Origin of the sequence: Rhizobium sp. CC1099, from assembly GCF_029714385.1 — a bacterium.
Taxonomy (GTDB): Bacteria; Pseudomonadota; Alphaproteobacteria; order Rhizobiales; family Rhizobiaceae; genus Rhizobium.
Map to the genome: position 1 here is coordinate 1,034,070 of NZ_CP121642.1, position 229,474 is coordinate 1,263,543.

Below are 229,474 nucleotides of genomic sequence, written 5' to 3' on the forward strand. Positions count from 1 at the left end.
CCAGCCTCAATCCGCGCATCCGCGTCGGCGCGGCGATCGCCGAGCCTTATCTTGAACACAAGATGGGAACGGCAAAGCAGGCCAAAGAGAAGGTCGCCGACCTTCTGGAAAAGGTCGGCCTTTCAGCCGATATGGCGTCGCGCTTTCCGCACGAGTTCTCCGGCGGTCAGCGTCAGCGCATCTGCATTGCCCGGGCGCTGGCGCTCGATCCGAAGGTGATCGTCGCCGATGAAAGCGTCTCGGCCCTCGACGTCTCGATCAAGGCGCAGGTCATCAATCTGATGCTGGACCTGCAGCAGAGCCTCAACCTCGCCTTCCTGTTCATCTCGCATGACATGGCCGTCGTCGAACGCGTCAGCCATCGTGTTGCGGTCATGTATCTCGGTGAGATCGTCGAGATCGGCCCGCGCGCTGCCATCTTCGGCAACCCGCAGCACCCTTATACGAAGATGCTGATGGCGGCCGTTCCCGTGCCCGATCCGGATCGCCGGCGCGAGAAGCGGATGGCGGCCAATGACGAGATCAAAAGTCCGATCCGGGCAGTGGACTACAAAATCGTGCCGCTGGAGTACCATACGGTTTCGCCGGGGCATCTGGTGGCGATCAGCTAGATCAGCTCTGTCCGGATCCCCAAAATGTCTCCACTTTCCGCCATTCCGCGATCAAGGGTAAGGACCGTGGCGTGGCGGTGAGTGGCGATCGCCAGATGCAGAGCGCCTCCCGAACGGAGATTGACTGCCGGTCGACCAATGAAGACAGTTGCATTGCGGAAATGCTCACGCTCTACCGGCAGAACTCCGAAAGTATCGGCTATCAGGAAATCAAACGCCTGTATAATCCTCGAGCGGTGTTCTTCTTCCAGTTGACGTGTGCGAACTTTGAGCGCGATCGCCGAGGCGACTTCAGTCAAAGACCAATCGCTAATCAGGAGTACCTGCTCGGCTGTGCATCGGTCTAAGACGGCGCTTGCGCGATCGCTGGCTTCCTCATCGTCAAGACAGCAACGATGACGGAAGTGTCGAGATAGAACATCAGTAGCGATCGGTATCACGTATTTGGTGGACAAAATCGCCTGCGCTTATCTCCTGCCGCGGTTGCGACGCGCGGAGCGCCTTCAATTGCGCTACGTCAACCGGCTTGTTTGGCTTTCGGATTGGTACAATCTCTGCCGCCGGCTTGCGACGTTTCAATATCTGCACGGTCTCGCCCGCCTCAACGCGCTGAACCAATTCACTCTGATGCGCCTTCACGTTCGCCAAGTTGTCATCATGAATTCCTTATGACTATCTGGACGTCATATGACGGGAAAATGGGCCGTACGCAGTTACTGGCCGCCTCCACGGTGGCGCGAATACAGCGAAAGCCGCCGTTGGGGGAAGACGGCAGCTCTCGCACGGGGCAGGGAAGGTCCCCGGAAGTCAGCAAAAGCAGGAAACGGTCGTCGGGTTCACGCCGGCGCGATTGGCGATCGCGTTGATGAGGCCACCCACCTTGGAGGCATTCGGTTCGCGTTTGCGGGCTGCCGTTTCCAGGAGTTGCTTGAAATCGTCAAGCTTCACGCCATCGGCGCGCATCACCATGGCGATCAGCGGGTCGCGAAGGGCTTCGGATATCGTGAGGTCACTGGTCTTTCTCATGGTTCGTCCTCCTTTCGTGGGCGGTCGCCCGTGTTCCGCTGACGCCGCCAGCCCTCTCGGCATTGACTTGTACGATCAGCGGTGTTACCGGTAAGTAACAATGCATTTGTTACCGATCGGTCACATCTATGTCAAGGACTTCGTCCGCAAAAAAATCCGAAACTTCGCATGAAATCCCAAACGTGCTGACAAACGAGAAAATCCCACCGAGGGAACGCATCGTCTCGACGGCTTCTGAGCTTTTCCGCGAACATGGCATCCGCGGCATCGGCGTCGATGCGATTGCAGATGCGGCGCTCACCAACAAGATGACGCTCTACCGGCATTTCGGCTCGAAGGACGAGCTCGTCTGCGAGACGCTGCGTCGCGCCTCCGAAAAGGCCGAAGCGATCTGGCGTGATCTCGAGGCGACGCATCCGGGCAACCCCCGGGCGCAGCTCGACGCGTGGGTTCAGGGGCGGGCTGAGTGTCTGAACGGAGAGCCGGCCGGCTGCGATCTTGCCAATGCGGCGATCGAACTAAAGGGTGAGGGACACCCTGCCCATGAGGTGATCGAGCGCCATAAGGCCGAGCAGCGTCAACGCCTTGAAGAGCTTTGTTCCGCCGCCGGGGCTCGGGAGCCTCAACTTCTTGCTGACACTCTGACACTCCTTTTGGAAGGCGCCCGCGTTACCCGGCAGGCGATGGGCAGCGACGGTTGCTGCAGCCACTTCTCAAAAGCCTGCAGTGCGGCAATTGCATCGCTCTGCTAAGCCTTGGGCTATATCGGAACCTTCCATCTTCGAGATCGTTGTCCAGCTTGATGAGGAAGGCAATATTGGAGGTGGTAGAGATATGAACTACACCTATCTCCATCGTCTGTATGCCAAGCGCGCCGAACTGGAATCCAAACTCGAGCTTCACGATGCGCGCAATTGTTTTGGCGAGGAAGAAGTTGAGGATGGCACGCAATCCGATCTGCGCGAGCGCCTCAATGAAATCTCCGACGAGATTGCAGCGCTGGAACAGTCTCCCGGCCGTTAAGTCGCGGCATTGAGGATTTCTATCGTCCGCTCGTCGAATTTTCCGCCGTAGAACCGATCGATTGCTTCATGAAACAGCGAACCTTGATCACTGACGGCTGCAAAAAGCGTCAGTGAAGAGCGAAGTTTGAGATCATCCGGGGACCCGAAAATCTCGCGCGCCGTGCATCCTTTGACCGAGAGGATCGCTTGGACGCAGCGAAGAAGTCGGGCGCCCAAAATGGGGTTGCTCAAATAGGCGGCAGCTTCCTCTGCTGAGCGGATCGCATATTTCTTGGCCATCGCCGACGAGCCTAGCCCGGCAATCTGCGGGAAGATGAACCACATCCAGTGCGAGCGTTTCCGCCCCGCGCCAAGTTCTTGCAGGGCCTGGTCATACATCCCGTCCTGTGCATCGATAAAGCGCCCGAGATTGTAATCGACGTGACCGGCCATGGTTTTCTCTCCTTCTGGTGCGACACATCGAAGGCAGCAGACTTCCATGCAGTGGGCCGTAGCGATCCGAAGTCAACACCTCTTCTCCGCGAAAGGGCTGTATTCCCGGCAAGAATCCAGGCTGCCATGAGATGATGCGAATGTCGCAGGCGCAGCAATAGCACCGGTCACCTCAGGCGATACCGAAGAATTAAGGTGCCCAGTCAGTCCGGCAACACCGAGAAGGACAAAGGCGCCGACCACAAGCAGCCGTTCACCCAGAGAGAGCTTCTGCGCGTTGAGGTGTTCCACATAATCGCGCTCACCTTCGCTGGTGGCTTGTGCGTTTGTTGGGTGATGTGCCACCATATCTTTGTGGCGCGGGTTCAAAATATCGTGGTGCGTCATTTTTATTGCTCCTGCGGCACAGCGGGACCGGGTGGATCAAAATATGATGCCCGGTGGGGGGCCCGCGTGTCGGGTGGATGTGGTCGTGCATGGGGCAGAGTTGAAGAGCCGATCTGCAAACTCAGTGTTCAGAAAATCAGACCAATCGCGGATACCACGGTAAACAGGCTGGTCCGCAGCGACGATCCGCGATAGGTCAAGGGGAACGATGCCTTTACGGATTCTCCCATGACCAAGCCATTCGGCGCGATGACTGTCGCGCAACTGTCGGTCCTCATTCAGAGCGGCGCTGCTGATCCGGTCGAGGTCGTGCGGTCGATCTTCGAGTGCATCGAAGGCCATCCCGACAAGGCGGTCTTCACGGTGCTTCTAAAGGAACGGGCCATTGACGAGGCCAAAGCGTCCTCCCTGCGCATCCGTAGGGGCTGCTCACTAGGCGCGCTCGATGGTATCCCGATCGCATGGAAGGATCTCTTCGACATCGAGGGCCTTGCAACCACAGCCGGGTCGAAAGTGTTGGCGAGCACTGCGCCGGCGGCAAGCGATGCAGCGATCGTTATGGCGCTTAAGCGGGCCGGAATGATTGCGGTGGGGCGAACGAATATGAGCGAATTCGCCTTTTCAGGCCTCGGCATCAATCCGCATTACGGCACGCCGCATAACTCCCACGGCCTTGACGTGCCGCGCATCCCGGGTGGCTCTTCTTCAGGGGCAGCTGTGGCTGTCGGCGCCGGCCTCGTACCGGTCGCGATGGGAACCGATACGGGCGGGTCAGTCCGTATCCCGGCCGCACTCAACGGCCTCGTGGGCTATAAGGGAACGCGCGGCCGATATTCCATGGATGGCGTCTTTCCCCTTGCAAAGAGCTTGGATTCGCTTGGTCCACTCTGCCGAACAGTCAAAGATGCCGTGTGGATCGATGCTGCGATGCGCGGCCTGACCTCATCCGAGGTGTGTGCCCGTCCGCTGAAGGGCATTGAGATTGCCATTCCCACAAATGTGGTCTTCGACGGCGTCGAGCCGGGCGTCGCGGCTGCCTTCGACGCGGCGGTGGAACGGCTGGCGAGGACCGGGGCCATCATCAGCCGCATGACGATGCCCGCTTTCGACCAAATCTTGACTTCGATGACCCGTTACGGAGCGCTGGTAACCGCCGAAGCTTTCGCGCTGCATCGCGAGCGTCTGGCCGGACCGGAGGCTGCGGGCATGGATCGTCGCGTTGTCATGCGCACGCGTCTCGGCGAAAAGACAGGAATGCCGGACTATATCGCAATCCTCGAGATTCGTGAGCGGCTCATCGCCGAATGCAAGCAGCTGATCGGCGACCGGCTGCTTGCATTCCCGTCCGTCGCCCATGTGGCGCCGCCGATCGCGCCTCTGGAGATGGATGACGACCTCTTTTTTGCGACGAATGCCAAGACACTGCGAAACACGGCGCTCGGCAATTTTCTCGATTGGTGCGGCGTGTCGATCCCGTGTGGCGCCGGCGATGCCGGGATGCCGGTCGGCTTCCTGTTGTCGGCGCCGGCCAATGGCGACGAGGCGCTGCTTGGTGCCGCACTTTCTGCAGAAGCCGTCATTCGCGGCGATTTCGTTTGAAGGGCCAAGCCTTCAATGCCTAGGATGGAAACAAACGAGGAGGGCGATGATGGCGCAGGCTTTGCCGAACGGCCGTTTTGCAGTTTCTACATGGTCGTTGCATCGCCTCCTTGGACCGGTTTATCCCAATAGTCCTGATCAGGAAACAAGTGCGGCGCGCAAGGAACCTTACGGCCCGGGTGTGGCCTCTCTGATCGAGTTGCCGCAGCAACTTGCCGAGCGTGGCATTCACCGGCTTGAGGTCTGCTCCTTTCACCTGCCGAGCCTTGAGGCAGGTTATCTCGATGACCTCCGCGGTGCGATGAAGGCATCGGGCGTGCTCTTTCAGACCCTCCTGCTTGAGGACGGCGACCCGAGTCACGCTGATCATGCCAAACGCGACGCAGCGTGGATGGCCGGCTGGATCGAAAGGGCGGTCGTGGTGGGAGCGAAGAACTTACGCGTAATTGCGGGCAAGCAGCCGCCAACCGAAGAAAATCTGAGCCGGGCTTTGAAGCATCTGAGGCAACTGGCGAAGGAAGCCGATGGCAGTGGGGTGCGCATCGTCGTCGAAAACTGGTTCGACCTTCTGCCTTCGCCTCGGCAGATGAACTGGCTGCTGGACGGGCTTGAGGGCAAGGTCGGGCTCAATGGCGATCTTGGCAACTGGACTGCGCCCGAAAAATACGCGGACCTTTCCGACATCATGTGCCGCGCGGAACTTTGTCATGCGAAGGCGGATTACAATGCCTCCGGTCTGGATGCTGCTGACTACCTCATGAGCCTGGAGGCTTGCGGCGCTGCGGGTTACGTCGGACCGTTCACGCTGATTTACGATTCACCGTTTTTCCCAGACGAGTGGGACGGAATCTTGTTGCAGAAAACATTCATCGAGGAATTTCAAGATCAGCAAACACGCGCTCGCCTGAGCAGTGAATGGAGAACGACATGACGGAGACACCGGCAATCGACAGTTTCGCGGACAGGATCAGGACAGACGGGCATGCCGGCCTGGTTTCCGCCTGGATCGGTATACCCGAACCGATGGTCGTCCATCATCTGGCGCAGGAAGATTTCGATTCCGTCGTGCTCGATATGCAGCACGGCATGTGGGATATGGCTTCAGCATCGAATGCCGTTACGCAATGCCGTTCTGCGGGAAAACCGGCAATCGCGCGCATCCCGGTTGGCGATTTCGCTTCGGCCTCACGGCTGCTCGATGCTGGTTGCACCGGCATCATCGCGCCAATGGTCAATTCGGTCTCAGATGCGAAAGCGCTTGTGCGGTTTGCGAAGTATCCGCCGCTTGGCGAGCGAAGCTGGGGACCGACGTTGGCGCTCAACCACATGAAGCTCTCGGCAGATGAATACCTGCGCACCGCCAACCGGTTGACGCTGACGATTGCGATGGTGGAGACGCGGGCAGCACTTGATGCCGTCGACGGCATCCTTGGTGTCGAAGGCATCGACGGCGTCTTCGTCGGGCCATCCGATTTGTCGATTGCCCTTTCAAACGGTGCAAGGCTCGCGCCCGACACCGACGAGATCGACAAGGAACTGGCGCACATTGTCGCGCGGTGCCGAGCACACAAGAAATTCACCTGCGCCTTCGGCAGCAATGGCAAGCGTGCTGGCGAGCTGTTGAGGCTCGGTTGCGATCTTGTTGTTGCGAGCGCCGATACGACGCAACTGCGCGCTGGCGCTGCCAGTGCGATCGCCGCGGCCCGGACGGTTGCCTCCGGCCACTAGGCGGACGATTTGACAGCAAGCCAAATGACGTGGCGCGCCCCGCCGCGCTTGCCGTTGGCGCGTGTATTGACCGTGTCCACCGAAAAGCCGCTGTCGCGCAGCTTGCGGCTGAAGCTCGCGTTGGGGCCGGAAGACCAGACGGCAAGAACGCCGCCAGAGCGCAGCGCTTCGCGAGACGCTCGCAGGCCGTTGAAATCATAAAGCCGATCATTGGATTTGCGGGTCAGCCCGTCCGGCCCATTGTCGACATCGAGCAGGATTGCGTCGAAGCTCGCTTTCACTGAGTGGATCACCTCTCCGACGTCGCCTTGATGGATTAAGACGCGCGGATCCTCGAGGCATCCCTTAAAAACCTCCGCCATTGGCCCGCGCGCCCAGGCGACCACGGTCGGAACCAGTTCAGCGACAACCACTTCGGCTTCCGCGGGTAGGACCGCGAGTGCTGCGCGCAAGGTGAAGCCCATGCCGAGGCCGCCGATGAGGACCTTCGGGCGTCTGTGGCCTTTTATGCGATCCCAGGAAAGCGTTGCAAGCGCTTCTTCGGATCCGCTGAGACGGCTGTTCATCAGTTCGTTCGAGCCGAGCATGATGGAGAATTCGCGGCCACGCTGCTTCAGGCGCAATTCTCCGCCGTCCCCGGGGATGATCGTGGAGTCGAGCTGTATCCAAGGTAACATTGCGGCAAGGCCTCACGGAAATTCGTGGTCTCCCCTAACACGAAATGCATGCCGGCGAGATAGAAATTGGCGTAGCGGCTTGCTGCGCCCGCGGTTGTCCTATTGCGGGCACGCCTGGCTGTAGCGGCTTGTCTTGGCCGCAACGCCGCGTTTCGGCGGCGGGCAGCGCCTGACATCGGTCGGGCCGGTGTTGCGCGGAATGACGACATCGACGCTGCCGGTTTCTACCGGATCAAGCGGAATGACGAGACCATTCGTCGTTGGGCTTTCCGGCGAGGTTCCGAGAGGAGGAGTGCCGTCAATGCGCCCGGTATAATCCGTGCCCATATTGGATTGCGCCAACACGGGACCGGCTATGCCGAGAAAGACAATCGAAGTCACCGCGAAAATCGTGCGCATGATCAAAATCCTTTCGAGCTGATCAACGCGGCAACAACGGCAAAGGCGGCCATTTGTTCCGGACCGTTCCGATCACATCGCAGAGAGCGCTTCGCCTTCTAGGCCAGCGGGTTTAGCGCGCTGCCCAGTTGGCGCCGCGCCGGAAGATAGACTTCATCTGCGGCACGCCGAATTCCTTGGACTGATGGCCGAGCGAGGAATAGAAGACGCGGCCTTTCCCGTATTTCCGCTTCCAGACGACCGGCATTACCGCGCCGTCAATCCAGTAGGCATGATCACCTGTGAACGTCGTCGTCGCCAGCACCTCGTTCGAGGGGTCGACATGCATATAATATTGCTCCGACGTATAGGGAAAATCGCTGATCCCTTCCATGACCGGGTCGTCCGGCCGCGTGATGTTTACCGTGTAGTCGATGATGTTGCCCGGATGGGCGACCCATTGGCCGCCGATGATGAACTGATATTCGACGCACTCGCGGAAGCTGTCGCCCGCACCGCCGTGATAGCCGGCGATGCCGACGCCGTTTTCGATCGCAGCAGCGAGATTCTTGATCTCTTCCTTTTCGATCTTCGACATGGTGACGATTGGCACGACGAGGCTCAGATCATGCACCGACGGATCGGCGAAGGCTTCGGTGCTGTGCTCTACATAGACCTTGAAGCCGTCCTCCTGAAGCATGTCCTTGATGATGGCCGCGCATTCCTGTGGTTCGTGGCCGCTCCAGCCGCCCCAGACGATCAGTGCTTCGCGCATGTTCTTTCCTCCTGAATATTACTTGCCCAACCGTCCATTGATAAGGGAATCCGACAGCGGCGCCGGGCGCTCCGTCTCTGTGGCAATCGTGACCGTGCGGCCGGTTTCGGAGGCCGCGTGAAACGCCTCCATGACTTCGAGAACGTGCAACGCGAGGCTGCCGTTTGCCCGGTGCGGGCGATTGGAACGGATGGCGTGTGCAAGATCTGCAACGCCGAGCGAGCGGTAGTTGCCGTCTGCGTAAGGCGCTGTCAGTTCCTGCGGTTCGAAGCTTCCGCCCTTTTTCAGAAGCTGGACCTCGCCGCCGAAATGGTTCGGGTCGGGAACGATCAGCGTGCCTTCCGTGCCATAGAGTTCAAGCGGCACATGCTTGTGCCCGGCGACGTCGAAACTCATGCCAATCTGAACGACCGCCCCGTTGGCAAAGGCCATGATGCCGACGACATGGGTTGGCACGTGCACTGGAATATGCTCGCCGCTGTGCGGCTCGCTGGTGATGATACGCTCCTTGCGGGGCGCAATCGCAAAGCCCGCGACCTGCGCTACCGGTCCGAAGAGATTGACGAGATCGGTGATGTAATAAGGTCCCATGTCGAGCATCGGCCCGCCGCCGACCTCGTAGTAGAAGGCCGGGTTCGGGTGCCATCGTTCGTGGCCGGGGCACATGAAAGTGGCCGTACCGCCGACGGGCTGGCCGATCACGCCCTTGTCGATCAGGGCACGCGCCGTCTGATGCCCGCCGCCGAGAAAGGTATCGGGTGCCGCGCCGATGCGAAGGTTTTTCGCTTTCGCGGCTTCAGCGAGCTTTTTCCCTTCCGCGAAACTAATTCCGAGGGGCTTTTCCGAATACGTGTGTTTTCCTGCTTCAAGTGCCTGCAGGCCGACTGCCACATGCGCTTTCGGTATCGTCAGGTTGACGACGACTTCGATCTTTGGATCGGCAAAGATCTCGTCGACGTTTTTCGCCGGGACGTTGAATTCGGCGGCTTTTGCCTCCGCCAGGGATCGGTTGAGATCGGCGATGCCGCGGATATCGAGGATCGGGAAAGAGGCCATGGCCTTGAGGTATGCGCCCGAGATATTGCCGCATCCGATGATGCCGATGCCGACTGTCTCCATGATTTCCTCCCAATCGATTTTACAGTTACAGTTTTTAGAGTGCCGGCCCCGTCGTGTTCCAAGGCGACTCGTAGAGTTCGTAAAGGGCAACGGCTGCCGCACCTTGCGCCCAGAAATCGTCTGTGGAGTCGTCGAAGATAAGTTCGGTAACGCCCTTTAAGGATGGCGGGATCGCAAGTGCATAGGCATCGCGCAGGCTGTTCAGAAAGGGCTCGCCGAGCGCCAGGCTGGAGCCGACGAGGATCACGCGCGGCGGGGCAAAGAGCGTGACGATGTTGGCAATCGTCAGCCCGACGGCCTCGCCGGCGCGGACGGCGGCGCCGATGAGGACATTGTCCTCCGCCTTAATCAGCGCCTGAGCGTGGGCCATGCCGCGGCCGAGACGGATTGCTTCGGCAAAACGCCCGTCGGCCTGCTGTTCGCCAAGGATTGCACTTTCGCCAGCCTGGCTCGACAGCCGCACCGTGCCCTGCGCCCCCGTGCCGAGCACGAGATCGCCGAGATTGTGGCTGAGGCCGCCGGCACCGCGGAAGAGTTGATTGCCGTGCAGCACGCCAAGCCCGAGCGTCTGTTCCAGGGAGATCAACACCATATCCTCGAGATCTCGCGCCTTGCCGAACCAGTGATGGGCAAGGGTGATTGCATGCGCATCGCTCTCGATGATGGTCGGCGTCCCAAGCCGCGCAGTCATCTCCGAGGCGAAATCGACATTCGTATCCCGAAAGATGGGGCTGCTGCGAACATGGCCGGTGCGATGCTCGATAACGCCCGGAAGGCCAAGGCAAACGGTATCGACATCTTCCAGCGACAAGCCGGCATCCACGACGCAGCGGCGTACGCCATCCTCCACCAGGTCGGCGATGACTGTGATCGGCTGCCGGTCGATGCGGATCGGCAGGGTGAGTTTCGAAAGCACGTCTCCGCGGAAATCGGTGAGGACGAAAACGAGCCGGCTTGCCGCAATTTTTGCACCGACGACGCGCGCGGCATCCGGGTTCAATTCCAGCATCACACGGGGACGGCCGCGGGCCGCCTCGTTGCGGATGTCGCCTTCGTGACGCGGCAGAATGAGCCCGTCATCGAGAAGCGAGGCGGTAATTGCCGATACCGTCGTGGTCGAAAGTTCGGTGCGTTCGCTGATCTCCACACGTGCGATCGGTCCGTGGCGGCGGATCGTGTCCAGCACGTTCAAGCGATTGATCGCGCGCATTAACTCAGGATCTGCGGTCTTCATGAAAACTAGCCGGGCAATCGCTTTGCTTCAGGGCTCAGCCCCGATTATTTTCGACGGAATACAAATTAAATAACAGGCAGTTTGCGGATGCTGTCAAGCAGATTTGCCAAAAAATCGGCCCAATCGGGTTGACATCAGTCAGAGCTGCGTTGAATTATTCCGCATAGGGGAAAAATTAGTGAGGACATTGGCCCCCTGGGAGGAAAATCCATGACGTATATTCGCACGAATGCTGCTCTTCGCGCCAAGCGCATCGCATTTCTGGCCGCTGCCGCAGGCATTTCCATGATGCTCGGAGCCGGTGCAGCCTCCGCAACAACGGTCGTAAAGTGGCTGCATCTGGAGCTCGATCCGACTTATGTGGCCAAGTGGGAGGAGATTGCCAAGGCTTATGAAGAAAAGCACCCGGATGTCGACATACAGATGCAGTTTCTCGAAAACGAGGCCTTCAAGGCAAAACTGCCGACGCTTCTCCAGTCCGACGATATACCGGACTTCTTTTTCAGCTGGGGCGGGGGCGTCCTCAAACAACAATCTGAGACCGGCGCGCTTCAGGATGTGACAGCCGCGCTCGATGCAGATGGCGGCAAGCTGCGCAACGCCTATAGCGCCGCCTCTGTCAGTGGTCTGACCTTTGACGGCAAGGTCTGGGCAATGCCATACAAGGTCGGTCTCGTCAGCTTCTTCTACAATAAGGAGCTCTTTGCAAAGGCAGGCGTGAAGGCCGAGGACATCAAGACCTGGGCAAACTTTCTCGACGCCGTGAAAAAGCTCAAGGACGCCGGCATCGTGCCGATCGCAGGTGGCGGCGGCGAAAAATGGCCGATCCACTTCTATTGGAGCTATCTCGTCATGCGCGAAGGCGGAGAAAAGGTCTTCGACGCTGCCAAGAAAGGCGAGGGCGAAGGCTTCCTCGATCCGGCGATCATCAAGGCCGGTGAGGATCTTGCCGAACTCGGGAAGATTGAACCCTTCCAGCCTGGCTATCTGGGTGCGACCTGGCCGCAAACTCTCGGCGTCTTCGGCGATGGTAAGGCCGCTATGATCCTCGGTTTTGAGAATACCGAAGCCAATCAGCGCAAGAATGCCGGTGACGGCAAGGGACTTTCGCCGGAAAACATCGGCCGCTTTAACTTCCCGGCCGTAGAAGGCGGCGCCGGCAAGGTAACCGATACGCTGGGTGGTTTGAACGGCTGGGCGGTAACCAAGAAGGCTTCCAAGGAAGCAATCGATTTTCTCGCCTTCCTGACGAATGCAGAAAACGAAAGAACCATGGCCAAGGCCGCGATGCTTCTACCGGTGGCCGTCGGCGCCGATGATGGTGTGACCAATTCGCTTCTGGCTCAATCCGCCAAGCAACTCGCCGCCTCGACCTGGCACCAGAACTATTTCGATCAGGATCTCGGCGCTGCCGTTGGCCGTGTCGTCAATGATGTCTCCGTTGAAATCGTCTCCGGCCAGATGAGTTCGCAGGATGGCGCCCAGCAGATCCAGGACGCCTTCGAACTGGAGCAATAACCCGCTCCGCTTCCTTTGTCCCGGCGCCTTCTCAACAGGTGCCGGGATCGGACCAGGCGCATGCGAAGGCAAGACAGATGGCGAATATTTCCATTTCATCAGCGATCGGTGCGGCAAGACCGGCCAGGAGCGCGACCAGAAACCGCAGTTCGGCTGCGCATGACCGCTGGGCCGTACTTCTGTTCTTTCTGCCGCCGGCTCTGCTGCTTTTTACGCTCTTCGTCATCATGCCGATGGGCGAGGCGGCCTGGTACAGCCTCTATAAGTGGAACGGCTACGGCATGCCGACGGAGTTCATCGCGCTCCGCAACTTCCAAGTCCTCTTGCGCAACGCCGCCTTCACACAGGCGCTTGTCAATAATGGCCTCATTATCCTGATATCCATCGCCATCCAGGTTCCGCTGGCGATCTGGCTGTCGACGATGCTGGCCCACCGTATCCCTGGCGTCGTCGCCTTCCGCTTGATCTTCTTTCTGCCCTACGTTCTTGCCGATGTCGCAGCTGGCCTGATCTGGCGCTTCGTTTATGACGGCGACTACGGGCTCTTTGCCGCAATCTCGAACTTCTTCGGTCTCGCGACCCCCTATGTGCTCGCCGACAAGGATCTCGCCATCTACGCCGTGCTTGCCGTTATCGTCTGGAAGTATTTCGGCTTCCACATGATGCTCTTCATCGCCGGCCTGCAATCGGTCGACAAAAATGTGCTCGAAGCAGCTGAGATCGACGGGGCGACAGGCTGGCAGAAGTTCCGCTATGTGACGCTGCCGCTGCTTGGATCCACGCTGCGCCTATCCATCTTCTTTGCGGTCATCGGTTCGCTGCAGCTCTTCGACATGATCATGCCGCTGACAGGCGGCGGGCCATCGAATTCGACGCAGACGATGGTGACCTTCCTTTACACCTACGGCGTCATGCGCATGCAGGTTGGTCTCGGCAGCGCCGTCGGTGTCGTCCTCTTCATCATCTGCATGACACTCGCCTTCGGCTACAAGAGGATTTTCATGCGCAATGATTGACACGAGCTCCACCATTCGCATGCCGCTGCAGACGCGGGTTTATCTCTACGTGTCGCTGACGCTGATTGCGGCGCTGGTTCTCATCCCGTTGCTGACGACGGCGCTCGGCGGTTTCAAGACGCTGGGCGACCTGCGCACCAATCCCTTTGGGCTCCCTGCAGAGTGGCAATGGTCGAATTATACCGATATCCTCTTCGGGGAGCGATACTGGCTGCAGATCTTCAATTCGCTGGTCATTGCAGCGCTCACGGTCTCTCTCACGCTGATCGTCTCGTCGATGGCCGCCTTCACCTTTGCGCATGTCCGTTTCTTCGGCTCGTCGTTCCTGCTGAACTATTTCCTGCTCGGCCTGATGTTTCCGGCAGCAACGGCGATCCTGCCGCTCTTCATCCGCATCCGCGATCTGGGTCTTCTCGATACCTATTGGGGCGTGGTGCTGCCGCAGGTCGCATTCGGCCTCGGCATGAGCATCCTGCTTTTCAGGAATTACTTCCGAAACCTCCCGGAAGAATTGTTCCAGGCGGCCTTTGTCGACGGTTGCGGCTATCTGCGCTTCTTCTGGTACATCTCGCTGCCGCTTGCGCGGCCGATCGTTGCAACCGTCAGCATCATCTCCTTCGTTGGCAGCTGGAACAGTTATATCCTGCCGCTGATCATGCTGAATTCGGAATCGAAATATCCGTGGCCGCTCGGCATCATGGTCTATCGTGGCGAGTATGGCACCGAATGGCAGCTGGTGCTCGCCTTCATCGCGCTTACCATCCTGCCGACGGTGATCGTGTTCTTCGTCGCCCAAAGGCATATCATCGCCGGTCTGACCGCTGGTGCCGTGAAGATCTAAGCAGACCTGTGCATCATGCCCAGAGCTGATGAAAATGCTGAACCGGACCGTGGCCCGAACCGACGCTGAGCGTGCCGGCTTTGGCAACGGCGGCAGCCAGGTAATCTTTGGCTGTAGCGACCGCGGCCTCGAGCGATCCGCCCTTTGCGAGTTCTGCTGCAAGCGCGCTCGAAAGTGTGCAGCCGGTGCCGTGCGTGTTCTTCGTCGGAACGCGTGGCGCTTCAAACCAGGTAATCCCGCTTTCGCTTACCAGGACGTCAGGGCTTTGCATCCCGCCAAGATGGCCGCCCTTTACGAGAACGGCAGAGGGACCAAGCGCACGCAGCTTTTCCGCTTGCCGCTCCATTGCATCTCGGGTCCCTGCGGCCGGCTCTCCGAGCAGAGCGGCGGCTTCTGGCAGATTGGGGGTAAGAAGCGTTGCGAGCGGCAAAAGCCGGGTCTTGAGAAAGTCGATGGCTTCAACATCAAGGAGGGCAGCACCTCCTTTGGCAATCATCACCGGATCGAGCACGATCGGTATGCCGCGGTGCGGCAAAAGGGCATTGGCGACAGCTTCGGCAATCGGTGCATTGGCGATCATGCCGATCTTGACCGCATCGACACGGATATCGGCGAAGACCATGCCGATCTGCTCGGCGACGAAGTCAGCGGGAACTGCATGCACGCTGGAAACGCCCTGGGTATTCTGAGCCGTCAAGGCCGTCAAAACGGCCATGCCATAGGTGCCGCGCGCCGAACAGGTTTTCAAATCGGCCTGGACGCCCGCGCCGCCCGAAGGGTCGGAGCCGGCAATGGAAAGAACGTTGCATATCATGCGCGTGCCTTTCGGATTGCGTCAGTAATGCTCGCGGCAGCCTGCCGCGGATCGGGCGTGCCACAGATAGCAGATACGACCGCGAGCCCCTTTGCCCCTGCCGCAAGCACATATTCCGCATGGGTCGCCTTGGGGCCGCCGATCGCGACCCCTGGTACGCGGCAGGCCCTCGCGCGCCTTGCCACGCCATCGATGCCGATCGGAGGCTTGTGATCCGGTTTTGTCGATGTGGCAAAGACAGGACCGATACCGGCATAGTCGACGATTGCCGGGTCGACGGCCGCGGCCATTTCCTCGGTTTCCACCGAAAGTCCAAGGATCATCGATGATCCGATCTGTTTGCGCGCGTCGCGGGCGGCCATGTCATCTTGGCCGACATGCAACCCATCCGCCTCGATCGCAATTGCAGCCTCGGCGTCGTCGTTGACGATCAGAAGGGCGCCGGTTTCGGCAAGCGCGGCTTTCAACGCTCGGCCGGTCTTGACCCGGCCTGCCGTGCCTGCCTGTTTATCGCGCAGCTGTATGATCGTTGCTCCGCCGGAAACCGCGGCGAGCGCCGTCTTGACCATGCCGATACCGGCGCACAGATCCGGGTCGAGGACAAGATAAAGGGAAAGATCGAAACGCTTCATCTCGATGTTACTCTTGCCGCAGCATCGAGTGCGGTTCCATCGAGCTGCGCAAGCGCGTCAAGGAGGCGCCATGAAAGGGAACCGGGCCTGATATTCATCGCGACGTAGTTGGTGATGCAATGCACGAGCGGCGGCGGCTCGCGCATGGCAGCGAAGAGTTGTCCGGGTGAAGTTCGTATCGGCATTTGCCCCTTTCTGGCGGGGCAAATGCGCGGGGAGCCGGACTGAATAAACAAGGCTCCGAGCGACTCCCTCCGCCAGCATTATCCGGTTCAGGTTCGAAGGGTACTTCTCAGCCCGTCTTGCAACGAACGCCCCTGTCTCTCATCGTGGTCTTCATTGCAGACAAATCTCTGGCTGTCACCCCTAAAAAAAGCATGGCTGTATTGCCTGAAGTCAGATCCCGCTACCAACATCTGCCCTTTGAGAGCCTGATGGGAGAAAGGCGGGAATAAAGACGTTTTCATGCCGCTCTTTTGTCGAACTATGGCGGCTCCTTTTTCGGCGGGCGGCGGAGTTGCAAGCTTCGATGACGGCGATGACAAGAACGAGCCCGGACGCTCAATGCTCCGATATTTGTTGGGACTCTCCGGCGCGTTCGGCCGGAATGCACACCCACTCGGGGCGACTGCGATCATGTATTGCGTAATCGTTTTCGTTAAATATTCTGGCTACATCGTCAAAATTCTCGGTAACTTCCACCACTATAAGTGGTCTTATATTCGCTAGACAGTGCGAACTACCGAGAAGCACGCGGTGTTCGGCACCCTCCACATCTATCTTCAGCAGCGCCGGACGAAGGCCCGTCTCTTCCAAGAACGTGTCAAGCTGCATCATCTCGACCGTGACGGATTCCATCAGCGCATCGCTGAACGCATTTTCTCGGGTTTGTTCAAAATTTTTATAGTTTTTGTCCAATGAATTGTTCTGTCCCGACAGGCCTTCTATCCAAAATTCCACGGGGCCATCGAGATCTCCACACGCGGCTTCAACGATTTTAATGTTCGCAAAGCGCTCTGTATTGGTTCGAAGATACGGCAAATTGTTGGGCCCAGGTTCGAAAACAATAACAGTACCGTCATCGCCAACAATCTTTGCTAAATGAACCGAAAGATAGCCGATATGGCCGCCGAGCTCGACAACGGAATCTCCGGGCTTTGCAAGTTCGGCGAGCGTCTTCATGATATGCTTCTCGCGGTGCTTCCCTTTGAACCAATATCCCCGATGTTTATAAAGGTTTAATCTTATGGGCGCATCGCGCCACCAATGATGGCGCACGATAATATCGCGCGTTCCCCAAGTGCGAAGGACATGGAGTGCAACTCGCCGCAGAGGGCGGTATCTCGCCAGACTTCGCAGCGGCATCGTACGGTCTCCGATCGAAGATGTTTGAAGGACAAGCTCTCCAAGCTTGGAAGTTACTTCACTTTTTTGCGTTTTAGAATACCTTAAACCGACGGAGGCGTTGGCGATGAGCTTAAATGACGTTACATCGGCTGATAAAATCGATGAACGCGCAAGGGGGCATGGGCAACCTGCGGTCGCGACAATTTCGCAGTCTTTGGAGTTATATGCATTTTTTGCTGCTATATTTCTATGCTCGATGAATTATTTTAGAAGTGAATATATTTATTTCACGCTTGCAGATCTGTCTTTTCTTCTTTGCTTTTCTCTCGCTGTTGCGAACGCGAATATTGTCGTCAATGTCATTGGCAAGCTGAGCACGGCCGCCTGGTGTATTGGGCTTGCCTTGCTGCTTTTGGGGTTGACTGCAAGCAGCATCGTAAGCCCAGGGCCGGAACGCGGACTCGTGGTCGTCCTGCAGTATTTCTACGCGTATTTTATTGTGCTGCTTTTGTTTGGGGGAAGGAGCTATGACGAGCTCTTAGCGGCGGCAAAGATTTATGTCTCTTCGATATTTATAATTTGTATACACGGTATCTTTCTCATTCATGTTATTGGAGAGACAAATACGCAGTTCGTCACCGGGAGCGGACGCTTTAACGGATTGATGGAAAGAGAAAATGCGTGCGCCGCCGTTATTGCGCTCGCAATTCAGGTCCTGCTTCTGCTCGTTTCCTTAAGAAAATTAAACAGGTTTCTCGCGCTTTGCGCGTTTGTAGTCATGACCTACGGTCTTCTTCTGACTGGCTCTAATACCGGGCTTATTGGCTGTGGGATCGGCGTTGCAATCTTTCTCTTGTTCAATCTTACATGGAGAACGGTTGTGCCTGCCGCCGCTCTCTGCCTCTGCATTCCACTTGTCGCGATTACACCGTTGCGCGACTATCTGCCGGACGTTTTCCAAAAACGCGTCCTTACCGCTGTCGATACAGGAGACATCAGCCAGGCGGGAACGTTTGGTCGTCGCTTTGAGCTCATACAGGAGGCGGCCGGTCAAACGGGCTCCACGCTTTTGCTCGGGATTGGAGCGGATCAGTACAGAGTAAGCAGCGCCGTACAGAAGCCCGTGCACAATATTTACTTACTTCTTTGGACGGAGGGGGGCTTCATCGCGGCCCTTGGCTTTGCCGTCATGGTGATCAGCCTCTTGGGGCCGGCGCTTGCGGCTAGTCGCATCAAGAACGGCCTTCCGTTCGCCATCTGTATCTTTGCGACAGTTGCGGCGTTTTTGGCTATGGGCAACGCAATGACTCATATGTATGGACGGTTTTGGCCGGTTCCGCTGCTCATTCCTGCCGTTCTAGGGCAGGCCTTTGTGAAACGATCGCAAGCGTAGTCACTTAGGATTGGTCGTGATTGTAAATTGTGGCGCAGAGCGGAGCGTCGCGAGGCACGCGTCGAGATCAAAAAGACTAGTTATCACCGCATCGGGTCTATGGTCAGGCTCGGTGGCGTATGCCATGTGGATGCGGCCGATCCGGGCAATCTGGATCGTCCTCCATCCCAGACGCCGCGGAGCGACAAAATCCTTGGCGGGATTGTCAGCTACGTAAACCAGCTCCGCGCACGGCACTCCTGACCATTCTTGGATAGCCTCGAACGCCCGCGGATGCGGTTTCCAGAACTTGGGGCCCCAGACATCTGTATAAATGATGTGGTCTAGAATCTCCTCAAGACCCAGCGCCTTGACCTTTGCCATTTGTGTTGCTGCGTAGCCGTCGGTTATGAGGGCCAGGCGCGCCTTCCTGGCAGGATTGCAAAGATATTCCAACGCATCAGGGGCCAACGCTATGCGCGGATGATGTTGCCGGTAAACTTCAATTAGCTTTGCAGTCAACGTCCGGTCGCCGGCCATGCCTGCAGCGGCGAGCGCTTCATCGAACACGCGTGAGCGTCGGCCGGTTGCGAAGATTGCGTGGCAATGATCAGCGAAATTCGCAACACCCATTTCTCGATCCAGCCACGCAGACGCGGCCTCGAATCCACTTTTGGCAAAGTCGCTTTCGAGATAGAGTGTGTCATCCAGATCGAAGACTAGAACACCACCTTGTGGTTCACTCATCTTCACCATCCACGAAGATCGCTTCGTCGTAGCGCAGCATCAACACGCCCGAATGCCAGTTGTCATGACAGCTCGCAGGTAAGCCTGAGACTTCCTCGAGCAGCCATTTTGTAAAATGCGCGCCCGCATAATCAGCCAGAGGATAGCCTCCTCCGAACCGTGCGTTGATCTCGATCACTTTGGGGCCGGCAGCGCCGTCGTCCATAATCTGAAAGCAGAATGCACCTCTGAGGCCCGGCAGTGCAGCGACGATATCATGCGCGATGCGGGAATGTCGCGGCTGGCGCTCGGTGATGCCTTTTTCGACCTCGCCCGCCCTGACACGAACGCGACGATGTGTAATGGCTGTCTGTAGTCTACCGCGCACGTCGACGAAGCCGTTGACCGTGTATTCCGCGCCGGTCAGATTTTCTTGCACAATCATCGGTTCGCTGACCTTGGCGGGCAGCTCATCTCTCGAACCGGCGACGCTAATCGCGCGGCTGGCGCTTCCAGACCGCGGCTTGACAAAGACCGGCCAAGACCATTCGCTGGTCGAGGCGAACTCCTCAAGTGCGATGGTGCGCGGGACGGGGACGCCCGCGGCCGCAAGCACAGTCATCGTTTCAAGCTTGTCGCGAACGATGTCGACCACCGCCGGTTGGCTGACATGAACCCGACAGCCAAGTGCCGCAAAATCGTCCATCGCCTCTGCGAGAGCCGGGAGTTCGGGATCGATCGTTGGAACGATCAGATCGATTTTTTCACGCGATGCAATTCCTTGCAGCGCTGAAACGAAGCCCGGATCGTCACAGGCTGGGACAGCATAGCTCGCATCGGCGGATCGGCAGGCAGGGCTCATTCCTGGATCGAGATCACATGCGACCACCGTCAGGGATATGCCTAACTCTTTCGCCGCCCTGCGAAAGCAGTCGATGAGAGCGACCCGTCGACCGGCGGATGAAACTAGGATCTTGATCGCTGCTGACGTCATCCCGTATCCCTTTAGGCGTCCGAAGTTGCGACGGCTTTTCCAGACTGAAGTATGCTTATTTCGATCAAGCCTGGAGCGAGGACCCGGACCGCAAGTGGCTATGCATCCGCAGCCGCGATGTTTCAGGGCGCCAAGCGCTGACATCAACACAATTGCCGTCGCCACACATAACGAGAAAACCGGTGGCGCTGACCGTTTGAATTTGTCCCGGAAGGCCTATGTAGCGATCCGGGTTGGGGAATAGATCGGCTGCATCGATATATATCCTCTCGCTTCCAGAATGGGTAAAAGCGCCGGGGTAGGGGTCTCCGATCGCACGTATGAAGCGCGTGATGTCAGCGGCCGGCAGGCGCCAGTCAATCAAGCCGTCTTCAGGCCGGCGCCTCGCGCAATAGGAGGCCTTCTCATCATCCTGGGGGATCCTGGGCGCGTAGCCGGACTCGACCATCCTGACGGCCTGGGGGACCATTTCTCGAATATTCAGCAGGTGCTTTTCGTATAGACTGCGGGCCGTCTCATTATCGGCTACGTCAAAGACGCGCTGAAGCAGGATCGGTCCGGAATCCACGCCGTCATCAAGCCAGAAAAGTGTCGATCCCGTCGTCTGTTCGGAGCGAAGAATGGTCCAAGGTATTACGCCCCGTCCCCTGAGTCGTGGAAGGGCGGCGGGATGAAAGCCAATCGTACCGATGCTTGCAAGATCGCGGAATGGGCGTCCGCATATTTGGGACCATCCGACGACAAGGGTCACATCCGGACCGATACTGGCAATCTTCGCCAGGGTCTCGGTAGAGTTCACATTCGTCGTATGAAAAAAGGAAATGCCGCTCTCGCGGCCCATTGAACTGAGATCGGCAAAATCCGAGTGACGATCAGCAGCGGTTGGCGGCAGGGTTACGACAAGCGCTGGCGGTCGCTCAGAGGATACGAGCGCCGCAAGGGCGACTTTTGAACCTTCCACTGCTCCGACGAGAACGATCCGCATTCTTGGGCCACGACATCGAGTTATGCCGAGCGAGGCAACGGGCTCGGTCATGTTATATCAAGCAAGGCTTGCCTTCACGGGAGGCTCTTTAGAAGGTATAAAAACACGAGCGCGCAATTCCTGTCCAGAGGCCTTGCGGGCTCTGTCGTCTTGCCACGCGCTGAGGGGCACTATGGCCAAGGCAGATGTCATGCATATCATTACCAATTTCACAGCGCATGCCGGCGCTGAGACAATGCTGGCACGGCTGCTGCATGCCTCAGTCGACCAGCGTATAGTGGTCGTTTCGCTCATGGGGATTTCGGAGCGAAATCTTAAAATTTCGAGCAATCCCCGTGTCGAGTATGTATCGCTCGAAGCTACAAAATTGACGTCTCTCGCACACGCCTCGCTGAAACTTGCCAAACTAATCAGGCAGGAGAGGCCACCCGTCATATTGTGCTGGATGTATCATGCGATGATTGTCGGCACGGTCGCGGCCTTGCTGGCACATCGGAGCACTGCAGTGATCTGGAACGTGCGTCAGTCGTTGGATGATTGGACGTCTTTGACCCGGAGTTTACGCGCCGCAGTGACTGTGGCAAAGTGGCTATCCTGGCATCCGGAGGGTTTCGTCTTCAATTCAGCGAGGGCGCTCAAAATGCATGCGGCGGCTGGTTATCGAACGCACAATGCCGTGGTCATACCGAACGGTTTTGAGCTGCCGCAATCCGTGACCCCTCAGCCTCGATCGGCCAAGCGGATCGGCATTGCAGCGCGCTTCCATCCACAGAAGGATTATCCGACATTCTTCAGGGCCGCGGCTCGCCTTCTTCAAACGCATCAGGGGCTGACATTCGTGGCTGCGGGAAGTGGCTTGTCCTGGAGCAATCCAGCCGTCTCACAGATGATCTTGTCCGCAGGTTTAGCGCGAGAAAATGTCCAGCTCTTGGACGAAGTCGATGACATGGCTGCTTTCTATCGATCGATCGACATTCTCGTCCTCTCTTCGAGAACAGAAGGCTTTCCGAACGTCCTGGCGGAGGCGATGAGCTATGCGCTACCTGTTGTAACGACTGACGTTGGTGACGCTGCAAGTATCATCGGCGACGGCGGCCTAGCAGTCCCCTCCCAGGATCCGGAGGCGTTGGCGGCGGCGCTACGAACTCTTCTTGACGGTGGAACTGTTCGATATGCTGAATATGCGGCGGCGGCACGACGGCGTATTGAAGAAGAGTACGAGCTGGGCAAAATAGTACGGCAATACGATCATTTTTTGAACCAATGCAAGGCAGCTGTTGAAAGAGAAAATAACATCGCTCCGTAAGAGCGCATAATCATTACGGGTTAACGCGGATTGCCGTCGTTCTTTATTGGCAAGCTTGCTATTTTTAAGCAATATTTGTCGGGCGCCTTTCAATGCCCGAGGCAAGTCCGGTATTGGATATGAGTTCGAACCTCATGTGCAACGGTTTCGACACTTCGAGGTGGCTGGCGATGTTGAAACGGCTGTTCGATGTGCTGTTTTCCGTTACCGCAGGACTATTGGCACTGCCAGTCCTTATCATCTTGGCTATTGCTGTAAGAATCGTTCTCGGTTCTCCTATCATGTTCAGCCAGGAGAGAGCTGGCAAAGAGCGTCGACCATTCAGGATGAAGAAGTTCCGGTCAATGACCACCGCTGTGGATCCTGATGGGAAGCTCTTGAGCGACGACGAACGCACTGGAAAATTCGGCGGGCTGTTGCGACGTTCCCGGCTGGATGAACTGCCCGAATTGTGGAGTATCGTCGTTGGCGACATGAGCGTCATAGGACCAAGACCGATACTCTTGGACAAAATACATACCCTTGGCGAGCGCGGGATCTTGCGGTGTTCAGTGAGGCCCGGACTAACCGGCTGGGCACAGATAAATGGGAACACCAAGCTCACTGACGATGAAAAGGTTGATCTGGATATCTGGTATATCGAGAACCGCACATGCCTAATGGATGCCGAGATAATCGCTAAGACCGTTTTGGTTATGATTTTCGGCGAAAGAAGGAACGAGAAACGCCTTGCTGCGGCCGTTCTTGCTGCGAGCAGTCGCGATACGCCCCGTAAGGACCAGTGTAAAGCTCGTTGAAGATCGACGAAGAAAAGAAAAGAACGCCCGTCAAGTTGCCGAGAGCATTTATTGTGCTTGCCGGGAAAGGTGAATGTCCATTTACCCCCAGGTATCGTCAATATATGACCTGTCAGGGGCTCTTTTTACCATGAAGCCAATATACTTGTTCCTGCTTTTTACAACGAAGTATTTATGCTGAACAGTTTCTGAGAAATGGAAGAAAGCGAGATTATCTTGAATGTCATCGGAGATAAAAACACCGCCAGGCCTCAGAGCCTGCCAAAGGCGGCTGTAGCCAAACATTCTTCCTGAATAGCTTTTATCACTATCGTAGTGACACATATCCAACGGATATAAGCGCCCTAGGGCCTTGCCTATCCCGCTGCGGTCGGCTTCTCGGATAAGTTCCCAACAATTGCGAAGGTATGGAGGAACCGCTGCCCCAACATGTTTTTCGCTTCCAAAGCGCAGGTAGGGCCTATCAACGCTGATAAGCCTTCCCCCGCTTCGTTTGGAAACGCTCGCAAGAATAGCGAGACTGGAATCACCCAAGGCGACTCCCGTTTCAACAACTTGCTTGGCGTTCAACGATTCGGCCATGCTATAAAGGAAGGACATATCGGCTCCGCCCCCAATGTATTGGGGGGCGACACTTCGGGCCTTACCTATTAGGCGCGCTAGTTCAGGCTGCGCGTCCTCGAACGGGGTCCAAACAAATCCGGACATGACAGAAGGAAGGCGATCACATTCAATAGCCTCTCTTGCACAACGAGCTTTCGCGAGGTGGCCGGTTGCCTCACCTTCAGCAGGAAACAGTGTACGGGAAACCAGCGATGGGATGGTCGGCCACAACGATGGTCGCAAAGCATAACCGGCAACAGATTTAAACGCGGCCTTCATCATCTGCTCCTATTTCAGGCCGAGCGTGCTGGCGAATGGGGTCACATTCTGTATATCGCAGGCCGCTGCAGACAAACGCTCCCAAGAAATTTCAGGACCATATTATTTATAGATTGCTAATATGCAAGTGGGCTGGTTGCAGTATTTCCTGTCGGCTGCAGTCATTTTGGACAGCCTGTCCGCGCCCTGTTTGTCTTCGTAGCCGCGAGCCTACCGTGGCTGGAGGCAACGGTAGAGGTCAGTTATAATCCTGCATTGAAGACGCGGCTGACGAAAGATGTGCCACTGCTACCCAAACACCAAACAATTCCACGTCGCGCTCGGATCTCGCGCTTCGTAAATCTCCGGCATGACGAAAGCTTTCCGGCTTAGGCAGCATGGTCTGGCCTTTTCACCAGGCGAGCATCAAACCACGTCAACGAATTTATACCTCGGCCACCTTGACACAATGGGCCGCGACGCCGATGAATTTCTAACGTGCGCCGGGGGTTAATTTGAATAATGCAACACGGCAATCAGAACGACTTAGGGCTAGTTGCAGCAATACCAGCGCGGAACACGACCGTTGACTTTTTAAGGGCAGTCAGCGTCCTTTGGATCGTTGGCTTCTGGCATCCGATAGGATATTCGCCAATCAGGGAAGTAGGCAAGAACGCCGTGACCTTGATGGCGACGGTCGCCGCTTTGGGGCTTTTTGTGCTTTTATCTGGCTACCTACAAGGAGGCCGCGGCCGCAATCTTTTCGACTTCTATAGGCGACGCTTTTGGAGGATTTACGTACCATTCGTTGGAGCTAGCCTGATATTCCTCGCGATGAATATTGGAGATCATCTTCCGCTGATTAAAGGCGTCTTCCTGCTGGCTATGTTGGATGAACCGGCAGCGGTTACGCTATGGTTCATCAATATGATTATGCTCTTCTATCTGTGTGCGCCAGCGCTGCTCTGGATCAAACGGAGATCGCTGACGTTGTTGTTGATTGTAGCAGCCATAATCCTATTGGGATTGCTGGCTGCCGACTGGTTTTGGGAGCGTCTGGACAATCGGCTGATCATCTACTTCCCCTGCTTCGTGGCTGGGATTGTTTTGTCTGGATCGGCTCCGCCCAAAGCGGTCTGGCCGGTAGTGCTTGTGGCCGCAATCGCTTGTGTCGCCACCCTTTCTGCGCCGATCGATGGGACAGATATTGTCCTTTTGCCTTGGGCTGTGCTCGCCTCGGTCTCGGTGTTTTGCTTAACCACGGGCCGGCTTGACGGCCTATCGGATACGGCGACAATGTGGATTGAGCGGGCGGCCTATGCCAGCTTCTTCGCCTATCTTCTGCACCGTCCCGTATACAGGATCTTGGAAGCACTTTCGGCTGCAATTGGGCTTGATCCGTTGATCCTAATTGTCGCGCTAGGGGTTCCGACAACCGCTATCGCGGCGTACTTCCTACAGAAAGGGTACGATCGCTTGCTCGCGTCCGCTAGAATGGCGTAACGTTGGGCTTACATGAGACCGCGACTGTTATAGCGTGAATAGTCTGCTCGAGGGCCCTTCACGGCGATGCATGATGTAATGCGCTGTGCCGCCAATCCCGCGCTGGTTGTCTAGAGCCCCTAGCGGGCATTATATCCGTACACATCATAAGTGTTACCGCGTGAAGAGAACGTGAGTCTTCAAACGAGAATCTCGATACAGTCTATCAATCGGAAATTGCAGCGCGATTGAACGTTGAGAGAGTGTCCGGCGTTTACTCGCAGTTGAGCGGTAAAAGTAGCCGCCCACCGAATGGAAAAACACGTTATAATTGAATTCGCCTTGAGATTGTTTATGTAATATTATCGCTATTGTATATAGCACTAAATGATTAATCAGTATATCAAAGTATTAATATCAATTGGCTTTAATATAATGTGGCTTTACAAAAAAAATTGCTGATGTACCGTCCTACAACAAATAGAAGACTTGATTGAAACTGTCACGGAAACGTCACGGTACGCTTATGTTTTGCCGGCTAGCGCCGGGATACGCAACGCATCGGAGTTTATCTTGCTATACGCGTCGCGACAACGGCGCGCGTTGCAGTTGTACGGGGGATGCATGCATGGAACGGGGCGACAAAGTCATCTCTGCTCAACGGCAGGAGATGGATGCTAGACGGGACGACGTATTGGCGGCCTGGAAGGCCACGGTTGGTTATGCGGATTCTGCGGTCAGCGCGGCGGTTCTTCTGTCAAAAAAGACAGCCCGTTCTCACATTCGCAAGGTTAGGCAGGCACCCTTACTGTTTGCGACCGACCTCGTGTCTGCATGCTTCGCCCTGAGCTTCGCGTTCGTCGCGCGCTATGGATTGGAGCAGGTTCGGGCAAGTCCGGAGCTGATCGAAACGCTGTTATTTGCGGGTCCGCAGTATCTTGCGATTTGCATCGTGGTCTTTCCCATGGCCGGCCTCTATAGCCGCAATTGGCGATACGGTTCGATCTCCGATCTTTGGACAATCCTACGGGCAGTCCTCATAACCACGGCCCTTTTGGTTTGCGTGCTATTCTTCATAACAAGGCTGGACGATATCCCGCGCGCGGCCTTGCTTCTCGAGGCGCTCCTGCTCTCACTATTCCTTTCGGCGTCGCGGCTGAGCTTTCGCATTAACGAATTGTCCCTGCCGGATAACGCTGGCTGGCTGAAGCAAGCGCCCGAGCAGGAGCAAAAGATTCCGACGCTGCTGGTCGGTGCGGGAGATGCTGCGGATCTTTATCTGCGCGCTGTGAGCCGCGACCGCAGCTGCTTCCATCGTCCGGTTGCTATCATCGAGCCGACTGGCGCCTGCGAAGGGATTATGTTGCACGGCGTACCGATTTTGGGTGCCCTGGCGGATTTTGAGAGGGTTGTTAGGGAACTGCGCCTTTCCAATTCCTTCCCGCGGCACCTTGTCTTCACCGAGGCACCTTCCGTGTTTGGTGAGGAGGTCTGCGAAAAGCTCATCAGACAGGCCGAAGCGCTCGGCATCGCCGTTTCCCGTTTATCGCAGATGACGGAGCTGAAGAACGCCAAGCGGGGAAACAGATTTGAACTTAAATCGATCGAGCTGACGGACCTGCTGGAACGGCCGCAGGCCGCTTTGGACAGGGATGCCATCCTGCGGCTCATCCGGGGGCGCCGGGTTCTCATCACTGGTGCCGGCGGCTCGATCGGCTCCGAACTCACGCTTCAGATCGCCGCCTGCGAGCCGTCGCACCTCGTTCTCGTTGAGAATTGCGAGTTCAATCTTTACACAATTGACCTTGAGCTTGCCGAACGCTTCGCGACGCTGCCCCGCGCAACCTGTCTCTGCAATGTTCGGCGGGCCAACCGCGTCAACGACGTTTTCGAAGAATATAGGCCGGAACTGGTTTTCCATGCGGCAGCGCTCAAGCACGTGCCGATGGTGGAGATCAATCCTTGTGAGGGCGCGCTCACAAACGTGATCGGCACCATGAACGTCGCCAATGCCGCCAGGCAGATCGGCGCCCTCGCGATGGTTCAGATCTCTACTGATAAGGTGGTCAATCCGACAAGCGTCATGGGAGGAACGAAACGTCTCGCGGAACTCTATTGTCAGGCGCTCGACCTCGAAGGCGTGGAGCGGGGAAGCGGGCCTCGTTACATGACCGTGCGGTTCGGCAACGTTCTTGGCTCGAGCGGCTCCCTCATCCCGTTGTTCAAGAGACAGATCGCCAGCGGTGGACCGTTGACCGTGACCGATCCCGACATGACGCGGTTTTTCATGACCATTCGGGAGGCCGTGGAACTTACCCTCCAGGCCTCCGCCTACGGACTCGAGGGCGACATCGGGAAAGGCGAGATCTTCGTTCTGGACATGGGAAAACCGGTGAAGATCATGGACATCGCACGCAGGATGATCAGGCTTGCAGGTCTTGTTCCCGACAAGGACATAGCGATCAAGGTCATCGGGCTTCGTCCCGGCGAAAAGTGCTACGAGGAGCTTTTCGATATGAATGATACTCCGGTTCCGTCACCTGTTCCGGGGGTTTTCGGTGCAATTCCGCGGCCAGTGCCCCTTTCCAAGCTTCGCACGACGTTCGCCCGGCTGGAGCGCTTCGCCGAATTGGGTGATGCATCCATGGTGCTCGCGCTCATCAGCAGCCTTGTCCCAGGTTATGCGTGGCAGCGCCCCGCATTCGCCGGTGCGGCCCTGGCTCCAATGCAAGATGAAAGTACTCGCGAGGGCGAGGATCATGACGTGGGTCTCCCGGACAACTTACTTGCAGCTCTTGTGGCTGAGACTGATGGAGGAAGTGCTGAGGTGTCTGGGTGGATCAGCCCATCACGGCTGCAATGAAACGCAATCAGCGGCAGGCGCCGGTCGCTCCCACGAAGTTAGTCTATTGGATCTCGCTTGGAGACAACTGTGTTGAATGTAGATGCGGCACCAACGGATTGCATTCCATTGGATCGCTTGCTTTGGCGGCAGCAGGAACGAAGCCAGCGCGTTCTGGTGCTGTCCAGCTATAGCCGTTCGTTGACGAATTTCCGTTTGGAACTTTTGAAATCCATGGTCCGCGCCGGCCATGTCGTGGTAGCTGCAGGTCCAGAAGACGATCCGGACGTGAAGGCCGATCTTTCCAAGATCGGAGTTGAGTTCGCCAGAATCCCTATGGCCCGCGCCAGCTTGAGCCCGGTCAGGGACATTGCGACGTTCCTCCAGATCCGGCGACTTATAAAGAAAATAAGGCCTGACGTCGTGGTCCCGTATACGATGAAACCGATCGTCTACGGCGGAATCGCAGCCCGCTCAGCGGGCGTTCCGAGGCGTTGCTTTCTTGTAACCGGTCTGGGGCATGTTTTTTCGGAAGCGAGCCTCAGGACTCTAAAGGGCCGTTGGATTAAACGACTGTGCGTCTGGCTTTATCGGCTGGCGATGGCGGGAGCGAAGGCGGTTTTTGTCTATAATGATGCCGACCGCTCGGACATCATTGAAAATTCATTGGTCCACGACGTTTCCGTCATTCATCGTGTTGCCGGCTCCGGCGTGGATGTCGATCACTACGCCTTCGCACCCGCCCCATTCGAAAAGCCTGTCTTTCTGATGGTGACCCGGCTGATCAAGGACAAGGGCGTCTTCGAATATGTGGAGGCGGCGCGCCGCTTGAAGCAGCATCGGCCGAATGCCGAATTCCAACTTCTCGGACCGTTTGATCCCAATCCGGGGGCAATATCGCGGCTGCAGGTTCAGGAGTGGATCGAAGAGGGGATCGTAGATTATCTTGGCGAGACAAACGATGTCCGCCCCTTCCTCGCGAAGTGCAACATATTCGTCCTTCCCTCCTACTACCGAGAGGGAATACCCCGCAGCATCCTGGAAGCGATGGCCGTCGGGCGCGCGATTATTACAACGGACCTGCCGGGTTGCCGGGACACCATCGAACCCGGCGAGAACGGTTACCTTGTCATGCCGCGAAGCGCAGACAGCCTTTTTAGCGCCATGTCTCCGCTTGCCGACCGGCTTCGGCTGGCAGCTGAGATGGGTCGGCGTTCGCGCGAACTGGCTTGCACCAGGTTCGATGTCCACTCAATCAACGAAATACTCATCGATCGAATGGGTCTCTCAAATCATGACCATGCGAGCCGAAACGCTGCAGGAGCCTGTGGGCGGGAGGCAACGCAAGCTGACGCGATCAACCAACAGCTCGATGCAACGGGGAGGGTCATCTCTTGGAGAGGGTGAAAATAACACCACATGGGCTCGTTCCATCGCCGGCGGGCAGGCATCACAGCATCACTTATCAGCGGCGCCTGCTCCGCCCGCGTCCAGGCTATGGAGTTGTCGATCTGCTAGAATTGGTGCGCAGGCACCGATGGTCCTTTGGGTCAGTCCTTGTGGGCGGGCTGGTTCTCACAGTCTTGACCGCCGTCTTTATGACAAGGGTCTATGTTGCTTCGTCTGCCATTGTTTTCGATCGGAATGATGCCCGTCCCTATGAGGCCGTCGAGGAACTCCGCAAACAGGAGCGGGACAAATCCGTAATGGAAACGGAATTGGACGTAATCAAATCGCGGGTGTTCGTAGGCACCGTTGTGGACGCGCTCGACCTGGTGAGCGATCCCGACTACAATACCTACCTTCCGCGTCGTGACGACGAAAATGAAGGGGGTATCAGCCTTCTCGTTTCTGCTACGACCAAATTCTTCGCCCCGAAGCAGAACCCCGACATGGTCCGCAGCCGGCTGGTTTCGAAGAGCGTTCAACGCGACAGGGCTATATCGGCGCTGCTGGGCTCCTTCACCGTCGACCGCAATGGTGACAGCCTTGCGATGACGATCCAGGTGCGGCAGACAAGGGCGCTGAAGGCAGCGGCGATCGCCGACGCCATTGCTCAACATTATGTTGATTGGACTGCCAAGCTCACGGATGAAGCAACGAAGAACACGATCGATTATCTTCGAGGTCAGGCGAGGGAACTTGGCAGTCGCATAGCGGCAATGGAACGTGAGATAGCCGCGTTTTCGGCCAATCGCGATCTCACTTTCGATCCCAAGGATGACATTCTCAGGTCGCGATTGGAGCTTCTGAATGAGCAATTTACAGTGGCAAGTACTGACGAAACCGCCGCGCGGTCGAAGTATCTCGAGGCCAAAGCACTGATTGCGTCGGGCGATGTTTCATCCGTTGTACGTGTGGTCGCGTCCGAGCCGTTGGATCGTCTTCGCACTGAGCAGTCACGCCTGGAACGACTGAAGGCGCAGCTTAGCTCTAAATTCGCCAAGAACCACCCGTTGGTCGCTGATGCCGACGCCGAACTCGAAGCCAATCGACGGATGATGACGGACGAAGCAGAACGAATTGTCCAGGAATTGGCAAATAGCGCAGAGGTCGCGGCGGTCCGCGCTGCCAAATTTAGTACCGATGTCGCGATGCTTCAGAAGCAGATACAAGGGCGAAGTCTTGCGGAAATCCGCAGGCGCGAACTTGAGAGGGACTTGCTGGCTGAACAAAAGCGTTATGATCAGGTCGTACTTCGACTGGGGGATTTAGATCCCGAGCGGGGCGAACACAAAGCGTCAGCGAGTGTCGCGTCCTATGCGGAAGTGCCGACAAGCCCTACGTTTCCGAAGCCGGCTCTCGTTGTCGTGTCGGGGTCGATGGGTTCTCTCATCCTCGCGGTCCTGACTGTCATCATTGTCGATGTGCTGGACGATCGCCTGTATCGCTCGAACGACCTGGAAGACATTCTGGGCCGGCCGAATCTGGTGACCGTTCCGCGCGTGACCCGGCATTTTCGGGACGGTGCCAGCTCATTCGAATTTGCCGTCGACAATCCATCCTCGCCCTTCGGAAAGGCAATGCGAAATTTGTGTCTTGCGTGGCGAACAATCGAACGGTCGATTGGTGGAAAGATCGTGATGCTTTGTTCACCGTCACCTGGTGAGGGCAAGACTGCGCTCGCTCTCGGCATGGCTGCCGCGGCGGCAACGAGCAATCTTCGCACGGTTCTGGTTGACTTTGACTCATCAGCGAAAGGTGCGGGCGCTCTTCTTGGCATAGCCGCGCCTCGCCTGGTGCCTAAGATCGCAGATCCACCCGATTTATGCATCTCGAGCATGACCTCGCCGGCCCATCCCCGCCTTGACGTCGTCTTCGCAAGCTTCACCGCCGACGATTCAGGACCACTTTGCTCCTATTTGCGCAAAATGTATGATTTGGTCATCATCGACGCGCCTAATTTGGAAAACGAAGAAGGGGCCGTTTGGCTCGCCGCCCATGTGGATTCCATCGTCGTGGTCGTCTCGGCGGGACACACAACGGAACGAAAGCTGGTCAATGCGTTGAACCGCCTTTCGGTCAATCAACCCTTCATAGTTGGAGGAGTTCTCAACCAAGCCGAGATGTCTGAAGCCGGCAATGCAGCGCTGGTGAATTCCGGGCTGTGGGCGCAGGTCAAAGCACGGTTTCGCCAGAAAGCAACCGCATAACTGAGCTTCCGGATGAGAAGCCCTGGATAGTTGAAACACTGGAAACGAAATCCATCATATCGTTCGAGAAGGTCGTAGGTCAGCGCATTGCAAAAGATTCGATGGCAGAGATTGGATAGCAAGAAAAGCACGCTCGTAAGGATTGCGTTTGAGCGACCCGCCATCGAAAACAGGCCGTCGGCCGCCTGAGGGTCTCGCGCTCGAAATCCCTTGATACCTGGATCAAATGGCCGGCGACGGTCCGTTGGGGAACGCGCTTTGCCGCAGATTGGCAATTCAGTCCTCACTTATGCAGGGTTTGACCAAAGCATTGATCATGCGGTTCTGCCGGTAAGCTCGCGATAGATATGCATTATTTTTTCTGTATGAGGACGAATTCCGTATTGTGCCAAAGCAGATTTTTGCGCATTTGCGCTCACGCGCTGCCATTCAGACGGATCCTTCAAGAGCTTGACCATCGGCGGCACAAAGGCGCTCGGCACTTCGGGCTCGACCAGATAGCCGGTCTCTCCATCAACGATTGCTTCGGGATTTCCGCCGTGGTTCGTCGCGACAACTGGCGTCCCGACTAGCATCGCTTCGATGAGGGTTCTTCCGAACGGTTCGTTGATTGCCGGTACAAGTAGCATGTCCATGGCGCACATCAGACGGTTGATCGGCGAGCGGAAACCCATCAGGTGAATCGCCTTTTCTATGCCCAACTCGCGTGCACGTGCTGTCACCTCGACATCAAGTCGCTCGCCGCAATGCTTGGGCGAGCCAAACAACAAACCTGCGACCGTCAGTTCAGGATGCTGCGCGCAAAACGCGTGTATGGCTTCGACAAAGCGGATTGGCCGCTTGCGATCGATGAGTGTGCCGAAAAATCCAATGAGGCGTGTTTTCTCATCGAGTCCGAGCTCCCGCACGAGATCCATACGGCACTCCTCTCTGTCAAGCAGGGGCTCTGGATGGTCAAAAGGACTATGGATCACCGAGGTTCGGGCGCTGATGGGTAGCAGAGGTGAGGTCGGCTTTGCATAGTTGGAGACAGTAACGATGTGACTGGCAATAACCGGCGCGAGAAGGTTTATGCCCCTTCCCGCCGGATCCCCGCGATGGTGCCATAGTAGGCGTGCTCCGGACAGCACGGTTGGGAGCCCCCATGTCGCGTGAATCGACCCGTCGTTGGTGTGGACGATATCGGCCTTGTGCCGGCGAAGAAAACGGACCAATCGGGCGACGGTACAAAGGTAGCCTGCTGCCGCCGCGCTTCCGGTGGCGCCGCGATATCGAGGTCTGAGAACCGACACCTCCACCGTCAGATGGTCAATCTGACGCTGGTCCAAATATTTTACGAAATCTCCGTTTGGCCTATGGACGACGACCACGGGCCGCACCTCGGAGGGCTGAAGCGCTTCAATCAGCTTGATTGCTGAGATGTCGCTTCCGCCGAATTTATCTCCGACAAACGGATAGACGACGACTATTGGCCTCGAATTCATGGATTTACCTGTGTAAACCGATTGGCAATAGTATCGCCGAATGTAGCGATATTTGATATCACCCTAATTAGTTATTGATTGTACTGGAGCCCGGCCCAATTCGACAGGGTGCGCTTCGACAAGTGGTCATTCTCGTCCAGCTGAACGGCTAACTAACGATAGCGCGAGGCGCGCTCTTTTCAGCTGTTATTGGGTTGTGAGATGGCTTTGGATGCGAACGGCATGGACGCAAGAGATGGTATGCATTGGCAAAGGCCCTGCTGCTCTCCAGTGTTCAGCGCTGCAACGTGCCTACTAGCACTCAGTTTAATCTGCCTGGAGGCTGTCGGTCACACTCAGGCGGCAAACGCAGCGTCCGAAGCGTTCCCTGGTGCCGAAGGTTACGGAAAGAGTGCGCAAGGCGGAAGAGGCGGCGCGATCATCGCTGTCACAAATCTGGAAGACAGCGGGCCCGGAAGCCTCAGAGCGTGCATCGAGGCCGCGGGTCCGAGGAACTGCGTCTTCCAGATTGGCGGTACGATCAAGCTCAAGCGAACCCTAATCGTTCGAAGTGACAACGCGTTAGTCTCCATCCTCGGGCAGACGGCACCCGGCGGCGGCATAGTCTTGACGATTGAGCGGCCCGACAAAAAGGGAAAAAATACGCTGCTGGGCATCAAGGGAACGAAAGACGTTATCGTGCGACATATTCGCATCCGGCCGCAGCTCCCAAACACTGTCAAAAACGTTGACGGGCTGGTCATCGAGAACAGCCAAAGGGTATACGTCGACCACGTCTCGGTTTCCTGGGCAACGGATGAAAACATCAGTACCCACGCCGACGCCACGGAGGTCACGATCGCAAATTCGATCCTTGCGGAGGGCCTCAACAAACACAGCAAATGCACGTTGCTTGGATCCGATCCACAGGCGCCGCAAAAACTGACATTTCTCAGGAACCTGTGTCTGTCGAATAATGATCGGAATCCAGACAACAATCACTTCGGACAGTCCTGTATTGAGATCGTTAATAACGTTTTCTTCAATGCGCGGTCCGAGTGGGCGGAGATTTTCTCGCAATTTCCGGGGGGAACCCCGATTGCATACGCCGGGAATTATTTCAAAGCAGGCCCGAGTACAAACGATTTGACCTATGCCATTCGGTCGAAAGATGCCGCCAGGGTTGCGAATCCGCAGATCTATCAGGAAGGCAATGTAACCTGGGCACCGCCTTCCAAGACGATCGTCACCGTGGCGCCCGATACGGAGCGCTTCCTTGTCTCCAGTCCGCCCTGCGCCTTAAGCGTGACTGCGATCGCTCCGGCAGCAAAAGCTTACCATAACGTTCGAACACGCTCGGGCGCGTTCCCGCGCGACAGTCTCGATCAGGGCTGGGCCAACGATATGGGACCGGAGGGGGAGAAGGGCGACGGCAGGATGGTAAGCGAACCCGGTCAGATTCCGTCGATGGAAACCGGGCCCCCCTATAGGGACGACGATCAGGACGGGATGGCCGACTCCGTCGAGGCCAAATTTGCCGCCAAGCCCGGGGTGAGTGATGCCTGGGCGGTGAGCAACCCTGACGGCCCAGCCCATTTCGACGAATTCATGGAATGGCTCTCGGAAGAACGGATCGCTGGTCGGTATCCACGATGATGCAGGCGCCGACCGGCAGGAACCGGCTAGTTGGTAAGCAGGTCGCTGCAGAAGCGTCCGATCTCAGTTCTGCGGGCGACTGTTGGCTTACACCGACTTTCTGGCGCGATCGGTCGCCGCAAGGACAGCTTCCCGCAGCGCTCTGGCGTCTTGAAGAACTGCCTCTTCGGTCAAGCTGGGATCGACAAGGAGAGCCAGGCTTGTTTCGCCGAGTTTTTGCGCGACAGGCAATCTTCCCGCCGGTTGCACCAGGTTAGCGAATGCTTTTTCGAGGTAGATCTCTGAGCAGCTTCCGGCAAAGCAGGAAACGCCTGCGGTATTCAGGCTCGACAGAATCTGGTCGCGATCATGGCCTATCTTCAATCGATCCGGACGAATAAACGTATAAAAGCGGTAGTATGCATGGCGAATGCCATCACGCGGCACTGGTGTTCGAAGAGCGTCGAGGTCGGCAGTCGCTGCGATAAGAATGTGGGCGTTTCTTTCTCGTACCGCTTGCCACTCCTTTAGACGGGCGAGTTGGCACAGGCCAAGGACCGCCTGATAGGACATCATCCGCAAGTTGGTGCCGATGGACTCGTGGAGCCATCGAAAACCGCTTCGAGCCGACTTTTGCTGAACGGCATCATATGACTTTCCGTGATCCCTTCTGCTCCACGCCTTCTTCCAAAGTGCTGTATCGTTCATGGCAATGAGGCCGCCTTCGCCGCCTGTGGTGATGATCTTATCCTGGCAGAACGAGAAGGCCGCAATATCGCCGAACGACCCGACCGGCTTCCCGTCAATTTCCGCGCCATGTGCTTGGGCGCAATCTTCAATGACCCACAAACCTCTTTCGCGGGCAAAGGCCATGATCTCAGGCATGTCGCACGGCCATCCTGCAAGATGGACGGCGATGATGCCTTTGGTCCTCGATGAGACTTTCTCTGCTATCGCGGCTGTCGTGATATTCTGGCTGTCCTGATCGATATCTGCAAAGACCGGCACTCCCCCGCAAAAGGGTACGCAAGCAGCTGATGCGACGAAACTGCGTGGGGTCACGATAACTTCGTCCCCAGCGCCTAAGCCGAGGGCGAACAGTGCGAGTTCGAGAGCAGCGGTTCCATTTGTGACGGCGATGGCGTGTTCAACCCCGAGCAAGGCGGCGTACGCTTCTTCGAACTGCGCGACATAGGGACCTGTCCAGGCATTGACCCGACCGGTCCGAAGCATGGAAGCGACGGCTTCGATCTGCTCTTCATCAAAAACGGGCCAACGCGCCATTTCGCCCTCCGTGTTAGATGCGATATCCGCTTCCGAAACTGGTTCCTGCGTCACAGAACCTGACGAACCATCACGAAGGCTTCCGCTGCTTGACTGAAGACGGTTGCGCCGCGCAACGTCGCTAGCGCCCTCAAGGTTTCAATAGCGCGCTCATGTGGGGTGGGCCGGAGCTGCGATTGAAAGGCCGACATCGCTTCCAATTTGGTTTCGAGATGCTCCTCGATATCGATGAAGACATGTGGAATGAAACTGGGCGTCACATAGGCCGCGTTCCAATTCGTCTCCGAGAGCGTCTCATATGCCAGAATCAATCTCGGATATTGCTCCTGATGAGGTCTTGCCGCCACGAGCGCAGACGTGAAGACGATCTGATGATCGACATGCATGTCTCCAACGAAAGGGAGGAGAAGCGTTTGCGGGGAATATGCCGACACGATTTCGAACAACGCGCGGTTCAAATCGGAGACGGCCGTCTCGGCCAGGCCGGCTGCAGGGAAACCCATCCAATCGGTTCTGCCGACACCAAGGATCGCGTGCGCCCGGCGCGCCTCTTCCCTCACGCGAGATACGGCCTCGGATGCGTAATGCGGCGGCTTACCCTCGGTTACGATGACGATCCGAACTTCGGCTCCCTCCGAAGCGAGCCGTGCAATTGTGCCACCTGCCCCGAGGACCTCGTCGTCCGCATGGGGCGCGATGACAAGCGTCCTACCGAAGACGTCGCTCAACATGTGTGCGCCGCCTTTTTCCATCGGTTTTCGATCCCGCGTTCATATGGGGAGGTGGCGCTGATGCTCGGGTCCACGTTCGCTCCTCGGATTGTTACATGCCCGCGATCGAGACGGCGACGACATCCCCCGGAAGCAGCTCCGTGAATGGCGCACCATCGATCACGGTATTGACCCCGCTCTTGGGGCGGCGAACCTCGTAAGTGAAGGAGATCTGGTCGCGATTTCTTTCGTCCGCGGCTACCGAAGCAATGAGATAGAACTGCTCTTCGGCGGATTGACGCGTGGATTCGAGCTTCTTGATCGCCGCTTCGCGCTCCTGGAGCTTCAGCAATATGTCTTTCTCCCGATCTGCCTGCAGTTTCGCGAGTTCCAGCTTGAGATTACCGAGTTCGCGTCTCGACCGGGACGTCTCCGCGTATATCTCCAGAAGCTGGGTTTTCTCATTCGAAGTCGTATTCTTGACCCGCGCGATCTCGGTCTCCGTATTCAGTTCGCGTTTGCGTAGCGCGGTCACACGTTCAAGATCTCGCTCGTTCATCTCGACGACGCCTTTTTGCTCGGTTTCAAGCTGAGCGAGAATCTTCAAGCCTGCTTCTGTTTCGGCAATCCCTTGTGTCAGAATCTGGATTTGAGCCTGTGTCGTGATCAGATCGGTCTTCAGGATCTTCTCTTCGATTTCGAGCACGCTCTTGAGAGATGTTCTTTGGAGATAGGGGCGAGCGCTTTCTGGAGCGTCTTGCAAATCTATGGTTTCGGCACCGCGTAACTGGGCGACCAAACGCGCTGCATAAATCGCTTCATGGACGATTTCCACCTCGGCGCCGTCCATCACCCCACGCAATCTCGCGCGAGCCATGATCTTGTCAGCCGCACTCGACGCCGCCGTCAAAGTTCCACCTGCAAGGCCGACAGCCTGTTCGACCGTCAAGCCCGGATAAAATGGAAAGGATCCGGGGTTTTTGACCTCGCCCAGAACAAAAACCGGCTTGTAGGTCGCTATGTTCAAAGCAATTTTAGGATCGATCAATATCTGCCGATTCTTGTATTCGGTCCGTAATTTTTCCAGCGCCTGGTTAACACTGAGCCCGCCGATCTCAACGCCGCCGACCAAGGGAAATTGCGCAGCCCCATCCGCGTCAACTGTCAACAGGACTGGCAGTAGGGCGTCGTCAAGAAAATCAAAATTTACGACGTCTCCGGGCTGCAGCTGGTAAACCTCTGATCGCGTATCAGTCGCGACCGCAACAAGCATTGCAATGGCGACCCAAATAGCCCGGCGAGAAGCATTGCGTTCGCCGGAAACTGCGCCGCTTTTCACCCAAGGATGAGCTGACATCATGTCCCCCATTGACGCACTGGTTGTCGCGCAACCGACGTGGATTCGATCTCTATCTAAGAAAGCTGTTACTTTTAACGTCAAGTAAATAAATGTTAAACGGCGCACTAGATATTATTGAAGCGTCTATATAATTTGGGCTATAAAATGTTAATCCTATAGCCCGTCAGTATTATATTCGATTAGATGCGTTAGGTCTGCAAGTCAATTTAAAAGTGTATTTATTGTATCGCATTATTCGATTTTAGGAAATGTTTATTGCTTTTTAAGGTTAGATTTTTTGCCAGTAATATTCTAACATGAGGATACGGCGTTATACCTGCGACCAGCTGATGCGCATTACTGATGCTCTGTTGAATCCTAGCCAGTCGATATCGAGAGCTTCACCAGGAGTTGAGAGATGCTCATTGAAACCAAAGCTGAGTTGGGAGCGTATCAGCCACTTTCTCAAACACACAGCGAACGGCAAGTGTCGAAATATCGCGTCCATGCGTCCCGCCTCGAAGGGGAAGTCTTAGTCAGTGGAGCGAAGAATAGCGTCTTGCGTCTTCTCGCAGCCTCGCTGCTGACATCTGGTAAAATCGAGATCTCGAATTACCCCACGATGCTCTTGGACGCCCAAGTTCATCTTGGGATGCTGGAGGCTCTTGGAAAGCATTGCGTTGTCGACGGCGACATTGCCTATATCGAGGAAATTGTTCCCCCGCCGTCGGAGTTGGTGTGGAGGGGTCGCTCAATTCGCAACACACTGTTGATATTGGGTGCCCTAACGGCTCGTACCGGGAGAGGCTCTGTGCCGCTGCCGGGTGGCTGCAAACTCGGCGAACGAAAGTATGACCTGCATGTTATGCTTTTGGAGGCACTTGGTGCGACCGTTACAGAAACAGACACCTATCTCGAAGCCTATGCACCGAAAGGTCTGACAGGCGCCGACATCCGTTTGCCGATCCGCTCAACCGGCGCTACCGAGAACGCTCTTTTGTGCGGGGCATTGGCCCGTGGTGTTACGACCGTTTGGAACCCGCATATCCGTCCTGAAATAATCGATCTGATCTCCATGCTTCGAACGATGGGCTCGAAGATCAAGGTGTTCGGTCAGGAGCGTATCGAAATTGAAGGTCGAGAAGGGCTCACAGGTGTTCGACATAGGGTCATTGGCGACAACATGGAAGCTCTAACGTGGTTGGTCGGGGCGTGTATTACGAACGGCGACGTTGAGATCCATGGCTTTCCGCTATCGGACTTGGAGGTCCCCCTCATACACCTCAAGGAAAGCGGCGCGCGTGTCTATACTGGTCAAGAGAGCATAATCGTTCGCGGCGGCAACTGTTATCCTGTGGAGATCAGTACGGGCGCCTATCCAGGGATAAATTCGGACATGCAGCCTCTCTTTGCAGCGTTCGGCGCTATGTCACGCGGAGAGAGCAAGATAATTGATTTGCGCTTTCCGGGACGCTACCTCTACGCGGAAGAGATGGGTTTGATGGGACTTGACTATTCCATCGAGGATAATCTCCTGCGCATTCGCGGCGGCACCAGGTTGCGTGGCGCGGAAGTTACAGCACGTGATCTTCGCGCAGGCATCGCCCTGACGCTGGCCGGTCTCGTCGCCGACGGAGAGACGGTCGTGCGCGATGCCTGGCAAATAGAACGTGGCTACGATCGATTCATCGAGAAAGTTACATCGCTGGGTGGGGACGTCCTCGCCGAATGAAGACAGGCGGAAATGGCGCGTTGGTCACCGTGGAACTGACTGTGAACACTCCGAAGATATCAACCAGGAATATTTCGTCGCTTCTCGGGAAAATCAGGAACGTTGAGATTTCAACTCAGGTCCCGCTGAAGTACGTCGGGCGATGGCAAATTGGCGGGCCGGCTGACGTCGTGGTCGAACCGCTCGATGCGCGCGCGGTCAGCGAGGTTTTGCAGTGCCTCGGTGCGGAGAAAGTGCCATTCTTGGTGATTGGCGATGGCACGAACCTACTCTTTGATGATGCAGGTTTTCGAGGTGTTGTTCTGCGGATCGGCCGTAGAATGTCGCAGATTGCAATCAACGGTACACACGTCGTCGCTCAAGCCGGAATCTGGACGCCTGTTTTTGCCCGAAAAGTCGGATGTGCGGGATTGACAGGTGCGGAGCATACGGTGGGAATTCCTGGAACGCTGGGCGGCCTGGTTGTTATGAACGGTGGCAGCCAGAGAAAGGGGATCGGCAGCAACCTAGTAAGGGCAACCGTCGTCGACATTGATGGCAAGGTGAACATCTTGGATCGAAATGCATGTGAATTCTCATACAGAAAATCCAACCTGCAGCGGCCGGACCTGGTTCTCCTTGAGGCAGCTTTTGAGTTTGCCACCGCCAACGAGGCGGACGTGCGAAGGAGGATGATTGAAATTATGGTGTCGAGACGAAAGAAATTCCCCCTTCGCCTCCCAAACTGCGGCTCCGTTTTCCTCAGTGACCCCAAGATGTATGACGTGGTTGGCCCCCCCGGAAAAGCGATCGAGGATGCTGGCTTGCGGGGACGTCGCATAGGTGGAGCTCAGATTGCCCCCGGTCATGGTAACTTTATCGTTAACCTCGGCGGTGCAACGAGCTCGGATGTGCTGGGCCTGATCGATTTAATAAGAAGGACGATTTTTGAACGAAGCGGCTTTTTAATGGACTGCGAAGTTCGTCACGTTCGTCCCGACGGACTGCTCCAACCAGCTCATCTTTCGGTTCAATCAGGAAAGTGGATTTGATGCCTCGCGTGGTCGTCGTGTCCCCATACTACAACAGGGCTCATTTGGTCGATGAGACTGTCAAGGCAATTCGTGATCAGACATATCAGGATCTCGAGGCTTACTTCGTTGACGATGGGTCGCAAGACGGCACCTATCATGCACTTTTGAAATATAAGTCGGATAAAATCCGCGTTTCGACGCAACGCAATGTAGGGTTCACGCGGACTATGATTTCGACTATCGCTTGCACGGATAGCGAATTCATCGCGGTGCAGGGATCAGGCGATATATCCTATCCAACGCGGCTGCAGAGCCAGGTTCGATTTTTAGACGAGAATCCCGACGTCGTTGCAGTGGGCTGCTATCGGGAAGTCGTATCAGACATAGCTTCGAGGAGTTACGTTGTTAAGCCGCTCGTCCATAAGGATATAAAAGTACAACTCTTTAACGGCAATCCTTTTTCGCAGGGCGAGGTCCTTATGCGGCGCTCTATATATGAAAGAGCTGGGGGATATAGACCATTCTTCGTATATCGCCAGGATCTCGATCTGTGGCTGCGCATGACGGACTATGGGAGTATGGCCGTCGTTCCCGAGATTTTATACAAGGCTTGGAAGCGCAAGGATTCCGTAACCGGCGATCCGCGCAAGTTAGCAGTGGCGATGAGCTGCAGAGATTTCGCCTTGTATTGTGCGCGAGAGCGCATGGCAGGGAGGCCCGATCCCTTGGACACGAATGGGCCGATTTCCGCGTTGATGCGGCCGCGGTCAAAGGATCTTGCGACGAGCCTCGCCTCAGAGGCCAGGCGGCGAGCCTTAATTGGGCTGGAAGATGATGCAAGGCATTTGCTAAAGGCAGCTTTTAACGAGAAACCAGTCATCTCAGCTTGGTTTACGCGCGTCATTTTATTCGCTCCGTGGCTGAGGCCACTGGCTCCACTTGCCAATCGTCTTATGCGCCTACTCAAAGGCTGGGCGGCAGCGCCCCGCGCGGACAGGGCCGCTCGATCTAGATGATTTCGTCAGAGCCCGAAAACAAAGGTCTCAGTCACAAAGTCCGATCCGAGGTCGCGATGACCTCGATATTCCAAGGCGCAGGCATAGCGATCGACTTGGCTTACATGGCCATTCTATCACGCCTACTGTCGCCAGCGGATTTTGGCATCATGGCAACGGCGATCTTGTTCCTCTCATTTTGCAATCTTCTGCGTGAAATCGGAATCGGCGCGACGATCGTTCAATTGCCAAGCCTCACAGAAGTTGAGCAGCGGACGGCACTGACGTTAGTGCTGATCTCGTCGGCCATTCTCTTCCTTTTGGCGCAGGCTTGTGCTGCGCCATTTGCGCGATTCATGAACATGCCCGCTTCAGAAGATGTTGTTAGAGTATTGTCGTTCATCATCATCGTTCAAGCATTTACCTCCATATCTGAGGGCCTGCTCTTACGCCGACTGGAGATGCGCCGTATCCGAATGAGCGAGATTGCGGCCAAGACACTCGCATACGGCACGACCGGCATCGGTTTGGCATTCGCGGGCTTCGGATATTGGGCCCTTGCCGCGGCATCGATATGTGAGGCCAGTTTCCTGTCCTTCGTTCTGGTTTATGCTGCTAAGCCGAACCTTCGACCGATATTTGATAGCCAATCCACCCGTCGCCTTATGGGAATGGGATCTGGCTTTACTGCATCACGTGTAATCAACTTTATCGCGCTTCGCGCAGACATCACCATCGTCGGCCGATCTTTGGATGCAGTTCACCTTGGACTCTACTCACGAGCATATCGTCTCATGAGTCTGCCGACGGACGTTTACGCCCGTATAGCGGATCGGGTCGTTTTTCCTGCGATGGCGCAAGTGCAGTCTAACCCAGAGCGGCTCAAGAAGGCATACCTGCGAGGCGTTAGTCTAACCGCTCTTTTTGGAATGCCAATGAGCGCGGTGATCTATATTCTCGCTCCGGAAATTGTTTTGTCTCTGCTCGGCAAGCAATGGGAGAAGGTAATCCCCGTGTTTTCCTTCCTCGCTATCGGAATGTACTTTAGGTTGGCTTCACGAGTGAGCGGGTCTCTGCTGCGCGCAACGGCGGCCATACGCGCGCTCATACTATCGCAAGCAGTTTATGCGTGCCTGACAGTATGCGGCACTTTGTTGGTTGTAGAGTATGGACTATCAGCAGTGGCGACAGCAGTGGGGCTTGCAATTTTTGTATATTTTTGCGTAATCACCGCGTTTGCCTGCCAAGCGGCCCGCGTCTCGCTCATGGAGTTAATCATAGAGCATCGATACGGTATGCGTGTATCGGCTATGGTTGGCATTCCTTGCTTTGTCATCGCTTACGTGCTGCGGCTCGAAAATGCGCATGCGAGCATCGTACTATTTTCCGAGATCTTGTTTCTGGGCCTCTTTTCGCTTTGCTTCGCATATCGCATGCCGATCAATCTAATTGGCAAAGAGGGTGCTGAATTTAGCGGCCACATGCGCAGTGCAATTCGTTCAATGCTGCGCTTCGGTTGAAATGATCCACCGTCCTTGTGGCGCGTCTTTCGCCTCCAGAAGGCACATGACGACTGCCTGCCATCAGCCGGTTCTGCGCTGTTGCGGTGGGTCTATGCCGCAAAGCTCAAACCCGCAGCCTAACAGAACCGCTTGGGCTTCACTCGCCGTAGATGCCAATTCCAATGGTGGCAGTGGCGACGTACATACAGAATAAAACGGCTACCCCTTGCTGCCCGCATTCTTCGCGCCGATGATCGCAATCACCACCGCATGGTTCGAAAAGATTCGCAGCCTTGCCGTTTCCCTGGTCTCAGCCGGCCTGGGGGTGGCGCCGATGACGAACTCGCCCCTTTCTCGCGCTGGCTGATCTCGGCCTATGACTGGCGGACAGCGATGCTCACGATCGCGACGGATGCCTTCCCTTGAACACTGCGCCGAGGGTACACGGCGGGGGGCGTAAGACAGCGGCATGCCCCTGTCACGGCGACAAATGCAGCGCTGCCGTTGCCACCGGCGAGTCCCATAGAGCGATCTCGTCGTCGGTCAGCAAAGCCAGTGTGACCGACAGGCCCTGCATATCGAGCGAGGTGACATAGGTGCCAACCAGCGCGCGTTCGATGTGAATCAGCCGCTCTTCCATGAAACGGTGAGCTGCGTTGTAAGCAAGGTAGAGTTCGGCCGGCGGCGTGCCGCCGAGGCCGTTGACGAAGAGCAAGGCCTTCGTATCCGGCTGGATGGAGATGTCTGCGGAGATTGTTTCGCACAGATGACGGATGATGGCGTCGGCGGCCAGGAGGCGTTGTCTCGAATGGCCCGGCTCCCCATGGATGCCGACGCCCATTTCCATTTCGTCCGTGTTCACTGAAAATGTCGTGCGCTGGATCTGAGGTATCGTGACTCCGCTAAGCGCCACCCCCATTGTCCGGATACGTCCGTTCAGCCGGTCGCCGATCCGCTTCAATTCCTCGAGCGGCAGGCCCCGTTCCGCAGCCGCACCGATGATTTTCTCGACGACCAGTGTGCCTGCAACGCCGCGGCGTCCTCGGCCTTCGCCGGTTCTCCCCGTCTCGATATCGTCGCTGACGATGACAGTTTCGATCCTGTGCCGGTGGGCGGCCATTTCTATCGCCATCTCGAAGTTCATGATGTCGCCGTCATAATTCTTGATGATGAGCAGGCATCCGGCACCTGTGTCCGCCTCCTCTATGGCGCTCACGATCTGATCGGGCGTCGGCGAGGTAAAAATATGCCCGACGCATGCCGCATCCAGCATTCCCTTGCCGACAAATCCGATATGCATAGGTTCATGACCGGCGCCCCCACCGGAGATGAGTGCGACCTTACCTGGTGTGAAGTGTCGACGGCGGACGCATTTTCGCCCTGCGCCGAACACGACGAATTCCCCATGGGCGCGCACGAAGCCTTCCAGGCTTTCGGCGACCATGGTTTCCGCAGTGTTCATGAACTTCTTCATCCAGCCCTCCCCAAGGCGGCGATATGTTTGCGGTCCTCAGCCGGTCCGCGAAATGCCGATCAATCCGTTCCTCCGGAAAGCGCGGCGATCTTCTGCACCAAATCAGAGATCGCCTCCTCCAGCAGGCGGTTCTTCCTCTCGTCGCCGAAATCCGGAACCATGATGGAAAGTTGCCGCAACTTTTCGGAATAGCCAAGCTCCGGAAGCTTTCCCGGATGCGCCGTTTGATAGGCGTTCAAGAAACGCTCCTGTTCGGTGGCACTGAAGTGGCAAACTCGAAAAATCGTCGCCAGATGCCGGGCCGGCAGCGGTGTCGCATAGGTCGGGCTTGTGATCTGCGTAACGAAGCTTCGGTGTTTTCCGAGCTCCGTGGCAAGCCGCTGGCGTGTGCCGGAGGGGCGATTGTCGATGATCTGCGCCAGGATGGACTTGTAGGCGATAATGGCGTCTTCGGTGTCGTCGCGCGCCATTTTACTCTCCGGCCGCCTTTGTTCCATCGGCTCTCAATCCCACAATCGCCGATCTTATCGCGGGAAGCTGTACGGGCGCCACGGAAAAGTGCCGCAAGCCGATCGCCAGCAATCCCGGAAGCCATTGCGGATCGCCCGCGATGTTTCCGCAGATGCTGACAGGTTTGCCGCCCTTTGCCGCAAATTGCATCGCTCCTTCAAGAAAACGAAAAAGCGCCGGCATGGTAGCACTGTCAAAGATCGTCGAGTTGGCCCCGTCGCGAGAGGAAGCGGCGAGATGCTGTGTGAGGTCATTGGTTCCGAACGAAAAGAAATCCGCGGTTTCAAAGGTGTCCAGCATCAGTGCAGCGGCCGGCACTTCCACCATCATGCCGATCGGAGGGATGAGGTGAGGCATGCCGCGTTTGGCGAGCCGCACGGCTTCCTCCCGAAATATGCTCCGCATCTCGTTGATCTCTGACGGAAAGGTCACCATTGGCAGCATCACGCGAAGATCGCCGTGGACTGCGGCACGCAGCAGGGCGCGTGTCTGAACGCGGGCAATTTCTGGGTGTGCGAGCAAAAGCCGGATGCCCCGCAGATCCGTTTCGGGTCCGGCAGGCGGCACACCGAGCCCGGCAAGCGGCTTGTCGCCGCCGATATCCAGCATGCGGACTATCACCGGCTTGCCTGCCGCCCATTTCAGGACGTGACGATAGATGACAATCTGCTTCTCTTCGCTCGCCGCATCCGCGACCGACGAGACCGCAAATTCCGACCGCATCAATCCAATGCCTGCCGTCGTCACCGGCTCAACTGAGTCCAGTTCGGCCGGGTCGTTGACATTGATCGACAGCAGGATTCGCGTACCATCGGCCGTGCAGACCTCACCATTGTCACAAGGACCTGCATCCGTGAACCTGGAAATCGATTGCGGGGAAGCAGATTCGGCGCCTGCACCGTCGGCATGGACGGTGACTGCGCCGCTGTCGGCATCGACACGAATATAATCGCCTTCCGAAACGGCGAAACGCCCAGCGTTGACGACCATGGGGATCGATTTCGCCCGTGCGAGCAGCGCGACGTGGCCGATGGCACTGCCATTGAAGAGCGCGATGCCTCCGCCCCCCGACCAATCATGTGCCAGGAAGCGGCTCGGCTCCATATCCCTGCCAACGAAGATCGAGCCGGCCGGAAAGTCCGCGATGGGTGTTCCGGCCAATGCGCAGAGCACACGGTTCTTGATGTCCAGGATATCGACGGCGCGCGCCCGCACCTGCTCTTCGTCTGCCGTTTCCAATTCGCCGATGTAGTCGTCGAGCGTACCCGCCCATGCGAAGACGATATTTTCTCCGGCATTCATACGCGCTTCAGCCGTCTCCGCTATCGTCGGGTCGCGAAGAACTTCGATCTGGAAATCGATGATGTCCCGGCTTTCGGCGTCCGACCTCCCGGCAAGGGCTTCAAGCTCGCCGACCGATGCTTCGATTGCGTCGATGAGCGACTGATATCCTGAAGCGGACTGCGGTTGAGACGAGGGGGTGGCACCAGGCAGTTCCGCTACATGCACCGGTCCGTAGGCGACGCCGGAAGAAGCGCTCGTTGCTTTCAGGTTATGCCGTTCGGCCATGTTTCTTGTCCTCGTCGAAATTGCGTTCGACGAGTTCCTTCAATTCCTTGATTGCCTCTTCCGCCAGAATGCCGTCAGCTCTTATGCGTAGAACCGATCCCTTGCGGATTCTGGCGCTCATGATCTTGATAATGCTCTTGCCGTTCAGCCAGACATCGCTGCCGTTCACCGCGACTTCGATCGAACATGGGAACGACTTTGCGAGCCGGGTGAATGTCACGGCCGGGCGCGCGTGCAGTCCAACGCCATGGCTGACTTCCACGTCCGTCTGGCAGCTGACATGCAATCGTTTGGCCTCCGTCGTCTCTATTCGCAATTCACTGCTCATCAGGGTGAGAGCTCCTCGGCTGTGGCGACGACTTTTGCCAGCGAAGCACCGCCGGAGGCTTCCGCCGCCGCGATGACGGCGCCTTCCACCAAAGGAGCGTTGCAGATCGCAACGAGCGCCGACCGCGGCGTGCCGAGCATCTCGATCGCCATCTCGCTGTTCGTTTCCGCCCCGCCGAGATCGACGAAGACGGCGACGCCTGCATTCGACCAGGCCGCTTCAATTGCCCGCAGGATGCCGCCAGCGTCGGTGCCGAGCTCTCCGCGAACATTGCCTCCGGACCAGGCGAGCGGCACGCAGTCACCCACCATCTGCCGCACCATGTCGGCAATACCTCGTGCGACCAGCGGCGAGTGGGAGACGATTACGATTCCGACGTTTGCGGTAGTTCCAGTCGTCATACTCGATCGTTCTCCCCGAAATAATGGCAGATAGCCGTGGTCAAAAGCGCGCAGCTGGATGCACCCGGATCAACATGACCGATCGAACGATCGCCGAGATAAGACGCGCGGCCGCGCATGGCCTTCATGGCGGCGGTCAGATTGGCGGAGAGTTCGGCGCGCCGCGCGACATCGATCAGCGTCGAAGATTGGGCAAGCGCATCCTGTACCGGATAGAGCACGTCGAGCAGCGTCTTGTCGCCTGCATGCGAACGTCCGCGCCTTGCAACCGCATCGATCGCCTTTTTCAGCACGATCGGAAAATCGGCAGTCCCGTCCCGGGCGCGCAGCTCCCGGCCGATTTCCATCAGCAATGTCCCGTAAAGAGGACCCGCAGCACCGCCGACATTCATCACCAAAGTCATTCCTATCTTCTCCACGGCATCGGGGAAGGGGAGGCTGGAAAGGGCAGCCCCTTCCGCGCTCACCGCCTCGCATCCGCGCTGCATGTTGCTGCCGTGGTCGCCATCGCCGATCGCGCAATCAAGCGCGCAAAGATGATCGGTGTTTGCCGTGATGACCGCCCGGCAAGCTTCGATCAGTCCCAAAACAAGCACCGGTTCTGCCTGCACCTCGCATCCTCCCAACGGCGGCGCGTTTTTACGCCATGGCTGTCGCCGCAATGGCTGCCGCGACCTCGAATGCGCCCGCGACCGCCACCGCACCGGGATCCGGCACGCCTTCCAGATCCTTCTCTCCGACATACGAGGCGCGTCCGGCCTTTGCCTTCTTCATCGCCTTCGTCGACTCCGCACCTGCCACGGCCGCCTTCGCGGCCGCCGCGACGCTGCCGGAGGTGAGGGCTGCGAGCGCCGGGGCCAGCGCATCGACCATCGTGCGGTCGCCGATCCCGGCTCCACCATAAAACGTCATCCGATCGAGCCCGGCAAGAAGGGCCGCGGCGATATCGGCTTTTACCGCCATAGCCTTGGCTGCGGCGGTAAAGAAGATCGACAGCAGAACGCCGCTCGAGCCCCCCATGCTGATACTCAGAATGTCGCCGACCGTAGCCAGGGTGGCGGCGGGCTCCTTGAGCGGCAAAGTGTCGATGCGGGCAAGCACGCTGCGAGCGCCGGTTGCGACCGTGGAGCCAGTGTCTCCGTCGCCAACGCGGCCGTCCAAACGGTTGAGCTGGCTTTCGAGCGAGATCAGGTGCTCGCAGAGTGCTGTTATCAGGCGACGGCTCGGGTCGTCGTCGCTGGCCACGGCTGTTCCATTCGGATTGGCGCCTGTTTGGGGAGCCGCAATGACCTTGATCCCATGATGTTCGACTGCAGGTACCCAGGCATGGGGTTCGACCGGCGCCGTCAAAGCCGCCTCGCGGGTGCCATCCAACCGGATCAGCGAGAGCGAGAAACCATTCATGTTGAGCGCCGTCATCATTGGCGCCGGCCCGATAATCAATTTGACGCAGCGTGCGAAGGAGGAAGACAGGACGGTATTGGCGATCACGCCCATTTCGAGGGGCGGGACGGCGCCAAGATTGTTGATGAGCAGGGCGTGGCTTCGCGAATCGTCCACCTTTGCGGCAAGCCGCTCGGTCATAGTGGCAACGATATCGGCGACCGGTTGGAGTGCGATACGTTCGGCGCCTGGTTCCCCATGGATACCAAGGCCAAGTTCGCCTTCGTTCGCGCCAAGGCGGTCCTCATGCGACTGGCCGGGTACACTGCAGGTCGAAAGCGACATCCCGAGCGAGACGATGTCGGTTGCTGCGGATGTAGCGTGTGCGGCGACCGTCTTCAGATCCGATCCGATCTCGGCGTAATATCCGGCAATCTTGTGAATGAACAAGGTGCCGGCGACGCCGCGCGGTTGGTTGATATGCGGGATCGCGATGTCGTCCGCAACAATGACCATCTCAACGTCGAAACCTTCGGCGCGAGCCTTTTCGGCGGCGAGGCCGAAATTCAAGCGATCGCCGGTGTAGTTCTTGACGATCAACAGGGCTCCCCTGGGTCCGGTAACGGCGCGGATCGCCGTCAGGACCGCGTCGACGCTTGGCGAAGCAAAGATCTCGCCGGATACCGCTGCCGTCAGCATGCCCTTGCCGACGAAACCGGCGTGCGAAGGCTCATGTCCCGCACCGCCGCCTGAAATGATTGCCACTTTCGAATGGCCCCAGTCCGCGCGCAATATCACCTTGATTTCGGGGAATGTGTCCAGACGGGCAAGGCGGTCCGGGCCGCTTGTGAGCAGCAGGCCGTCCAGAGCTTCTGTGACGATGTCTTTCCGACGATTGAAGAAATGTTTCATTGATTGAGACCCGTCTGTTTTTGCATGCCTGCCTTGGTTCAGTTTCTTCGTTCAAGCGAGCCGCTGTCCGCTCGCGTCGAAATAGAGCGGGTCGCGGAGTGTAAGATTAATCCTGTCGCCCGGTCTGATTGAGAGATATGGATCCGCAAGCGTGACGAGCTTGTGATCACGAACACGGATATGCAGATGGTTCTGGTCGCCCAGGTGCTCGATCCAGTCGACCTCTGCGTTTGCATCCTTGCCGACGATGATGTCGAGATGCTCAGTGCGTGCGCCGATTGTCTTCGTACCCTTGGGAGGACTTCCGCCAGGAAGTAGATCGGCAGGCAGCAGGTTGATATGCGGTTGTCCGAGACGGGCTGCGACATGAAGGCTGGCGGGATTGCCGTAGATTTCCCGAGGCGTGCCGACCTGCAGGAGCCTGCCTTCCGCGACAATGCCGATGCGGTCCGCCATCGTCATGGCCTCCACCTGGTCGTGGGTCACATAGAGAAGGGTCGAGCCCAGTTCCTTCTGGATGCGCTTGAGTTCCAGCCGAAGCTCCGCCCGAAGCTTGGCGTCGAGAGACGAAAGCGGTTCGTCCATGAGGTAGATTGCGGGTTCGCGCACCAGCGCCCGGCCGATTGCGACGCGCTGCATCTCTCCGCCGGAAAGACGGGTCGAGCGGTTTTCCAACTTATGATCGATCCTCACCATCTGCGCAATCTCGCGAACGCGCCGATCGATCTCGTCGTTGCTCAACTTTCGAACCGGCGCCCTAAGAGGAAAGGCAAGGTTTTCGTAAACCGTCATATGCGGATAAAGCGAATATTGCTGGAACACGAAAGCCACGTCGCGCTCGGCCGGGGATTGGCCAGCGACGTTGCGGCTGCCGATCTCGATACGGCCGCTATCGGGCCGCTCTAGGCCGGCGATCAGGCGAAGCGTCGTCGTCTTGCCGGCCCCAGTCGGCCCCAGCAGCACGACGAATTCGCCATCGCGGATCGCAAGATCGAAGTTGCTGAGCGCCTGCGTGTCGCCGAAACGCATGTTGAGGTCTTTGAGAACGACATCAGCCATGCCGGACCTCCGAATAGAGCGATGAAGGGACCGCACGGCCCGACTGGCAGTCGAAGAGCGCAAGATTGACAGGGTTGAATTCGAGACCAACCGTTTCGCCGATGCGAAAGTTACGGTTTGCCGGAACGCGGGCTTTGATCAATCCGCTGCGGGTTTCGATGGCCACGATCTGATTTGTTCCAAGATACTCGCTGCCATAGACGGCGCCGCGCAGGGCGGAGACATCGCTGAAGCGGATGTGCTCCGGCCGCACGCCAAGCGCCAGCTCGCCTACCCTCAAGTCCTGGTGAACCTCGGGAACGGCGACATCGACGCCATCAAGAGAGATGGATCGGTCTCCCTTCTGAAGGCCGGAGGTAAAGCGCATGAAATTCATCGGCGGAGAGCCGATGAAGTCCGCGACATACATGGTCGCAGGCTTGCTGTAGATTTCCTGCGGCGTCCCGAACTGCTCTATGACGCCATGGTTCATGACGGCGATCTTGTCGGCCATCGCCATCGCCTCATGCTGATCGTGCGTAACGTAAACCGTCGTCGCGTGGATGCGGTTGTGCAATTCTCGCAGCTCATGAACCATGACCTCGCGGAATTCCGCATCGAGTGTACCGAGCGGTTCGTCCATCAAGAAGCATTTCGGGCGCCGAACGATGGCGCGGCCGAGCGCCACGCGCTGGCGGTCGCCACCGGCAAGCCCGGAGACGGACCTGTCGAGAATATGGTCGATCTGCAGCAGGCGGGCGGTCTCCTGGACGCGTTCACGTATTTCCGCTTTCGGCATCCCTTGAGACAGCAACGGAAAGCCGATGTTCTTGCGCACATTCATGTGCGGATAGAGCGCAAAGAGCTGGAAGACAAAGGCAATGTCGCGGGCGCTGGCGCGATTGAAGGTGACGTCCTCGCCGTCGAGGTATATCTTGCCGCTGGTCGGCAGTTCGAGGCCGGCGATCATGCGAAGGGTGGTCGTCTTGCCACAGCCGGATGGCCCGAGCAGGGCGAGAAACTCGCCGTCAAGGACGACGAAGCTCGAGCCTTCGACCGCAGCGAAGCTACCGAACTGCTTGCGGATATTTTCTACTCTGATCTCCGCCATGGTTCACTCCGCAAATTTCGAGACGATGATGAACATCGCTGTTCCTATAAGCAGTGTTACCAGCGAGTAGGTGTAGAGCACCAGCAGGAAGGGTTGGAACAGCATAAGGAAACCTGCCGCAATCACCACCGTTGCGATGTTCTCCATCGGACCGCGTTGCAGGAAAAAAGGCCGTTTCGGACGGGCAGGGCGGGGCGTTTCGATCAGGTGCGTCATTTGCGGACCGCTCCGAAGGTGATGCCGCGCAGCAGCTGCTTGCGCAGGAGAATGGTGAAGACCAGGATCGGGATCAGGAAAATGGTGGTTCCCGCTGCAACGGCCGGCCAATCCTGCCCGCCTTCGCCGATGATTGTCGGGATGAATGGCGGTGCGGTCTGCGCGCTGCCCGATGTCAGAAGTGCGGCGAAGGCATATTCGTTCCAGGCGAAGATCAGGCAGAAGATGGCGGTTGCGGCGATGCCGGTCGTTGCCTGCGGCAGCACGACCTTCCGGAAGGCCTGCAGCCGGGTGTAGCCGTCGATCATCGCGGCTTCCTCGTATTCACGCGGAATCTCGTCGATGAAACCTTTGAGCAGCCAGACGGCGAGCGACACATTGACCGCCGTGTAAAGCAGGATCATCCCCAATGCCGTGTCGGACAGCCCAAGCTCCCGGTACATCAGGTAGATCGGGATCGCGACGGCGATCGGCGGCATCATGCGCGTCGACAGGATGAAGAACAAAAGATCGTCGGCGAGCGGCACCCGGAAGCGCGAGAAGCCGTAGGCGGCCATCGTGCCGAGCAAGACGGCGAGAAAAGTAGATCCGAACGCGATCACCAGCGAATTGACGAAGCGCGGCAAGAAATTCGAGGGGCCGGCGATCACCATGTTGCGCTTGCGGGTCACCTCATCGCAGGTGCCCGTCGGCTCGGGCAAGGAAGCAATGTATTCAGGCGTCTGCCGCGTTCTCGTGGTCAGAAGATTGCAATAGCCTTCAAGCGACGGTGTGAAGACGATCTTCGGCGGATAGCTGATGGAATCAGGCGGCGACTTGATGCTGGTCAGGAAAATCCAGACCAGCGGTATTAGAGTGATCAGCGCGTAGAGGATCACGATTGCGCCGGCGATTCGCTTGCTGGTGAAGCTCGGCTCAACGACCGAATGGGCGGAGTTCGCGGAGCTCATCGTTGCTTCACCTTGTTAAGAGCCTTGACGTAGATGTTGGCGAGACCGAACACCGCGACAAAGAGAACGATAGCGAAGGCGGAAGCGCGGCCGGTGGCCCAGCTCTCGAAGGCCGCGCGCTTCAGCGTGATCGAGGCGACCTCCGTAACCGAGCCTGGTCCGCCGCCGGTCAAAAGCGTTACCATGTCGAACATCTTGAAGTTCTCGATGCCGCGGAAGAGTACGGCGAGCATGATGAAAGGCAGCGCCATCGGCACCGTGATCGACCAGAATTGGCGCCATGCCGAGGCACGGTCGACCTCCGCGGCCTCGTAGATATAGTCCGGGATCGAGCGCAAGCCGGCGAGGCAGATCAGCATCACATAGGGCGTCCACATCCAGGTGTCGACGATGATGATCGCCCAAGGCGCAAGCGAAACGTCGCCGAGCATCCGGATATCCGACGTCGGAATGCCGCTGAGCCAGGAGACCGCATAGGCGAAAAGGCCAATCTGCGGCTCGTAGAGAAAACGCCAGAAATTGCCGACAACAGCCGGAGACAGCATCATCGGGATCAGGATGACGGTCGTCCAGAAGGCATGGCCGCGAAATTTGCGGTCGATCAGGTAGGCGAGTGTGAAGCCGATAACGGTTTGCAGGACGATCGTCCAGAAGACGAAATGCGCTGTCGTCTGCATCGCCTGCCAGATGTCCGGATCGGTTAGGACGCGCTCGTAATTTCTCAAACCCACCCCTTCGACAGCGGCATTCGGCCGGTTGGCCCGATAGTTCGTGAAGGAAAGATAGATTGCCCAGATGAGCGGAAAGATGTTGATCGCGAGCAGCAGGACGATGGCCGGCGCGATAAACAGCCATGCTATTGCTCGATCGGACAGGCCGCGGACGCGCCGGACCACGGAAATCGGCGTTACCTTTGCGGTCGCATCCGCTGCCTTCTCGACGATGGAATTGGAGATGTTCAAGATGTCACCTGGTCTCTGCGTATGTGAGACATCATGCGGCCCGGCTCCTTTGCCGATCCGGGCCGCCGTCCAGACAAGAATTCCGCGTGTCCAGCCGGACACTAGATCTTGCCGTCGTCCTCGAACACTTGGGTCCAATCCTTCACCAAGCCGTCGAGCGCTTCCTGAGCGGTCCCATTGCCGGCGACCACATAATTATGGACCCGTTTCTGCATGGCCTGGAGAAGCGACGCGTAGCTCGGTTCGGCCCAGAAATCCTTGACAATCGCCATGGAGTCCAGGAACGCCTGAGCGTAGGGCTGGCTGCCGGCGAAGCCGGGCGCGTTGACGACGGAATTCAAGCAGGAGAAGCCGCCGAGCTCCCACCACTTGGCCTGCACATCAGGTTGTGCGAACCACTTGATGTACTCAAGCGCGGCGTCCTTCTTGTCGGAATAGGAGACAACCGAGATACCTTGTCCGCCGAGTTGGGCAAAGTGCGCCTTCTCGGCAGGATTCGGGAAGAAGCCGATGCGATCGCCGCCGACTTTCTCGTCCTTGTAAAGGCCGGGCCAGGTAAAGGCGAAATTCATCTGCATGGCGACCTGGCCGGATTTGAAGGCATCCGCGGATTCGACCATGTAGACGTTTGAGCTGCCCGGCGGCGTGCAGCAATCAAACAGGGACTTGTAGAATTCAAGGCCCTTTACCGCGTCCGGTGAATTGACGAAGCCTTCCATCTCGTAGGGCTTCTTGGGGTTGTCATATTGGAAGCCCCAATCATAGAGGACGTTGGTCACGCCCATGGTAATGCCCTCCGAGCCGCGCTCGGTATAGATCGAAGCGCCGTAGACGGTCTTTCCGTCGATCTCGCGCTTCTGGAAGAATTCGGCAATCTGCTTCAGTTGATCATAGGTCTTCGGCGCGGCGAGATCCCAGCCATATTTCTCCTTGAATTCCTTTTTCAGTTCCGGACGCTCGAACCAGTCTTTGCGGTAGGTCCAGCCGACCACGTCGCCCATGGCCGGAAGCGCCCAGTAGTTCGGGGTATTCTTCGGCCACTCGGAGTAGCCGACGACTGTTGCCGGCACGAAGTCATCCATCTTGATGCCTTCCTTGTCGAAAAAGTCGTTGAGTTTGACGTAGTGTCCATTCTCCGCTGAACCGCCGATCCACTGGCTGTCGCCGATAATCAGGTCGCAGAGCTTGCCGTGAGAGTTGAGTTCATTCAGAAAGCGGTCGGCATAGCTCGTCCATGGGACGAACTCGAACTTCACCGTCGTGCCGGTCTTGGCCGTGAAGTCCTTTGACAGTTCCACGAGCGCGTTGGCTGGGTCCCAGGCGGCCCAGCAGAGTGTCAGTTCATCGGCTATTGCAAGATTGGGCAAAGCCGACGACAGCATGAGCGCCGAGGCCAGCCCGAGAAGGGCTTTCGATTTCTTTTGCATAAGTTCCTCCAAAGGCCGGCTCCCACCGGCGTCGCAACTTCACCCACTTCTAAGGAATGCTCACATGAACTCCTCAATTCATGTTTAGCAATGTGTTTAGTAAAACGTATTTTAGTAAACAATGCAAGCGGCAAAATCGCCGCGGTGCATGCCTTCGCGCCTGCGCCGACCGAAGGGTGTCGTAGCTGCACTAAAGGAAGTGCCGCAGGGACAATGTCAGGGCTTTAGGAGACGTTTCGAAATGATCATTCGAGCCTTCTGCGAAACAGCCACGAGGCTGCGCTTAAGGTTCCGGCAGCAATCACGCAAAGCGGCCATGTCTGGTGCCACACCTCCATGAGGGGAATGTCTTTGAGGAAGATGCCTTTTACAATCACCAGGAAGTAGCGCAGCGGGTTGATCAGTGTGACCGGCTGCAGCCAGTCGGGCATGTTCTCGATCGGCGTTGCGAAGCCGGAAAGAAGCATAGCCGGCACCATGAACAGGAAGGCGCCGAGAATTGCCTGCTGCTGAGTCATCGACAAGGCGGAGATGAAAAGCCCCAGACCGGCGACCGATGCGAGATAGAAGAGCGAACTGCCGTAAAGAAGCAGCAGCGAACCGCGCAGAGGCACGCCGAAGATGAAGATCGCCGCTAGGATATAGACCGTCATGTGAAAGAGCCCGATTATCATCGGCGGGACAAGCTTGCCGATCAGGATCTCATGGGTGCGAAGCGGCGAGACCATCAACTGGTCGAAGGTGCCGAGCTCGCGTTCGCGAGCGATCGAAAGAGCGGTGACGATAAGCCCGATGAGCAGCGCAATGCTGGCGATCAGGTTCGGCACCATGAACCATTGGAAGATCAGGTTGGGATTGAACCAGTTGCGCGGCACTGTCGTGACGGAACGGACAGCTCCTCGGACACCTGCAGGCGTCTCAGCGGATAATGTCGCGACAATCTGCGTGAGATATCCCGAAACGATCTGCGATGCATTGGAGCGCCGGCCGTCAAGAATGACCTGCAGATCGGCCGGCTCTCCCGCCTCGATCCTGCGTGAGAAATCGGCACCAATTTCGATTGCGGCGGTTACCGTCTGGCGATCGATAGCATCCCGCACGCTGGCTGGCGTGCCGGCGATGATCACCTTGCGGAATGTCGGCGAACCCTCGATGCGCCGCACGAGTTCTTGCCCCCAATAGCCGCTGTCGCGGCTGAGTAGCATCACATCGACATTTCGAACCTCGAGCGTCGCTGCATAGGAAAAGACCAGGAGCTGCACGATCGGCGGACCGATCAGGATGGTACGGCCTCTCGGATCGCGCAGTACGGCCAGCAGTTCTTTGACAATAAGCGCTTTCAGACGCGTCCACCACATCTTACGCAATCCTCTTTCTGGTGCTGCGTGCGGCAAGCAGGAAAAAGACAGAGCCGATCAGAAACATCACGAGGATTGCATGGAGGAACATCGGCCAGATATCGCCGGCCAGGAACACGGTCTGCAGGCTGGGGATCAGATAACGCGCCGGCACGATGAATGTGATCCATTGGATCACGGTCGGCATCGAATTGATCTCGAAGAGAAAACCGGACAGCAGGAAGGCGGGAAGGAAGGCCGTAATCAGCGCCAGCTGCGAGGCAAGGAACTGGTTCTTGGTGGCAGCCGAAATCAGCAGGCCTTGCCCGAGCGCCGGCATGAGGAAAACGGCGGACAGGGCATAGAGCGCCAGGACGGAACCGCGAAACGGAACGCCAAACAGAAAGACGGCAAGCAGCACGCAAAGCGTCATCGATGTCAGGCCGAGCAGGAAATAGGGGAGTATCTTGCCGGCAAGCAACTCGGCGGCCGTCACCGGCGTTGCCATCATCGCTTCCATCGTGCCCCGCTCCCATTCGCGGGCAACGACCAGCGATGTCAAAAGCGTTCCAACCAGCGTCATGACGATTGCGATCGAGCCTGGCACCAGAAATGACCGGCTGGTCAGTTCCGGATTGAACCAGAAGCGTTGCTCCGCGGAAATCGGCGGCCCGCCTGCGGCAATTTCGGACTGCTGCTGGAGCCGCCAGTTTGCCACAGCGCCCTGGACGTAGTTCTGCACGAAATTGGCGGTGTTGGGATCGGAACCGTCGACGATCACCTGGACCTGCGGCCGATTGCCTGCTGCATAATTCCGGGTGAAATCCGCCGGGATGACAATGATGCCGCGGATGCGGGAAAGTACCAGCTCTTCTGCGAAGAGCCGTCTGTCGCGGCCGGTCGTCACGGAAAAATAGCGGGATGCCTGGAAGCTTGCGGCAAGATCATTCGTCAGCGGTGTTGTTTCTTCGATGACCAATCCGACACGCGTCCGCGTCGTGTCCAGCGAAACGCCGTAACCGAATAGAAAGAGCAGGATGAGCGGCAGCACAAATGCAATCAGAATGCTGCTCGGATCACGAATGACCTGAAGGCTTTCCTTGCGAACCAATGCTGCAAGACGGCGGCTTGGGCTGGAGGGGGATACTGGTGCGGGGGGAGGGAGCGTCATGCCGCAATCCTCTCCTGCGAGGCTTGAACAAGCGCAATAAACGCGTCCTCCATCGTCGGATCGGGGTTGTCGGCATTTGAAGAACGCGCCTTCAGCTCATCCGGCGTACCGAGTGCGATCGAACGGCCCCGATAGATCAGCGAAATGCGATCGCAATATTCGGCCTCGTCCATGAAATGCGTGGTGACGAGGACGGTGACGCCCTTTTCTACGAGCCCGTTGATATGCGTCCAGAATTCGCGGCGCGTAATCGGATCGACGCCTGAGGTGGGTTCGTCGAGAAAGAGCGCCTCAGGTTCATGCATGACGGCGCAGGCAAGCGCCAGCCTCTGCTTGAGCCCGAGCGGCAGGTCCTTTGCGGACATCGCAAGACGCGATTGAAGATCGAAGATCGATGTCATCAGCTGCGTGCGCTCGCGCTTGCGCTGGCCGCTCAGTCCATAGACGCCGGCAAAGAAATCGAGATTCTGCGCGACGCTGAGATCGCCATAAAGCGAGAATTTCTGCGCCATGTAGCCGAGGCGGTTGCGTGCCTGTGCCGCATCGCGGCGCAGATCGAAGCCGGCCACCCGGCCTTCGCCGCTCGTCGGCTTCAAAAGTCCGCACAGCATCTTGAAAGTCGTTGATTTGCCCGCGCCGTTCGGTCCGAGCAGCCCGAATATCTGGCCGCGCGGAACATCGAACGTAATGTCGTCGGCTGCTGTGAAGTCGCCGAAGCGTTTGGTGAGACCTTTCGCTACGATCACCGGCTTGTCGTCCTTGCCGGTCAGAGGCTGCTGCGCCTCCGCAAGCCTCGACCGACCGCCTGGCCCTCCACCCAGCATGTCGACGAAAGCATCTTCGAAACGCGGTTCTGTAGGGGTAACTTTTGCGATACTGGCTGCGGCAAACGCGCCATCGTGGCCGGTCGCGGTTACCAGTCGGATCGCTTCACCCTGGATCACACCGTCGATAACGCCGTCCTCGTCGAGAAGCTTCGCGAGCAGCTGACGGCGCCGACCCGAAACACCGGTCAACCGAAAGACACGGTCTTTGACCTGGCCCGTCAGATCCTTCGGTTCACCGGAGAAAAGCAGCTTGCCCTCATTCATCAGCAGGACGCGATCGCAAGCCTCGGCCTCGTCGAGGTAGGCCGTCGACCAGACGACGCCGATGCCTTCCGCTGTCAAATTCTCGACCATCTTCCAAAGCTCGCGCCGGGAAATCGGATCGACACCCACGCCGGGCTCATCAAGGAGCAAAAGGCGGGGTTTCTTCAAAAGCGCGCAAGCAAGGCCGAGCTTCTGCTTCATGCCGCCCGAGAGCTTTCCGGCAAGACGGCCTGTGAAGCGTTTCAGGTCCGTGAAGGTCAGAAGTTCATCGAAGGTCGCTGCCCGTTCGCTTTTTGGCAGCCCGCGAAGGTCGGCGTAGAGATCGAGATTTTCCTGGACCGACAAATCCTCATAAAGCCCGAAGCGCTGGGGCATGTAGCCGATTGAAGCTTGGATGGCAGCCGATCCGTCGCGCGGTTCGAAGCCCAGCACCTTGATCGTACCTCCTTCCGGAAGCATGAGACCGGTCATCAGGCGGATAAGCGTGGTCTTGCCTGCTCCGTCGGGTCCGACGAGCCCGGTGATCTCGCCGCCGCGGATCGAGGCCGAAATTGCATCAAGTGCCGGTTTCGCCTCGCCGAACCGCTTCGTCACGTCCTCCAGGTGAACGAGTTCGGCGGTATCGCGAGGTCTTTCTGCGGCACTCATTTTTTCGCTGCCTGCAATGATGGAAGGCGAAGCGTCACCGGCATGCCCTGGCGAAGATCCGGCCCGGGTTTTTCGATGACGACGCGCAGACGATAGACGAGGTCGGTGCGAAGTTCCGGCGTCTCGACAGATTTCGGCGTGAATTCCGCAACCGGAGAAATGAAGCCGATCCTGCCGTCATAGGCGTGATCCGGTTTGGTATCGGACGTGACCTTGACCGTCATGCCCGGATGGATCCGACCGAGTTCCACTTCTGCGACATAGCTGCGGACCCATACAGGCTCGGTCAGCGATAGCACATAGACGGCATCGGCGGACGATACGATCGCACCGGGCTCCTTGATCCGCGACAGGATGATGCCGTCGTTGGGTGCCCGAAGCTCCGTATCGCCAAGCGATGTCCGCGCCGTTGCAAGAGTGGCTTCGGCCGATTTCAACTGCGCTGCCGCAGCTGCGATGTCTTCGGCGCGGCTGCCTTCCTTCAACAACACCAGCGCCTGATTTGCGGATTCCGCACGTGCCGCAGCCATTGCTCTTGCAGCCGTCGCCTGATCGAGACCCGCTTGAGAAACCGTACCCTGCGGCCGCAGCTGCCGGGCGCGGTCGTAAGCGAGATTGGCGTTTTTCAGGTCAGCAAGGCTTTCGTTGTAAGATGCGCTTGCCTGCGCAATCTCTGCGGGCCGCGGACCGGCCCTGAGCTTGTCGAGTGTGGCACGCAGCGCGGCGACGGTTGCCTCCGCCGAACGGACCGCATAGTCGTAAGGTTCGTTGTCCAGCCGCGCCAGAATAGCACCGCGCTTGACGGTATCGCCCTCGTCGACGCGTGCCTCTTCGAGCCGGCCACTCACCCGGAAAGCGAGCGAAACTTGGCGGATATCGACATTTCCGTAGAGTGTGAACTCCTTTGCGCCTTGCGGCGCCCAGCCGAGCCTCGACGGCACATCGTACCACCAGCCGGCTGCGGCTGCGCCGGCGAGAAGGATCGCAGCCGGAATGATCTTGTTCATTCTGTTTGTCCTTTCGCCGGTTCGAGCAGCGCGACAAGGTTGCGCGCGTGGGCCTGCAGCGTTGCGATCTGCTCTTCGCCGATTAAATCCCATTCCATCTGCGCGAGCACTGCGGCGTTCGCCATCCGGAATACCAGAAGGCTGCCGACGAAGGAGAGGGTGCGCAAACGCACGTTCTCGGAGGCGGGGTCGTCTTTCAAAATCGCCCCGATCAGCCGCCGTGCCATATTGATCATCGGCCCCATGATGCCGGCATAGACCCTTTCGAAAGCCGCCGTCGGCTCCAGCTGCTCGCGGATGATGAAGCGGGCCCAGGCCTCCGACTCCTTGCTGACGAAAAGAACTACCATTGTTTCCACGATCTCCGTCAGAAAGAGCCGTGCCTGCGACGCATTCAACGGCGTGTTCGTTTCATCGATTTCCGCAAGATGGCGGCCGACGCGATGGCGGATGCCGGCGACATGTCCGGCGACAATTCCCGCCAGGTATTCGGCCGTTGCGATATAGAGCCCTTCCTTGCTGCCGAAGTAATAGGGGATGGCTTGTAGGTTGACGCCTGCCGTATCGGCAAGCTTGCGCGTACTAGCGCCGTCAAAGCCGTATCGGCCAAATACGTCAAGTGCCGCCGCAAGCAGCCTCTCGCGGGTAACCTCGCTTCGGGATGCCTCGGCTTTTTTGGTGCCGGTTTCGTTCATGAGGGCTATTATATGGCGTTCCCAAGTATCAGTCAATCGAATGAATTATGAAGACTGGCAAGTATTCAAGGATGGCTGGGCTCTGAGGGTAGACGATGGGTGGCGCCGTTGTTGCCACGCACGCGCCGCGACGCGCCGTTTCCCTCGGCGTTTTTTTCTGGCGGCGGGCGTGGATCGTTTACTTGCGGCCGACAATCACAGCAATTGCTGGTGCCGACGACTTCCGCGAGTTCGCGCGCGAGATTATCAGCCTCGTTGTTTGTGATATTGCGTAGCGAACGCGCTGTGCTGGCGTTCAATACTGCAGCGTGGATAACGCGAGCGCAGCGCCCCCGTCCGTCATGGGACGAGGCAACGGGTTCGGTGAACCCGTTGTTCTTGACGTCAGCTCCGGGGCTTCGAATTTTCCGGATCGTAGAGCGGCTTGTAGCCGACGGCGACGACTTCGACGGGATAGGTCTCGCCGAAGTAATCGACGTCGAGCTCGCGGCCCACCTGGCAATAGGACCAGGGCAGAAAGGCCAGCGCGATATTCTTGCCGATGGTCGGGCCATAGGCAATCGACGTCGTATAGGAGCGGCGGCCGAGTTCGTCGACCAGCGTTTCGCCCGTGGCCGGATCCATGACCGGCAGTGAGCCGACCGGGTAGCGGGCAACACCGCTCCTGTCGACATTGTCGGTCATCACGAGCGTGCAGAGCATGGCCGGCTGGTGCTCGCGAGCCTTGTATTCCAGATGCTTGGACTTGCCGCGGAAGTCAGCTTCCTTGACCTTCGGACGGGCGAGGTCGGATTCGATGAGGTTGTACTGCGTAAGTAAGTCGGCGTTCTGCAGGCGCAGGCTCTTTTCCATGCGGCGGGAATTGGCATAAGTTTCCACGCCGAACGCCATAACGCCGGTGGAGCGCAGCGCATCCCACACAGAAAGGCCGTCCTCATATTTCATGTGCAGTTCCCAGCCCTGTTCGCCGACATAGGAAATGCGGAAGGCAGTGACGGACTTGCCGGCGATCTCGATCGGTTTTATTGCCGCGAAGGCGAAGTTTTCGGGATCAAGGCCGGCCGGATCGGCGACGACCTTTTTCAGAGTTGCACGCGCATTCGGACCCCAGATACCGATGGTGATGTACTTCTCGGCCACCTCGGTGACGGTAACGTTGAAGTCTTTGTCCTCGGCGATGCGCTTCACGTAATGGAAATCGCGCGGGCCGGCATCGGCGCCGTCGATGACGCGGCAGCGGTCGGCCATGCGGATCACGGTCAGGTCGGCACGGACCATGCCTTCGTCATCGAGGAAGTGCGTGTAGATGCCCTTTCCGACGTTGGCATCACCGCCGATCTTGGCCGCGCAGATCCATTCCATCAGTTCGACATGGTCCGGACCTTCGACGTCGAACATGTAGAAGTGGCTGAGGTTGACGATTCCGCAATCCTCGCTCATGGCGAGATGTTCAGCATTCGATACGCGCCAGAAGTGCCGGTTGTCCCACTCGTTTTCGCGAACCGGAACGCGGTCGCCATACTTTTCAAGCAGATGCTCGTTCGCCTTGTAGCCGTGTGCGCGTTCCCAGCCTCCAAGTTCCATGAAGTATCCGCCGAGCTCCACCTCGCGCTCGTAGAAAGGCGAGCGCTTGACGTTGCGTCCGGTGGCATAGGGCTCGCGCGGATGTATGGCGGGAAAGTAGATCTTCTGGGCAGCCTCGAATGTACGGCCCTCGATGAATTTTTCCTCGAGCTGGTGCGGATAGAAGCGCGCATAGTCGATACTGGCATGGTCGATCTCTGTGCGGCCGTCCGTCATCCAGTCGGCGATCAGCTTGCCGTAGCCGGGGCCGTCCTTGACCCAGATGGCGACGCAGTACCAGAGGCCGCGAACCTTCTGGCTTTCGCCGCAGGACGGGCCGCCAGCCGCAGAGACCTGCAAGAGACCGTTGAAGGAATGGCCTTCATTGTAGCCCAGTTCACCGAGGATCGGGGTGAGCTCCATGGCGCGCTCCAGCGGCTCGAGGATCTGCTCCATTTCGAGGTCGCGTTGCGAGGGCGAGAGGCGAGCTTCATGCTTTTCCAGAATGTCGCGCGGATGGCAAAGGCGAGGATTGGTCGTTTCGTAATAGCCCCATTCGATCTGGCCGCCTTCTGTGGTCTTCGGGTCGCCGGTATCGCGCATGTAGGCGGAGTTGCCCTGGTCGCGCAAAAGCGGGAAGCCGATTTCCTTGCCCGTGCCTTCGAACTCGTTGTAGGGGCCGAAGAAAGTCAGCGGATGGTCGACCGGCATGACCGGAAGATCTTCGCCGACCATTTCGGCGATCAGGCGACCCCAGATCCCGGCACAGACGACGACATGATCGGCCATGATCGTGCCGCGATGAGTGACGACGCCCTTGATGCGGCCATTCTCGACGATCAGCGATTTGGCAGGCGTATTGCCGAAAACCTTGAGCTTGCCGACCTTTTCGCCAGCATCGACCAACTTGCCGGCGACGGTCTGCGAGCGTGGAATGACGAGGCCGGCATCGGGATCGAACAGGCCCCCCTGAACCATACTCTCCTCGATCAGCGGGAACTTTTCCTTGATCTCGGCCGGGCTGACGTAATATGCCCGGGTACCGAAGGCCTTAGCCGAGGTCAGCTTGCGCTTGATCTCTTCCATCCAGGTATCGTCGCCGGTGCGTGCAACTTCCAGGCCGCCGATGCGGGCGTAATGGCCCATTTTCTCGTAGAAATCGATGGAGTACTGCGTCGTCCAGACCGAGAGATAGTCATGGCTGGTCGTGTAGCAGAAGTCGGAGGCGTGCGCCGTCGAGCCGATGTCTGTCGGGATGCCCGACTTGTCGATGCCGACGATGTCGTCCCAGCCACGTTCGATCAGGTGATGCGCAATCGATGCGCCGACAATGCCGCCCAACCCAATAATTACGACTTTCGCTTTTTGTGGAAATTCTGCCATCACATGCGCCCTCGAACTTTGTTGCGCCGAATCTAGTACACGCAATGGCGCGACTACAGTCGATCCACGACATAAAAATGTAGCGATCCGTCAAAAGCCTCGCCTGTTCAAGACATCTGGGGCAGCCATTCTCCTGCACTCCGGCACGGTACGTCCTATGCAGGCCTCGATGGTTCCGGAACCATTGTCTTGAACAGGCGGAGAGCTGCAGACCGTGGATCTGCGGGCAGAAAGGTGAGAAAGTCGGCAGCTCAGCTGCGAGCCGCGACGATCGTAGTCGCCAAATGATATGGAAAGCTGAATAGGCAACGTTCCTCAAATCATCGCCAGGCAGGCTCGTTCGTCTGTTCGTAGTCGCTGAAGGCCTTTTTCAGGCCGCCGAGCACTTCGGCTGCGATTTCGGATATCGCTTGCAGTCTGGGTTACTTTCTCGATGTCTTCGCGCAGGTCGCCTCACTGACCATCGGTATTTTCCTATGAACGGGTTTTGTCGACCGGCTTCGTGCTGGCAGGTTTGCGGGCCGAACTCTTCCTGTTACACTCGATTCCCGATATCGAATATCGAGTATCTATTTTTGATGGCGAGGAATGGAATATCAGGATCTTCTTTCCGGTTTTATCCGGCTCCACGTGCTCCATCACGCCGCCGAGGGCGATCTGCACGGCATGTGGATGATCGAGGAACTGGCCCGGCATGGGTACAAAGTCAGCGCCGGGACGCTCTACCCCATGCTGCACTCTCTGGAGAAGAAAGGTTATCTGGCCTCACGTATCGAACGCGTGGGCCGCACGCGCCGGCGGATCTACAACGCTACACCCTACGGCCTTGTCGCTCTCGAAAAGGCCAAGGAAAAAGCCAAGGAGCTATTTCGTGAAATCCTCCCAGACAGCTCTGCCTGAGTTTGCAGTCGAGCGCCCGCGTGGCAATCCCGGTGAAGTCTTTCGCGTCTTCTTGAAGCTCGGGCTGACCTCCTTCGGCGGACCGATCGCGCATCTCGGCTATTTCCGGGACGAGTTGGTGGTGCGGCGCAGATGGATCGACGAGGCCGGCTATGCCGATCTCGTGGCGCTTTGCCAATTTCTGCCGGGACCGGCGTCAAGCCAGGTCGGCTTTTCGCTCGGTATCCTGCGCGGCAACGGCTTGCTTGGCGGGATCGCAGCCTGGTTCGCTTTCACCATGCCATCGGCCGCCATGCTCCTTGTTTTTGCGCTCGGTGCCGCGGCTTTCACCGGACCCGTAGCAGAAGGCTTCCTGCACGGCCTGAAGCTGGTAGCCGTTGCCGTTGTCTCGCAGGCGATCTGGGGTATGGCGAAGGTTCTTACGCCTGACCGTGAGCGTGCCGGCATTGCGCTGGCCGCCGTTGCGATCACGGTGTTCATCGGGGGAACGCTCGGCCAGACCGGCGCGATCGCACTTGGTTCTGTTGCCGGGCTCTGGCTTTGCCGCGCGGACGTCCCTGTGCAGGCCGGACGTCTCAGCTTCCCAGTCTCGCGCCGGGGCGGCGCGATCGCGCTCATCTTCTTCGCGGTCTTGTTCTTGGTTCCGCCGCTTGTTGCCGGCTTCACCGGCCATGAGGCTGTCGCGCTGTTCGACGCCTTCTATCGCTCGGGCTCTCTGGTGTTCGGTGGGGGACATGTCGTGCTGCCGTTGCTTCAGGCGGAAGTGGTGACGCCTGGTTGGGTGACGAACGAGGCCTTTCTCGCCGGCTATGGCTTGGCGCAGGCAGTGCCCGGACCGCTTTTTACCTTCGCCGCCTATCTCGGCGCGGTCATGGGGCCCGCGCCCAACGGGCTCGCCGGGGCGGTCATCGCCCTTGTCGCCGTCTTTTTGCCGGGCCTGCTGCTGGTCTACGGCACGCTGCCGTTCTGGGACGCGCTTCGGCTGCGACCCGCGGCACAGGCCGCCATGTGCGGCGCGAACGCCGCCGTCGTCGGGATCCTTGGTGCTGCGCTCTACAGCCCGGTCTGGACAAACGCTGTACTCTCGCCCGTGGATTTTGCACTCGCACTCGCAGGGTTCCTCTTGCTTGTCGTCTGGAAGATGCCACCCTGGATCGTCGTCTTGCTGCTGGCAGCAAGCGGTGCGCTCCTCCATCCCATTTGAGGACCTTTGGGCAAAAGCAAATCATCTGCCAATTATCGGGGTGAATTAACGAGAGCTACAACGGAGGAAAATTCCATGTCAGGCATCAGCGTGCGTTACATCGTTGACGACGTCGACGCAGCAGTCGACTTTTACCAACAGCATCTCGGCTTCTCTGTCGCGTTTCGTCCCGCGCCAGGCTTCGCCATTCTCACCAAAGATGGGTTTCGCCTTCTCGTAAGCGCAATGACCGGACCAGGCGGAGCGCCACAGGCGATGCCGGATGGGCGCAAGCCAGAGCCCGGCGGCTGGAATCGTATTCAGATCGAAGTTGCGGATATAGAGGCACAGGTCGCAGCACTGCGCCAAGCCGGCGCACGGTTCCGCAACGAAATCGTGCAAGGAATGGGCGGCAGGCAGATCCTTCTCGAGGACCCTGCGGGAAATCCGATCGAACTGTTCGAAGCGCCGAAGAAATGAGCTTTGCGAACATGCGCAGCCGATGGAGCTCTCAAACGCTAGGGACATCGAAAGCGCTTGTGCGCTGATCCGGGATGGCGCAGGTCGCGCCGCCCAAAAGGCGCGAGGGGGTGAGAAAACGCTTCTCTCGCCCGTTGTCGAGCGAAAACATGCCGCCGCGGCCGGGGACGACATCGATGATCAGTTGCGTATGCTTCCAGACCTCGAACTGGCGGGCACTGATATAGACAGGCACGCCCCCGATCTCGCCCAGTTTCACATCTGTCTCCCCGACGCGGAATTCATTTGACGGGTAACACATCGGCGACGACCCATCGCAGCAGCCGCCGGACTGGTGAAACAGGATATCGGGATGGTCGCGGCGGATCTCGCTGATGAGAACAAGCGCCGCATCCGTTGCAAGCACGCGCGGTTCTCCGGTAACGGTCGTTTCCATCCTGGTTCCTTCATGCCGAAAAGCCTCCTCCCCGAATAGGGAGAAGGCAGCAATTTATGATCAACCCGTTCCTCAGAAGAAGCCGAGCGCCTTCGGGCTGTAGCTCACGAGCATGTTCTTGGTCTGCTGGTAATGGTCAAGCATCATCTTATGCGTTTCGCGGCCGATACCAGACTGCTTGTAGCCGCCGAATGCTGCATGCGCCGGATAGGCGTGGTAGCAATTCGTCCAGACGCGGCCCGCCTGGATCTCGCGGCCGAAGCGGTAGGCGCGGCTTCCATCACGCGTCCAAACGCCTGCTCCCAGGCCGTAAAGCGTGTCGTTGGCGATCTCCAGCGCTTCCTTCTCATTCTTGAAGGTCGTGACCGATACCACCGGGCCGAAGATCTCTTCCTGGAAGATGCGCATCCTGTTATGCCCCCTGAAGATCGTCGGTTTGACGTAATAGCCCTTGGCAAGTTCGCCGCCGAGATCGTTGCGCGTGCCCCCCGCCAGGACTTCGGCTCCTTCCTGCTTGCCGATGTCGAGATAGGCGAGGATCTTCTCCAACTGTTCGTTCGATGCCTGCGCGCCGATCATTGTCGCGCTGTCGAGCGGGTTGCCCTGCTTGATGGCTTCGACGCGCTTGACGGCCCTTTCCATGAAGCGGTCATAGATCGGTTCCTCAACCAGGGCGCGGCTGGGGCAGGTGCAGACTTCGCCCTGGTTCAGCGCAAACATCGCAAAGCCTTCCAGCGCCTTGTCAAGGAAATCGTCGTCTTCGGCCATGACGTCGGCGAAGAAGATATTTGGCGACTTGCCGCCGAGTTCGAGGGTCACGGGAATGAGGTTCTGGCTGGCATATTGCATGATCAGTCGGCCGGTCGAGGTCTCGCCCGTGAAGGCGATCTTGGCGATGCGCGGGCTGGCCGCAAGCGGCTTGCCGGCTTCCAGGCCGAAACCATTGACGATATTGAGGACGCCTGGCGGCAGCAGATCGCCGACGAGTTCGGCCCACACGAGAATCGAAGCCGGTGTCTGTTCGGCCGGCTTGAGAACCACGCAATTGCCGGCCGCAAGGGCCGGAGCAAGCTTCCAGGCTGCCATCAGGATGGGGAAGTTCCAAGGAATGATCTGGCCGACGACGCCAAGCGGCTCGTGGAAGTGATAGGCGACGGTGTCGTGGTCGATTTCGCCGATAGAGCCTTCCTGTGCACGTATGCAGGCAGCAAAATAACGGAAGTGGTCGATGGCAAGCGGAATGTCGGCCGCCATCGTCTCGCGGATCGGTTTGCCGTTGTCCCACGTCTCGGCCTGGGCGAGCAATTCCAGCTTGTCCTCCATGCGCTGGGCGATCTTCATCAGGATATTCGAGCGTTCGGCAGCCGAAGTCTTCGCCCATTTGTCCTTCGCGGCATGGGCCGCATCGAGCGCCGCGTTGACGTCCTTTTCGTCGGAACGTGCAATTTCGCAAAGCTTGCCGCCTGTGACCGGCGTGATGTTGTCGAAGTATTTGCCTTCGATCGGCTCGCGCCACTCGCCCCCGATGAAGTTACCGTATTTCAACTTGAACGGCGATTCGACGATCTTCTGATGCTGCATGTCATCCTCCCTAGATGAGCCAGGTTCAGGAGTGAACCAGTGGAGGAATTCTGCGCATCTTTTGCCGTACGAACCAGACTGGCGGGGTATTGTTGCAGTGCACAGTGTCGCAGCGTTGCGACATGATAATCGCACTTCGGAAAGAACAAGAGACGTTCAGTGGAGATTGAGCTTCTTCATCTTGCGATGAAGGGTTGCCCGGCTCATGCCAAGATCCATCGCAGCCCGCGAGACGTTGCCGTTGGTTCGGGTGAGGGCGCGCAAAAGCGCCGCACGCTCAGCTTCCAGAAGAGCCTTGCCGTTTGCGGCGCAGCTTTCATGAAGCGCATCGGCCGCGGGAATGCCCGCCGCAATCTGCCGGTCGTCGAGCTTCAGTGCCAGCCGCGCCGCGCGGGTAGCTCCGAGCACGAGGTCGTGCTTGTCCACGGCAAGTAAGGCGGCCGCCGAATTCGCGCCTGAGGGGACCATCAGGAAACGTGCGCCGGTAAAGGCGCTCCGGAAGATATTGAGCTCGATGCGAAGGGCTGCGTCGCGCACGGTCTGCGACAGGATCGACAACGTCATCTCGTTGACATCGTCGCGGCAGGTGGAAATGTCGAGTGCGGCTGCGAGCTGGCCGCGATGATCGCGGATCGGCGCGGTCGTACAGCTGAGCCGGATATTGGAACAGAAGAAATGCTGGTCACGGAAGATCGCAACGGCGCGTTCGTCGGCCAGCGCAGTGCCGATGCCGTTCGTTCCAATGCTTGCCTCCGTCCAAATCGATCCGGTCCAGAGGCCGAGATCGTGAAACTCCTTGTCGTCGCCGGCGTTGCCCCGCCGTTCCAGCGCAATGCCGTTGCGGTCCGTGAGCAGCAAGCAGCAGCCGGCCTTACCGACTGTCGTAAAAAGCCGGTCGAGCTCGTCTGCAGCATCCTTGATCAGTTGTTCCGATTGCTCGCGTGCCTGCCGAAACTCGTGATCGGTGAGCCGCAAAGGTGTGCGCACATCTTCCGGCGCCAACTGATGCATGGTCATGCAACGCCGCCATGAAGCCACAATTGGTGAACTTGCCGCCGCTGATTTCTGCTGCGCGCATGTATAGACATGACCCGCATGTGCGGAGTGTTCGTGCATCGGCTCCTCCCACGGAACGCAAGAGCAATCTGTCGGAAGTCTCGGGTTTCTGCAATGCTTCTGGAATATGAAGATTGTCGCATGGCTCGGCCGAACTGTCGCAGTCGTGCGACAGTTGGTGTTCTGGGGTGCATCCGACGCAGCGTCAAATGGGGCGATGACGTTACATCTGCCGGATGTTCCGGAGCGCCGAACGTTGCGAAGCTCGGTTGGTTGGTTGATGGCGATCACGGCGAAAGCGGCAAAATCATGAGCGTGCCGGATCGGGAGGTGACAAATTTGGCCGCGATTCCATAAACCCGTGAAGTGTTTCCGGTGTGACGACAGTCTCATGTTCATGTGTCCAATCCCGCAAGTCGCACCGCGCGCAACAGCAAAATGGTGTCGCTGTGCAGCGCGGCGGGGGTTGAGATCGTGGGATTGCGATCAGCACCGTCGCCTGCGTCTTTGCGACATAGTCTTCAGCCCCCACAGGATTGCCGCCGAAGGGAAGCTCTTCGGCGATCGCATTGAGTGGTGTGGTTTTGCCGGCGCGTTCGCAACGACAAGTCCGACGATTTGGCCGGCGGCAAACGATGCCGGTATTCCGCCAGCGTCTTGGGCCTTGCGATAACGCTGACATCTTTAAATTAACATCTTCCCCCGCTTGCAAGCGGGGGATTTCCGAGGGGGCGCGAAGCTCCGCCGATCGTTATCGCTTCAACGGAGAGCGGCTGCCCTTCCTCCACGATCATAGACGCCGTGTTCCGACGCAGGATGTTGATTGCAGCATTGTGGTCGGCATGGGCGCGCAAGCCGCATTGGCAACAGCGGAAAGACGCTTGGCTTTCGCGGCTTTCCCTGTCCACGGCGGCGCAGGCCGAACAGGTCTGCGAGGTGTGGCGGGGATCGACCTTGCACAGGTATCCGCCCCGTTCTTCGAGCTTGTCGGCCAACACGGTTTCAAAGCCGTGCCAGCCTTGTTCGAGGATCGCCCGGTTCAGGCCGGCCTTCTGGCAGACGTGGGTTGCGGGCGCGTCCACGGTTCCCCTGGCGCTGCGCGTCATGTTGCGCGTGGCGAGGTCTTCCAGCACGACCGTTGCGAAGCGACGGGCGATATCAAGACTGGCCTTGTGCCGCCAATCCTGCCGGATGCGGGCAGCACCGGCCTGCAAGGCTGCAACGCGGCGGCGGGCCTTGGCGTGGCGGCGCGACCCGCGCTTGCGCCGCGCCAGAACGCGCTGGGCCCGGCGCTTCCTGGGCTCGATCTCCGCAAGGCCGGCAGGCATCCACCAATGCTCCCCGGTCGAAAGCGTCAGCGTGTTCGCCACGCCCCGGTCGATCCCCACGGCGGGCAAATCGTTTTGCGGGACGGCATGGTCGATTTCGCAGGCGAAGGCGATGTGCCAGCCGTTCGCCGCCAGGCTCACCGTCACATTCATGGTCTTGCCACGCAGGCGCCGCGTGTCGCGGAACTTCACCCAGCCGATCTTGGGAAGGCGCGCGGCGGACCACTTGCCGTTCAGGCGCTTGACCTCGATCTCCCGCCCCTGAAAGCGGAAGGCGCCGTTCACGCCCTTCTTGCGGGGCGCGAGGGATATCCTGCGCGCCCGGCGAAGACGTTGGCATACGCCTTATCCAGATCGCGCAGGGCCTGCTGCTGGGGCGTCACATGCACGGCGGCAATCCAGTCGAACGCGGCCCGCAGTGCGGTCAATTCCCGCGCCTGGGCGATGGAGTTCAAGCGGTTCCCGGTCTGCCGCCGGTAATGCCGCCACCAGTCCCTGCGCTGCTCCAGCGCCAGATTATAGACCAGCCGCACAACACCCGCGAACTGCCGCAACAGGACTTCCTGTTCGGCGGTCGGAGCGAGCTTGTAGCGGAAAGCGCGGTGGATCATGTTACGATTCTATCAATTGCTCCAAGGAGCGCAACCGTGGATCGCACCGGCAGGCATGTCGTCACCATGCTCCATGGTCATTTGGTCTTTGTCACGAAATACCGCCGTGACGTTCTGTCAGAACCGGCAATCCGCGCCCTGCGGCGCATCTTCGCCAAGCTGTGTCGCGACTTCGAGGCCGAATTGATCGAATGCGACGGCGAGGACGATCATGTTCACCTCTGGTGCATTACCCTCCGAAGATCGCCCTGTCGAAGCTGGTCAACAGCCTCAAAGGCGTATCCAGCCGACTTCTGCGCGAGAGCCGCCCGGAAATCACCGGGCGCTACTACAAGGGCGTTTTGTGGTCGCCGTCCTCCTTTGCGGCAAGCTGTGGCGGCGCACCGCTCCCGGTGATCGCCGAATATGTCAAATCCCAGCGGGAAGCGGCCCAAGGCCGCTCTCGCGCTCCTCCCCGGCCTGAACGCCGGGATATCCCGCGAGGTTCACGATGAGATGGTGCCGAGTGGCGCCCTGGGTGCGAATGGAACCTCGGATTGGCCCCAAATTCGTTGAAATCGATGGGATGCCATCATCGTTTGTTATCTATTTCCTTCTAATATGTTCAAAGGACGGAAGATGGGGGAACAGATGATCGGCCGGTTCGCACTTGCAGCAGTACTTTTTTTCGCAGGCTCGATTGATCTCGCGACGGCGAATGAAAAGCTCCGAGTCGCGACGGAGGGCGCATACCCACCATTTAATTTTCAGGATGCATCCGGTCAGCTTGCTGGTTTCGACGTCGATATCGCCAAAGCGCTTTGCCAGCAAATGGCCGTTGATTGCACGTTTGTCGCCGTCCCCTGGACCGAGATCGTTCAAGGCTTGTCGGATGATAAATACGACATGATCGTCGCAAGCATGGCGTTTACCGAAGAGCGCGCTCAAAAAATGGAGTTCTCCGCTCCATACTACCGTTCTCATTCGGTGCTGGTCGGCGACGCTGAAAAGTTCCAGGATAGTGCGCCGGCAGCCCTCTCCGGCGTCCGGATTGCGGCAGCACAGGACACGATCCAGGCGGAGTATTTGCAAAAGGCTTATGGTGCAAGCAAGGCCTTGCTGGCCAAGGATCAACCCGGTGCCCAACGTCTTCTTCTGGACAACCAGGCCGATCTCTTGATCGGCGATGCCATTGAACTTTTGAGCTTCCTGCAGACCACGGAAGGTGCGCGCTTTGGATATGTGGGAGATCCAATCTCCAGCGAGTTTCTTCAAAGTTCGGCGCACATCACCGCGAAGAAGGGAAACTCGGCCCTGATCCAGAAGGTGAATGCCGCACTGAGGCAGATTAAACTCAACGGTGCCTACGACCGCATCAACGACGCTTATTTCCCGTTCAGCATTTATTGAGCCGATGGAATGGAAGAAAATAGCGCCCCGAAACGGCGTCAGCTCTCACTCAGCGCTGTTGCAAGGTTTCTTCTGCTCGGCGTCGTGGCATATACGCTGATTGCAGCGGCTTTTTCGTTCGTCTTTCTGAAAAGGATCGAGACACAAGCGAACTTTACGCGCGATGTACAGATCCCCCTGATCCTGACGCAAACGCGCAATGCGGTAAAAATCGAGCGTCTCTCTTCCCTTGTTCGGTCGATTTTTTTGGCGAAAGACCGCAGACTGGAGCGCCAGATCCAGTTGCAAATCCAGGCTCTCGCGCAAGGCTTTTCGTTCGATCACAACGGTTTTCTGGTTGAGAGATCTCAAAAAGTCGCCGACGAAGCCAAAACGATCGCCAAGCTTCGCCAGCAGGCCCGCGACAAAGAAAGCTCGACGCAACCGTCGCCCTCCGCCAATTCTATCGACGCACGGGTCGTTGATGAACTCGACCGGCTTGCGACGCAGGCCTATGAGAGGGCCATACGTGATCTCGATGCGATGGGGACTCAGTTGAGCGGCGATGCTGCCGTCGTGGCGGACAATATCGCCAGCGAAATCCAAAACAGTGCGGGTTACATGCAGGTTGGATGGCTCCTCATCCTGGTTGTTCCTGGCCTTTTCGCCGTTACAATACTCATTGCTGCCAAGCATCATCTTGCTGCACCCATCGGCGCTGCGATTAAGAACTTGGAACGCATTGGCAAGAATAAACCGGTCCTGACGCTGGAACGCCTTCCACTCATTTCGGAACTCGCGATGATTGATGCGGCGATCGTTGCCTACGGCCAAGTATCCGACGATTTGCACCGCACCAATTCGATCCTGCAAGGATTGGCGGAAAAAGATCCTTTGACGGGCTTGGCGAACCGACGGACCTTTGAAAGCTATCTGGCGGCAGTCTTAACCCGTCCGGCAATAAGCTCGCCCGGCGTTGCGATCATGATGATCGATATCGACCACTTCAAATCCGTCAACGACACTTTCGGTCACCTTGCAGGCGACAGGTCTCTTGTGGCTGTCGCGAATGTGCTGACATCGGTGCCATGGCAAGCAAACCATCTTGCAGCGCGATACGGCGGGGAAGAGTTCGTTGTCGTCCTGGAGGAGTGTTCGCTCGAGCAAGCGATTGAGCGCGCGGAATGGCTGAGGCGTTCTGTGCAGGAGCTCAACATTGAGACAGGAACAGGGCCATTTCTGAGACTAACCGCCAGCGTGGGCATCGCTGTCGCGAACAGTGTTTCCGATCAGCCGCCAGACATAATCGCAAGAGCAGACCGTGCCCTCTACACCGCAAAGAAAAACGGACGCAACAATGTTCAGGTCGCATCGCTCGATATTGGAATTTCAAAGGCGGGCTGAGCATCCGTCAGCTGCAGTTTCACCAATGCTGGCAACATAAGGGCTTCGCACGGCTTTCTACTGCCAACTCGTCCTTCATGCGTGCCGCCAGCAACACGCGGCATCAGTTGCGCGGATGCGGGGGTCTCACCAATTCGATGACGATAATGTTCGCTTCATGCGCAGCCTTGATAAATGCTGCCCGCACGTCTTCGGGAGGTATTCGGTCGTATAATCCGTCAAGGCATGCCATGACTGCCTCAGAAAAATCCTCTCCGTCATCGGTCGGCCAGTGCTGCAGTAGCGTATCGGCTGCAAGACCCACAGAGTTAACGACCCGATACTCGCCGATGCGATGCATCGCCAAACCGACCGGCCGAAACGCCAAACCGTTTCCTTTCATAACACTTTGCCTCCGTTAAACCGCCGTACCAGCACGCGTTGCAAAACCCGTGCCCGATGCCGGCGATGGCCCGGATGGCGCAATCAAGACCATAGCGTCAAACAAACAGGCTTGTTGCGCGTTTACCCAATTGCCCATGCCTATATTCGTGGCTGGTAGAGCGCTGGTCACAGGCAACACGGGGCCCGGGTTAATTCAATGGTTGGCCCACGCACTGATCGAAGCGGAGAGGACAAGGGAGACAAGGCTCGCCCAAGACCATACATTTTACAATATTTGCGGAATGTGATGGCCAGGCTTCATCCGGGTATCGGCTGGGCAATTTACCTCGCTCTGGTGGTGCTGATCTTTTTAATGGGATCACTGCCCATGTGGTGGCTGCTATGACACCGAGGACAGAGCGCATCATTCTCGCCTTGCTTTGCCTCATCGGCATCGTGGCACTGGTCTATGAATTTGGCTAAAGTTGCCGCTTTCTTCTGCAGGCCGGCCGGGGGTTGAATCCGCATAATGCGTTAAGGCTCACGGGTCAGTATCGCTCTCACTGTGAAGACGCCACGACATCGGCTCCAACGGGTGTCGGCTCTTCTGCTCCACAATCTCGAACGCCACCGGGCTGCCGTCGTCCGACATATCGAGCCGCGCAGGATGACCCGCGAGCGTGAAGCGGCAGGGAGCGTAACACGGTTCCCGCCGCCTGCCGCATACCGAAGGCTACTTGCCCGCCTGTTTGGCCGCCATCTCGATGACGTCCGCGACCTTTTCCGGCCCGTCCTGCAAATCCAATAGACGCTTCGTTGCCGCTACGTCATCAGCAAGCGAGGTGAAGGGCTCCTGGATGACGTGGAAGCCGCGCCTTTCGAGGATTTCGGTCGTCTTTAGCCAAGTGCAACCATCGGCAAGCGCACCGACGATGGTCTTGAGCTCAGTGGCCCGTTCCCGCTAGGACGTGAACCCATAAATCAGGATTAACCGAAATTGGTGGAAGGCCCTCGGTCTGCTTTCAGGGCGCAAACTCGCAAAAGCGGACAATGGAACAAGGCGGCCCCTACGCGCGGCCTTGCGGAATTGGCCACCGCGCTATCACGACCTTTGATCGGAAACGGGCATTCGCGATCCTGCGCCCAGCAATGAAAATAGTTCAAGGCCGATGTCGATTTCCGGGAGGCTCATTCGTCGTCACGATAGGAAGCCGAAGAAATTCGCCCAAGCAAGGAAACGGATGCGATGACAATCACTATCACAGCATTTGAACGATCGCCCGATGGCGGCAAGGGACTTGCGCGCGATACGCGCGTTCGCTGGGCGCTCGAAGAAGTGGGGCAGCCTTATGAGGTTCGTCTTGTTTCCTTCGCAGAGATGAAGGCGCCTGACCATCTGGCCATCCATCCCTTCGGCCAGATCCCCACCTATGAGGAAGGTTCTCTCTCGCTGTTCGAGACCGGCTCGATCGTCTTTCATCTTGCTGAGCAGCATGCGGGCCTGCTGCCGAAGGATCGCGATGCCCGCGCGCGCGCGATCACGTGGATTTTTGCCGCACTTAACACCGTCGAGCCGCCGATCCTCGAATTAACGACGGCAAAAATATTCGAAGGTGACAAGTCTTGGAGCGAGGAGCGCTTGCCGTTGGTAAAGGACCGTGTTCGCGCCCGGCTGGACAAACTCTCGGCTCACTTAGGCGTCGCCGACTGGCTCGATGATGCGTTCAGCGCGGGCGATTTATTGATGGTATCAGTGCTGCTGCGACTAAGAATGTCCGGCATTTTGGACGAATATCAAAACTTGGCTGCCTATGTAGCTCGCGGGGAAGCTCGGCCCGCCTATATCCGGGCTTTCGCCGCGCAATTTGCGATCAATGCCCCATCAACCAGCTGAAACAGCTCATAAAGCTGAGCCGACAGCAGGTTTGAAGTCAGCATGCCGCCGAGCGTTTGACCAATGCACGATGGCAAAAGGCAGGCGTTTGGGATCGGCTGATGGACGTTGTCACCGCCGCCAATCACGGTAATATCCAAATGATCGACAGCACCTCCGTTCGCGCCCACCAGCAGGCCGCGACGGCAAAAACGGGGTGCAGATCACGGTCGCTCGCGCGGCGGGCTTACGACCAAGATCCACGTCGTTGTCGACGCACAAGGGCTCCCGATCCGGCTTGGCCTGACGACGGGCCAAACTCATGATGGGCAGATCGCCCATACGCTGCTCGACCACCTTGGGCCGCACACCATCGTTTTGGCCGACAAGGCCTGCGAAGCCGACCGCATTCGTGAGCTGATCCAAGAGCAGGGTGCCACACCGAACATCCCGCCGAAGAGTAACCGCCGCTGGAAGCCTGCTTCAGTAAGCAGCTTTATCGCGAGCGCAATCTGATCGAGCGCTTCTTCTCCAAGCTGAAGCACTTCCGCCGGGTCGCCACCCGCTACGACAAGCTCGCGGCCAACTTCCTCGCTATGGTCCAACTCGCCTCAATCCGGCTGTGGCTGCGCGCTTATAAGTCTACGACCTAGGCTCTGTTGACAAAGTGCGGAAGCCAGATTTTTGCGGCGGCCAGAGCGAGGAAGCCTGCATATGAAGTTCTGGTCTTATCGTAACGTGTAAGAAATCCGACGAAACTGCTTTATCCTGTTGAACATTCGCTCGATGCGGTTGCGGTCTTTATAAACTCGGTAGTCGCAGGGTGGCGGGTCCTTCCGCGTTGAGCGAGGCGGAATGACAAGCTCCTGGCGAATGGCGTCAGCATCGTATCCCTTATCGGCGAGCATTCGGCGCGATCGATTTACCGGCATGGCGAGAAGATCGGGAACAGCACTGTAGTCGGATGTTTCACCGTCCGTTAGGACAAAGCCGAGAGGGCGTCCCTGACCGTCTGCACCGTGTATGCAGGGCTGGCGATGATTTGTACGTCTTCGATTGGATTCATCGCTACGACGACGACCGTGAATTGCTCGGCAAGGGCGCGGCCCTGATCCCGTCTGCGAAGAAGCGCTGCGGCCTGGGCGGCGAGCTCGACGTGCCGCTCGGCCACGAGGACGCTGCCTATGTGCGCAGCCGTTTCGACGCCGTGGAGGTGCGCGTGCCCGACGCTCCAGGCGCCCTCGAGATCGTGGTCGTCATCATCGTCACCGACAGCGGCCGTCCCCTGCCGCGTGTCGGGGGGGCACGGCCGAGATCAAGGGCGGGGACGGACTGCGCTAAAACGAAGGACCGAGCCGGGGCCGCGCACCGCTGAGGGTTCGCTCATTGGGGCTTGAATCCGATCACCATCGAATCCGGCCCCGCCAACGGCACGACGCGCGGGGACACGAAGCCCGCTTCGCGCATCCATGCCTGGCAGTCGACGCCAGTATAGTCGAATCCGCCGGGGGTTTCGATCAGCATGTTCAGGCTCATCAGGAGCCCAAAGGCGTTCTCGCGGCGCTCGTCATCGATGACGGCGTCGTAGGCGATCACGGCCCCGCCTTTCGGCAGCGCGGCGAAGGCCTTTTCCAGCAGCAGCTTCTTCTCGGCGAGATCCCAGTCGTGCAGGATATGTCCCATCACGATCACATCCACGTTCGGCATCGGATCGTCGAAGAAGTTGCCGCCCTGAAAGCGGATACGGTCGGAGAGGCCCTGCTGGGCGACGAACTCCTCGAATATCGGCTGCACGGTGGGCAGATCGAAGCCGATCGCCTTAAGGTGGGGATGAGCCCGCGCGACCACCACCGGCACCATGCCCTGCGCCGCGCCTACATCGGCGAATGTCGTGTATTTCGACCAATCGAACTTGGCTGCGATCGCCTGCGCCGCCCCGGCGCTGATGCCGCTCATGGCCCTGAGGAAGCCGCGCACCCGTTCCGGTTCCGCATAGAGCGCGGCGAAGAAGTCCGTCTTATGCTTGCTTTCGTTCTGCATTTCCCCCGTCCGCAGGGCTTCGGTGAGCGAGCCCCAGAAGCCGTAGAGCCGAGCATTGGCCATTTCGAGGATGCCGCCGATATAGGACGGCTTGGCCCTGTCGAGGAAGAGGTCCGTATCGGGGCTGTTGCGGTAGATGCCGTCGTCGCGTTCGAGCAGCTTCAGGGCAACCAGGGCATCGAGGAAATCGCGGGCCGAGCGGGAATGCAGTTTGAGCCTGGCCTGCAATGCCGGCAGGTCGGCCGGGCCTGCGGCGAGCTCCGTGAAGACACCAAGTTCGATCGCGCTGAGCGTTGTCTTGGAGGCCCAGAAGCCCAGGCCAAGCTGCATGATGTTGTCCGGTGTCGGTGCGCCCATCGCTCGTCTCCTCGTGGATTTGTGCCGCTGAACCGGCAGCCTGGAGTGGTCTTGAAACGAAATGCTCCAAGGATGGTCCGATGCCGGCCGCGATCGGACACCGATGGCGTTCCGCGTCGTCGTGGCACCATGCGAAGAAAATAGAACGATTTTCCGGACGATGGAATCGTAAAGAATTGCAAAGATGGATGGGGGCGATCTATCTCATCTATTTAGGCTCTGCTGACAAAGTGCGGAAGCCAGATTTTTGCGGCGGCCAGAGCGAGGAAGCCTGCATATGAAAGTCTGGTCTTGTCGTAACGTGTAGCAATCCGACGAAACTGCTTTATCCTGTTGAACATTCGCTCGATGCGGTTGCGGTCTTTATAAACTCGGTAGTCGCAGGGTGGCGGGTCCTTCCGCGTTGAGCGAGGCGGAATGACAGGACGCGTCCCATGGAAAAAAAGCTCCTGGCGAATGGCGTCAGCATCGTATCCCTTATCGGCGAGCATTCGGCGCGGTCGATTTACCGGCACGGCGAGAAGATCGGGTACAGCACGGTAGTCGGATGTTTCACCGCCCGTTAGGACAAAGCCGAGAGGGCGTCCCTGACCGTCTGCACGGGCGTGGATTTTTGTCGTAAAGCCGCCGCGTGATCGACCAAAAGCCTCCTTATGAGTCCCCCTTTAGCGCCCGCCGCCTGCGAATGGCCGCGAACTGTGGTGCTGTCTATCATATGCTGCCAATCGTCGGTCAGGCCCAATTCAACGAGCGCTTCCAGAAGCGCATCCCATACCCCTTGCTCCGCCCATCGACGGAAACGGACGTAGACAGAATTCCATTTTCCGTAGCGCTCGTGCATGTCACGCCACGGGCAGCCGACCCGCAGAACATACAGCATGCCGTTCAAGAAACGCCGGTTATCATGGGAGGGCCGCGACTTACGCCCGCGTTCCTTCGGTAAAAACCGAGCAATGATGTGCCATTCTTCATCACTCAAATCGCCTCGTGCCAAGACCACCTCCTAAAAAGCAGGCTTGAATCATGCGCCGACCGATTTTGGAATCGCCTTCTTCACAGAGAAACTAATATTTTGTTGAGTGGCAGTCTCTGGAGTCTGCTGAAATAGAAATTGGCTCGCCTGACTGTTCTCCAAAGAATTGATGCTTCAAAGTCCAGCCCAAACGCGTGTACTCACTCGCTACGAGGCTTGAGCAGCACTTGGCAAGTCCGGGTTTATTCGAATTGGCCATCTCGTCGTACGGGTCGGGTCTTGCCACGAAGTAGCTACCCGACAGGACCCACCAGACTTTGTCAACAGGACCTAGTCATGGTAGAAAATTGCGAAGCTTAAAAATATCAATGTTGTCATATAAATACGCCTATCAGCTAACATTGTGGACAAAGGCATTGAAGTGTTTTCGAGGCTTCAGCCGAAGGTGAAAGCGAAGGCTTCCACGCCCCGGTCGAGGAAACGGATCTCGAAGTTGCGGACCGTGACGTCTGCAGACTGCCGGACGAGTTGGTAGAGCTTCGTCGCCGTGACGGTGCCGTTTCCACTGGCATCGATATCTGAGCCGCGATCGTTGCCCGGGTCCTTTCCGTCGATCGTCACCCGGAAGCGGATCGGTTTTCCGGCGGCGCCGGGCCCGAGGACGAGATGCAGGTCGCGGGCGCTGAACCGGTAGGCAATGCCGCCGCCCGGTTGGGTGAGCGTCGCCTGTTGCGCGCCGATCGTCCAGGTGCCTGAAAGACCCCATTCATTGAGGTTCGGTTTAGCGAAAGAGTAGTGATACGTGGCGTCGGCCTGCAGGCCTTCGGGAGAAGCGAAATTCGAGGCGCGCCGGTAGCCAAGATAGGTTTCGCCGGAGCCGATATTGCCCATGTCAGGACCGACTTCAGCGCCCTTTGCGTCTGGCACGACCGGTGCGCTCGCGGCCGTCTCGCTACCGGCCTCGCGCAGCAGATCCTGGATCGCCTTCTCGGTCTGCGGATAGTTGCCCTCGCCGAACTGGTGGTAGCGGATCTCGCCCTTGGCATCGATCAGGTAATGGGCCGGCCAGTAGCTATTTTCAAAGGCACGCCAGATGCGGTAGTCGTTATCGATGGCGACCGGATAGCCGATGTTGAAGCCGCCGAGCGCTTGTCTGACATTGTCGATCCTCTTTTCGAAGGCGAATTCCGGGGTGGTGTGGACCCCGACGACCACGAGCCCCTTGTCCTTATATTTTTCAGCCCAGGCGCGGACATAGGGGATGGTGCGGATGCAGTTGATGCAGGAATGCTTTTCCTCTTCCCTTTCTTCTGGATGGTATCGAACGCGGTGCGCTCCAACGCGGAAGTGCTGGCCGTGCCGGTCCGCATCCTACCGCAGGAATATCAATGGGGAACCTTCGTCGAAGCCCTGGTTTCCCTGCCGTTTGGTACCTTCTTGTTCAATTCCTTCGTGGTCGCCAGCGGCGTCACCGCAATCGTGATCGGTGTATCCTGTCTTTCCGCCTACTCGTTCGCCCGGCTGAAATTTCCTGGCCGGGAGGGTCTGCTGCTTGCTTATCTCGGCACGCTGATGATCCCGCAGGTCATGCTGGTCATCCCGCTCTTCCTGGTGGTCAGCAAGCTCGGCTGGGTCAACACCTATCATGGCATGATCCTACCGGTGGCTTTCGGCTCCTTCGGCACGTTTTTGCTGCGGCAGTTCTTCCTCGCCATTCCCAAGGATCTCGACGAGGCAGCGATGATCGACGGGGCGTCGCGACTGCGTATCCTGGTCACGATCATCGTTCCGCTTGCCATGCCGGCCATCGGCCTGCTCGCGCTTTTCGCCTTCATGGGGCAGTGGAATAGTTTCCTGTGGCCGCTGATCGTCACCAACGGCATGGAAAAAGCCACGCTGCCGCTCGGGCTCACCTTGTTCCAGACACAGCAAGGGACCTCGTGGAACTATATCATGGCCGGCGCAGCGATCTCGATGCTGCCGGGCATCTTCCTAGCCATTGTGCTGCAGAAGGTGATCTATCGGGGTATCACCATCGGCTCCGGCTTCGGCGGACGTTAATTCCTGCCGATATTGCGGCGAAATCTGTCAGATAGCCAGCGCGACTCACCCGAATTGGCCGTCAGGAGCGTTCTGAAGCGCATCTGCTTGCTCGACCGCCGCCGAATGAATGCAGCTAAGCAAGCCTCACGGTGGAGGCGAGTATCCGACAATCACTCGGGGCATCGAACGGGTCTGATGCACACACACACACACACACGTGTCAGGTCAGCCGCAGATCCACGCCTGGATGCAACTTCTTGAGGTTGGGCAATGATTTGATCTGCCACGGGACTTGGGAAGAACCGCGTACGGTCAAATGAATGTCCGGGTGATTGCGAGCCTCGATCGTCAATTTGGCAAGCAGGTTTATACCGGAGGAGTTCAAGAATTGAAGTCCGGTCACGTCGAAAGTGGCCTTACCGGCCCCCTCTTCGAGCGCTTTCATGGCCAAAGCATGAATGGGTGCGTAAGCATCCGGGCCTGCCAGCCGCATGGTTCCGTCAAAATAAACGGTACCGCCCTCGGACCAGACGCGGAACGCTTCTTCTCTGATTTCCATAGCACTTTTCTCGCGGTTCATGACGGTGAAATTGGCATTGCGGCATATGTTTCAAGTTTTGCACGGTTGTGGGGGCGGTCCTCCTCGAAGAGCCAAGCCAGGTCTGCCTTGTAGTCGCTCATCAAAGTCAGCAATCCCAATCCGGGACCGCTACCGGCCGTTTTAGCGCTCGCCTCGATCTGCTGGATGAGAAGATCGCTCGGATCGCCTTGCGTTATGCTCGACAGCAACCGCTGGAACCTGGCTGCCGTCTGCCTGTCGACAAAATTCGATATCCTCATCTTAAAGTTGTCGTCTTCCGCCATGGCTTCGATCGCGATCTCGCCTGGAGCACGAAACTTGATGGCGTTTTCGATCAATTCGTTCGTCAGGTAGCCGATATCTTGTCGGACCTGATTATAGCGCCGCTTCGACGGTCGAAATCGGAGCGCCATCATCTCGGCGATGAAATCCGACGTCATGCTGGAGTGTTTCCAGGCAAGGTAAAGAGGGCCATCGAGTAGCCGCAGCTGAACGGCGTGCGTCGCGTCAAACGAAGCGAGATGCTCCTGCCCATATAGGACCGTTGTCATGCCATCACCTATGCCGCACTACGACCAGCGTAATGTCATCATGTATCTTTTGCGTTCCGATATAGGCCATGAGGCTTTCGAGAATGCCGTTCATCACCTGCTCAGCTGTGCGACCGTGCAGGCGGCGGGCGTTTTCGCAAAGCCGCTCGATGCCGAATAGTTCGCCTTCGGGATTTTCAGCCTCGGTGACGCCATCGGTATGAAGGACAATCAAATCGCCCTTGTGAAAGGGTATTTCGCGGGTAACGATGAAAGACGATATATCAGATTCAAGTCCCACTGGCAGGCCGAGGTCGCTGGTGTCGATCCGTTCGACCGCGCCGGTATGACGAATGACAATCAGATCCTCATGCTGGCCCGAAATCGTCAAACGCTCGCCATCATAGTCCAGAAATGACAGCGTGACGTGCTTGTCGATTTTCGTCCGCTCGATGTTCTTGTAGATCGTGCGGTTCAGATAACTGAGGAACCTTGAGGGGTTCGTTTCGCCGGCTTCCTGTAGCGCGCGGGCGACGGACTGCACCATAAGCATCAAAACACCGCTTTCGAGGCCGTGGCCCGTCACGTCGCCAATGCCTATCTTCAGGTGAGCTCCGTTTTGCAGGATATCGTAGTAGTCCCCGCCGACCTCGTCGGCGGGGCGCATATAGGCGGCAATCTCCAACTGCTCGATTGCCGCAAGCTCTTTCGCGCGGGGCAGCACCATAAGCTGAATCTGCCGAGCCACATCCAGTTCGGCACCGAGGCGCAGGTTTTCGCTCGTCAATTGGCCGTTCAGGATCGAGATTTCTTCTTTGGCCACCTCAATTTCCTTCGTGCGCTCAGCAACCAGGTTCTCGAGATTTTCGGTATGGAAGCTGATCTCCTCGGCCATGCGGTTGAACGCGAGACCAGCCTCGCCAACTTCGTCCTTGGTGGGTATATCGACCCTGACAGAATAATCCTTTGTCTGTATGCGCTTGGCGGCACCCGCCAGTGCGCTGATCCCGCTTGTAATTCGCTTTGACGCCACAAAGACCGCCCCCGTGACGACGAGCATCGACACGAGAACCGCGAGGATCTGATAAATCAGAATGCGGTTGGTTGCCCGCGATATTTGATCTCTGGCGGCAGTGAGGGAGGCATAGATTTCACGCTCGGGCACAACGATGCCGAGCGACATGACCTCGCGCTGAACCGGTCCGTTTATCCAAAGATTGGTTGCGTTTAGCTGTTTTGTAACGACAAGATAAGGAACATTTTCGCCGCTCTCGTTCAGCGAGATGTGCCTTATGACGCCATCGGCATCAAGCGGCAGTGAGGCGACCTCCTTTTGGGAACTGTTGCGTAAAGAGCGGTCAAGGCCGGTCACGCCCTTGTTCGTGGCGTCGCTCGCCGAGCGAAGACCGATGATCTTTTCCCCGGCAGGGTTGATTGCAACGACGTTGCCGTCCGACATGGTTAGAAAGCCAAAGCCGCTTTCGGCGACCTTCACGCGCTCGACAATTTCGGCGAGCTGGTCAAGGGTGATGTCTGCTCCGGCAGCTCCCGCCACGCTACGCCGATCGGCAGTCCAAAGCGGATGGAAGAAGCTGACGATCAGTTTTCCCGTGATTGCGTCCGTATAGGGAGCGGTCTGGGTGATATTGTCAGGTACCGGCCGCAAGGAAGGGTCGCTTGCCCACTTCTGCCAGGATTCATAAAGACCGGGAAAGAAGAAATCCCAAAAGTCTGCGCTGTTGTGACCGGGATAAAGCCGATCGAAAGTCTGCGCTTGATCTGTATAAGGTGCCGTCCTGAAGATCGGGCGCTCTTTCGGCCCGATATAGTACATCTGCAGCTTCGATGCGCCGTTTTTCAAGAGGTCTGGGGCGACAAGATCAAGGACCGCACTCGTCTCGATATCGGTCTGCACCTGCGGCAGCGGATGGCGATCCTTGTCCAGGAGGTAGCCCCATACGCTGACGACCGACGGCGCCCCTGGAAGGTTCTGCGCCCATTGACCCTTGGGGTCGAACGTCACGGTCACCGCATCTGGAGCCGCCCTTGCCATGGCGGCTCCAATCTCCCCGTTCCTCGTTGGTTGATCGATCTGACCTTGAAGCACGCCTGTCAACGCCTTGACGTCGGAATGGACCTGATGGAGAAGCAAGCCAACCTGCGCGGCCGTGGAATCGGTATAGGAGCGGATATAGTCTTGGCTTGCCCGTTCAAGGCCGTGTCCCACTTCCGCCGTCGCATCCCGAGAAAGTCGCTGGACATTCCAAAGGGCGAGACCGCCGCTGACAAGCAGGTCAAAAAGGACCGCCCCACCGACAACGATCATGAATTTCGCGCGAAATGAGCGCGGTCCGAGGCTTGGCTTCCTGATCGGCGCGGTCATCATAGCGGTTTTCGCCCGGACGCTGCCCAAATGGGCCAGCCGGCGTAGCCCTTTGGATGAAGCGCCGCAAAGATATGGTCGGCGAATCCTTGTCTGAAACGTTCGACGAACTCCGCTGAATCGCCCCTGCGGACAGACATTTCGCCTGCGTAGACATCTCGCCATGCCGCGATGACGTCTGCGAACTCCTGGGGATCGCCGTCGAGGTTGGTGACCATGAAGCTTTCCATTTTCACCGCCTCGAAGCCCGCGTCCAGCAACAGACGCAAGCTCTTTGGCCCCATTTCGACGTCCATGTCGAAATGACTGAAGAGCTTGGCGACCTCGTTATAGGTCCATTGGATGCTGTCGGCCCGCGGTTCCCCGAGGCAATGGGAGTTTTTCTCGTTGGTGATGTAAACCCGGCCGCCAGGTTTGCAGATCCGATAGAGCTCCCTGAGCAGCAGTTCGGGGCGATCGAAGATTTGCAACGAGTGCCGGCAGGTCACGAAATCGAACTGGTCGCTTTCGAACAACATCTGCGATGCATCGCCGTAGGTGTATTCAATATCGCGGACACCGAAGCTTTCGGCAACACCACGGGCATAGTCGAGGCTTGGCGAGGAATGATCTAGCGCAACGATCCTTGCAGGACCGAACTCCTTTCTGACAAGCATCGCGAAATCGCCAATGCCGCAACAGATGTCGGCAATCACCATGCCGTTGCGAAGCCCATGACGCGGCAATATCTCTCTCTCATGCCGCCACGTCATCTTGGTCTGCGTTCTGAGGATTGGAATGAAGCTTTGGTTTTCAACGAATGTCTGGCCGGGATAAAAAGCCGAGTCGTAGACCTCGATAACAATGTTCGGCGAAAGATCGCTCAAATGCCGGAACATCCGTGCCGCCCAGGCGACAACGCTTGATGCGACGACCACAAATTTGATTTCGGGCCTTGAACGCGAAGCATCGATCAAAACCCGCGTCAAGGCACGAAATGCCGTGCTGTTCATATGCGTAACGCGCTTTAGATTGACGTATAAAACACCGCTGACGGTCTCGATTCCATTTCGCAGCAGCAAGAGATCGTCGGCAATTTCAGCCGTGGAATGAGGGCGAAGCACGCCAGCGAGGGAGAATTCCTGATCGTTGATGTTGAATTGCGCTGTAAAGACAGGCGAAGGACTTTGTGCAGTCAATTCAGTAGCCTTTCGAGCGGCAGGTCGACAATGAATGCAAGTGCGCCGATATCCAAATCGCGGATCTGGATTTCCGCGTCATAATTCACAACCAATCCGAGCAGGATCGCCTGGCCATCGGAGGCGGCATCGTTGGTGATCACGTTGAAATAATTTATAAGGGCCCGGCCGGTTTGTAATCCCAGGACAATCTTCTTGTAGGATTGTCGCTGTTCTGGCGGGCAAGGAAAGATCAGCTCGATGCGCTCGGTCTGCTGGCAGCGATAAAAATTGCATACAAAGTCACCATCATCCGCCTCTGAGCGAAACGACATCTCCAGAAGCTCGTTAAGGGCTGAGGAAAGCAGGTTGGAATGGCGCACAGGATCGCGACGGTCATGGCTGACCATTCGAGCGACGAAGTTGGACAACTGATCGCAATGCAGCCAGTCGGCGGTAAAGCTCGCCATGTCCATCTTCAGACTGAGCAACTGGTCAAATGCGGGGCCCATTGCCGCTTCTTGATTCTTCAACCGACACCTCTCGGCGAATTGCTGCTTCACTTTTCAGGATTTGGCCCGATCATTACCGGGTCCCGTGTCAGCATGCTTGCGAATAAATTCATCAACCATGTCGGCCCCCAGAGGAGGGCTTAGGAAATAGCCTTGCAACCGATCACATCCCTCCGCCTGTAGCCAGGCGGCCTGTTCGGCCGTCTCAACGCCTTCGGCAGTCACGCGCATGCCAAGCCCATGGGCCATTGCGATGACGAAGCGGACGATGGTCTGGCTCTTCTGATCATCAGGCAGGTCGTTGATAAAGTACTTGTCTATCTTGATGTTATCGAAGGGAAAGTTCTTCAGATAACTCAAAGAGGAATACTCGGTCCCGAAGTCATCGAGGGAAATCTGGATGCCAAGCACGTTGAGCGTGTTCAGGGTATCAAGATTGTTGATCGTGCGCTCCAGCAGCACGGTTTCGGTGATCTCGAGCTCCAAGCGCTCCGAGGGCAGTCCGACGACGTCGAGGGTTTGCGACACTCGGTCGGTCAGGCCCGAGGTTAAAAATTCGGCGGGAGATAGGTTTACCGCAATAGTATAGTGGGCGGGCCAGGACAGGGCCTGCCGGCACGCTTCTTCCAGCACCCATTGACCGATTTCGCTCATAAGGCCGTCTGATTCCGCCATCGGGATAAAGGCGATCGGGGAAATCACTCCGAGGATTGGGTGGCGCCAGCGCAGCAGTGCTTCGAAGCCGGCGATCGCCAACGACCGATCGACCAGCGGCTGATATTCGATAAAGAATTCACGGTGTTGCAGCGCAACCCGAAGGCTCCGTCTCAATACCTCTCGCTGTTCCAGCACCTGCAGCATGCTCGGATTAAAGGTCCGCGCGCGCCGGCGTCCGTCCTTCTTGGCGGCATAAAGGGCAACATCGGCAGCCTTCATCAACTGCTCGCTCTCATTGCCGTCGCGAGGTGCAATCGCAACGCCGATACTGGCACCGACAAACACGGTAATTCCGTCCACCGTGAAGGGCTTGCGAAATTCGGCGATCAGCGACTCTGCTAATCTTTCGGCTTCATCCGGCTCCCGGGCGATCTGTATGACGGCGAATTCGTCGCCTGCAAGGCGGTAGGCGGTCTCGTCTTTACCCAGCGTCTTTCGAATCCTCTCGGCCGCAAGCTTTAGGACGATATCCCCGGCTCCATGGCCCAGCGTATCATTGACGGGCTTGAAATCGTCCAGATCGATCTGCATCAGTGCAAGGCCCGCCTTTGCACGGACTGGGAGAACCTTTCCCAGTTTGTCGCTGAATTGGCGGCGATTGGGCAGCCCGGTCAAAACGTCATGGGTTGCCTGGTGAAGGAGTAACGCCCGGTCCAGCTCTTGCGCTTTTGCAGTCTCATCGATGTCAGCGCCGCCAAATTCGACGATCGCAAGGCCGGCCCTGGCCTGGAACAACAGCAGATTGCGCCGCTCGGATTCACCGGCGCCGAGACGAATGGTCCTCGGCTTGCCGGTATTGACGACGAGCTGAACGAGGGCAGCGAGGTCGGGATTTGCCAGGTCGGGATACACATCCCCCAAAGTTACGGGGGCCTCGTCAGCAAGGTCCAGGCGCTCCTTGAGCTTTTCAGACCAGTCGATAAGCCCGAGATCGTGACCCCAGAGCGAAAACAGCCCCTCGGCGTGGCTGCCGAATTCGGACTTCTGCGGAGCCGGCTGAGGCCAATTCGCACGATTTTCCGGCATGGGGTCACCCTCCTCAACCCGCCTCGCTTACTGCCGAACCCAAATCTGTTCCGTATCAGAACTAGAGCGAGCCTCGTTGTAGTCAACGCAGAGCTCTACCAGAACGCGCTATCTTGCGGCCGTGTGACCACCGGGTTCTCGATCGTATATGACAGAAAGCTTATCTAAAGAATAACAAACCAACTTTGGACCGTAGCGGCGCGTTGAGCAGCGAAAATGCTGAGATCTTCGCGGTCAGGTGCTGAGGATCAATCTCACCGGGCGGCACGGAACGGGCGCGTCGCAACATGAGAAGACGCAAGGGGCGATTATGGAGCTTGCTGCGTCATTGCGGCCAGTTGACTGTCGCGAGGGCGCTCGATTTTAACGTTTGATTAACCATATCCGCCGTTTATTCCTCGTTAACGGCCGGTCGGTCGTTGATTCGAACATCCATTGCGCGAAGTGCCGATGGATATCTGGAAAGACGATTTTGCGGCGGCACCCAAAATGCGCTTGCTGGGGTTGATATCGGTGGTCGCGGCGGCCTTGTTGGCCGGCTGTGCGTCGACGAGCGGCAGCGTCAGGCAGCCCTCGGCGCCCGAGACGGTGGCCAGCGAAAAGGCGCTCATTCTTCCGCCCCCCGGTGGCCCGGCCATCGTGAGTGTCGTCGAAACCAGGCGCGGCAACGGCGTGGAGCAGATGCTTTCACTCTATACGTCCTCTTCCGTGCCGGGGCAGAATTTCCTGAAAGTGCAATTCTATGGGGCAAGTGGGTCCAATCCGGGAGCGGGAGGCGCCTCCTACAAGATGATCAGCGAGAGGGGGATTTCTCGCGAAGCATTCGCGGCTGCGCCGGGCGTTGCGATGGCGAGGAACAACACCTTCCTGCAAAACAGTTATGGGGCGTTCGCCTATGCCTCGGGGCGCAGCCGCGCAGGCGATACCTGCCTTTATGGCTGGCAGCAGATCCGATCGAGCCAGGCGGCACATACGCAAGCGCGCAATTTCGGGATGATCCAGGTGCGGCTTCGCCTTTGCGACGCGCGCGCCAGCGAGCGTCAGCTCTTAAGCGTTATGTATGGCTATACGGTCACCGGCACGCTGAACGGCGAGATATGGAATCCTTACGGCGAGGTAAAAGGCGCCGATGAGGTTCTCGGCCGCGTCGGCAGCCCTGTTTACCCGGATGACGGTGGCCACCGCACTAGCGCCATTGAAATCGGCTACGAACCGGCCCCGGCCCTCCGCCGTCAGCCACGTCAAGTGAAGGCGCCGGTGACAGCGCCCATGCCGGCGCCGATCGGGGTGCGTGTACCGCTGCCGGACCCAGCCTTCGAAACGCCAGCGGCCAATACCCAGCCGATGCCGGCGCCGGGCTCCGTTCAACAAGCGGCGAGGGCAGGTGGCATCACCGTGCCTTCCCCCGACTGCATAGGCGATGCGGCCATGACGGCCGCGTGCCGAAGATAGGAAACGCATAGCCGGTGCCGCAATGCCCGGCCATGCTTTGAAGGGACGTCGATGCATAAGGCTCGAAGCATCTTCACCTGGGCGATCGTCTCGCTCTGCGTCTTCGTATTGATCACCTTGCCGGTGAACCTGCAGACTCAGCTTATTGCCAGTATCACCGTCGTCACGATCATGGCGATGATCAAGATCCTGAAGGGGGAGGGCACATGGCGCCTGATCGCGCTTGCCTTCGGCACTGCCGTCGTTCTGCGTTATGCCTATTGGCGCACGACGAGTACGCTGCCGCCCGTCAACCAGCTTGAAAACTTCATTCCCGGGCTGCTGCTCTATCTCGCCGAAATGTACAGCATCGCCATGCTGGCGCTCAGCCTCTTCATCGTCGCGACCCCACTTCCGCCGCGCCGGTCGCGCCCTGTCAAGCAAGAGCGGTTCCCGCATGTCGACGTCTTCGTGCCCACCTATAACGAAGACGCCCATCTCCTCGGCAATACGCTCGCCGCCGCAAAAGCAATCGATTATCCGGCCGATAAACTGCATGTCTGGCTGCTGGATGATGGCGGCACGCTGCAAAAACGCAATTCCAACAAGCTGCTCGAAGCCCAGGCTGCCATTGCGCGGCACAATGAACTGAGGCAGCTCTGCGAGGCACTTAGCGTCAATTACCTGACGCGCGACCGCAATGAACATGCCAAGGCAGGCAATCTCAACAACGGCATGCAGCATTCGACGGGCGAGCTCATCGCCGTCTTCGACGCTGACCACGCGCCCGCCCGGGACTTCCTGCGCGAGACGGTCGGCTATTTCGACGACGACCCGAAGCTCTTCCTCGTGCAAACGCCGCACTTTTTCATCAATCCAGATCCGCTGGAGCGCAATTTGCGCACTTTCGACAGGATGCCGAGCGAAAATGAGATGTTTTACGGCATCATCCAGCGGGGCCTCGATAAATGGAACGCTGCCTTCTTCTGTGGTTCGGCCGCAGTTCTCAGCCGTCGCGCGCTGCAATCCACCAATGGCTTTAGCGGCATCAGCATCACTGAAGACTGTGAGACCGCATTGGCGTTGCACGGCGCGGGCTGGAATAGCATTTATGTCGACAAGCCGCTGATCGCCGGTCTGCAGCCCGCCACCTTCGCAAGTTTCATCGGCCAACGCAGCCGCTGGGCGCAAGGCATGATGCAGATCCTGCGCTTTCGGTTTCCGCTCTTAAAGCGCGGCCTGTCGATTCCGCAGCGCCTTTGTTACATGTCCTCGACGCTGTTCTGGCTCTTCCCGTTCCCGCGTACAATCTTCCTGTTCGCGCCGCTCTTTTATCTGTTCTTCGACCTTGAAATATTCACAGCCTCCGGCGGCGAGTTTCTGGCCTATACGCTTGCCTATATGCTCGTGAACCTGATGATGCAGAACTATCTTTATGGTTCGTTCCGCTGGCCGTGGATATCGGAACTTTACGAGTATGTGCAGACGGTCCACCTTTTGCCTGCCGTCATTTCCGTCATGATCAATCCACGAAAACCAACCTTCAAGGTCACGGCAAAGGACGAATCGATTTCGGTCAGCCGCCTTTCGGAAATCAGCAGGCCCTTTTTCGTTATATTTGCCGTGCAGATCATTGCGCTCGCCATTACGATCTATCGCATCTATGCCGAGCCCTACAAGGCGGATGTGACGCTCGTTGTCGGCGGGTGGAACCTTATCAATCTCATCATGGCAGGCTGTGCGCTTGGCGTGGTGTCGGAGCGCGGCGAGCGTGCCGCTTCGCGGCGTGTGCGCGTCAATCGGCGCTGCGAATTCGGCGTCAACGGCAAATGGCATACCGCCTCGATCGAGGACGTCTCGGTCCACGGAGCGCGTCTCCATGTCTTCAACAAGCAGTTGGACCCGATGACGATCGGCGCCGAAGGCGAAATCCGCTTCCGCCCTTACAGCGGTGCTGACCTCGAAACTCTGCCGCTCATCGTTCGCAACATGGAACAGGACGGCGATATCATGGCCGTCGGCTGCCAGTATATCCCGAAGAGCGCGCTTGATCATCGCCTGATCGCCGATTTGATCTTTGCCAATTCCGATCAATGGGCGCAATTTCAGGAATCGCGCCGCCGCAATCCGGGCCTCATCCGCGGTACCATCTGGTTCCTTGGTCTATCGCTCTATCAGACAAGCCGCGGGCTCATTTATTTCTTCCGCAGCATGCGGCCGGAGCGCGAAGCGCAGCAGCAGATGGCAAAGGCGAACGGCTGATGAGGACGGGTCTTGCCGCTGCACTGTTTCTCATCAGCACCTCGGCGCTCACCTCGGCTCAGACTGCACTGGCGCCCGCGCCCTTTGACATGTCGCCTGAGCGCCCGGCCGGTCTTCATCCCATGGTGCCGCGCCTGACGTTGCCTGCCCCAACGGTGACACCGCCTGTTACAGTTCCAGACGCACCGTCCGTCCCTGCCGCTCCGCCGAAACCTTCCCCATCTTTTCCCGGCTCTGCAAATTCCGCTCGGCCGCAAACCGTCCAGCCTGCCGGCACCCCGACGGAGACGGCCGGCCGTATGCGCCGCTACGTCGTTCCCTTCGACAAATTCGGTCTGGAGGGCGAATACGACCGGAAGTCGTGGAGCGTCTACCTCACTCCAGAACAGGCCGCCGCGCCGGCAAAATTCAATTTCGCCTACCAAAATTCCATCGTCGTTGCGCCGGAAGCCTCGCAGATCACCGTGCTCGTCAACAACCGTCCGATCGGTCAAAAGCAGATCGGCTCACCCGACACACCCTCCCAAGTCAGCTTCGATGTTCCGCGTGGTCTGTTACAGCCCGGCGCAAACCTTTTGACCTTCGAGGCAAGCCAGCGCCACCGCACGGATTGCACGATCCAGTCGACTTATGAGCTATGGTCCAATATCGATCCTGCGCAGACCCATCTGAGCTTCGAAGGGCAAGAAGCTGCAAAGTTGTCAAGCACGGATGCCATCCGTGCGGTCGGCGTCGACGGGTCCGGTAGAACGGAATTCGACCTCCTCGTTCCAGCCCTTGAGCAGCCTGGCACGACGAAGCCGCTACTTCGCCTCGCACAGGGGCTCTCGGTGCTGAGTGGTATGCCGAACCAATCCATCTCCTTCAGCGTCGACACGCTGCCGGCAGCCGGACCCGGCAAGCTTACCGTTCTCGTCGGCACGACTTCCGAGTTGCAGCCCTATTTTCCAGACCTGCCACCGGCGGCTCAGTCCGCAGCGCTCGCGACATTCGTCACCGACCCGCGCACTGGCTCGCCCGTGCTTCTGATCAGTGGCCCTTCGTGGCAGGCAATCTCCTCGGCTATCGATACCATCGTCTCCCCAACTGATCGTGCCCCGGGCATCAGGCGCGATGCGTTGACCACCGAGCGCTGGAGCGCGCCAAACGCACCGTTGATACTTCAAGACACGCGGCTTACATTTGCCGATCTGGGCGTGAAGACGACAGAGTTTTCCGGTCGGCGTTTTCGTACGAACTTCAATGTCGCGGTTCCTTCCGACTTCTATGCGAATGCTTATGGAGAAGCGACGGTTCTGCTGGACGCGGCCTATACCGGCAGCGTCCTTCCCGGCAGCCATATCGACATCTATGTCAACGGCAATATCGCCTCGACGATGCCGATTACCGGAACCGGCGGCGGCATCCTCCGTCATCTGCCGATCCGCGTGGCCATGCGCCACTTCAAGCCGGGCCTCAACTCGCTGAGTCTTGAAGCAATCCTCACGACGAGCGATGACAACATATGTGTGCCCGGTGCGACCGCCTCGACCACGTCGCGCTTTGCCTTGTTCGATACGACTGAGTTCCGCATGCCGGATTTCGCCCGCGTCGGGCAGCGTCCCAATCTTGCCGCCATGGCCGGTACCGCCTACCCCTATGGACGGCTTGCCGGTCCGATGCCGCTCTTCATAGACCGCATCGATGCCGACACACTTTCTGCCGCGGCCACGCTGCTTGGCCAGATGGCGGTTGTCTCCGGTCGCCCCATGAACATAGAGCCGACGGCTTCGCCAGGCACGATCGGTGATCAGGACGCCCTATTCATCGGTTCCATCTCGCAATTGCCGGCGGCGGTCTTGTCCCAACTGAATATCTCCACGGCAAGCCAGGCCACTTGGCGCCCGGTACCGGATACGCAGGTGGTCCAGCCGGACACCAATTCCGCTTTCGACCAATGGCGCTCGAAGGTGAGCAGCGGCGCATGGCGCGGTCAGGTCACGGCGTTCCAGGAGTGGCTGCGCAAGAACTTCGACATCTCGCTGAGTTCGCTGCAATTTGTACCGAGAGCAGAAGCCGTTTTCACGCCGTCCAATGTGGCGAGCCTCATGGTTGCGCAAGGCGCCAGCCCAACCGGCGCCGGGGCCTGGACAGTCGTAACCGCGCCCTCGGCAAAGGACCTGCGCGAGGGTATCGATGCTGTGACGGAGCAGCGCAACTGGCCGCAGATTTCCGGACACATCACCACCTATTCCGGCAAGACCGGTGAGATCGAAACCGTGCCGGTCTCGCGTTTCGACTTCGTGCCCTCGCAGCCTTGGTCGCTTGCGAACTTTAGGCTGATCGCCGCAAACTGGCTCTCGACCAATATCCTCTCCTACGCCTTTCTGCTTGTCGTTCTTTCGATTCTCCTCGGCATGGCGACCTCGGGCATGCTGAGCAGATTGGGCAGGGGCAAATGAAGAGGATCGTGGCAACGGTGCTGGCTGGTGCACTCGCTTTTGCGATTGCCGTCGAACCCCTTCAGGCCCAACAGGTGCTCGTCGATCCAAAGGCGTGGGCTGCCTACAAGCTGCAGTTTCTCGATCCGAGCGGCCGTGTCATCGACAACGGCAACGGCAACATCAGCCACAGCGAGGGCCAGGGTTACGGTCTGTTGCTTGCCTACCTCGCCAACAGCCCCGCCGATTTCGAGCAGATATGGTATTTCACCCGCACGGAACTCCTGCTGCGCGATGATGGACTTGCTGTATGGAAATGGGACCCTTCAGCCAAACCGCATGTGACGGACACCAACAACGCCTCGGACGGCGACATGCTGATTGCCTATGCGCTTGCGCTCGCTGGCACCTCCTGGAACAGGAGCGATTATATCGAAGCCGCTGCCAGAATGGCCCAAGCGCTCCTTTCCGAAGCAGTGGTGGAGGCCGGTGGCCGCACGCTGCTCTTGCCCGGCGTTGAAGGTTTTACACCGCCCGGCCGGATAGATGGGCCGGTGGTCAACCCCTCCTACTGGATCTTCGAGGCGATCCCGGTGATGGCGCTGCTTGCGCCGTCAGACCGGTGGCAAAAGCTTTCCGATGACGGCCTTGCACTCCTGAAATCCCTGCAATTCGGCCCGCGCAAACTGCCTGCTGAATGGGTAAGCCTTGCCCGCCGGCCGGCACCAGCCGAGGGTTTCGATGCGGAATTCGCCTACAACGCTGTTCGTATCCCGCTTTATCTCGCAAGGGCAGGGATTACCGACAAAGCCCTGCTTTCCAGGCTGCAACATGGAATGACCGCAAATGGTGCTCCGGCGACAATCGACCTTGCCACGGGTGGCGTGAAGACGGTGCTTGCTGACCCAGGTTATCGAATTGTTAACGATGTTGTGGCCTGTGTGGTCAACGGCAAGAAACTGCCCCCGACTGCCCGGCAGTTTTCGCCTGCGCTCTATTATCCGTCCACGCTCCAGCTGCTCGGGCTGGCCCTCGTCGTGAAGAAACATCCGGAGTGTCTGTGAAGTCGTCCCTCATCGCATTATCGGCTGCAGCGGTGGTGGCCATCGTAATAACCGGGGTGAAGGACCGTGCCGCGCTGGTGGAGAAATTCGGCATCTTACGCTCGTACCTGCAGACCGACCGCCTGGTGCAACCGGACACGCCCAGCAGCCAGCCGATCGACGTCCAGGCGGTCGCCGACCGTCTTCAGGAGGCGGCACCGGTGCTGACGGCACAGGCGCCTCAACCTCCCCAGGCGCCTTCCCCCCCGGCTCAGCCGCAGCCTGCCGAGAAGGAGCGGCCGGCCCAACAGCCGGCAGGGCAGCAACCGGCAGCTCAGCCGAAGGTCGACGAAAGCGCGCTGCGGTATTTTGCAAACCGCGGCGACAAGGTTCGCCTGCAGGCCGAAATCTCCCGTCTCCAAGCGCTTTATCCGAACTGGGTGCCGCCCGCCGATCCGCTGGCCGTGCCGCAAAGCGGCGATAAGCAGCTCGAAACCATGTGGCAGCTTTATGCGGAGGGGCGTTATGCAGAGCTTCGCAAAGCTATCGCCGACCGCCGCACGGCGGATACCGGCTGGCAGCCGCCCGCTGACCTCCTCGATCGCCTAGATGTCGCAGAAGCCCGGGCGCGGCTTGTGAATGCGTCCGACCTCAAACAGTACACAACAGTCATCGAGATCGGCGCTGCGACCCCGAGCCTTCTGACCTGCAGCGATATAGATGTCTTGTGGCGCGTCGCCGAAGCCTTTGTCCACACAGGAAGGGAAGCGCGCAGCGTAGATGCCTACAGCTACATCCTGAAGTACTGCACGAACCCGCAGGAGCGCCTTGCGAGCGTCCAGAAGGCTTCGGCGTTGCTGCCCTATCAGGCCATGCAGCGGCTGCTTGCCCTCGAGCAGCCTGCCGTGAGCGGCGCGCGCGAGCTCGATGGCATCCGTGACGAGCTCGCTCGCCGCTTCGTCGCTGAAGGCAATGCCGATCCGAAGCTTGATGTCGAAGCAGACTATGTATCGCGTGTTGCGCGTCTCGCGCAAACCCAAGGGCTCGCCTCCGATGCGCTCTTGCTTGGCTGGTATCAGCTGCGACGCGAGAATGCGCCGGAGGCGGAGAAGTGGTTTCGCGCAGCCCGTGCCAAGGAGGATTCGGCATCCGCTTCGCAGGGCCTGGCACTCGCGCTTGTCGCCCGTAAGGCGCCTCAAGAGGCCGAGGATGTCATGTACAGGTGGCGCAGCGATTCCAAGGATGCCACCGATACCTATCTTGCCGCTGCTGCCAATCTGATGGCTTTGCAGCCGCCCGCCGATATAAGCGAAGACGTACTTGGTCGCATGGCAAAAGAGGTCATTGCGCAGAAATACGTGCCGGCCGCGCAGCAATTCGGCTGGTATGCACGTTCGCTCAATCAGCCGCAAACTGCAGCGCGCTGGTTTGAAACTGCGCTTCGCTGGAAACCGGACGACGAACCGTCCGCCTATGGTCTTGCCATCACCCGTGAGCAACTGAATGATCGCACGGGGGTCGCGGAGGTCCAGCGGCTTTGGGCCGGCCGCTCGCAGCGTATCGCCACGCTTGACGATGCATCGCTATCGGCGCCCTCCGTCGAGGCACCGCTTCAAACGTCCGCCCGGCTTCCACAAAGGCTTGCGCGTGCGGCTGTGCCAGCTCAACCGGCTGACGGAGGAGGCGCAACCGAGCCTCCGGGCCGGGCTGTGCGAACCGAAGGATCGGCAATGGAGACAGTGACTGTGCAGCAAGGCACCCGCAAGCCGCGCGGCTGCTCGACCACGACGGATGCGAGCCTCCTCAGCCCCGATGCCGCGCTCAGCCGCGGCTGGTGCCTGATGGATCTCAATCGTCCGATGGAAGCTGTTGCCGCTTTCGAAAGAGCCTTGAAGGGGTCTGCGCGGCAGACGCGCGAAGACGCCGCCTATGGACAGAGTCTCGCTTATCTGCGCGTCGGGCTGTCCAACAATGCGGCCGTTGCGGCAACGCGTGCGCCTCAGAGCCGTGAGCGCGCCGCCGAACTCCAGGTTTCAATCCTCGCTGACCGGGCACTCGCCGCTTATGGCGCCAAGCGGTATCGCGAGACGCTGATCTATCTCGATCAGCGAGCGCAGATCAAACGCGAGACGATCGATCTCATGGTGTTGCGCGGCTATTGCTATCTGAACCTCGAAATGTATGGCGATGCCGCACGGATATTCAATGCGGCCGCCGCCACTGGCAGTAAGGATGCCAACAGAGGGCTGGCCGACCTTAAGCGAGCCACGCGCCCAGAGACGTCGGGCTGATCCCGATTTTGCTGGCAGCGCCGCCGCCGGCGCCCCGGCAGAACCATCGTTTTCACGCAGCCGTTGCCAGTTCGACGCGGTTGCGGCCAGCCGTCTTGGCGCGATAGAGCGCTCTATCTGCGGCCTCGATTGCTGCACGAATATTAGTGCCGCTAGAATCGACAGCCGCGACGCCGATGCTGACGGTAACCTTGATTGCCGTAACACCGACGATCAAGTCTTCTGACTCGATTGCATGGCGGATCTTCTCGGCAACGATTGACGCGTCGCCCTCTTCAGTATCTGGAAGCAGAATGATGATCTCTTCGCCCCCGTAGCGAGCCGCGACATCGGTCTTGCGCACGGTCCGGCGAATGAGGTCGGCGACCCGGGAGAGCACGGTGTCTCCCACATTGTGTCCCCAGGTATCGTTGATCTTTTTGAAGTGGTCGACGTCGAGCATAACGATCGAGAAAGGCCGCCCGCGATTGCTCGCCTCCTCGGCGCAGCGGTCGGCCGCCCGCTGAAAGACGCGGCGATTTGGCAGCTTCGTCAACGGGTCGACGCTCGCCTCATTTTCAAGCACGCGCACCATCCGGACTCGCTGCTTTTCGCGCTCAAGCAGATCGGCAAGGAGGAGGACGCCGAGAATATTGGCAAGCATGACGGGAGCCGCAGCGCTCAGAAACAGGTCCCTGGCGATCTCCGGAGGCAGAAAGACAAGGACGATGAAGGAAGAGACGGTCGCAAGGCCGAGCAGCAGCGATCTCCCCCAGCCGGTGCCGATGCGGTGGCGGGGTATGAGCGTGCTGGCGTAACCACTAAGCGCCACAAGGATGACGCTCACCGCGCCGCCCGTCGCGCCGACGCCGCCAAGAACCAAACGGTGCGCCCCCATCATGGCTGCAGCAATGATGGTGCCAATCGGTCCTGCGTAGAGGGGGGAGAGAACCAGAAGAATGGATCGGGCGTCATAGATAAGCCCCGGCCTCATCACGATCGGATCGTTCATCGAAAGAATGCCGCCGAGACCAAACAAAAGGCCCGCCGCAACGCCCCTCATCAATCTTTGGCTGATGGTGCGAATGACCCAAGCATAGCCATAAACGACTAAGACAGCCAACGCCAAGACACGTATGTAAGCGGCGACGATTTCGCTGATTTCCATGCTTTTCTGTTAAATGTCCGATGACACCGGTACGTGATTCCAAATGATCACCGATAGATGGCAGCCCTCACGCACAAGACAAGGGTGCCGCGCTGTCGAACGTGCCACAGGCGCGCTTTGGACTCCGGTCGCGGCTGGCGTAGGCGGAGAGACCGCCCTTTGCTCCGGCGTGGCAGGAGTAGCCAGTCACCTACCGGATGCGCTTAAGCCTTCCTGCTTCTGCCTTTGGACAACCGTCCGATCGGCCAGACGATATCGGCTCTATTCGTCGGGTCTATCTAACCGACGGTGGGGTCTCGAAGCGGGCGATCTCGGCACCGGCTTGCAGATAGGCGCCGGCTTGGGCCTTGATCCGAATCTTGCCGGCCCGCGATGCCGTCACCAGGGTTTCCATCTTCATCGCTTCAATCACCGCGATCAGGTCACCCGCCGCCACTTCCGCGCCATCCTGGACCTTGAAGGCCTGCAGCGTACCTGAGATCGGCGTAGTAACGCTCGAGGTGTCTTCCGCCCTGGCAGCAATCGCCAGCCCGGTGTCTTGGCCTGCAAGCCCGCCGAGACCGGCCAAAAGCGCGACCGGAATGCCGATCTCATGGCGCCTGCCGTCGATTTCCACATGGGTGCGGATCAGCGGGGGATTGGCAACCGGCTCTGGCCGGGCTTCCGCTTCAAGACGATTGGCGAAATCGGTCTCGATCCAGCGCGTATGCACCTTGAAGCCGCTTTCGCCCGTAAAGTCCTTCGTCTCGATCGCGGCGCGATGGAAGGGCAGAACCGTCGCAATGCCGTTGATCTTGAATTCTCGGAGCGCGCGGCGGGCGCGTCTTAGCGCCTCGTCGCGAGTGGCGCCGGTGACGATCAGTTTCGCCATGAGTGAATCGAAGGTACCAGGCACCGTCGAGCCGGAGACGACGCCGCTGTCAACACGGATGCCAGGCCCGGCGGGAGGGTCGAAGACGGTGATTGTACCCGGCGTTGGCAGGAAGCCTCGGCCTGGATCCTCGGCATTGATACGGAACTCGATCGAATGGCCATGCGGGACAGGCGTCTCGGTGACGCGCAGGGGCAGGCCGTCGGCGATACGGAACTGTTCGATGACGAGGTCGATGCCGGTTGTCTCCTCGGTTACGGGATGCTCGACTTGCAGACGGGTGTTCACTTCAAGGAAGGAGATCGTGCCGTCGCCACCGAGCAGGAATTCGACCGTACCCGCGCCAGAATAGCCGGCGGCAGCGCAGATCTTCTTCGCAGCATCGTGGATCGATTGGCGTTGGGTGTCGCTGAGGAAGGGGGCGGGGGCCTCCTCGACGAGCTTCTGATTGCGCCGCTGCAGCGAGCAATCACGCGTGCCAAGCACCAGCACATTGCCGTGTTTGTCGGCCAACACCTGCGCTTCTACGTGGCGCGGACGGTCGAGGAAGCGCTCGAGGAAACACTCGCCACGGCCGAAGGCGGCCTTGGCCTCACGGACTGCAGATTCATAAAGCTCTGCTACTTCCTCCATCCTCCAAGCGACCTTCAGGCCACGGCCGCCGCCGCCGTGGGCAGCCTTAATGGCAACGGGCAACCCATGCTCTTCGGCAAAGGCGATGACTTCGGCAGCCGACTTGGCCGGGCCGTCGCTACCGGCAACCAGCGGCGCGCCGACGCTCTTCGCGATCCGCCGGGCCTCGACTTTGTCGCCCAATGCCTCAATGACATGCGGATCAGGCCCGATCCAGGTGAGGCCAGCATCGATCACCGCACGGGCGAATTCGGCCCGTTCGGACAAAAAGCCATAGCCCGGATGCACTGCATCTGCACCGGAGCGCTTGGCAATGCTGATCAATTTGTCGATCTCGAGGTAGGTCTCGTCCGGACGGGCGCCGACGAGCCCATGGGCTTCGTCGGCCAGCTTGACGAAGAGCGCGTCCATGTCTGGATCGGCATAGACGGCGACAGATTGCAGGCCGTGATCGTGACAAGCCCGGATGATGCGCACGGCGATCTCGCCGCGATTGGCGATCAGGACTTTCTTCATGGATTTCTCCTCACTTGATTTTGGCCGTCACCGATCTCGAGCCTTGGCGGGCTGAATATCGGTGAAAGCCGTCACGGGCCGGAATCGTATTTTGGCATCGACCGGGATCTGTCCGGCGAGATCGAGATGGTATTCGGCGACCGTGCCGATGACCGGATAGCCGCCAGTCAGCGGATGGTCGGCGAGGAAGAGGACCGGCTGGCCGCTGTGCGGTACCTGGATTGCGCCGGTCGCCGTACCTTCGCTCGGCAATTCCGCCTTGTCCTTGCGCTCCAACGGAACATCGCCGGAAAGGCGGATGCCGACGCGGTTGGACTGCGGTGTCACCTGCCAGAGTTGGCCGGAGAGGGCGGCGATACCAGCCTCGGTGAACCAGTCGCTGCGAGGCCCCATGATCACGTCGAGCGTGATGGTTTCGTCCGCCGCCGGATGGTCGAAGGCTGGCGCTTCATGAAGCGAAACGCTGGTTAGGGCCAAGCTATCATTGTTGATGGCCAGCACTGCGCCTGCGGCGACAGGGTCGGGACCGACAACGGCCAGCGTATCGGTGGAAGCGCTGCCGAGTATCGGCCTAACGGCAAATCCGCCGCGGACGGCAAGATAGCTGCGCATGCCTCTCGGTGCATGGCCGAGCGTCACGACATCGCCCGGTTCAAGCGAGATTGGCTGATAGGTCCCGGCGCTAATCGTGCGGTCAGCTGCATCGCGGATGCTGATCGGGCAGGGCGCGCCGGTGAGCGCCATGACGGTGCGGCCAGAAACCTCGAAGGAAAAACCGCCAAGCGTGATTTCGAGGCAGGGCATGCCGGCCGGATTGCCGACCACGCGATTGGCCGCCTTGAGTGCCCCCTGGTCAAGCGCGCCGGAGGATGAGACCCCCTGGCCCGTCTTGCCGAAGCGGCCGAAGTCCTGGAACAGTGCCGGGATGGGGGCGGCACGAACCTTGAGCGCAAGGCTGTCCGACGCGACTACTGGTGGGCGGGCGACCAGGGTCTTGGTCGTGGTCCTGGTAGTTGAGACTGCTTTCTTTTTGAGATCGAAGAAGTGCACGCGGTAGCCGGGCTGAAGAAGTGCTGGCGGATCGCGCGATAGATCCCACATCTTTTTTGGCGTCGTGCCGACGATTTGCCAGCCGCCGGGGCTCGCCTGCGGATAGACACCGCTGAAGGCGCCGGCCAAAGCAACCGAGCCGGCCGGGATCCTTGTGCGCGGGCTCGGGCGGCGCGGCACCTGCAGTGCCGGATCGCCGCCGGTGAGATAGCCGAAGCCGGGCGCAAAGCCGCAAAAAGCGACGGTGAATTCGCTGTGGGTATGGCGGCGGATGACGTCCTCGATAGACAAGCCCGTAAGGTCCGCGACATCTGCCAAGTCCTCGCCATCGTAGCAAACGGGGATTTCGACGAGCTTGTCGGAGGGTGCCGCGCGCATCGACAGATCGCGTGTCGCGATCTCGCCGGCCAGCTTTTCCAGCGTCAGCTTTTCCGGCCGCAAGCGGATCATCAGCGTGCGGGCCGCAGGCACCATGTCCTCGATACCTTCCAGCGGATCAGCTTTGAGCGAGGCAAACAGCGCCAGCGTCTCGTCGAGATCGGCGAGTTCGACAAGCATGGTTGTCAGGCTGACAGGCAGGAAACGCATGGGAACCTCAAGCGTGATAGGCGGAGTCGGGGATGTCGGTGATGAACATGTGTCCCGGCGCATGGGTGATCGCAAAGGGGACACGGGAGGCCATCACGGCCGCCTGCGGGGTGACGCCGCAGGCCCAGAAGACCGGGACCTCGCCCGGCTCGATGCGTACCGGATCGCCGAATTCCGGCGCGGCGAGATCCTTGATGCCGATCGCTTCCGGCGTGCCGACATGCACGGGTGCGCCATGCACTGCCGGGAAGCGTCCCGAGATGGTCGCGGCGTCCGCCACGCGCGACGCTTGGATCGGCCGCATGGACACGACCATGTTCCCATGCAGGCGGCCGGCCGGCCGGCAAGGCCGGTTGGTCAGATACATCGGCACATTGGACTTGTCCGTGATGTGGCGGATCTCGATCCCGGCCTGCGCCATCGGTGTCTCGAAGGTGAAGCTACAGCCGATCAGGAAGCTGACGAGGTCGGGATATTCGGCCCAGGCTGCGGTCGCATCCGCTGTCTCTTGGGCGAGCTTTCCATCACGCCAGATGCGATAGAGCGGCAGATCAGTGCGAAGGTCGGCGCCGGGCGCAAGCAGGGTCGCATGCGAACCCGGATCGGAGACATCGAGCACCGGACAAGCCTTTGGATTGCGCTGCGCATAGAGCAGGAAATCGAAGGCCCAGTCGCGCGGAAGCACGATCATATTAGCCTGGGTGAAGCCCGGCGCGACGCCCGAAGTCGGCTCGATGCTGCCTACCCGATAGCGTTCGCGGGCCTTTTGAGCCGGCCCAGCATTGATGTGGCGAAGATGTTCGATGGCGATCATTGCATGTCTCTCGCAGGTTGGTCAGGCGGCCAGGAAGGAGCGGACGGCAATCCCGTCGACTTCGAAGACGCGGCGGATCTCCTTGGCGATGGAGACAGCGCTGGGGCTGTCGCCATGCACGCAGATCGACTGGGCGTCGATCTTGATGGTCGAGCCGTCGACCGCTTCGAGCGTACCTTCATGGGCAAGCTGCAGCATGCGGCGAGCGATCAGCTGGGGATCATGCAGGACGGCACCCGGTGCACGGCGTGAGACAAGGTCGCCATCGGGCGTATAGGCCCGGTCGGCAAAGGCTTCCGCCACGGCCTTCAAGCCGCAGTCGCGGGCGAGCTTGAGAATTGGCGTATTTGCAAGACCCATCAGCACCAACGAGGGATCCACCGCCTTGATGCCGTCGATCACTGCCTGGGCTTGCTTCGGGTCGCGGGCGATGCGGTTGTAGAGAGCGCCGTGCGGCTTGACGTAACCGACGGTGACACCCGCTGCCGCTGCGATGCCCTTCAGTGCGCCGATCTGATAGATGACATCGGCGGTCAGTTCGTGGCTTGCGACATCCATGTCGCGCCGGCCGAAGCCGACGCGATCAGGATAGGAGACATGCGCGCCGATCAAAACGCCCTTTTCAGCTGCGGCCCTGACGGTTCTTAGAATACCGAGCGGGTCGCCGGCATGAAAGCCGCAGGCGACATTGGCGCTGGAGACGAGGGCGAGCATCGCGGTGTCGTCGCCCATGCCCCATGCGCCATAGCTTTCGCCGAGATCGCTGTTCAGATCGATGGCAGTCATATCAGGTCTCCTTAGGCGGTCAGAAGCGCGAAGATTGGGCCGATTGACTTGTAGCCCATGTACCAGGTGAGGACGCAAGCCAGCACTCCGAGCACCAGCAGCCAGCGCGGATAGCGATAGCCACCCATCAGGTCAGAACGAGCCCAGGCAGCATAGATGAAAATCGACAGGCCGATCGGCAGAATGAGACCGTTCAGGCCGCCGACGAAGACCAGCATCTGAGCCGGCGGGGTGGTGATAATCACATAGAAGAACAGCGATACCGCGATGAAGATCACGGTCGCGATATTGCGGGCTCTCTCACTAAGGTCCTGCTTGAAGATCGTGAGGAAGGAAACCGACGTATAGGCAGCGCCGATAACCGAGGTGATGGCGGCAGCCCACAGGATAATGCCGAAGATGCGCATGCCCACATCGCCGGCGGCGGCCTCAAAGGCTTGGGCGGCCGGATTGGCACCCTTGCCTGAGACATCGATTACGACACCGCTGGCGACTACGCCGAGCACAGCGAGAAAGAGGACGTAGCGCATGACGCCGGTGACGGCGATGCCGGTGAGCGCTGCGCGGTTGACGGCGCCGAGGTTTTCGATGCCGACCGTGCCCTTGTCGAGCAGGCGATGGGCCCCGGAATAGGTGATGTAGCCACCGACCGTGCCGCCGACGATAGTGGTGATCGTGGCGAAATCGACGGTTGCCGGCAAAAAGGTCTGGAACAGTGCTTCGCCAACCGGCGGGGCCGATACGATGGCCACATAGAGCGTCAATGCGATCATCAGGATACCGGCGAAGATGATGAAGCGGTCGACGGCCATCCCGGCGCGCTTCGATAAGAAGATGCCGATCGAAAGAACCGCGCTGATTGCGCCGCCGATTTTCGGATCAAGCCCGATCATCGCATTGATACCAAGGCCCGTGCCCCCGATATTGCCAATATTGAAGAATAACCCGCCGACGATCACCAGAACAGCAAGCAGATAGCCAGCGCCCGGGATTGCCGCATTGGCGAGATCGGAGGCACGCATGCGCGTCAGAGTCACGATTCGCCAGATGTTTAGCTGCACGACGAAATCAATGACAATCGAGGAGAGGATCGCAAAAGCGAAAGCCGCGCCGAGTTTGGTAGTAAATGTTGCCGTCTGGGTGATGAATCCCGGGCCAATGGCCGAGGTAGCCATCAGGAAGACCGCAGCCGTTAGTGCTGCGCGCCGCGACTTGAGCGACATGCCAGACGATGCGGCCGATGCGCCGTCTGTGGATGAAATAGATAGCTGTTCCATAAACCCTCTCCTTATGGGGCCCTCCCGCAGTTCCTCGGGCGGGCCATGTGAGTTTTGACACGAGCCAGCGTCGTCGCGTTTCTTTACGATGTCAAGATTGTTCAACGATATTAATTTATCGTTCTACTATATTGCTGAAGTGTTGAGCAATCTGCTCATTTCATGAGCGAGGGCCAGTCTTCGGAACCAATTTTTGCAACACCCGCCCGCGCGCTTGTCACTTTTCGTGCCCTTAAGAAATATGTCTGACTGGCCCGATTGACGTTTGCCGCAGTGGCCCGATTGACCGTGTCGTTCGCCCCATGGTTCCCATTGAGCGAGAACCGCTATATCGATGCGCAAGGAGACGGATGCTTCATCCATTTCCATGCAGAAGGGGCTTTGATGGCTGAACAGGATACCATATCGGCGCTTGCGCCGCGTCTGGCGGAGGAGATCCGCGACATGCTGATCGCGGGCGAATTGAAGCCGGGGCAGCGCCTGTCTGAGGCAGCGCTCAGCGCCGGCCTGGATGTGTCGCGCAACTCACTGCGCGAAGCCTTCCGGCTCTTGACCAAGGAAAATCTCTTGCGCCACGAGCCCAATCGCGGCGTCTTTGTCGCCACGCCGAGCATGGCCTCAATCATCGACATATACCGTGTGCGCCGCATGATCGAATGCCAGGCGCTTGCAAAGGCCTATCCCAAGCATCCGGCAGTGGTGCGCATGCGCTCAGCGGTCGAGCGCGCCAGGGTCGCGCGCGATCGCAAGGATTGGGCAATGGTCGGCAGCGAAAACATGGTCTTTCACGCGGCGATCGTCGATCTTGCCGACAGTCAGCGCCTGAATGCTTTCTACGCGCAGATCGCCGCAGAGCTGCGTCTCAGCTTCGGCCTTCTCGCCGATCCCGAATTGTTGCACGCGCCCTATGTCGACCTCAATGGCGCTATTCTCGAAAAGCTCGAGGCGGGATTGACGGCCGAAGCTTGCACAGCGCTCGAAGCGTATCTGATGCAGTCTGAGCGCACAGTTCTCGCCGCCTTCTCGCGGATCGATCCGGGCAAATGATCCGCGAATGTGAAACCCCCAGCTAATACCACGGTCTCAGACCACGCACGCCGCCGGCGAGCCGCTTCGTCGCGAAGCAGCAGCGCCGGCGGGCTTGCCGAAGAATTGCTGGCACCATCTCGCGCTTGTTGTTGTGCGAAACGCGAACGGATACTCAATACTAATTTGCCGCAACCCTTCGCGCGAGCGCCATCACATAGTCATCCGCGATGTCGGCCAAGGTCAAAGCGACCTCCGGCTCCTTCCACCCCGCAGCAAGGGCCCTTTGCACGAAATCTTGAAATGCCGCTGCAAGGACCTCCTCGCGCTCGACGGCTCGATATGGATCACTTGCGCCATGTTGCGGGTTGCTGATCTGTATTGTCGGACGGGTAAATTCCATTGATATGCCCCCTAAAGGTTGCGCTATTTGCATGGAGAGTACATTCGTCATGTACCCGGTTTCTCTCGCCTGAACTGCTATTATGCTTCTTTTCTAATAAGTTAAGTGTCGCGTGTCGTTAGCCACGCATCCCGAAACTTGCAGCAGCGTCCATTTTTGCAATCATCGATAGGCAATGCGGAATTTTACCCTCAATGGCCACGATATTGAGTTAAGCAAACATGCCCACGGTCCTGCGACGAGGCGGCGACCAGTAAAAAGCCATCGTGAGGAGGCCGCCGGGCTGCTTTGGACCGGTCGCCATCGGCTGGACAATGGAGCATTCGTTCATTTGGCGGTACACGATCGATGTGTGCGGCAAGAGAAATGAGGTCGTCAATGCCGCAGATCGCCTGCTGTGATGGCGAACAGGCCGGGACTAGCGGCTATGGCCGAGCATCTTTAGCCATTTGTCGAAGGAATGAGCGCTCTCGACTTCTGACATTGGTGCGACAGCATGCCCAAGATAGAGCGGAACGGCTACATTTCTCGCCTCGCGCGGACTGTAACCAAACTCCTTACTGAATGCCCGGCTGAAATGGGCAGCAGAAGAAAAGCCCACAGCAAAGGCGATATCGACGATTTGCTGCCGATTGCTGATGTCACTCAGGGCAGCGTGAGCAGACAAAAGTCGCCGGCGCTGAATATAGTGATGAACGCCGCCATCCGGCTCGAACACCTGATAGAGGCGGGTGCGCGAAACACCGAGTTCCCGGCATATTCGATCCGTCGTGAGATCGGGCGACTTCAAATTGCGCTGGACGAAGCGGCGCACGCGCTCCATCAAAGCCAAGGTGCTGTGTTGCTCCGGAACAGCAATATTCGAAGCCGATGCTGAAACGCAGGTCAAAATCATATCACGTGTGGTCTGGACCACGTAGGGAAGGTCCACTGCAGCCAGACGTGAAAGGTTTGCCTCGACACCATCCAGATATTCGATCAGCAGTTTGGTGTATGTTCCGGACAAGGCGACATTGTTTTTGATTTCGCTGGAGGCGGGAACATCAAAAAGCAGTTCGCGCGGCAAATAAAGCGAGAGAACTCGTGCCTCGGTTGATCGGCCTCGAAAGGGATGGCCCAAAGAACGCAGCTCCACCTTTCCTGGCTCGCCCTCCGAGACATGCCCATCAACTTCCGTCCAAGTCCGGCCGTTGCGCAGGACCGAAATGTGCCAATGATCGATGAGGTTTGACCGCACCTTTGCCTCCGATCGCATATAGCTGTGGGCAGGTGTGCTTTGTTGAACGACCAGCATGCCGCCGAGATTCCAGGCCGCATGATCGGCTACAAACGCCGCTTCTTGCGATGGGCTATCCGGACGCCGAATGTCTATAAGGGGAGCGACATAGGCCTGCCAGGCCGCAAATTGATCTGCCGGTTCCAGCCCGCGCGTGGAAAACAGCAATGGTTCCAACGCTGGCGGAGCCGGAGGCTCTTCATTGCTTGGTTGTGCCGATCGCGGATAACGACGGCGTTCGACCTTTACCGGCGCAGTGTCGTCGCCCGGCACGCCATTTTCGGTTTCGGCACCGGGGGATACGGACTGTTCTTTGCGTCGATCATCTGACAATCTGGTCCCCCGAACTGGCGTCACGACAGCGCCAAATAGTCACCCGAAACCTGTGTATGTCGCCGGATCTGCCGAAAGAGACGGAGAACGCTGTCCCCTTCCAGGCGAAGATAGGCGCTTCATCAAACCAACGACTGCACAGCGCTGGCCAACCCGGCAGCATGCCATCTCTTTAGGCGTTCCAGTCTCCGAGCCCGAACCGGCCACGTCTGACTTTCAAGCTCGCTACCACCGACCGTGTGGTCGACCCGATCAGGAACTGGTCTGATTCTACCGATGATCCCATCAAGGCCATTGTCTAGGTAATTTCTTGTCTAGATTGTGGCATTTGGCGGCATGCACGAACGCCGCGGGTCAGGTGTCGGCACCGGGCGCATGAACCGGAGCCGAGTAGATGGTCGTCGGCATTGGTGGAAGTCTCAACGGTGGCAGCGGCTCCATATCACCGGAATGGTCAGCATGAAGTTGAGCGGAGACTATCGAAATCTCCAACTTCGTGAGGAATGCCATCCCGATCCTTGTCAGGCGGTTCTGGTCTCCTGGCACGCCGTCTGTCAAGATGTGTCTTACGATAATGTCATTGGCACTTCGCCCAGGATCGCACGCCCGCATTTCCGCTGTCAGCAATTTTAAAGCATCGGCCAATTGTCTTTCCGCGTTGACGGTAGATGCCGAACCGGCTTCGCGCAATTCGCTATAGAGCTTTGCTCGCTCGTAAACCTCTTCGGCTCTTGCCAGACACTCTGCTGTCGGTTTGATCAGCCTCAAGGCGAGGCGTAGGTTAATTGCGGCCGTAAGCTCAAATGCAGCAGCCGAGAAACTTGTAACCGCACCCGGGGGGTGGGTGCTCTTTAGAAGCGCCAGCCATTGAGGGATCATTACGGTCTCCGGAACGCGACCTGGACATTGGAAGAAACGAGAGTACGCGAGCACATATCTCTCGTGGGTTGATCATGCCCTCCCAGTCCTCATCTGTCCTCGGACTTTGGTCCTATCCGCAAGCGGACGAAGGTCCGATCCCGTCCGCAGGAAAGGTCTGATCTTCCTTTATCAGGCGCTTGCAGGGTTGACGATCGGCATGCGTCATGAGCAATCTCAAGAACTTGGACTGGCTTTTTCGGCTTCGGATCTTGGATGCTGCATGTAAATTTGCTCGGCAGGTTTTGCCCATCGCCTCCGAGCCGAATATTCGCCATTGCTCCAAGTGCGCTCTTTAATTGACAAAGGACGTGGGCGCTGACCCCGCGTCAGGTAACAGCGATGACTACGCGTCGGAATCTTCTAGCCACGTTGTGTTGGGCTTTGGTTGGTGTCTCCCTTTCAATCCTTCCCTACAAGATTGAAATATCGGGATCCGCGTTCGACGTGGTCACCCAGTCTGCCCTGGCCAAGAGTGGAAACAACGGCAATGGCGGCGGCAACGGCAACGGCGGCGGCAATGGCAACGGCGGCGGCAATGGCAACGGCGGCGGTGGCAATGGCAACGGCGGCGGTGGCAACGGGAAGAGCGGCTCGAGCAACAGCTCTTCCGGAAAAGGCTCTGGTGTGTCGGCAACGACAAGGGGCGATGACAACTCCTCGCTCGAAGTGCTTCACGTCGATGGAATGAGCGAGGAAGTCAAAAGGGGACGCTACATCATGAAGGATGCGAAAGGGCGCACGATCGTCAATCGGCGCGCCACTTTTGATGATGTAAAGCGGCTTCAATCATTCAGTCCCTGACCGGCTTTCGATCGATCGCATCGCGAAAGACCATCGCCGCCTCTGTCCTGTTGTTGACGTCAAGTTTCGCCATGACCTGTGTCATGTGATGCTTGATCGTTTTCTCGTGCAGGTCGAGCTTCCGGGCCACCTCCTTATTGCTAAGGCCCGTCGCGACGAGCTTTAGAACTTCGTGTTCACGGGCGGTAAGCGCAGCAATGGCGTCAACGTTGGAGGGCTCGGATGGATTGTGAAGCAACTTGGCAGACAGCGTCGGAGCGACATATCCGTCCCCGTCAGCCACCGTGCGGATGATGTCGGCGAGTGCTCTGGAGCCGACGCCTTTGAGAACATAACCTTTCGCCCCCGCCTTCAAGGCTCCGGTAACATCATCGTTGGCTTCAGAGACCGTCAACATGATGATCTTCTGCGATGGTGATGCTTCAAGGATCGGACCAATCGCGTTCAGTCCCCCGCCTGGCATGGAAATGTCGATGAGGATGATGTCGGGCCGCAGGTTCTGTGCAATTCGCAACGCGTCATCCTTCGAACCGCCTTCGGCGATCACCTCGAAACCATCGATCTCCGACAAGCTTCTCGTTACGCCCTCTCTAAACAGCGGGTGATCGTCTATAACCGCGACCCTTATCGTTTCGCTCATACTTGCTCGGTCTCCTCGGTGTTGAGTGTCATCCTGACGATCGTACCTGGCGCCGCAAATGTGATCTCGAACGTACCGCCAAGACTTTCAACGCGTTCCCTGAGGCCCGCAAGTCCAAGGCTGGTAGGTCCGACGTCGTCGGGACTGAAACCTGGCCCATCGTCTGCGACGTCTACGCTGACGCAATTTCCCTGCAGACGCTGGATAACACGCTGGCCTGCGCCGCCGCCATGACGATAGGCATTATTCAATGCTTCCTGCACAAAGCGGTAGATGCATATTTTCGCCGACGGCGATAGACAAACAGGTATGCTGGACGTCACCAGGTCGACGATCGTCCCGGTTCTCTGGCGATGCGCGTGAACACCACGCTCCAATATTTCAGAAAGGCTCGCTGCCTCGATCTGCGGCAAGACCAGACCGCTGCAAATCGTACGGATTTCGCGCATGGCTTCGTCGAGACTTGCCTTGATGGATGCTATCTCCCGCTCGCGGGTGACAGGAGAGGTCGATGCGCTGACGACGGTGCGGCTATCCAGCCGAAGCGAAGCATAAGCTATTAGTTGGGCTGGGCCGTCGTGAAGATCCGCGCCGATGCGCCGCAGATAGCTCTCGTTCAACGCGGTGACGCGTTCGGAAGCGCGCTGGACACGCTCCCGGAGAGCCTCGTTCTGTGCAAGCAAAGCGGACAAATCGTCAATCCGCTGCCTCAACGCATGACGCTGATTTTCGATCGTTCGGCTACCCCTTAGAACAATCGCCGAAAGCGTCGCGAAGAACACAAGGGTAAAACCCGCCACCGCGAGCCAGGTGTGAAGCCGGGCCTGGCTGAGGCTGTGCTGGAAGTCATTGGCAATTTCGTAAAACTCCGAAACGGCGACCACCTGTCCCGACCAGGGCTGCAGGACGGGGTTGTAGATCTCCAGAAGCGGTTCACCGGCAAGACGTTCTACCTTGTCCTCGACATCGTCGAGCTCGTTGAACTGAGCCGCCATCTTGCCGGCAAAGGCCGTCTTGAGCTCATCACTGAGCGGGAACTTCTTTCCGACCATGGTCTTGTCGTTCGAATAGAGAATAGTTCCATCCGAGCGCCACAAACGGAATGACAACAGCCGGTCGCCGAGCGCACCTTGCCCGAGCGTCTCGTCCAGAGCCCGCGCGACCGTGTCGTCAAGCGCCTGGCTCGTCTGCATGTCAGGCAGCAGCGGAGCAATGACACTGTCCACGTAAAGGGCAGTCGTTGCGGCAGAATTGCGTGTAACTGCGTCTTCGATCAATCGAGTCACGAACGCCCCGACCAGAAGCATCGCTCCAATCGAGACAATGCCGCCAATGACCAGGAACTGCTTGGCCAGTGACTGCGAATTCCATTTTGAAATCAGGTTGGGCCGACGCACGAGTTATTCTCGGGGATTGGTCGCATTGCGTGGGCGACCCGTTTCGATCTTGCAGATAGCCTACCTTCTCCGCTGCGGCGGTCAATGGCGAGCGTGTCAAGCGTCCACTATCAGACGTTTAGAATCCATCCATCGGACCTAAGTCCTAACCGCTGCGGCATTGGTCTGAGGATCATGGAATCGCGCCGCCGCGCAAGCTATCGTTGCGTTCACTGAAGCCGCTCATCGGCGGCTGGCCGTGATTTTCATCGCCGCCGCTTTAACGAGGAGACATCGCATGCCAATCAGAAAACTGATCAGCCGGGGCATTCTTGCGCTTACGATGACAGTCGCACCACTAACGGGCGCTACGGTCGGAATCTCGAACGAGGCCCTCGCCAAGGACGGAAATGGCAACGGCAATTCTGGTGGTGGTGGAAACGGCAATGGGAATGGGAATGGGAATGGAGGCAACCACGGCAGCGCGGGCTCGAACCATGGCAAGTCTGGCAATGCGCATTCCCATTCGAAGACGAGTTCAAAGTCGGGTGCAAGCACGCCGACGCTCGAATCGCTTTTCGTTCATGACAAAAAGACTGGTAAGGCAACAAAGGCGGATAAGCCCGTCAAGAGCGGCAACGCTGCAAAGAAAAGTCTGAAGAACACCAAATCGGACACGGTTGGACTGAGTTCGTTGAACCGCAACTATCACGCCTACATGCATTCCAACGACCCGCGACTGGCTCCCGTTGCGGCCTACGTCATGGCATATGCTGAATTCGAAAAGGTAAGCGGGCCCGATGTGGTTCCGACCGATCCGGCGCTGAGCGATGAGGCGCTGCGCGAGGCCCTTACGGGCTTCACAAAAGGGGGCGTCGTGAGCGACGATGCCCTTGCTGAAGCCAAGGAAATCCTCGGCGTGGGACCGGCAGTCGGCAAGATCGACGAGATTCGCGAAACGCTGCCCGATCCGGAGGCCGTGGATACGGTTGAGGAGCCAACAACCACGGAAACGACGACAACAGTCACGATTGTCACGGAGACGCCCACCGAGCCGGCGAACTGATGTTGAGATACTCGCCGGCACCTGAGGTGCCGGCGCAATTCATTGCCGGCAGCGGCGAGGTCCCTCGATAACCACCACGCTGGCTGCAGAGTCCCGTCTAGGAATTCCTGCTGAGAGATCTTAGCGAAACATTATCATCAGTGTCGAATGCTACGGATACGTGCAACGTGCCATATCTGAATCAGGGCCGGATGATGCCGCAATCGTTTGAATCTATCCTGGAAAGCCTGCGCCAGGGCATTGTGCTTCTCGATCCTGGCGCGTCTGGTGAAGCAGATCGTCGAACTGCACCAAGGCTCAATCGAGGTTCGCAGTGCAAGGGGATCCGGATCGACATTTGCCGTTACACTTCCAATTACGCGAAACAGCGGTTCTTCCGCGCGCAGTGATGCTGCCTGAGGCGAGACGTCGACAATAAAATCACCATTCTTCGCATGGACGCGAAGCTCGCTTCGCATTGTTGAGGCGTTGAGGGATGCAGGCTCAACTCGACACGTCCAACGGTCGTGGGGGATTTGGGGCGTCCGGGCCAAATGGTTGATCTTTACGGTGTCAGGATGCCGGAAATGACGGCCGCCCGCTTTTGGCGAAATTCAGTCGACTATCTAGTCGATCGTGAAGAACTCGTTTTCAGGCAGGGAGATACCGCTTTGGTCGGCTCTGGAACGGGAAGAGTAGTGCGGCTAACAGACACAAAAGCTGCCTGAACCATCGCAGCAGGAGGGAGAAGTTGTATCCGGCGGCCGCCAGAACGGCATTGACGGCATCACCCTGTTCGCCAGCGAAATAATTCCGCTCCATTCTGTGTTCGCTCTTGAGGTGTCCGATGACGGGCTCGACCGCCGATCGTCGCCGCATCTGGCGTTTGATGGCGGGCGTGAGGCGGCGCTTCTGGCCGCTGGTGAAGACCCTCAGCTTGTGACTTTCGGGAGCATTATGGCCGCGGTATCCAGCATCGGCCAGAATGCGGGAGAGCTCGTTGCCGATCATCTTTTCCATATCCGGAATGACGGTCGCGAGCGTGTGGCCGTCGTAGGGATTGCCGGGCAGCGCCGTCGCGTGCAGCGCGAACTGCCCGCCCTTTGAACGGTTCAGTGTTGTGGCCACGGACACCTTCACCCCGAACTCATAGGGCTTGTGCGCCTTGCCTTTACCAATGCACTCGACCTCGTCGGCATGCAGGCTGTAGATCTTGCGGCCATGCTGACGTTGCCGCTGTTCCATGACCGTTTTTGCCTGATAGACCGGCCATTTGAAGATCGCGTCGAGTTGTTCGTCGCCCGCGATCTGACGCTCGATGTCGCGAACGGTCCGACCGAGATAGGTCTTCAACTTGCGCAGCGCCTTGCCAGCCCGTTTGAATTGCTTCGCATGAGCATAGCGCTGATGCTGGATCAGGGCGAATTTACCGAGCCGAACATAGGTCTGGCGCAGGTCGAGCCCCATTTTCTTCGCCAGCCGCACCAGCCGTTCGCGCGCCCGGTGAATAAGCTTGGCATCCGTCGGGAACATGACGTTCTTCGGTTGAACGGTCGTGTCCACGATCACTTGCCGCGTATCCTGTGGCTTCATCGCGCCTGTCTTGACTGCCACTGCCAGGCTCTCCTGCAAGAGCGCGGCGATCCGCTCCTCGCCCATGCGCTGCCGCCAGCGCGTCATCGAGGAGCGGTCGAACGATAGTTCGTGCCGGAAGAACTCCTCGCCGCACAGGTACTGAAAATAGGGGTTCTCCACCCAGCGCTCGCACAGGGCCTCGTCCGACAGGTTGAACGTGTGCTTGAGAATGGCCAGCCCCGCCATGAGCCGCGTCGGCAATGGCGGCATGCCCGCTCCGTCCGAATAGACATCACCAAAACGGGCTTCCAGCACTGACCAGTCAATGGCCTGCGCCAGACGCACCAGTTCGTGCTTCATGTTGATGATCTGGTCGAGCCGGGATCGGAATAGATCCTGTTCACCCGTTTCGCGCCGTTCACGTGGTTTGCCCATGCCTGGCTCTCCGATTCACCGCGATAACCCAGTGAATCACGCTTCGCCAGCCAGGGAAACCTCAAACTGATTTTGCAAGGAAACAGCCTGTTCGGCGGCTGTTTCCTGCAACTATAAGATCTGCAGATCATTCAATTCTTACGTCAAATCAGCGGCTTCCGAGTTCTTCACGGCCGACTATCTAGACTTCAGCAAAACTCCGTTCTTGTTTCCGCTCTCACAGAGGAGCAGAATTCGCACGCTGGCTTGAAAGCAGGCGGGGGATCAGAAGATCCTGCAGCGCATGAAAAACGCATACAGAGCCCCGGGGTAGGGCAATCATCTTGAGCGCGATGGCCCCTTTTGTCGACGCCCATCGCATTTTTGGGCACTCCAGGTGCTGATCTGGTTGCGACCGTTGCGTTTGGCATCATAAAGAGCGTCGTCCGCGCGTTTGATCAGTTCCGACGATACGAGTTCGGAAGAAGAGCTTAGCTTTGTCGAAACGCCGACACTTGCGGTGACATACCGGAATTCGCTGCCCGCATGCGGTATTTCCAGCGCCCGAAGCCCCGTCAGGAATTTGCGGGCAAGCGCCTGGGCTGCGCCTTCGTCGGTTTCGGGCAGCAGAACGACGAATTCCTCACCACCAAAGCGGGCGACGACATCGGTGCGGCGCTTGACAACCTGGCGTAAACAATCGCTCACGGCTTTGAGACCTTCGTCGCCGGCAACATGACCGTAAGTGTCGTTATAAGCCTTGAAACGATCGACATCGATCAAAAGCAGGCTGAGCGGGGTCCGGTTTCTGGTGCTCCGGGCGAGCTCGATGACGATCGCCTGGTCGAAAGCCCGCCGGTTGACGATCCCCGTTAAAGCATCCGTTTCCGCCAAACTCTTCATTTGCTCGGCAAGTTCACGTAGCGAGTGCTCGGCCTGCTTCATGGCTGTGATGTCGGATACGACAACAAGTGCTTTTCCGTCGGTCGTCAGTCGCGTCCGCAAGCTGAGCCAGCGGCCATCACAGAGGTCAATCTCCTCGTCCTTGTCCTGATGCAGGTGCGCGACGGCGTTGTCGATCCAGTCGTCTGTCACTTCCTTGGGCAGATCGCGCCGCTCCTCTGTCTCCGCGACCTTCCGCAGAATGTCTTTAATGTTGGCCCCGGGAATCCGCGCTGGAGCAGATAAGGGGAACAGGCACCTGTACTGCTCGTTACAGAATAGCAGCGTGCCGTCAGGACCGAACATCGCAAATCCATCCGACATGCCGGCCATCGCGTGCGACAGCAGATTCCGGCTTTCGGTCAGTTCGTGCTCCACGCGCCGCTGTTCCGTGATGTCGCGCGTGGCGCCAGCAAGACCGATGGTTTCGCCCTTTCCGTCGCGCAAAGGAAACTTGGACGTCGAGTAGCACCTTTCCTGCTCGCCCTCACGAAGCTGTTCGATCTTGTCGATCACGGGTTTACCGCTCCGCACAAGCTCTTGCTCTTCGGCAAACAGGATCTCCGCGCGCCGTTGCGTTGCAAGCTGAAAATCGGTGAGGCCGATCATCTCGGCCGGCGAGCTGAAGTGATGATGTTCGGCGACATTGCGGTTGACGATGACAAACTGGCTCTGGCTATTCTTGACGTAATGGTAGTCGGATGTCTGGGTGAGGGCGGCCGTCAACAGATCACGTTCGAGTGCAATGCGTTCGAACTGCAACAGGACAAGCCCGGAGATGATGATGGCGCAGGAATTCAGGAAGACAGCGGGTGCAACGATTGTCGTAAGCGTTTGGCCATCGGCGTAGCTTAGCAGGATCAGTGACCCCACGAGTGTTACGCAAACCGCAGCAGCCAAGAGCACGACATCGATAATCCCGATCTTGCGGTTTTGAACGACTATGTGAGCGGCAAGACCAACGGCGCCGATCAGCAGGATACCGGTAATGCCGTTGATTGTTCCCGCTCCGCCTGAAAATATCCGGAAGGCGCCTGCAACAGCCATCGTGGCAATGGCTGCCACCGGCCCGCCAAACAGCCCGGAGATCGCAATCAGCGACGATCTCAAATCGATGAATGCCCCGGAGTTGACAGGGATCGAAAGCAACATCGATGCAATGGCGCCGAGGCCCATTGTCAGACCGAATGCGACCCTCGACTGAAGCGCGGAAAGATCGCGGAATCGATAATAGAAATGAGCCCACAGCGACATGACAAGTGCAACGACGGCGAGGTTTCCCGTCAGTATCTGCCAGGTTGTACTCATGATCGTTTCAGCAGCTCGAGAACATGGATCAATTTGAACTTCTACGCTTTTTTTCTTTCGGGCAGCTTAACGCGGTGTTTGCTTTGGATCCCGGTGGCTGGGCTATCATTTCAGCGCCGCTGACTGCGTTGGATGGTTACGACTGTCGTTAACCACGCTTTCATCCCACTTTGCTGAAAAATCCGGCCTCATAGACGCTCTCGGCGTTCACATGCTGCGTGCGTCGATCTGCCATGCGAGAGCCTGGCCCGGCCTGACGTTGTCCGTCAATGTCTCACCAATCCAGCTGTGTAATCCGGACTTCGGGGCGCAAGTGATTGCGGTTCTGCAGGAATCTGATTTCGACGCCAACCGCCTGACTTTGGAGATAACCGAAGGCGTCCTCATCACGAATCCTGATCAGGCCCGCCGGTCCATCGACCAGCTTAAGCGCGTCAGAATCAAGTTCGCGCTTGACGACTTCGGTTGCGGCTATGCGAGTATTGGCGCACTGCGGCAGTTTGGCTTCGATCGGATGAAGATCGATCGATCACTTGTTTCGGGTGTCGAAGACGCTGCAAACGGCATTGAGGTTCTTCGCGCGACGATCTCCTTGGCAACGGCTCTTAATATTCCCGTTACCGCCGAGGGCATCGAGAATGTCCGCCAGGCAGCGATATTACGCGACACAGGATGTGACCAGCTTCAAGGATACCTCGTCGGAAAGCCCATGTCGGCACGGGAGATCTCAGAGAGACTTCGTCAAGAAGATCCAGCGGCATGATTGCCCAGCGGCTGCGCAAACCTTTCTTAATACTGTTAACTCTTTGTTAACCATGGCGGCGGTAGACATGGTCAACGATTTCTTAACATAGATGACCAAAGTGCTAACAGACGCTCGCTCTATCCGCATCAAGGGCCGCTCTTTCCTCGCGGTCATGCTTTCTCCAGATCTCCCGCTCGATGATTGGCTGGCGAGGCTGGATGATCTCGCAGCCCGCTCAGCCGGATTCTTTTTGGGCCGGCCCATCGTGCTTGATGTCACGGACCTGCAGATCGACCGATCGCAGTTGAAGGACCTTATTGCGGAACTAACGCAACGCAATGTGAGCGTCATGGGAATCGAGGGCGGGCGGCCGTCAATCCTTGGGCCAGGCATGCCGCCTGCACTGAAGGGCGGACGGCCGGTTTCCGACTTTGAGCTTCCAAAAGCGGAACCAATCATCGATCTGCAAAGCAAGCCGCCGGCAAGCGAAGCGCGTCCGGCGCTCCAGTCCATCGTGATCCGGCAGCCCGTGCGTTCAGGCCAGTCAGTGATTTTCCCGGAAGGCGATGTCACCATCGTCGGTTCTGTTGCCTCCGGTTCGGAGATCATCGCCGGAGGTTCGGTCCATGTTTATGGCACCTTGCGGGGCCGGGCCATGGCGGGGTCGGTCGGAAATGCGTCCGCGCGGATCTTCTGCCGAAAGCTCGAGGCAGAGCTAGTTGCGATTGATGGCGTCTACAAGACCGCTGAAGACATGGCCTCGAACCTTCGAGGACAAGCTGTCCAGCTCTGGCTGGAAGGCGACACGATCATGGCAGAGAAACTTATCTGAGCCGAAAGCCGGCTAGGACACAGGAGAGCAAGATGGGGAAAGTCATCGTCGTCACTTCAGGCAAAGGCGGAGTTGGCAAGACAACTTCTACCGCCGCGCTTGGAGCGGCTCTGGCGCAGAGGAACGAAAAAGTGGTCGTCGTCGATTTTGACGTCGGGCTACGCAATCTCGATCTCGTGATGGGTGCGGAGCGAAGGGTCGTCTACGACCTGATCAACGTCATACAAGGCGATGCCAAGCTCCCTCAGGCGCTGATACGCGACAAGCGACTCGAGACGCTGTTTCTGCTCCCGGCATCGCAAACGCGCGACAAGGACAACTTGACGCCGGAGGGTGTCGAACGTGTCATGGCCGACCTGAAGCGCCACTTCGACTGGATCATCTGCGATAGCCCCGCAGGCATCGAACGTGGGGCGACCCTTGCAATGCGCCATGCCGATATCGCCGTCGTCGTCACCAACCCGGAAGTTTCTTCGGTCCGTGATTCGGACCGCATCATCGGCCTATTGGACGCCAAGACCGCCAAGGCAGAGCGCGGCGAGCGGATGGAGAAGCATCTGCTCCTGACCCGCTACGATGCCAACCGAGCCGAACGGGGCGATATGCTCAAAGTCGATGACGTCCTGGAGATCCTTTCCATTCCGCTCCTCGGCATTGTTCCCGAAAGCATGGATGTTCTACGCGCCTCCAATATTGGCGCGCCGGTGACGCTCGCCGATAGCCGCAGTGCACCCGCGATGGCATATTTCGATGCCGCCCGCCGGCTTGCCGGTGAGGAAGTACCGATCACAATTCCCGGGGAAAAGCGCGGTCTCTTCGGCAAGATATTCGGACGGAGGGCCGCATGAACATCTTCAGTCTTTTCGGCAAGAAGAAAACCGCCCCCGCGGCCCGTGAACGCCTGCAGGTGCTTCTGGCCCACGAACGCTCGTCGGCGGGTTCAGACCTTGTATCGCTGCTGCGCGAGGAAATCCTTGCGGTGATTGCCAAGCATGTGCAGCTCGACAACGACAAGGTCCAAGTAAAGATGGATCGCAATGAGCACGTGTCGATTTTGGAAATCGACGTCGAGATCCCATTGAAGGCAGAGGCGCAAGCTGCTTGAAACGGCCAAAAAAGCCGCACGCCTGAAGTAGTGGTCAGATATTGAGAGCCGGGTAGGCGAGGGGAGGGCGCGGAGTAAGCGGCGACTGTAACTGTCGGTTGCCTGAAGACGCCGCCCTCCCGCTGCCGCTTCCGGCATTGCGGCGCCTGATAACATCCATATACCCAGCTTGGCCCGGAGCGCCCCGTCAGCGCCGCTGATGGAAGCACCGCTTCTGACCGGCGACGGCGATTTGCGCAGGCGTTCATGCCTGGACGACCGGCGCGATTGGGACAATCTTGCACCGGCGTTGGCCGTACGAGGCAACCAGGTCCAATCGTGATCGCCGTAATCGCGCGGACCGGTGCCGCGATGCACCCAGTTGTGCGATGCTGCACCTGCCGCTCGCCGGCTCCCTTCCTGAACTTTGCCACTTTTGCGGACCGCTTTGCTGCTCATGCGCTATCGGGTCGCAGCCGGACTGCTGCCCTATAATCGATTAAACTCGACCTAGCTTAACAAATTGATTTACATGACATTTGAGGCATGGCAACGGGTAGATACTCAACTGTTGCCGGGGGCCAAATGAGCAGGGGTGTTTTTGCTTTCAGACCGGCCGCTCTTCGTGAAAGAGCGGTGGGCGAAATCCACGCTCGGCCATATGCCCTTATTACGGTACCTCGCGTCATCTTTCAGCTTGCTTTCTTGACGGACAGCGAGCCCGATCAGGATCATGATATCGTAAAGCGGCTCTCCCAATCGAGCGGATCGCCGCCTCCGTCTCACGAGACCAATCACCATGCGATCAGCTGGGGACAAGGAACGCTGAGATGGGAACGCCACACGGAATTCTCGACCTATTTCTGGGACAGCCCCGCTCCGGAAAAGTTCGGGGCTGAGATCCCTGTGCATCCATTCGGTGACGGATTTTCGCAACCCGGACCCTTCATCTCGGGAATACGGCTGGAGATCAGATCTGACACTGAAGAGACGCAGAAGGACCTCGCCGTTTTCGACCGGACGAGCCTTTGCCGCAGTGACCTCAGAAGCGGGGAGGCCACCATTCTTACGGATTTCCGTCCGGATGGGGATGGCCTGACAAAGATCCTCGTTATTGACCGCGGTCTATCCGACAGCTCGCGCGGTGCGCTCGTTCAGAAGCTTCTGGACATTGAGACCTATAGAACACTTGCAATGATGGCATTGCCTTTGGCACAATCGCTGTCACCCGAGATCCGCCGGATAGAAGCTAGCCTGACGGCGGTCACTCAGCGGATGAAACAGCACGCTCGCGACGAAGCCGATCAACTGCTTGCGGAAATTACCCGTCTGGCGGCCGAACTCGAAGCGAATGCTGCGATGAGCCTTTACCGGTTCGGCGCCAGCCGCGCCTACTACGAAATTGTCCAAGAGCGGATTCGGGCGCTTGCCGAAACAGCGACATCCGGGAGCGAGAGCCTTGGTACTTTCTTGGAGCGCCGCCTGGCACCGGCGATGCGGACCTGCCAATCTGTAGAGGAGCGCCAGGCAAATCTCTCGCGCAAACTGGCTCGTGCCACGTCCTTGCTAAGGAGCTGGATCGATGTCGAGCTGGAGCAGATCAACATGACGTTATTAAACTCCATGGACCGCAGGGCAAAAATGCAATTACGCCTGCAGCAGACCGTTGAGGGCCTCTCCGTTGCTGCCATATCGTACTATGTCGTCGGACTGATTGGATATGTCGCCAAAGGGGTACACTTGTTTGGCATCGAGTTTGGATCAGAAATTGTGACGGCAATCTCGGTGCCTGTCGTCGTCTTGGGAATTTCGCTTATCGTGCGGAATATCAGGCATCGACACTCGGAAGAAGGCGACACGCAATAAAGGAACCACCCGCAGGTTGGGCGAAGACGATCACTGTCGGATTTGGCCGACATACGAATGGCATCTGGACTCTTGATGCAAGTATGTTCGAGCGTAGCCAGATGCGGATGACCATATCGTCGTGTAACGTCTTCTCGGTGGACGTCAGGACTGGCGTCGGATTCTCGACACGCTGGTGATCCGCTCAGACAGCTCTGCGAACCCGACAAAGCTAAGCGCGACCGACGGTTCTTCAACGGGCCGCAGAGCGCAGAGCTAAGAGCTTGCCGCTGGCATCGTCGATATAGACCAGCAGGCGCAATTGGGACCGCGGTTCTCTGACGTTGACCAGCAGATCGAGAGGCGAGACTGTCGCATCTCTAAAATGCCGTTGTGAGTTCAAGCCGAACTGCGACCTGCACGTGTGACGCTAACCGACACGTCGCATTTGCGCGAGCAGTTTCTTGCGGAAGACTTCCGCGGGCGTTCGGTAGCCCAGGCACTTCCGCGGCGTCGAGTTGAGCCGGTCGCAGATGTCCCTCAGCTCGCCGTCGCTGATCGACAGGGGATCCACCTCTCTCGAAAGCCATTTGCGAACCCGGCCATTGGTGTTCTCGACCGTGCCTTTCTGCCAGGGCGACTGCGGGTCGCAGAACCATGTCTGCGTTCCGATGCCAGCCTGAAGATAGGGCCATTCGCTGAACTCAGTGCCCCGGTCGAAGGTGATGGAGCGTCGAGCGGCGTGGGGTAGGGGCTGGAGCACCTCAATCAGCCCGTCCATGATCGGCTTCGATTGCCGGTCGTTGTTGCGCAGGAAGACAGCAAAGCGGCTGACCCGCTCCACCAGTGACGTCACGTTGGCCTTGCCGAACTTCTTGCGAAACTAAATGAGATCGCACTCCCAATGCCCGAACTGCTTGCGTTCGGCGACCGTGTCAGGACGGTGAAGAATGTTGAGTTCCGGGCTGAAGCGGCGACCGTGACGGCGTCGGGCATGCCGCGGTCTCCGTCTCGCGCGACGCTCCGGCAGGTGCCGCCACAGCTTGATGGCCTGACCGTCTGCGGAATAGGCGAACTTGTAGATCGTCTCGTAACTGACGCAAATCGGATGGCGCTCCAGCCGCATGCGGCCGGCGATCTGCTGTGGCGACCAGCCATGCATGATCCGCTCGATCACCGCTTGGCGCACATGGACGAAGCGGGCGAGCTTGCGCAGCTTGGCTCTGCGTTCACGTGCCATCTCGTTGGCGGTCACGCAATAGTAGCCGCTCAGATCCGGCATCTGCGGATCCTCAAACGCATTCCGCTTGAGCTCGCGGAAAATCGTCGAACGATGCCGTCCAAGCTTCTCGGCAATGACCGTGGCGCTCAGGCCGGCCGCTCGCCAGCGAGCGATCTTACACGTTCATCCATATCGATCTGGGAGTAGGTGCGTCTCATGAGCATTCCTTGCGAGTGATAACCCATTGGTATCTATCGCAAGTCGCACTTCATCCTTGAACCCACCCCGTTTACACGCAATGTGGCAGCCAAGTTGAACTGTCCGCTTTAGCGCAAAGTAAAAATGTCAATTTGAGCTGCCCTAAGGCACGCCGACCAGCCCCGATCTAACCGGCTGGTCCGGGTTGCAAGGGAAGATCGGGGCGGGTGAGGGCCATCCCTTCGGCTTTAGCTTTCTCAGTAGCAATTGTTCTGTCGCCGGTTGATACTTGTCGGTACCTGCATGGTGCAGGGTTGAAGTCAGGACCGCGCATGCTTCCAGAAATCAGGCTGCTGGGTGACGTCGATGTCGCCGCTCTCTCGCCGCTGATGCGCGGCATGATCCTGGCTCTGTCCTATGCCGACACGCAAGCGGGTATCGGCTTGACAGCAACAGGGGCCATGAACCGGAAATTCGTTCATTGGGCCGCCGTTCACTTCAAGTGGCCCGGCTTCACCGTCGATGATCTATATAGCATCAACAAAGTTCTCAACGAATCCGACATGCCACCGCTTTGGGTGGTGCGCGACATGGCTTACCACCTCAAACTTCTTCGTCGAAGGAAAGACCTACTACTGCCGACCAAACGTGGCTGGGACTTCCTCGCAAGGCCGAGAGCCTACTTTGATCTGGTCGCGACGGATTATCTTTATGCTTATATCCATCATGGGCAGACGCAGGAGGCCGTCCGCAATCGGATGCGTTGGTGGCACGTCTTTCTCAATCTTATCAATATGAAAGCAGGAACGCATTGTTCTCTCGACGACCTGGCGAACGAGCTATACCCGAGCGAAACGTACCCAGCGCCGGCAGAGATGACGGTCGAAACCTGGACGGAACGGTCGTCGCTCCGCTACGACATCATCCAGCCGCTGTGCTGGCTGGGATTGCTACACGAAGAGCGCGAGGGACTGACCATTTGGCAGGACGGAACCTATCGCAAGACACCGTTGTGGGACGCCTGCTTAAAGCTGGAAGCCGATAAGCAAGCCCCGATCAGCGTCCATTGACCTTATCTCGAAAGTTCACTCGGCCAATGCCTGCCGTGCTAACGCCTTCTCCCGCCGCACAATCACCACCGGATCGCCCATGAAATCCTTCCGCCGTCCCGGGCCGCGAGCACGTTTGACGTAGCCGTTTTTGTCACTGTTGGTCTTCACAACTGGCTTCGTCTGCTGATCCTGTCGCTCCTTGATATAGGCCAGCACATCACCGAGCCGCTTGTTCTCGGTGATCGCCGCATGCGTCACCCGCTGGTCCTTGTCGAACACCCGGTAGGGCAGGGAATGCCCCTTCCAGCGCACATCCAGCCGGCCATCGGCATAGGCATAGGTCTCGACATAGCGACCGACCAGTCCGCGCGTCACCTCCGTCTCTTCCAGCATGATCCGCTTGCGCTCGAACGAAAACGTCAGCTGCGCCCCGACGTAACGCTGCTCACGCTTGCACAGAATGTCCCTGAGCCGGTCCAACGCGAGATTCACCGGCCGATGCAGATTGTCGGAACGGGTAGGGGCGATGGCAAACCGCTGGTTATACCGCGCCATGAACTGCGGCAGGAAAGCGTTGCCGTCGTCCATGCCGCAGATGCCCTCCAGGCGCAGATCCTTGATCAAACGATCCTGTAGCGTCCGATTCATCCGCTCGACCCGACCCTTGGCCTGGCTCGAGTTTGCACAAAGAATCTCGATGTTTAGCTCGCAAAGCGCACGCCCGAACTGGGTCATGCCCTGGCCGCCCTTGGCGTCTTTTTTGGGAACCCGGAACACCGTATGCTTGTCGGAATAAAAGGCAATCGGCGCACCATGCTCCTTCAGATAGAGCTCAAGCGCCTCGAAATAGCTGAAGGTGCTCTCCGATCGTACGAACCGCAACTGCATCAACTTGCCGGTCGCATCGTCGATGAACACCAGCAGCGAACAGGCCGGTCCGCGATCCTCGAACCAACGATGCTCGCTGCCATCGATCTGCACCAGCTCGCCATAGGCTTCGCGACGCAGCCGCGGCTGATGAAACGTCCGCCGCTGCTTGCGCGACAGCCACAGACCGGCCGCCGACATCCATTGGCGCAAGGTCTCGCGCGACACACGCAATCCATCGCGTTCGGCAAGCTTCTCGGCCGCCAATGTCGGACCGAAGTCGGCATAACGTTCGCGAACCAGCGCCAGCGCATAATCGCGAATGCCGTCGCTGATCCGGTTGTTCGAGGCTCGGCCGATCGCCTTGTGCCGGATCGATGCCGCGCCGCTCGTGCTGATCCGCTCCAGCAGACGACGCACCTGGCGCGTGCTCAGATCAAGCACATGCGCCGCCGACACCAGCGTCATGCGGCCGGCGATCACCTTCGACAAAATCTCGATCCGCTGCAGATCACGCTCGCTCATCGCAATCAGTCCCATCCGCAATCTCCGCCGTCATCAAAACCGGGGAGAATGTGACATTCCAACTTTGCAGAATCAGGACACTTTAACTTTGCGGCTACACGCAAACATCACATAATCTATCTTATGGAACTGGCAGGCGGTTTCGCCGGTCACGCCGGCGTGCGTCCCGAGAGTTCCTAGGTATCATCGTCGTCGGCATCCAAACCATCCTTCACGCGCTGCACTGCCGCCGCCACAGCGGCTTCCAGAAGCGAAAGCTCGTCATCAGTCATCTCCGCAAACAAGCCGCGTTTTTTGTTTGAGATGTGGCCGTTCTTCAGGCACAGCTTGACAAACAAAGCTGCTTTGCGGTTGGGCATATCAATTATGTCGGTCAAAGCCGAGTAGCCGGCGTCGAAATAACGAATGTAGTCGAGTTCCTCCCTGAGGTCTTTCTGAACCGTCTCGCCGATCTTTTGATAGATGAACTCCACCGATGGAGTGGCATCGAAATATCGGTAGAGGTGGGCAGTGTCGTTCCTGACGACGATGCTGTGGTCCCTTTCCCATCGCCAGTCCGTTCTTTCCAAGGCGGGACGCGAGAACGTTTCAAGCGTTGCCTCGTATGCCCTTTCGTCACGGACGATGGCGGCGGATACCGGGAAGAGAAAGTCGGGAGGGGTGAAGCCTTCTCTGGACAGGATGTTGTGGATCAGGAAGCGGTGAATTCGCCCGTTGCCGTCTTCGAACGGGTGTATGTAGACGAAAGCGAAGGCGACGATCGTGGCCGCTACCACCGGGTCCGACATGCCCTTGAGCCGCTCAGTCAACAAACACCAATCCGCCATCAACGGCTCGACGTCCTCGGGTTTCGGGCCGATGAAATGGACCTTTTCAAAGCCCGGGCCGATCGTCTGCCCGACGAAGTTCTGGAAATCGCGGAAGTCATCTGCGGCATACCTCGGGTCGACGATCGTATTCTGCAGCTCGACGAGATCGCGTTTGCTCGCCGGATCGAAGGCCGCGATGTTCCTCAGCGCGGCAGCGAACCGTTCTGCTCTCTGCGCGGTGGGTTCTTCGCGCTCGATTTCAAAGGAGGATTTCGTCTCCTTGGTGAACAGGTACTGGATCGCTCTGGCGAGGAGTGCCGGATCGCAGTCGTTCACGATGTCTTCAGCTTGCCTGTTGATTTCCGACGCTCTTGCATCGGCTATCGGCCTCGTGGAACGTACGGTGACGCATAGTCCCGGCACGCCGAGCATATTGTCGACGACCTTGTGGCGTTGTGAGAACCTTCCGGCCGCACCGATGTTTTTCTTCTCGTCCAGTGCGTGGACGTAGTTCACGGTACCCGCGTCCGGCAGAGAAAGTCGTGTTCCAGTGAACCATTCAAAGAGAAACCATGCGCGGCGGGCGAACGCGCCTTTTGGCTCGGCTTTGATCCAGGCTTCGATCTCTGCCGGATCGACCTTGTTCATAGTCTGGGCGATAACGCCCATGTCGAGTGTTTCATGCTTCAGAGCGAATTTGAGGTTTCCCGCGATGCTTTCTTCGGGAGCATAGACGAGAGGGTACTTCTCAACGACCCTACCCTCTTCTACATATGTTTTCCGAGACGTCTGGCCGCACCAGGACTCGACGGCTGGCGCGGGGCAATCCAATCGCAGATGCGTCCTCAGCCAATTCTGTCCGATTGGAAATTCGCTCATCGTTGAAGCTTACCTATTCAAAAACGCATTCGCCTATTCAAATTCGGTTTAATTTACGCTCTTCCGTCGAAAAACACTATACGGCCAAGCATTTCCTGGCGAGCGCCATCAAAAACGCATTCGAACGTGAAAAAACGCAATGCAAGTTTGCCTCAACGTCGAAAAAGTATGCGATGTTTTCATCAATCTGAACCTTCCACGCCGGAACAGCTTCCATGTTGCAGGCGGCAGTACGGGTTCGGCCATCGTGGAATCCTTGGAACGATATAGTCGCCCGAAACTATCGATCCCGATGGACGCGCCGAGGGAAAAGCGGCAGGCCATAGGTTTCGCCTTCTGCCTTCGCAGCCATGCAGAAAGCAACAAAGGTCTAAACGGTCCGTGCTACACCGCCCACCTGTGTTGCGAATCCGGCCTGGAACAAAAGCAACAAACATGGCCAAAACCGTGGTGCAACAGGCAGGTCAGGCATGACGATCCAAGAACGCCTTTGTTATTGGGTCATCGATAAACTCACTCACTCAGCTACAGAGCCGAAACCGCACCATTTGGAACTGACGAGACCGACGTGCACAGTCTGGAAGAGCGAAGTCGGGAATCTGAATGTCGATCCTTTAAGGCTCATCCAATCACCCTTCACCCTCTGGCGGATGATCCTTTTGCTGGTCTGGCAACACCGACCACGGTCGATCCGTACGCGCATCGTCTTCGGTCGCTTCGTATCCGAGGTCATCCGCGCTTCCGGCAATTAGCTTGAAAGCATAAATTCGATTGATTTTCATTAGGTGCTCTCGCCTCCCCTTCCAGCATGCCCGCACTTGAGTCGATACCGGTCAGTATCGCCCTCGAGGAGCTCTGCGGCATGAGTCCCGCCGCCGCATCTCGCATCGGCGGACAGTTCTCAAATTCCGCATGTGCACTGGCGGTGTTTGGCGGGTAGCCGCGTTCCAACACGACATAGTCCGAGCAGCTGTGATACAGCGGCATCGTTCGTGGAGCGTCAATTCCAATCAGCCCTTCAATTTCATAGCCAGAGAGCGAAATTAGGAAATTGGTGGTTTTGTCCATGAAACGTAGCGTTTCGGCGCGGGATGACGCATGCTCCCAGCTTAAGTATAAAAAGACGGCTCGCCGCGTTTCTTGCAATCAGACTCACCTGCAGGAACCTTGGCCAAGGTGGGCCATCTGCACCGCACACGCGGGATAATGGGAGTTAGATAGGTGTATGGTTGAGTCAGAGATCCCCCTCGACGGCGGTGCAGACTCGACAGTCGTTCGAGTCGGCCAGACAGTTCGGCGCGACGGTCGCTCTTGGTCACCGGCTGTCCTCGATCTGTTGCAGCACATCGAGCGTAAAGGATTTGCTGGCGCGCCGCGTGCGCTGGGCTTTGACCACCAAGGGCGAGAAGTTCTGACTTATATTGAGGGCGAGGTCGGCCGAGGTGCCGGCTTCATCCCGGACCACGGTGGCCGCTTCGACAGTCGTCTCCCAGACTATGTTTGGCGTGACGACGTGCTCGTGCATCTCGGCGCGCTCATGCGTTCCTATCACGATGCCGCGTCGACCTTTCCCTCGGCCAGCCGCGGATGGCGCTTGGAGTCTCGCGAGCCTGTCGAGACGGTCTGTCACAACGATCTCGCGCCATGGAACACCATCTTTCGAGCAGGCCTTCCGGTGGCGTTCATCGATTGGGACACCGCGGCTCCGGGGCCTCGCGCCTGGGACCTTGGGTTCATCGCCTGGCGTTGGGTGCCGTTCTGGCGTGACGCGAAGTGTCGAGCACACGGGCTCCCGATCGGCGTTGCCGAAAAGGCTCGCCGCTTTCGCTTGCTGCTCGACGCGTATGATCTCGAGCCTGAGATTGGCGTCGTGCACGCGGGAATCGAGCGGATGCGCCAATTGCAAGAACACATGTGGAAGCTCGTCGCCGACGGTTCTGGCTGGGAGGTCGAGCTCGCTCGTCGCGGTGTGCTCGACGAGGTGGCCCTTGAGATCGAGTGGGTTGAGGAGCACGCTTTAGCTCTCGTGGGATCCTGATTCGTCCCACCCCCGGCGTGCTCGAACACATCGCGCCAGTCGATGATGATCCAGTTGGACGCTGCTCTACTTCTGCTTCGCCTTGAGCAGTTGGGATATTGCGGACTCAGTCTACAAACCTTGCGGCGGCTGACTTGGGAAGTGTTGCGGCGAATTCGAAATGAAGAGGATATTCTTCCCGTGTTCGATGCCTGACATGACGTAGGTTGCTTTTCCGCACCGGTCCTTCCGGATCGCCGGGATGTGGGGCGGCTTCGGGCCAACTTGAGACTTTTGCTTGGGTCTCCTGTGCGCCAAGAGGAGCAAGATCCAGGAGGATAAACCGAACTCCTGGATTTCGACTGTGAACAGGGGTTCGAAAGTGCTCTCTTATCGCCCGGATATCCGCGCGGGTTTGAGGGTGGCCATCTGTCTGGCCGCCATAACGCGGTTCCTTGTGGCGGGCGAAGTGAGGAATAGATTCGAAGTCCTGCGCCAATTTGGGAACGGCTAACCCTCTCGCAGCGTTTTCAGATGGTCGGGTTTGATCGCTATCAACGCGCCTTGTCTCTCGCGCACACCGTCGCCTCAAAACGGAGGTTACGTCATGACGCACAAGCAAAGTCCTGTTTCGGCCCGGTCGCACTCGATGCTCACGGCCTTTTGCGCCGCGGCAAGGAAAAGGAGTTTTCGCATGACATCCTTGGACGATAGAAGACGGGCGCTTGAAGACAAATACATTCTCGACTTTGAGCGGTCGCTTAAGGTCCGCGCCCGCCGAAATCGCCTGCTGGCGGAATGGGTTGCCGCTGCAATCGGCCGCAACGACGTCGACGCGTATGTGAACGAGGTTGTGGCAACAGCCATCGCTTCGCCGGAAGACTCGAATCTGCTGCAGAAGATTCGCGCGGACTTCAGTGCCGCTGGCCGGGCTGCCGATGAAGCACTTCTTCGCGAGAAGATGCACGACCTGATGTACATGGCTGCCGAAGCCATGGAGCGTGAGGACGCAACGCAAAGGTAGCGGGACGACAGATGGACCATATGGAGGTCCATCCCCTGAGAGCGGAGCGCGGCCAAGCTTATCGCCGCCCTCGGTCCACCTGCCGTGCAGGCGCCGGCTTATGATTTGGCGATAGCCGAGTGTCGCTGCCGAGGAAGCGCGTGCCGATGTCGAAGAAGCTGACCGCCTCTGTCGCTCGCCATTTCCTCGTACGACACCTCTGCCTTGGGTCGAGGCCGCGTTGCGGTGTCGTGTCATTGGCGACATCTCCTCGACCGTGTTCTCGCCCTGGAGCGTTTCATCACCCCGGGGTTCCTCGATGCCTTGGAGCGACCAATGCCGGGATCGTCATTGAGGCCGAAGATCGCGGCAAGATCCCGACGTTGATGGCGACTTCTCCCAGGGCATAAGGCCTTCACGAAGGGTATTGCAGACGAGGACAAGGTCCCTGCCCCCTGATGAGATAGCCCACGGCAAGAATGAACGGAAATAGGTGGCGAATAGCCGCTTCTACGCAAGCTTCCGGCGGCTGCTCCCTTTCATCGTGCCAGCCCGGGCGAAGGTCATTTCCTCGGAAATGACTGTATCGGAGTTGTCGAGGATCGCGCGCCAAATGCGATTGCCGATCCTGAGGCTCAGCCGCTGCAGGCCGAGATCCTCGCCCTCACCAATTTCCACGGTACTTGCAACCAATCCCATCTGCAGTTTTCGCCTGAACTCGGCTCCGGAGAGGCCGAAGCGCGAGGAAAGCTCTGCGGGATTGAGGATGAAGTCACCATTGTCGTCGCGCGTTATCTGCATTCTGGATCCCTTCCGGTCTTGTCCCTGATCGCGTCTCTAGGCGTGCGTTGTATGCCTGGTCGCTTTTACCGAGATATTCGGTTTGGTGGAAAAGCGGATTTGCGCAAGGTTGAACGGCGCGCACTGCAATCCTATTGTCCGCGCATCCCTATGGTATGCTGATAGGAGAAACGGCAGGGCGATCGGCGCTTTGGAGCGGTTGAACGGCTGAAGCCGCTTGATGAAAGGACATTCCGTGCGATTGCTGTTTGCTGCCCTTGGCTTTGGTTTCGTTGCAATCGGCGTTATTGGTGTCTTCGTGCCGCTGCTTCCGACGACTCCGTTCCTGATCCTTGCCGCTGCTCTATTCTCCCGCTCCTCCCCGCGCTTTGAGCGCTGGCTGCTTGCCCATCCGCGCTTCGGCGAGCCACTGCGAAATTGGCGGCGCCAAGGGGCGATCCGGCGACGTCATAAGCTTGTCGCCTGTATCTCGATGATTTGCAGCTTTCTCATTCTGCTCGTATTTTTCAGACCTTCAGCAATTGCCATGGTTGGCGCTGGAATTCTGATGGCGGTTGCCGCGATCTATGTCGCGTCCAGGCCTGAACCGCGATACTGAAAATCCTCCACGACTGCCACACGGCCCTTGGCTCAGAACGCCCCGCGTGAATTTTGTCCAAAGCACGGCTGAGGTCATCGATCGGCGAATTGCCTGCCAAGCTCGAGGCGTTTGTCGAGAAACTTCGGTCGTGTGTTGATCGCCCCCAAAGATCTTATCTTACACCTCCTTGGAGGTTGGCATCTTGCGGGCGATTTTGCCTGTCCATTGGTGCGGCACGTGACGCCGGACATTCATCTCGTGACAGAAGCGCGGAACTTTTCAGTGTTGGTGAGTTCCAGCGCAATTGCAATCAAGCTATCAAAAATGCGCCGGAAAACAAAGCTTATTGGAGGCATGGTCGTCTAGATTTCACGGCACGGCGGCGAAGTCATGGGTATTGCGATCCCTGGAAGGAACTAGAAGGATTGGAGGTGCATTTCCAGAGATTGCCCAAACGAAAATGGACGCGCTTAATACCGCTCTTGGAAGGACTGCCAGGATGAGTCTCGAAGAACACACGACAGCGCCGGGTGCAAACGTCCATGAGAACCATTACTGCGACCATGAAGATGAAAGTGGCATCCGTTGCACGCAATGGGGCTGTTACGGCTTCGAGGAGAGCACCGGCGCCACACGGTGGTACTGCCGCAAGCACCAGCCGCTGATCTATCGCGGACTGCCTGCGCATGGCAGCATACACGTCTTTATCGGACGTTAGCACCCGCGCTCGGTTGCCGGCTGCCCATACGGCGGGAATTTTCTGTCAGCTCAAACGGAAGTGGGCTTCGACCGCAGCAGCAATGAATGCTTGCCGGGCTTTAGTCCCGTCGCCCCCGCCATTCAGAGCGTCGTCACACATCTGCCCTGCTCGTCGGTACTGGCTTCCATGATAAGCCGGCCAGGAACGATCAAGCATCGACTTGGCTTGTCGCACGGTCTTGACCGTTTGCACAATGCCCGTTGCCGGATCCTCAAGAGTGATTGGAGTATCCCAGATAGCCCTTTTCATGACGCAGCACCTCCCGAAGCGGGAACGGTTTCATCCCAGAACGGTTCCGGGTCTGCCTCACTTCCGGCTGCATTGGTTAACAGGGTGTTTCGTTTCCCTTTTACGATCCGGCATCCCCTGAAGACCCGGTTCGATTGGACGCCACCAACGATGGGCTGATCAAGTGCTCGTCAGCGGCCGGAGGGTGAAATTGAAGACGTTACGATAAGGTCAGGTTGCGGCGCTTCAAGCGGCACGGAGCCGAATTCGATCTTTGCAAGGATCAGCGGAGGATCGGGCTCGGCAGGGCGCAGGAGACCGCCTTGGGGCCAGGCACGCCGCAATTCCTCCTTGGACATCGCTGCGACGTTCACGTCGATATCGGTCAGCGTGCCCGGCACGCGATATGGACAGCGCCGCTTTGAACAGTTGCTGGCGGAAGAAAACTGCCAGAGAAAATAGTTCTGCCAGTTCCCAAGCGGGAAGACCTTGCGGATGTCCGGCTTGTAACGCGCATACCAAAGGGGCAGCCTAGCCAGTACACTGTAGTCCCGCCGATATGCGGCAATATAGCGTGCCGTATCATGGTTGGTATAAAGGATCGGATAGCGTCCGGTTCTCGCCCTGATGTGCCCGACAAATATCTGCGCATCCTCGAGTGACATGAACCGATCGGGGTCGATGCCTTCGATATCGAGGATCATCAGATCGTCCGCATCCGGCGTCGCATAGTCGAGGAAGTGATTGGCCTGGTCGATGGGATTGCCGGGCCGGCCGACATGGTAGGCACCCCAGAGCAAGCCGTTCTGTCGGGCAATCATCCGGCGGCTCGTATAGAGCTCGCGGCTTACCGCGTATTTCCGCCACATCGTCTTGCAATGCGCAAACGTGTCTCCACGGTGCTCTCCCTCGCAGCTGAAGCTCTCGGGCAGACCATCGGATGCCTTGGAAATAAAGGCCGCGACGCGCTCGTCCTTGAGCAAGGCCTGCCAATCGATCGCATTCATTTCATAGGCGTCGACAACCAGCGCGTTGTTTGAACTCTTCCAGGGCGACACATCCGCCGCAAGCAGCCCCCCTGCTTCAGCGATGAAAGCAAGCAGACAAAGGCAGGAAAGAATCGATGCTCGGAGCCCCTTCATCGAGCCAAGGTAAAATATCCCGAGTTTATAATATATTAAGAATAAGGCAGCCTTAACGCGCGCCGCGTCCAAGCGGCTGATTGAGCGCCATGGCCATGGCGCTCAAGTGCACGACCCGTTCACCGTCGAAGCGCTCGGAACCAAGTCTGTCGCTTGAGATTCGCGTCGATCATCGGCCGGGGCAGATGTTAAATGTGCCAGTCGGTTGCAGCGGATTGGGCGCTGGCCGTGACCGGTGCATCATCGAGCGAATAGGCATGGATGTAGTCTATCTTCATCTGTGCCCCATCGGCGAAGCCGGCACCAGGCGTTCCGGCCGTGCCGCCGACGGCGAGGTTTACCAACATGTACATTGGATCATGCATGTCGGCCGGCGTATCGGCATGAGCAACGGCGACATCGTCGAAATACCAGACGATTTGATCTTCGTCCCACAAGACCCCATAGGTGTGGAAGCCATCGGTGCTTGGGACCTTGACCGGCGTCGAGACCGTGGTGCGCGAGCCGGTCTCGTTGCTGTGGACTGTCACGTTGACGGTGTTCGGATCCTGACCCCGCATCTCGACGACGTCGAGTTCCGGCGGCCACGAGCCATCTTCAGGCAGCAGCCAGAAAGCCGGCCAGGCACCCTGTTCGGTCGGCATGTCGGCGCGCATTTCGAAGTACCCATAGGTCTGAGCGAAGGAGGAATGCGTGTTCAAGAGGCCCGACGTATAATCGTAGCCGTTGATCTGCGATTGGATTGCTTCGGAGGCCGGCGCCGCTGTTATGGTAAGCACCCCATTCTGAAGGGAGAAGGGATTGACGGCCGAGGTCGCAGAATAGGACGGATTGATGTACCACTGGAGTTCGCCATTGCCGGGGAGCGTGCTGCCCTTTTCCGGCGCCCACCAGAATTTGGCATCCCAGACGCCCTGGTCACCGTTGCGCAGCGACAGGCTGTTGAATTCATCGGCAAATGTGAGCGTGAGTGCGGACCGGTCGAGCGTCAGCTGGAACTGATCCGCGCTGAGGTCGGCGACGGTTTTGTTCGCAAAAACGATACTTTCTCCGCCACCGAGATCGAGCCGCAGGTTTGCGCCCTCCTGTGTGAGGTGGCTTACGACCTGATCGAAGCTCGACAGCCCGTAGCCGTTCAATCGGACGGTATCGTCGGTGCCGAAATCGACGACAAGGTCGCTGCCGTTGCCGCGCGTGAAGATGAACGTGTCGGAACCGCCGGCGCCGATGAGGACATCGTTGCCCGCGCGACCATCTATCGTTTGACTGCCGGATCCGCCGGTGATGATATTGTCCGCCGCATTGCCAAAGGCGTAGCGGCCGCTGCCGGTGACGGTCAGATTTTCGAAATTTTCAGGAAGCGTATAGCTCATCCAGGTGCTGATGGTATCGACCCCGGCGTTCGCGGCCTCCACCGCGCGATTGATGCTGGAGTAAAGGTAATAGATGTCGTCACCCGTTCCGCCCTGCATGGTAACGTTTACGGAGGCGTCGCCCCAGATCGAATCGTTGCCGCTCGTCCCATTCAGCACAGGGCCTGAACCTTTGGCCGAAAACCAGGCGCTCGATGCACCGCTATAAAAGAGTGATTTACCAACGGCGTTCGTAACCGAGCTTGCCATATATGATTCTCCTTCGTTTTCTGCCTTGCGATAATAGACGACGATTTAAACGGTTTTGACACCTGTCGATTGGTTTTAGCTTCAACCTCCCCGGAAAGCCTGCAACAGACCTAATGGAAATATCGCCGCGCGTTTGCGGCTGTGCCACCATCTGGCGTTCGGACCATAGTGATCCATAGTGACACGGAAAAGACTTGCGCTTGCCCTCGCACGCGCCCGCCAGATCACTCAGTCCTCCCGGAACGCGCGTGCCACCTGGTCGGTCAGAGGCTTCGTCAAATAGGCGAGAGCAGTACGCGCACCTGTTTGCACGAATGCTTCCACCGGCATGCCGGGGACGGGCACAAGGCCGCCCAATCGGCTCCATTCGCTCTGATCAACCGAGATCCGGACGGCATAGTAGGTCGTGCCGCTCTCCCGATCCGTCGTCAGATCGGCGGCAATCTGCTGCACGGTACCGTTGATTTCGGGCGTGTTCCTTTGGTTGAAGGCAGAAAATCGCAGCCTGACCTCTTGGCCGATGGATAGCTGATCGATGTCCTGGGGCAAGACGCGGACTTCGGGCGTCAGCGTATCGCGGGCGGGCACGATCTGCATGATCGGCTCGCCGGGCGGAACGACAGCGCCGGCGGAGTGGACCGTAAGCTGATGGACGATACCTGTCTGAGGCGCCCGGATGTCAACGCGCCGCAGTTCGTCTCTTGCGGCGACCATTCGTTCGGAGAATTCTCCGATGTCGCTCTGCGTCTTGCGCAGTTCGTCCGATACTTCGCTGCGGTGATCGTCATCGATCTGAATGATCTGCAATTCCGTCTCGGTCACCTTACCGTTCGTCTGCGCAAGGCTTGCCACAAGGCTGCCGAGTTCGCCCGTCAGGCGCGCGGACTCGCGTTCAAGGGCATAGAGACGGTTGACTGGCACGATACCTTGGTCGAACAGGCGCCTGACGCTCGCAAGCTCTTTGTCGATCAGCGCCATCTCTGCCTTCTTGCCGGTCTGCTGGGCGACAAGTCCCTCCGCTTCCTGCCGCAATTGCTGGATGCGTTCGCGCAACTGGGCTTTTCTGCTGGCACGCGATGTCCGGCGATCTTCGAACAATCGGCGCTCGCCTTCGATGATGCCGCCGTCTCCAGCTTCGCCCGCCTGTTCTAACAGGCTATCGGGAAACCCAATCTCCTCAACGCCGTCCCGTTCGGCGCCCAGCCTGGCAGAGGCCGCCGACAGCTCGTTCAGTCGCCGGGAGATGATTGCGAGGTTTGCCCGCAATTGCGTGTCGTCCAGATGCACGAGGATCTGCCCAGCCTCCACCATCCCGCCGTTTTTGACGAAGATTTTCCCGACAGTGCCCCCCTTTTGATGCTGAACGGGCTTCACGTAGCTGTCGACGACAAGCGTGCCGTTCGCAATCACCGCGCCGGAGAGATAGGTCGTGGCTCCGAGACCTCCAACCACGCCGACCAGAAGCAGGACCATCGCGAGTGCGATTGTCGTAAGGCGGCTGATTGCAGCTTCGGATATGGGAGCTCGCTTGTCGATCAACTGTCGCCTCCCGCTATAACCGTCAGCGTGCTACTGCGCGGAGCCGTCGAAACAGTTGCCTTATTGAGAACCTCGTCCTTCGCCCCGAAGGCCTGAAGCTGTCCATTGGCGAGTACCAGAACAAGATTGGCGGCCGCCAACGCACTTGGCCGGTGAGCAATAACGATGGCAATGCCCTTGCGTGCCCGGATGCCTGCGATCGCCTGAGCGAGCGCTGCCTCGCCATCGCTGTCGAGGTTCGAGTTCGGCTCATCCAGGACGACAAGGAAAGGATCGCCATAGAGCGCGCGCGCCAGGCCAATGCGCTGGCGTTGCCCGGCCGAAAGCATCGATCCGTTCTCTCCGATCTGGGTATCGAAGCCATCGGGAAACTGCACGATCATCTCATAGACGCCCGCAGCTCTTGCCGCTGCAATGATTTTCTCGGACGGGGCATTTCTGTCGAAACGCGCGATATTTTCGGCAATGGAGCCTTCGAAAAGCGACACTTCCTGCGGCAGATAGCCGATCGACCGGCCGAGCGACGACGGGTCCCACTGATCAAGGGACGCCTTGTCGAGACGCACCGAGCCGCCGATAGGTTTCCAAAGACCGACGAGTCCGCGGGCAAGCGACGATTTTCCAGATGCGCTCGGCCCGATGACGCCGACGGCGTCTCCGGCCTCTGCCTTGAACGAGATCCCGCGCAGTACCATCGTCCGGGTACCAGGAACGGCAAGGTGAAGCGCTTCCACGGACAGGTTGGCGGTCGGTGCAGGCAGGTCGACATGCCGCTCCTCGGCCGGCAGCAGTTCCAGATGCTTCGTCAGTCTGCTCCAGCTTTGCCGGGCGGCGACAAAGCCCTTCCATTGTCCGATTGCAAGCTCCACAGGTGCCAGCGCCCTGCTGACGAGGATGGAACTTGCGATCATGATGCCGGGCGTCGCCTCTTGCCTGACGACCAGGATGGCGCCGACCGCCAGCACACCGGATTGCAGCATCATCCGAAGGACTTTTGAGATCGACATCAGACTGGTCGTGACGGTCGTCGCCGAGATATGATTGGCAAGATACCGGTTGTTAACCTCGGTCCATTTGGTGGCTAGCAACGACCCGAACCCCATGGCCAACACGGCCTCGGAGTTTCGCCGTGTCGCTTCGGCAAGATTCAGTCGCCGCGCGGAAAGCTCTGCGGCAATTTTTGCCGGTTTGCGGGACTTGAATTCGGCGAGTGCTGTAAGGCCTATCAACATCACCGCACCGGCAAGCGCCGTGACACCGATCCAGACGTGAAAGAGAAAGCACAGACCGATGTAAAAAAGCATCCACGGCATATCGAACAGCGCCGTTGGCCCGGGGCCGGAGAGAAAACCGCGTACTGTATCAAGATCGCGGATCGACTGCAGACCGTCGCCCGGCATTCGCATCCGCGAGGGCAACAGGATCAGGGAGTTATAGACGTCGCCTCCCAAACGCTCGTCGACAGCGGCTCCGGCGCGCATCAAAAGCATCGAACGGATAAAATCGAGCAATCCCTGGAAGATGAAGAGCGTTGCTGCAATGATCGCAAGCCCGGCAAGTGTCGGCAGGCTTCGACCCGGAATCACCCGGTCATAGACTTGCAACATGAAGAAGGAGCCAGTGAGCGCCAATATGTTGACAATGCAGCTCGTGGCTCCGACACCCAGGAAAGCGCGCTTGAGGGAAAAAAGCACCGCCACAAGGAAAGCCCGTGGTGGGCCGGATTTTTCGTTCGTCATGCAGCGCTCCGCGGTTGTATCACCGACACGAAGCGGGAGCCGTTCGTGCAGGCCATTCAACATTTGATTCTCAGTTCGACGCTATTGTTATCATCCCATGCGGTCGGCGTGTTCCCGTTAAAAAGTTTCTTTCGGTCTAAATTAAGGACCGCTTTACAGCGGACGCATCTGAATGGCCGATGTGCAGGAACGGGACGAGGTCGCGCATGCCTTGCGGACGAAATTTTCACCTACTATCTCAGCCGCGGCGTTCGAGAAAAGCAAGCCCGGCCTGCAAATCCTGCTGTGGATAAGGGAGATTGCCGACGAAATTTGGCCCTGTTGGCAGCCTACGGGCTGGGAGCCGGCAACCTTTCGTTAACCATGCCGGCCTATCAATGGGGCGCTGCTTTTCCGCGATAGCAAGGCAGCACGTCGCGTGGCGGGCTTTGCCGCTTCAGGCACGTGGCGCTTGGGCTGGATATCTTCGCCAAGGAGTTTGCAAATGCAGCTTATCGCTTTACCGGACACGTTCAACCTGATCGGCAACGATGCGCTTATCGTCATGAAGGCCGAGGACACACATCAAGCCGTGTGTGTGACGAAAGATGCGCTTGCTGGTGTTCAGGCTGCGCCCGACCCACGGTGGCTGCCGCAGGATCTGAGCGTACTCGAACTTATTGCAAGCCGGAAATTCGATCAGGGCGAGATCGCCTTCGATGGCCGCATCTGGATCACGGCGAAGGATGTCCAGAACTGGCATAAAATGACGCGGCATTAAATTCAGCCGACGACGACGGGTTACGAGCGAGCGGCAAGGCAATTGTCGCATTTCCGTAATATCCCAGCCCTAAGTTTAGAATGGCTCCAAAACTAGGGGGCCGTTCTCAACTTTGGAGCCAGTCCCATGAATGAACATCTTTCTCAAAAGATATTCCCCACGACGCAACTTGAAGACGCAGATGGCGAAGGCCACAATTCGAGCCTCAATCCGACCATGGGCGAAATCATCAGCAAGCGCTTTTCGCGCCGTAGTTTCCTCCAAGGTTCGCTTGCAGTTGCCGCCATTACCGCGACCGTCAGCCCAGTGGCGTTGATGACGGCGGAAAAGGCGCGCGCGAATGGCGCTTCTGCCTTCTCCTTCCCGGAAGTCGAGGCCGGCGTGGATGTCAACCATCACGTCGCCGAAGGTTACAACGCCGACGTCCTTTTGCGTTGGGGCGACGCGCTCTTCCCCGACGCACCGGCCTTCGACCCGACCAAGCAGACGGCAGAAGCCCAGCGCCGGCAATTCGGCTACAACAACGACTATGTCGGCTTCATCCCGCTTGAAGGTTCTTCGACAAACGGGCTGCTTGTCGTAAACCACGAATATACAAACCCGCACCTGATGTTTCCCGGCATCGTCAAGATCGTCGACGGGAAGATCTCCCAGGGCAAGCTCAGCAAGGAACAAGTCGACGTCGAAATGGCCGCGCATGGCGGCACGATCGTCGAGATCCGCAAGGTCGACGGAAAGTGGCAGGTCGTTCCGGAAGGCCGCTACAACCGCCGCATCACCTCTACCACGGAAATGCAGCTTACCGGCCCGGCTGCCGGTCATGATCGGGTCAAGACCTCGGCGGACGCCACCGGCACGCGCGTCATCGGCACGCTCAACAACTGTGCCGGCGGCGTGACCCCTTGGGGCACCTACATCATGGCTGAAGAGAATTTCCACGGCTATTTCTCCGGCGAACTGCCGGAAGGCCATAAGGAAGCCGCCAATTACAAGCGCTACGGCGTGCCGGAAGGCGGATATGATTGGGCCAATTACTACGACCGCTTCGACCTCTCCAAGGAACCGAACGAACCGAATCGCTTTGGCTGGATCGTCGAAGTCGACGTCATGGATCCGACCGCGACCCCGAAGAAGCGCACCGCTCTTGGCCGTACCAAGCATGAGGGAGCGGCATCGATCGTCAGCAAGGACGGCCGTGTTGTCTTCTATCTCGGCGACGATGAACGCTTCGACTATGTCTACAAGTTCGTGACGTCGGGAACGTTCAATGCGAACGATCGTGCCGCCAATCTTGATCTCCTCGATGAGGGCACGCTTTACGTGGCCAAATTTGCCGAGGACGGTACGTTGCAGTGGCTGCCGCTCATCTTCGGCCAGGGACCGCTGTCAGCCGAAAACGGCTTTGCCAGCCAGGCCGACGTTCTCATCGAGACGCGTCGCGCCGCCGACATTATCGGCGCAACGAAAATGGACCGGCCGGAAGACATCGAACCGAACGCCGTCAACGGCAAGGTTTATGTCATGCTGACCAACAACAGCAAGCGCAAGGCCGATCAGGTGGACGCCGCAAATCCCCGCCCCGACAACGCTTTCGGTCACATCATCGAGATCACCGAGGATGGCGGCGATTACTCAGCAACTTCAGGCAAATGGGAAGTTCTCTTGAAGTGCGGCGATCCTTCGGTTGCCGAAGTCGGCGCGACTTTCTCGACCGAAACTTCCAAGAACGGCTGGTTCGGCATGCCGGACAACTGCGCCGTCGATTCGGCCGGCCGTCTTTGGGTCGCAACGGACGGCAATAACAACAAGGCCACCGGCCGCACTGACGGCCTTTGGGCTGTCGACACCGAGGGTGACGCCCGCGCCACCTCTCGCCTGTTCTTCCGCGTCCCGGTCGGTGCCGAGCTCTGTGGTCCGCTCTTTGCCCCGGATGACGAAACGGCTTTCGTCGCCGTGCAGCATCCCGGGGACGGCGGTGATGACTGGGCGGGCCATGGCCGCCCATCCTATTACGAGGATCTTTCCACCAGGTGGCCAGACTTCAAGGATGACATGCCAGTGCGCCCGTCTGTACTTGCCATCACCAAGATCGGCGGCGGCAAGATCGGCATCTGAGACGGCGCGTTGACAGAGCCTTTGTTAGCCGGGACGAGTGCGTCGTCCCGGCTATTGTTGTGCACAGGGACACAATCGTGTCTGCATCCATGCCCTCTCGCGTCACAAAAACTTCATGCGCCTCTGCGAAAGCTTTGGGCAAACGAAATCCGCAATCTCCATAAGAATTCTTCATGACATCGTCCTCGGTCTCCACCCGCTTGTCACCGGCGGCCTCGCAACGCCTTTTGCTTCTCGCAAATACGGCACTGAAAGCGGGGCAAACCGCCCGCAGGTCGCTAAAGCGGCGGCTGGTGAGCGAGATCGTGTCGAAGGCTCCGCGTGACTACCAGACGGAAATCGATGTGGCGGTCGAGGGGATCATCGTCGATGAGGTGGCGAAAGCCTTTCCCACTTACGCGATCAAAGGAGAGGAAGCCGTCGGCAATCGTGATGCCGAGGCAAGCACACCTGTCATCTATATCGACCCGATCGACGGCACGACAAACTACGCCTGGGGCATTCCGCATTTCGGCATGACGATTTCGATCGCCGAAGGTGGCCGCATCGTGGCCGGTGTCGTCTATGATGCGATGCAGGATGAACTGTTCAGCGCGGAGGCCGGCGGCGGCGCTTATCTGAACGGCGAGCCGATCCGCTGCATCGAGAACGCCGAAATCGAAAGCGTCCTGATCGGCGCTGGACTGCCCGTTCCAGGACAAGTGAAAGCCGTCAGCGAGGACACTTACTTCACCGCGCTCAAGCGGCTGATGGTCAATACGGCTGGTGTGCGGCGGCTGGGCTCAGCAGCACTTTCGATTGCCTATGTGGCATGCGGACGGCTGGACGGCTTCTTCGAAGACGGCCTGTCGCTGCATGATTATGGCGCGTCGCTCCTTCTGGTCGAAGAGGCTGGCGGACATGTTTCGGCCTTTTCCGGCGGGCCGGTCACGGCAAACGGCGATATCCTCGCCGCAAATAGGGCGATCCATCCGTGGCTTGTCCAGGGGTTTAACTGAGCTCGGGACTTACAGGTGCTTGACCAGCAGCGCTTCCAGCCCGACCGGATCGTCGGTCGTGATTTGATCCGCTTTCAGCGCAAGAAGCCGTCGAACCTTCGGCAAGACTTCGGGAACGGCTGCCGTGATGGTATAGGCATCGACGCGGCGGTCAGCGCGATGGAAGGCGTCAATGAGGTCATAACCTGCAGCGTCGGCGAAGAGCACCAGTTCGTAATAGAGATAGAACATTCGCGCGCGCGGCGATGCCTTCAGCGCTGTTTCCACGAAACCTGCGAAGTCGCGGCTTTCGATCAAGCGCTCAATCGCCCCGTCGTGACAAGGGTCATAGCCGATCGGCATGTCGGGAACCGCGCCGGAAAGCCGTTCGACGGCTCCAGCGTCGCCCCCAGACAGAATGACCGACCGTGCGACCGGCGACATTGCTGCGGCAAAGGCGGTAATATCCACGTCGCGGATACTCGCCGACGCCTCCTTGAGATCCAGCTGCAGGACGGCATTTTCATCGCATTCGCCCGCAAGAAGAAGCTGCCCGAGATCGTCGATCAGCATCACCGGGTGATCTGCCGGCACGCCGGTATCATCGCGAAGCTGCAAGCCACGCAGATACTCCTGCGAAGCATCCAGGACACGGCCCGTGCCCGTCGTGGCCCGATCGAGTGTTTCATCGTGAAGAACCGCAAAACCTTCGCCGCAAAAACGAATGAGATCTATCTCGACGCTGGCGCCGAGCAACATGCCTTCGGCAATCCGCCGGCGCGTGAATGAGATGTCGCCGGCGAAGCGATGGCCACGATGCCATTTCAGCCATGTCCGGTGCGCACCTGTTTCGACGGCAATCCCCCTGCGGTCAGACATGTCCAAGCATCCGATCGGTTTGCAGCTCGCCGGCGGCGGCCGACCGATGGACGAGCTTGTTGTCACGAAAGGCGAAATAGGCGGTGGCTGCCGGTTCCACAAGGGAGCCCCTTGTCCAATCGACATCCGGTGACGTCATGGCCTTGAGCCGCGTGCCGTCCGCAAGGTCGATATCGACGATCCTGTGAGTGCCGAAATCGATGCTGCGATGCACGATGCCGGCGCCTGACTTCTTTGACCGGCTGAGCGAGAGCGCTTCCGGTCGGAAGGCGAGCACGAGATCGCCGTCTTCGACCGGAACTGCAAGCGAAAAGTCCGGATGTTCGCTGATCCCGTTGCGGACCTTCACGCGAACGAAATTCATGGAGCCGATAAAACCTGCCACGAATTCGGTCTTCGGTTCGCGGTAAATGAGGTCCGGCGGTGCGGTCTGTTCCGTGCCGCCATCCCGCATGACGACGACCCGGTCGGCAAGCGCCAGCGCCTCGTCCTGCCCATGAGTGACAAACAGGGTCGTGATGCCGAGGCGCTGCTGGATGTCGCGCACCTCTTCCCGCAGGCGCTCGCGCAAATGCTGGTCGAGACTGGCAAAAGGCTCGTCGAGCAGCAGGATCTTCGGCTCGAGCACGAGCGAGCGCGCCAGCGCCACACGCTGCTGCTGCCCGCCCGAAAGTTGTGTCGTCATCCGCTTTCCGTAGTTGGAAAGGCCGACAAGTGCGAGCGCGCTTTCTACGCGCTCTGCGATCTCGGGTTTCGGCAACCTGCGTATCTTCAACCCGAATGCAATATTGTTGAAGACGTCCATATGCGTCCAGAGCGCATGGCTTTGAAACACCATCCCTGTCGGGCGCTTCTCCGGCGCAAGTGTCGTAACATCCTTGGCGTCGATGAGAATTGAACCTGCACTCGGTCGTTCGAAACCGCCGATCATGCGAAGAAGCGTGGACTTGCCGGACCCCGATGGTCCGAGCAGGCAGACGAGCTCGCCATCATCGACATCGAGCGAGAAATCGCGCACTGCGAACGAAGCGCCGAAGGCCTTCGAAATCCCTTTGATCGTCAAGCGTGCCATCTCAAGCCTTTCTTCGGGTCATGCCCGATCCGCACGTCACGCGCCAAAGCCGCGGGCAAAGGCACCCGTTCCAACGACACGGCGGGCAAACATCAGTGCGATGAAGGACGGCACCCACAACATGACCGAGAGGACTGCGCCGTACTGCACGACGATCTGATTGTTGATGAAGGTGATCATCAATACCGGCATGGTTCGGACCTCAGGAGCACCGATCAGCCACGCTCCCTCCGTTTCGTAGAAGGTGCCAACAAAGGTGAGCAGAAGCGCAGCCGCGATTGTCGGTGCAGCCTGCGGAAGGGTGATCGACCAGAACACCCGCAGTGGTGCCGCACCTGCATCCCGGGCCGCTTCCTCCATGCGCCGGTCAACGTTCTGGAACGCCGCGACAGGGATCCAGATCATCAGCATGAGGGTGCCGACGAGCTGGATCAGGACGACACCCCAGAACGTGCTGATCAGGCCGAGCTGCAGGAAGATGCCGGCGATCGCGACAAGCAGTCCGAACTTCGGGAAGGCGTGCGAAGCAAGAAAGGACAGGAAGAGGATGTTCCTGCCCGGAAAGGTCATGCGCGCAAATGCGTAAGCCGCCGGCAGGCAGATGACAGCCGACAGCAGCGTCACGGTGGCCGTCAGCCGAAGGCTGAGAAAAAGCGATTCCCAGACGTCGGAGCGCGATAGCGTCTGCGACCAGAAGCGCAGCCCGAACTGCTGCGGAATGACAGAGGGATAGCGCCAGACCTCGGTAAAGGCCCAGGTTCCGACAACAATCAGCGGAAGCGCGATGAACAGGGTCAGCAGCGCCGCAAACAGGATGCCAACCCAATCGATCCTTGCCGCACCGGCAGCTGTCCCAAGGCTCATCGACCGCCCTCCCGGTTTTTCGCGATCGAGCGAACATAGAAGATCCCGAACACCAGGCAGAAGCCGAAGGTGATCACCGCTTGCGTCAGAGCATTCAGCGGGTCGTTGAGGTCGGAGAAGGTGCGTTGCATGAACGGCCCCATCATCTCGGGCGAAGCTGGGCCAAGCACGTAAGGCAGCGTGAAGGACGAAAAAATGCCGAGGATGGCGAAGGAGGCCGTGACGAGAAACGAATTGCCCATGCGCGGCAGGATAATCGAAACGAAGACCCGTAGCGGAGAAGCACCGACATCGCGCGCAGCTTCGATCGAGCTTTTCGCGATATTGCCCAATCCGGCCGCCAGCATCAGCACCGTCAGGGGAAGATTGTCCCAGACGAGGCCGATCACTGGCCCCCAGGGTGTCAGATATGGAGACGGCAGCTTTGGCAGGCCGGTCGCGTTCAGGAGGATGTCGACGGTGCCGTTCGGACCGATCGTGCGGATAAGCGCGTAGGAGAGGATGATCGACGGGACGAACATCGGAAAGATTGCAAGGCCTTGGACATAGGCTGCGAGCCGTCCCTGCGAAAAGCGCAGATACAGGGCGATCGGTAGGCCCGTCGCGAGAAGCAGCAGGCCGCAAACCAGCGTCGTCCAGAGCGTAAGCCAGAGATTGGCGAGGCTATAGGTATCGCTGAAGAAAAAGCGGTAGGAGGCAAGCGAAAAGACAGTAGCGCCGTCCGGTTGGCGCAGGAAAACCGTGCCGACGACTGCGGCGATGATCGGATAGACGATCAGCCAACCCAGCAGAAGCACCGGCACGGCGACGAGAAGAAGCCCTGCCGAAGCGTTCGTGGCGGCTGGTGTGCGCCAGCGCGCCAGCAATGGTAGCGCAAAATCCCTGCGCATCAGGTACGGCTGATGCCCGGCGCGACGCTACGGTACCAGCCGTCGTTGATGGCAGGCTCCCAATCGCCGCTCGGAAAGGTCGGGATCGTCGCCGGGACGACATCGGCATATTTCTGGCGGAGTTCCTCGGAGATATGGTCCCAGGAGATGCCCGGAAAACCGCCGATCTCGGTGATGATCGCTTCCTGCATCTCCTTTGTCAGCAGGAAGGCGGCGAGCTTCAGGGCCGCGTCCTTGTGCGCGCCGTTCGAAAATACCGTCATGCGCGAGAAATTACCGCAAAGCGCAAGGTCGCCGAGCTGAACGAGGCCGGTCGTTTCCGGCAGAACGCCCTGCGAGACCGCCTGCAGGACCTGGTCGGACCAGACCGGCGTCATGGCGACGACGCCCTGCGCCAGAAGCTGGATCGACTGCGTGTTGCCGGCCGTATAGGCGCCCTTTTCATAGAGCGACGGCGCAAGGTCGTTGAGGATCGCCCAGGCAGGCCTCAGGGTCTGGTTGGCGTAATCGGCCGAGAAGTTGTCGATCGTGAATTTCTTCGGATCGCGGCCGTTGGCCTCATGGATGGCGCGGCGAACGAAGTTTCCGCCTGAACCACCTTTGTCGGGACGATTGTAGATAAACTGGCCCGGATTGGCCTTGATCCATGAAATCAGCTGTTCCCAGGTTTTGGGCGCATCCATTGGGTCGAGCTTGGCCTTATCGTAGGCGAGAAGAACCTGCGAGCCGCGGTAGGGAAGCGAATATTCGCTGTCGACGCTCAGCGGATTGACGCGGTCGAAGCCTTCGATGTTCTCTGCAGAGAACTTGACCCAAAGACCGGCGTCGATCCCACCCGTCGGCAGGCGTGGATCGAAGGTTTCGAAGATGTCTGCCTGCGGATCGGTCTTGGTCTGGAGGGCGGCCAGGGCTCGATCTGCAATGGCGCGCAGGCCGGTATTGTCGCCGGCATCAGTGACCTTCAAGGCAACGTCCGGATGGGCCGCTTCGAAAGCCGGACGGACGATGTTGTTCCAGAAGTCGACGATATTGGCATCGGAGCCGCTGTAGAGATCGATCGTCCTCGCTGCTGCGGTGGCAAAACGCGGCGCAGTCAGCAGAGCTGCTGCGGCCGACGACGTGATAAGAAACTCGCGTCTGTTCATTACCCTCTCCATTCGTTTCGCGGTCGCACCCCGCGTGCCTGTTGGAGCTAGCTAACGCTGACGCGTGACATCGGGATGACAAAAGGGTCCGGACGAAGGTTTTTTGCACAGCCGTGCATTCTAATCTCTGCAACAACAACATCGACAAAAGATGGGCGAATCCGACGTTCTTGAATGCGGCTTATGATTGACGGCCGGCCTGTGGCCATCTTTTCGCCGTCGCTCTTACATTAGATTGTAATCAATCGCGGCTAGATTGTTTTCATCATCAGGAGGCAACTATGCGCGATATGACCATGTCAGAGATAATGAGCGATCCACTGATCCGACAGCTTATGCGCGCCGACAGGGTATCGCTTGACGTTTTCGCAACATTGCTTCGCGAAGCTGCAGCGCGCGTCGACGCACAGGCAATGATGGGCACGAGCGCCGCCGTGCGGCCAGACGATAACGAGACTTCAGCACAGTCGCACGGGACGATCATGCAAACGGAAGCAGTATAGAATTGCGGGCCTCAATGTTTGCCGCCCACGCGATGCTTTCTAACCTGTGAGCATGCGGGTCTTCCAGCCCGAGAATGGTCTCATGGGCGCCGGGTGGGGTTTGATCGGTCCCGTAACAGCGATCTGCCAAGCCGCGATATGGCCTACAACTTCAAGAGGAAGCGAAGATCCAAAGTGGGCGTCAGCGGGTAGCGCCCCAGAGGTAGGCGACTGCCGCAACTATGCCGACGGCAGTCAGCGGCCTTGCCCTCACCTGCTCCTCGATTTCATAAACAAAGCTTCTCGCCTGAACTTTCGCGATCCGCGCCGTACCGGAGGCGAGCTCTGTTGCGGACTCTGAGACGCGGCTTACTTCCGATCGCAGAGCCTTGATCTCGCCGCGGCTGACCTCGTTCCGCTTTCGACTTGCAGCGAGCGCTTCATCGACCAAGGGAGATTGTTCGTCGGGCGTTTCGGGGTCGCGCTGCCGCTGGACGCGCTCGGCCGCCTCGGCGTCCACTCTTCCAGATGGTGCCGTGGTGTGGGTGACCGAAACGGGATCTGAGGCCGGAAAGGTGTCCTCAAGTCCTTTCTCGAGTTCGCCCTTTCGCGATCGCTTGCGCTGCTGGGCCTGCTCCCGCTTCATGGACTGAACTGCTGGGGATTCGTCTGGATTTGGCATGTTGAGTTCCTCCTTGCTTGATCGCAGTAATCCCGCAGGTGCCGGGAAGTTCCGGATTTGTGTTCAAACTGCCACCGGCCAGCATGTCAAAGTCGAAATTCATCGCGGCGAGTATGCTTGCCCGAAGTTCACCGCGAAATAGTGGCTGGCCATTTGCAGTTCTGCGTATTTCAGCAAAACAATCTCCATGAGTGCTGTTTTCGTTGATGGTCTTGCCGACGCTGGTTTTTTCGTGGCTACGATGATTGGCTCTAATGGCTTCAACAACTGGCGGGCATGCATTTGCATTGCGTTACAGCCGCAGGAAAAGGCGCGTTAAATCATAGAGATGCATTGGGATCTTAAGATGCCGCTTACGCCCAGAAAATTTCTGGAACTTTAAAGTTCGACCGGTGTTCCTTGCACGGATCTCGGCGATCCCAAAAAGGAACACAACAATGCGCGCGTTAATCCTAGCCGCTACCGCCCTCGGGGCACCCGCCTTCTCTGTGCTAGCCCAGGCAACATTTGCGCCTTCCCCGTCCGGAAACACGCCTGCGATCGCAACACCAGGCACGAAGAACCCGACTGCCCCCGTCGCAGGTGCCAACAGCTTCACCGAAGCCCAGGCAAAGGATCGCATCGAAAATGCAGGCTACACGGAGGTTAAGGATCTAAAGCTCAACGACAAAGGCGTCTGGATGGCCTCGGGCATGATGGACGGCAAGGCTGTTTTGATCGCCCTCGACTATCAGGGCAACATTGTCGCCGAATAGGGAACTCCAGGCGCCCGAAATGAGAGTTATATCCGGATTTTTCGACGACTACTGCGAAACGAAACCGCAGCAGTGCGAAGCATGGTCAAAACCTACGAACGTTGCTCATCGTAGATTCTATTTCAACCGACACTTTAGGTAAGCGCTCGGAAGTCACTGATATAACAGGGAGGCCGCTTCATGACCGGGATAGGCACTTGCATGCGTCCAACACGGCTGGGGCGGATTTCTATAAGCTTGGGGCCTTTCTGTTGGCCATTTTGTCAGCCGCGACTGCGTCCTTGCGGATCCTTACGAAATTGCCTCACCAGCAGATCGGGTAAAACAGACCCCACGAACCTGTCTGCTGCGACAGCCGGCCAAATTTAGACCTGCAAGCCTATCAGTCCCCGCGCAGTTTATGGGTGATGAAGACAGCTATGCCGCCGATCCCCAGGACTATGACACCCCATAGAATCCAGACACTTTGATTGACCATGAAACTCGAGGAAGGATACGGGAAGAGCCCGCTACCTTGTCCGATCCAGAGCAATCCAAGCAGGATCAAACTCGCCCCGAATGCATAACTGAATTTCCGTCTCATGTTCATCCCTCTCGCTCACTTCCGGCCATGATGACGATAGACGATCATAGGCCGCCCAGCCTCGACAGTATCCGCAATTCACGCACCACCCGGCGCGGGTCAAACTTCGATGCCGGCGGCATCACTTCCGATGATCTCCTCGAAGCGTCTCGGCAGAGCGTCGCCCGATGTTGCCGATGAAGCCAATACAACTTCCCAGCATGCATCTGCTTCTTTCAGACGGCAAACACTCAATGTCTGTGCCCGGCTGCAGGCGACCGATTCCGGCACGAGGGCGATGCCGAGCCCGTGTCCGACGAGTTCCATCAACGTGCCGAGATCGCTCACCTCAAATGCGATCTTGCGATCAATATTCGCCGTCAAAAACAGATCATCGATGATTTTGCGCGTACCTAAATCCTGCTCGAATTCGACAAAGGCATGAGCTGCAATTTCATCAAGCGAAACAACCTGGCTTGAGGCAAGTGAATGCGACTTGTTGCAGACGACAACCAGTTCTTCGCAGGCGATGGTGACGGTTACAATGTCGGCCGGCGGATCAAACATGGGCAGGAATGCAAGGTCGAGTTTGCCGTTCCTGACCTTCTCCAGGAGATGGACCGCCCCGCCCTGTATCAGCCGCACGTCGATCTGTGGATGACGCTTATGAAAACGGGCAAGTAGAAACGGCAGATCGACAAATGCCGGCAGTCCCTGAACGGTTCCGAGGTTCAACTTGCCCGATTTCGCCTGGGCAACAGCGCTTACCGCTTCCCGTGCGTCCTTCGCTGCCTCAAGGACAATCTCCGCCTTTTCGAGCAGCGCCCTGCCGGCGGCCGTCAGCCGCACCTTTCGAGTAGTGCGGACGAAAAGCTGCGCATTCAGCTCTTGTTCCAACGCCCGGACTGAACTCGAAAGAGCGGACTGAACAATGTTCAACCGCTGCGCGGCTTTCGTGAAATGCTCGGCTTTTGCCGCAGCAACAAAATACTGGAGCTGGCGTAGTTCCACTGGAGCCTCATTTTTCACACATATTGATCAATCTTATCTAAATCTTCCGTTTGAAAGATGGAAGCGCCTGACGCATTCTCTCGCGGCGTTTTCGGCATTGCTTCTACCTCACGTGATCAACCTATTCGTTCATGACGGTCTTCTCGACGCTGTCCTTTCCGACAGCTGCGCAGGAAAAGAAGCGTTGGCTGCAGCACGGCCGCCATCGGTGCCGATGATGCGAGACAGTGGCCGCCCTTGGTGTCGCGGCTTTGATGTATCAGGAGGTTAACATGGACTATCGCAAACTCGGCCAGAGCGGCACAATCGTGAGCGCCTATTGTCTCGGCACGATGACCTTTGGTGCGGAGGCGGACGAGGCCGCCTCTTACAAGCTGCTCGACGATTATTTCGCCTGGGGCGGCAATTTCATCGATACCGCCGACGTATATAGCGCTGGCAAATCCGAAGAGATCATCGGCCGCTGGCTGAAGACGCGGCCGACCGAGGCAAAGCAGGCCGTGATCGCAACCAAAGGCCGCTTCCCGATGGGTCCGGGTCCGAACGATATCGGTCTCTCACGCAGACATCTTAACCAGGCGCTCAACGACTCGCTCCGTCGCTTGGACATCGAGCATATCGATCTTTACCAGATGCATGCTTGGGACGCGCTGACGCCCATCGAGGAGACTCTGCGCTTTCTCGATGACGCCGTTTCAGCGGGCAAGATCGGCTACTACGGTTTTTCCAACTATGTCGCCTGGCACATTGCCAAGGCTTCCGAAACTGCCAAGGCGCGCGGCTACACACGGCCGGTCACGCTTCAGCCGCAATATAATTTGCTGATGCGCGATATCGAGCTTGAAATCGTCGCCGCCTGCCAGGATGCCGGCCTGGGGTTGCTTCCTTGGTCACCGCTTGGCGGTGGCTGGCTGACTGGCAAGTACAAGCGTGATCAGATGCCGACCGGCGCAACCCGTCTTGGCGAAAATCCAACGCGCGGCGGCGAAGCCTTCGAAGCCCGCAATGCGCAGGAGCGCACCTGGGCAGTTATCGGGGTGGTCGAGGAGATTGCGAGAGCCCGCGGCGTCAGCATGGCGCAAGTGGCCCTTGCCTGGACGGCGGCGCGCCCGGCAGTGACCTCCGTCATTCTCGGCGCGCGAAATCCTGAGCAGCTCGCCGACAATCTCAATGCCGCCAGCTTTGCGCTTTCACTTGAGGAGACCACCAGGCTCAACGAAGTCAGCGCGCCGACGCCCGGGCAATATCCCTATGGTGAGCATGGCATCAACCAGCGCCACCGCAAGGTGGAAGGCGGACGCTGAATCTTGAAAGGCGGCGTCAGATCCGGACGCCGCTTGTCTCATCGAAGAGGTGAAGCTTCTCTGGATCGACAATCACGCCGATAGTATCTCCTGCCCGTGCATTTCCGCGACCGGTTTCGACAATGGTAAGTTCAGGTCCGGTTGCCGCAGTGATGAAGGTCGAAGAACCCGTGGATTCCACGACGGCGACCGGAACGTCGAAGGTGCCCTGCCCTTGGCCGGTGATGCCGATATGCTCGGGGCGAATGCCGGCGGTCACTTTGCGGCCGGGTTGCAGTTTGCTGGAGATCGTCAGCTTGTGCTTCAGCGGGCCGAGGTCGAGCGTCAGGCTTGCGCCATCTTCGCCGACGATCGCCGGGATAAAGTTCATTGCGGGCGAGCCGATGAAGCCGGCGACGAATTTGTTGGCAGGCGTGTCGTAGAGATCAAGCGGCCTTCCCTGCTGCTCGATGACGCCCTCGCGCATGACGACGACGTGATCGGCCATAGTCATCGCCTCGATCTGGTCGTGGGTAACGTAAACGGAAGTGGCGTGAAGCCGGTCGTGCAACGCACGGATTTCCTTGCGCATATGGACGCGCAGCGCCGCGTCCAGATTGGAAAGCGGTTCGTCAAAGAGGAATGCCTTCGGATGACGGATGATGGCGCGGCTCATGGCGACGCGCTGGCGCTGGCCGCCTGAAAGTTCGCGCGGATAGCGTTTCAGGAGATGCGACAGGCCGGTAGTGGCAGCGACTTCCTCGGCGGCTTTCTTCGCCTCGGCTTTGGCGACGCCGCGGATGCGCAGACTATATGTGAGATTCTGCTCGACCGTCATATGCGGATAAAGCGCGTAGGACTGGAAGACCATTGCCACATCGCGCTTGCGCGGCGGCACGTTGTTCATCAACTCCCCAGCGATCTTAAGATCGCCCTCAGAGATGCTTTCAAGGCCCGCGAGAGACCGCAGAAGCGTGGACTTGCCGCAGCCGGAAGGGCCGACGAGCGCCACGAACGTCCCCTTGGCAATCGACAGGTTGATGTTCTTGAGAGCGTGGAAGGCGCCGTAATGCTTGTTGACGCCGGCAAGCTCGATCTGAGTGGTCATTTGAGGGCTCCCGAGGTGAGGCCGGATACGATGCGGCGCTGCAAGAGAACGAAAATGGCGAGGATCGGCGTTACATACATCGTGGCGTAGGCCATGATGTTGTTCCACTCGTTGGTGTTCGGTCCCATGAAGGAATTGAGACCGACACTCGCCGGCTGAAGCTCGGCGGCCTGGATCATCGATTTCGCATAGACGAATTCGCCGAAGGCCTGCATGAAGATGAGGATCGCGCTGACGAGGATGCCGTTGCGCGCCAGCGGCAGGACGATGTTGAAGAAGGCGCCGATGCGGGAATTGCCGTCGACAAGAGCGGCCTCTTCCAGTTCCTGCGGCACGGCCATGAAGGTGGCGCGGACGAGGACGACGAAGAAGGGCATGCTTTTCGCTGCAATGGCGATGATAACGGCAAGGCGCGGATAGTTGAGCATGCCGAGCTGCGAGAACCCGACGAAGATCGGTGTAACCATCAGGGAGGCCGGAAGAACCTGCAGCATGAGGATCAGGAACAGGCCAATATCCACCCAGATGCTGCGATAACGCGCCAGCACGTAAGCGCAGCCAACGCCGAGAATGGTGATGAGCGCCACGGAACCGAGCGCGATCACCAGCGAATTCCAGAGATAGCGGCCCATGTTCCGGCTCTCCCAGACATAGGCATAGGTGCTCCATTGCGGAGAAGACGGCCAGAAGCTCGGCGGCGTAGCGAACATCTCCGACCCGCTTTTCAGCGCCGTGATGTACATCCAGTAGAGCGGAAAGAGATAGATCGCCGCCATGGCGATGGCGATTGCGAACATCAGTCGGTTGCGGTTTGTATCACTCATCCGCGCACCTCATGGCGTGTCGAGCGGACATAGACCACAGAGGCGATCATGACGAAGACGATCATGATGACGGAGATCGTGGCACCCTTAGCGAAATCATATTGGCGGAAAGACAACTCCCAGGCCCAGTATTGCGTTACATTTGAGGAATTGTTCGGCCCGCCAGAGGTGATCGCGGCGAAGAGGTCGAACTGTTGCAGCGTGAAGATCAGGCCAAGGGCGATGATGGCGCCGATCGTCGAGCGCATCATCGGCACAGTGATGGTCCAGAAGCGCTGCCAGGCATTCGCACCATCGAGTTCTGCAGCTTCATAGAGATCGCCGGGGATGGCCGAAAGGCCGACGGATAGCAGGATCATGTTGAAGGAAGTGCCGAGCCAGATATTGGCAATAATGACGGCAAAGAGCGAATAGTGCGGGTCGGAACGCCAGAAGATGTTTCCCGAGATGATGCCGCTTTCTCGCAGGATGAAATTGAGCACGCCGAAGTCGCCTGACAAAATCCAGTTCCAGATGGCGCCGACAACGAGGCCCGGCATGACCCAGGACACGAGGAAGAGACCGCGCAGCCACGATGCACCGGGAAAGTTCACCCAGAAGAACAATGCAAGCCCGAAACCGATCAAGAACTGACCGGCGATCGAGCCGGTGACGAAGATCAGCGTGTTGTAAAGGATCCCCAGCGTCTCGGGCTGCGCGAAGATATCCGTATAATTCTTGAAGCCGACGAAGGGGCGCGAGAAGGTCCCGAGGCTGAACATGTCAACCTCTTGGAAGCTCATCACAACATTGTAGATGAGCGGCAGACCCGCCATCAGGAACAGAAAGCCGAGCGGAAAGGCGACAAGCACGATATCGAAACCGCGGCCGTCCTTGACGCTCATCAGGATCCTCTTCATCGGGCCTCCGATAACTCCGAACGGGGCTGCCTGGCGCTCTCGCGGAAGACAGCCCCTGCCGGGAGGAATGGTTGAGTTTCTCCTTCTCCCCGGAGCGGGGAGAAGGAGAAGCGATTAACTGGGTGCCAATTATCCGAGAACGGCCTTGATTTTGTCGGCGGCCTGGTCGAGTGCTTCCTTGGCGCTCATCTGGCCCGTCAATGCTGCCTGTATTGCGTCCTGGATCGCCTTGGAGATCTTCGGCCACTGCGGGTGCGGGCCGCGGGGCTTGGCATATTTCATCTGCTCGAGGAAGACCTTGAGAGCGTCATCCTTCAGCTTTTCGCCGGTCACCGGGATGGTGATGTCGGAACGGGCCGGAAGCTGGCCGTAGTTCTTGAACAACTTGTCGTCCTGAGAGGCGAAATATTCAAGCGCCTTGAAGGCTTCGGCCGGGTGCTTGGAACTTGCGAAGATCGCCCAGTTGAAGTCGCCCATGGCCGACGAGCGGTCCGCGCCTGCCTTCGGAACCGGAAGCAGCGTTACACCCCAATCGAACTTGGCTTCCTTCACCATGCGGTCGAGTTCCCACGGACCGGAGATCGCCATTGCTGCATTGCCGGAATTGAAAGTGCCGGTCGAGTCCCACTGGCCGCGCGTCAGTGTATCGGGCGAGGCAAGCTTCTCGTCCATAATGGTCTTCCAGGTCTCAAGCGCCTTGACAGCGCCGTCGGCATTGATGTTCTCGTAGCCGCCACCGCCCATTTGGGCCCAGGGAAGGAACTGGAAGGTGCCCTCCTCGTTGGCTTTTGCAGAGAAGGCCAAGCCATAGACGTTCTTAGCCGGATCGGTCAGTTTGCGCGCGTCTTCAACGAGCTCATCCCAGGTCTGCGGCGGCTTGTTCGGGTCGAGGCCCTTCGCCTTGAACATATCCTTGTTGTAGTAGAGGGCGATCGTGTTGGTTGCTTTCGGCACGCCATAGTATTTCCCGTCCCATTCGACCGACTTCAGCGGCCCGGGAAAATAATTCTCCGGCTTGATCACGGTCGACTTCGAGATCATGTCGGTCAGATCGAGGAAGGCGCCACGCGAAGCGAACATCGCGTGTTCCGGATTATCGACGGCAATGATGTCGGGCGCCTGACCGGAGGCATAGGCGCGCATCGCTTCGGTAACGACGTCATCGAACTGGATCAGGCGGTACTCGATCTTAATGCCGTTGTTCTGCGCGTTGAATTCCTTGACGAGATTGGGCGCTGGTTGAATGTCGCGATCAAGCGACCAGACGCTGATGGTAACGTCTTCGGCCTTGGCTGAAAGGCCGAAGAGCGAGACGCCGGCAAGTGCCAAAGCGCCCAGAACTGCGAATTTGCGGATAGCCATGGTTCTCCTCCTTTGTGGTTACCCCCGACTGCCCGGCAAAATCCTCCTTGCCGGGCGCGGTATCATCAAACCGGATCGGCGACGAAATCGCCGCCCCGGGCATGCTTCAGATAATTCAGTGCGTAGACCTGGCCCGTCATCTCCAGCACGTCGCGGTAAACCGGATCGTGCCAGCCTTCGATATCGATCGAGCCCGACCAGCCGGCCAGACGCAGCTCCGAAATGATGTCCGTCCAGTTGCTGTCGCCGAAACCCGGCGTGCGCATGAAGACGAACTTTTCCTTGCCGAAGATGCCATGCTCCTTGATGACATCCCAGCGGATCGTCGCATCCTTGCCGTGGACATGGAAGATTTTCTTTGCCCACTTTCGAATCTGCGGCAGCGGCTCGATCAGGTAAACCATCTGGTGGCAGGGTTCCCACTCAAGGCCGATATTGTCGTCCGGCGTCTCATTGAAGATCAGCTCCCATGCATCCGGATTATGCGCGATGTTCCAGTCACCGGTTGCCCAGTTGCCGTCCATAGCGCAGTTTTCGAAGGCGATCTTGATGCCCTTGTCGGCGGCGCGCTTGGCAAGCTCGCTCCAGATCTGCTTGTAGCGCGGCAGGCTGTCGGTCAGCGGCGTACCGCGGATGCGGCCGGTAAAGCCGGCAACGCAGGTGGCGCCAAAATGATGGGCATTGTCGATGCAGTCCTTCCAGCCCTGCAGCGTCTGCAAGTCGATATCGGTTTCTTCCAGCGGATTGCCAAACATGCCGAGCGTCGAAATTGTAATGTCGCGATCGCCGATCGCGTCGAGTGAGCGCTTGCCGAGCTCGGCGAGATCCTGTCCGTTGGTCGTCTGCCAGAAAAAGGGCTCGAAGCTCTCGAACCCCATATCGGCGATCTTGCCGATGCGCTTGTCGGCGCCGCCCTTGGACGCGCTGACCATAGTTCCGATACGGATGGATTTTGCAGGATTGCTCACGATCTCATTCCTTATGCTGAAATTTCAACGCGCTTGCCGGTTCTGGCGCTCTCGATCGCGCCGAAGACCATGGCAAGGCTTCTGATGTTGTCGCTGCCGGCCGTCTCCGGCCGCTTGCCGGTCCGGATGGCGTCCACGAAACCGGCAATCACGCTGGCATGGCCGTGCGTCTCCTCGTCCCGCTCCGCCCCAGGAACGTCGACGGGCGTAACGCCGCGAAGCAGGCCCGTCTCTTCGCCGGCAACTGCGGCGCGGAATGTTTGATCCCCGTCCCAGGTTAGCATTCCCTTGGAGCCGACGAGACGCCACTGGCTTTCCCAGCTCGTACGCTCGCCTTCTGCGCACCAGGAGCCGCGATAGGTGAAAACGACATCGTCGGAGAATTCAAAGGTGGCGTTGGCAGAGGCGCCGTGACGATACCACGACCCTTTTGGATTACGCTCGACGCAATAGACGGCGAGCGGCTTCTTGCCGGCGACAAAGCGTGCGGCATCGAAGGTATGGATCGCCATGTCGAGAAGCAGGACATTGTCCATGTCCTCGCGGAAGCCGCCGAAATGCGGGGCTATGAAGAAGTCGCAATGGATCGCGGTCACATCGCCGATTGCACCGCTTTCGACAAAACGGCGCATGCGGCGAACACCGGAAATGAAGCGTCGGTTCTGGATGATCGCATGGATCTTGCCGGTCTCTGCCGCAAGATCGATCAGGGCAGCTCCTTCCGCCAGCGAGGTAGCCATCGGCTTTTCGCTCAGCACATGGCATCCTGCCTTAAGAGCCGTAGAGACGACATTGAAACGGGCAGCCGGGATGACGACGTCAAAGACGATATCCGCCCTCGCCTTTGCAATAACGCTGGAAAGATCGGTGCCGATGGAGACCTTATTCAGGCCGAACTCCGAGGTGAGCGCTTCGGCCGCAGCCAGGTTCACATCGACGAGGCCGGTGACCTCGATCGATTCGGCTAGAGCCGGGGTTTCCTTTAAGGCGCGCAGCCAGCCTTTGGACATGGCTCCGCAACCGCACAGAACTGCATTCAATGTCACGATTTCCTCCCGCGGCGCGCGTCCGGCAAATCTCCGTTTGCGTGTCCCGTAAACGTTTACGATAGTAAGCGGAAACGTTTCTTGCTGTCAATAGAGGGCGAACCGGGGCGAAATGCTGCGGAAAACAGCTTTAAATGCGCGATCTTAGCCAAATTCACATTGCAATGCAGCACGGTCATGCCGGGCATGTCATCGGGCTGTCAAACAGACATTTTACCAAACCCCAAACCAGGTTGCACAGCGATGCAACGCAAGGGACAAACACGACGACCTACTGCTGTTTGCATGGCAAGCGCCAGTGGCAACTCAGGTTGCAGTGATGACCGCGCTCATGCTTGCATCCTGGATGTTTATGCTAATGATGAAGCGGTTCCTAACGGCAGACGTACTTTCGCGGGTGGATAAAGGAATGCCAATGAAGGACGGCCCGACGATCGACGGAAAGAAGACCAAGCGCAAGGAGCGCATGCGATTTGTCAGCGCAGATCAGGTCGCACAGCTTGCGGGCGTTTCACGCTCCGCTGTTTCACGGACTTTCACGCCAGGCGCAAGCGTTGCGCCCGCCACCCGCGAGCGCGTGCAGAAGGCTGCCGAGGAGCTTGGCTATCATGTCAACGATCTGGCACGCGGCGTCCTTGCAAATCAAAGCCGCCTGGTCGGCATCGTTGCGACGCGGCCGGAAGTCGGCTTTCGCGCCCATCTGGCCGCAGCACTTGCAAAAGCGCTGATAAAGCGGGGCAGCATCCCGATCCTGATCAACACCGGCCAGACCGAGGATGAATTGCTTGCAGCGCAGAAGATGTTGATCGGCCACCGCGCCGAAGCAACGATCATTCTTTCGGGATCCCCACCCGCGAGCTTCGTCGATATCGCGCATCGCAACGGCCAGCCGCTGGTGGTCATCGGCCGCACCGAACCGGATGCGGACCATGTCAGTGCCGGAAACGCCGAAGCGTCCCGCAATGCAGCGACGGCCTTCTTCGACAAGGGATACCGGCGGCTTGCCGTTGCAGCGTCGCATTCCGCAACGTCCAGCATTGCCGAGCGCGAGGATGCCTTCTTGGCGGCAGCCGAGGAGTTCGGCGCTTCGGTCTCGGTCGGACGCGGCATAGATTCCGATTATGACAGCGGCATCGATGCCGCGCGTCAACTCTTCTCCCGGGCCGAAAGACCCGATGCGGTCTATTGCGCCAACGATTTGATTGCCTTCGGATTGATGGATCATGTCCGAAAGACGCTCGGCTTGCGGATACCGGAAGACGTCGCCGTGATCGGCTTTGATGATGTGCCGGAGGCAGCCTGGCTCAGCTACCGGCTTACGACTTTCCGCCAGGATCCGGTCGTCATGGCACAGCGCGCCGTCGACCTTGTCGAGCGTCGGCTTGCCAGCCCGGACTTGCCGCCTGCCTATGAGAGGGTCATTCCGGAACTTATCTTCCGCGACAGCTTCACCCCCTGACCTCAGCGCTCGATACGTGTCACTTTTGCCGCTCGCCGGAGGTCATTCTCGATGCTGCCGAACGAGAGGTGTCGCATGATGGCGTGTTGCCGGTATGCAACAAACTTCTCGGTGATAGCTACAATTCAAGATTTAATATTGCTGATCATCCGCTGTTGTGCAAATATAATCCTATCTCGCAAATTTAATCAGAGGAGGCGTGAAATGAATCCCATTCTCGTGTTTATACGCCCCGCTGGCGGGATGGCTCGCAAGACGTCGATGCGTTGTGCATCCAATCCGGGCCGACATTCCTCCGAGGCTGTATAAACCCCGGATCACTGCCATTTTGGCATTTCCCAACTTGACCTGAATTGAGCCGGACCGCCGAACGACTACGTGTGTTCCACGTCCGCCTCCATGTGTCTTTTTAACCTTCGAGAGGACCTGGCTGCTTGAGCGCGCCGGGACGGAAAAATCATGCGTGAAGCACAAGTAGTAGTTGCTGAAACCCTTTCGGCGACGGTCGATGAACTGTACCAGAAATTTGGCGTCTGGAGGACAGCGCGCGCGCTGGTTCTGGCCGCCTGGAGGCATCACCAAACGGTGAACCAGGTCTCCCAGCTGTCAGATCGTACGCGCCGCGATATCGGCCTTCCGGAGGCCGAGGATGCGTACGGGGCGGCGAGATTCTGGAGCATCTGGCCCGACACAAGATGACTTCCAGCCCCGGCGGCCTGGCTGCCGGGGCTGGCGTCTGCCTGCGGACCATCGTCATGAGAAGCATACAATAGACGTCGGCTGCCAGCGCGAAAACGATGCGGCATCTTCATCTCGTGCCGATCTGACGTCTGTGCCGCACACCGGTGCCGCCCACGAGCGGGACCGCAGCCGCTTTGCGGAAACGCATTCCTGTGGCAATAAGAGAAGATCACGCGTTTTGATCGGGGAGGAAGAACGCAGCCGATGAAGGGAATCCGACAGCTTGCCAAGCATCTCGACATTTCGATCGGGACGGTTTCCCGCGCGCTAAACGACAAACCGGACGTCAACGAGGAAACGCGCAAGCGCGTGCTGGCGGCTGCCGAGGAGCTTGGCTATGTGGCAAATCAGTCCGGCCGCAGCCTGAGGCAGGGCACGACCAACGTTATCGGATTGATGATCGAATCCAGCAAGGAAACCGTCGAAAATAGCGACAACTTTTTTCTCGGTCTCACCGGCGGTCTGCAGAGCGTGCTTGCGCGGCACAAGCTCGACCTCGTGATGCTGCCCTGCCCCAGCGACGAGGATCCCTATGAATACCTGAAGCGCATGGTGGCGCGGCGCGTCGTTGACGCGATGATTATTTCAGCGACGCAGCGGATCGATAGGCGCATCGATCTTCTGGTGAAAGCCAAGATTCCTTTCGTCGCGCTCGGACGAAGCTCATCGGGCGACAACTACACCTGGATAGATCTTGATTTCGAGGGCGTGGCGGCGTCGGCGGTCGACCGGCTGGTGGCCAAGGGACATCGTAGGATCGCGATCGCAGCACCTTCGAGCGATATCAATCTCGGCTATGTCTTCGTCGATGCCTACCAGCAGTCGCTTGAGCGCCACGGCATCCCGTATGATCCCAAGCTCGTCATTCGCGTCAAATCGAGCGAACAAGGTGGCTACCAGGCCGGACACGAATTGCTGCTCTTGGACAACAAGCCGACAGCCATCATCCTGATCTACGAGTTGATGGCGATTGGTCTTTACAGACGCTTGGTCGAGGCAGGCGTCGTTCCGGGGCGCGATCTGGCAGTGATCGGCTTCCGTGAGGAGCCACGCGCCAAATTCCTGCAACCTGCCCTCACCTGCTTCCGCATGTCGCTGCGCGATCTCGGTGTCGAACTGGCCGAAACGCTGCTTGCGACCATGCCCGCTTATGCGAAATATTATCCGAAGGGCGCGCGCAACACGATCTGGCCGCTGGAACTGGTCCCAGGCGAAAGCGACGCCTTTTTCCTCAATCCATGAAACTGGCCGCGCCGTTTGGGGACGCGGCCGCAATTGTCATTCAGCCGGTGCTGCGGCGGCGCGGCGGCCGAGCGTTGCTTGCGTCAGGACGAAGGCAAGCAGCGCGCAGGCCGCAATGCCTGCCGCCATCGGAACGGCCGTGCCATCGGCAAACAGGCCGGACACCACCATTGCGACAGCCGCAATGACGAAGTGCAATGTCCCCATCAACGACGAGGCCGTACCTGCGATCTGACCGTGATCCTCCAGAGCAAGAACCGCGCTCGTTGGAATGACAAGTCCGAGAAAGCCATATCCGATGAAAAGGAAGACGGCCATCACCGGAAGCTGGTTGATGCCCGCCGCCATTGCGACGGCCATCACGACCATGACGAGGCAATAGAAGGTGACGGCTGAGCGCATGACGCGAACGAGACCGAAACGCTCGCCGAGCCAGCCGGTCGCCTGCGATACGGCGAAGAAGGACACGGCGTTGACGGAGAATGCGAAGCTGTACTGCGTCGGCGTCAGGCCGTAGTGCTGGATGAGCACGAAGGGCGAGTTGGCGAGATAGACGAGGAAGCTCGAGATCCCGAGGCCACCGATGAAGGTGAGCGTCAGGAAGTTCCTGTCGCGCAAAAGGAAGCCATAGGCAGACATCGCGCTGCCGAGGCTGCTGCCCTTGCGATCCTTGGTCGGGCGAGTCTCGTCAAGCTGTGTGGCAAGCAGCACGAGCCCGATGAAAGCCGCGACAGTCACCGCCCAGAAGACACCGCGCCAGCCGTAGAACTCGATGACCGCACTGCCGGCCAGCGGAGCAAGAATGGGGGAAATTGAGAAGACGAGCATGAGAAGCGACATTAGACGGGCTGCCTGAATGCCAGTGTGCATGTCACGAACAACAGCGCGTGGTATGACCATGCCGGCCGCACCGCCGATGCCCTGGATGAAGCGGAAGGCAATCAGCGTTTCTATGTCTTGGGCCAGCGCGCAGCCGATGCTGGCAACGGTGAAGATGCCGACACCCAGATAAAGTGGCAGCTTGCGGCCCCACATGTCGGACAGTGGACCGTAAAGCAGCTGGGCCAGTGCAAAGGAAATGAAGAACGACAGAAGGCTCAACTGGGTGACGTTGTTATCCGACCCCAGATCGACGCCAATCGAAGGCAGTGCTGGAAGGTACATGTCGATGGCAAAGGGACCTATGGCTGATAAAAGCCCAAGGATGAGCGCAATGCGAAAGAATGAAGCGGTCATTTTGATGATCTTTCATAAATGCGCAGCGAAGGAAGCGGACTATGTCTCTCCGCCGCGTTGCTCTCGAGGGGTTCAAATGAGGGGCGGCTGCAACCCGCGACGCGCTTGGGAGAAGCGTCAGCGAATGCGAACCGTGGTGTCTAGTATTTTGGACACGAGTGTAAAATTAGACAGTGTTGTCTAACACGTCAAGGCGCATTATCTTTAGAGCGATGAAAAATCTCGCGCCACCCGAAAAGAGATTGGATGGGCCGACCCAGCGCGGCCAGTTCAAGAAGCGCGCTTCCATCCTGGAAGCAGCCGCGGATGTATTCTGCCGCCAGGGCTTTGCAGGAGCAAGCATCGACGAGATTGCGGTAGAGGCCAATGTCTCGCGCCAGACGATCTATAATCACTATTGCGAGAAAGAGACTTTGTTCGTCGCCGTCGTAGACGACGTGCTGAAGCGCGCCAATTCGATGATTTTTTCGATGCTGGCAACGTTTCCGGTCAATGCCGACAATTTGGAAGAAGACCTTGTCGCCTTTGCGATCCGGATCAACAAAAACTGCATCTGCAACCAGGACGGAAAGTTCCTGCGCCGTCTCGTCCAGAACGAAGGTGAGCGCTATCCGCATCTTTTCGAGACCTGGCGCCAGCAAGGCCCGGGCCGGATCATTTCCGCGCTCGGCGCTCTGTTTGCGCGGTTGAGCGCCAGTGGTGCGCTGAAGATCGAAGACTTCGATGTGGCGGCACGCCAATTCCTCGCTCTCGGGAATGCGGATCTGCAGATCATGATGCTGTTCGGGCAAACGCCGAGCGATGAGCAACTCGAAAGTGCCGCCCGCAACGCGGTCAGGACGTTCCTTCGCGCTTACGGCACGGAGAGGTCCGCCGAGCGACCAGAGCTTGCGGCCGTCAGCGGCTGAGCGTCAGGCAAAGACGAGCATCTGCGACGGAACGGCAGCGAGCGCGCCATTGCGGCGTGCGACGGCATACTTCAGCGACTGCTCGACGACGGACGGCTTGACCGGCTTTTTGACGACGCCGAGCGTCCCCTTGACGCCGCCTGCCACCATCTCCGGGTTGCCTGTCATAAAGACGACGGCAATACCGTGGTCTTGCGCCAGCCGGCGGCCGATTTCCGGGCCAGTCGCACCATCCGACAGGTTGACGTCTACAAAAGCGACGTCCGCCGTCGGCGCAAAACGCAACGCCTGTTCCTTATTTGCGGCAAGCCCCGTCACTTCCATGCCCATGGCTTGAACGGTTGCTTCAAGATCGAGGGCGATCAAGAGCTCGTCCTCTACGATCAATACTCTCTGGTTCATGAGGTTATCCTGTAGCCAGCTTACGCAAAACATTCGTGGCCAGACGCCCTTGCCGGCCCGGGCACGCGAAAAACTTCGCACCAGTCGGCCGTGGCCGGCGGAACTTGACCGGATAACGGGCAACCGCGGGATATGTTCCGAGCCGATACGCATTATTTTTCGATTAAGCCATTGTTAATACTAATAAAACATTAAGATCGGCGTAAGTCTTTGATAAAAAGCAGCTCTAAATTTGAAGTTGTATTGACAAGTCTTTTCGGCCGCAGGAGAGTGCCCCAATCCAGCGCCAGCGACCGGGGGGAAACCTATGTCTGTACGCTCGTTTTTCGCATCCGCCGCCATTGCACTTTTAGCCATCGCGGCCAGCCTTCCCGCGACAGCTGCGGAGACCAAGCGCGATATCCAGACGATTAAGGACGCCGACTTCTTCGGCTTCGATCTGCGGACGGAGCAGAACGTTTCCCTCGAACAATGCAAAACCGCATGCATTGGCGACAAGAGCTGCAAGGCTTTCACCTATAACCCGAAGGTGAACTGGTGTTTCCTGAAGTCCGACTTCAAGACGATGAACGCTTTTCCAGGCGCAATTGCCGGTCGGATCGTCGAAACGACTGCGGGACCGCGCGAGCCCGATATCGGTGCGCCCCCTCGCCTCAGCTTTCTCTCAGAAGACATCATGCAACAAGCCCGCGACTTCAAGGCCAATCTGGCGCTCACCGACGCTCAGCCGGGCCAGACCGTCGACAGCCTGACAGCAACGGCGCGCCTTGATCTTACCGCCAACAACCTCGCAGGCGCGATCGACGCTTTCCATCGCGCGCTGGCGCTGACGCCCGACGATGCCGATCTCTGGCTGGAGACGGCCCGCGCCGCAAATTCGCTCGGCGGCACTGGCAGCCAGGCCTTCGGCCAGGCACTTCTCGATGGGTTGAACGGCTACGAACTGACGCGCACAGCCTCAAAGCGGGCAGATGCTCTTGCCGTGCTTGCGACCTCGCTCGCCAAGAATTCGAATTTCCGCGCGGCCCTCAACGCCTATAAGGCAAGCCTTGCGCTGGCAAGCTCCAGGGAAGTCCAGGCGGCCTATCTCAAGCTCAAGTCGGAACAGGGCTTCCGCATCACCGAACACAATGTCGATGCCGACAGCGCAACGCCGCGTGCCTGCGTGACGTTCTCGGAATCCCTCGTCAAGACGGTCGACTATGCACCGTTTGTGACGCTGAACGGACAAGCCCCCAAGGCGCTCGAAGCCAAGGACAAGCAGATCTGCGTCGAGGGCCTGGGTCACGGCGAAACCTACAAGATTAGCTTCCGCACCGGCCTTCCCTCTTCCGTCGACGAGGTCCTGGACGCACCCGTCAGCCTCGATGTCTACGTCAAGGACCGCAGTCAAATGGTGCGGTTTACCGGCGATAGCTTCGTGCTGCCTTCGACGGCGCGCCGCGGCATTCCGCTCGTCAGCGTCAATATCGAAACTGCCAACCTCAAGCTCTACCGCATTGGCGATCGCGGTATTGCCCCGCTTCTTACCAGTTCGCAGTTCCTGACGCAGCTCGACGGCTATAGCGCGCAGCGCATTCAGGATGAAAGCGGCGAGCTCGTGTGGCAGGGTTCGATCGAGATCGCCAACGATCTTAACAAGGATGTCGTCACCAGCTTCCCCGTTGATGAAGCCTTGCCCGCGCGCAAGCCGGGCATCTATGTGCTGATCGCCTCGCCTGCCGACAAGCCGGAAAACGAGTGGGATTCCAAGGCGACACAATGGTTCGTCGTTTCCGATATCGGCGTTACTACCTACGCCGGAACCGACGGGCTCAACGTCTTTACGCGCTCGCTCGCTTCCGCCAAGCCGATCGCCGGCGTCGAGCTGCAACTGCTTGCCAAGAACAACGAGGTTCTGGGCACCGCGACGACGGATGAAAACGGCCGAGCCACCTTCACTGCCGGGCTGCTGCGCGGCACGGCAGCACTCGCTCCAGCAGTCCTGGCTGCCAGGAACGGGGCGTCCGACTACGTCTTCCTCGATATGACGAGGGCAGGCTTCGACTTGTCTGATCGCGGCGTGACGGGACGAGCCTCGCCCGGGGCGATCGATGTCATGACCTGGACCGAGCGCGGGATCTATCGGGTGGGCGAAACCGTCCATGCCACCGCCCTTGCTCGCGATACGGATGGCAGGGCGATCGAAAAGCTGCCGCTGACCTTCATCTTCATGCGTCCCGATGGCGTCGAAGACCGGCGCATCGTCCGGCAAAGCAGCGACGTCGGCGGCTATTTAATCGATCTCCCGATCCAGGAAAATGCCATGCGCGGCAGCTGGACAATGAACGTCCATACCGACCCCAAGGGGTCGCCGATCGGCAGCAGAACATTCCTCGTCGACGATTTCGTACCCGATCGCACCGACCTGGAGCTGAAGACAGAAGCCAAGGAAATCGGTCCCGATACGCCGGCAACGATCGATATCAGCGGCAAATATCTCTACGGCGCGCCGGCAGCCGGCCTGACGCTTGAAGGCGATGTCGTCATCAAGCCGACTCGCGAAAGCCGAACCTTCCCGGGCTACTTCTTTGGTCTTTCTGACGAGGAGGCGAACGAGGAAAGCCGCCAGGCGATCGAAGGCCTGCCGGAATTGGACGAGAACGGCCAAGCAACGACCGATCTTTCGGTCGGTGATCTTCCCGCAACCACGCAGTTGTTGAACGCGACGGTCTATATCCGCATGCAAGAAACGGGCGGCCGGGCGCTGGAGCGCACGCTGCTGATCCCGGTCAAAAACCAGGGACCGATGATCGGCATCAAGCCTGAATTTTCAGGCGATATAGCCGAGAATTCGATCGCCAGCTTCAACGTGATCGGCGTCTCGGCCGACGGCCAGAAGCAGGAAATGAAGGGGCTGCGCTGGAAGCTTTCGCTCCTTGAGCGCGAATACCAATGGTATCGGGAAGGCACGGCATGGAAATACGAAACCGCTTTCAATGCGCGCCAGGTTGCCAGCGGCACGACTGATGCCGGCTTGGACGGCGGCAAGATAGCGTCCCAGGTTGGCTGGGGCCGCTATCGACTTGAAGTCGAAAGCCCGGACGCGGATGGCCTGACATCAAGTGTCGAATTCGACGCCGGCTGGATGGTGGAGGCTGTCTCGACCGAAACGCCGGACGGCCTCGAGATCGCGCTCGACAAAGAGAGCTACAAGGCCGGCGAGACGGCGAAGCTCAAGGTTTCTTCCCGTTATGGCGGCGGGTTGATGGTGACGGCCGGGACGGAAAACCTCCTTGCCGTACAAAATGCAACGATCGGCGAGACTGGGGGTGAAGTGGAGATCCCAGTCACCGCCGAATGGGGCGCTGGCGCCTATGTGACAGCAACCCTCTTCCGTCCGGGCGACGCACAGGACAGCCATATGCCGATGCGCTCGATCGGCATCAAATGGCTGAAGGTCGATCCCGAGCAGCGCGCGCTGCAGGTCGCAGTCGATGCACCGGAAAAGATGCTGCCGCGCGCACCGCTGAACATCAGCCTTGCAGTGACGGGTGCTGGAGCCAATGAGGATGCTTATGTCACGGTTGCCGCCGTCGATGTTGGCATTCTCAACCTGACGCGCTACGAGGCCCCCAACCCCGAGGACTGGTATTTCGGCCAGCGCCAGCTCGGTCTTGAAATCCGCGATCTCTATGGCCGGCTGATTGACGGTTCGCTCGGCGCGACAGGCAAGCTCAGAACCGGCGGCGATGGTGGCGCGGTGGCGCTGCAGGGCAGCCCACCGACGCAAAAACTGGTCGCCTTCTTCTCCGGTCCCGTGAAGCTTGACGCCGACGGAAAGGCCAATGTCAGCTTCGACATTCCGCAATTCAACGGCACGGCGCGTATCATGGCCGTTGCCTGGTCGAAGGATGGAGTCGGCCACGGCATCAAGGATATCGTCATCCGAGATCCGGTGGTCGTCACCGCCAGCCTGCCGAAATTCCTGGCGCCTGGCGACAAGGCGGAACTGCGCCTTGACATCGCCAATACCGATGCGCCGGCCGGCGATTTCAAACTGCAGCTGACCGGCAACGAAGCCGTCGGCATCGAGGAGGCCGCAGCTTCGCGCACGATCCATCTGGATGCCGGTGCGAAATCCGATTTCACGCTGTCGGTGATCGGCAAGCAGCCCGGCAACGGCGCTGTTTCGATCAACCTGTCGGATGCATCTGGACTGTCGCTTGCTCAGACAGTCGACGTACCAGTCCGCCCATCGTCACTGCCCGTGACCGAAAGGCGCGTCATCGCCTTAAAACCAGGGGCGAAACTGAGGGTCGACAAGGAACTTCTGGCCAACAGCGTTTTGCCGGGCGCCTCGGTCAGCGTCAACGTCACGCGTTCGGCCGCCTTCGACATTCCCGCACTGCTGATGTCGCTCGACCGTTATCCTTTCGGCTGCGCCGAACAGACGACGAGCCGCGCCCTGCCGCTTCTTTATCTCAGCGAGCTTTCAAAACAAAACGGGCTCGAAGACGATGCAGACGTGAAGAAGCGCGTCCAGGATGCGATCTATCGTGTGCTGTCCTATCAGGCATCGGCGGGCAGCTTCGGCCTTTGGGGACCGGATTCGGGCGATCTCTGGCTCGATTCCTATGTCACGGATTTCCTGACGCGGGCGCGTGAAGAGAAGTACGATGTGCCCGACCGTGCGCTGGTCCAAGCGCTCGAGAACCTGCAGAACGCGCTGAGCTACGACGTCGACGTCAAGACGCAAGGCGATCAAATTGCCTATGCAATCTATGTTCTTGCCCGCAACAGGAAGGCCTCGATCAGCGATCTGCGCTACTACGCCGATACGATGATCAACGACTTCCCGACGCCGCTTGCCAAGGCGCATATCGCCGCGGCATTGGCACTTTACGGAGATGCGACGCGTTCGAAGAACATCTTCGTCGACGCTTTGCAGATGACCGAAAATTCCATCGTTCATCGCGTCAATCTTTCGCGCACCGACTACGGCTCGATCCTGCGCGACGGTGCGGCCATCCTGGCACTTGCGGCCGAAAGCCGCCCTGTCCCGCCAGTCATTCCGGAACTGGCAAAGGCCGTCGGCAGGGAGTGGGACCGCAGCAAGTGGACGAGCACCCAGGAGCAGGCCTGGACGCTGCTTGCCGCGCGCGCGATCCAGAGCGGCGATGATTCGCTGAAAGTGGACGTCAACGGCGCGTTGCATACCGGTGCCTACATGGCGAAGATGAGCGGCGACGCGCTGATGAACAATCCCCTGACACTGACGAGCGCAACGACCGATCCGGTATCGGCGGTCGTCACGACAGTCGCAGCGCCCGTCACGCCTCTGCCTGCCGGCGGCAACGGCTTTGCCATCGAGCGCACCTATTACACGCTTGATGGCGAGCCGGTGAATATCAGTGAGGCGCAGCAGAACGAGCGTTATGTGGTCGTGCTGCACGTGACCGAAACCAACGCCTGGCCGTCGCGTGTCGTCATGACCGATCTGCTGCCTGCCGGCCTCCAGATCGATAATCCGAGCCTGGTCGACAGCGCTCAGCTCACCAATTTCGACTGGATCGGCGAACAGACGGCGGCGCACACCGAATTCCGCAACGATCGCTTCGTTGCGGCCTTCAACCGGACTTCGGACGACAACCGTGAAATCAACGTCGCCTATATCGTGCGGGCCGTCACCCCAGGCGTTTATGACCATCCGGCGGCGACCGTTGAAGATATGTACCGCCCCGAATATTCGGCTCGCACCGCGACCGGCAAGATAGAGGTTGTCGCAGCACGATAATGCGGCTCTGGCGCAAGCTCACGATTGGAACTGCGGCCGGTTTCATTCTTGCCGGCGCGGTTTTCTTCGCGTTGGACGCTGCCGACAGGGTCTTTCCGCCGCCGCTCGAAATGACCGGTGCGGTGTCGGCCGAAGTGCTCGATGCCGACGGTCAGTTGCTGCGCGCCTTTGCGACGCCGCAAGGCCGTTGGCGTCTGAAAACCACGGTCGCGGATGTCGACCCGCAATTCATGCGCATGCTGATCGCCTATGAGGACCGGCGCTTCTACGAGCATCACGGCATCGATCCGCTGGCGATCGGGCGGGCGGGCCTGCAGCTGGTCACCAACGGCCGCATCGTTTCCGGCGCCTCGACGCTTTCCATGCAGGTGGCGCGGCTGATCGAACCGCGCGCCGGACGTTCGCTTTCGGCGAAAATCCTGCAGGTGATACGCGCCGTCCAGATCGAGCGGCGGCTTTCGAAGGAAGAGATTCTCGATCTTTATCTGACGCATGCACCCTATGGCGGCAATCTGGAAGGCGTGCGCGCCGCAAGCCTTGCCTATTTCGGCAAGGAGCCGAAGCGGCTGACGGTGGCGCAGGCTGCCCTCCTCGTTGCCCTCCCCCAGCTTCCTGAGCGGCGACGCCCCGACAAAAACCTGGCGGCAGCGGAAGCGGCACGAAAACGCGTTCTTGAGCGCTCCGCCGTGGCCGAAGTCATCGGCGAGGGTGAGGCCGAGCGCGCCGAGGCGACACTCGTTCCGGCAACGCGCATGCAGCTTCCAGCTCTTGCCGCGCATCTTGCCGAAGCAGCCCTTCGCAGCAAGCCGAACGAGCGCGAGCATCGCACGACGCTGAAGAAGCAGATACAGGCAGGACTAGAAGCGACGGCGAAAAGTGCCGCGATGAAACTTCGTCCGAAACTTTCTCTCGCAATCGTGATGGCCGATGCGCGCACCGGCGAGATCGTCGGCGAAGTGGGATCGGCGGACTATTTCGACGCGAGCCGTTCCGGCTGGATCGACATGACGCGTGTCAGCCGCTCGCCCGGCTCGACACTGAAACCCTTCATCTATGGACTTGCCTTCGAGCAGGGGCTGGTCAGCCAGGAAACGATCATCGAGGACCGGCCAGCCGATTTCTTCGGTTACCGGCCGCGCAATTTCGACATGAGCTATCAAGGCGACGTAACGGTCCGAGAGGCATTGCAGCTTTCGTTGAATGTGCCGGCCGTCAGGCTGCTTGACGCCGTCAATCCGGCGCGGCTTTTGGTGCGCTTCCGCCGCGCCGGCGTTCGCCCCATCCTGCCGCCGAACGAAGCGCCGGGACTGGCGATTGGGCTCGGCGGCGTAGGTATCACGTTGAAAGACCTCGTGCAGCTTTATGCGGCGCTTGCCAACAAGGGCGAGCCGGTTCGCATCGGCGACGGTGTAACTGCAAAGCCCGGCAAGATGGACGGCGAGCCGTTGCTGGAGCCGGTCGCCGTTTGGAATGTTTCGGATATTCTTTCCAGCGTCATCCCACCGACGGGCGCCCCGCAGCGCGGCATCGCCTACAAGACGGGGACCAGCTACGGCTATCGCGACGCATGGTCAGTCGGCTACGACGGGCGGTATGTGCTCGGTGTCTGGGTTGGAAGGCCGGACAATGGCGCGGTGCCGGGGTCGACCGGTTACGGCACGGCAGCCCCCATCCTGTTTGAGGCCTTTGCAAAGTCGAGCATTGCAACCACACCTTTGCCACGCCCGCCTTCTGGCGCAGTGCGCTTCGCCCAGGCGGATCTGCCGGTGAGCCAGCGGCGTTTCTCGATAAATGCCAACGGATTGCCTTCCACCTCCAGCCGCGAACAGGCACCGCAGATCGTCTATCCACCGGAGGGCGCGCATGTCGACCTCGGCGCAAGAAGCGGTGATCTCTCGCCATTGATGTTGAAACTGCACGGCGGTCGGGCGCCGTTCCGCTGGCTTGCAAACGGCAAGCCGCTGTCCGATCTTTCTCGCCGCCGCACCAACCAATGGATGCCGGATGGTGGCGGCTACTCGAAACTGACGGTGATCGACGCGATGGGCCGTGCCGCAAGCGTCGGTGTCTTCATCGATTAAACCTTGGAATTGGTGGGAACAAAGGGCCCGTTATCACCGTTCCGGGCCGTCTCCTCCGGAACGGCAGGCGAACATGATGCTTCCGACATCGACATACCGCATTCAATTCCGCAACGGCATGACATTCGACCGGGCCATCGAATGTGTGCCCTATCTCAAAGCCCTTGGCATCGGCCATCTTTACGCTTCGCCGATCTTTGCCGCGACGAGCGGTTCCACGCATGGCTATGACGTAACCGATGTCAATGAAATCGAGCCGGCAATCGGCGGACGCGAGGGCTTTGACCGCTTGAGCCATGCTTTGAAAGACGCCGGGCTCGGCCTCATCCTCGACATTGTGCCGAACCATATGGCCGCCTCGACGGAAAATCCCTGGTGGCGAAGCGTGTTGAAGCTCGGCCGGGAAAGCCCCTATGCGCGCCATTTCGATATCGACTGGAGCGAACGGCTCACCCTGCCGATCCTCGGCAAGCCGTTCAAGGATGCACTGTCTGATGGCGAGTTGCGGCTTAAGCGCGATCCGGAAAGCGGCGAACTGGCGCTTGGCTACTGCGATACGCTTTTGCCCTTGAACCCCGACAGCACCAATCTTGTTCCAGCAAGCGCAGATGAGCCGGCGTTGGTCGACCTCGCAATAGACCAAGAGCTGATCGTCAGCCTACACCAGGCCCAGCATTGGCGGCTGACATATTGGAAAGAGGCGGCCAGACATCTGAGCTACCGGCGGTTTTTCGAAGTAACGGGTCTGGTCGGCCTGCGCGTTGAGGACGAGCAGGTTTTCGAAGATAGCCATCGGCTCATTCTCGAACTCGTTCGGTCCGGCCAGGTAGAGGGTTTGCGGCTCGACCATATCGATGGCTTGGCCGATCCGAAGCAATATCTGCAAAGGCTCCGCACTGAGACAGGACCCAAGACCTATATAGTCGTCGAGAAGATCCTCGGCCATGACGAGACATTGCCCGCAAGCTGGCCGATCGCCGGGACCACCGGCTACGAATTCATTTCGGCACTCGGCCATCTCTTCGTCGACGGCGGCGGCCTGCAACAGCTTGGTACCGCCTATACGAATATTGCCCCGGATATGGCCGATATTACTGCTGGTCTTCGCGCGGCCAAGCAATTGATGGTGGAGCGGAACTTCGAAGGCGAGACGACGCGGCTGGTGAAGATCGTCCATGGCCTTTATCCCGACCTTGACCGCGCCGCAATTGCGGCAGCTATCCACGAATCGCTGATCGCCTTTCCCGTCTATCGCATCTATGGCAGCAAGGGTCCGCTTGATGCACGGGATGCGGACGTGCTCAGCAGGGTCATTTCCAGCGCGGCTGTAAGGCTTGCCGACCGGCGGGCGATCGACGGTGTGGCAAGGCTATTGAAAGGCGAGGTACGGGAAGCAGCGGCGAAAGAATTCCGCCGCCGATTCCAGCAGTTGAGCGGACCGGTCATGGCCAAGGCAATGGAGGACACGCACTTTTATCGCTACAACCGGTTGCTTGCGGTAAACGAAGTCGGCGGCGATCCGGATATCAAGCCGGGCGGCGTCGAGGCTTTCCATGCGCTGATGCTTAAGCGCGCGAAGCTTAATCCGCACGGGCTTTCGGCGACATCGACGCACGATACCAAGCGCGGCGAGGATGCGCGTGCGAGGCTTTATACCTTGAGTGAAGGAGCCGATGTCTGGGCGCAGGCGGTGGAGCGCTGGCGCGAGATGAACCGCGACCGTCTGATCGAACTGCCGGGCGGATTGACGCCGGAACCGAATGTCGAATGGATGCTCTATCAGGCGCTTGCCGGGATATGGCCGGAGGATTTCTTAAACGGAGAGGCCGAAGCGCTGATCGGGCGCTTCACGGCCTTTGCGGAAAAGGCGATCCGTGAAGCAAAGCTCGGCACGAACTGGAATGAGCCGCATGCCGGATACGAGGCGGCGGTCAGAGCTTATGCAACAGCGTTGCTTTCATCGACCAATCTCGTCTTCCACGAGGATTTCGGAGCGGTCATGCGGCCCTTCATCGAGGCCGGCTATCTAAACAGCCTGTCACAGACGCTGATTAAGCTGATGGCGCCCGGCATTCCAGATATTTATCAGGGGGCCGAGCTTTTGGATTTGAGCTTCGTCGATCCTGATAACCGCAGGCCTGTCGACATGACAGCCTTGTTTGCCAGCCTCTTAGAAGGAACGCCAATTGCAAGTCTGACGGTGCCCGCGCTGAAACAGCGCATCGTCCAAATCGGTCTTCATCTTCGAAAGCGGCAGCCGGAGCTTTTTGCGAAAGGCAACTATGTTCCGCTTAAGGTGTCAGGCGGCCGCAAGGATCATGTTGTCGCCTTTGCGCGAGAGTTGAACGGAACCTATGCGATGACCGTCGTTCCACGGTTGATGCTCGGCTGGCTCGATCCAGGCGTTTTATTCGCCGGTCCGGAATTCTGGAACGATACGGTAATTCAGGTGCCGGCCTTCCTTGAAGGTCGCCGCTGCGATCTCCTGACCGGTCGAATTCTTGATCCGGTAGGCCAGCTGCAACTTTCGGCGCTCCTTGGCAGCCAGCCTGTGGCGCTCATCGAACCTGTCGGAACCGACCGAGGACCATGAAATTATCGCTTGACCTTCCAGTTGCTGGAAGGTTCATAAGCCTATCCACTGCCTGTCCGGGCAAAGGAGAAGCCTATGAATACACAAGATCATCATCACCACGGAAGTAGCAATTGCTCCTGTCACCAAAGCCTGGACAATCTCGGCGAGGCCGCTTTGGCACGCGATCCCGTCTGCGGCATGACGGTTGATCCGGACGCGGGCAAGCCGAGCCTCAATTACCAGGGCCACGCTTATCATTTCTGCAGCGACGGTTGCCGGAAGAAATTCGAAGCCAATCCGAAAGATTATCTGACGGCGAAGGATCCGGTTTGCGGCATGTCCGTCGATCGCGCGACAGCGCAGCATTTCCTGAAGCACGACAGTGATAAATTCTACTTCTGCTCGGCAGGGTGCAAGGCAAAGTTCGAGGCCGATCCAGAAATCTATCGTCAGGAAAAACGGCAGGGGCCGAAGCCTATGCCCAAGGGTACGCAATATACCTGCCCCATGCATCCGGAAGTCGTCAGCGATCACCCTGGCGACTGCCCGAAATGCGGCATGGCGTTGGAACCGATGGGTATTCCGCCGACAGAAGAGGGTCCGAACCCGGAGCTTGCCGATTTCACGCGGAGGCTCTGGATAAGCGCCGCGTTTGCCATTCCGCTGCTCGTACTCAGCATGGGTCCGATGATCGGACTGCCGTTGCGCGATGCGATCGGCGAACCGCTGGTGAGTTTCACCGAACTCTTGCTCGCAACCCCTGTCGTGCTCTGGGCGGCCCTGCCCTTCTTCCGCCGGGCCTGGAACTCACTCCTCAACCGCAGTCCGAACATGTGGACGCTGATCGGCCTCGGCGTTGGTACCGCCTATGTCTACAGCGTCGTCGCCACCCTTGCGCCCGGCCTCTTTCCCATGAGTTTCAGAGGTCACGGCGAGACGGTGCCTGTCTATTTCGAGGCGGCTGCCGTCATCGTGGCGCTGGTCTTCGTCGGACAGGTGCTGGAACTGAAGGCGCGCGAGCGGACGGGCTCAGCCATTAGGGCGCTGCTCGACCTTGCGCCAAAGACGGCGCGCCGCCTTAGTGCCGACGGCAGCGAAACGGACATCGAAGTGGACGAGATCGCAAGCGGCGACCGGCTGCGGGTGCGGCCGGGCGAGCGCGTGCCGGTCGACGGGTCGGTCAGCGAAGGGCGATCAACCGTCGATGAATCGATGATCACCGGTGAGCCGCTCCCCGTTGAAAAGACAAAAGGCGATGCTGTCACCGGCGGCACGATCAACCGCAACGGCACTTTCGTAATGACGGCCGAGCGCGTGGGCGCGGAAACAATGTTATCGCGTATCGTCGATATGGTCGCCAAGGCACAGCGCTCGCGTGCGCCAATCCAGGGCGCAGTTGACCGGGTCTCGGCCATTTTCGTGCCTGTCGTCGTTCTAACAGCGATTGTTGCCTTCCTCGCCTGGGCCATTTTCGGACCGGAGCCGTCGATGGCGCATGGACTGCTTGCCGCAGTTGCCGTGCTCATCATCGCTTGCCCGTGCGCACTCGGCCTTGCGACGCCGATGTCGATCATGATTGCGACCGGCCGTGGCGCGCAGGAGGGCGTGCTAATCAAGGATGCTGAAGCACTGGAGCGTTTTTCGAAGGTCGATACGTTGATCGTCGACAAGACGGGCACATTGACCGAAGGCAATCCGCGTCTTACCGACGTCGGGCCGATGGACGCCATAAGCGAAGAACGGCTGCTGCTGCTGGCGGCGAGCCTGGAGCGCGGTTCCGAACATCCGCTCGCTGAAGCGATCGTTGCCGGCGCAGAAGAGCGGAACGTCAAACTGGTTGATGTCACCGGCTTCGAGGCTGTGACCGGCAAAGGCGTAAAAGGCAATGCCGACAATACGGCCGTGGCGCTTGGCAACGCCGCGATGATGAGTGATCTCGGCATCGATCCCGCGCCGCTTGCCGAAAGGACCCGCGCCTTGCGTGACGAAGGCAAGACCGTAATGTTCGTCACCATCGACGGCAGCCTTGCGGGTTTCGTTGCGGTTGCCGATCGCATCAAGGCGACGACGGCCGAGGCGATCGGCGCGTTGCACGAAAGCGGGCTGCGCATCATCATGGCGACCGGCGACAACGAGCGCACGGCAAGCGCCGTCGCAAAAAGCCTCGGGATCGATGAAGTGCGCGCCGACGTTTTGCCGGAAGGCAAGAAAGCGCTGATCGACGAACTGCATGCAAAGGGCGCGGTCGTTGCAATGGCCGGCGACGGCGTGAATGACGCTCCGGCGCTTGCGGCTGCAGATGTCGGTATCGCCATGGGAACGGGCGCAGATGTTGCGATGGAAAGCGCCGGCATTACCTTGGTGAAGGGTGACCTCAACGGAATCGTGCGTGCCCGGCGGCTGGCGAAGGCGACGATGCGCAACGTCCGCCAGAATCTTGGCTTCGCCTTCGGCTATAATGCGCTTGGCGTGCCAGTCGCCGCGGGCGTGCTCTACCCGGTCTTCGGCCTACTGCTCTCGCCGATGATTGCCGCAGCGGCCATGAGCCTGTCGTCCGTCTCCGTGATCGGCAACGCGTTGAGACTGAGGCTCCAGAAACTCTGAAAGGACAAGAGGATGAACATCGGCGAAGCATCGGACCGGTCCGGTCTGCCATCGAAGACCATCCGCTATTACGAGGATATCGGCCTGATCCGCCCCGGCAGGGGCGGAAACGGTTATCGCGACTATGCCGCAGTCGATGTCCATAAGCTGCGCTTCCTCCAGCGCTCGCGTGGCTTGGGTTTCTCCGTCGAGGAATGCCGCCAGCTTTTGGCGCTCTACGAAGACAAAAGCCGAGCAAGCGCCGATGTGAAGGAGATCGCGCAAGGCAAGCTCAATGAGATTGATCGCAAGATCCGCGAGTTGATGGAACTGCGCCGGACGCTGGAGCATCTGGTGCATGCCTGCCACGGCAACGGCCGGCCGGATTGTCCAATTCTGGAGGAGTTGTCGGATGGAAAAACCGTCTAGAAATCAGGACCATTTCTCTTGAGATCGGTCAGCGCGAAACCGGCATCCCTCGTCAGGATCGGCATCTTGCCTGCCTTTGCCGCCGCATAGTGAAAACAATCTGCCAGATTGAGCGCACTGTTGCGGTTACTAACGATGGCGGCCCTATTTTTCAAAGGCGCTGAGGCAATGTTATCGATACGACTGCGATCTCTGCAGACCGCAGAAATTCCTGGATCTGAGCCTCGGCTTCGGCCATCGGAATCTGTTTCTTGCGATAGAGAGCGGACGACGCCTCCTACACAGCAAGCACGGAAGTGACGAGCTTGCCGCAAGAGTTCCATCCATCCGTTAAAAAACTTCAGAAGAACTGGAATAAAACCTCACGGACAGTCGTATACTCAATCATGGAACTGAAAGAACGGCCATTCGACGTCATCGGGCAGCTCGCGGCGCTGAGGCGCTATGCGCGTGCCTTGGTGCGCAATTCGGATGACGCCGAAGATCTTGTCCATGATGCGCTGGTGCGTGCCTTCGAGAAGCGGCAGAGCTTTAGGCGCGGCGGCAACCTGAGGACCTGGCTGCTTTCCATTCTCCACAACGCCCATATCGACCGGGTTCGTCAGAACCGGTCTATAACGCGCCGCCACGATAAGGCAGCCATCGAGGCAGACCAGTCGCTGCCGGCGGGACAGGAACACGCTGTGCGACTTCAGCAGGTTCGCGATGCTTTCTTCAACCTGCCGGAAGAACAGCGCGAAGCACTGCATCTCGTTGCGATCGAGGATCTTTCCTACCAAGAAGCTGCAGCCTCTCTCGGCATCCCGGTCGGAACGCTGATGTCGCGCATCGCGCGCGCCCGGGCCCAGCTTCGCGAATTCGAGGCAGCGACGCCGCGTGCCTCGCACCTGAGGTTAATCGGAAGGAACGGCAATGAAAGCAGTTGATCCGATCATCGATGCCGATCTCGACGCCTATGTGGATGGCGAACTGGACGTGGCGCGCCGCATCCAGGTGGAGTCTTATCTCTCTGAGAATCCGGCGATTGCCGCAAAGGTAATGGCCGATCTTAGCATCAAGGGCGAGCTGCGTCTGGCGCTTGCCGGAGAGAACGCCTTTGGCCGGATCGAGACCCGCGATGCCGCACGGCGTCTGGAGCGGGGTCTTTCTTACGGCCGTATCTTGCATTCGGTTCAGCGGATTGCCGCCGTCGGCGTGCTCGTGACGGCAGGCTGGGTGGCGCATACATCCTTTGGTGCCTTTACTGCGACGGAGGTGGCCGCATCCGTTCCGGCCCCGCCCTACGTCGAGGATGCGGTGCGCGCCTACCAGACAGCCAAGCTTCGCGAAACGATGCCTTCGCAGCCGGCGGCGCAATATAATGCCGACGACATTCGTGCGGCGACCGCAATCGCGATGCCGGAGCTCCCGAAAGACTGGAAGGTTTCCGATGTCCAGATCTTTCCGTCTGAGTTCGGCCCCAGTGTCGAAATGGCAATCCGGGAACCGGACGGAAAGCGGCTTTCGCTTTTTGCCGTGCGGCCCGGCGCGTTTGCTGTTCAGCCGGTCAGCCATCTGGCGCTCGACAATGCCGAGGCTGCTTACTGGCAGATCGGCGAGGTCGCCTATGCGCTGATTGCCAGCGACAAGGATCTTGAACTCGATCGGGCTGCCGAAGGGCTAGCCCGTTCGCTCTACTAGTGTCAACCCGAGGAGATCAACATGAATCCGAACAATCCGCGATACGGCTACGGCTCCGCCGCAGGCTCGCAGGCTATCTTCGACGAGGGCCTCCGCCAGCATATGCTGCGCGTCTACAATTACATGGGTCTCGGCCTGGTCATCACCGGGATCGTCGCCTTCATCGTCGGCAGCACGCCGGCCCTTTACGTGCCGATCTTCCAGTCACCCTTGAAGTGGGTGGTGATGCTCGCACCGCTTGCCTTCGTCTTCTTCTTCACGTTCCGCATCCAGACGATGTCGGCAAGTGCTGCGCAGATGACTTTCTGGGCGTTCTGCGCGGTAATGGGACTGTCGCTTGCCTCGGTGTTTCTCGTCTTTACCGGCACGAGCATCGCGCGCACTTTCTTCATCGCCGCGACGATGTTCGGCGCGACCAGTCTCTATGGCTACGCGACAAAGCGTGATCTTTCCCGCTTCGGCTCGTTTCTGATCATGGGCCTGATCGGCGTCATCATCGCCAGCATCGTCAACCTCTTCCTGGGTTCGAGCGCGCTGCAGTTCGCCATTTCGGTGATCGGTATCCTCGTCTTCGTCGGCCTGACCGCCTGGGACACGCAGAACATCAAGGAACAGTTTTCGGAAAATCACGATCAGGAATCGAACCAGAAGCTTGCTGTCTTCGGCGCGCTCTCGCTCTATCTGAACTTCGTGAACATCTTCCAGCTCCTGCTCAATTTCACGGGAGAGCGGGAATAAAGACTGCGCTTCTGGGGGCAATGGAAGCGCAAGAACGCTCGGTCCGTAGTCTGTGACAGGTGGCGGGCCGGGCGTTCACTGAAAAATAGACGGCCGGGCCTCATGCCCGGCCGTCTTCGTTTTGTGTCAGATGATACCCCAGGCGCGGTAGCGTCCGCGGCCGGTGATTTCGCGGATGCCAATCTCGTTGAGAAGATTGAGTGCGCCCCGGCTCGTCACCCGCAACTGACGGGCAACCATCGTCGAGGAGACCATGGGCCGCGAAAGGACGAATTCCGCAAGCTGCGGCAGGCTGCTGTTCGAGCGGCGATCCCTGAACCGCAGTTCCATCTGGGTGCGGGCAAGGGACAAACGATCCATATCCTTCAGGCCGGCCGCCGCACTCTCACGCATTGCCTCCAGGAAGGCGAGCAGGCGCGTCGCCCGATCGCGCGAGCGGCGGCGCTCATGGCGGATTACCTTCAATCCGGCATAGAAGGAAAAGAGATGAGAGGCGACCTTGCCCCGTGATCGTAGATAGCTCGAAACCAGAAGGCCGCCCAGCCAGTGCTGACGTCGAAGCGGTTCGGTTCTCTCCCAGGCCTCGAAAAGGACGGCTGCGCCTAAGGCGGCAGGCAGCTCCTCGGCGAGCGGAATCACCGCACGCCAATCGGATAGACGCTGGGCCTCGTCCCATTCATCGTCGCCGAACAGGCCAAGCGGATCGGCAGGCGTCTCCTTCGGCCTTTCTTCCACCTTAGAACCTCTGCCGAGATGAGTGTCAAGCAATCGTTGAGAGCGCGCGAGTACGGCGTCGATCTCGGCAAGTTCCATCGACAGCAGCGCTTCGCCTTCGTCCTTTTCCTCTTCAGGCGACGCTAGCGTGCTCCTTACCTCGGGTGCCCGCCCCGCATCCTCTAGACCGGCGCCGGCAAGTACATTCAATCCGGCGCCACTCAGCGCCCAGATGGGGTCGGCCGTCCAGATGCGACGCCGTGCGCGCAGCACGGCATGGGCAATCGTCAGCTCGTGGCTCGGCGTCCGGCTGTCCATATGCGCGTCATGCAGCACCAGGTCTTCGACATGCACGAGTTCTCCAGCAACCCAGAGCGCGCTTGCAGCGTCGAAAAAGTGGCCGCGCTCGGCAAAACCAGCGCCGACCGGCGAACGGGCCACCCTCTCATCCAGCCTGGCCAGCATATCCTCCGCCAGCGCGAATGCGGGCAGCAGGCTCTTCAGCAGGGTATTGTCGATTTCGTAGCGCATCTCATCGGCCGGAAGTCATCTTGATGTTTACTTCCGCTATTTGTGGGATGATTCGCAATAGACCTGCTGCGAATTCTCAGGAGGCCGGGCTGAAACGGGCAACGAGCGCATGGCGGTCGCCGGGATAGGTAAGGCGCACATGCGTCACAGGCCCGGCACTGCTCCAGGTGCGGCGCTCGATGACGAGGCAGGCCGCAGAGCGGGGAATGTCGAGTGCTGCGGCTTCCTCAGCACCAGCCGCAAACGCGTAAATCTTGTGCTCCGCCTTGCTCCACGGAACTTGTTTTAGAAGCCAGGGGCCAGGCGCGATTGCGCCGAAGTCGGCATCAACCGCTTCCGGAACGGTGCCAAGATTGATCAGGCGCTCTTCCAGGCAGAAAGGCCGGGTACCCGCAAAATGGACGCAAACGACCTCTTTAACGAGACCGCCGACCGAAAGATCGAGTTTGTCATCCGCCTTTGTTTTGCGGCTCGCGTTTTTTGTGACCGAATAGGCGTACGGCAAATTCAGCGATTGAACTTCTGCTTTGATGTCGTGGATTTCCAGCACAGCGGACTGCGCCTGCGGCTGGGTGACGAAGCTGCCGGACTTCTTGCGGCGCTCGATCAACCCGGCCTTCGCCAGCTGCGTCAGGACTTTGTTGACGGTCATTCGTGAGCAATCGTATTGCGCAGCGAGATCGACCTCGAAGGGGATGCGATAGCCCGGCGGCCACTCGCCCGAAACGATGCGACCTTCGATCTCGCTCAAAATGCGCTGATGCAGGGTCGCATCCTTGCTGTCGTTCATCATTCTCTCCGCTTCGCGCCACCTGCTCTATTGCGAATGCAGCAGCAAGGAAAGACTTAGGCGGCAAGCAGTTCGCGCATCGCAGCGAGGAAACGCCGACTGATCGCCTCGCGCTGCCGATGACGGCCGGCTTCGACCTGTTTGCGGCCAAGGGCCCAGAGGCAATCGACAGCGACGCTGCCGGCGAATATCCAGTGGTCGAGGATTTGATCATGTGCGAGATAAGGCACCGTGCTGCAGTCAAGCGCGACGATATCCGCATAATTGCCTTCGGCGAGGCCCCCGGCAGCACCGAGCGCGGCACCACCACCTAAAAGCGCGTGATCGAACAGCGTGCGGCCCGTCGAGCCGCTGGTTTCTGCAATCACGTTGCGGGCCCGAAGCGCCAGGCGCTCGGAATATTCGAGCTGGCGGAGTTCCCCGGCAAGCGTAATCTGCAAATTCGAGTCCGAACCAATGCCATAACGCCCGCCCTCTTCGAGAAAGATCGGCGCTGGAAAAACCCCGTCGCCGAGATTGGCTTCAGTGATGGGGCAGAGACCGGCGACCGATCCGCTTTTTGCCATGCGCCGCGTTTCATCCTCGGTCATGTGGGTAGCATGGATGAGGCACCAGCGGTGGTCGACGGGCGCATGCTCAAGGAGCCACTCGATGGGTCTTGCGCCTGACCAGGCGATGCAATCGTCCACTTCCTTGACCTGTTCGGCGACGTGGATATGGACCGGACCGCCTTCTGCAAGCGGCAAAAGCTTTGCCAACTCATCAGGCGTGACGGCGCGAAGGCTGTGTGGCGCAATCCCAATCTTTGCGCCTTCCAGCTTGCGGGTGATCGTGTGAGCCCGCTCCATCAGCTTGCCGAAGCTCTCAAGCGAGTTGATGAAGCGCCGCTGGCCTTCGAGGGGAGCAGCACCACCGAAGCTCGAATGCGCGTAAAAGACCGGTAGCAATGTCAGGCCGATACCGGCCGTCTCGCTCGCCGCGCCGATGCGTTCCGCCAACTCCGCAATATTGGCATAAGGACTGCCGTCCTTGTCATGATGCAGATAGTGGAATTCGCCGACGCGCGAAAAGCCGGCTTCAAGCATTTCCATGTAAAGCTGTGCGGCAACGGCCTGGACATGCTCCGGCGTCATCGAATGCGCGAACCTGTACATGACCGTCCGCCAACTCCAGAAGCTGTCGTTTGCAGGACCACGGACTTCAGCAAGGCCCGCCATGGCGCGCTGGAAGGCATGGCTGTGCAGGTTGGGCATCGCAGGAACAAGGAGGTTGTGACACTCGTCGCTCGACTCGGCCTTCGCGCCGACCTCAATCTTCGCGATAAGGCCGCCATCAATTGTGAGACGTACGTCGCTTTGCCACCCCTTAGGCAGGAGCGCAGTCGCCGCATGAAGTGTCGTCATCGTCTTTTCCCTTCCTGTCGGCCTTCCATCTTTCTTTTCCATGGAAACGCCCAATTTTCCACTTGTCACCCGATTATTATGTATATACATGTTTCGACCTAAGGAAAGGCGTAAAGCTGATGAGCGGGAACAATCTTTTTACGCGGCAGCAGAGACCGAACCTCTGGCGAAATGGCCGGCTCGCGACGCTCGATCCGGGTAAGCCGGGGCTGGGTATTGTTGAAAAAGGCGCGATCGTCACGGAAAACGGCCGAATCCGCTATGCCGGCCCGGAGGGCGAATTGCCGGTTTCCGTCATCGAACGTGCCGAAATCATCGACCTTGAGGGCCGCTGGGTGACGCCGGGGCTCGTCGATTGCCACACCCACATCGTTCATGGCGGCAACCGGGCGCGCGAATTCGAAATGCGCCTTGACGGCGCGACCTATGAAGAGATTGCCCGCGCTGGCGGCGGCATCGTCTCCTCGGTCAAGGCGACGAATGCGCTTTCTGTCGAAGGCCTTGTGCAAGCTTCCCTGCCCCGCCTCGATACGTTGCTTTGCGAAGGGGTGACGACGATCGAGATCAAGTCGGGCTACGGCCTCAGCATCGCTGGCGAAGTGAAGATGCTGGAGGCCGCCCGTGTTCTCGGCAGTATGCGGCCGGTGCGCGTCAAGACGAGCTATCTCGGCGCCCATGCGACACCCGCCGAATACAAGGACCGCAATAGCGACTATATAGCCGAAATCGTGCTGCCCGCGCTCGAAGAGGCACACGGCAAAGGCCTTGTCGATGCCGTCGATGGGTTCTGCGAAGGCATCGCCTTTTCAACGGAAGAGATCGGCCTTGTCTTTGATCGCGCCGAGGCGCTTGGCCTTCCGGTGAAGCTGCATGCCGAGCAGTTGTCCAATCTCGGCGGAGCTGCACTTGCCGCTGAGTATGGTGCGCTTTCGGCGGATCATCTCGAATATCTCGACGATGACGGCGTGGTCGCCATGGCGGCAGCCGGAACCGTCGCGGTGCTGCTGCCCGGCGCATTCTATTCCATCAACGAAAAACAGAAACCACCCGTGAAGGCGCTGCGCGCCGCCGGTGTTCCGATCGCGGTCGCGACGGATTGTAACCCAGGCACATCACCTCTCACCTCCCTGCTTTTGACGATGAATATGTCGGCGACGCTCTTCGGCCTAACGGTTGAGGAGTGTATTGCAGGGGCCACACGTGAAGGCGCTCGCGCACTCGGCCTTATTGCCGAAACGGGAACAATACAGGCCGAAAAATCCGCCGATCTTGCCATCTGGGAGATCGAGAGCCTGGCCGAACTTGTCTATCGCATCGGCTTCAACCCGCTCTTTGCGCGTGTCTTCAAGGGCGAAAGGATCGACCGTTGACCATCATTCTCCACCCAGGCTCCGTTTCGCTGAAACAGCTGGAAAAAATTTACTGGACCGGCGAACCGGCAGAACTCGATCCCGCATTTGATGCCGGCATAAAGAAGGCGGCGGCGCGCATAGCAGAGATCGCCGCCGGCAATGCGCCCGTCTACGGCATCAATACCGGCTTCGGAAAACTCGCTTCGATTAAGATCGACAGTGCCGATGTCGCCACACTTCAACGCAATCTCATCCTCTCGCATTGTTGCGGTGTGGGCGCGCCGCTACCCGAAAATATCGTGCGTCTCGTCATGGCGCTGAAGCTCGTGTCACTCGGTCGCGGCGCCTCCGGCGTGCGACTGGAACTGGTGCGGCTGATCGAAGCAATGCTCGACAAGGGCGTCATACCGGTCATTCCGGAAAAAGGTTCCGTCGGCGCCTCGGGCGATCTTGCGCCGCTTGCGCATCTGGCGGCCGTGATGATGGGAGAGGCCGAAGCCTACTTCAAAGGCGAGCGGCTTCCAGGCGCGGAAGCCTTGAACAAGGCGGGCCTTACGCCGGTCGTTGTCGCCGCAAAAGAAGGCCTTGCGCTGATCAACGGCACGCAGACCTCGACCGCACTTACACTTGCCGGCCTATTTCGTGCGCATCGTGCCGCCCATGCGGCCCTGATCACCGGCGCCATGTCCACCGATGCGGCCATGGGCTCTTCGGCACCGTTCCATCCGGATATCCACACGCTTCGCGGTCATCGCGGCCAGATCGATACGGCCGCGGCTTTGCGGGCGCTGCTTGAAGGCTCCGTTATCCGTGAAAGCCATATTGAGGGCGACGAGCGCGTGCAGGATCCCTATTGCATTCGTTGTCAGCCGCAAGTCGATGGCGCCTGCCTCGATCTTCTCCGGTCGGTCGCACGCACGCTCGAAATCGAAGCCAATGCAGTGACCGACAATCCGTTGGTGCTTTCCGACAACTCCGTCGTTTCCGGCGGCAACTTCCATGCGGAGCCGATCGCCTTCGCCGCCGATCAGATCGCGCTTGCGGTCTGCGAGGTCGGTGCAATTTCGCAGCGCCGCATCGCGCTGCTCGTCGATCCGGCTCTATCTTACGGGCTTCCAGCCTTCCTCGCCAAGAAGCCAGGGCTCAATTCCGGTCTGATGATTGCGGAGGTCACCTCTGCCGCGCTGATGTCCGAAAACAAGCAGATGTCGCATCCAGCTTCCGTCGACTCGACGCCGACTTCGGCGAACCAGGAAGACCATGTTTCCATGGCCTGCCATGGTGCACGCCGTCTGTTGCAGATGACCGAAAACCTCTTCGGCATCATCGGCATCGAGGCATTGACGGCCGCACAAGGCGTAGAATTGCGCACACCGCTTGCGACCAGCCCTGAACTGCAAAAGGCGATCGCTGCCATCCGCAATGTGGTGCCGACGCTGGAGGTCGATCGCTACATGGCGGGTGACCTGCAAGCCGTCAGCGAACTTGTTGCAACCGGCGTATTGAACGCGTCCGTTTCCGAAAACATCCTTCCGTCCCTGGAGATCTGAGATGAGCAATCCCCGTCACAACATCCGCGAAATCCGGGCACCTCGCGGACCGGAGCTCAATGCCAAGAGCTGGATGACCGAAGCGCCGCTTCGCATGCTGATGAACAATCTAGATCCAGATGTGGCGGAAAATCCGAACGAACTCGTCGTCTATGGCGGCATCGGCCGCGCCGCCCGCACCTGGGAGGATTTCGACCGCATCGTCGCGACGTTGAAGACGCTTACCGAAGACGAGACGCTTCTGGTGCAGTCCGGCAAGCCGGTCGGCGTCTTCCGCACCCACAAGGATGCACCGCGCGTCCTGATCGCCAATTCCAACCTCGTGCCGCACTGGGCGACTTGGGACCACTTCAACGAGCTCGATAAGAAGGGCTTGGCGATGTATGGTCAGATGACGGCAGGCTCATGGATCTATATCGGCACACAAGGCATCGTCCAGGGGACCTATGAAACCTTTGTCGAGGCGGGCCGGCAGCATTATGGCGGCAACCTCAAGGGCAAATGGATTTTGACCGGTGGCCTTGGCGGCATGGGTGGCGCGCAGCCGCTCGCTGCCGTCATGGCAGGTGCCTGCTGCCTTGCCGTCGAGTGCAATCCGGACTCGATCGATTTCCGCTTGCGTACCCGATATCTCGATGCCAAGGCCGAAACGCTGGACGAAGCCCTCGAGATGATCGGCGGCTGGACAAAGGCAGGCGAAGCCAGATCGGTCGGTCTTCTCGGCAACGCCGCCGAAATCCTGCCTGAAATGGTCCGCCGCGGCATCCGCCCGGATATTGTCACCGACCAAACGTCAGCGCACGACCCGATCAACGGCTATCTACCGAAAGGATGGACGATCGCGAAATGGAAAGCGATGCGCGAAAGCGATCCGAAGGCTGTCGAAAGAGCGGCTCGCGCATCTATGCGCGAGCATGTCGAAGCGATGATCGCATTCTGGGATGCAGGTATTCCGACGCTCGATTACGGCAACAATATCCGGCAGGTTGCTCAAGATGAGGGTCTCGAAAACGCCTTCGCTTTCCCGGGCTTTGTACCTGCCTATATCCGCCCGCTCTTTTGCCGCGGCATCGGTCCCTTTCGCTGGGCAGCACTCTCGGGCGATCCGGAGGATATCTACAGGACCGACGCCAAGGTGAAGGAATTGCTGCCGGACAACAAGCACCTGCACAACTGGCTGGACATGGCCCGCGCGCGTATCGCCTTCCAGGGTCTGCCGGCGCGCATCTGCTGGGTCGGCCTTGGCGACCGCCATCGTCTCGGCCTTGCCTTCAACGAGATGGTGAAGAGCGGCGAGTTGAAGGCGCCGATCGTGATCGGCCGCGACCACCTCGATTCCGGCTCGGTTGCATCACCGAACCGCGAGACGGAAGCGATGAAGGATGGTTCTGATGCCGTCTCCGACTGGCCGCTGTTGAACGCTCTTTTGAACACCGCCTCCGGCGCAACTTGGGTTTCGCTCCATCACGGCGGCGGCGTCGGCATGGGCTATTCGCAGCATTCAGGCATGGTCATCTGCTGCGACGGCACCGACGATGCGGCGCGCCGCATCGAACGCGTGCTTTGGAACGACCCGGCAACCGGCGTCATGCGCCATGCCGACGCGGGCTACGATATCGCGCTTGATTGTGCCAAGGAGAAGGGGCTAAGGCTGCCGGGGATCTTGGGGGATTGAACCATGCAGATCCTTCGCGCGGCCAATCACCGGCGCATGCCGTGGAAGAACGGCGGCGGCGAGACAGTGGAGGTGGCCGTTTCGCCGCAAGGTGCAACCCTCGGCGATTTCGACTGGCGGGTCAGCATGGCCACGGTTGCTTTCGATGGACCGTTTTCGATCTTTCCCGGCATCGACCGCACACTTTCAATCCTGTCCGGCAGTGGCATGACGCTGGAGATCGATGGGCATGAGCCTGTGCTCTTGGCGCAGCAGAGCCCGCCATTTGCTTTTGCAGCCGACATTGCCGTGACGGCACAGCTTATCGCGGGGCCGATCACCGACCTCAATGTCATGACGCGGCGCGACGCCTTTATGCACAAGGTCGAAAGGCTGCATATCGAGCGGAGTTGGAGCGGCTCTCTACCGGCCGCAATATCGCTTGTGCTGTGTCACGAAGGCGAAGCAGCATTCGAATTGGCCGAAGAAAGCGGCATGATATATGCCGGCGACGTATTGATGATCGAGGCTCATTGCCGCGCCGCTTTGACGCTTGCTGGTGCCGCCACCTGCTATTTGATCAGCATCACAGCCATCTGAAGCCACGACGATTTCCTCGGATGTCGAGGTGGTCGAGACGCTCATCAACCGCGAGGCTCATGCGCGATCCGCACTCGAGTTCTCGTCGGCGCCTCCGACCGCCTCGACAATGCCGGGCAGATGCGCGCGCTCTTGCAGGCTCAAAGGTCCCTTCTCCTTCGAGCCTTTCGCAGCCGAACTATCTGTCGGCAAAGCGAGCCGGCATTCCGGCTCGCTATTGTCTGCCCCTGAACCGCCGCTGATAGGCGGCGTCGTAAAGGGCGCTTTCGCGAAAATCGCGGGCAGCAAGCGTTGGACCGACGAAGATGATCGCCGTGCGCTCGATCGGCTCGATGGCGACCCTCGCCTCGATGTCAGCAAGCGTGCCATGCAGGACGCGCTCGTCCGGCCAGGAGGCTTTAACGACGATCGCAACAGGACAATCAGCGCCATAAAGCGGTGTCAGTTCTTCGACGACCTGGCCGAGTGCATGAATTGCCAGATGGATTGCAAGCGTCGAACCCGTTGCGCCAAACCTGGCAAGCGTTTCTTCATTCGGCATCGGCGAAGCGCGGCCCGAGACGCGGGTCAGCACCAGGCTCTGGGCAACGGCCGGAATTGTCAGTTCCCGGCCAAGTGCGGAGGCCGCAGCAGCAAAGGCCGGAACGCCCGGTGTCATCGTGTAGGCGATGCCATGCTTTTGAAGGCGCCGAACCTGCTCAGCAACAGCGCTCCAGACGGAAAGATCGCCGGAGTGCAGACGAGCTACATCCTCCCCGGCGTTGGCCGCACGCAGATATTCCGCCTCGATCTCATCGAGCGACATCGGCGCGGTATCGATGACGCGCGCATCCGGCGGGCAATATTTGAGCAGTTCCGGGGATACGATCGATCCGGCATAAAGGCATACAGGGCATCTGCCAATGAGGTCGCGGCCGCGAACGGTGATGAGATCGGCTGCACCTGGGCCTGCTCCGATGAAGTGAACCGTCATTTTTAGTCCTTGATCCAGCGCCATTGCACCACGGGCATTGCCGGGCGCCAGCCGCTCATTGCGCCGAGGGGGCCGGCTCGGGAAATCTCGATCCTTGTCAGAAAACCGCCGCGCCTGGCTTGTTCGGCAAGCAGCACGGCCTCCATTTCCAGTGTCACCGCGTTGGCGACAAGGCGCCCGCCGCTTTTGAGCGAGACGATTGCGGCATCCATGACGCCCGGTTCGCTGCCGCCTCCGCCAACAAATATGGCGTCAGGTTCCGGCAATCCACTCAATGCCGCAGGGGCTGTTCCCTCGACAACGGCAAGGCCCGGCACGCCGAACGCAGAAGCATTGCGCGCGATCCGGCTGACGCGATCTGGCGATTGCTCGATGGCGACCGTCTTCAGTGATGGGTCGCAGAGCATCCACTCGATGCCGATCGAACCCGAGCCGGCCCCGATATCCCACAGCAGTTCCCCATGGTGCGGCGCAAGTGCCGACAGCGTCAGAGCGCGGATTTCACGCTTGGTGATCTGCCCGTCGTGTTCAAAGAGTTCGTCGCCCAGGCCGGTGGCAAAAGGCAGGACGCGAGCTTCTTTTCCTGCCTTAACCTCGACGGCGCAGACATTGAGAGGGTCGATATCTCTAAACTGGAAGTCTTCTGCCGACGTGCTGAGGATACGCTCGCGCGCGCCGCCGAGCGCCTCCAGAACAGTTATGCGGGAATGGCCGAAGCCGCTGTTTGACAGCAGCACAGCCAGTTCCTCAGGCCCCTTCCCGTCGGAAGTCAGCGCAATAATGCGCCGTCCGGAATGAAGATGCGGGCGGATGAGATGGATGGGACGGCCATGAAGCGAGAGGCAAGCGGTTTCCTGCAAGGGCCAGCCGAGACGCGACGCGGCCATGCTGAAGGCCGACGGAGCTGGAATGGTGCGCATCTCCTCAGCATTCACATGCCGCGAGAGTGTCGCGCCGACACCAAAAAGAAATGGGTCACCGGAAGCGAGTACGACGACCGGTGTGCCGCGCCGCCTAAGGATCGCATCGATCGACTTCTCAAAGGGGCTTTGCCAGACGAGCCGCTCGCCGGCAATCAGATTATCCATCAGCGCATGGTGCCGTTCGCCGCCGAAGACGGCGGGCGCGGCCAGGATCAGCCGCTTGGCGTGATCGCCAAGTCCTTCTGGACCATCCTCGCCGATACCGATAATGGTTAGCCAGGGTTTCGGGGTGTGGCTAGGCATATCAGACATGGCAAAAATCCGCGTGCTGATACTGGGCGGAACGAGCGAAGCGCGCGCTTTGGCGCAGATGCTCTCCAAGAAGGCCGGGTTTGACATCCTGCTGTCTTTGGCCGGCCGCACAGAAAAACCGTCCATCCAGCCTGTTCCCGTTCGTATTGGCGGTTTCGGCGGACCTGAGGGCCTTGCTTCTTTTCTGCGCGACGGAGGATTTGACCTTCTCGTCGATGCGACACATCCCTTTGCCGCCCGCATCTCCACCAATGCCTTCGCCGCAGCACGACTTTCCAAAATTGCGGCACTTGCCCTTCGCCGGCCCGAATGGATCGAGCGGCCGGGCGACATATGGACCGCGAGCAGAAACATCCCGCAGGCAATCGCGGCGCTCGGGCCTGTCGCCCGCCGCGTCTTCCTGGCGACCGGGCGTCAGGAGGCGCACTATGCCGAGGCGGCGGCACATCATTTCTATCTCGTTCGTAGCGTCGACCCCGTCACCCCGCCGCTCAATATTGCGAACGTCGAATATATTCTCGATCGCGGCCCCTTCGATGTGGACGGCGAGGCCGCGCTTCTTGCCTCTCACCGCATCGATGCGATCGTTGCCAAAAATAGCGGCGGCGCGGCGACCTACGCGAAAATCGAGGCGGCTCGCCATCTCGGCATTGAAGTCTTCATGATCGCCCGTGCGCCCGCGCCTGCCATGAGAGCGGTCGAAACCGTCGAGAAAGCGCTCGGCGCGATCGGTCACTTGTTTCCTCCCGCCATGGAACGGGGGGTATAGACGAGTTCGGGCCTGCCGCCGCCGGATATAATCCGTGTTTCCGGCGACCCGATGATGATGCAGGTCGCCATATCCGCCACCGAAGCGTGGGCGTCACCGAGCGGCTGAATGATGATCCGCTCATCGGGACGTCCGGCGGCGCGGCCGAAGATCACCGGCGTCTGCCGCGGCAGATGTGCGCGCAGCAGTTCAAAGGCCTTGCCGAGCTGCCAGGGCCGCGCTTTGCTAATTGGATTGTAAAGCGCAATCACGAAGCCCGCCTTTGCAGCCAATGTCAGGCGCTTTTCGATGATCTCCCAGGATTTGAGGTTATCCGAAAGCGAGATCGCGCAGAAATCGTGGCCGAGCGGGGCGCCGACACGCGCTGCAACCGCAAGCATTGCGGTAATGCCCGGAACGACGACCAGCTCGACGGAACGCCACTCCGCCGGACCTGTGTCGATTGCCTCGCAGACTGCCGAGGCCATGGCGAAAACACCGGGATCGCCGCCGGAGACGATACAGACCTTGCGGCCGCCTGCCGCCATCGTCAAAGCATCCCCTGCTCGCCTCATCTCCTCGCGATTGTCAGAGGGATGACGGTTTTGATGGGCGCCGAGCTGCAGCCGGTCGAGATAGGGACCATAGCCGAAGAAATCGGTCGATGCCGAAACGGCTGAATGCGCTTCCGGCGTCATCTGCTCTGGGTTGCCAGGACCGGTGCCAATGACAAACAGGATTCCACTCATCGGTTTGCCTCCCAGCCTGGCACCAGCACCAGCGAGAAATACGGCGCGTCACCCTCCGGCCGTTCCGCAAGCTTCAGCATGGCGGCATTCGCCATCGTCCCACGCTCGACATAGACGGCTTGGCCGAGACGCCCTGCCGCTTCAAGAGCGCGGCGGATCTTCGGAAGATTGCGGCCGACCTTCATAATGACGGCTGCCTGGGTATCGCCAAGCCGCCGCGTCAGTTCCGCTTCCGCCATGGTGCCCGGCAGAACGGAAAGCACATCGTCACCTTGGACGATCGGCATGCCGGCAAGCGACCAGCAACCGGACATGGCGCTGATGCCCGGGATCACCTCGGTCGGATAGCGATCGGCGAGGCGCACATGCAGGTGCATATAAGATCCGTAGAACATCGGATCGCCTTCGCTGAGGACCGCAACGGTTTTTCCGGCATCGAGGTAGGCTGCGACCACGGCTGCAGAATCATTGTAGAAGGCGGTGATCTGGCTTTGATAGAGCGCTTCGCTCTTTTCGATTTCAGTGGTAACCGGATAGTAGAGCGGCAGCAGTTCTGTCTCGGGACCGATCAGGTGCTGGACGACCGCTCGGCCGTTGCCGGCCCTGCCCTGTTTGGCGAAATAGGCAATGACGTCCGCAGCTTCGATCGCCTTCTTTGCCTTGATGGTCAGCAGATCCGGGTCGCCTGGACCCGTGCCGACGCCGATCAGACGGCTGGGTCTGCTCATAGTCCCGACCTCGCCAGCGCGTTGATTGCGGCCGCCGTCATTGCACTGCCGCCCAGGCGGCCGCGAACGATCGCAAAGGGCACGCCATAAGAATTTTCCGCCAACGCGTCCTTGGATTCTGCCGCACCGACGAAGCCGACCGGCATGCCGATGATGGCAGCCGGCTTTGGTGCGCCGCCGCGCAGCAGTTCAAGAAGGTGGAAAAGTGCCGTTGGAGCATTGCCTATCGCGACAACGCTGCCGGCCAGACGGTCGACCCAAAGGTCGATGGCCGCCGCCGAACGTGTGTTGCCGCTTGCTTCTGCCATTTCGGGGGTGCGCGGGTCGCGCAGAGTGCAAATCACGTCGTTCTTTTCTGGCAGCCTGGCGCGTGTGATGCCATGAGCCACCATCTCTGCGTCGCAGAAGATCGGTGCGCCTTTTTTGAGCGCGCCGCGCGCTGCAAAGACGAAATCCGCAGAGAAGTCGAAATGTGTGGCGGCTTCGACCAGCCCGCATGCATGGATCATGCGCACGGCAATCTCGGCCTCTTCCGGCGAAAAGCGCGAGAGGTCCGCTTCGCCGCGGATAATCGCAAAGGAGCGCTCGTAGATCGCCTCGCCGCTGCGGATATAATCGTAATCTGGCATACCTATTCCTGTTTCAGCGCCTTCACGATCGTCTGGGGGCCGAGCCGCGTCAGGCAGGCAGCAGCCGATTCATCAGCGCTCTTGTTCTTCCCGACAAGCCGGGCGAGCTTCTCTATAGCGAAATCAATCTCGCCGCCAGCAATCGTTGCATCGGGGCTGTCGCCTGCATGTCCGCTCAACACAATACCATAACCACTCGGCATTCCAGTCAGCGCCAGCGCCGGTCGCGGATGAGCGCATCCCTTGGAACAACCCGAGAGATGAAACGTCAGCGATCCATCGAAAAGAACCGGTGAATGCCGCAGTAAATGCTGTGCCCGCATCCTTGTTTCATAAAAGCCAGAGGCGCAGGCACCCGCCCCGGCGCAAGCCGCAATATTTGCAGATGGATCATTCGGATCGGAGCTAAAGCCATACTCCTTTGCAGCTGTCTGCAACGCCTTCGCCTCCTCTGTGCTGCAGCCCGTCACGAAGAACTGGCGGCCCGGTGCCAGGCGAATTTCCGCTGCACCGAGGCGTTCGGTTTCTCCCAGAAATCTTGACAGATCGCTTGCCTTCATCTGGCCGAAACGCGGTCTGAGGCCAAGGACCGGGCTGTGATCGGAGAGCTGATGAAGGCCAGGCCCCGGCATTTCCGAATGTGGCCCGGTGGCAAATTGCGCTTCCATTGCCGGAAACACATCGCGCAATGCAAGCAGTCCAATGTCGCGCGTTCGAGAATTCTTGCCAATTTCCATGAGTATCGCCAGCAATTGCCCGACCGCCCGGGCGGCGTCATCCGCTGAACCGATACAAACCGGATTTGCCGTTTTTGCATCGCCGTTTATCGCGACCAGCCAGCGGCCTGCGTCCAGAGCGACAACGCGGATATCGGCCGAAAGACCGGATAGACCGAAACGTCCTCCACCGTCGACGATGATGGAGAGCTTCGGGGCCAAAAGTGGTGAAGACAGCGCGATCTTGAGCTCATCTCGCAGCCGGGCTTCGATCGCGGCGGCACTTCCTATCTCACTCGGGTCGATGCCATGCAGCGGCGATAGCTCGATCGGCGGACCTGCTGGCACAAGGATCCCAGCCGCATCAACATCAGAGGCGAGCCGCCCGACAGTTTCCGTCCGCAGGCCGCGGACTTGCAGACTTCCCCGCGCAGAAATTTCCAAAAGGCCATTGCCGTATGCCGCTGCGGAGGCTGCAAGCATATTCAATTGCGAAGGCGTTAGCGCGCCGCCGGCCGGCCGCAACCGTACAAGAAGGCCGTCGCCGGTCGCCATGGGTGCAGCAAGCGTCGGACAGGCGCCTCGGCGCGAGCCTGGTGCAGCAATGGCGCTCCCTTCCATGTCGATCTCTTTTTCGCCGGCAAGGCCCATGGCTCGTCCTTTCATCCATGCCTCTACGGGGCGGCACCCTTGCGGTAAAGCGCCCGGACTAATCCTCTGGACTAATCCTGAAAGTCGCGACCTTTGCGCAGCAGGTAGATATCCATGATCCAACCGTGCCGTTCGCGCGCTTCGGCCCGGGTCCTTACGATGTCATCGGCGACGTCGCCCAGCCGCCCGGCACGGATGATTTCGTCCTGCGTGCCAAGATAGGCTCCCCAGAAGATCTCCGTATCCGGGTCGTCGATCTTCGTAAACGCCTGGATGCCGTCGAGCATTACAACCGTACTTTCCGTCTTAAGCCCCTCTTCGGCAAGCCTTCGGCCGGTCGTAATCTCCACCGGCTTGCCGACGAGACTGATAGAAATGCGGTGGCTGGCGGCAAGCGCCTGAATGCTGGTAATGCCCGGGATGACGGTGAGATCGAATTCCACTTTATCCCGCACCCGTTCCAGGATGCGCAACGTGCTGTCGTAAAGGCTCGGATCGCCCCATACGAGGAAAGCAGCCGTGCCATTTTCAGGCAACTCGCTAATCAGCTGACGATAGGTGGCAGCAATCGCGGCGTGCCATTCATCGACGCTTTGGCCATAGCTGCGCTCCTTCGTCTCGCGAAGAGGCACCGCAAATTCGATGATCTTGCCATCCGCCTGCTTGAGATACCGCTCACAGATTTCGCGGCGGACATCTGCAAGCTCTTCTTTCTGTGCACCTTTTGTGGGAATGAAGACTAAATCGGCAGCATTCATGGCATTGATCGCCTGAATGGTCATGTGCTCCGGGTTCCCGGTGCCGATGCCGATCGCGTAAATATGCTTCACTGAGCCTCCTTGCGGTCTTGCGCCGTTAGGCGATCAAAAGCGCCGTGCCGTAGAGCCCAATGGCAAAGACGGTATGCGCGATCAGATTGAGCGCGCGCACCTTGTTCGGGTTCGGCGTCTTCGACGCGGCCCAGCCGATGCCAAGCCCAGGCTGCAGCAGGAACCAGCCGGCCCCGACCGTGACAATACCAAGGATCCAGGCGGGGAGGAAGGTCGGCGCTGCCAGCCAGGATGGCCCCGTGATAGCCGCAAGAGCAAGGCCATAGATGATGCCGGTCGCATAATGGCCGATCCACCCGAGTGCCAGCTCGTGCCTATAGGGCGCTGCATTGGCGATACTGTCGTGAAATACCTTGCCGCGCCCGAGGTGCCAGAACCACCGTCCGACAGGCGCCCAGTTGGCAGGCGCCTGACCGAGGGCCTGGAAAAGGACGATTGCCCAAATATCCATGAGGATCGTCGCACCGATCCCCATTGCAATGCCGCGCCATAAAATATCGAACATGAAGAATATCCAGAGTCGTAAATTGCTGGACCTGTCTTAAACACGCGCGGCAAGCCCTGCAACAGCGCTCTTACACTTCCATCGGATCCCTGCGCAAACGGCGCATTTCAATTGATCGGAACGATGACTACTTCTAAGTTCCGGCCAAAAGGGAGAGTGCGCAATGAAGCTCGATCACACAGCCAAGGGCGTCTATGCCATCGCCGCAACGCCGTTTCATCCGGACGGACGGCTGGACACGGTGTCGGTCGACCGGCTCACCGATTTCTATCTCGGGTGCGGCGTGAGCGGGCTTACCATTCTCGGGATCATGGGCGAAGCACCGAAGCTTGAGCCGGAGGAGTCGCTTGCAATCACCCGGCAGGTCGTGAAGCGCGCCGGCGTTCCGGTGATCGTCGGTGTCTCGGCGCCGGGCTTTGCGGCGATGCGCTCACTTGCGCGTGGCGCCATGGATATTGGTGCTCAGGGCGTCATGATCGCCCCACCGCCGTCTCTTCGGACGGACGATCAAATCATCGGCTACTATGCCCAGGCGGTCGAGGCGATCGGCGAGGATATTCCTTTCGTCATCCAGGACTATCCGCTGACGCTGACCGTGGTGATGACGCCTGGCGTCATCCAGAAGATCGTCAACAATCATCCATCCTGCGTGATGCTGAAGCACGAAGACTGGCCGGGACTTGAGAAGATTTCCCGGTTGCGGGCAGCGCAAAAGGCGAGCGAGATGCGCGCCATTTCGATCCTTTGTGGCAACGGCGGATTGTTTCTCGATTTCGAGATGGAGCGCGGCGCCGATGGCGCGATGACCGGTTATGCCTTCCCGGATATGCTGGTCGACGTCGTGAATTTCCAGCAGGCCGGAAACCGCGAGGCGGCACATGACCTCTTCGATGCGCATCTGCCGCTCGTTCGCTATGAGCAGCAGCAGGGCGTTGGCCTTGCCATACGCAAATATGTCCTCAAGAAGCGCGGCGCGATCGCCAGCGATTCCCAGCGCAAGCCCGCGGGAAGCATTTCGGAGAGGGCAAAGGCGGAGATCGATTACCTCCTTTCACGCGTTGCAAGATACGACAAGCGCGCGGCGTTCAGAACCTAGCCCGCCTCTTTTATTCGGCGCTCTATGTTTCTCGATCGTTTTTGAGCGGATTAAATATGCTCAATCCGTCGTAATCTCGCGCGTTATCCGTGATGAATAAGCATTTGTTGGCCTCGGCGATGGCGGCAATCATGATGTCGAGAGCGCTTCGTGATCGACTGGAAATTTTGCGATTCGACATGAGTCGCGCTCAGATCTGCCCAGCTCTTTTCATCAAGTGACAGCACGCGGCCAGCAAAAAGAGCCTGCGGTCCGTCTGGGCATTGTGACAAGGTAATGGAGTTGTGACGCTCAGTGGGCTGAGCTCGGCCTGCAACCAAATTGCCGCAGCCCTGGTTACCTCGATTGAGAGCTGCGAAAACCGGTGTATAGTTGTTTCAGAAATTTCTGAAATCATAGAAACAACGGAATCGCTAATGAATCTTCCGCCGCTCGTTCAATCCTTCGTTCTGCATTTCGGTGAGATGGGCTCGCGCTGGGGCATCAATCGCACGGTCGGCCAGATCTATGCGCTTCTTTATGCTTCGCCCTCGCCGCTTTGCGCCGATGAGATCGTCGACGCGCTCGGCATCTCAAGATCGAATGTTTCGATGAGCCTGCGGGAGCTGCAGGCATGGAACCTTGTGCTTTTGAAACATAGACCTGACGACCGCAGGGATTTCTTCACTACGCCTGACGATGTCTGGCTCATCCTGCGCACGCTTGCTGAAGAGCGGAAGAAGCGCGAGGTCGATCCAACACTCTCGGTTCTGCGTGAAATCCTCATGCAAAGGCCGGCGAGCGAAGCCGAACGCTTCGCCCAGGAGCGGATGAGCGAAATGCACGGTCTGATCGAGCAGCTGACGCATTGGTATGAGGACGTGAAACAACTTGAAACAGAACGCCTCGCAACGCTACTCTCTTTGGGAGCAAAGGTTACGAAGCTTCTGGAAGCCAAGGACCGGCTGGTTTCACTCGGCCGTGGCCGGCGGCCTGCGAACAAGAGCTAGCGCGATGGGGAGTGCTTTCTTCGACGAGGGAAAAGCCCATGCAGCCGGAGCGCCAGCAACTGGCTTGCCGGCCCGCTCGACCCGGCCCTTAGGTCTTCGTCATGCCGCTTCGCTTCAAACCGCTGCCGCTCTCTTGTGGATCCCGCAAGCCAGTCTGCTCGCTTATGCCGTCGGCGGCATTGCAGATGGCGATGGTCTTCGTGATGTCCTTTGGCCTGCCTTTTTTGTGTTGGTACTCGGTATTGCAAAGGCGCTGCTTGACGCGGTTGGCGGCCAGATTGCCTTCGACAGCGCGCGGACCGAACTGAGTTTGAGGAGACAGGTTGCCGTTGCAGCACTTGCCCGGCGATCGCCGATCGACGGCACGCGTCCTGCTTCCGGGCAGGTTGCGAGCATTCTCGGCGAGCAGGCGGAGCTTGTCGTTCCCTACCTCGCGCGCTTTTTTCCCGCTCGCTTCAAAGCAAGCGTCACCCCTCTCGTCATCCTTGCTTGCGTGCTAGCGACCTCCTGGGTTGCCGCGCTCGTGCTCTTCATTGCAATGCCGCTTATTCCGCTTTTCATGGCACTCATCGGCTGGCGCGCACAGGCCGCGAGCGAAAAGCAGCTCGCTGCAACAGGCAGGCTCAATGCATTCCTTCTCGACCGGCTCCGTGGACTGGCCACGATCCGCTCGTTTGATGCCGTCGGGCCGACTGCCACGCGGCTGCGGGCAGATGCTGAAGACCTCAAGACACGCACCATGGCGGTGCTTAAAATCGCCTTTCTCTCCTCGGCCGTGCTGGAGCTCTTTGCTGCGCTCGGCGTTGCAATGGTCGCGGTCTATGTGGGCTTCAGCCTCCTCGGCGAAATCCACTTCGGGACATGGTCGGGCAAGCTCAGCCTGGCCGAAGGCCTTTTCATACTCCTTCTCGCACCCGCCTTTTTCGAACCCTTGCGCGAACTTTCTTCCGTTTGGCACGATCGTGCCGCCGGAGAAGCGGCGATAAAGGCGCTCGACAGCCTCGGCGAGTGCGGCATTGAGATCGTAGATACGGAGAGCACCGGCCCGGCGCCGCGCGTTGACCGGCTCGACATTGAATTCAACGATGTCAGCTTCCGCTACGATTGCTTGCGGCCTTCCGCGCTTTCCGGCTTCAACTGTCTTATCACGGACGGTGAGCATGTCGCGCTATCAGGTGCGAGCGGCGCGGGAAAATCCACGCTGCTTGCGCTGATCGCTGGTCTGGCACCACCTCAGACGGGTCAAGTCCTGATTGACGGCCGGTCCGTCGATGCGGGCGTGCGCAGCACCATGGCCTGGATCGGCCAGACGCCGCATATATTTGCCGGAAGCTTGGCGGGCAACGTCTTGCTGAACAGACATTGCGGCGTTCTGCAGGAGGCTTTGGCGCTTGCCAGACTGGACGGCGTTGCGGCCGCCTACGGCAAGCGGCCACTCGGCGAAGGCGGTGCCGGTCTTTCCGGCGGCGAAGCGTTGCGACTTGCGATCGCACGGGCGGCCGCCAATCCTTTCATTCGCATCATCCTGGCGGACGAACCGACGGCGCATCTCGACGCAGTGACTGCTGCGGAGATCACCGAAAGCCTGATTGCCCTTGCCAGCGAGAGGACGCTTATCGTTGCCACGCATGATACGCGTCTTGCTGCGCGCATGGACCGCAGGATCGTCATCGATGCACCGTTCTTACAAGAGGCTGCTGAGTAATGAGAAATCTGATCCGGATCCTTGCGCCGATCCTCAAGCTTTTCTTTTCTGAAAGGCCGCTTCGTCTGTTGGCCGGTGCCTTGCTTTCTGCCGTCACGGTCATTGCGGGCCTTGCCCTGCTCGGCTTGTCGGGCTGGTTCATCACTGCCGCGTCGATCGCCGGCCTCTCTGCGGCAGCCGTCGCCTTCGACGTCTTTGCGCCGGCAGCCGCAATCCGCTTGCTTGCAATCAGCCGTACGGCCGCGCGCTACGGCGAGCGGATGACGACGCATGATGCGACGCTGGGCATACTGGCGGCGCTTCGTGAGACGCTTTTTCGCGGCTGGGCGGCACCTGATGCCGCACGCAATCTTCTCCGCCGGCCCTCCAAAGCGCTATTTCGCCTGACGGCTGATATCGATGCGTTGGATTCGCTGTACCTTAGAATTCTCGTTCCAATGGGTGCCGCGATCGGTGCCGCGGTTGTCGCTGTCGTCACGCTGGGCATCATGCACCCCGCCTTCGGGGTCACGGCCGGCGCGGTTTTGCTAGGCTCCGGCATCTGCGTTCCGATCGCCGCAGGCGGCCTTGCCAGAAAGCCTGCCCGGCGCCGCACTTACGGCATCGAGGCGCTTCGCTCGCGCGCCATCGACCTGACAGCCGGCCAGACAGACCTCATGATGGCATCGCGCATGGAAGCGCAATGCGCGTCCGTTCTCGCAGCCGATCGCTATACCGCCAGGGCCGATCGTCATCTATATCGGATCGAAACGGGCGTCACCTTAACCTTCGGCCTCGTCACCGCGCTCTTGCTCGCCGGCTCGCTTCTTGCGGTAGCGGCGCTTACCGAAGTAAAGGCTGTCACTGCACCGGTTGCCGCATTGGGGCTGCTGATCGCCTTTGCAGCCGTCGAACCCTTCACGGCCCTGCGGCGCGGCGCCCTGGAATTCGGCCGTGTCCTAGTCGCAGCCAAGCGGATCGGTCCGCGCCTGACTGAAGAGACGTTGCGACAAAAAAGAAGTGCCCCTGAAGCCGGTATCGCTCTTGGTCTGCAGGAGGTAAGCGTTAGACATGACGGTTCCGCCGGAGATGCGCTCCATGCAATCAGCCTGGAATTGAGGTTGGGTGAAGCATTGGCCGTCATCGGCCCGAGCGGTGCCGGAAAATCGACACTGCTGTCGCTGCTCGCAGATGAAGTGGAGCCGCGCCTTGGGACTGCTGCATGCGTCGATGCGACGCTTCTGACGCAACGGACCGAACTCTTTCAGGATACGCTCGAAGGCAATCTGCGGCTCGCCAAGCCTGAGGCGAGCGACGCGGAATTGCGCGAAGCGCTTCTCGCCGCGGGGCTGCTTTCGGATGTCGAGGCTTTGCCGAAAGGGCTCGGCACACCTCTTGGTGAAGGCGGTTTCGGTCTTTCGGGCGGTCAGTCCCGTCGTCTGGCGCTTGCACGCCTGTTCCTTCGCGACACGCCGCTTTGGCTGCTCGATGAGGCGACGGAAGGTCTCGACAGCGCAACGGCAAGCGACGTCATGTCCCGCCTCAAGGAACGGGCGTGTGGCCGTTCCCTCGTCATTGCATGCCATGCCCGCCGGGAGGCTGCGATCGCCGATCAGATCGCAGTCATCGAAGGCGGTCGTATTGTAGAAGTATCGCGCCGTGGAGAGGCGGCGTTCGAAAGAGCGCTCGAGCGGCTAAGGCCGGATTGAGTGCTACGCTAACCGCGGACGCCGGCGGCGCCCGTTCGACATCCTGTGGGACCGTGGGAAGAAAAAACAATGGAACTAGATATCGTCGCGCTATCGCGCTTCCAGTTCGCCCTGACGGCGCTTTATCACTTCCTGTTCGTGCCGCTGACGCTCGGTCTGTCGGTGCTGCTCGCGATCATGGAAACGACCTATGTGATGACCGGCAGGCAGATCTGGCGGCAGATGACAAAATTCTGGGGCACGCTCTTCGGCATCAACTTCGTACTGGGCGTTGCGACCGGCATCGTCATGGAGTTCCAGTTCGGTATGAACTGGAGCTACTACAGCTATTATGTCGGCGACATCTTCGGTGCGCCGCTAGCGATCGAAGGGCTGATGGCCTTCTTTCTGGAAGCGACTTTCGTCGGCCTCTTCTTCTTCGGCTGGGACAAGCTGTCCAAAGTGGGGCATCTGGTTGCCACCTGGGCCGTGGCGCTCGGCTCCAACTTCTCGGCGCTCTGGATCCTGATCGCCAATGGCTGGATGCAGAACCCGGTCGGCTCGGCGCTCAACCCGCAGACCATGCGCATGGAGATTACGAGCTTCTTCGAGGTGGTCTTCAATCCCGTCGCGCAGGCGAAGTTCGTGCATACGGTTTCTGCCGGCTACGTCTGTGCCTCGATCTTCGTGCTCGGTGTCTCGGCTTGGTACCTGCTGAAAGGCCGCCATATCGAGCTTGCCAAGCGCTCGATGACGGTTGCCGCCTCCTTCGGACTTGCCTCGGCTCTCTCGGTGGTCGTACTCGGCGACGAGAGCGGCTATCTGGCAACGGAAAACCAAAAGATGAAGCTCGCCGCAATCGAGGCTATGTGGGAAACGGAACCGGCGCCTGCAGCCTTCACGGCCTTCGGCTTTCCAGACCAGCAATCGCGTGAGACGCATTTCGCCGTCCATATCCCATGGGTCATGGGGCTGATCGGGACACGCTCGCTGACCACCGAAATTCCAGGGATCGACAAGCTTGAACAGCAGGCCGAAACCCGTATCCGCGAAGGCATCAAAGCCTACGATGCGCTGATGCAAATCCGCGCGGCTTCAACACCGGCCGGCATTGCGCAGGAGGTTCGCAGCTCCTTCGACGACCTAGGCCACCAGCTCGGCTATGCGCTTCTATTGAAGCGCTATGTCGATGATCCACGCCAGGCAACAGATGAACAGATTGCCCAGGCTGCACGCGACACGATCCCGCATGTGCCGACCCTTTTCTGGTCGTTCCGCATCATGGTCGGGCTCGGCATGTTCTTCATCCTGCTGACGGCGGTCTTCTTCTGGCTGTCGGCCCGCCGCCACCTCGACAAATATCCGCTGCTCCTGAAGGTCGCCGTTTTCGCCATACCACTTCCTTGGATTGCCATCGAGGCGGGCTGGATCGTCGCCGAGATCGGCCGCCAGCCCTGGGTCATCGAAGGTGTGCTGCCGACGGCGATGGCAGTTTCCAGCCTGGGGGCAAGCACGGTGCTCCTCACCATCATCGGCTTTGCCGCACTTTATACGACGCTCATCGTCGTCGAAATGAGCCTGATGATCAAAGCGATCCGGCAAGGGCCCGATCCGGATGACGAGCCGGACGCCGCACTTATTTCCGAAACCCTCGTACCAGCAGCGGAGTGATCGCCATGATCCTTCATGAACTCATCGACTACGAAACCCTACGCGTCATCTGGTGGCTGCTGCTCGGCGTATTGCTGATCGGCTTTGCGGCAACCGACGGCTTCGATCTGGGTGTCGGCACGCTGTTGCCCTTTGTCGCGAAGACCGACACGGAACGCCGTATCGCAATCAACACGATCGGCCCGGTCTGGGAAGGCAATCAGGTCTGGCTGATCCTTGCGGGCGGCTCGATCTTCGCCGCGTGGCCGCCGCTCTATGCCGTTTCCTTCTCGGGCTTTTATCTCGCCATGTTTGCGATCCTCCTTGCGCTCATCTTGCGCCCGGTCGGCTTCAAGTACCGTTCGAAGCGTGATAGTGCGCGCTGGCGCAACAACTGGGACTGGGCGCTGTTCATCGGCGGCTTCGTACCGTCGCTGATCTTCGGCGTTGCCGTCGGCAATGTACTGCAGGGAGTGCCTTTCCGTTTTGCCGACGACATGCGCATTTTTTACGAAGGCTCATTCTTCGGCCTTCTCAATCCATATGCGCTGCTTTGCGGCCTGCTCTCGGTTGCCATGCTCGTGCTGCACGGCGCATCCTGGCTGGTGCTGAAGGCGAGCGGTCCCGTTGCCGAGCGCGCCAGAAACTATGGAAGTATCGCTGCCCTTTGCGTTATCGTACTCTTTGCCCTCGGCGGCCTTTTCCTGGCGCTCGGCATCGATGGCTATCGCATCACCAGCACCATCAGCCCGGCCGGTCCGTCAAATCCGCTCTTGAAAACGGCGCAGCATGATGGTTCGTGGCTTGCGAACTACAGCACCTATCCGTGGCTGCTGATTGCTCCGGTACTCGGCTTGCTGGGTGCGGCACTTTCGTTTGCGGCAATGCGGGCGAGGCGCGAGGTCTCGACCCTGCTCTTCAGCAAGCTCTCGATCTTCGGCATCATCGCAACGGTCGGCGTCTCGATGTTTCCCTTCATACTGCCCTCCTCGCTCGATCCGCGATCAAGCCTGACGGTCTGGGATGCTTCCTCGAGCCATATGACGCTTTTCATCATGCTCGTCGTTTCGCTGATCTTTCTGCCGATTGTCGCCGCTTACACTGCCTGGGTCTACAAAGTGCTGTGGGGCAAAGTCGACGAAAAGTCGGTTACCGACAAAAGCGGACACGCCTACTGAGGGAGACAAGATGATGTGGTACTTCGCATGGATGCTCGGGCTGCCGCTGGCGGCCGCCTTCGCCGTCCTCAACGCCATGTGGTACGAGCTCGTCGACGACGAAGCCAAGAAAAAGAAACAATGACAAACAAAAAGGTCAGGCCCAAAATCCCGACCCTGAATGCAGCCTGCCACCGCCGTCCCGTCCCCACAGCGACTTTGGTCAATCTGGCACAAGGATTGCGTCTTAATACCCATCGGAAGAATGGCGCGTGGGCAGGAGAAGATATGACGGTGTCAGTCACGGATATGATTGGTGCGACATGGCGTCTCGAAGATGCAATCCGGGAGGTCATCGCCGATCCGCAGAGTTTTCCCAATGAAACCAAACCTATGAAGGAAAAGGCTAAGGTTCTACCCCATCTTCTGGTGCAGAAATATCCACATCTCTCGGATATCGAAAACGAACTACGCGGCGTCTTCGAAACCTGCCGCCTGGCGATTGACCACAAATCGATCAGTCCGGTCGTTGTAAAGGCAGCGATTGCCATTGCCGACGAATACCGGGAGATCATCATCAAGCTGAAGCACTGAATTTGCTGGTACGCGCACCCCTAAAAACTTGGGGACAGAGCGCTTCCCCGCTTCGCGTTTTCTTGACCTTGCGTCATTCATGGTTGACGTGGCGTTCCGGGGACACTAGCACGCTTCTCGAAGGCATTCTGGGGACGTTTCCATGGAAATCTTTACTGCTGCGGGCCTGACTGCACTCTTGCAGGTCATCGCGATCGATCTTGTTCTTGCCGGCGACAACGCCGTCGTCATTGGTCTTGCTGCAGCCGGGCTTCCGGTCGTACAGCGCAAGAAGGCCATTCTGGTCGGCATTCTTGCCGCCACCGTTCTGCGCATTCTTTTTGCATCCGTGACAGTTCAGCTCTTGAGCATCGTCGGCTTGCTGCTTGCCGGTGGTCTGCTCCTGCTCTGGGTCTGCTGGAAGATGTGGCGCGAGCTTCGCTCCCAGCACGCAAACGGCGGGGAGATTGGTCTGGAAGGCGAAGCGTCCACCGGACCTAAGAAGACCTTCATGCAAGCTGCAACCCAGATCGTCGTCGCCGACGTGTCGATGTCGCTCGACAACGTGCTGGCCGTTGCCGGTGCCGCACGCGACCACCCGACCGTGCTTATCCTGGGCCTTGCGCTCTCGATCGCTATGATGGGTGTCGCGGCGAACATCATCGCCCGCCTGCTCAACCGCCATCGCTGGATCGCCTATGTCGGCCTGCTGATCATCCTTTATGTCTCCCTCGACATGATTCATCGCGGCGTCCTGGAAGTGTGGCCACATCTCTAGCCTAAAGAGCGGACGCAATTGCCCTTTTAAGCGGATCGGCGAGAGCCGCTCCGCTTTTACTTATTCACAAACAGTGATGCTCATAGGTAGCGACTGCGGCACGCCGTTCGCTTGACGCCTAACCTGTCGCAGCCACCTTCTGTGCAAGATGACCGCCAGGTCGTCCCCGTTTTGGATGCGGCCGAGCCGATAACGACCTTCGCGATCGCGAAGCGCGGACAAGTGACGATGTACGCGATACCGAGAGAAGAGCTCGTCCCGGCGCAGGCTATGGTGGCTGCACCTTGCCGAGCATCGGGCCGAGGGCCTTCACAAACCACAATCTACAATGACAGTGCGGGTGCGGCGAACCGCACGGCCGGCCCTCCACCGCACTCCCCGATCTGGGCGATCGCGCCGGAACCGCTCATCGTCGCGTCGGGCCCCTAATACGTCGATCGCCAGGCGCACGACAATCTGGGGCTGGGCCTGGTCTTTCCGCGGCATCACTGAGGTCGAGGTCAGCGTCGATGGTGGGGCGAGCTATGCGCGCGCCGCCGTGGATGAGCGGCGAGACTGGGCCTGGCAGTGCTACTCGCAGTCTTGGACGCCGGCCAAATCTGTGCGCGCCATAGACGCGACAGGTGCCGGGCAGCCGCAGGATGGCGCGCGCAACGCAGTAGGATGATCGAGACGACGCGATGCTCGCATCGTGTAATTCGACGTTGCCGAAATCAACGGGCGAGCCACCTGGCGATTGCCAGCTTTTCTTCCTTATGTCGGTTTGCCTTCAAACACCGCGCGCTCGCCGACAAGGCCCTCGCCAACAACATCGAGGGATCCGTTACGACAACGTTTTTCTTCGTGATCTCGAAGAGTGATGCGGAAATTGCGCCGTCGAAGAAGGTTGGTTCGTATTTTATGCCGGCCTCGATCTGATTGCCTTCCTCCGGCTTGATATTGGGGGTGAGGCTGGTTGCGACGATCGGGTTGAAGAAGGTCGCAACGCCGACATAGGGCGTCAGGCCGTTTGCGAATTCATAGGCGAGGCCTGCACGCCCGCTGAAGGCTGTCTTGTCGTAACTATAAGTGAAATCCTGGATAGGCGCCCAAAAAGTAGGACCGTTATGCGTTTCCGTATCGACATAGTCGTAGCGGCCGTTGAGGGTCGCCAGCCAGCCCTCGCCGAAATGGATCTGATCCTGCACGTAGGCTCCGACCTGCCGCTGCGTAATCACCTGATTCAGATAGCTGTTGTTTGCCGGTTGTGGATCACCGTAGACGGGATCGGTAGGGTTAATCGGCGTAGCGGCTGACGCGGCCTGAATGTGGTCGAGCCGGTAGTATTTATAGTCAATGCCGAGCATCACGTTATGCGTGGTCCCGCCAAAATCGAATTCGTTCTCCGCACGGTTGTCCACTGAAAAGGAATCGACCTTGGATCTGTGTTCGAAGCCGATACGGTTGAGCCAGTAATAGTTTGGGTTTGTGGGATCGGTCGTGTTGAGATAGCCGAAACCATAAGGGCCAATCTCATGTTTGCGCAGATGCCCGTAGCGAGCGCTCTGGGTAATTTTCCAGCCATTATCGAACGCGTGCTTGAGCTCGTAGCCGATCATATGCTGAGCATAGTTACCTTGATCGATGTCCGGCTCGCCGAGGAAAGTGTCGCGCGGAATCTTGCCGAAGGGAGCGTCGGTGACGGTGCCCTCGTAAGGGAAAAAGCCGTTCCCGGTATGGACTTGATCCAACACACCCACATAGCCCCAGACGTTGATCATCGTCGCATCATCCGGAACTATTGTCAGCTGCGGCATGATGAAACCACGCAGGTCATGCTAAAGAGGTTCAGGCCGTCCATGAAGACGCCCGTCTGCGTGGCGTCGAAGCCGCGGATATAGAACCAATCAGTATCGCCATCATTGCCGAACGGTTGGGCATTGACGCCGGGCGTATAAGAGAGCGCCTCATCCACCTTGTTCACGACGCCGCGGTCGTGCATTTCCTCAGAACCAACAACCGACACCGATTGCGGTATCTCCTTCAGCGGCGTATCGGACTTGGAACCCGTCGTAGAGCGCTTCGCCACATAGCCCTTCACGGGGCTCGTCGCGGTCGCCTCGGAGTTGGCATTTCCCGCCTCGCCCCGAATGATGACGGGCTTCAGCTCGGTTGCTTCCTGCGCCGACGCAGGCATTGCAATTGCCAGCCCGACAACGGCAACGCCGGTCAATAGCTGCGCCTTTAAGATGAGCCCCTTTGTTTGCCCACGCATATTGTTTACCCCACTCGCACCGAGAAGTCTTAACCCCGCGGCCATGCCCTTTTGGTAAGATGAGCGATTAACTCAAATTTAAGGTTGTGGATTGTCGCATTCGGTGGAATTTGAACGTTTTTGGCAAATTTTCGCGGCCCAAACAAATGCTCGCAGGGCGTTGTTTTCAAGCAACGTGCGCCTTTTTCCAGTGGGCAGGCGTGGTGCCGACATTCTTGCGGAAGACACGCGTGAAATGCGCCTGATCGGAAAAGCCCGTCTCCGCAGCGATCGCCGGGAGCGTGAATTCGCCCTTTGAGAGCAATTGCTTGGCCTTGTTCAGCCGGGCATTCGTTTGCCACTGGTGCGGCGCGACACCGGTCGACGCCTGGAAAGCGTGACTGAAATGCGATTGCGAAAGGCCGGTGAGATTTGCGAGTTCTTCCAGCCTGATATTGCGAAGGCAATTCTGTTCAATAAACTCAATCACGCGTCGAAGCTGCCAGCTTGCAAGCTTGCTTCGCTTGCGTGCAGGCGCTTTCGTGAGCTTCATCACGTCGATAATCAGCGACAAGCAGAGGCCATCGCCATAAAGATCATGCAGGGGCTCTGGATTGATGCATTCTGCGGCGATTAGGTTTGCCAGCGTCAAAACGCGCTCGTCGTAAAAGAGCAGCCGCGCGTCACCCAGCCGCTTCGGATCGATATCCTCCATCAGCCGACGGCCGACGATGTCTGCGTCGAAATGGATATCCAGATGACGGACGAACTGGACATCAATGAGATCGGCCCAAAGTTCCATGCCGGCCGGAACATAGGAGATCGGCCGCCGCACCGTATCCTGCACCAACCCGCTGCTTTTTGGCGCCAGCTTGATCATCGAATTGCCGGGACCGCGCAAGTCGAGAAGAATGAACAGCCGTGGATCGCTGGCAACATAAAAGCCGCCCGCATAAGGCGCGCACTCGACATCCCACACGTCTGCGACGATGCCGTTCCAGTTCCGGCGGTTCATCCCGCCGACAACGGAAAAGCCTTCAATCTTGTTTTGCATCCGCGGCTGAAACGTCATATCGGATCCCGCCCGACTGGGTCATGATAAACCTTCTTACAATAATCAAGTTTTCCTATCGAAAACACCGCCGATGGGCAATAGAAAACCGGGCGCAAAAGCGCTGCGCGATAAGCTTCATGTCGGCCGTGTCAAAGCCCGTAAAATCGCTCGCCGTTTGATGCCCAGATCTTTTGCTGGTCGGCGGCGGGCAGGCTCTTCATGGCGTGGTCGAGCGTCTCGATCCAGCGGCTGTAATCCGCGACGAGATTGACGACAGGCCAGTCGCTGCCGAAGACGAGGCGATCGGGTCCGAAAATGTCGAACACTGTCTCGAGATAAGGTTGAAGCCGCTCCGGCGTCCAATCCGGCCCGTCCTCGGTCACGATGCCGGAGATCTTGCAATGTACATGGTCGAGATCACGGAAGCGTTCCATGTCGCGCCGCCAGGGTTCAAAGTTGCCGCTTCCGATTTCGGGCTTGGCCATGTGATCGACGATCACCGGCAGATCGGGATAGCGCTCGATGAACCTCACCGTGTTGAGGATATGCCGCGGCTTGATCAATGCGTCAAATCGCAGTCCATGGTCGAGCATGGCGCGGAAAGCCGGATCGAGTTCTTTCTTCAGGATCCAATCCTCTTCAGGCAGATCCTGAAGATAGGGACGGATGCTCTTCAGCTTCGCAAACCGTGCCCAGTTCCCAAGGTCGTCGGCGGCCGTCGGCGCGAGAAGATCAAGCCAGGCAACAACGCCCTTGATGAAATCCCGCCCGTCGGCAAGGCCGAGAAGATAGCCGGTTTCATGAACGGAAGAAGCAGCCGAAACGACAACGACGCCCTCGACATTGTTCTTCTCCATCAGCGGAACGGCATCGCGCGGCCCATAGTCACGATAGAGCACCTTGTCATCCGGCGACATCCAGAGCGAATAGTAAGGCTCCATCGCCAGCGTCCAGAAATGCATATGGCAATCAACGCGCCGCATCGCTTTCCTCCCTCAAATGTCTCTCGGCGCGACAAAGAAGCTCAGAAAACCGGCCGGATCGCAAGTGCATTCAGGTTCGAAATGCGATTGAAATTCCTCGAGCATCAGATACTTTCCAAGGTCATTTAGACCCCGATCGTTCTGGTCCTGTATCCGCCCATGAGCTTTGAATCCGTCCGCGCATTTTTCAGCGCACATGCACCTGAGATCGAAATCATCGAAACCGCCGAAAGCTCGTCGACGGTGGCGCTTGCGGCCGAAGCGCACGGAGTCGAGCCGGGGCAGATCGCCAAAACGATCTGCCTCAGGGTCGGCGATGAGACGATGCTCGTTGTCGCAAGCGGCACGGCTCGCCTCGACAACCGGAAATTCAAGGATGCATTCGGCGGCAAGGGCCGCATGCTGGGACCGGAAGAAGTCCTGGAAGTCACCAGCCATCCGGTGGGCGGTGTCTGCCCCTTTGGATTGCCCGCCCCAATTCCAGTCTATTGCGATGTTTCATTGAAGCGTTTCGACGAAGTCGTGCCGGCCGCCGGTTCCACGCATTCGGCGGTCCGTATCGCGACGGAGCGGCTGGCCGAACTCACCAGAGCCAAATGGGTCGATGTCTGTCAATAAGTCGAGTCGGCGAACTTCAAATTGTCAAGAGAACACCTATATTAGCTCGCAAACATGCCATGGTTGTTGCATGACAGGAGATATGATGCAGAGTGCCGTTTCGCGTTTTGCCAAGATTGCGGCGATAGCCGTTCTGACGAGCGCTACCGTTTTTGCTGCCTATAGCGATGCCGAGGCGCGCCGCGCCGGAGGTTTTGGCGGGTTCGGCAGCCGCGGAACGCGCACCTTCCAGGCGCCCCCGGTCACACGCACCGCGCCTGCTCCGGCCGCGCCGATGGAACGTTCGATGACGCCGCGCCCACAGACCCCCGCTACCGCCCAACAGCCTGCTAACGCGCAGCGTTCCGGCGGTCTCTTCGGCGGGTTTGGCCGTTCGATGATAGGCGGCCTGATAGCCGGCGGCCTGCTCGGCATGCTCCTCGGCCACGGTTTCGGTGGCGGCTTCGGGTTCCTCGGCATGCTGCTGCAGATTGCCCTGATCTTCGGCGCAGTCATGCTTGCCATGCGCTTCTTTGCCAATCGACGCCAGCCGTCCTACGGTGCGGCAGGCGGCCGGAGTGCCTCGTCCTACAGCAATATGTCGTCTAACAGCAATTCGTCGTTTAACATTCCGGCGATCGGCTCAGGTGCTGCAGGCTATCAACAGCAGCAACAGCGCAACGACAGACCAAGCGACGAAATCGGATTGGCGCAGGCCGATCTGGATCAGTTCGAGGAGCTGCTGACCAAGGTGCAGACCGCCTACGGCGCCGAGGACTATAATACGTTGCGCAAGCTGACAACGCCCGAAGCCATGTCCTATCTTGCCGAAGAACTCGGCGAAAATGCCACCAACGGCGTGCGCAACCGCGTCTCGGACGTCAAGCTGCTGCAGGGTGACATTGCCGAAGCCTGGCGCGAGGACGGTCAGGATTATGCAACGCTTGCAATGCGCTATTCGTCGATCGACGCAATGGTCGATCGTGACAGCGGCCGCGTCGTTTCCGGTGACGATCGCCACCCCGGCGAAAGCACCGAAATCTGGACCTTTGTACGCAGGACCGGCAGCGACTGGAAGCTTGCCGCCATTCAGAGCACAGAGCAGCGCGCCGCCTGAAATATCAGCCCTTGAAGGTGTAGTCGGTGATCGCCTGCGCCTTCATTTCAATTGAAAAACCAGGCTTTGACGGCGGCATATAGGCCGCGTCCTTGATCACGCACGGGTCGAGGAAGTGTTCGTGCAAATGATCGACATACTCGATCACGCGGCCGTCCTTGCTACCGGACACGGCAACGTAGTCGATCATTGACAGATGTTGCACATATTCGCAAAGGCCGACGCCGCCCGCATGCGGCCAGACCGGCAGACGGTATTTTGCGGCGATCAGCAGCACGGCCAGCACCTCGTTCAGGCCGCCCATGCGGCAGGAATCGATCTGCACGATGTCGATCGCGCCTTCGGCGATGAATTGCTTGAACATGATCCGGTTTTGGCACATCTCGCCGGTTGCGACCTTGACCGGTCGGATGGCCTCACGAATTTTTCGGTGTCCGGCCACGTCATCGGGACTTGTCGGCTCCTCGATGAAATAGGGCTTGGCGAAGGCTAGTTCCTTCACCCAGTCGATTGCCTGCTTAACCTCCCAGACCTGATTGGCATCGATCATCAGGTAACGATCCGGGCCAATCACCTCGCGGGCGATACGCAGACGGCGGATATCATCCTGGAGATCGCGGCCGACCTTCATCTTTACATGGTTGAAACCAGCGTCGATCGCTTCCTGACAGAGACGGCGCAGCTTTGCATCATCATATCCGAGCCAGCCGGCAGAGGTCGTGTAGCAGGCGTAACCTTCTTTCTCGAGCGTTGCGATCCGCTCGGCCTTCCCCGCCTCGGCACGTTTCAGGATCGTGACCGCCTCGTCGCGCGTCAGCACGTCGGTGAGGTAGCGGTAGTCGACGATGTCTGCGATTTCCTCCGCCGCCATCTCCGCGACGAGCCGCCACACAGGCTTTTCCGCCTGCTTCGCGAGAAGATCCCAGACAGCGTTGACCACGGCCCCCGTCGCCAAATGGATGGCGCCCTTCTCCGGACCAATCCAGCGAAGCTGGCTGTCGCCTGTCAGATGCCGCCAGAATCCACCTGGATTGGCGAGAACCTGGCTAAGATCTGCGCCGACAACCAAATGCTCCATGGCCTTTATTGCCAGGCAGCAGATGTCGTTGCCGCGGCCGATCGTGAAGGTGAGCCCGTGGCCCGAAAGCCCCGGCTCGTCCGTATCCAGAATAACGTAGGCCGCCGAATAGTCCGGGTCCGGATTCATCGCATCGGAGCCGTCGAGGCTTTGCGAAGTGGGAAAGCGAAGATCAAAGACACGAAGGCCGGTAATGCCTGTCATGGGTTCCTCCCGAACTGGCCGGGCGGTCAGATCGTCCAGCCGCCGTCGATCGCGTAGGCCTGTCCACTGGTATAGGTAGCACCGGCAAGATAGACGGCAAGGTCGGCAATCTCTTCCGGCGTGCCGAGACGGCCCATCGGCTGGCGAGAAATAAAGGCAGCGCGGGCTGCATCATAGTCGCCCTGCGCGCGCATGCGATCCTGCAGCGACGGGCTTTCGACCGTGCCGGGGCAAATGGCATTGCAGCGGACGCCCTCGGCGACGTAATCGGCGGCAACGGATTTCGTAAGGCCAATCACCGCCGCTTTTGTGACGCCATAGGCAAAGCGGTTCGGCACACCCTTGATGCTGGAGGCAACCGAAGCCATGTTGATGATCGACCCGTCCTTCCGCTCCAGCATGCCCGGAAGCACGGCGCGGATCGTGCGGATCATCGCCTTGACATTGAGGTCGAAAGCAAATTCCAGGTCGGCATCCTGCATTTCCAAAATGGATCCGGCGTGCACGAAGCCGGCGCAGTTGAAGAGCACGTCGACCGCGCCGATTTCAGCGACCAATGCCTTCACCGCCCCTTCGTCGAGCACGTTCAGCTTGTGCGTCGACACCCCGGTGTCGGCGGCAAGCGTTGCCAGCGCATTCGCATTGATATCCGTCGCGTGAACCTTTGCCCCGGCCTGCTGAAAGGCGATTGCGCTGGCACGGCCGATGCCTTGCGCTGCCGCTGTGATCAGAACGGTCTTGCCGGAAAGAGTGATCGTCATGTCTTGGCCTTCTCAGGGTTTTCAATACGTGGGGGTAGAGCTCGGTTTCATCGGTGCCGAACCTGAACGGCGGCTCTTATGGTGTCAATCGAATAGTGAAGCTGTCTCTCGCTCGACGTCGATGGGAGACTATATCCAGGACGTGGCCGTCAATTCTGGATTCTCGATTGGGGGCCAGTTCCGCCATTACCCCGCGCGTCAGGACGTTCACACATTAGCGTTGCGAGGTTGGCGACGAGGTTTGTTCGGATCGCTCTTTCCAAAACGAGACGTCATCTGGAGGAAGGCATATGCTCATTGGACACCAGGGCAAGCGTCCCAAGATCGACCCAGCCGCGTGGGTCGCGCCTGATGCAACAATTTGCGGTGACGTCACCATTGGCCCGGGCGCACGCATATTGAATGGCGCGCGCATCATTGGAGAAGGAGGTGGCGCCATCCGCATCGGCCGCTGCTGCATCGTCATGGAGAACGCCGTTGTGCGCGGCCGCCCCAGACACTCCTGCTTGATCGGTGACCATTGCCTGATCGGTCCGCACGCGCATGTGACCGGCGCAGAGCTTGAGAACGAGGTATTCGTCGCGACCGGGGCTGCCATCTTCCATGGTGCCCGGGTCGGCCACGGCAGCGAGGTACGCGTCCACGCTACGGTGCATTTGCGCACCCGGCTCGATCCTGGGACCACGGTGCCGATCGGATGGGTGGCCGTCGGGGACCCTGCCGGCATCCTGCCGCCCGATCGGCACGATGACATCTGGGCCGTGCAGGAGTCGCTGAATTTCCCCGACTGGGTCTACGGCTTCGATCGCGCCACACCCGATCTTATGCGGTATGTCACCGAACGGCTGTCGGACACGCTGGGAGCGCATGAAAGCGACACAGTGCTTGGTTCATAGTGACGGCACGCCAATATATGCTTTGGCAGCGATCCCGGAGCCGCGTTCAGCAAGGTCGAACCGAGTTGACAGACTGGCGGCACTGCTTCGACAGTCACGCCAGCATGTGCGCTTCGATGTTGGCCGCGACAAAAGCATCGGGCACAAAATCGGACGATTCGCGTCGATTGACCGCCGCGCGAACACATTTGGAACATTCGATATTCCAAAGTGTTTCCACGACAGCGAACGAAGGAGGGTTCATGCTCTCCATTCAAGAAAATGTCGTCAATTGCACGAAGCGCATCGGCGCATGTGCCTTCGGACTTTTGTGCGGATTGACGGTTGCCCAACCGCTCGCCAGTCAGTCGGATCGCTGCCAGGCGCCAGATCAGCAGCAGAACCGGGCGCGCGCCCTTGAGAACGGCAATTCAGAACCTACGGATGGGTCGGATACCTCGAAATTGTCCGATTGCAACGGCGTGCTAAAGCCGCCGTCCATCGGCGACGGAGATCTTGTCAAGCCTGCGCCGCCTATTGGCAATACGCCCGTAATCCCGCCGGATTTTCCGAAGCAGTAGGCAGAATTGTGCCCGGATGTACGTGACAACCCTTGGCGACGACAACGCTGCCGTGGTCGTGTGGATTGTGCTGAAGGCGAGAAGATATCCGTCATCTCAACGTAGACGGAAACCTTTTCCAACAGCATTACATGCTCCTGGCGGGAACAGTAGACGACGAGCCAGCAGCTAAGAAGGTTGCGCGATCCGCACAGTGTCTTTGATGCTTTTGGGGTGGCATCAGTATTTCGGCGGCACGTAGAGCTCGGGCGGGAGGACCTTGCGTTCGTAGTCGGGGTTAAACACGCGCTCTGGGAGCGTGATGTCCTCATGCGGCACGTCTTCGTAGGGAATCTGCTTAAGCAGGTGGTCGATGCAGTTTAGGCGGGCCCGCTTCTTGTCGTTGCCCTCGACGATGTACCAGGGCGCCTCAGCGATATTCGTGCGGGCGAAGGTCTCTTCCTTTGCCTTGGTATAGGCTTCCCAGCGCACGCGCGATTGCAAGTCCATCGGCGACAGCTTCCATTGCTTCAGGGGATCGTGGATGCGCATCAAAAAACGCATCTGCTGTTCCTCGTCAGTGATCGAGAACCAGTATTTGACCAGCCGGATGCCGGAGCGCACCAGCATGCGCTCGAACTCGGGCACATCGTTGAAGAATTGTTCCACCTGGTCTTCGGTCGCAAAACCCATGACGCGCTCAACGCCGGACCGATTATACCAGGACCGATCGAAGAGCACGATCTCGCCACCGGCCGGCAGATGTGGCACGTAACGCTGGAAATACCATTGGGTTTTCTCTCGGTCCGAAGGAGCCGGCAGCGCCACCACTCTCACCACGCGAGGGTTGAGCCGCTGCGTGATGCGCTTGATCACGCCGCCCTTGCCGGCCGAGTCGCGTCCCTCGAAGATCACGACGACCTTCTCCCTGTGATAGGAGACCCAGTCCTGCAATTTGATCAGCTCGGCCTGCAGCGCCAGAAGGGCGCGGAAGTAATCGACACGCGGCATCGGGGGTGGATGCGACGTGCGATAGATCTTGCGGATTTCTTCCGACAGCGCCGGTTCGGAGAGCTCGAGTTCGTAGTCCTCGTCGAGCGTATCGGCCAATTCGGCTTCCAGCCAGTCTGGTTTATCGAGATCATCCTTTGACGTATTCATAGCTCTCTCCGATGTGCCCCGCATCATGCCACGCATCGCAATTTATTTCATGCCAGCATGACGGAGCGATTACACCAGGCAATATGTTGCGGGAGAGCTCGTACTCTTCGAAGGTCCATGCGCTTGATGAGCTCGATATAGCGGTAATGCAGGCGTGCGTGAAAAACGCATCAGCATAGCGCGCTGCGCCTTACAGACGACGATCCTCGCCATTCTGTGGGTTTGCTCTCACCGCAAATAGGCCGCAAATATCACCGACGGCCACGAGGCGGACGCGGAAGTCGGGCGCGAAAGTCAGTGGGTTGAGTGACAAGACCGGTTCCTTGCGGCCCACGGATTCGCGATAAGATCTCCGCCGAATTCCTAAATTTGACGCACGATGCTTCGGCGTTCATTCTCCGTCCATGATCAGCGGAGTACTTCTGGATCTCGCTGGCGTTATCTATGACGGCGAGGAAGTCATACCGGGCGCTACCGATGCTGTTGCGCGCTTGCGCGAAGCCGGCCTACTCATCCGGTTCGTGAGCAATACGACACGCTCGAACAAGCAGGCGCTCTTGCAGCGACTTGCAGGACTTGGACTTTACACCACAAGCGATGAGCTCTTCACTCCGGCGCAAGCCGCGCGGGAGTGGCTCGATAAGCACGATCGATCGCCATACCTATTGGTTCATCCCGATCTCGCGCTGGATTTCCACGACCTGGCAGGAGGGCCACAGAAAGCTCTTGTTGTCGGCGACGCCGGCGAGGCTTTCGATTACCAGACCCTGAATGCCGCATTTCGCGAGCTGGTCACGGGCGCGGAATTCCTGGGGCTCGCGCCAAACCGGACGTTCCAGGATGTTGACGGCAAACTCAGTCTCGACGCGGGCGCGTTCATCGCGGCGCTGGAGTTCGCAAGTCAGAGGCGTGCCACTATCCTGGGAAAGCCGTCACCCGAATTCTTCCTGTCCGCGCTCGCCAGCATGAATTGTCCGAAAGCAAAGGCCGTCATGGTGGGCGACGACGCGGAAACGGACGTCGCGGGTGCCTTGCAGGCCGGACTTTCCAAAGCAGTGCTCGTCCGCACAGGCAAGTATCGTCGCGGGGACGACACACGATTTAAGCCTTCGCCAACTGCAACGGTCGACGATATCTCTGCTGCGGCAGACTGGATCCTCGCGGCACGCAACATTTAATGGCGGCCGTGGCGATACATCGCGGCGGCAGCCGCTTAGCGACGTCAGCTGAAGCTTCCGGTATAGGCATGGCGAGTACCGCCTTTGCGTGGTTTCATTGACGACTTCTTGCAGCCGAGTTCTGCGTGGCCCCCCATGGTTAGTCTTCGCGCTTCTCTGACATTGTAAATTTTCCGGCAATGACGGTCGCGTGCTGCGAACGCACATGTCTTTTGCTGTCGAATAGAGGCCAGCCTGATGAGTTCATCGCCGTATGGCCCCGACCCTCGCAAGCACTTCGCCGGGAATCCCATACCGTGTGACGAGGTCCCAGTTGTTGCGGAGTCCGCAGATCTCCCGCTGAATGAACAATGCCCAGACAGCCTCCGCGGCGTCATTCAGGAGGCCTTCTCGATCAGCTGTGCGATTATCGCTCTTTGTCGAGACGGCAAGTTTTGCAAGTGCCGCCTCGACTTTACGGCCTTGGCGACCAAGTGCATCGGCCCGCTCCGAGGCAAGTTCGTATTCCAAAGGGCTCAAAGGGCTGAATGCGGAATTCGGCCGATCCGAGAACGATCGTGGTGGTCTGAAGCTCAAGAGGCGCCTTTCCATGTTAGGATGGGCAAGCTTTGCCGTCAGCTTGCATGTGAGGTGTCGACGGCCCTGATATCCTCCTGATCAAGCGAAGCAACACGACGTTGGCCAATCGCCGACTGCCACCAGCCTGACTTCGTCGGCTTCGAGCGGCGGCAGCGTGATGATACTCGGAAGCGCAAAGAGGAACAGTTATGCCCCACGGAAGTTTGGTACTTTATGAGGCGAGATCAAGAGGAGGAGACCGTGTGGACAATCTCGATTGGCGCTATTTTCATCATATGCGGCATACTCCTCCTGTGTCGGGAGGCTCTTGGCCGACGGCCTCTCAGCGACCCTCACCAATCATCCCTTAGCGGGCGGACACTGGAACCTAGAAGCCAAGGGGTTCGATTTCTAGGATTGACGAGGAACTGGCTGGGTGTGGGCATGATCGCGGCCGGAGCAGCGTTCTTATTGCTGGTCGCATTCACGTAGTGCGTTTTGTCGATCGGCATGGTGAACAGCCACGTGGCAAAGCAATCATGGCAAGAAAAGCGCCCGGTGAAGTGAGCGGGCGCAGTAGTGACACGTCAGGTGGCAAAGCAGGTTTGCGGCGCGCGCCGGCAAAGGCGGTGGTGGTCGTGACGCCTGCGACACGGCAAAAGGCCAAAAGATTGACCTGCAGCCCCAGAGGTTGCCCTTCCGCAATGTCTTTTCGTCGGTGGCATATCGCGAGAAGTCGCAGAAATTCAGATAGAGCGCTGCCGTGCGAGTAGGCGCGCCAAAGGCCAAGGCCCTTTCAGTCGATGTCCTTCAATGCGTCGAGAGGGCCGGCCAGCGCCGTGCGGGGTTTGATGAGTTCCGGCCGGATCATGTGAACGGTTGGCGCGGGACGCAGCTCTTCCATGACCTCAAACGCCTTTGCCAGCATGCTCTCGATATCCTGCCTTATCATGATCACGGGAAAGGGCAGGAAAGAGGCGAAGGGATCGTAGTCGTAGCAGCCGACCACCATGTCGGAGAAGGTCTCGTGCGGATGACCAGCCATGAAACGGAGGAAACCTTCGAAGTTGATGGACGAATTAACGAAGAGAGCGCGCGGCAGCCGGCCTTCCCGCTCGTAGAACGCTTCGAAGGCAAGGCGCGTGTTGTTTGGCGAATAGCCCGTCGTTTGAATGCAAATGTCGGGGTCGCCTGCGAGCAGGTCGCGTTTGACGGCGCGAAAGCCGCGGATGCGCTCGTGGCTCGCATGGTCGTTGCGGCCGCCGAAGAGGTAGAGCTCTTCGGGTGCAAGGGGCTTATCGGCCGGAAATTGGCGGATGATCGCTTCTGTCAGCATCCGCGCGCCCTCGTAGTTATCGCTGATGACGGAGGGAACCTTGCTGCCTGGAAGATCGATGTTGATGTGCTTCAGCCCTGCTTTTTCGCAGACCTCGTGTACGCCGTCTGGATCGGTCGCGCCGCAGATGAAGAGCTCATCGATCGAATAGGAAATGAGCGTCGCTGCCGTTTCGCGCTCTTCCTGGGGATCGCGGCTGGCGCTGACGACGATGGGGCACTGGCCCTTGCTGCGCACGTGCGCCTCAAAAGTCTGGGCCATTGAAGAGAAGTAGCGGTTGTCGTGGACCGGCAGCAGCAGACCCACCAGGCCGGACCGGGAACTGCGTAGTCCCTGGGCCTGACGGTTTGCAGTATACTGGTACTTCTCTGCAAGCTCACGGATCAGTGCGGCGGTCGCTTCCTTGATGCGGCGCTTGCGCCAAGTGCCGTTCAGCACGGCGCTGACTGTCGAGGGCGAACTGCCCGACAGCACCGACAGATCGTAGATCGTCGCCTTCTTCCTCATGGCGTTCTTCATTCAAAACCCTCGGATTTTCCTTAGTGCCGATTTCGAAGCGGCGAAAGGCGTTTCCGCTTGACGAAAGTATAACTCTGACCGATAGTCTTTGCACTATCGATTGTGCAAAGAGAAATATCGATTGTGCAACGTAGTGCCGCGTGAGGAGGCGGCTTCGAAGGGAGGCGGGAATTCACATTCTTCGCCAGCTACTTGCAACGGGAGGCCGGCGGTCTTCAGCAGGCCCTGTGCCCATCTCGAAACGATGGAGGAGGAACAAGATGAGGAAATTGCTTGTCGCCGCATTCGCGGCTTCGCTGTCGCTGGCGGCCGCTTTCGGCGCCCTGGCGCAGGAGGCCGGTAAGGTTGGTGTCGTCGTCAAGATCGGCGGCATCCCGTGGTTCAACGCGATGGAGGCCGGCATTAAAGAGAGGGGTGCCGCGCTCGGTATCGATGCCTTCATGATTGGCCCGACCAGCGCCGACCCGGCGCTGCAGGTGCGCGCCATCGAGGATCTCATCGCCCAGGGCGTCAAGGTGATCGGCGTCGTGCCCAACGATGCGAAAGTGCTGGAGCCGGTTCTCACCAAGGCCAAAGAAAACGGCATTATTGTCATCACGCATGAATCACCCGGTCAAAAGGGCGCGGATTGGAATTTCGAACTCGCCTCGGCAAACGGATTCGGCGAAGCGCATGCCGAGCTTCTTGCAAAGAAGATGGGCGGCAAGGGCAAATATGCAGTCTTCGTCGGCTCGCTCACCGTGCCGCTGCACAATGCCTGGGCCGATGCGGCGATTGCCTATCTCAAAGAGAAATATCCGGAGATGGAAGTGGTCGGCGAGCGCTACGGTGTTGCTGAAGATGCCGACAAGAGCCGGTCGACCGCGCTCGACCTGATTTCGGCCAATCCCGACCTCAAGGGCTTCCTCGCCTTCGGCAGCCAGGGGCCGATCGGCGCCGGCCGTGCCGTGGAAGAGCGTCGCAAGGTTGGCGAGATCTTCGTACTCGGCCCCTTCTCACCGGGCCAGGGCCAGAAACTCATTAAATCCGACGCGATTTCCGGCGGATTCATGTGGAATCCGAAACAGGCCGGCGAAGTCTTCGTGACACTCGCGGACAAGCTCATGAAGGGCGAGGAGATCAAGGCGGGTGACGAGATCGAAGGCCTCGGGAAGATCAATCCGACCGGAAATGATATTATCGTCGACCAGCTCGTGACCATCAACAAGGATACGGTCGACGAACTCGCGGCCATGGGCCTCTAAACCTTTCGAAGGCACCTCCCAGACCGCCGGGCTGGCTGCGGCTGGCTCGGTGGACTGCGAGCATGGCCGGCGGACCACTACGGCAGGCGCGATATGGAATCTCCAACTGGCGCAGACGTCCAACGACCTCTGTTGTCGATGAAGAACATCAACATGACCTTCGGCGGTGTGCGCGCGCTCCGCGACGTCTCCTTCGAGGTGCGACCGGGCGAGGTGCATTGCCTCGCCGGCGAAAACGGCTCCGGCAAGAGTACCCTCATCAAGGTCATCACCGGGGTCTATCGCCCGCAGGCCGGTGCTGCAATCGAATATGACGGCCAGCCCTATACGCATATGTCGCCAGTCACGGCGCAAGCCTCCGGCATTCAGGTGATCTGGCAGGATCTCGCACTCTTCCCGGAAATGTCGGTGGCAGAAAACATCGCTTTCCAGACCGTGCTCGGCCATCGCCCCCGCAGGGTCAACCACAAGGCCATGCGCGAGACCGCCGAACGCGTGTTGGCGCGCCTCGGCGTTACCCTCGACGTCGATCTGCCGCTGCGCGAATACGCTGTCGCCCAGCGGCAGATCGTGGCGATCGCACGAGCCTTGGTCGGCGAGGCAAAGGTCGTCTTCATGGACGAGCCGACTGCTTCGCTGACGCAGTCAGAAACCGACCATCTGCTTGAGATCGTCCGTAATCTTTCCGCCTCGGGCGTCGCCGTCGTCTTCGTCAGCCACCGACTGGCCGAGGTGCTGGAAATATCGGACCGTATCACCGTGCTGCGCGACGGCAGGCTCGTCGGCGTCTATCCGGCCGAAGGCATGACGCAGTCGCGCATCACCGAACTCATGACCGGCAAGATTTTCGACCACGCCTTGCGCGCCCAATCGCATGATGGGGCTGCGCCTGTCATTGCGGTTGAGGGGCTGACACGGCGCGGTGAGTTTAGGAATATCTCCTTTTCCGTCCGCCGCGGCGAGACGCTCGGTATCACCGGCCTGCTGGGTGCCGGCCGCACGGAACTGGCACTGACGCTCTTCGGTATGCGCCGTCCCGATCGCGGCACCATCAGGCTTGATGGCAAGCCCGTGCGCTTTTCCTCCAATCGGGACGCGATCGCTGCCGGCATTGCCTATCTCTCCGAAGACCGCCTGTCGCTTGGGCTCATCCAACCGCAGTCGATTGCCGACAACCTGGTGATTTCCTCCCTGCGCAAGATTCTGTCCCACGGGTTCATTTCGGAGCGTAAGAAGCACGGTCTTGCGGCACGCTGGATTGCCGATCTCGCAATAAGGATTGGGCTGCAGCAGGATGCCATCTCGACTCTCTCGGGCGGCAACCAGCAGCGTATTGCCATCGCAAAATGGTTGGCGACCGACCCTAAGCTGCTGATCCTCGACGCACCTACGGTCGGCGTCGACGTCGGTGCGCGCGCCGGTATCTTCGACATCGTGGCACGGCTTGCGCAAAGCGGGCTTTCCATCATCCTCATCTCCGACGAGGTGCCCGAGGTCTACTTCAACGCCGACCGGGTGCTGCACATGGCACAGGGCGAGATCGCCGGCGAATACGATCCGCGCGCGACATCGCTTAGGGACATGGAGGCTGCCGTCTATGCGTAGGCTCTTCCGCACCCATGCGACGGAGATCTGCCTGCTCGCCGTCATTGTTCTGATCGGCGCCTTTCTTTCCTTCGCGACGCCGCGTTTCTTTACGCTCGGCAATGCCTTCGACCTTTTGAACATCAGTTCAGTCAACATCATCTTCGCAGTCGGTCTGCTCGTTGTATTGATCGCGGGCGGCATAGACATCTCCTTTGCGGTCGCCGCCTCGGTCGTGCAGTACGTGACCGCCCTCATCCTCGGCCAGGTCGGCGGCGGAGGCTGGGCAAGCGGGCTGCTGATCGCCGGCGGCATCGGCACGCTGCTCGGCGCCTTCAACGCTTTCCTGATCCACCGGTTCAAGATCATCTCGATCGTCGTTACGATCGCCACCTTCAATATTTACTTCGGACTTTTGATGTTCTTCACCCGCGGCGTATCGATCTACACGCTGCCCGACTGGTGGACGGAGCGGATCATCCTCTACGAACGGGAGATGGCTGACGGCAGCTGGGCCGAAATCCGCCTTCCGGTCCTTGTCATGGCAATCTGCGTTGCGGCGACCTGGTTCCTGATTCGCCACACGACGACCGGGCGCCAGCTTTATGCCTTCGGCGACAATCCCGAGGGCGCGCGCCGCTTCGGAATCTCGATCGGCGCCATGCAGTTCATCGCCTTCGGCTGGTTGGGGCTCATGGCCGGTATTGGCGGATTGATCCAGGCACACTATGCCCAGGAAGTCGTGCCAAATGCGCTCTACGGCCGCGAGCTGGATGTGCTCGCCGCCGCCGTGCTCGGCGGCGCCCGCCTCGGTGGCGGCAAGGGCTCGGTGCTCGGCTGCGTGCTCGGCGTGCTGCTGATCTCGATCACCCAGAACGGCCTCAACCTGATGGGCGTTTCACCCTTCGCGTTTAAGATGATTATTGGCGCCATCATTCTCGTCGCGATCACGCTCTCGAATTCCCGCATCGAGCAGCTGCTTCCTATCCTGAAGAACGAGCGGAGGCGCAGATGACGACGCTTGTCCGGCGGACTCGCCACCTCCTGGGATCGGAAATCGCGGGATCGGTCGTCGCCTTCGTGTTGGTGGTCGTGGTCTTCGGCCTCGCTTCGCCGCAGTTCCTGTCGCGGGCCACCTTCGGTTCCGTTGCCTTCCAGCTTCCGGAGCTCGGCCTTCTTACTCTTGCCATGCTGCTGCCGATCCTGACGGGAGGGCTCAACCTCGCGATCACCTTCACCGCCAACATCGCAGGCCTCACCGTGGCTTGGACGCTGCAGGCCAACGGCGGCGTCGACGCGGGACCGGGATCCTTCCTGCTCGGCGTGGCGCTTGCGCTTGCAGCAGGTGCGGCAAGCGGCGTCGTCATGGGTCTTGTCATTGCCTATACGAAGGCTCACCCGATCCTTGTCTCGCTGTCGATGATGATCTTCCTGCGCGGGCTCGGCGAGTTCTTGACCCGCGGCGGGGACGTGTCGGGCTTTCCCGCCTTCCTGCGGCCGTTCGGCCATGGCTCTGTGATGGGCATTCCGGTGCCGCTCCTCATCTTCATCCTGTGCGTCGCGCTCTGGCATGTGCTGCTTTCGCGCACGAGGCTTGGCTTCAACACCTACATGATCGGCTCCAACATCGAGGCTGCGCGCTATTCCGGGGTCAACACACGCAGGGTCATCGTTCTCGTCTATACGCTGTCGGGCGCGATGTGTGCCGTCGCCGGCATCATCATGCTGGCACGCTTCAACTCGGTGCGCGTCGGCCACGGTGAGTCCTACCTGCTCATCACCGTTCTCGCCTGCTTCCTTGGCGGGGTAAATCCCTTCGGCGGCTTCGGCCGCGTGATCCCGGTCTTCGCGGCGCTTGTGGTACTTCAGCTCTTTTCGTCCGGGCTCAATCTTCTCGGCGCCAACCAGCATCTGGCGACGGCCGTGTGGGGTATCCTGCTCGTCGGCGTCATGATGCTGCGCTGGCTTGCCGGACACTTCAGAACCGTTCTGCGCAGAAAGGAATGAGACGATGCAAGGCTTCGGCGTACATACCAGCATGTGGACAATGAACTGGGACAAGGCAGGCGCCGAAAAGGCGATCGCAGCTGCGGTGTCCTACAAGATGGACTTCATCGAAATTGCGCTCCTCAACGCACCCGCCGTCGATGCGCCACACACCCGGGCGCTTCTCGAAAAGCACAGCCTGCCGGCCGTCTGCTCGCTCGGGCTGCCCGAGCACGCCTGGGCGTCGGTGCGGCCGGAGGCGGCAATCGAGCATCTGAAGGTCGCGATCGACAAAGCGGCCGACATGGGCGCATTGGCGCTATCCGGCGTCATCTTCGGCGGCATTGGCGAGCGCACTGGCGTGCCGCCGACGGAGAAAGAGTACGACAACATCGCCCGCGCGCTGACGGCCGCCGCCAAGCACGCCAAGTCCCGCAGCATCGAGCTCGGCGTCGAGGCAGTGAACCGCTATGAAAACCATTTGATAAATACCGGAAGGCAAGCAGTCGAGATGATCGAGCGCGTCGGCGCTGACAATATCTTCGTGCATCTCGACACCTATCACATGAACATCGAGGAGAAGGGCGCTGCCACGGGTATCCTCGATGCGCGCGAACATCTAAAATATATCCACCTGTCTGAAAGCGACCGTGGCACGCCCGGCTACGGAAACGTCCCTTGGGACGAAATATATACAGCACTTGCGGCCATTGGGTTCAAAGGCGGCCTTGCTATGGAGAGCTTCATCAACATGCCAGCGGAAGTCGCCTACGGTCTCGCAGTCTGGCGTCCTGTCGCCAGGGACGAAGCAGAGGTGATGGGCAACGGCCTGCCCTTTCTGCGCAATAAGGCGAAACAATATGGCCTGATCTGAGGCCGTAGGACGCGCAGCGCAAGATGGCGCAAAAGGCAGAAAGGATTATGACCGGGGCGGCTGCAACCTTGACGCAAGACGGACGTCACGCCGACGCCGTGTTGGTCCCAGGCAATCTCCTCTAAACGCTGAACCTCCCGAACCCGGTCCGGTCGGGACCCCTGGCGCCGGCACGATCTGGCTGGACAGAACGGAAGGAACTTCCAGACTGGGGGAGCTAGTAGTCTGCGGACTGCCGCTCAAGAAGGTCCGCCTCGGGACCATGACGCACGACTACAAGCGCCATGGCACCACCACGCTGTTTGCCGCCCCGAACGTGCTCGATGGCACCGTCATTGGGCGCAACATGCAGCGTCACCGGCATCAGGAGTTCATCCGCTTCCTGAACACCATTGAAGCCCAGGTGCCAGTGGATAAAGCCGTGCACGTCATCCTCGACAACTATGCGGCTCACAAGCACTCGAAGGTCCGCGCCTGGCTCGACCGCCACAAGCGCTTCACCTTCCACTTTATCCCGACATCCTGCTCGTGGCTCAATGCCGTTAAAGGCTTCTTCGCAAAGCTGACCCGCCAGCGGCTCAAGCGCGGCGTCTTCCGTTCGGTGGTCGATCTTCAGGAGGCCATCAACCGGTACGTCGCTGAAACCAATGCGCGTCCCAAGCCTTTCACCTGGACGGCTGATCCGGTTAACATCTTCCCCCGCTTGAGAGCGGGGGATTTCCGAGGGGGCGCGAAGCTCCGCCGATCGTTATCGCTTCAACGGAGAGCGGCTGCCCTTCCTCCACGATCATAGACGCCGTGTTCCGACGCAGGATGTTGATTGCAGCATTGTGGTCGGCATGGGCGCGCAAGCCGCATTGGCAACAGCGGAAAGACGCTTGGCTTTCGCGGCTTTCCCTGTCCACGGCTGCGCAGGCCGAACAGGTCTGCGAGGTGTGGCGGGGATCGACCTTGCACAGGTATCCGCCCCGTTCTTCGAGCTTGTCGGCCAACACGGTTTCAAAGCCGTGCCAGCCTTGTTCGAGGATCGCCCGGTTCAGGCCCGCCTTCTGGCAGACGTTGGTTGCGGGCGCGTCCACGGTTCCCCTGGCGCTGCGCGTCATGTTGCGCGTGGCGAGGTCTTCCAGCACGACCGTTGCGAAGCGACGGGCGATATCAAGACTGGCCTTGTGCCGCCAATCCTGCCGGATGCGGGCAGCACGGGCCTGCAAGGCTGCAACGCGGCGGCGGGCCTTGGCGTGGCGGCGCGACCCGCGCTTGCGCCGCGCCAGAACGCGCTGGGCCCGGCGCTTCCTGGGCTCGATCTCCGCAAGGCCGGCAGGCATCCACCAATGCTCCCCGGTCGAAAGCGTCAGCGTGTTCGCCACGCCCCGGTCGATCCCCACGGCGGGCAAATCGTTTTGCCGGACGGCATGGTCGATTTCGCAGGCGAAGGCGATGTGCCAGCCGTTCGCCGCCAG

Annotated in this window: 205 protein-coding genes, 14 pseudogenes and 1 riboswitch (2 of these 220 only partly in view); of the genes and pseudogenes, 97 read left to right on the forward strand and 122 right to left on the reverse strand. The window is 58.9% G+C overall.

Going from position 1 to position 229,474, the window contains the following annotated elements:
• Positions 1-611, forward strand: the end of a protein-coding gene (locus tag QA644_RS26135) for an ABC transporter ATP-binding protein (protein ID WP_283073856.1). 1,228 nt of this gene lie to the left of the window's left edge; 611 of the gene's 1,839 nt are visible here — the last part of the coding sequence; its start codon lies beyond the left edge, outside the window; it ends in the stop codon at positions 609-611.
• On the opposite strand, the gene QA644_RS26140 is transcribed toward QA644_RS26135, so the two are convergent.
• The 3 genes from QA644_RS26140 to QA644_RS26150 all read right to left on the reverse strand — a co-directional run bounded on the left by QA644_RS26140 (position 608) and on the right by QA644_RS26150 (position 1,637).
• On the reverse strand, positions 608-910 hold the full coding sequence (locus QA644_RS26140) for a type II toxin-antitoxin system VapC family toxin (protein ID WP_283073857.1): 303 nt from the start codon (positions 908-910) through the stop codon (positions 608-610). The genes QA644_RS26135 and QA644_RS26140 overlap by 4 nt on opposite strands.
• Positions 911-1,031: 121 nt before the next feature.
• Positions 1,032-1,250 carry a type II toxin-antitoxin system prevent-host-death family antitoxin gene (locus tag QA644_RS26145; protein WP_349254143.1) on the reverse strand — a complete coding sequence of 73 codons (219 nt, stop codon included), beginning with the start codon at positions 1,248-1,250 and terminating at the stop codon, positions 1,032-1,034.
• Positions 1,251-1,418: 168 nt separating this feature from the next.
• Positions 1,419-1,637: a hypothetical protein gene (locus QA644_RS26150; RefSeq protein WP_194731258.1), complete on the reverse strand. Its 219-nt coding sequence runs from the start codon at positions 1,635-1,637 to the stop codon at positions 1,419-1,421.
• 128 nt (positions 1,638-1,765) lie between these two features.
• Here QA644_RS26150 and QA644_RS26155 point away from each other — a divergent pair, with 128 nt between their 5' ends.
• Together QA644_RS26155 and QA644_RS26160 are read left to right on the forward strand one after the other, a co-directional pair.
• A complete protein-coding gene (locus QA644_RS26155; protein ID WP_074071754.1) occupies positions 1,766-2,389 on the forward strand; it encodes a TetR/AcrR family transcriptional regulator in 624 nt (207 codons plus the stop codon).
• Between the two features lie 82 nt (positions 2,390-2,471).
• Positions 2,472-2,660, forward strand: a complete 189-nt coding sequence (locus QA644_RS26160; RefSeq protein ID WP_074071755.1) for a hypothetical protein — start codon at positions 2,472-2,474, stop codon at positions 2,658-2,660.
• Here QA644_RS26160 and QA644_RS26165 read toward each other — a convergent pair.
• Together QA644_RS26165 and QA644_RS26170 are read right to left on the reverse strand one after the other, a co-directional pair.
• On the reverse strand, positions 2,657-3,094 hold the full coding sequence (locus QA644_RS26165; RefSeq protein WP_239600864.1) for a DUF1810 domain-containing protein: 438 nt from the start codon (positions 3,092-3,094) through the stop codon (positions 2,657-2,659). The two genes, QA644_RS26160 and QA644_RS26165, sit on opposite strands and share 4 nt — an antisense overlap.
• 72 nt (positions 3,095-3,166) lie before the next feature.
• Complete coding sequence (locus QA644_RS26170; RefSeq protein ID WP_283073859.1) at positions 3,167-3,481, reverse strand: hypothetical protein; 315 nt, start codon at positions 3,479-3,481, stop codon at positions 3,167-3,169.
• A gap of 228 nt (positions 3,482-3,709) precedes the next feature.
• Here QA644_RS26170 and QA644_RS26175 point away from each other — a divergent pair, with 228 nt between their 5' ends.
• From QA644_RS26175 to QA644_RS26185, 3 genes are read left to right on the forward strand one after another with little or no spacing between them, the layout of a single operon-like run.
• Positions 3,710-5,080 (forward strand): amidase, encoded by a 1,371-nt coding sequence (locus QA644_RS26175; protein ID WP_283073860.1) that lies wholly within the window; start codon positions 3,710-3,712, stop codon positions 5,078-5,080.
• Between the two features lie 49 nt (positions 5,081-5,129).
• Positions 5,130-6,011: a TIM barrel protein gene (locus tag QA644_RS26180; RefSeq protein WP_283073861.1), complete on the forward strand. Its 882-nt coding sequence runs from the start codon at positions 5,130-5,132 to the stop codon at positions 6,009-6,011.
• Positions 6,008-6,808 carry an aldolase/citrate lyase family protein gene (locus QA644_RS26185; protein ID WP_283073862.1) on the forward strand — a complete coding sequence of 267 codons (801 nt, stop codon included), beginning with the start codon at positions 6,008-6,010 and terminating at the stop codon, positions 6,806-6,808. Before QA644_RS26180 ends, QA644_RS26185 begins: the two co-directional genes overlap by 4 nt.
• On the opposite strand, the gene QA644_RS26190 is transcribed toward QA644_RS26185, so the two are convergent.
• The 5 genes from QA644_RS26190 to QA644_RS26210 form a co-directional block, all read right to left on the reverse strand.
• Positions 6,805-7,485 carry a hypothetical protein gene (locus tag QA644_RS26190; RefSeq protein ID WP_074071763.1) on the reverse strand — a complete coding sequence of 227 codons (681 nt, stop codon included), beginning with the start codon at positions 7,483-7,485 and terminating at the stop codon, positions 6,805-6,807. The genes QA644_RS26185 and QA644_RS26190 overlap by 4 nt on opposite strands.
• Positions 7,486-7,584: 99 nt before the next feature.
• The gene (locus QA644_RS26195; RefSeq protein WP_239600857.1) at positions 7,585-7,884 is read right to left on the reverse strand and encodes a hypothetical protein; all 300 of its coding nucleotides are present in this window, start codon (positions 7,882-7,884) and stop codon (positions 7,585-7,587) included.
• A 112-nt stretch (positions 7,885-7,996) separates the two neighbouring features.
• The gene (locus QA644_RS26200; RefSeq protein ID WP_283073863.1) at positions 7,997-8,638 is read right to left on the reverse strand and encodes a ThuA domain-containing protein; all 642 of its coding nucleotides are present in this window, start codon (positions 8,636-8,638) and stop codon (positions 7,997-7,999) included.
• Between the two features lie 18 nt (positions 8,639-8,656).
• A complete protein-coding gene (locus tag QA644_RS26205) occupies positions 8,657-9,757 on the reverse strand; it encodes a Gfo/Idh/MocA family oxidoreductase (RefSeq protein WP_283073864.1) in 1,101 nt (366 codons plus the stop codon).
• Between the two features lie 34 nt (positions 9,758-9,791).
• Entirely contained in the window at positions 9,792-10,991 is a 1,200-nt protein-coding gene (locus tag QA644_RS26210; protein WP_283073865.1) for an ROK family transcriptional regulator, read from the reverse strand.
• 210 nt (positions 10,992-11,201) lie between these two features.
• Here QA644_RS26210 and QA644_RS26215 point away from each other — a divergent pair, with 210 nt between their 5' ends.
• From QA644_RS26215 to QA644_RS26225, 3 genes are all read left to right on the forward strand, one after another.
• Complete coding sequence (locus QA644_RS26215; RefSeq protein WP_283073866.1) at positions 11,202-12,509, forward strand: extracellular solute-binding protein; 1,308 nt, start codon at positions 11,202-11,204, stop codon at positions 12,507-12,509.
• A gap of 77 nt (positions 12,510-12,586) precedes the next feature.
• A complete protein-coding gene (locus QA644_RS26220; RefSeq protein ID WP_194731249.1) occupies positions 12,587-13,525 on the forward strand; it encodes a sugar ABC transporter permease in 939 nt (312 codons plus the stop codon).
• The gene (locus QA644_RS26225) at positions 13,518-14,366 is read left to right on the forward strand and encodes a carbohydrate ABC transporter permease (protein ID WP_283073867.1); all 849 of its coding nucleotides are present in this window, start codon (positions 13,518-13,520) and stop codon (positions 14,364-14,366) included. The genes QA644_RS26220 and QA644_RS26225 overlap by 8 nt, the downstream gene beginning before the upstream one ends.
• Before the next feature lie 13 nt (positions 14,367-14,379).
• Here the strand turns inward: QA644_RS26225 and thiD are convergent, their stop codons facing one another.
• The 4 genes and pseudogenes from thiD to QA644_RS26245 all read right to left on the reverse strand — a co-directional run bounded on the left by thiD (position 14,380) and on the right by QA644_RS26245 (position 17,177).
• A complete protein-coding gene (gene thiD / locus QA644_RS26230) occupies positions 14,380-15,180 on the reverse strand; it encodes a bifunctional hydroxymethylpyrimidine kinase/phosphomethylpyrimidine kinase (RefSeq protein WP_283073868.1) in 801 nt (266 codons plus the stop codon).
• Positions 15,177-15,812, reverse strand: coding sequence for a thiamine phosphate synthase (gene thiE / locus QA644_RS26235; RefSeq protein WP_283073869.1), 636 nt, complete (start codon positions 15,810-15,812; stop codon positions 15,177-15,179). The genes thiD and thiE overlap by 4 nt, the downstream gene beginning before the upstream one ends.
• An 89-nt stretch (positions 15,813-15,901) precedes the next feature.
• Positions 15,902-15,997, reverse strand: a pseudogene (locus QA644_RS26240) (hydroxyethylthiazole kinase); the annotation flags it as partial.
• A 47-nt stretch (positions 15,998-16,044) separates the two neighbouring features.
• Positions 16,045-16,141: riboswitch (TPP riboswitch) on the reverse strand.
• Between the two features lie 232 nt (positions 16,142-16,373).
• The gene (locus QA644_RS26245) at positions 16,374-17,177 is read right to left on the reverse strand and encodes an FkbM family methyltransferase (protein ID WP_283073870.1); all 804 of its coding nucleotides are present in this window, start codon (positions 17,175-17,177) and stop codon (positions 16,374-16,376) included.
• 106 nt (positions 17,178-17,283) lie between these two features.
• Between QA644_RS26245 and QA644_RS26250 the strand changes: the two genes are divergently transcribed.
• A complete protein-coding gene (locus QA644_RS26250) occupies positions 17,284-18,552 on the forward strand; it encodes an O-antigen ligase family protein (protein ID WP_283073871.1) in 1,269 nt (422 codons plus the stop codon).
• On the opposite strand, the gene QA644_RS26255 is transcribed toward QA644_RS26250, so the two are convergent.
• The 3 genes from QA644_RS26255 to QA644_RS26265 form a co-directional block, all read right to left on the reverse strand.
• The gene (locus QA644_RS26255; protein ID WP_283073872.1) at positions 18,553-19,278 is read right to left on the reverse strand and encodes an HAD family hydrolase; all 726 of its coding nucleotides are present in this window, start codon (positions 19,276-19,278) and stop codon (positions 18,553-18,555) included.
• A complete protein-coding gene (locus QA644_RS26260; protein ID WP_283073873.1) occupies positions 19,271-20,251 on the reverse strand; it encodes an ATP-grasp domain-containing protein in 981 nt (326 codons plus the stop codon). Before QA644_RS26260 ends, QA644_RS26255 begins: the two co-directional genes overlap by 8 nt.
• Positions 20,252-20,315: 64 nt before the next feature.
• Positions 20,316-21,236 carry a methionyl-tRNA formyltransferase gene (locus tag QA644_RS26265; RefSeq protein WP_283073874.1) on the reverse strand — a complete coding sequence of 307 codons (921 nt, stop codon included), beginning with the start codon at positions 21,234-21,236 and terminating at the stop codon, positions 20,316-20,318.
• A 172-nt stretch (positions 21,237-21,408) separates the two neighbouring features.
• Between QA644_RS26265 and QA644_RS26270 the strand changes: the two genes are divergently transcribed.
• Complete coding sequence (locus QA644_RS26270) at positions 21,409-22,542, forward strand: glycosyltransferase (RefSeq protein WP_283073875.1); 1,134 nt, start codon at positions 21,409-21,411, stop codon at positions 22,540-22,542.
• Between the two features lie 119 nt (positions 22,543-22,661).
• Positions 22,662-23,339 (forward strand): sugar transferase, encoded by a 678-nt coding sequence (locus QA644_RS26275; RefSeq protein WP_283073876.1) that lies wholly within the window; start codon positions 22,662-22,664, stop codon positions 23,337-23,339.
• An 81-nt stretch (positions 23,340-23,420) separates the two neighbouring features.
• Here QA644_RS26275 and QA644_RS26280 read toward each other — a convergent pair whose 3' ends face one another.
• The gene (locus QA644_RS26280) at positions 23,421-24,221 is read right to left on the reverse strand and encodes a class I SAM-dependent methyltransferase (protein WP_283073877.1); all 801 of its coding nucleotides are present in this window, start codon (positions 24,219-24,221) and stop codon (positions 23,421-23,423) included.
• Between the two features lie 501 nt (positions 24,222-24,722).
• On the opposite strand from QA644_RS26280, the gene QA644_RS26285 reads away from it, so the two are divergent.
• The 4 genes from QA644_RS26285 (at position 24,723) to QA644_RS26300 (ending at position 32,177) form a co-directional block, all read left to right on the forward strand.
• A complete protein-coding gene (locus tag QA644_RS26285; protein ID WP_283073878.1) occupies positions 24,723-25,703 on the forward strand; it encodes an acyltransferase in 981 nt (326 codons plus the stop codon).
• Positions 25,704-26,310: 607 nt separating this feature from the next.
• A complete protein-coding gene (locus tag QA644_RS26290; protein WP_283073879.1) occupies positions 26,311-28,545 on the forward strand; it encodes a nucleoside-diphosphate sugar epimerase/dehydratase in 2,235 nt (744 codons plus the stop codon).
• Positions 28,546-28,614: 69 nt separating this feature from the next.
• A complete protein-coding gene (locus QA644_RS26295) occupies positions 28,615-29,931 on the forward strand; it encodes a glycosyltransferase family 4 protein (RefSeq protein WP_283073880.1) in 1,317 nt (438 codons plus the stop codon).
• A gap of 152 nt (positions 29,932-30,083) precedes the next feature.
• Entirely contained in the window at positions 30,084-32,177 is a 2,094-nt protein-coding gene (locus QA644_RS26300; protein ID WP_283073881.1) for an exopolysaccharide transport family protein, read from the forward strand.
• A gap of 314 nt (positions 32,178-32,491) precedes the next feature.
• On the opposite strand, the gene QA644_RS26305 is transcribed toward QA644_RS26300, so the two are convergent.
• Positions 32,492-33,094: a glycosyltransferase family 4 protein gene (locus QA644_RS26305; RefSeq protein WP_283073882.1), complete on the reverse strand. Its 603-nt coding sequence runs from the start codon at positions 33,092-33,094 to the stop codon at positions 32,492-32,494.
• Between the two features lie 768 nt (positions 33,095-33,862).
• On the opposite strand from QA644_RS26305, the gene QA644_RS26310 reads away from it, so the two are divergent.
• Entirely contained in the window at positions 33,863-35,296 is a 1,434-nt protein-coding gene (locus QA644_RS26310) for a hypothetical protein (protein ID WP_283073883.1), read from the forward strand.
• A gap of 87 nt (positions 35,297-35,383) precedes the next feature.
• Here QA644_RS26310 and QA644_RS26315 read toward each other — a convergent pair whose 3' ends face one another.
• The 3 genes from QA644_RS26315 to QA644_RS26325 all read right to left on the reverse strand — a co-directional run bounded on the left by QA644_RS26315 (position 35,384) and on the right by QA644_RS26325 (position 38,638).
• Positions 35,384-36,559 (reverse strand): DegT/DnrJ/EryC1/StrS aminotransferase family protein, encoded by a 1,176-nt coding sequence (locus QA644_RS26315; protein ID WP_283073884.1) that lies wholly within the window; start codon positions 36,557-36,559, stop codon positions 35,384-35,386.
• Between the two features lie 50 nt (positions 36,560-36,609).
• Positions 36,610-37,311 carry a PIG-L deacetylase family protein gene (locus tag QA644_RS26320; RefSeq protein ID WP_283073885.1) on the reverse strand — a complete coding sequence of 234 codons (702 nt, stop codon included), beginning with the start codon at positions 37,309-37,311 and terminating at the stop codon, positions 36,610-36,612.
• 70 nt (positions 37,312-37,381) lie between these two features.
• Positions 37,382-38,638: a polysaccharide biosynthesis/export family protein gene (locus tag QA644_RS26325; protein ID WP_283073886.1), complete on the reverse strand. Its 1,257-nt coding sequence runs from the start codon at positions 38,636-38,638 to the stop codon at positions 37,382-37,384.
• 388 nt (positions 38,639-39,026) lie between these two features.
• On the opposite strand from QA644_RS26325, the gene QA644_RS26330 reads away from it, so the two are divergent.
• The 5 genes and pseudogenes from QA644_RS26330 to QA644_RS26350 form a co-directional block, all read left to right on the forward strand.
• A complete protein-coding gene (locus tag QA644_RS26330) occupies positions 39,027-40,340 on the forward strand; it encodes a UDP-N-acetylglucosamine 1-carboxyvinyltransferase (RefSeq protein WP_022717752.1) in 1,314 nt (437 codons plus the stop codon).
• Complete coding sequence (gene murB, locus QA644_RS26335; RefSeq protein ID WP_283073887.1) at positions 40,337-41,371, forward strand: UDP-N-acetylmuramate dehydrogenase; 1,035 nt, start codon at positions 40,337-40,339, stop codon at positions 41,369-41,371. The genes QA644_RS26330 and murB overlap by 4 nt, the downstream gene beginning before the upstream one ends.
• Positions 41,371-42,369 (forward strand): glycosyltransferase, encoded by a 999-nt coding sequence (locus tag QA644_RS26340; RefSeq protein WP_283073888.1) that lies wholly within the window; start codon positions 41,371-41,373, stop codon positions 42,367-42,369. Before murB ends, QA644_RS26340 begins: the two co-directional genes overlap by 1 nt.
• Positions 42,370-42,425: 56 nt before the next feature.
• Positions 42,426-43,868: a lipopolysaccharide biosynthesis protein gene (locus QA644_RS26345; RefSeq protein ID WP_283073889.1), complete on the forward strand. Its 1,443-nt coding sequence runs from the start codon at positions 42,426-42,428 to the stop codon at positions 43,866-43,868.
• A gap of 217 nt (positions 43,869-44,085) precedes the next feature.
• Positions 44,086-44,249, forward strand: a pseudogene (locus QA644_RS26350) (MFS transporter); the annotation flags it as partial.
• Between the two features lie 79 nt (positions 44,250-44,328).
• Here QA644_RS26350 and dhaK read toward each other — a convergent pair.
• The 19 genes from dhaK to QA644_RS26445 all read right to left on the reverse strand — a co-directional run bounded on the left by dhaK (position 44,329) and on the right by QA644_RS26445 (position 65,026).
• Positions 44,329-45,324, reverse strand: a complete 996-nt coding sequence (dhaK, locus tag QA644_RS26355; protein WP_194731230.1) for a dihydroxyacetone kinase subunit DhaK — start codon at positions 45,322-45,324, stop codon at positions 44,329-44,331.
• 59 nt (positions 45,325-45,383) lie between these two features.
• On the reverse strand, positions 45,384-45,794 hold the full coding sequence (locus tag QA644_RS26360) for a hypothetical protein (protein ID WP_074071795.1): 411 nt from the start codon (positions 45,792-45,794) through the stop codon (positions 45,384-45,386).
• A 1-nt stretch (position 45,795) separates the two neighbouring features.
• Positions 45,796-47,403, reverse strand: a complete 1,608-nt coding sequence (locus tag QA644_RS26365; RefSeq protein ID WP_283073890.1) for a putative PEP-binding protein — start codon at positions 47,401-47,403, stop codon at positions 45,796-45,798.
• Positions 47,387-47,731, reverse strand: a complete 345-nt coding sequence (locus QA644_RS26370; protein WP_283073891.1) for an HPr family phosphocarrier protein — start codon at positions 47,729-47,731, stop codon at positions 47,387-47,389. Before QA644_RS26370 ends, QA644_RS26365 begins: the two co-directional genes overlap by 17 nt.
• Entirely contained in the window at positions 47,731-48,132 is a 402-nt protein-coding gene (dhaM, locus tag QA644_RS26375) for a dihydroxyacetone kinase phosphoryl donor subunit DhaM (protein WP_074071798.1), read from the reverse strand. The genes QA644_RS26370 and dhaM overlap by 1 nt, the downstream gene beginning before the upstream one ends.
• Positions 48,129-48,743: a dihydroxyacetone kinase subunit DhaL gene (gene dhaL / locus QA644_RS26380; RefSeq protein ID WP_074071799.1), complete on the reverse strand. Its 615-nt coding sequence runs from the start codon at positions 48,741-48,743 to the stop codon at positions 48,129-48,131. Before dhaL ends, dhaM begins: the two co-directional genes overlap by 4 nt.
• Positions 48,744-48,771: 28 nt before the next feature.
• Positions 48,772-50,427, reverse strand: a complete 1,656-nt coding sequence (locus tag QA644_RS26385; RefSeq protein WP_283073892.1) for a dihydroxyacetone kinase subunit DhaK — start codon at positions 50,425-50,427, stop codon at positions 48,772-48,774.
• Positions 50,428-50,478: 51 nt separating this feature from the next.
• Positions 50,479-51,486: an ABC transporter ATP-binding protein gene (locus QA644_RS26390; protein ID WP_283073893.1), complete on the reverse strand. Its 1,008-nt coding sequence runs from the start codon at positions 51,484-51,486 to the stop codon at positions 50,479-50,481.
• Positions 51,479-52,576, reverse strand: a complete 1,098-nt coding sequence (locus tag QA644_RS26395; RefSeq protein WP_283073894.1) for an ABC transporter ATP-binding protein — start codon at positions 52,574-52,576, stop codon at positions 51,479-51,481. The genes QA644_RS26390 and QA644_RS26395 overlap by 8 nt, the downstream gene beginning before the upstream one ends.
• A 3-nt stretch (positions 52,577-52,579) precedes the next feature.
• Positions 52,580-52,792 carry a hypothetical protein gene (locus QA644_RS26400; protein WP_283073895.1) on the reverse strand — a complete coding sequence of 71 codons (213 nt, stop codon included), beginning with the start codon at positions 52,790-52,792 and terminating at the stop codon, positions 52,580-52,582.
• Complete coding sequence (locus QA644_RS26405) at positions 52,789-53,742, reverse strand: carbohydrate ABC transporter permease (protein WP_074071804.1); 954 nt, start codon at positions 53,740-53,742, stop codon at positions 52,789-52,791. The genes QA644_RS26400 and QA644_RS26405 overlap by 4 nt, the downstream gene beginning before the upstream one ends.
• Positions 53,739-54,704, reverse strand: a complete 966-nt coding sequence (locus QA644_RS26410) for a sugar ABC transporter permease (RefSeq protein WP_194731223.1) — start codon at positions 54,702-54,704, stop codon at positions 53,739-53,741. Before QA644_RS26410 ends, QA644_RS26405 begins: the two co-directional genes overlap by 4 nt.
• Before the next feature lie 101 nt (positions 54,705-54,805).
• Positions 54,806-56,131 (reverse strand): ABC transporter substrate-binding protein, encoded by a 1,326-nt coding sequence (locus QA644_RS26415; protein WP_194731222.1) that lies wholly within the window; start codon positions 56,129-56,131, stop codon positions 54,806-54,808.
• Between the two features lie 245 nt (positions 56,132-56,376).
• Positions 56,377-57,489 carry an ABC transporter permease gene (locus tag QA644_RS26420; RefSeq protein ID WP_074071807.1) on the reverse strand — a complete coding sequence of 371 codons (1,113 nt, stop codon included), beginning with the start codon at positions 57,487-57,489 and terminating at the stop codon, positions 56,377-56,379.
• 1 nt (position 57,490) lies between these two features.
• Entirely contained in the window at positions 57,491-58,639 is a 1,149-nt protein-coding gene (locus tag QA644_RS26425; protein WP_283073896.1) for an ABC transporter permease, read from the reverse strand.
• Positions 58,636-60,378, reverse strand: coding sequence for an ATP-binding cassette domain-containing protein (locus QA644_RS26430; protein ID WP_283073897.1), 1,743 nt, complete (start codon positions 60,376-60,378; stop codon positions 58,636-58,638). The genes QA644_RS26425 and QA644_RS26430 overlap by 4 nt, the downstream gene beginning before the upstream one ends.
• Positions 60,375-61,385: a secretion protein HlyD gene (gene hlyD / locus QA644_RS26435; protein ID WP_283073898.1), complete on the reverse strand. Its 1,011-nt coding sequence runs from the start codon at positions 61,383-61,385 to the stop codon at positions 60,375-60,377. Before hlyD ends, QA644_RS26430 begins: the two co-directional genes overlap by 4 nt.
• Complete coding sequence (locus tag QA644_RS26440; protein ID WP_239600810.1) at positions 61,382-62,080, reverse strand: CerR family C-terminal domain-containing protein; 699 nt, start codon at positions 62,078-62,080, stop codon at positions 61,382-61,384. The genes hlyD and QA644_RS26440 overlap by 4 nt, the downstream gene beginning before the upstream one ends.
• A 384-nt stretch (positions 62,081-62,464) precedes the next feature.
• A complete protein-coding gene (locus tag QA644_RS26445; RefSeq protein WP_074071811.1) occupies positions 62,465-65,026 on the reverse strand; it encodes an FAD-dependent oxidoreductase in 2,562 nt (853 codons plus the stop codon).
• A 588-nt stretch (positions 65,027-65,614) separates the two neighbouring features.
• Here QA644_RS26445 and QA644_RS26450 point away from each other — a divergent pair.
• The 3 genes from QA644_RS26450 to QA644_RS26460 all read left to right on the forward strand — a co-directional run bounded on the left by QA644_RS26450 (position 65,615) and on the right by QA644_RS26460 (position 67,589).
• Positions 65,615-65,926, forward strand: coding sequence for a PadR family transcriptional regulator (locus tag QA644_RS26450; RefSeq protein ID WP_239600807.1), 312 nt, complete (start codon positions 65,615-65,617; stop codon positions 65,924-65,926).
• Entirely contained in the window at positions 65,898-67,130 is a 1,233-nt protein-coding gene (gene chrA, locus QA644_RS26455) for a chromate efflux transporter (protein ID WP_283073899.1), read from the forward strand. The genes QA644_RS26450 and chrA overlap by 29 nt, the downstream gene beginning before the upstream one ends.
• Positions 67,131-67,205: 75 nt before the next feature.
• On the forward strand, positions 67,206-67,589 hold the full coding sequence (locus QA644_RS26460) for a VOC family protein (protein WP_283073900.1): 384 nt from the start codon (positions 67,206-67,208) through the stop codon (positions 67,587-67,589).
• Positions 67,590-67,620: 31 nt separating this feature from the next.
• Here QA644_RS26460 and QA644_RS26465 read toward each other — a convergent pair whose 3' ends face one another.
• From QA644_RS26465 to QA644_RS26485, 5 genes are all read right to left on the reverse strand, one after another.
• Complete coding sequence (locus tag QA644_RS26465) at positions 67,621-68,025, reverse strand: DUF779 domain-containing protein (protein ID WP_283073901.1); 405 nt, start codon at positions 68,023-68,025, stop codon at positions 67,621-67,623.
• Positions 68,026-68,097: 72 nt separating this feature from the next.
• Complete coding sequence (adh, locus tag QA644_RS26470) at positions 68,098-69,606, reverse strand: aldehyde dehydrogenase (protein WP_283073902.1); 1,509 nt, start codon at positions 69,604-69,606, stop codon at positions 68,098-68,100.
• Positions 69,607-69,762: 156 nt separating this feature from the next.
• Positions 69,763-70,722, reverse strand: coding sequence for a helix-turn-helix domain-containing protein (locus QA644_RS26475; protein ID WP_283073903.1), 960 nt, complete (start codon positions 70,720-70,722; stop codon positions 69,763-69,765).
• Positions 70,723-71,351: 629 nt separating this feature from the next.
• On the reverse strand, positions 71,352-72,275 hold the full coding sequence (locus QA644_RS26480) for a transposase (protein ID WP_283073904.1): 924 nt from the start codon (positions 72,273-72,275) through the stop codon (positions 71,352-71,354).
• Positions 72,272-72,601, reverse strand: a complete 330-nt coding sequence (locus QA644_RS26485; RefSeq protein ID WP_239600646.1) for a helix-turn-helix domain-containing protein — start codon at positions 72,599-72,601, stop codon at positions 72,272-72,274. Before QA644_RS26485 ends, QA644_RS26480 begins: the two co-directional genes overlap by 4 nt.
• Before the next feature lie 66 nt (positions 72,602-72,667).
• Between QA644_RS26485 and tnpA the strand changes: the two are divergent.
• Together tnpA and QA644_RS26495 are read left to right on the forward strand one after the other, a co-directional pair.
• Positions 72,668-73,095, forward strand: a pseudogene (tnpA, locus tag QA644_RS26490) (IS200/IS605 family transposase).
• Positions 73,096-73,219: 124 nt separating this feature from the next.
• Positions 73,220-73,990 carry a transporter substrate-binding domain-containing protein gene (locus QA644_RS26495; RefSeq protein ID WP_283073905.1) on the forward strand — a complete coding sequence of 257 codons (771 nt, stop codon included), beginning with the start codon at positions 73,220-73,222 and terminating at the stop codon, positions 73,988-73,990.
• 45 nt (positions 73,991-74,035) lie between these two features.
• Here the strand turns inward: QA644_RS26495 and QA644_RS26500 are convergent, their stop codons facing one another.
• The gene (locus tag QA644_RS26500) at positions 74,036-74,803 is read right to left on the reverse strand and encodes a hypothetical protein (RefSeq protein WP_283073906.1); all 768 of its coding nucleotides are present in this window, start codon (positions 74,801-74,803) and stop codon (positions 74,036-74,038) included.
• On the opposite strand from QA644_RS26500, the gene QA644_RS26505 reads away from it, so the two are divergent.
• Positions 74,771-75,373 (forward strand): GGDEF domain-containing protein, encoded by a 603-nt coding sequence (locus QA644_RS26505; protein ID WP_283073907.1) that lies wholly within the window; start codon positions 74,771-74,773, stop codon positions 75,371-75,373. The genes QA644_RS26500 and QA644_RS26505 overlap by 33 nt on opposite strands.
• Positions 75,374-75,476: 103 nt before the next feature.
• Here the strand turns inward: QA644_RS26505 and QA644_RS26510 are convergent, their stop codons facing one another.
• Both QA644_RS26510 and QA644_RS26515 read right to left on the reverse strand, forming a co-directional pair.
• On the reverse strand, positions 75,477-75,755 hold the full coding sequence (locus tag QA644_RS26510; protein WP_194731211.1) for a DUF982 domain-containing protein: 279 nt from the start codon (positions 75,753-75,755) through the stop codon (positions 75,477-75,479).
• Between the two features lie 765 nt (positions 75,756-76,520).
• Positions 76,521-76,691, reverse strand: a pseudogene (locus QA644_RS26515) (alpha/beta hydrolase); the annotation flags it as partial.
• Positions 76,692-76,982: 291 nt separating this feature from the next.
• Between QA644_RS26515 and QA644_RS26520 the strand changes: the two are divergent.
• The gene (locus QA644_RS26520) at positions 76,983-77,630 is read left to right on the forward strand and encodes a glutathione S-transferase family protein (protein ID WP_239600801.1); all 648 of its coding nucleotides are present in this window, start codon (positions 76,983-76,985) and stop codon (positions 77,628-77,630) included.
• A gap of 68 nt (positions 77,631-77,698) precedes the next feature.
• Positions 77,699-78,262: pseudogene (locus QA644_RS26525) on the forward strand (IS5 family transposase); the annotation flags it as partial.
• 75 nt (positions 78,263-78,337) lie between these two features.
• On the opposite strand, the gene QA644_RS26530 reads toward QA644_RS26525, so the two are convergent.
• Entirely contained in the window at positions 78,338-78,697 is a 360-nt protein-coding gene (locus tag QA644_RS26530) for a transposase (protein WP_349254144.1), read from the reverse strand.
• Between QA644_RS26530 and QA644_RS26535 the strand changes: the two are divergent.
• Positions 78,691-78,950: pseudogene (locus tag QA644_RS26535) on the forward strand (amino acid synthesis family protein); the annotation flags it as partial. The gene QA644_RS26530 and the pseudogene QA644_RS26535 sit on opposite strands and share 7 nt — an antisense overlap.
• 42 nt (positions 78,951-78,992) lie before the next feature.
• Here the strand turns inward: QA644_RS26535 and QA644_RS26540 are convergent.
• From QA644_RS26540 to QA644_RS26555, 4 genes and pseudogenes are all read right to left on the reverse strand, one after another.
• Entirely contained in the window at positions 78,993-80,006 is a 1,014-nt protein-coding gene (locus QA644_RS26540) for a methyltransferase (RefSeq protein WP_283073908.1), read from the reverse strand.
• 212 nt (positions 80,007-80,218) lie between these two features.
• Positions 80,219-80,617: an IS5 family transposase gene (locus tag QA644_RS26545; protein WP_283074030.1), complete on the reverse strand. Its 399-nt coding sequence runs from the start codon at positions 80,615-80,617 to the stop codon at positions 80,219-80,221.
• Positions 80,569-81,000 carry an IS5 family transposase gene (locus QA644_RS26550; RefSeq protein ID WP_283073909.1) on the reverse strand — a complete coding sequence of 144 codons (432 nt, stop codon included), beginning with the start codon at positions 80,998-81,000 and terminating at the stop codon, positions 80,569-80,571. Before QA644_RS26550 ends, QA644_RS26545 begins: the two co-directional genes overlap by 49 nt.
• 414 nt (positions 81,001-81,414) lie before the next feature.
• A pseudogene (locus QA644_RS26555) lies at positions 81,415-82,269 on the reverse strand (redoxin domain-containing protein); the annotation flags it as partial.
• Between QA644_RS26555 and QA644_RS26560 the strand changes: the two are divergent.
• Positions 82,267-83,040 carry a carbohydrate ABC transporter permease gene (locus tag QA644_RS26560; protein WP_239600797.1) on the forward strand — a complete coding sequence of 258 codons (774 nt, stop codon included), beginning with the start codon at positions 82,267-82,269 and terminating at the stop codon, positions 83,038-83,040. The pseudogene QA644_RS26555 and the gene QA644_RS26560 sit on opposite strands and share 3 nt — an antisense overlap.
• 202 nt (positions 83,041-83,242) lie before the next feature.
• Here the strand turns inward: QA644_RS26560 and QA644_RS26565 are convergent, their stop codons facing one another.
• The 7 genes from QA644_RS26565 to QA644_RS26595 form a co-directional block, all read right to left on the reverse strand.
• On the reverse strand, positions 83,243-83,581 hold the full coding sequence (locus QA644_RS26565) for a hypothetical protein (protein WP_022717797.1): 339 nt from the start codon (positions 83,579-83,581) through the stop codon (positions 83,243-83,245).
• A 17-nt stretch (positions 83,582-83,598) separates the two neighbouring features.
• A complete protein-coding gene (locus QA644_RS26570) occupies positions 83,599-84,153 on the reverse strand; it encodes an ATP-binding protein (protein WP_283073910.1) in 555 nt (184 codons plus the stop codon).
• A gap of 4 nt (positions 84,154-84,157) precedes the next feature.
• The gene (locus QA644_RS26575) at positions 84,158-86,518 is read right to left on the reverse strand and encodes a SpoIIE family protein phosphatase (RefSeq protein ID WP_283073911.1); all 2,361 of its coding nucleotides are present in this window, start codon (positions 86,516-86,518) and stop codon (positions 84,158-84,160) included.
• The gene (locus QA644_RS26580; RefSeq protein ID WP_283073912.1) at positions 86,515-87,693 is read right to left on the reverse strand and encodes a class I SAM-dependent methyltransferase; all 1,179 of its coding nucleotides are present in this window, start codon (positions 87,691-87,693) and stop codon (positions 86,515-86,517) included. The genes QA644_RS26575 and QA644_RS26580 overlap by 4 nt, the downstream gene beginning before the upstream one ends.
• Positions 87,690-88,184, reverse strand: coding sequence for a ubiquinone biosynthesis methyltransferase UbiE (locus QA644_RS26585; RefSeq protein ID WP_283074031.1), 495 nt, complete (start codon positions 88,182-88,184; stop codon positions 87,690-87,692). Before QA644_RS26585 ends, QA644_RS26580 begins: the two co-directional genes overlap by 4 nt.
• 54 nt (positions 88,185-88,238) lie before the next feature.
• On the reverse strand, positions 88,239-89,927 hold the full coding sequence (locus tag QA644_RS26590; RefSeq protein WP_283073913.1) for an EAL domain-containing protein: 1,689 nt from the start codon (positions 89,925-89,927) through the stop codon (positions 88,239-88,241).
• A gap of 401 nt (positions 89,928-90,328) precedes the next feature.
• The gene (locus tag QA644_RS26595; RefSeq protein WP_283074092.1) at positions 90,329-90,538 is read right to left on the reverse strand and encodes a hypothetical protein; all 210 of its coding nucleotides are present in this window, start codon (positions 90,536-90,538) and stop codon (positions 90,329-90,331) included.
• On the opposite strand from QA644_RS26595, the gene bcsN reads away from it, so the two are divergent.
• The 5 genes from bcsN to QA644_RS26620 are packed head-to-tail and all read left to right on the forward strand — an operon-like array spanning position 90,456 to position 99,374.
• Positions 90,456-91,379 carry a cellulose biosynthesis protein BcsN gene (bcsN, locus tag QA644_RS26600; protein ID WP_283074032.1) on the forward strand — a complete coding sequence of 308 codons (924 nt, stop codon included), beginning with the start codon at positions 90,456-90,458 and terminating at the stop codon, positions 91,377-91,379. The two genes, QA644_RS26595 and bcsN, sit on opposite strands and share 83 nt — an antisense overlap.
• Before the next feature lie 51 nt (positions 91,380-91,430).
• On the forward strand, positions 91,431-93,620 hold the full coding sequence (gene bcsA / locus QA644_RS26605; RefSeq protein ID WP_074073065.1) for a UDP-forming cellulose synthase catalytic subunit: 2,190 nt from the start codon (positions 91,431-91,433) through the stop codon (positions 93,618-93,620).
• Entirely contained in the window at positions 93,620-96,061 is a 2,442-nt protein-coding gene (locus QA644_RS26610; RefSeq protein WP_283073914.1) for a cellulose biosynthesis cyclic di-GMP-binding regulatory protein BcsB, read from the forward strand. Before bcsA ends, QA644_RS26610 begins: the two co-directional genes overlap by 1 nt.
• The gene (locus QA644_RS26615; protein ID WP_239600791.1) at positions 96,058-97,104 is read left to right on the forward strand and encodes a glycosyl hydrolase family 8; all 1,047 of its coding nucleotides are present in this window, start codon (positions 96,058-96,060) and stop codon (positions 97,102-97,104) included. The genes QA644_RS26610 and QA644_RS26615 overlap by 4 nt, the downstream gene beginning before the upstream one ends.
• A complete protein-coding gene (locus QA644_RS26620; protein ID WP_283073915.1) occupies positions 97,101-99,374 on the forward strand; it encodes a cellulose synthase in 2,274 nt (757 codons plus the stop codon). The genes QA644_RS26615 and QA644_RS26620 overlap by 4 nt, the downstream gene beginning before the upstream one ends.
• A gap of 52 nt (positions 99,375-99,426) precedes the next feature.
• Here QA644_RS26620 and QA644_RS26625 read toward each other — a convergent pair whose 3' ends face one another.
• The 6 genes from QA644_RS26625 to QA644_RS26650 all read right to left on the reverse strand — a co-directional run bounded on the left by QA644_RS26625 (position 99,427) and on the right by QA644_RS26650 (position 107,056).
• Positions 99,427-100,521, reverse strand: coding sequence for a diguanylate cyclase (locus QA644_RS26625; protein WP_283073916.1), 1,095 nt, complete (start codon positions 100,519-100,521; stop codon positions 99,427-99,429).
• 274 nt (positions 100,522-100,795) lie between these two features.
• The gene (locus QA644_RS26630; protein WP_283073917.1) at positions 100,796-102,541 is read right to left on the reverse strand and encodes a biotin carboxylase N-terminal domain-containing protein; all 1,746 of its coding nucleotides are present in this window, start codon (positions 102,539-102,541) and stop codon (positions 100,796-100,798) included.
• 27 nt (positions 102,542-102,568) lie between these two features.
• The gene (locus tag QA644_RS26635; protein ID WP_283073918.1) at positions 102,569-104,179 is read right to left on the reverse strand and encodes a 5-oxoprolinase/urea amidolyase family protein; all 1,611 of its coding nucleotides are present in this window, start codon (positions 104,177-104,179) and stop codon (positions 102,569-102,571) included.
• 7 nt (positions 104,180-104,186) lie between these two features.
• A complete protein-coding gene (locus QA644_RS26640) occupies positions 104,187-104,993 on the reverse strand; it encodes a putative hydro-lyase (RefSeq protein WP_283073919.1) in 807 nt (268 codons plus the stop codon).
• Positions 104,994-105,014: 21 nt separating this feature from the next.
• The gene (locus QA644_RS26645; protein ID WP_283073920.1) at positions 105,015-105,779 is read right to left on the reverse strand and encodes a 5-oxoprolinase subunit PxpA; all 765 of its coding nucleotides are present in this window, start codon (positions 105,777-105,779) and stop codon (positions 105,015-105,017) included.
• A gap of 11 nt (positions 105,780-105,790) precedes the next feature.
• The gene (locus QA644_RS26650) at positions 105,791-107,056 is read right to left on the reverse strand and encodes an NRAMP family divalent metal transporter (RefSeq protein ID WP_283073921.1); all 1,266 of its coding nucleotides are present in this window, start codon (positions 107,054-107,056) and stop codon (positions 105,791-105,793) included.
• 384 nt (positions 107,057-107,440) lie between these two features.
• Here QA644_RS26650 and QA644_RS26655 point away from each other — a divergent pair, with 384 nt between their 5' ends.
• Positions 107,441-108,103 carry a GntR family transcriptional regulator gene (locus QA644_RS26655; RefSeq protein ID WP_074071838.1) on the forward strand — a complete coding sequence of 221 codons (663 nt, stop codon included), beginning with the start codon at positions 107,441-107,443 and terminating at the stop codon, positions 108,101-108,103.
• A 160-nt stretch (positions 108,104-108,263) separates the two neighbouring features.
• On the opposite strand, the gene QA644_RS26660 is transcribed toward QA644_RS26655, so the two are convergent.
• The 3 genes from QA644_RS26660 to QA644_RS26670 form a co-directional block, all read right to left on the reverse strand.
• Positions 108,264-108,485 (reverse strand): hypothetical protein, encoded by a 222-nt coding sequence (locus tag QA644_RS26660; protein WP_022717815.1) that lies wholly within the window; start codon positions 108,483-108,485, stop codon positions 108,264-108,266.
• Positions 108,486-108,903: 418 nt separating this feature from the next.
• A complete protein-coding gene (locus QA644_RS26665; RefSeq protein WP_239603586.1) occupies positions 108,904-110,034 on the reverse strand; it encodes a helix-turn-helix domain-containing protein in 1,131 nt (376 codons plus the stop codon).
• 414 nt (positions 110,035-110,448) lie between these two features.
• Positions 110,449-110,973, reverse strand: a complete 525-nt coding sequence (locus QA644_RS26670; RefSeq protein ID WP_283073922.1) for a hypothetical protein — start codon at positions 110,971-110,973, stop codon at positions 110,449-110,451.
• 381 nt (positions 110,974-111,354) lie between these two features.
• Here QA644_RS26670 and QA644_RS26675 point away from each other — a divergent pair, with 381 nt between their 5' ends.
• Positions 111,355-111,816, forward strand: a complete 462-nt coding sequence (locus tag QA644_RS26675) for a hypothetical protein (protein WP_194731197.1) — start codon at positions 111,355-111,357, stop codon at positions 111,814-111,816.
• On the opposite strand, the gene QA644_RS26680 is transcribed toward QA644_RS26675, so the two are convergent.
• Both QA644_RS26680 and QA644_RS26685 read right to left on the reverse strand, forming a co-directional pair.
• Positions 111,806-112,456, reverse strand: a complete 651-nt coding sequence (locus QA644_RS26680) for a response regulator transcription factor (RefSeq protein ID WP_092588006.1) — start codon at positions 112,454-112,456, stop codon at positions 111,806-111,808. The genes QA644_RS26675 and QA644_RS26680 overlap by 11 nt on opposite strands.
• Positions 112,453-113,853: a sensor histidine kinase gene (locus QA644_RS26685; protein ID WP_283073923.1), complete on the reverse strand. Its 1,401-nt coding sequence runs from the start codon at positions 113,851-113,853 to the stop codon at positions 112,453-112,455. The genes QA644_RS26680 and QA644_RS26685 overlap by 4 nt, the downstream gene beginning before the upstream one ends.
• Before the next feature lie 277 nt (positions 113,854-114,130).
• Between QA644_RS26685 and QA644_RS26690 the strand changes: the two genes are divergently transcribed.
• Together QA644_RS26690 and QA644_RS26695 are read left to right on the forward strand one after the other, a co-directional pair.
• Positions 114,131-114,898, forward strand: coding sequence for a hypothetical protein (locus tag QA644_RS26690; RefSeq protein WP_283073924.1), 768 nt, complete (start codon positions 114,131-114,133; stop codon positions 114,896-114,898).
• 167 nt (positions 114,899-115,065) lie between these two features.
• Positions 115,066-115,287 carry a hypothetical protein gene (locus tag QA644_RS26695; protein ID WP_283074093.1) on the forward strand — a complete coding sequence of 74 codons (222 nt, stop codon included), beginning with the start codon at positions 115,066-115,068 and terminating at the stop codon, positions 115,285-115,287.
• Between the two features lie 241 nt (positions 115,288-115,528).
• On the opposite strand, the gene QA644_RS26700 is transcribed toward QA644_RS26695, so the two are convergent.
• On the reverse strand, positions 115,529-116,887 hold the full coding sequence (locus QA644_RS26700) for an IS5 family transposase (RefSeq protein ID WP_283068614.1): 1,359 nt from the start codon (positions 116,885-116,887) through the stop codon (positions 115,529-115,531).
• Between the two features lie 318 nt (positions 116,888-117,205).
• Positions 117,206-119,116 carry a diguanylate cyclase gene (locus QA644_RS26705; protein ID WP_283073925.1) on the reverse strand — a complete coding sequence of 637 codons (1,911 nt, stop codon included), beginning with the start codon at positions 119,114-119,116 and terminating at the stop codon, positions 117,206-117,208.
• Positions 119,117-119,275: 159 nt separating this feature from the next.
• Here QA644_RS26705 and QA644_RS26710 point away from each other — a divergent pair.
• The 5 genes and pseudogenes from QA644_RS26710 to QA644_RS26730 form a co-directional block, all read left to right on the forward strand.
• Positions 119,276-119,879: pseudogene (locus QA644_RS26710) on the forward strand (EAL domain-containing protein); the annotation flags it as partial.
• A 91-nt stretch (positions 119,880-119,970) separates the two neighbouring features.
• Positions 119,971-120,693, forward strand: coding sequence for a septum site-determining protein MinC (gene minC / locus QA644_RS26715; RefSeq protein WP_074071847.1), 723 nt, complete (start codon positions 119,971-119,973; stop codon positions 120,691-120,693).
• Positions 120,694-120,725: 32 nt separating this feature from the next.
• Positions 120,726-121,541, forward strand: a complete 816-nt coding sequence (minD, locus tag QA644_RS26720; protein WP_040115446.1) for a septum site-determining protein MinD — start codon at positions 120,726-120,728, stop codon at positions 121,539-121,541.
• Positions 121,538-121,798 (forward strand): cell division topological specificity factor MinE, encoded by a 261-nt coding sequence (minE, locus tag QA644_RS26725; protein WP_194731194.1) that lies wholly within the window; start codon positions 121,538-121,540, stop codon positions 121,796-121,798. The genes minD and minE overlap by 4 nt, the downstream gene beginning before the upstream one ends.
• Positions 121,799-122,362: 564 nt before the next feature.
• Positions 122,363-123,643: a DUF3422 family protein gene (locus tag QA644_RS26730; protein WP_283073926.1), complete on the forward strand. Its 1,281-nt coding sequence runs from the start codon at positions 122,363-122,365 to the stop codon at positions 123,641-123,643.
• A gap of 409 nt (positions 123,644-124,052) precedes the next feature.
• On the opposite strand, the pseudogene QA644_RS26735 reads toward QA644_RS26730, so the two are convergent.
• Positions 124,053-125,062 (reverse strand): annotated as a pseudogene (locus QA644_RS26735) (IS30 family transposase).
• A 312-nt stretch (positions 125,063-125,374) separates the two neighbouring features.
• Here QA644_RS26735 and QA644_RS26740 point away from each other — a divergent pair.
• Positions 125,375-126,112 (forward strand): hypothetical protein, encoded by a 738-nt coding sequence (locus QA644_RS26740; RefSeq protein WP_283072350.1) that lies wholly within the window; start codon positions 125,375-125,377, stop codon positions 126,110-126,112.
• A gap of 15 nt (positions 126,113-126,127) precedes the next feature.
• On the opposite strand, the gene QA644_RS26745 is transcribed toward QA644_RS26740, so the two are convergent.
• The 3 genes from QA644_RS26745 to QA644_RS26755 form a co-directional block, all read right to left on the reverse strand.
• On the reverse strand, positions 126,128-127,501 hold the full coding sequence (locus QA644_RS26745; RefSeq protein WP_283071997.1) for an ISNCY family transposase: 1,374 nt from the start codon (positions 127,499-127,501) through the stop codon (positions 126,128-126,130).
• A gap of 161 nt (positions 127,502-127,662) precedes the next feature.
• On the reverse strand, positions 127,663-128,964 hold the full coding sequence (locus QA644_RS26750) for a Fic family protein (RefSeq protein ID WP_283073927.1): 1,302 nt from the start codon (positions 128,962-128,964) through the stop codon (positions 127,663-127,665).
• Between the two features lie 939 nt (positions 128,965-129,903).
• On the reverse strand, positions 129,904-130,242 hold the full coding sequence (locus tag QA644_RS26755) for a hypothetical protein (protein WP_283073928.1): 339 nt from the start codon (positions 130,240-130,242) through the stop codon (positions 129,904-129,906).
• A 157-nt stretch (positions 130,243-130,399) separates the two neighbouring features.
• Here QA644_RS26755 and QA644_RS26760 point away from each other — a divergent pair, with 157 nt between their 5' ends.
• Positions 130,400-131,212: an aminoglycoside phosphotransferase family protein gene (locus QA644_RS26760; protein ID WP_283073929.1), complete on the forward strand. Its 813-nt coding sequence runs from the start codon at positions 130,400-130,402 to the stop codon at positions 131,210-131,212.
• A gap of 673 nt (positions 131,213-131,885) precedes the next feature.
• Entirely contained in the window at positions 131,886-132,215 is a 330-nt protein-coding gene (locus QA644_RS26765; protein WP_194731188.1) for an ATPase inhibitor subunit zeta, read from the forward strand.
• A gap of 489 nt (positions 132,216-132,704) precedes the next feature.
• Here QA644_RS26765 and QA644_RS26770 read toward each other — a convergent pair whose 3' ends face one another.
• On the reverse strand, positions 132,705-132,995 hold the full coding sequence (locus QA644_RS26770) for a DUF6522 family protein (protein WP_283073930.1): 291 nt from the start codon (positions 132,993-132,995) through the stop codon (positions 132,705-132,707).
• A 220-nt stretch (positions 132,996-133,215) separates the two neighbouring features.
• Between QA644_RS26770 and QA644_RS26775 the strand changes: the two genes are divergently transcribed.
• Positions 133,216-133,593, forward strand: a complete 378-nt coding sequence (locus QA644_RS26775) for a YbaN family protein (RefSeq protein WP_283073931.1) — start codon at positions 133,216-133,218, stop codon at positions 133,591-133,593.
• 98 nt (positions 133,594-133,691) lie between these two features.
• On the opposite strand, the pseudogene QA644_RS26780 reads toward QA644_RS26775, so the two are convergent.
• A pseudogene (locus tag QA644_RS26780) lies at positions 133,692-133,877 on the reverse strand (NapC/NirT family cytochrome c); the annotation flags it as partial.
• 197 nt (positions 133,878-134,074) lie between these two features.
• Here QA644_RS26780 and QA644_RS26785 point away from each other — a divergent pair.
• Positions 134,075-134,293 (forward strand): hypothetical protein, encoded by a 219-nt coding sequence (locus tag QA644_RS26785; protein ID WP_283073932.1) that lies wholly within the window; start codon positions 134,075-134,077, stop codon positions 134,291-134,293.
• A 45-nt stretch (positions 134,294-134,338) separates the two neighbouring features.
• On the opposite strand, the gene QA644_RS26790 is transcribed toward QA644_RS26785, so the two are convergent.
• The 5 genes from QA644_RS26790 to QA644_RS26810 form a co-directional block, all read right to left on the reverse strand.
• Positions 134,339-134,584, reverse strand: a complete 246-nt coding sequence (locus QA644_RS26790; protein WP_283073933.1) for a DUF982 domain-containing protein — start codon at positions 134,582-134,584, stop codon at positions 134,339-134,341.
• Positions 134,585-134,754: 170 nt separating this feature from the next.
• Positions 134,755-135,705, reverse strand: coding sequence for a GH25 family lysozyme (locus QA644_RS26795; protein ID WP_283073934.1), 951 nt, complete (start codon positions 135,703-135,705; stop codon positions 134,755-134,757).
• A 188-nt stretch (positions 135,706-135,893) separates the two neighbouring features.
• Complete coding sequence (locus QA644_RS26800) at positions 135,894-137,327, reverse strand: family 16 glycosylhydrolase (protein WP_239600728.1); 1,434 nt, start codon at positions 137,325-137,327, stop codon at positions 135,894-135,896.
• Between the two features lie 228 nt (positions 137,328-137,555).
• Positions 137,556-138,866, reverse strand: a complete 1,311-nt coding sequence (locus QA644_RS26805) for an HlyD family type I secretion periplasmic adaptor subunit (protein WP_283073935.1) — start codon at positions 138,864-138,866, stop codon at positions 137,556-137,558.
• Positions 138,863-140,605: a type I secretion system permease/ATPase gene (locus QA644_RS26810; protein WP_283073936.1), complete on the reverse strand. Its 1,743-nt coding sequence runs from the start codon at positions 140,603-140,605 to the stop codon at positions 138,863-138,865. The genes QA644_RS26805 and QA644_RS26810 overlap by 4 nt, the downstream gene beginning before the upstream one ends.
• Before the next feature lie 172 nt (positions 140,606-140,777).
• Here QA644_RS26810 and QA644_RS26815 point away from each other — a divergent pair, with 172 nt between their 5' ends.
• The 4 genes from QA644_RS26815 (at position 140,778) to QA644_RS26830 (ending at position 144,478) form a co-directional block, all read left to right on the forward strand.
• Positions 140,778-140,966 carry a hypothetical protein gene (locus tag QA644_RS26815; protein ID WP_074071861.1) on the forward strand — a complete coding sequence of 63 codons (189 nt, stop codon included), beginning with the start codon at positions 140,778-140,780 and terminating at the stop codon, positions 140,964-140,966.
• A 123-nt stretch (positions 140,967-141,089) separates the two neighbouring features.
• Positions 141,090-141,365: a hypothetical protein gene (locus tag QA644_RS26820; RefSeq protein WP_283073937.1), complete on the forward strand. Its 276-nt coding sequence runs from the start codon at positions 141,090-141,092 to the stop codon at positions 141,363-141,365.
• A gap of 126 nt (positions 141,366-141,491) precedes the next feature.
• Positions 141,492-143,480 (forward strand): PhoX family phosphatase, encoded by a 1,989-nt coding sequence (locus QA644_RS26825; RefSeq protein ID WP_283073938.1) that lies wholly within the window; start codon positions 141,492-141,494, stop codon positions 143,478-143,480.
• 173 nt (positions 143,481-143,653) lie between these two features.
• Positions 143,654-144,478 (forward strand): inositol monophosphatase family protein, encoded by an 825-nt coding sequence (locus QA644_RS26830; protein WP_283073939.1) that lies wholly within the window; start codon positions 143,654-143,656, stop codon positions 144,476-144,478.
• Positions 144,479-144,487: 9 nt separating this feature from the next.
• Here QA644_RS26830 and QA644_RS26835 read toward each other — a convergent pair whose 3' ends face one another.
• The 5 genes from QA644_RS26835 to QA644_RS26855 are packed head-to-tail and all read right to left on the reverse strand — an operon-like array spanning position 144,488 to position 149,307.
• Complete coding sequence (locus QA644_RS26835; RefSeq protein ID WP_283073940.1) at positions 144,488-145,336, reverse strand: glycerophosphodiester phosphodiesterase; 849 nt, start codon at positions 145,334-145,336, stop codon at positions 144,488-144,490.
• Positions 145,329-146,408, reverse strand: coding sequence for an ABC transporter ATP-binding protein (locus QA644_RS26840; protein ID WP_194731179.1), 1,080 nt, complete (start codon positions 146,406-146,408; stop codon positions 145,329-145,331). The genes QA644_RS26835 and QA644_RS26840 overlap by 8 nt, the downstream gene beginning before the upstream one ends.
• Positions 146,409-146,444: 36 nt before the next feature.
• Complete coding sequence (locus tag QA644_RS26845) at positions 146,445-147,272, reverse strand: ABC transporter permease subunit (protein ID WP_239600719.1); 828 nt, start codon at positions 147,270-147,272, stop codon at positions 146,445-146,447.
• A complete protein-coding gene (locus QA644_RS26850) occupies positions 147,269-148,162 on the reverse strand; it encodes an ABC transporter permease subunit (RefSeq protein WP_239600718.1) in 894 nt (297 codons plus the stop codon). Before QA644_RS26850 ends, QA644_RS26845 begins: the two co-directional genes overlap by 4 nt.
• The gene (locus tag QA644_RS26855) at positions 148,162-149,307 is read right to left on the reverse strand and encodes an extracellular solute-binding protein (protein ID WP_283073941.1); all 1,146 of its coding nucleotides are present in this window, start codon (positions 149,305-149,307) and stop codon (positions 148,162-148,164) included. The genes QA644_RS26850 and QA644_RS26855 overlap by 1 nt, the downstream gene beginning before the upstream one ends.
• Before the next feature lie 281 nt (positions 149,308-149,588).
• Between QA644_RS26855 and QA644_RS26860 the strand changes: the two genes are divergently transcribed.
• Complete coding sequence (locus QA644_RS26860; RefSeq protein WP_283073942.1) at positions 149,589-149,810, forward strand: hypothetical protein; 222 nt, start codon at positions 149,589-149,591, stop codon at positions 149,808-149,810.
• Positions 149,811-149,991: 181 nt separating this feature from the next.
• On the opposite strand, the gene QA644_RS26865 is transcribed toward QA644_RS26860, so the two are convergent.
• The gene (locus QA644_RS26865; RefSeq protein WP_283073943.1) at positions 149,992-150,471 is read right to left on the reverse strand and encodes a hypothetical protein; all 480 of its coding nucleotides are present in this window, start codon (positions 150,469-150,471) and stop codon (positions 149,992-149,994) included.
• 437 nt (positions 150,472-150,908) lie between these two features.
• Here QA644_RS26865 and QA644_RS26870 point away from each other — a divergent pair, with 437 nt between their 5' ends.
• Complete coding sequence (locus QA644_RS26870) at positions 150,909-151,226, forward strand: PepSY domain-containing protein (RefSeq protein ID WP_283073944.1); 318 nt, start codon at positions 150,909-150,911, stop codon at positions 151,224-151,226.
• A 382-nt stretch (positions 151,227-151,608) separates the two neighbouring features.
• On the opposite strand, the gene QA644_RS26875 is transcribed toward QA644_RS26870, so the two are convergent.
• Both QA644_RS26875 and QA644_RS26880 read right to left on the reverse strand, forming a co-directional pair.
• Positions 151,609-151,809, reverse strand: coding sequence for a hypothetical protein (locus tag QA644_RS26875; RefSeq protein WP_239600706.1), 201 nt, complete (start codon positions 151,807-151,809; stop codon positions 151,609-151,611).
• A 99-nt stretch (positions 151,810-151,908) separates the two neighbouring features.
• A complete protein-coding gene (locus QA644_RS26880; protein WP_283073945.1) occupies positions 151,909-152,799 on the reverse strand; it encodes a LysR family transcriptional regulator in 891 nt (296 codons plus the stop codon).
• Positions 152,800-153,071: 272 nt separating this feature from the next.
• On the opposite strand from QA644_RS26880, the gene QA644_RS26885 reads away from it, so the two are divergent.
• Positions 153,072-154,103, forward strand: coding sequence for an aldo/keto reductase (locus QA644_RS26885; RefSeq protein ID WP_283073946.1), 1,032 nt, complete (start codon positions 153,072-153,074; stop codon positions 154,101-154,103).
• A 16-nt stretch (positions 154,104-154,119) separates the two neighbouring features.
• Here QA644_RS26885 and QA644_RS26890 read toward each other — a convergent pair whose 3' ends face one another.
• The 6 genes from QA644_RS26890 to QA644_RS26915 form a co-directional block, all read right to left on the reverse strand.
• A complete protein-coding gene (locus QA644_RS26890; protein ID WP_074071874.1) occupies positions 154,120-155,190 on the reverse strand; it encodes an ABC transporter ATP-binding protein in 1,071 nt (356 codons plus the stop codon).
• Complete coding sequence (locus QA644_RS26895; protein WP_022717691.1) at positions 155,187-156,014, reverse strand: carbohydrate ABC transporter permease; 828 nt, start codon at positions 156,012-156,014, stop codon at positions 155,187-155,189. The genes QA644_RS26890 and QA644_RS26895 overlap by 4 nt, the downstream gene beginning before the upstream one ends.
• The gene (locus QA644_RS26900) at positions 156,011-156,913 is read right to left on the reverse strand and encodes a sugar ABC transporter permease (RefSeq protein WP_074071876.1); all 903 of its coding nucleotides are present in this window, start codon (positions 156,911-156,913) and stop codon (positions 156,011-156,013) included. Before QA644_RS26900 ends, QA644_RS26895 begins: the two co-directional genes overlap by 4 nt.
• A gap of 129 nt (positions 156,914-157,042) precedes the next feature.
• On the reverse strand, positions 157,043-158,275 hold the full coding sequence (locus QA644_RS26905; RefSeq protein ID WP_074071877.1) for a sugar ABC transporter substrate-binding protein: 1,233 nt from the start codon (positions 158,273-158,275) through the stop codon (positions 157,043-157,045).
• Between the two features lie 65 nt (positions 158,276-158,340).
• The gene (locus QA644_RS26910; RefSeq protein WP_283073947.1) at positions 158,341-159,243 is read right to left on the reverse strand and encodes a sugar phosphate isomerase/epimerase; all 903 of its coding nucleotides are present in this window, start codon (positions 159,241-159,243) and stop codon (positions 158,341-158,343) included.
• 11 nt (positions 159,244-159,254) lie between these two features.
• Positions 159,255-160,289, reverse strand: a complete 1,035-nt coding sequence (locus QA644_RS26915) for a Gfo/Idh/MocA family oxidoreductase (RefSeq protein WP_239600696.1) — start codon at positions 160,287-160,289, stop codon at positions 159,255-159,257.
• A gap of 415 nt (positions 160,290-160,704) precedes the next feature.
• Between QA644_RS26915 and QA644_RS26920 the strand changes: the two genes are divergently transcribed.
• From QA644_RS26920 to QA644_RS26930, 3 genes are all read left to right on the forward strand, one after another.
• On the forward strand, positions 160,705-161,748 hold the full coding sequence (locus QA644_RS26920) for a LacI family DNA-binding transcriptional regulator (RefSeq protein ID WP_074073070.1): 1,044 nt from the start codon (positions 160,705-160,707) through the stop codon (positions 161,746-161,748).
• A 459-nt stretch (positions 161,749-162,207) separates the two neighbouring features.
• Complete coding sequence (locus QA644_RS26925; RefSeq protein ID WP_239600693.1) at positions 162,208-162,447, forward strand: DUF1127 domain-containing protein; 240 nt, start codon at positions 162,208-162,210, stop codon at positions 162,445-162,447.
• Between the two features lie 246 nt (positions 162,448-162,693).
• Complete coding sequence (locus tag QA644_RS26930) at positions 162,694-163,731, forward strand: substrate-binding domain-containing protein (RefSeq protein WP_283073948.1); 1,038 nt, start codon at positions 162,694-162,696, stop codon at positions 163,729-163,731.
• A gap of 36 nt (positions 163,732-163,767) precedes the next feature.
• Here the strand turns inward: QA644_RS26930 and QA644_RS26935 are convergent, their stop codons facing one another.
• The gene (locus QA644_RS26935) at positions 163,768-164,967 is read right to left on the reverse strand and encodes a multidrug effflux MFS transporter (RefSeq protein ID WP_283073949.1); all 1,200 of its coding nucleotides are present in this window, start codon (positions 164,965-164,967) and stop codon (positions 163,768-163,770) included.
• 176 nt (positions 164,968-165,143) lie between these two features.
• Between QA644_RS26935 and QA644_RS26940 the strand changes: the two genes are divergently transcribed.
• Positions 165,144-165,875, forward strand: a complete 732-nt coding sequence (locus QA644_RS26940) for a TetR/AcrR family transcriptional regulator (protein WP_283074033.1) — start codon at positions 165,144-165,146, stop codon at positions 165,873-165,875.
• Between the two features lie 3 nt (positions 165,876-165,878).
• On the opposite strand, the gene QA644_RS26945 is transcribed toward QA644_RS26940, so the two are convergent.
• The gene (locus QA644_RS26945) at positions 165,879-166,277 is read right to left on the reverse strand and encodes a response regulator (protein WP_074071884.1); all 399 of its coding nucleotides are present in this window, start codon (positions 166,275-166,277) and stop codon (positions 165,879-165,881) included.
• A 307-nt stretch (positions 166,278-166,584) separates the two neighbouring features.
• Between QA644_RS26945 and QA644_RS26950 the strand changes: the two genes are divergently transcribed.
• The 8 genes from QA644_RS26950 (at position 166,585) to QA644_RS26985 (ending at position 182,139) form a co-directional block, all read left to right on the forward strand.
• Positions 166,585-172,053 carry an alpha-2-macroglobulin family protein gene (locus tag QA644_RS26950; protein WP_283073950.1) on the forward strand — a complete coding sequence of 1,823 codons (5,469 nt, stop codon included), beginning with the start codon at positions 166,585-166,587 and terminating at the stop codon, positions 172,051-172,053.
• Positions 172,053-174,134 (forward strand): penicillin-binding protein 1C, encoded by a 2,082-nt coding sequence (gene pbpC, locus QA644_RS26955; RefSeq protein WP_283073951.1) that lies wholly within the window; start codon positions 172,053-172,055, stop codon positions 174,132-174,134. Before QA644_RS26950 ends, pbpC begins: the two co-directional genes overlap by 1 nt.
• 73 nt (positions 174,135-174,207) lie before the next feature.
• Entirely contained in the window at positions 174,208-176,727 is a 2,520-nt protein-coding gene (gene treY, locus QA644_RS26960; protein WP_283073952.1) for a malto-oligosyltrehalose synthase, read from the forward strand.
• Positions 176,728-176,802: 75 nt separating this feature from the next.
• On the forward strand, positions 176,803-179,313 hold the full coding sequence (locus QA644_RS26965; protein WP_283073953.1) for a heavy metal translocating P-type ATPase: 2,511 nt from the start codon (positions 176,803-176,805) through the stop codon (positions 179,311-179,313).
• A 12-nt stretch (positions 179,314-179,325) separates the two neighbouring features.
• Positions 179,326-179,721, forward strand: a complete 396-nt coding sequence (gene cueR / locus QA644_RS26970) for a Cu(I)-responsive transcriptional regulator (protein ID WP_074071889.1) — start codon at positions 179,326-179,328, stop codon at positions 179,719-179,721.
• Between the two features lie 386 nt (positions 179,722-180,107).
• Positions 180,108-180,647, forward strand: a complete 540-nt coding sequence (locus QA644_RS26975) for a sigma-70 family RNA polymerase sigma factor (protein ID WP_074071890.1) — start codon at positions 180,108-180,110, stop codon at positions 180,645-180,647.
• The gene (locus QA644_RS26980; protein WP_194731161.1) at positions 180,634-181,401 is read left to right on the forward strand and encodes an anti-sigma factor; all 768 of its coding nucleotides are present in this window, start codon (positions 180,634-180,636) and stop codon (positions 181,399-181,401) included. Before QA644_RS26975 ends, QA644_RS26980 begins: the two co-directional genes overlap by 14 nt.
• Before the next feature lie 21 nt (positions 181,402-181,422).
• Positions 181,423-182,139, forward strand: a complete 717-nt coding sequence (locus QA644_RS26985) for a Bax inhibitor-1/YccA family protein (protein ID WP_074071892.1) — start codon at positions 181,423-181,425, stop codon at positions 182,137-182,139.
• Between the two features lie 126 nt (positions 182,140-182,265).
• Here the strand turns inward: QA644_RS26985 and QA644_RS26990 are convergent, their stop codons facing one another.
• From QA644_RS26990 to QA644_RS27000, 3 genes are all read right to left on the reverse strand, one after another.
• Positions 182,266-183,384: an RHE_PE00001 family protein gene (locus QA644_RS26990; RefSeq protein WP_194731160.1), complete on the reverse strand. Its 1,119-nt coding sequence runs from the start codon at positions 183,382-183,384 to the stop codon at positions 182,266-182,268.
• Positions 183,385-183,460: 76 nt separating this feature from the next.
• The gene (gene hutC / locus QA644_RS26995; protein WP_194731936.1) at positions 183,461-184,174 is read right to left on the reverse strand and encodes a histidine utilization repressor; all 714 of its coding nucleotides are present in this window, start codon (positions 184,172-184,174) and stop codon (positions 183,461-183,463) included.
• A gap of 56 nt (positions 184,175-184,230) precedes the next feature.
• Positions 184,231-185,577 (reverse strand): formimidoylglutamate deiminase, encoded by a 1,347-nt coding sequence (locus QA644_RS27000; protein ID WP_283073954.1) that lies wholly within the window; start codon positions 185,575-185,577, stop codon positions 184,231-184,233.
• A 119-nt stretch (positions 185,578-185,696) separates the two neighbouring features.
• Here QA644_RS27000 and hutI point away from each other — a divergent pair, with 119 nt between their 5' ends.
• The 5 genes and pseudogenes from hutI to QA644_RS35220 all read left to right on the forward strand — a co-directional run.
• A complete protein-coding gene (gene hutI / locus QA644_RS27005) occupies positions 185,697-186,947 on the forward strand; it encodes an imidazolonepropionase (protein ID WP_283073955.1) in 1,251 nt (416 codons plus the stop codon).
• Positions 186,944-188,479 carry a histidine ammonia-lyase gene (gene hutH / locus QA644_RS27010; protein WP_283073956.1) on the forward strand — a complete coding sequence of 512 codons (1,536 nt, stop codon included), beginning with the start codon at positions 186,944-186,946 and terminating at the stop codon, positions 188,477-188,479. The genes hutI and hutH overlap by 4 nt, the downstream gene beginning before the upstream one ends.
• Position 188,480: 1 nt before the next feature.
• On the forward strand, positions 188,481-190,154 hold the full coding sequence (gene hutU, locus QA644_RS27015) for a urocanate hydratase (RefSeq protein ID WP_283073957.1): 1,674 nt from the start codon (positions 188,481-188,483) through the stop codon (positions 190,152-190,154).
• A 3-nt stretch (positions 190,155-190,157) separates the two neighbouring features.
• Positions 190,158-190,733, forward strand: a complete 576-nt coding sequence (locus QA644_RS27020) for a HutD family protein (protein ID WP_239600676.1) — start codon at positions 190,158-190,160, stop codon at positions 190,731-190,733.
• Positions 190,734-190,808: 75 nt separating this feature from the next.
• Positions 190,809-190,914, forward strand: a pseudogene (locus tag QA644_RS35220) (xylose isomerase); the annotation flags it as partial.
• 33 nt (positions 190,915-190,947) lie between these two features.
• Here QA644_RS35220 and cobM read toward each other — a convergent pair.
• Together cobM and cbiE are read right to left on the reverse strand one after the other, a co-directional pair.
• Entirely contained in the window at positions 190,948-191,706 is a 759-nt protein-coding gene (gene cobM / locus QA644_RS27025) for a precorrin-4 C(11)-methyltransferase (protein WP_074071899.1), read from the reverse strand.
• Positions 191,707-191,708: 2 nt separating this feature from the next.
• Complete coding sequence (gene cbiE / locus QA644_RS27030) at positions 191,709-192,941, reverse strand: precorrin-6y C5,15-methyltransferase (decarboxylating) subunit CbiE (RefSeq protein WP_283073958.1); 1,233 nt, start codon at positions 192,939-192,941, stop codon at positions 191,709-191,711.
• Between cbiE and QA644_RS27035 the strand changes: the two genes are divergently transcribed.
• On the forward strand, positions 192,940-193,710 hold the full coding sequence (locus QA644_RS27035) for a cobalt-precorrin-6A reductase (RefSeq protein ID WP_283073959.1): 771 nt from the start codon (positions 192,940-192,942) through the stop codon (positions 193,708-193,710). The genes cbiE and QA644_RS27035 overlap by 2 nt on opposite strands.
• On the opposite strand, the gene QA644_RS27040 is transcribed toward QA644_RS27035, so the two are convergent.
• The 6 genes from QA644_RS27040 to QA644_RS27065 all read right to left on the reverse strand — a co-directional run bounded on the left by QA644_RS27040 (position 193,674) and on the right by QA644_RS27065 (position 198,497).
• On the reverse strand, positions 193,674-194,438 hold the full coding sequence (locus QA644_RS27040; RefSeq protein ID WP_194731152.1) for a precorrin-3B C(17)-methyltransferase: 765 nt from the start codon (positions 194,436-194,438) through the stop codon (positions 193,674-193,676). The two genes, QA644_RS27035 and QA644_RS27040, sit on opposite strands and share 37 nt — an antisense overlap.
• Positions 194,435-195,166, reverse strand: coding sequence for a precorrin-2 C(20)-methyltransferase (locus tag QA644_RS27045; RefSeq protein ID WP_194731151.1), 732 nt, complete (start codon positions 195,164-195,166; stop codon positions 194,435-194,437). The genes QA644_RS27040 and QA644_RS27045 overlap by 4 nt, the downstream gene beginning before the upstream one ends.
• Positions 195,163-195,795 (reverse strand): precorrin-8X methylmutase, encoded by a 633-nt coding sequence (locus QA644_RS27050; protein ID WP_074071904.1) that lies wholly within the window; start codon positions 195,793-195,795, stop codon positions 195,163-195,165. The genes QA644_RS27045 and QA644_RS27050 overlap by 4 nt, the downstream gene beginning before the upstream one ends.
• A gap of 2 nt (positions 195,796-195,797) precedes the next feature.
• Positions 195,798-197,132, reverse strand: coding sequence for a precorrin-3B synthase (cobG, locus tag QA644_RS27055; RefSeq protein WP_283074034.1), 1,335 nt, complete (start codon positions 197,130-197,132; stop codon positions 195,798-195,800).
• 101 nt (positions 197,133-197,233) lie between these two features.
• Positions 197,234-197,992, reverse strand: coding sequence for a precorrin-6A synthase (deacetylating) (gene cobF, locus QA644_RS27060; protein ID WP_283073960.1), 759 nt, complete (start codon positions 197,990-197,992; stop codon positions 197,234-197,236).
• 25 nt (positions 197,993-198,017) lie between these two features.
• On the reverse strand, positions 198,018-198,497 hold the full coding sequence (locus QA644_RS27065; RefSeq protein WP_283073961.1) for a DUF2938 domain-containing protein: 480 nt from the start codon (positions 198,495-198,497) through the stop codon (positions 198,018-198,020).
• A 163-nt stretch (positions 198,498-198,660) separates the two neighbouring features.
• On the opposite strand from QA644_RS27065, the gene QA644_RS27070 reads away from it, so the two are divergent.
• The 9 genes from QA644_RS27070 (at position 198,661) to QA644_RS27110 (ending at position 208,112) form a co-directional block, all read left to right on the forward strand.
• A complete protein-coding gene (locus tag QA644_RS27070; RefSeq protein WP_283073962.1) occupies positions 198,661-199,593 on the forward strand; it encodes a dihydrodipicolinate synthase family protein in 933 nt (310 codons plus the stop codon).
• 416 nt (positions 199,594-200,009) lie between these two features.
• The gene (locus tag QA644_RS27075; protein ID WP_283073963.1) at positions 200,010-200,582 is read left to right on the forward strand and encodes a GbsR/MarR family transcriptional regulator; all 573 of its coding nucleotides are present in this window, start codon (positions 200,010-200,012) and stop codon (positions 200,580-200,582) included.
• A 4-nt stretch (positions 200,583-200,586) separates the two neighbouring features.
• Positions 200,587-202,287: a thiol reductant ABC exporter subunit CydD gene (gene cydD / locus QA644_RS27080; RefSeq protein WP_283073964.1), complete on the forward strand. Its 1,701-nt coding sequence runs from the start codon at positions 200,587-200,589 to the stop codon at positions 202,285-202,287.
• Positions 202,287-203,975 carry an ATP-binding cassette domain-containing protein gene (locus QA644_RS27085; RefSeq protein WP_283073965.1) on the forward strand — a complete coding sequence of 563 codons (1,689 nt, stop codon included), beginning with the start codon at positions 202,287-202,289 and terminating at the stop codon, positions 203,973-203,975. The genes cydD and QA644_RS27085 overlap by 1 nt, the downstream gene beginning before the upstream one ends.
• 69 nt (positions 203,976-204,044) lie before the next feature.
• A complete protein-coding gene (locus QA644_RS27090; RefSeq protein WP_283073966.1) occupies positions 204,045-205,625 on the forward strand; it encodes a cytochrome ubiquinol oxidase subunit I in 1,581 nt (526 codons plus the stop codon).
• A 5-nt stretch (positions 205,626-205,630) separates the two neighbouring features.
• Positions 205,631-206,782 (forward strand): cytochrome d ubiquinol oxidase subunit II, encoded by a 1,152-nt coding sequence (cydB, locus tag QA644_RS27095; protein WP_194731142.1) that lies wholly within the window; start codon positions 205,631-205,633, stop codon positions 206,780-206,782.
• A 13-nt stretch (positions 206,783-206,795) separates the two neighbouring features.
• Complete coding sequence (gene cydX / locus QA644_RS27100; protein WP_040115511.1) at positions 206,796-206,906, forward strand: cytochrome bd-I oxidase subunit CydX; 111 nt, start codon at positions 206,796-206,798, stop codon at positions 206,904-206,906.
• A 143-nt stretch (positions 206,907-207,049) separates the two neighbouring features.
• On the forward strand, positions 207,050-207,355 hold the full coding sequence (locus tag QA644_RS27105) for a hypothetical protein (RefSeq protein WP_074071913.1): 306 nt from the start codon (positions 207,050-207,052) through the stop codon (positions 207,353-207,355).
• Positions 207,356-207,497: 142 nt separating this feature from the next.
• Positions 207,498-208,112, forward strand: coding sequence for a TerC family protein (locus tag QA644_RS27110; RefSeq protein WP_040115513.1), 615 nt, complete (start codon positions 207,498-207,500; stop codon positions 208,110-208,112).
• An 824-nt stretch (positions 208,113-208,936) separates the two neighbouring features.
• Here QA644_RS27110 and QA644_RS27115 read toward each other — a convergent pair.
• The 3 genes and pseudogenes from QA644_RS27115 to QA644_RS27125 form a co-directional block, all read right to left on the reverse strand.
• A pseudogene (locus tag QA644_RS27115) lies at positions 208,937-210,366 on the reverse strand (TonB-dependent receptor); the annotation flags it as partial.
• Positions 210,367-210,532: 166 nt separating this feature from the next.
• Complete coding sequence (locus tag QA644_RS27120; protein WP_283073967.1) at positions 210,533-211,417, reverse strand: helix-turn-helix domain-containing protein; 885 nt, start codon at positions 211,415-211,417, stop codon at positions 210,533-210,535.
• Between the two features lie 131 nt (positions 211,418-211,548).
• Positions 211,549-212,382, reverse strand: coding sequence for an amidohydrolase family protein (locus QA644_RS27125; protein ID WP_283073968.1), 834 nt, complete (start codon positions 212,380-212,382; stop codon positions 211,549-211,551).
• Positions 212,383-212,541: 159 nt separating this feature from the next.
• On the opposite strand from QA644_RS27125, the gene QA644_RS27130 reads away from it, so the two are divergent.
• Both QA644_RS27130 and QA644_RS27135 read left to right on the forward strand, forming a co-directional pair.
• Positions 212,542-213,000: a YbaK/EbsC family protein gene (locus QA644_RS27130; protein ID WP_074071923.1), complete on the forward strand. Its 459-nt coding sequence runs from the start codon at positions 212,542-212,544 to the stop codon at positions 212,998-213,000.
• 85 nt (positions 213,001-213,085) lie between these two features.
• Positions 213,086-214,096, forward strand: coding sequence for a Tim44 domain-containing protein (locus tag QA644_RS27135; protein WP_239600662.1), 1,011 nt, complete (start codon positions 213,086-213,088; stop codon positions 214,094-214,096).
• A gap of 4 nt (positions 214,097-214,100) precedes the next feature.
• Here QA644_RS27135 and QA644_RS27140 read toward each other — a convergent pair whose 3' ends face one another.
• Positions 214,101-215,378, reverse strand: coding sequence for an L-fuconate dehydratase (locus QA644_RS27140; RefSeq protein ID WP_283073969.1), 1,278 nt, complete (start codon positions 215,376-215,378; stop codon positions 214,101-214,103).
• 26 nt (positions 215,379-215,404) lie between these two features.
• Entirely contained in the window at positions 215,405-216,139 is a 735-nt protein-coding gene (locus QA644_RS27145) for an SDR family oxidoreductase (RefSeq protein ID WP_194731137.1), read from the reverse strand.
• A gap of 290 nt (positions 216,140-216,429) precedes the next feature.
• On the opposite strand from QA644_RS27145, the gene QA644_RS27150 reads away from it, so the two are divergent.
• Entirely contained in the window at positions 216,430-217,035 is a 606-nt protein-coding gene (locus tag QA644_RS27150; RefSeq protein ID WP_283073970.1) for a gamma carbonic anhydrase family protein, read from the forward strand.
• Positions 217,036-217,277: 242 nt separating this feature from the next.
• Entirely contained in the window at positions 217,278-217,595 is a 318-nt protein-coding gene (locus tag QA644_RS27155; RefSeq protein WP_283073971.1) for a hypothetical protein, read from the forward strand.
• Positions 217,596-217,814: 219 nt separating this feature from the next.
• Here QA644_RS27155 and ppk2 read toward each other — a convergent pair whose 3' ends face one another.
• Positions 217,815-218,735, reverse strand: coding sequence for a polyphosphate kinase 2 (gene ppk2, locus QA644_RS27160; protein ID WP_239600653.1), 921 nt, complete (start codon positions 218,733-218,735; stop codon positions 217,815-217,817).
• Positions 218,736-219,139: 404 nt separating this feature from the next.
• Between ppk2 and QA644_RS27165 the strand changes: the two genes are divergently transcribed.
• A complete protein-coding gene (locus QA644_RS27165; protein ID WP_283073972.1) occupies positions 219,140-219,913 on the forward strand; it encodes a TIGR01458 family HAD-type hydrolase in 774 nt (257 codons plus the stop codon).
• A 243-nt stretch (positions 219,914-220,156) separates the two neighbouring features.
• Here QA644_RS27165 and QA644_RS27170 read toward each other — a convergent pair whose 3' ends face one another.
• Positions 220,157-220,489, reverse strand: coding sequence for a DUF6665 family protein (locus tag QA644_RS27170; protein WP_349254140.1), 333 nt, complete (start codon positions 220,487-220,489; stop codon positions 220,157-220,159).
• Between the two features lie 243 nt (positions 220,490-220,732).
• On the opposite strand from QA644_RS27170, the gene QA644_RS27175 reads away from it, so the two are divergent.
• Positions 220,733-220,963 carry a hypothetical protein gene (locus QA644_RS27175; RefSeq protein WP_074073078.1) on the forward strand — a complete coding sequence of 77 codons (231 nt, stop codon included), beginning with the start codon at positions 220,733-220,735 and terminating at the stop codon, positions 220,961-220,963.
• A 130-nt stretch (positions 220,964-221,093) separates the two neighbouring features.
• On the opposite strand, the pseudogene QA644_RS27180 reads toward QA644_RS27175, so the two are convergent.
• Positions 221,094-221,233, reverse strand: a pseudogene (locus tag QA644_RS27180) (allantoin permease); the annotation flags it as partial.
• Positions 221,234-221,267: 34 nt separating this feature from the next.
• On the reverse strand, positions 221,268-222,326 hold the full coding sequence (locus QA644_RS27185) for a LacI family DNA-binding transcriptional regulator (protein ID WP_283073974.1): 1,059 nt from the start codon (positions 222,324-222,326) through the stop codon (positions 221,268-221,270).
• 260 nt (positions 222,327-222,586) lie between these two features.
• Between QA644_RS27185 and QA644_RS27190 the strand changes: the two genes are divergently transcribed.
• The 6 genes and pseudogenes from QA644_RS27190 to QA644_RS27215 all read left to right on the forward strand — a co-directional run.
• Positions 222,587-223,570, forward strand: coding sequence for an autoinducer 2 ABC transporter substrate-binding protein (locus QA644_RS27190; RefSeq protein WP_239600650.1), 984 nt, complete (start codon positions 222,587-222,589; stop codon positions 223,568-223,570).
• Positions 223,571-223,663: 93 nt separating this feature from the next.
• A complete protein-coding gene (locus QA644_RS27195) occupies positions 223,664-225,175 on the forward strand; it encodes a sugar ABC transporter ATP-binding protein (protein WP_283073975.1) in 1,512 nt (503 codons plus the stop codon).
• The gene (locus QA644_RS27200) at positions 225,168-226,169 is read left to right on the forward strand and encodes an ABC transporter permease (protein ID WP_194731131.1); all 1,002 of its coding nucleotides are present in this window, start codon (positions 225,168-225,170) and stop codon (positions 226,167-226,169) included. Before QA644_RS27195 ends, QA644_RS27200 begins: the two co-directional genes overlap by 8 nt.
• Positions 226,166-227,161, forward strand: coding sequence for an ABC transporter permease (locus QA644_RS27205; RefSeq protein ID WP_283073976.1), 996 nt, complete (start codon positions 226,166-226,168; stop codon positions 227,159-227,161). Before QA644_RS27200 ends, QA644_RS27205 begins: the two co-directional genes overlap by 4 nt.
• A 4-nt stretch (positions 227,162-227,165) precedes the next feature.
• Positions 227,166-228,014, forward strand: a complete 849-nt coding sequence (locus QA644_RS27210) for a sugar phosphate isomerase/epimerase family protein (RefSeq protein ID WP_074071935.1) — start codon at positions 227,166-227,168, stop codon at positions 228,012-228,014.
• 229 nt (positions 228,015-228,243) lie between these two features.
• Positions 228,244-228,807, forward strand: a pseudogene (locus tag QA644_RS27215) (IS630 family transposase); the annotation flags it as partial.
• On the opposite strand, the gene QA644_RS27220 reads toward QA644_RS27215, so the two are convergent.
• Positions 228,701-229,474 carry the 3' portion of a transposase gene (locus QA644_RS27220; RefSeq protein WP_283072467.1) on the reverse strand. It continues 150 nt past the right edge of the window, so the window shows 774 of its 924 coding nt (coding positions 151-924); the start codon falls outside the window, past its right edge; its stop codon occupies positions 228,701-228,703. The pseudogene QA644_RS27215 and the gene QA644_RS27220 overlap by 107 nt on opposite strands.

Excerpts from the sequence above, each read along its gene's own strand:
- QA644_RS26450 (WP_239600807.1), top strand. The coding sequence starts at position 65,615 with ATGGAATATCAGGATCTTCTTTCCGGTTTTATCCGGCTCCACGTGCTC.
- QA644_RS26365 (WP_283073890.1), bottom strand. The coding sequence starts at position 47,403 with ATGGCCGAACGGCATAACCTGAAAGCAACGAGCGCTTCTTCCGGCGTC.
- QA644_RS26820 (WP_283073937.1), top strand. The coding sequence starts at position 141,090 with ATGCAGCTTATCGCTTTACCGGACACGTTCAACCTGATCGGCAACGAT.
- QA644_RS27150 (WP_283073970.1), top strand. The coding sequence starts at position 216,430 with ATGCTCATTGGACACCAGGGCAAGCGTCCCAAGATCGACCCAGCCGCG.
- QA644_RS26445 (WP_074071811.1), bottom strand. The coding sequence starts at position 65,026 with ATGGCAGAATTTCCACAAAAAGCGAAAGTCGTAATTATTGGGTTGGGC.
- QA644_RS26225 (WP_283073867.1), top strand. The coding sequence starts at position 13,518 with ATGATTGACACGAGCTCCACCATTCGCATGCCGCTGCAGACGCGGGTT.
- QA644_RS26945 (WP_074071884.1), bottom strand. The coding sequence starts at position 166,277 with ATGAACCAGAGAGTATTGATCGTAGAGGACGAGCTCTTGATCGCCCTC.
- QA644_RS27085 (WP_283073965.1), top strand. The coding sequence starts at position 202,287 with ATGAGAAATCTGATCCGGATCCTTGCGCCGATCCTCAAGCTTTTCTTT.
- hutU (WP_283073957.1), top strand. The coding sequence starts at position 188,481 with ATGAGCAATCCCCGTCACAACATCCGCGAAATCCGGGCACCTCGCGGA.
- QA644_RS26860 (WP_283073942.1), top strand. The coding sequence starts at position 149,589 with ATGCGCGATATGACCATGTCAGAGATAATGAGCGATCCACTGATCCGA.
- QA644_RS26835 (WP_283073940.1), bottom strand. The coding sequence starts at position 145,336 with ATGTCTGACCGCAGGGGGATTGCCGTCGAAACAGGTGCGCACCGGACA.
- QA644_RS26325 (WP_283073886.1), bottom strand. The coding sequence starts at position 38,638 with ATGGGGGACATGATGTCAGCTCATCCTTGGGTGAAAAGCGGCGCAGTT.
- QA644_RS27070 (WP_283073962.1), top strand. The coding sequence starts at position 198,661 with ATGAAGCTCGATCACACAGCCAAGGGCGTCTATGCCATCGCCGCAACG.
- QA644_RS26185 (WP_283073862.1), top strand. The coding sequence starts at position 6,008 with ATGACGGAGACACCGGCAATCGACAGTTTCGCGGACAGGATCAGGACA.
- cobG (WP_283074034.1), bottom strand. The coding sequence starts at position 197,132 with ATGGAAGGGAGCGCCATTGCTGCACCAGGCTCGCGCCGAGGCGCCTGT.
- QA644_RS26395 (WP_283073894.1), bottom strand. The coding sequence starts at position 52,576 with ATGGCGGAGATCAGAGTAGAAAATATCCGCAAGCAGTTCGGTAGCTTC.
- QA644_RS26740 (WP_283072350.1), top strand. The coding sequence starts at position 125,375 with ATGCTTCCAGAAATCAGGCTGCTGGGTGACGTCGATGTCGCCGCTCTC.
- QA644_RS26865 (WP_283073943.1), bottom strand. The coding sequence starts at position 150,471 with ATGCCAAATCCAGACGAATCCCCAGCAGTTCAGTCCATGAAGCGGGAG.
- QA644_RS26425 (WP_283073896.1), bottom strand. The coding sequence starts at position 58,639 with ATGACGCTCCCTCCCCCCGCACCAGTATCCCCCTCCAGCCCAAGCCGC.
- QA644_RS26330 (WP_022717752.1), top strand. The coding sequence starts at position 39,027 with ATGCTCATTGAAACCAAAGCTGAGTTGGGAGCGTATCAGCCACTTTCT.
- QA644_RS27045 (WP_194731151.1), bottom strand. The coding sequence starts at position 195,166 with ATGAGCAGACCCAGCCGTCTGATCGGCGTCGGCACGGGTCCAGGCGAC.
- QA644_RS26615 (WP_239600791.1), top strand. The coding sequence starts at position 96,058 with ATGAAGAGGATCGTGGCAACGGTGCTGGCTGGTGCACTCGCTTTTGCG.
- QA644_RS26705 (WP_283073925.1), bottom strand. The coding sequence starts at position 119,116 with ATGAGTACAACCTGGCAGATACTGACGGGAAACCTCGCCGTCGTTGCA.
- dhaM (WP_074071798.1), bottom strand. The coding sequence starts at position 48,132 with ATGACGACTGGAACTACCGCAAACGTCGGAATCGTAATCGTCTCCCAC.
- QA644_RS26180 (WP_283073861.1), top strand. The coding sequence starts at position 5,130 with ATGGCGCAGGCTTTGCCGAACGGCCGTTTTGCAGTTTCTACATGGTCG.
- QA644_RS26255 (WP_283073872.1), bottom strand. The coding sequence starts at position 19,278 with ATGAGTGAACCACAAGGTGGTGTTCTAGTCTTCGATCTGGATGACACA.
- QA644_RS26690 (WP_283073924.1), top strand. The coding sequence starts at position 114,131 with ATGCCAATCAGAAAACTGATCAGCCGGGGCATTCTTGCGCTTACGATG.
- QA644_RS26855 (WP_283073941.1), bottom strand. The coding sequence starts at position 149,307 with ATGAACAGACGCGAGTTTCTTATCACGTCGTCGGCCGCAGCAGCTCTG.
- QA644_RS26950 (WP_283073950.1), top strand. The coding sequence starts at position 166,585 with ATGTCTGTACGCTCGTTTTTCGCATCCGCCGCCATTGCACTTTTAGCC.
- QA644_RS26990 (WP_194731160.1), bottom strand. The coding sequence starts at position 183,384 with ATGCGCTACGAAATCGACAATACCCTGCTGAAGAGCCTGCTGCCCGCA.
- dhaK (WP_194731230.1), bottom strand. The coding sequence starts at position 45,324 with ATGAAGAAGTTCATGAACACTGCGGAAACCATGGTCGCCGAAAGCCTG.
- QA644_RS26485 (WP_239600646.1), bottom strand. The coding sequence starts at position 72,601 with ATGATCCACCGCGCTTTCCGCTACAAGCTCGCTCCGACCGCCGAACAG.
- QA644_RS26640 (WP_283073919.1), bottom strand. The coding sequence starts at position 104,993 with ATGATCGCCATCGAACATCTTCGCCACATCAATGCTGGGCCGGCTCAA.
- pbpC (WP_283073951.1), top strand. The coding sequence starts at position 172,053 with ATGCGGCTCTGGCGCAAGCTCACGATTGGAACTGCGGCCGGTTTCATT.
- QA644_RS26800 (WP_239600728.1), bottom strand. The coding sequence starts at position 137,327 with ATGGCAAGCTCGGTTACGAACGCCGTTGGTAAATCACTCTTTTATAGC.
- QA644_RS26520 (WP_239600801.1), top strand. The coding sequence starts at position 76,983 with ATGACAATCACTATCACAGCATTTGAACGATCGCCCGATGGCGGCAAG.
- hlyD (WP_283073898.1), bottom strand. The coding sequence starts at position 61,385 with ATGAACAAGATCATTCCGGCTGCGATCCTTCTCGCCGGCGCAGCCGCA.
- QA644_RS26370 (WP_283073891.1), bottom strand. The coding sequence starts at position 47,731 with ATGAGCAGTGAATTGCGAATAGAGACGACGGAGGCCAAACGATTGCAT.
- QA644_RS26310 (WP_283073883.1), top strand. The coding sequence starts at position 33,863 with ATGGCTTTGGATGCGAACGGCATGGACGCAAGAGATGGTATGCATTGG.
- QA644_RS26675 (WP_194731197.1), top strand. The coding sequence starts at position 111,355 with ATGACTACGCGTCGGAATCTTCTAGCCACGTTGTGTTGGGCTTTGGTT.
- QA644_RS26270 (WP_283073875.1), top strand. The coding sequence starts at position 21,409 with ATGGCCAAGGCAGATGTCATGCATATCATTACCAATTTCACAGCGCAT.
- QA644_RS26460 (WP_283073900.1), top strand. The coding sequence starts at position 67,206 with ATGTCAGGCATCAGCGTGCGTTACATCGTTGACGACGTCGACGCAGCA.
- QA644_RS26660 (WP_022717815.1), bottom strand. The coding sequence starts at position 108,485 with ATGGAATTTACCCGTCCGACAATACAGATCAGCAACCCGCAACATGGC.
- QA644_RS26595 (WP_283074092.1), bottom strand. The coding sequence starts at position 90,538 with ATGAGCGCCTTTTCGCTGGCCACCGTCTCGGGCGCCGAGGGCTGCCTG.
- QA644_RS26930 (WP_283073948.1), top strand. The coding sequence starts at position 162,694 with ATGAAGGGAATCCGACAGCTTGCCAAGCATCTCGACATTTCGATCGGG.
- QA644_RS26900 (WP_074071876.1), bottom strand. The coding sequence starts at position 156,913 with ATGAAGAGGATCCTGATGAGCGTCAAGGACGGCCGCGGTTTCGATATC.
- QA644_RS26750 (WP_283073927.1), bottom strand. The coding sequence starts at position 128,964 with ATGGGCGTTATCGCCCAGACTATGAACAAGGTCGATCCGGCAGAGATC.
- QA644_RS27145 (WP_194731137.1), bottom strand. The coding sequence starts at position 216,139 with ATGACGATCACTCTTTCCGGCAAGACCGTTCTGATCACAGCGGCAGCG.
- minE (WP_194731194.1), top strand. The coding sequence starts at position 121,538 with ATGAACATCTTCAGTCTTTTCGGCAAGAAGAAAACCGCCCCCGCGGCC.
- QA644_RS26830 (WP_283073939.1), top strand. The coding sequence starts at position 143,654 with ATGACATCGTCCTCGGTCTCCACCCGCTTGTCACCGGCGGCCTCGCAA.
- QA644_RS26840 (WP_194731179.1), bottom strand. The coding sequence starts at position 146,408 with ATGGCACGCTTGACGATCAAAGGGATTTCGAAGGCCTTCGGCGCTTCG.
- QA644_RS27090 (WP_283073966.1), top strand. The coding sequence starts at position 204,045 with ATGGAACTAGATATCGTCGCGCTATCGCGCTTCCAGTTCGCCCTGACG.
- QA644_RS26250 (WP_283073871.1), top strand. The coding sequence starts at position 17,284 with ATGAGCTTAAATGACGTTACATCGGCTGATAAAATCGATGAACGCGCA.
- QA644_RS26775 (WP_283073931.1), top strand. The coding sequence starts at position 133,216 with ATGAAAGGACATTCCGTGCGATTGCTGTTTGCTGCCCTTGGCTTTGGT.
- QA644_RS26655 (WP_074071838.1), top strand. The coding sequence starts at position 107,441 with ATGGCTGAACAGGATACCATATCGGCGCTTGCGCCGCGTCTGGCGGAG.
- QA644_RS26630 (WP_283073917.1), bottom strand. The coding sequence starts at position 102,541 with ATGAAGAAAGTCCTGATCGCCAATCGCGGCGAGATCGCCGTGCGCATC.
- QA644_RS26815 (WP_074071861.1), top strand. The coding sequence starts at position 140,778 with ATGGCCGATGTGCAGGAACGGGACGAGGTCGCGCATGCCTTGCGGACG.
- cobM (WP_074071899.1), bottom strand. The coding sequence starts at position 191,706 with ATGACGGTTCACTTCATCGGAGCAGGCCCAGGTGCAGCCGATCTCATC.
- QA644_RS27105 (WP_074071913.1), top strand. The coding sequence starts at position 207,050 with ATGACGGTGTCAGTCACGGATATGATTGGTGCGACATGGCGTCTCGAA.
- treY (WP_283073952.1), top strand. The coding sequence starts at position 174,208 with ATGATGCTTCCGACATCGACATACCGCATTCAATTCCGCAACGGCATG.
- bcsA (WP_074073065.1), top strand. The coding sequence starts at position 91,431 with ATGCATAAGGCTCGAAGCATCTTCACCTGGGCGATCGTCTCGCTCTGC.
- QA644_RS26290 (WP_283073879.1), top strand. The coding sequence starts at position 26,311 with ATGGAACGGGGCGACAAAGTCATCTCTGCTCAACGGCAGGAGATGGAT.
- QA644_RS26825 (WP_283073938.1), top strand. The coding sequence starts at position 141,492 with ATGAATGAACATCTTTCTCAAAAGATATTCCCCACGACGCAACTTGAA.
- QA644_RS27210 (WP_074071935.1), top strand. The coding sequence starts at position 227,166 with ATGCAAGGCTTCGGCGTACATACCAGCATGTGGACAATGAACTGGGAC.
- QA644_RS26700 (WP_283068614.1), bottom strand. The coding sequence starts at position 116,887 with ATGGGCAAACCACGTGAACGGCGCGAAACGGGTGAACAGGATCTATTC.
- QA644_RS27140 (WP_283073969.1), bottom strand. The coding sequence starts at position 215,378 with ATGACAGGCATTACCGGCCTTCGTGTCTTTGATCTTCGCTTTCCCACT.
- QA644_RS27120 (WP_283073967.1), bottom strand. The coding sequence starts at position 211,417 with ATGACGTTTCAGCCGCGGATGCAAAACAAGATTGAAGGCTTTTCCGTT.
- QA644_RS26890 (WP_074071874.1), bottom strand. The coding sequence starts at position 155,190 with ATGACCACTCAGATCGAGCTTGCCGGCGTCAACAAGCATTACGGCGCC.
- QA644_RS27000 (WP_283073954.1), bottom strand. The coding sequence starts at position 185,577 with ATGACGACACTTCATGCGGCGACTGCGCTCCTGCCTAAGGGGTGGCAA.
- QA644_RS26150 (WP_194731258.1), bottom strand. The coding sequence starts at position 1,637 with ATGAGAAAGACCAGTGACCTCACGATATCCGAAGCCCTTCGCGACCCG.
- QA644_RS26745 (WP_283071997.1), bottom strand. The coding sequence starts at position 127,501 with ATGGGACTGATTGCGATGAGCGAGCGTGATCTGCAGCGGATCGAGATT.
- QA644_RS26320 (WP_283073885.1), bottom strand. The coding sequence starts at position 37,311 with ATGGAAAAAGGCGGCGCACACATGTTGAGCGACGTCTTCGGTAGGACG.
- QA644_RS26560 (WP_239600797.1), top strand. The coding sequence starts at position 82,267 with ATGCTTTTCCTCTTCCCTTTCTTCTGGATGGTATCGAACGCGGTGCGC.
- QA644_RS26540 (WP_283073908.1), bottom strand. The coding sequence starts at position 80,006 with ATGGGCGCACCGACACCGGACAACATCATGCAGCTTGGCCTGGGCTTC.
- QA644_RS26405 (WP_074071804.1), bottom strand. The coding sequence starts at position 53,742 with ATGAGCTCCGCGAACTCCGCCCATTCGGTCGTTGAGCCGAGCTTCACC.
- QA644_RS26190 (WP_074071763.1), bottom strand. The coding sequence starts at position 7,485 with ATGTTACCTTGGATACAGCTCGACTCCACGATCATCCCCGGGGACGGC.
- QA644_RS26385 (WP_283073892.1), bottom strand. The coding sequence starts at position 50,427 with ATGAAACATTTCTTCAATCGTCGGAAAGACATCGTCACAGAAGCTCTG.
- thiE (WP_283073869.1), bottom strand. The coding sequence starts at position 15,812 with ATGAAGCGTTTCGATCTTTCCCTTTATCTTGTCCTCGACCCGGATCTG.
- QA644_RS26645 (WP_283073920.1), bottom strand. The coding sequence starts at position 105,779 with ATGACTGCCATCGATCTGAACAGCGATCTCGGCGAAAGCTATGGCGCA.
- QA644_RS26495 (WP_283073905.1), top strand. The coding sequence starts at position 73,220 with ATGGGGGAACAGATGATCGGCCGGTTCGCACTTGCAGCAGTACTTTTT.
- QA644_RS26885 (WP_283073946.1), top strand. The coding sequence starts at position 153,072 with ATGGACTATCGCAAACTCGGCCAGAGCGGCACAATCGTGAGCGCCTAT.
- cbiE (WP_283073958.1), bottom strand. The coding sequence starts at position 192,941 with ATGTCTGATATGCCTAGCCACACCCCGAAACCCTGGCTAACCATTATC.
- QA644_RS27040 (WP_194731152.1), bottom strand. The coding sequence starts at position 194,438 with ATGAGTGGAATCCTGTTTGTCATTGGCACCGGTCCTGGCAACCCAGAG.
- QA644_RS26790 (WP_283073933.1), bottom strand. The coding sequence starts at position 134,584 with ATGAAAAGGGCTATCTGGGATACTCCAATCACTCTTGAGGATCCGGCA.
- QA644_RS26980 (WP_194731161.1), top strand. The coding sequence starts at position 180,634 with ATGAAAGCAGTTGATCCGATCATCGATGCCGATCTCGACGCCTATGTG.
- QA644_RS26850 (WP_239600718.1), bottom strand. The coding sequence starts at position 148,162 with ATGCGCAGGGATTTTGCGCTACCATTGCTGGCGCGCTGGCGCACACCA.
- QA644_RS26170 (WP_283073859.1), bottom strand. The coding sequence starts at position 3,481 with ATGACGCACCACGATATTTTGAACCCGCGCCACAAAGATATGGTGGCA.
- QA644_RS26475 (WP_283073903.1), bottom strand. The coding sequence starts at position 70,722 with ATGCACGAACACTCCGCACATGCGGGTCATGTCTATACATGCGCGCAG.
- QA644_RS27065 (WP_283073961.1), bottom strand. The coding sequence starts at position 198,497 with ATGTTCGATATTTTATGGCGCGGCATTGCAATGGGGATCGGTGCGACG.
- QA644_RS26430 (WP_283073897.1), bottom strand. The coding sequence starts at position 60,378 with ATGAGTGCCGCAGAAAGACCTCGCGATACCGCCGAACTCGTTCACCTG.
- QA644_RS26345 (WP_283073889.1), top strand. The coding sequence starts at position 42,426 with ATGACCTCGATATTCCAAGGCGCAGGCATAGCGATCGACTTGGCTTAC.
- QA644_RS26870 (WP_283073944.1), top strand. The coding sequence starts at position 150,909 with ATGCGCGCGTTAATCCTAGCCGCTACCGCCCTCGGGGCACCCGCCTTC.
- QA644_RS26795 (WP_283073934.1), bottom strand. The coding sequence starts at position 135,705 with ATGAAGGGGCTCCGAGCATCGATTCTTTCCTGCCTTTGTCTGCTTGCT.
- QA644_RS26400 (WP_283073895.1), bottom strand. The coding sequence starts at position 52,792 with ATGACGCACCTGATCGAAACGCCCCGCCCTGCCCGTCCGAAACGGCCT.
- QA644_RS27200 (WP_194731131.1), top strand. The coding sequence starts at position 225,168 with ATGCGTAGGCTCTTCCGCACCCATGCGACGGAGATCTGCCTGCTCGCC.
- QA644_RS26200 (WP_283073863.1), bottom strand. The coding sequence starts at position 8,638 with ATGCGCGAAGCACTGATCGTCTGGGGCGGCTGGAGCGGCCACGAACCA.
- murB (WP_283073887.1), top strand. The coding sequence starts at position 40,337 with ATGAAGACAGGCGGAAATGGCGCGTTGGTCACCGTGGAACTGACTGTG.
- QA644_RS26275 (WP_283073876.1), top strand. The coding sequence starts at position 22,662 with ATGAGTTCGAACCTCATGTGCAACGGTTTCGACACTTCGAGGTGGCTG.
- QA644_RS26175 (WP_283073860.1), top strand. The coding sequence starts at position 3,710 with ATGACCAAGCCATTCGGCGCGATGACTGTCGCGCAACTGTCGGTCCTC.
- QA644_RS27205 (WP_283073976.1), top strand. The coding sequence starts at position 226,166 with ATGACGACGCTTGTCCGGCGGACTCGCCACCTCCTGGGATCGGAAATC.
- QA644_RS27125 (WP_283073968.1), bottom strand. The coding sequence starts at position 212,382 with ATGCGGCGCGTTGATTGCCATATGCATTTCTGGACGCTGGCGATGGAG.
- adh (WP_283073902.1), bottom strand. The coding sequence starts at position 69,606 with ATGCAGCATCAGAAGATCGTCGAATCGCCGTTCAAGTTGAAATACGGT.
- QA644_RS26680 (WP_092588006.1), bottom strand. The coding sequence starts at position 112,456 with ATGAGCGAAACGATAAGGGTCGCGGTTATAGACGATCACCCGCTGTTT.
- QA644_RS26650 (WP_283073921.1), bottom strand. The coding sequence starts at position 107,056 with ATGGAACAGCTATCTATTTCATCCACAGACGGCGCATCGGCCGCATCG.
- QA644_RS26895 (WP_022717691.1), bottom strand. The coding sequence starts at position 156,014 with ATGAGTGATACAAACCGCAACCGACTGATGTTCGCAATCGCCATCGCC.
- QA644_RS26565 (WP_022717797.1), bottom strand. The coding sequence starts at position 83,581 with ATGGAAATCAGAGAAGAAGCGTTCCGCGTCTGGTCCGAGGGCGGTACC.
- QA644_RS26920 (WP_074073070.1), top strand. The coding sequence starts at position 160,705 with ATGAAGGACGGCCCGACGATCGACGGAAAGAAGACCAAGCGCAAGGAG.
- QA644_RS26760 (WP_283073929.1), top strand. The coding sequence starts at position 130,400 with ATGGTTGAGTCAGAGATCCCCCTCGACGGCGGTGCAGACTCGACAGTC.
- QA644_RS27130 (WP_074071923.1), top strand. The coding sequence starts at position 212,542 with ATGAGCTTTGAATCCGTCCGCGCATTTTTCAGCGCACATGCACCTGAG.
- QA644_RS27195 (WP_283073975.1), top strand. The coding sequence starts at position 223,664 with ATGGAATCTCCAACTGGCGCAGACGTCCAACGACCTCTGTTGTCGATG.
- QA644_RS26420 (WP_074071807.1), bottom strand. The coding sequence starts at position 57,489 with ATGTGGTGGACGCGTCTGAAAGCGCTTATTGTCAAAGAACTGCTGGCC.
- QA644_RS26510 (WP_194731211.1), bottom strand. The coding sequence starts at position 75,755 with ATGAAAGGAAACGGTTTGGCGTTTCGGCCGGTCGGTTTGGCGATGCAT.
- QA644_RS26195 (WP_239600857.1), bottom strand. The coding sequence starts at position 7,884 with ATGCGCACGATTTTCGCGGTGACTTCGATTGTCTTTCTCGGCATAGCC.
- QA644_RS26590 (WP_283073913.1), bottom strand. The coding sequence starts at position 89,927 with ATGCCGGAAAATCGTGCGAATTGGCCTCAGCCGGCTCCGCAGAAGTCC.
- QA644_RS26220 (WP_194731249.1), top strand. The coding sequence starts at position 12,587 with ATGGCGAATATTTCCATTTCATCAGCGATCGGTGCGGCAAGACCGGCC.
- hutI (WP_283073955.1), top strand. The coding sequence starts at position 185,697 with ATGAGCGGGAACAATCTTTTTACGCGGCAGCAGAGACCGAACCTCTGG.
- QA644_RS26925 (WP_239600693.1), top strand. The coding sequence starts at position 162,208 with ATGCGTGAAGCACAAGTAGTAGTTGCTGAAACCCTTTCGGCGACGGTC.
- QA644_RS26785 (WP_283073932.1), top strand. The coding sequence starts at position 134,075 with ATGAGTCTCGAAGAACACACGACAGCGCCGGGTGCAAACGTCCATGAG.
- cydD (WP_283073964.1), top strand. The coding sequence starts at position 200,587 with ATGGGGAGTGCTTTCTTCGACGAGGGAAAAGCCCATGCAGCCGGAGCG.
- QA644_RS26155 (WP_074071754.1), top strand. The coding sequence starts at position 1,766 with ATGTCAAGGACTTCGTCCGCAAAAAAATCCGAAACTTCGCATGAAATC.
- QA644_RS26755 (WP_283073928.1), bottom strand. The coding sequence starts at position 130,242 with ATGGACAAAACCACCAATTTCCTAATTTCGCTCTCTGGCTATGAAATT.
- ppk2 (WP_239600653.1), bottom strand. The coding sequence starts at position 218,735 with ATGAATACGTCAAAGGATGATCTCGATAAACCAGACTGGCTGGAAGCC.
- QA644_RS26575 (WP_283073911.1), bottom strand. The coding sequence starts at position 86,518 with ATGATGACCGCGCCGATCAGGAAGCCAAGCCTCGGACCGCGCTCATTT.
- QA644_RS26770 (WP_283073930.1), bottom strand. The coding sequence starts at position 132,995 with ATGCAGATAACGCGCGACGACAATGGTGACTTCATCCTCAATCCCGCA.
- QA644_RS27135 (WP_239600662.1), top strand. The coding sequence starts at position 213,086 with ATGCAGAGTGCCGTTTCGCGTTTTGCCAAGATTGCGGCGATAGCCGTT.
- QA644_RS27155 (WP_283073971.1), top strand. The coding sequence starts at position 217,278 with ATGCTCTCCATTCAAGAAAATGTCGTCAATTGCACGAAGCGCATCGGC.
- QA644_RS26730 (WP_283073926.1), top strand. The coding sequence starts at position 122,363 with ATGAGCAGGGGTGTTTTTGCTTTCAGACCGGCCGCTCTTCGTGAAAGA.
- QA644_RS27075 (WP_283073963.1), top strand. The coding sequence starts at position 200,010 with ATGAATCTTCCGCCGCTCGTTCAATCCTTCGTTCTGCATTTCGGTGAG.
- QA644_RS26210 (WP_283073865.1), bottom strand. The coding sequence starts at position 10,991 with ATGAAGACCGCAGATCCTGAGTTAATGCGCGCGATCAATCGCTTGAAC.
- QA644_RS26305 (WP_283073882.1), bottom strand. The coding sequence starts at position 33,094 with ATGGATCTCGTGCGGGAGCTCGGACTCGATGAGAAAACACGCCTCATT.
- QA644_RS26415 (WP_194731222.1), bottom strand. The coding sequence starts at position 56,131 with ATGCAAAAGAAATCGAAAGCCCTTCTCGGGCTGGCCTCGGCGCTCATG.
- QA644_RS26280 (WP_283073877.1), bottom strand. The coding sequence starts at position 24,221 with ATGAAGGCCGCGTTTAAATCTGTTGCCGGTTATGCTTTGCGACCATCG.
- cydX (WP_040115511.1), top strand. The coding sequence starts at position 206,796 with ATGTGGTACTTCGCATGGATGCTCGGGCTGCCGCTGGCGGCCGCCTTC.
- QA644_RS26975 (WP_074071890.1), top strand. The coding sequence starts at position 180,108 with ATGGAACTGAAAGAACGGCCATTCGACGTCATCGGGCAGCTCGCGGCG.
- QA644_RS27190 (WP_239600650.1), top strand. The coding sequence starts at position 222,587 with ATGAGGAAATTGCTTGTCGCCGCATTCGCGGCTTCGCTGTCGCTGGCG.
- QA644_RS26265 (WP_283073874.1), bottom strand. The coding sequence starts at position 21,236 with ATGCGGATCGTTCTCGTCGGAGCAGTGGAAGGTTCAAAAGTCGCCCTT.
- QA644_RS27110 (WP_040115513.1), top strand. The coding sequence starts at position 207,498 with ATGGAAATCTTTACTGCTGCGGGCCTGACTGCACTCTTGCAGGTCATC.
- QA644_RS26165 (WP_239600864.1), bottom strand. The coding sequence starts at position 3,094 with ATGGCCGGTCACGTCGATTACAATCTCGGGCGCTTTATCGATGCACAG.
- QA644_RS26875 (WP_239600706.1), bottom strand. The coding sequence starts at position 151,809 with ATGAGACGGAAATTCAGTTATGCATTCGGGGCGAGTTTGATCCTGCTT.
- QA644_RS26465 (WP_283073901.1), bottom strand. The coding sequence starts at position 68,025 with ATGGAAACGACCGTTACCGGAGAACCGCGCGTGCTTGCAACGGATGCG.
- QA644_RS26260 (WP_283073873.1), bottom strand. The coding sequence starts at position 20,251 with ATGACGTCAGCAGCGATCAAGATCCTAGTTTCATCCGCCGGTCGACGG.
- QA644_RS26625 (WP_283073916.1), bottom strand. The coding sequence starts at position 100,521 with ATGGAAATCAGCGAAATCGTCGCCGCTTACATACGTGTCTTGGCGTTG.
- QA644_RS26440 (WP_239600810.1), bottom strand. The coding sequence starts at position 62,080 with ATGAACGAAACCGGCACCAAAAAAGCCGAGGCATCCCGAAGCGAGGTT.
- cueR (WP_074071889.1), top strand. The coding sequence starts at position 179,326 with ATGAACATCGGCGAAGCATCGGACCGGTCCGGTCTGCCATCGAAGACC.
- QA644_RS26315 (WP_283073884.1), bottom strand. The coding sequence starts at position 36,559 with ATGGCGCGTTGGCCCGTTTTTGATGAAGAGCAGATCGAAGCCGTCGCT.
- QA644_RS26585 (WP_283074031.1), bottom strand. The coding sequence starts at position 88,184 with ATGGGCCCCGCATTTGACCAGTTGCTCAGTCTGAAGATGGACATGGCG.
- QA644_RS26340 (WP_283073888.1), top strand. The coding sequence starts at position 41,371 with ATGCCTCGCGTGGTCGTCGTGTCCCCATACTACAACAGGGCTCATTTG.
- QA644_RS26390 (WP_283073893.1), bottom strand. The coding sequence starts at position 51,486 with ATGGCTGATGTCGTTCTCAAAGACCTCAACATGCGTTTCGGCGACACG.
- hutC (WP_194731936.1), bottom strand. The coding sequence starts at position 184,174 with ATGAACGACAGCAAGGATGCGACCCTGCATCAGCGCATTTTGAGCGAG.
- QA644_RS26505 (WP_283073907.1), top strand. The coding sequence starts at position 74,771 with ATGATTGATGCGGCGATCGTTGCCTACGGCCAAGTATCCGACGATTTG.
- QA644_RS26765 (WP_194731188.1), top strand. The coding sequence starts at position 131,886 with ATGACATCCTTGGACGATAGAAGACGGGCGCTTGAAGACAAATACATT.
- QA644_RS26635 (WP_283073918.1), bottom strand. The coding sequence starts at position 104,179 with ATGCGTTTCCTGCCTGTCAGCCTGACAACCATGCTTGTCGAACTCGCC.
- QA644_RS26935 (WP_283073949.1), bottom strand. The coding sequence starts at position 164,967 with ATGACCGCTTCATTCTTTCGCATTGCGCTCATCCTTGGGCTTTTATCA.
- QA644_RS26845 (WP_239600719.1), bottom strand. The coding sequence starts at position 147,272 with ATGAGCCTTGGGACAGCTGCCGGTGCGGCAAGGATCGATTGGGTTGGC.
- minD (WP_040115446.1), top strand. The coding sequence starts at position 120,726 with ATGGGGAAAGTCATCGTCGTCACTTCAGGCAAAGGCGGAGTTGGCAAG.
- QA644_RS26245 (WP_283073870.1), bottom strand. The coding sequence starts at position 17,177 with ATGCCGCTGCGAAGTCTGGCGAGATACCGCCCTCTGCGGCGAGTTGCA.
- QA644_RS27165 (WP_283073972.1), top strand. The coding sequence starts at position 219,140 with ATGATCAGCGGAGTACTTCTGGATCTCGCTGGCGTTATCTATGACGGC.
- QA644_RS26215 (WP_283073866.1), top strand. The coding sequence starts at position 11,202 with ATGACGTATATTCGCACGAATGCTGCTCTTCGCGCCAAGCGCATCGCA.
- QA644_RS26905 (WP_074071877.1), bottom strand. The coding sequence starts at position 158,275 with ATGGCTATCCGCAAATTCGCAGTTCTGGGCGCTTTGGCACTTGCCGGC.
- QA644_RS26810 (WP_283073936.1), bottom strand. The coding sequence starts at position 140,605 with ATGACGAACGAAAAATCCGGCCCACCACGGGCTTTCCTTGTGGCGGTG.
- QA644_RS27035 (WP_283073959.1), top strand. The coding sequence starts at position 192,940 with ATGGCAAAAATCCGCGTGCTGATACTGGGCGGAACGAGCGAAGCGCGC.
- QA644_RS26985 (WP_074071892.1), top strand. The coding sequence starts at position 181,423 with ATGAATCCGAACAATCCGCGATACGGCTACGGCTCCGCCGCAGGCTCG.
- QA644_RS27185 (WP_283073974.1), bottom strand. The coding sequence starts at position 222,326 with ATGAAGAACGCCATGAGGAAGAAGGCGACGATCTACGATCTGTCGGTG.
- minC (WP_074071847.1), top strand. The coding sequence starts at position 119,971 with ATGACCAAAGTGCTAACAGACGCTCGCTCTATCCGCATCAAGGGCCGC.
- QA644_RS27020 (WP_239600676.1), top strand. The coding sequence starts at position 190,158 with ATGCAGATCCTTCGCGCGGCCAATCACCGGCGCATGCCGTGGAAGAAC.
- QA644_RS26285 (WP_283073878.1), top strand. The coding sequence starts at position 24,723 with ATGCAACACGGCAATCAGAACGACTTAGGGCTAGTTGCAGCAATACCA.
- QA644_RS27050 (WP_074071904.1), bottom strand. The coding sequence starts at position 195,795 with ATGCCAGATTACGATTATATCCGCAGCGGCGAGGCGATCTACGAGCGC.
- thiD (WP_283073868.1), bottom strand. The coding sequence starts at position 15,180 with ATGATATGCAACGTTCTTTCCATTGCCGGCTCCGACCCTTCGGGCGGC.
- QA644_RS26160 (WP_074071755.1), top strand. The coding sequence starts at position 2,472 with ATGAACTACACCTATCTCCATCGTCTGTATGCCAAGCGCGCCGAACTG.
- cydB (WP_194731142.1), top strand. The coding sequence starts at position 205,631 with ATGATCCTTCATGAACTCATCGACTACGAAACCCTACGCGTCATCTGG.
- QA644_RS26670 (WP_283073922.1), bottom strand. The coding sequence starts at position 110,973 with ATGATCCCTCAATGGCTGGCGCTTCTAAAGAGCACCCACCCCCCGGGT.
- QA644_RS26360 (WP_074071795.1), bottom strand. The coding sequence starts at position 45,794 with ATGGCGCGCGACGACACCGAAGACGCCATTATCGCCTACAAGTCCATC.
- QA644_RS26965 (WP_283073953.1), top strand. The coding sequence starts at position 176,803 with ATGAATACACAAGATCATCATCACCACGGAAGTAGCAATTGCTCCTGT.
- QA644_RS26610 (WP_283073914.1), top strand. The coding sequence starts at position 93,620 with ATGAGGACGGGTCTTGCCGCTGCACTGTTTCTCATCAGCACCTCGGCG.
- QA644_RS26570 (WP_283073910.1), bottom strand. The coding sequence starts at position 84,153 with ATGACAACGGTCCTATATGGGCAGGAGCATCTCGCTTCGTTTGACGCG.
- QA644_RS26205 (WP_283073864.1), bottom strand. The coding sequence starts at position 9,757 with ATGGAGACAGTCGGCATCGGCATCATCGGATGCGGCAATATCTCGGGC.